Annotated in this window: 220 protein-coding genes and 1 pseudogene (2 of these 221 running past the window's edge); 124 read left to right on the forward strand and 97 right to left on the reverse strand. The window is 64.3% G+C overall.

Features of this window, described 5'->3' with window-relative positions:
• Positions 1-618, reverse strand: partial view of a sugar ABC transporter substrate-binding protein gene (locus tag JQ631_RS08465; protein ID WP_212325418.1) — the 5' portion only. 405 nt of this gene lie to the left of the window's left edge; the window shows 618 of its 1023 coding nt (coding positions 1-618); the start codon lies at positions 616-618; its stop codon lies beyond the left edge, outside the window.
• A 139-nt stretch (positions 619-757) separates the two neighbouring features.
• Positions 758-1162: a globin gene (locus JQ631_RS08470; protein ID WP_212325419.1), complete on the reverse strand. Its 405-nt coding sequence runs from the start codon at positions 1160-1162 to the stop codon at positions 758-760.
• Positions 1163-1643: 481 nt separating this feature from the next.
• On the opposite strand from JQ631_RS08470, the gene JQ631_RS08475 reads away from it, so the two are divergent.
• The 8 genes from JQ631_RS08475 (at position 1644) to JQ631_RS08510 (ending at position 10770) form a co-directional block, all read left to right on the forward strand.
• Positions 1644-2018 (forward strand): DUF2946 domain-containing protein, encoded by a 375-nt coding sequence (locus JQ631_RS08475; RefSeq protein WP_212325420.1) that lies wholly within the window; start codon positions 1644-1646, stop codon positions 2016-2018.
• 84 nt (positions 2019-2102) lie between these two features.
• Positions 2103-4565: a TonB-dependent receptor gene (locus JQ631_RS08480; protein ID WP_212325422.1), complete on the forward strand. Its 2463-nt coding sequence runs from the start codon at positions 2103-2105 to the stop codon at positions 4563-4565.
• Positions 4566-4605: 40 nt separating this feature from the next.
• Positions 4606-5127 (forward strand): copper chaperone PCu(A)C, encoded by a 522-nt coding sequence (locus JQ631_RS08485; protein WP_212325424.1) that lies wholly within the window; start codon positions 4606-4608, stop codon positions 5125-5127.
• 31 nt (positions 5128-5158) lie between these two features.
• A complete protein-coding gene (locus JQ631_RS08490; protein ID WP_212325426.1) occupies positions 5159-5677 on the forward strand; it encodes a YcnI family copper-binding membrane protein in 519 nt (172 codons plus the stop codon).
• Positions 5677-7236 carry a copper resistance CopC/CopD family protein gene (locus JQ631_RS08495; RefSeq protein ID WP_212325428.1) on the forward strand — a complete coding sequence of 520 codons (1560 nt, stop codon included), beginning with the start codon at positions 5677-5679 and terminating at the stop codon, positions 7234-7236. The genes JQ631_RS08490 and JQ631_RS08495 overlap by 1 nt, the downstream gene beginning before the upstream one ends.
• A gap of 145 nt (positions 7237-7381) precedes the next feature.
• Positions 7382-8701, forward strand: a complete 1320-nt coding sequence (gene proS / locus JQ631_RS08500) for a proline--tRNA ligase (protein ID WP_212325430.1) — start codon at positions 7382-7384, stop codon at positions 8699-8701.
• Between the two features lie 73 nt (positions 8702-8774).
• The gene (locus JQ631_RS08505; RefSeq protein ID WP_212325432.1) at positions 8775-10055 is read left to right on the forward strand and encodes a lipoprotein-releasing ABC transporter permease subunit; all 1281 of its coding nucleotides are present in this window, start codon (positions 8775-8777) and stop codon (positions 10053-10055) included.
• A gap of 7 nt (positions 10056-10062) precedes the next feature.
• Positions 10063-10770: an ABC transporter ATP-binding protein gene (locus JQ631_RS08510; RefSeq protein WP_212325434.1), complete on the forward strand. Its 708-nt coding sequence runs from the start codon at positions 10063-10065 to the stop codon at positions 10768-10770.
• 91 nt (positions 10771-10861) lie between these two features.
• Here the strand turns inward: JQ631_RS08510 and JQ631_RS08515 are convergent, their stop codons facing one another.
• Positions 10862-11941, reverse strand: coding sequence for a quinone oxidoreductase family protein (locus JQ631_RS08515; RefSeq protein WP_212325436.1), 1080 nt, complete (start codon positions 11939-11941; stop codon positions 10862-10864).
• 108 nt (positions 11942-12049) lie between these two features.
• Between JQ631_RS08515 and JQ631_RS08520 the strand changes: the two genes are divergently transcribed.
• Positions 12050-12823 (forward strand): helix-turn-helix transcriptional regulator, encoded by a 774-nt coding sequence (locus tag JQ631_RS08520; protein WP_212325438.1) that lies wholly within the window; start codon positions 12050-12052, stop codon positions 12821-12823.
• 31 nt (positions 12824-12854) lie between these two features.
• Here the strand turns inward: JQ631_RS08520 and JQ631_RS08525 are convergent, their stop codons facing one another.
• The 6 genes from JQ631_RS08525 to JQ631_RS08550 all read right to left on the reverse strand — a co-directional run bounded on the left by JQ631_RS08525 (position 12855) and on the right by JQ631_RS08550 (position 19100).
• Complete coding sequence (locus tag JQ631_RS08525) at positions 12855-13097, reverse strand: hypothetical protein (protein WP_249160211.1); 243 nt, start codon at positions 13095-13097, stop codon at positions 12855-12857.
• Between the two features lie 387 nt (positions 13098-13484).
• Positions 13485-14231, reverse strand: coding sequence for a Crp/Fnr family transcriptional regulator (locus JQ631_RS08530; protein WP_212325440.1), 747 nt, complete (start codon positions 14229-14231; stop codon positions 13485-13487).
• A complete protein-coding gene (locus JQ631_RS08535) occupies positions 14231-17398 on the reverse strand; it encodes a CheR family methyltransferase (RefSeq protein ID WP_212325442.1) in 3168 nt (1055 codons plus the stop codon). The genes JQ631_RS08530 and JQ631_RS08535 overlap by 1 nt, the downstream gene beginning before the upstream one ends.
• Before the next feature lie 128 nt (positions 17399-17526).
• Entirely contained in the window at positions 17527-17808 is a 282-nt protein-coding gene (locus tag JQ631_RS08540) for a hypothetical protein (protein WP_212325444.1), read from the reverse strand.
• 9 nt (positions 17809-17817) lie between these two features.
• Positions 17818-18825 (reverse strand): chemotaxis protein CheB, encoded by a 1008-nt coding sequence (locus JQ631_RS08545; RefSeq protein ID WP_212325446.1) that lies wholly within the window; start codon positions 18823-18825, stop codon positions 17818-17820.
• Positions 18822-19100 (reverse strand): response regulator, encoded by a 279-nt coding sequence (locus JQ631_RS08550; protein WP_249160527.1) that lies wholly within the window; start codon positions 19098-19100, stop codon positions 18822-18824. Before JQ631_RS08550 ends, JQ631_RS08545 begins: the two co-directional genes overlap by 4 nt.
• A gap of 58 nt (positions 19101-19158) precedes the next feature.
• On the opposite strand from JQ631_RS08550, the gene JQ631_RS08555 reads away from it, so the two are divergent.
• Positions 19159-19314 (forward strand): hypothetical protein, encoded by a 156-nt coding sequence (locus JQ631_RS08555; RefSeq protein WP_212325448.1) that lies wholly within the window; start codon positions 19159-19161, stop codon positions 19312-19314.
• A gap of 278 nt (positions 19315-19592) precedes the next feature.
• On the opposite strand, the gene pdxR is transcribed toward JQ631_RS08555, so the two are convergent.
• Positions 19593-20999, reverse strand: coding sequence for a MocR-like pyridoxine biosynthesis transcription factor PdxR (gene pdxR, locus JQ631_RS08560; protein ID WP_212325450.1), 1407 nt, complete (start codon positions 20997-20999; stop codon positions 19593-19595).
• A 114-nt stretch (positions 21000-21113) separates the two neighbouring features.
• Here pdxR and JQ631_RS08565 point away from each other — a divergent pair, with 114 nt between their 5' ends.
• Together JQ631_RS08565 and JQ631_RS08570 are read left to right on the forward strand one after the other, a co-directional pair.
• Positions 21114-21575 (forward strand): carboxymuconolactone decarboxylase family protein, encoded by a 462-nt coding sequence (locus JQ631_RS08565; protein ID WP_212325452.1) that lies wholly within the window; start codon positions 21114-21116, stop codon positions 21573-21575.
• A gap of 52 nt (positions 21576-21627) precedes the next feature.
• A complete protein-coding gene (locus JQ631_RS08570) occupies positions 21628-22266 on the forward strand; it encodes an HD domain-containing protein (RefSeq protein WP_212325454.1) in 639 nt (212 codons plus the stop codon).
• 28 nt (positions 22267-22294) lie between these two features.
• Here JQ631_RS08570 and JQ631_RS08575 read toward each other — a convergent pair whose 3' ends face one another.
• Positions 22295-24106, reverse strand: a complete 1812-nt coding sequence (locus JQ631_RS08575; protein WP_212325456.1) for a PAS domain S-box protein — start codon at positions 24104-24106, stop codon at positions 22295-22297.
• A 435-nt stretch (positions 24107-24541) separates the two neighbouring features.
• Between JQ631_RS08575 and JQ631_RS08580 the strand changes: the two genes are divergently transcribed.
• The 15 genes from JQ631_RS08580 to fabZ all read left to right on the forward strand — a co-directional run bounded on the left by JQ631_RS08580 (position 24542) and on the right by fabZ (position 44844).
• Positions 24542-25261 carry an outer membrane protein gene (locus tag JQ631_RS08580; RefSeq protein ID WP_212325458.1) on the forward strand — a complete coding sequence of 240 codons (720 nt, stop codon included), beginning with the start codon at positions 24542-24544 and terminating at the stop codon, positions 25259-25261.
• A 438-nt stretch (positions 25262-25699) separates the two neighbouring features.
• Positions 25700-29203 carry a DNA polymerase III subunit alpha gene (gene dnaE / locus JQ631_RS08585; RefSeq protein WP_212328537.1) on the forward strand — a complete coding sequence of 1168 codons (3504 nt, stop codon included), beginning with the start codon at positions 25700-25702 and terminating at the stop codon, positions 29201-29203.
• 121 nt (positions 29204-29324) lie between these two features.
• Positions 29325-30065 carry a carbonic anhydrase gene (locus JQ631_RS08590; RefSeq protein ID WP_212325460.1) on the forward strand — a complete coding sequence of 247 codons (741 nt, stop codon included), beginning with the start codon at positions 29325-29327 and terminating at the stop codon, positions 30063-30065.
• Between the two features lie 171 nt (positions 30066-30236).
• Complete coding sequence (locus JQ631_RS08595) at positions 30237-32753, forward strand: caspase family protein (RefSeq protein ID WP_212325462.1); 2517 nt, start codon at positions 30237-30239, stop codon at positions 32751-32753.
• Between the two features lie 208 nt (positions 32754-32961).
• Positions 32962-33951, forward strand: coding sequence for a 30S ribosomal protein S2 (locus JQ631_RS08600; RefSeq protein WP_212325464.1), 990 nt, complete (start codon positions 32962-32964; stop codon positions 33949-33951).
• Between the two features lie 138 nt (positions 33952-34089).
• Positions 34090-35013, forward strand: a complete 924-nt coding sequence (gene tsf / locus JQ631_RS08605; RefSeq protein WP_212325466.1) for a translation elongation factor Ts — start codon at positions 34090-34092, stop codon at positions 35011-35013.
• A gap of 60 nt (positions 35014-35073) precedes the next feature.
• On the forward strand, positions 35074-35790 hold the full coding sequence (gene pyrH, locus JQ631_RS08610; RefSeq protein ID WP_212325468.1) for a UMP kinase: 717 nt from the start codon (positions 35074-35076) through the stop codon (positions 35788-35790).
• Positions 35791-35857: 67 nt separating this feature from the next.
• Positions 35858-36421, forward strand: coding sequence for a ribosome recycling factor (frr, locus tag JQ631_RS08615; RefSeq protein ID WP_212325470.1), 564 nt, complete (start codon positions 35858-35860; stop codon positions 36419-36421).
• A 10-nt stretch (positions 36422-36431) separates the two neighbouring features.
• Positions 36432-37190 carry an isoprenyl transferase gene (locus tag JQ631_RS08620; protein WP_212325472.1) on the forward strand — a complete coding sequence of 253 codons (759 nt, stop codon included), beginning with the start codon at positions 36432-36434 and terminating at the stop codon, positions 37188-37190.
• Positions 37187-38029 carry a phosphatidate cytidylyltransferase gene (locus JQ631_RS08625; RefSeq protein ID WP_212325473.1) on the forward strand — a complete coding sequence of 281 codons (843 nt, stop codon included), beginning with the start codon at positions 37187-37189 and terminating at the stop codon, positions 38027-38029. The genes JQ631_RS08620 and JQ631_RS08625 overlap by 4 nt, the downstream gene beginning before the upstream one ends.
• 4 nt (positions 38030-38033) lie before the next feature.
• A complete protein-coding gene (dxr, locus tag JQ631_RS08630; protein WP_212325474.1) occupies positions 38034-39257 on the forward strand; it encodes a 1-deoxy-D-xylulose-5-phosphate reductoisomerase in 1224 nt (407 codons plus the stop codon).
• 44 nt (positions 39258-39301) lie between these two features.
• The gene (rseP, locus tag JQ631_RS08635; protein ID WP_212325475.1) at positions 39302-40453 is read left to right on the forward strand and encodes an RIP metalloprotease RseP; all 1152 of its coding nucleotides are present in this window, start codon (positions 39302-39304) and stop codon (positions 40451-40453) included.
• Between the two features lie 174 nt (positions 40454-40627).
• Entirely contained in the window at positions 40628-43168 is a 2541-nt protein-coding gene (bamA, locus tag JQ631_RS08640; RefSeq protein ID WP_212325476.1) for an outer membrane protein assembly factor BamA, read from the forward strand.
• A 150-nt stretch (positions 43169-43318) separates the two neighbouring features.
• Positions 43319-44386, forward strand: coding sequence for a UDP-3-O-(3-hydroxymyristoyl)glucosamine N-acyltransferase (lpxD, locus tag JQ631_RS08645; protein ID WP_212328538.1), 1068 nt, complete (start codon positions 43319-43321; stop codon positions 44384-44386).
• A complete protein-coding gene (gene fabZ, locus JQ631_RS08650) occupies positions 44383-44844 on the forward strand; it encodes a 3-hydroxyacyl-ACP dehydratase FabZ (protein WP_018320213.1) in 462 nt (153 codons plus the stop codon). The genes lpxD and fabZ overlap by 4 nt, the downstream gene beginning before the upstream one ends.
• Before the next feature lie 7 nt (positions 44845-44851).
• Here the strand turns inward: fabZ and JQ631_RS08655 are convergent, their stop codons facing one another.
• Positions 44852-45196, reverse strand: a complete 345-nt coding sequence (locus JQ631_RS08655) for a KTSC domain-containing protein (RefSeq protein ID WP_212325477.1) — start codon at positions 45194-45196, stop codon at positions 44852-44854.
• A 175-nt stretch (positions 45197-45371) separates the two neighbouring features.
• Here JQ631_RS08655 and lpxA point away from each other — a divergent pair, with 175 nt between their 5' ends.
• The 3 genes from lpxA to lpxB are packed head-to-tail and all read left to right on the forward strand — an operon-like array spanning position 45372 to position 48224.
• Positions 45372-46166 (forward strand): acyl-ACP--UDP-N-acetylglucosamine O-acyltransferase, encoded by a 795-nt coding sequence (lpxA, locus tag JQ631_RS08660; RefSeq protein ID WP_212325478.1) that lies wholly within the window; start codon positions 45372-45374, stop codon positions 46164-46166.
• A gap of 19 nt (positions 46167-46185) precedes the next feature.
• The gene (locus JQ631_RS08665; protein ID WP_212328539.1) at positions 46186-47043 is read left to right on the forward strand and encodes an LpxI family protein; all 858 of its coding nucleotides are present in this window, start codon (positions 46186-46188) and stop codon (positions 47041-47043) included.
• Positions 47040-48224: a lipid-A-disaccharide synthase gene (gene lpxB, locus JQ631_RS08670; RefSeq protein WP_212325479.1), complete on the forward strand. Its 1185-nt coding sequence runs from the start codon at positions 47040-47042 to the stop codon at positions 48222-48224. The genes JQ631_RS08665 and lpxB overlap by 4 nt, the downstream gene beginning before the upstream one ends.
• Here the strand turns inward: lpxB and JQ631_RS08675 are convergent.
• The 8 genes from JQ631_RS08675 to gltX form a co-directional block, all read right to left on the reverse strand.
• The gene (locus JQ631_RS08675) at positions 48221-48988 is read right to left on the reverse strand and encodes an SDR family NAD(P)-dependent oxidoreductase (protein WP_212325481.1); all 768 of its coding nucleotides are present in this window, start codon (positions 48986-48988) and stop codon (positions 48221-48223) included. The two genes, lpxB and JQ631_RS08675, sit on opposite strands and share 4 nt — an antisense overlap.
• Entirely contained in the window at positions 48985-50100 is a 1116-nt protein-coding gene (locus tag JQ631_RS08680) for an ABC transporter ATP-binding protein (RefSeq protein WP_212325483.1), read from the reverse strand. Before JQ631_RS08680 ends, JQ631_RS08675 begins: the two co-directional genes overlap by 4 nt.
• Before the next feature lie 10 nt (positions 50101-50110).
• Positions 50111-50968: a carbohydrate ABC transporter permease gene (locus JQ631_RS08685; protein WP_212325485.1), complete on the reverse strand. Its 858-nt coding sequence runs from the start codon at positions 50966-50968 to the stop codon at positions 50111-50113.
• On the reverse strand, positions 50961-51890 hold the full coding sequence (locus tag JQ631_RS08690; RefSeq protein WP_212325487.1) for a carbohydrate ABC transporter permease: 930 nt from the start codon (positions 51888-51890) through the stop codon (positions 50961-50963). The genes JQ631_RS08685 and JQ631_RS08690 overlap by 8 nt, the downstream gene beginning before the upstream one ends.
• Complete coding sequence (locus JQ631_RS08695; RefSeq protein ID WP_212325488.1) at positions 51887-53173, reverse strand: ABC transporter substrate-binding protein; 1287 nt, start codon at positions 53171-53173, stop codon at positions 51887-51889. The genes JQ631_RS08690 and JQ631_RS08695 overlap by 4 nt, the downstream gene beginning before the upstream one ends.
• An 84-nt stretch (positions 53174-53257) precedes the next feature.
• Positions 53258-54436 carry an ROK family transcriptional regulator gene (locus JQ631_RS08700; RefSeq protein ID WP_212325489.1) on the reverse strand — a complete coding sequence of 393 codons (1179 nt, stop codon included), beginning with the start codon at positions 54434-54436 and terminating at the stop codon, positions 53258-53260.
• 197 nt (positions 54437-54633) lie between these two features.
• On the reverse strand, positions 54634-55938 hold the full coding sequence (gltA, locus tag JQ631_RS08705) for a citrate synthase (RefSeq protein WP_212325490.1): 1305 nt from the start codon (positions 55936-55938) through the stop codon (positions 54634-54636).
• A 156-nt stretch (positions 55939-56094) separates the two neighbouring features.
• Complete coding sequence (gene gltX / locus JQ631_RS08710) at positions 56095-57522, reverse strand: glutamate--tRNA ligase (protein ID WP_212325491.1); 1428 nt, start codon at positions 57520-57522, stop codon at positions 56095-56097.
• A gap of 155 nt (positions 57523-57677) precedes the next feature.
• On the opposite strand from gltX, the gene JQ631_RS08715 reads away from it, so the two are divergent.
• The 4 genes from JQ631_RS08715 to JQ631_RS08730 all read left to right on the forward strand — a co-directional run bounded on the left by JQ631_RS08715 (position 57678) and on the right by JQ631_RS08730 (position 62537).
• Positions 57678-59354, forward strand: a complete 1677-nt coding sequence (locus JQ631_RS08715; protein WP_212325492.1) for a glutamine--tRNA ligase/YqeY domain fusion protein — start codon at positions 57678-57680, stop codon at positions 59352-59354.
• Between the two features lie 10 nt (positions 59355-59364).
• The gene (locus JQ631_RS08720; RefSeq protein ID WP_212325493.1) at positions 59365-59751 is read left to right on the forward strand and encodes a nuclear transport factor 2 family protein; all 387 of its coding nucleotides are present in this window, start codon (positions 59365-59367) and stop codon (positions 59749-59751) included.
• Positions 59752-59923: 172 nt separating this feature from the next.
• A complete protein-coding gene (locus JQ631_RS08725) occupies positions 59924-60157 on the forward strand; it encodes a DUF2171 domain-containing protein (RefSeq protein WP_015685840.1) in 234 nt (77 codons plus the stop codon).
• Between the two features lie 97 nt (positions 60158-60254).
• The gene (locus tag JQ631_RS08730; protein ID WP_212325494.1) at positions 60255-62537 is read left to right on the forward strand and encodes a ComEC/Rec2 family competence protein; all 2283 of its coding nucleotides are present in this window, start codon (positions 60255-60257) and stop codon (positions 62535-62537) included.
• Between the two features lie 10 nt (positions 62538-62547).
• On the opposite strand, the gene JQ631_RS08735 is transcribed toward JQ631_RS08730, so the two are convergent.
• The 6 genes from JQ631_RS08735 to JQ631_RS08760 all read right to left on the reverse strand — a co-directional run bounded on the left by JQ631_RS08735 (position 62548) and on the right by JQ631_RS08760 (position 67723).
• A complete protein-coding gene (locus tag JQ631_RS08735; RefSeq protein ID WP_212325496.1) occupies positions 62548-62985 on the reverse strand; it encodes a hypothetical protein in 438 nt (145 codons plus the stop codon).
• 328 nt (positions 62986-63313) lie between these two features.
• Complete coding sequence (gene lexA, locus JQ631_RS08740; protein ID WP_212325498.1) at positions 63314-64015, reverse strand: transcriptional repressor LexA; 702 nt, start codon at positions 64013-64015, stop codon at positions 63314-63316.
• Positions 64016-64192: 177 nt separating this feature from the next.
• On the reverse strand, positions 64193-65404 hold the full coding sequence (locus JQ631_RS08745) for a molybdopterin molybdotransferase MoeA (protein WP_212325500.1): 1212 nt from the start codon (positions 65402-65404) through the stop codon (positions 64193-64195).
• A gap of 222 nt (positions 65405-65626) precedes the next feature.
• A complete protein-coding gene (locus JQ631_RS08750) occupies positions 65627-65815 on the reverse strand; it encodes a hypothetical protein (RefSeq protein ID WP_212325502.1) in 189 nt (62 codons plus the stop codon).
• 136 nt (positions 65816-65951) lie between these two features.
• Complete coding sequence (locus JQ631_RS08755; protein WP_212325504.1) at positions 65952-66575, reverse strand: HAD family hydrolase; 624 nt, start codon at positions 66573-66575, stop codon at positions 65952-65954.
• Positions 66576-66589: 14 nt separating this feature from the next.
• On the reverse strand, positions 66590-67723 hold the full coding sequence (locus tag JQ631_RS08760) for an alpha-hydroxy acid oxidase (RefSeq protein ID WP_212325506.1): 1134 nt from the start codon (positions 67721-67723) through the stop codon (positions 66590-66592).
• Positions 67724-68033: 310 nt separating this feature from the next.
• Here JQ631_RS08760 and JQ631_RS08765 point away from each other — a divergent pair, with 310 nt between their 5' ends.
• Positions 68034-69377 (forward strand): S41 family peptidase, encoded by a 1344-nt coding sequence (locus JQ631_RS08765; RefSeq protein WP_212325508.1) that lies wholly within the window; start codon positions 68034-68036, stop codon positions 69375-69377.
• 105 nt (positions 69378-69482) lie between these two features.
• Here JQ631_RS08765 and JQ631_RS08770 read toward each other — a convergent pair whose 3' ends face one another.
• On the reverse strand, positions 69483-72215 hold the full coding sequence (locus JQ631_RS08770) for a bifunctional diguanylate cyclase/phosphodiesterase (RefSeq protein ID WP_212325510.1): 2733 nt from the start codon (positions 72213-72215) through the stop codon (positions 69483-69485).
• Between the two features lie 310 nt (positions 72216-72525).
• Between JQ631_RS08770 and JQ631_RS08775 the strand changes: the two genes are divergently transcribed.
• A complete protein-coding gene (locus tag JQ631_RS08775) occupies positions 72526-72690 on the forward strand; it encodes a Flp family type IVb pilin (protein WP_212325512.1) in 165 nt (54 codons plus the stop codon).
• On the opposite strand, the gene JQ631_RS08780 is transcribed toward JQ631_RS08775, so the two are convergent.
• Positions 72671-73924: an MFS transporter gene (locus JQ631_RS08780; protein ID WP_212325514.1), complete on the reverse strand. Its 1254-nt coding sequence runs from the start codon at positions 73922-73924 to the stop codon at positions 72671-72673. The two genes, JQ631_RS08775 and JQ631_RS08780, sit on opposite strands and share 20 nt — an antisense overlap.
• Positions 73921-75336, reverse strand: coding sequence for an amidase (locus JQ631_RS08785; RefSeq protein ID WP_349644967.1), 1416 nt, complete (start codon positions 75334-75336; stop codon positions 73921-73923). Before JQ631_RS08785 ends, JQ631_RS08780 begins: the two co-directional genes overlap by 4 nt.
• Positions 75337-75513: 177 nt before the next feature.
• Here JQ631_RS08785 and JQ631_RS08790 point away from each other — a divergent pair, with 177 nt between their 5' ends.
• Positions 75514-76068 carry a CGNR zinc finger domain-containing protein gene (locus JQ631_RS08790; RefSeq protein ID WP_249160213.1) on the forward strand — a complete coding sequence of 185 codons (555 nt, stop codon included), beginning with the start codon at positions 75514-75516 and terminating at the stop codon, positions 76066-76068.
• 1 nt (position 76069) lies between these two features.
• On the opposite strand, the gene moaC is transcribed toward JQ631_RS08790, so the two are convergent.
• Genes moaC through JQ631_RS08810 form a run of 4 tightly spaced genes read right to left on the reverse strand, consistent with a single transcriptional unit; the run spans position 76070 to position 80339 of the window.
• Entirely contained in the window at positions 76070-76582 is a 513-nt protein-coding gene (moaC, locus tag JQ631_RS08795; protein ID WP_212325518.1) for a cyclic pyranopterin monophosphate synthase MoaC, read from the reverse strand.
• A gap of 1 nt (position 76583) precedes the next feature.
• Complete coding sequence (gene trpC / locus JQ631_RS08800) at positions 76584-77405, reverse strand: indole-3-glycerol phosphate synthase TrpC (protein ID WP_212325520.1); 822 nt, start codon at positions 77403-77405, stop codon at positions 76584-76586.
• 7 nt (positions 77406-77412) lie between these two features.
• Entirely contained in the window at positions 77413-78426 is a 1014-nt protein-coding gene (gene trpD, locus JQ631_RS08805) for an anthranilate phosphoribosyltransferase (RefSeq protein ID WP_212325522.1), read from the reverse strand.
• Positions 78427-78440: 14 nt separating this feature from the next.
• Positions 78441-80339: a SurA N-terminal domain-containing protein gene (locus JQ631_RS08810; protein ID WP_212325525.1), complete on the reverse strand. Its 1899-nt coding sequence runs from the start codon at positions 80337-80339 to the stop codon at positions 78441-78443.
• A gap of 222 nt (positions 80340-80561) precedes the next feature.
• Between JQ631_RS08810 and tpiA the strand changes: the two genes are divergently transcribed.
• The 7 genes from tpiA to JQ631_RS08845 all read left to right on the forward strand — a co-directional run bounded on the left by tpiA (position 80562) and on the right by JQ631_RS08845 (position 88463).
• The gene (gene tpiA / locus JQ631_RS08815; RefSeq protein ID WP_212325526.1) at positions 80562-81320 is read left to right on the forward strand and encodes a triose-phosphate isomerase; all 759 of its coding nucleotides are present in this window, start codon (positions 80562-80564) and stop codon (positions 81318-81320) included.
• A 137-nt stretch (positions 81321-81457) separates the two neighbouring features.
• Positions 81458-81850, forward strand: a complete 393-nt coding sequence (secG, locus tag JQ631_RS08820) for a preprotein translocase subunit SecG (protein ID WP_212325527.1) — start codon at positions 81458-81460, stop codon at positions 81848-81850.
• Between the two features lie 166 nt (positions 81851-82016).
• Positions 82017-83648: a CTP synthase gene (gene pyrG, locus JQ631_RS08825; RefSeq protein WP_212325528.1), complete on the forward strand. Its 1632-nt coding sequence runs from the start codon at positions 82017-82019 to the stop codon at positions 83646-83648.
• 78 nt (positions 83649-83726) lie between these two features.
• Positions 83727-84053: an NIPSNAP family protein gene (locus JQ631_RS08830; RefSeq protein ID WP_212325529.1), complete on the forward strand. Its 327-nt coding sequence runs from the start codon at positions 83727-83729 to the stop codon at positions 84051-84053.
• A 109-nt stretch (positions 84054-84162) separates the two neighbouring features.
• On the forward strand, positions 84163-85014 hold the full coding sequence (kdsA, locus tag JQ631_RS08835; RefSeq protein WP_212325530.1) for a 3-deoxy-8-phosphooctulonate synthase: 852 nt from the start codon (positions 84163-84165) through the stop codon (positions 85012-85014).
• Positions 85014-86225, forward strand: a complete 1212-nt coding sequence (locus tag JQ631_RS08840) for an MFS transporter (protein WP_212325531.1) — start codon at positions 85014-85016, stop codon at positions 86223-86225. The genes kdsA and JQ631_RS08840 overlap by 1 nt, the downstream gene beginning before the upstream one ends.
• 144 nt (positions 86226-86369) lie before the next feature.
• Positions 86370-88463, forward strand: a complete 2094-nt coding sequence (locus JQ631_RS08845) for a methyl-accepting chemotaxis protein (protein WP_212325532.1) — start codon at positions 86370-86372, stop codon at positions 88461-88463.
• Positions 88464-88565: 102 nt separating this feature from the next.
• Here the strand turns inward: JQ631_RS08845 and queF are convergent, their stop codons facing one another.
• On the reverse strand, positions 88566-89042 hold the full coding sequence (queF, locus tag JQ631_RS08850; RefSeq protein WP_212325533.1) for a preQ(1) synthase: 477 nt from the start codon (positions 89040-89042) through the stop codon (positions 88566-88568).
• A gap of 127 nt (positions 89043-89169) precedes the next feature.
• On the opposite strand from queF, the gene eno reads away from it, so the two are divergent.
• The 14 genes from eno (at position 89170) to JQ631_RS08920 (ending at position 104360) form a co-directional block, all read left to right on the forward strand.
• Positions 89170-90453, forward strand: a complete 1284-nt coding sequence (gene eno / locus JQ631_RS08855; protein ID WP_212325534.1) for a phosphopyruvate hydratase — start codon at positions 89170-89172, stop codon at positions 90451-90453.
• Between the two features lie 34 nt (positions 90454-90487).
• Positions 90488-91627, forward strand: a complete 1140-nt coding sequence (locus tag JQ631_RS08860) for a zinc-binding dehydrogenase (protein ID WP_212325535.1) — start codon at positions 90488-90490, stop codon at positions 91625-91627.
• Between the two features lie 113 nt (positions 91628-91740).
• The gene (locus JQ631_RS08865) at positions 91741-92739 is read left to right on the forward strand and encodes an MBL fold metallo-hydrolase (protein ID WP_212325536.1); all 999 of its coding nucleotides are present in this window, start codon (positions 91741-91743) and stop codon (positions 92737-92739) included.
• A 183-nt stretch (positions 92740-92922) separates the two neighbouring features.
• Entirely contained in the window at positions 92923-93474 is a 552-nt protein-coding gene (locus JQ631_RS08870; protein WP_212325537.1) for an NADPH-dependent FMN reductase, read from the forward strand.
• A 116-nt stretch (positions 93475-93590) separates the two neighbouring features.
• Positions 93591-93908 carry an FtsB family cell division protein gene (locus tag JQ631_RS08875; RefSeq protein ID WP_212325539.1) on the forward strand — a complete coding sequence of 106 codons (318 nt, stop codon included), beginning with the start codon at positions 93591-93593 and terminating at the stop codon, positions 93906-93908.
• Between the two features lie 165 nt (positions 93909-94073).
• A complete protein-coding gene (locus JQ631_RS08880) occupies positions 94074-95456 on the forward strand; it encodes a glycerophosphodiester phosphodiesterase family protein (protein WP_249160215.1) in 1383 nt (460 codons plus the stop codon).
• A gap of 253 nt (positions 95457-95709) precedes the next feature.
• The gene (gene pdhA, locus JQ631_RS08885; protein WP_212325541.1) at positions 95710-96732 is read left to right on the forward strand and encodes a pyruvate dehydrogenase (acetyl-transferring) E1 component subunit alpha; all 1023 of its coding nucleotides are present in this window, start codon (positions 95710-95712) and stop codon (positions 96730-96732) included.
• 29 nt (positions 96733-96761) lie between these two features.
• Positions 96762-98144, forward strand: coding sequence for a pyruvate dehydrogenase complex E1 component subunit beta (locus tag JQ631_RS08890; protein ID WP_212325543.1), 1383 nt, complete (start codon positions 96762-96764; stop codon positions 98142-98144).
• Positions 98145-98147: 3 nt separating this feature from the next.
• Positions 98148-98450, forward strand: coding sequence for a DUF5076 domain-containing protein (locus tag JQ631_RS08895; protein ID WP_212325545.1), 303 nt, complete (start codon positions 98148-98150; stop codon positions 98448-98450).
• 2 nt (positions 98451-98452) lie between these two features.
• The gene (locus JQ631_RS08900) at positions 98453-98905 is read left to right on the forward strand and encodes a nucleoside deaminase (RefSeq protein WP_212325547.1); all 453 of its coding nucleotides are present in this window, start codon (positions 98453-98455) and stop codon (positions 98903-98905) included.
• Positions 98906-98967: 62 nt separating this feature from the next.
• The gene (locus JQ631_RS08905; RefSeq protein ID WP_212325549.1) at positions 98968-100323 is read left to right on the forward strand and encodes a pyruvate dehydrogenase complex dihydrolipoamide acetyltransferase; all 1356 of its coding nucleotides are present in this window, start codon (positions 98968-98970) and stop codon (positions 100321-100323) included.
• 129 nt (positions 100324-100452) lie between these two features.
• On the forward strand, positions 100453-101874 hold the full coding sequence (gene lpdA / locus JQ631_RS08910; protein ID WP_212325551.1) for a dihydrolipoyl dehydrogenase: 1422 nt from the start codon (positions 100453-100455) through the stop codon (positions 101872-101874).
• 146 nt (positions 101875-102020) lie between these two features.
• The gene (locus tag JQ631_RS08915) at positions 102021-103262 is read left to right on the forward strand and encodes a threonine synthase (protein WP_212325553.1); all 1242 of its coding nucleotides are present in this window, start codon (positions 102021-102023) and stop codon (positions 103260-103262) included.
• 126 nt (positions 103263-103388) lie between these two features.
• Entirely contained in the window at positions 103389-104360 is a 972-nt protein-coding gene (locus tag JQ631_RS08920; protein WP_212325554.1) for a tripartite tricarboxylate transporter substrate binding protein BugD, read from the forward strand.
• A gap of 12 nt (positions 104361-104372) precedes the next feature.
• Here JQ631_RS08920 and JQ631_RS08925 read toward each other — a convergent pair whose 3' ends face one another.
• Complete coding sequence (locus tag JQ631_RS08925) at positions 104373-106556, reverse strand: lytic transglycosylase domain-containing protein (protein ID WP_212325555.1); 2184 nt, start codon at positions 106554-106556, stop codon at positions 104373-104375.
• Positions 106557-106878: 322 nt separating this feature from the next.
• On the opposite strand from JQ631_RS08925, the gene JQ631_RS08930 reads away from it, so the two are divergent.
• From JQ631_RS08930 to JQ631_RS08960, 7 genes are all read left to right on the forward strand, one after another.
• Positions 106879-108615, forward strand: coding sequence for an adenylate/guanylate cyclase domain-containing protein (locus tag JQ631_RS08930; RefSeq protein ID WP_212325556.1), 1737 nt, complete (start codon positions 106879-106881; stop codon positions 108613-108615).
• A gap of 105 nt (positions 108616-108720) precedes the next feature.
• A complete protein-coding gene (locus JQ631_RS08935) occupies positions 108721-108897 on the forward strand; it encodes a hypothetical protein (RefSeq protein ID WP_212325557.1) in 177 nt (58 codons plus the stop codon).
• Positions 108898-109124: 227 nt separating this feature from the next.
• A complete protein-coding gene (locus JQ631_RS08940; RefSeq protein WP_249160540.1) occupies positions 109125-109322 on the forward strand; it encodes a hypothetical protein in 198 nt (65 codons plus the stop codon).
• 513 nt (positions 109323-109835) lie between these two features.
• Positions 109836-110057, forward strand: coding sequence for a hypothetical protein (locus JQ631_RS08945; RefSeq protein ID WP_212325559.1), 222 nt, complete (start codon positions 109836-109838; stop codon positions 110055-110057).
• A 67-nt stretch (positions 110058-110124) separates the two neighbouring features.
• Entirely contained in the window at positions 110125-110427 is a 303-nt protein-coding gene (locus JQ631_RS08950) for a hypothetical protein (RefSeq protein WP_212325560.1), read from the forward strand.
• 3 nt (positions 110428-110430) lie between these two features.
• A complete protein-coding gene (locus JQ631_RS08955) occupies positions 110431-110637 on the forward strand; it encodes a CbtB domain-containing protein (RefSeq protein ID WP_212325562.1) in 207 nt (68 codons plus the stop codon).
• 10 nt (positions 110638-110647) lie between these two features.
• Positions 110648-111427: a CbtA family protein gene (locus JQ631_RS08960; protein ID WP_212325564.1), complete on the forward strand. Its 780-nt coding sequence runs from the start codon at positions 110648-110650 to the stop codon at positions 111425-111427.
• On the opposite strand, the gene JQ631_RS08965 is transcribed toward JQ631_RS08960, so the two are convergent.
• From JQ631_RS08965 to JQ631_RS08975, 3 genes are all read right to left on the reverse strand, one after another.
• Complete coding sequence (locus JQ631_RS08965) at positions 111424-112482, reverse strand: Cj0069 family protein (RefSeq protein ID WP_212325567.1); 1059 nt, start codon at positions 112480-112482, stop codon at positions 111424-111426. The genes JQ631_RS08960 and JQ631_RS08965 overlap by 4 nt on opposite strands.
• A 120-nt stretch (positions 112483-112602) precedes the next feature.
• Complete coding sequence (locus tag JQ631_RS08970; protein WP_212325569.1) at positions 112603-113670, reverse strand: nickel/cobalt efflux transporter; 1068 nt, start codon at positions 113668-113670, stop codon at positions 112603-112605.
• Between the two features lie 5 nt (positions 113671-113675).
• Positions 113676-113954, reverse strand: coding sequence for a metal/formaldehyde-sensitive transcriptional repressor (locus tag JQ631_RS08975; protein WP_063706516.1), 279 nt, complete (start codon positions 113952-113954; stop codon positions 113676-113678).
• Positions 113955-114376: 422 nt separating this feature from the next.
• Here JQ631_RS08975 and ilvD point away from each other — a divergent pair, with 422 nt between their 5' ends.
• Positions 114377-116101: a dihydroxy-acid dehydratase gene (gene ilvD / locus JQ631_RS08980; protein ID WP_212325571.1), complete on the forward strand. Its 1725-nt coding sequence runs from the start codon at positions 114377-114379 to the stop codon at positions 116099-116101.
• Positions 116088-116909, forward strand: a complete 822-nt coding sequence (locus JQ631_RS08985; protein ID WP_212325573.1) for a tetratricopeptide repeat protein — start codon at positions 116088-116090, stop codon at positions 116907-116909. The genes ilvD and JQ631_RS08985 overlap by 14 nt, the downstream gene beginning before the upstream one ends.
• Positions 116910-117036: 127 nt before the next feature.
• On the opposite strand, the gene xth is transcribed toward JQ631_RS08985, so the two are convergent.
• A complete protein-coding gene (gene xth / locus JQ631_RS08990) occupies positions 117037-117834 on the reverse strand; it encodes an exodeoxyribonuclease III (RefSeq protein WP_212325575.1) in 798 nt (265 codons plus the stop codon).
• Positions 117835-117969: 135 nt separating this feature from the next.
• Between xth and JQ631_RS08995 the strand changes: the two genes are divergently transcribed.
• Complete coding sequence (locus tag JQ631_RS08995; RefSeq protein ID WP_212325577.1) at positions 117970-120249, forward strand: ATP-binding protein; 2280 nt, start codon at positions 117970-117972, stop codon at positions 120247-120249.
• Between the two features lie 292 nt (positions 120250-120541).
• On the opposite strand, the gene JQ631_RS09000 is transcribed toward JQ631_RS08995, so the two are convergent.
• Positions 120542-121444 carry a hypothetical protein gene (locus JQ631_RS09000; RefSeq protein WP_212325578.1) on the reverse strand — a complete coding sequence of 301 codons (903 nt, stop codon included), beginning with the start codon at positions 121442-121444 and terminating at the stop codon, positions 120542-120544.
• A gap of 384 nt (positions 121445-121828) precedes the next feature.
• Between JQ631_RS09000 and JQ631_RS09005 the strand changes: the two genes are divergently transcribed.
• Positions 121829-122437 carry a site-2 protease family protein gene (locus JQ631_RS09005; protein ID WP_212325579.1) on the forward strand — a complete coding sequence of 203 codons (609 nt, stop codon included), beginning with the start codon at positions 121829-121831 and terminating at the stop codon, positions 122435-122437.
• Positions 122438-122618: 181 nt separating this feature from the next.
• Here the strand turns inward: JQ631_RS09005 and erpA are convergent, their stop codons facing one another.
• The gene (gene erpA / locus JQ631_RS09010; RefSeq protein WP_014495044.1) at positions 122619-122948 is read right to left on the reverse strand and encodes an iron-sulfur cluster insertion protein ErpA; all 330 of its coding nucleotides are present in this window, start codon (positions 122946-122948) and stop codon (positions 122619-122621) included.
• A gap of 123 nt (positions 122949-123071) precedes the next feature.
• On the opposite strand from erpA, the gene JQ631_RS09015 reads away from it, so the two are divergent.
• The 12 genes from JQ631_RS09015 (at position 123072) to surE (ending at position 135315) form a co-directional block, all read left to right on the forward strand.
• Positions 123072-124280 carry a deoxyguanosinetriphosphate triphosphohydrolase gene (locus JQ631_RS09015; RefSeq protein ID WP_212325580.1) on the forward strand — a complete coding sequence of 403 codons (1209 nt, stop codon included), beginning with the start codon at positions 123072-123074 and terminating at the stop codon, positions 124278-124280.
• A 9-nt stretch (positions 124281-124289) separates the two neighbouring features.
• Entirely contained in the window at positions 124290-126080 is a 1791-nt protein-coding gene (argS, locus tag JQ631_RS09020; protein ID WP_212325581.1) for an arginine--tRNA ligase, read from the forward strand.
• Between the two features lie 140 nt (positions 126081-126220).
• Positions 126221-127747 carry an SPOR domain-containing protein gene (locus tag JQ631_RS09025; protein WP_212325582.1) on the forward strand — a complete coding sequence of 509 codons (1527 nt, stop codon included), beginning with the start codon at positions 126221-126223 and terminating at the stop codon, positions 127745-127747.
• A gap of 45 nt (positions 127748-127792) precedes the next feature.
• A complete protein-coding gene (locus tag JQ631_RS09030) occupies positions 127793-128230 on the forward strand; it encodes a hypothetical protein (protein ID WP_212325583.1) in 438 nt (145 codons plus the stop codon).
• The gene (locus tag JQ631_RS09035) at positions 128227-129066 is read left to right on the forward strand and encodes a segregation and condensation protein A (RefSeq protein ID WP_212325584.1); all 840 of its coding nucleotides are present in this window, start codon (positions 128227-128229) and stop codon (positions 129064-129066) included. Before JQ631_RS09030 ends, JQ631_RS09035 begins: the two co-directional genes overlap by 4 nt.
• Before the next feature lie 21 nt (positions 129067-129087).
• Positions 129088-129840, forward strand: coding sequence for an SMC-Scp complex subunit ScpB (gene scpB / locus JQ631_RS09040; protein ID WP_212325585.1), 753 nt, complete (start codon positions 129088-129090; stop codon positions 129838-129840).
• 164 nt (positions 129841-130004) lie between these two features.
• On the forward strand, positions 130005-130238 hold the full coding sequence (locus JQ631_RS09045) for a twin-arginine translocase TatA/TatE family subunit (RefSeq protein WP_027529733.1): 234 nt from the start codon (positions 130005-130007) through the stop codon (positions 130236-130238).
• Positions 130239-130326: 88 nt separating this feature from the next.
• On the forward strand, positions 130327-130860 hold the full coding sequence (gene tatB, locus JQ631_RS09050) for a Sec-independent protein translocase protein TatB (protein ID WP_212325586.1): 534 nt from the start codon (positions 130327-130329) through the stop codon (positions 130858-130860).
• Positions 130857-131669: a twin-arginine translocase subunit TatC gene (gene tatC / locus JQ631_RS09055; protein WP_212325587.1), complete on the forward strand. Its 813-nt coding sequence runs from the start codon at positions 130857-130859 to the stop codon at positions 131667-131669. Before tatB ends, tatC begins: the two co-directional genes overlap by 4 nt.
• A gap of 137 nt (positions 131670-131806) precedes the next feature.
• Positions 131807-133138: a serine--tRNA ligase gene (serS, locus tag JQ631_RS09060; protein WP_212325588.1), complete on the forward strand. Its 1332-nt coding sequence runs from the start codon at positions 131807-131809 to the stop codon at positions 133136-133138.
• A 95-nt stretch (positions 133139-133233) separates the two neighbouring features.
• Positions 133234-133599, forward strand: coding sequence for a hypothetical protein (locus JQ631_RS09065; protein WP_212325589.1), 366 nt, complete (start codon positions 133234-133236; stop codon positions 133597-133599).
• 948 nt (positions 133600-134547) lie between these two features.
• Positions 134548-135315 (forward strand): 5'/3'-nucleotidase SurE, encoded by a 768-nt coding sequence (gene surE / locus JQ631_RS09070; RefSeq protein ID WP_212325591.1) that lies wholly within the window; start codon positions 134548-134550, stop codon positions 135313-135315.
• A 3-nt stretch (positions 135316-135318) separates the two neighbouring features.
• Here the strand turns inward: surE and JQ631_RS09075 are convergent, their stop codons facing one another.
• The gene (locus JQ631_RS09075; protein WP_212325592.1) at positions 135319-135690 is read right to left on the reverse strand and encodes a response regulator; all 372 of its coding nucleotides are present in this window, start codon (positions 135688-135690) and stop codon (positions 135319-135321) included.
• 241 nt (positions 135691-135931) lie between these two features.
• On the opposite strand from JQ631_RS09075, the gene JQ631_RS09080 reads away from it, so the two are divergent.
• Positions 135932-136582: a protein-L-isoaspartate(D-aspartate) O-methyltransferase gene (locus JQ631_RS09080; protein ID WP_212325593.1), complete on the forward strand. Its 651-nt coding sequence runs from the start codon at positions 135932-135934 to the stop codon at positions 136580-136582.
• 109 nt (positions 136583-136691) lie between these two features.
• Positions 136692-138080: a LysM peptidoglycan-binding domain-containing M23 family metallopeptidase gene (locus JQ631_RS09085; protein WP_212325594.1), complete on the forward strand. Its 1389-nt coding sequence runs from the start codon at positions 136692-136694 to the stop codon at positions 138078-138080.
• Between the two features lie 165 nt (positions 138081-138245).
• Here the strand turns inward: JQ631_RS09085 and JQ631_RS09090 are convergent, their stop codons facing one another.
• Entirely contained in the window at positions 138246-139250 is a 1005-nt protein-coding gene (locus JQ631_RS09090) for an ATP-binding protein (RefSeq protein WP_212325595.1), read from the reverse strand.
• Positions 139251-139430: 180 nt separating this feature from the next.
• Between JQ631_RS09090 and yajC the strand changes: the two genes are divergently transcribed.
• Genes yajC through JQ631_RS09120 form a run of 6 tightly spaced genes read left to right on the forward strand, consistent with a single transcriptional unit; the run spans position 139431 to position 145081 of the window.
• Complete coding sequence (yajC, locus tag JQ631_RS09095; RefSeq protein WP_092229337.1) at positions 139431-139799, forward strand: preprotein translocase subunit YajC; 369 nt, start codon at positions 139431-139433, stop codon at positions 139797-139799.
• Positions 139800-139846: 47 nt separating this feature from the next.
• Positions 139847-141445: a protein translocase subunit SecD gene (gene secD, locus JQ631_RS09100; protein ID WP_212325596.1), complete on the forward strand. Its 1599-nt coding sequence runs from the start codon at positions 139847-139849 to the stop codon at positions 141443-141445.
• A 16-nt stretch (positions 141446-141461) separates the two neighbouring features.
• Positions 141462-142487, forward strand: a complete 1026-nt coding sequence (gene secF / locus JQ631_RS09105; RefSeq protein ID WP_212325597.1) for a protein translocase subunit SecF — start codon at positions 141462-141464, stop codon at positions 142485-142487.
• A 60-nt stretch (positions 142488-142547) separates the two neighbouring features.
• Positions 142548-142931 carry an Mth938-like domain-containing protein gene (locus tag JQ631_RS09110; RefSeq protein WP_212325598.1) on the forward strand — a complete coding sequence of 128 codons (384 nt, stop codon included), beginning with the start codon at positions 142548-142550 and terminating at the stop codon, positions 142929-142931.
• Positions 142928-143791 (forward strand): phytoene/squalene synthase family protein, encoded by an 864-nt coding sequence (locus JQ631_RS09115; protein ID WP_212325600.1) that lies wholly within the window; start codon positions 142928-142930, stop codon positions 143789-143791. Before JQ631_RS09110 ends, JQ631_RS09115 begins: the two co-directional genes overlap by 4 nt.
• 45 nt (positions 143792-143836) lie before the next feature.
• Positions 143837-145081, forward strand: coding sequence for a threonine ammonia-lyase (locus JQ631_RS09120; protein WP_212325602.1), 1245 nt, complete (start codon positions 143837-143839; stop codon positions 145079-145081).
• 13 nt (positions 145082-145094) lie between these two features.
• Here the strand turns inward: JQ631_RS09120 and JQ631_RS09125 are convergent, their stop codons facing one another.
• Positions 145095-146636, reverse strand: coding sequence for a winged helix-turn-helix domain-containing protein (locus tag JQ631_RS09125; RefSeq protein ID WP_212325605.1), 1542 nt, complete (start codon positions 146634-146636; stop codon positions 145095-145097).
• A gap of 124 nt (positions 146637-146760) precedes the next feature.
• Between JQ631_RS09125 and JQ631_RS09130 the strand changes: the two genes are divergently transcribed.
• On the forward strand, positions 146761-147222 hold the full coding sequence (locus JQ631_RS09130) for a cupin domain-containing protein (protein WP_212325608.1): 462 nt from the start codon (positions 146761-146763) through the stop codon (positions 147220-147222).
• Between the two features lie 26 nt (positions 147223-147248).
• On the opposite strand, the gene JQ631_RS09135 is transcribed toward JQ631_RS09130, so the two are convergent.
• Together JQ631_RS09135 and JQ631_RS09140 are read right to left on the reverse strand one after the other, a co-directional pair.
• A complete protein-coding gene (locus tag JQ631_RS09135) occupies positions 147249-148427 on the reverse strand; it encodes an aminotransferase class V-fold PLP-dependent enzyme (RefSeq protein ID WP_212325610.1) in 1179 nt (392 codons plus the stop codon).
• A 102-nt stretch (positions 148428-148529) separates the two neighbouring features.
• Complete coding sequence (locus JQ631_RS09140) at positions 148530-148724, reverse strand: hypothetical protein (RefSeq protein ID WP_212328661.1); 195 nt, start codon at positions 148722-148724, stop codon at positions 148530-148532.
• Positions 148725-148746: 22 nt separating this feature from the next.
• Between JQ631_RS09140 and JQ631_RS09145 the strand changes: the two genes are divergently transcribed.
• From JQ631_RS09145 to JQ631_RS09160, 4 genes are all read left to right on the forward strand, one after another.
• Positions 148747-149589 (forward strand): LysR family transcriptional regulator, encoded by an 843-nt coding sequence (locus tag JQ631_RS09145; protein ID WP_349644968.1) that lies wholly within the window; start codon positions 148747-148749, stop codon positions 149587-149589.
• 105 nt (positions 149590-149694) lie between these two features.
• Entirely contained in the window at positions 149695-150888 is a 1194-nt protein-coding gene (locus JQ631_RS09150; RefSeq protein ID WP_212325611.1) for a CaiB/BaiF CoA transferase family protein, read from the forward strand.
• A 5-nt stretch (positions 150889-150893) separates the two neighbouring features.
• A complete protein-coding gene (locus tag JQ631_RS09155; RefSeq protein ID WP_212328543.1) occupies positions 150894-151826 on the forward strand; it encodes a hydroxymethylglutaryl-CoA lyase in 933 nt (310 codons plus the stop codon).
• 39 nt (positions 151827-151865) lie between these two features.
• Positions 151866-153194, forward strand: coding sequence for an MFS transporter (locus JQ631_RS09160; RefSeq protein ID WP_212325612.1), 1329 nt, complete (start codon positions 151866-151868; stop codon positions 153192-153194).
• A gap of 37 nt (positions 153195-153231) precedes the next feature.
• Here the strand turns inward: JQ631_RS09160 and JQ631_RS09165 are convergent, their stop codons facing one another.
• The 4 genes from JQ631_RS09165 to JQ631_RS09180 all read right to left on the reverse strand — a co-directional run bounded on the left by JQ631_RS09165 (position 153232) and on the right by JQ631_RS09180 (position 156700).
• Positions 153232-153795 carry a CAP domain-containing protein gene (locus JQ631_RS09165; RefSeq protein ID WP_249160220.1) on the reverse strand — a complete coding sequence of 188 codons (564 nt, stop codon included), beginning with the start codon at positions 153793-153795 and terminating at the stop codon, positions 153232-153234.
• Between the two features lie 96 nt (positions 153796-153891).
• The gene (locus JQ631_RS09170) at positions 153892-154986 is read right to left on the reverse strand and encodes a serine/threonine protein kinase (RefSeq protein ID WP_212325613.1); all 1095 of its coding nucleotides are present in this window, start codon (positions 154984-154986) and stop codon (positions 153892-153894) included.
• A 7-nt stretch (positions 154987-154993) separates the two neighbouring features.
• Entirely contained in the window at positions 154994-156421 is a 1428-nt protein-coding gene (gene trmFO / locus JQ631_RS09175) for a methylenetetrahydrofolate--tRNA-(uracil(54)-C(5))-methyltransferase (FADH(2)-oxidizing) TrmFO (protein ID WP_212325614.1), read from the reverse strand.
• 126 nt (positions 156422-156547) lie between these two features.
• On the reverse strand, positions 156548-156700 hold the full coding sequence (locus JQ631_RS09180; protein ID WP_212325615.1) for a DUF1127 domain-containing protein: 153 nt from the start codon (positions 156698-156700) through the stop codon (positions 156548-156550).
• 608 nt (positions 156701-157308) lie between these two features.
• On the opposite strand from JQ631_RS09180, the gene JQ631_RS09185 reads away from it, so the two are divergent.
• The gene (locus JQ631_RS09185) at positions 157309-157635 is read left to right on the forward strand and encodes a hypothetical protein (protein ID WP_212325617.1); all 327 of its coding nucleotides are present in this window, start codon (positions 157309-157311) and stop codon (positions 157633-157635) included.
• A gap of 74 nt (positions 157636-157709) precedes the next feature.
• Here JQ631_RS09185 and JQ631_RS09190 read toward each other — a convergent pair whose 3' ends face one another.
• Together JQ631_RS09190 and JQ631_RS09195 are read right to left on the reverse strand one after the other, a co-directional pair.
• Positions 157710-158534 (reverse strand): lytic murein transglycosylase, encoded by an 825-nt coding sequence (locus JQ631_RS09190; protein ID WP_212325619.1) that lies wholly within the window; start codon positions 158532-158534, stop codon positions 157710-157712.
• Between the two features lie 142 nt (positions 158535-158676).
• Complete coding sequence (locus JQ631_RS09195; protein ID WP_212325621.1) at positions 158677-159579, reverse strand: DUF2189 domain-containing protein; 903 nt, start codon at positions 159577-159579, stop codon at positions 158677-158679.
• A 333-nt stretch (positions 159580-159912) separates the two neighbouring features.
• On the opposite strand from JQ631_RS09195, the gene JQ631_RS09200 reads away from it, so the two are divergent.
• Entirely contained in the window at positions 159913-160326 is a 414-nt protein-coding gene (locus JQ631_RS09200) for a DUF3597 domain-containing protein (protein WP_212325623.1), read from the forward strand.
• A 66-nt stretch (positions 160327-160392) separates the two neighbouring features.
• Here the strand turns inward: JQ631_RS09200 and JQ631_RS09205 are convergent, their stop codons facing one another.
• The 4 genes from JQ631_RS09205 to JQ631_RS32630 form a co-directional block, all read right to left on the reverse strand.
• Entirely contained in the window at positions 160393-160680 is a 288-nt protein-coding gene (locus JQ631_RS09205) for a GNAT family N-acetyltransferase (RefSeq protein WP_212328545.1), read from the reverse strand.
• Between the two features lie 200 nt (positions 160681-160880).
• Positions 160881-161156 carry a GNAT family N-acetyltransferase gene (locus JQ631_RS09210; RefSeq protein WP_212325625.1) on the reverse strand — a complete coding sequence of 92 codons (276 nt, stop codon included), beginning with the start codon at positions 161154-161156 and terminating at the stop codon, positions 160881-160883.
• An 11-nt stretch (positions 161157-161167) separates the two neighbouring features.
• Positions 161168-161683 carry a DUF3828 domain-containing protein gene (locus JQ631_RS09215; protein ID WP_212325627.1) on the reverse strand — a complete coding sequence of 172 codons (516 nt, stop codon included), beginning with the start codon at positions 161681-161683 and terminating at the stop codon, positions 161168-161170.
• 91 nt (positions 161684-161774) lie between these two features.
• Complete coding sequence (locus JQ631_RS32630) at positions 161775-162089, reverse strand: hypothetical protein (RefSeq protein WP_433995504.1); 315 nt, start codon at positions 162087-162089, stop codon at positions 161775-161777.
• Positions 162090-162267: 178 nt separating this feature from the next.
• Here JQ631_RS32630 and JQ631_RS09220 point away from each other — a divergent pair, with 178 nt between their 5' ends.
• The 3 genes from JQ631_RS09220 (at position 162268) to JQ631_RS09230 (ending at position 165645) form a co-directional block, all read left to right on the forward strand.
• On the forward strand, positions 162268-163875 hold the full coding sequence (locus JQ631_RS09220; RefSeq protein WP_212325629.1) for an acyl-CoA synthetase: 1608 nt from the start codon (positions 162268-162270) through the stop codon (positions 163873-163875).
• Between the two features lie 9 nt (positions 163876-163884).
• Positions 163885-164745: a PCC domain-containing protein gene (locus JQ631_RS09225; RefSeq protein ID WP_212325631.1), complete on the forward strand. Its 861-nt coding sequence runs from the start codon at positions 163885-163887 to the stop codon at positions 164743-164745.
• A gap of 102 nt (positions 164746-164847) precedes the next feature.
• Positions 164848-165645 carry an AAA family ATPase gene (locus tag JQ631_RS09230; RefSeq protein WP_212325633.1) on the forward strand — a complete coding sequence of 266 codons (798 nt, stop codon included), beginning with the start codon at positions 164848-164850 and terminating at the stop codon, positions 165643-165645.
• A 79-nt stretch (positions 165646-165724) separates the two neighbouring features.
• On the opposite strand, the gene JQ631_RS09235 is transcribed toward JQ631_RS09230, so the two are convergent.
• The 6 genes from JQ631_RS09235 to JQ631_RS09260 form a co-directional block, all read right to left on the reverse strand.
• Entirely contained in the window at positions 165725-166651 is a 927-nt protein-coding gene (locus tag JQ631_RS09235; protein ID WP_212325635.1) for a nucleoside hydrolase, read from the reverse strand.
• A 31-nt stretch (positions 166652-166682) separates the two neighbouring features.
• The gene (locus JQ631_RS09240; protein ID WP_212325637.1) at positions 166683-167324 is read right to left on the reverse strand and encodes an HAD-IA family hydrolase; all 642 of its coding nucleotides are present in this window, start codon (positions 167322-167324) and stop codon (positions 166683-166685) included.
• A gap of 139 nt (positions 167325-167463) precedes the next feature.
• On the reverse strand, positions 167464-167601 hold the full coding sequence (locus JQ631_RS09245; RefSeq protein WP_212325639.1) for a hypothetical protein: 138 nt from the start codon (positions 167599-167601) through the stop codon (positions 167464-167466).
• A gap of 46 nt (positions 167602-167647) precedes the next feature.
• The gene (gene uvrA, locus JQ631_RS09250; protein ID WP_212325641.1) at positions 167648-170632 is read right to left on the reverse strand and encodes an excinuclease ABC subunit UvrA; all 2985 of its coding nucleotides are present in this window, start codon (positions 170630-170632) and stop codon (positions 167648-167650) included.
• Positions 170633-170928: 296 nt separating this feature from the next.
• Positions 170929-171612: an outer membrane protein gene (locus JQ631_RS09255; RefSeq protein WP_212325643.1), complete on the reverse strand. Its 684-nt coding sequence runs from the start codon at positions 171610-171612 to the stop codon at positions 170929-170931.
• Between the two features lie 236 nt (positions 171613-171848).
• Positions 171849-172619, reverse strand: a complete 771-nt coding sequence (locus tag JQ631_RS09260; protein WP_212325645.1) for an outer membrane protein — start codon at positions 172617-172619, stop codon at positions 171849-171851.
• Between the two features lie 426 nt (positions 172620-173045).
• Here JQ631_RS09260 and JQ631_RS09265 point away from each other — a divergent pair, with 426 nt between their 5' ends.
• The 3 genes and pseudogenes from JQ631_RS09265 to gyrA all read left to right on the forward strand — a co-directional run bounded on the left by JQ631_RS09265 (position 173046) and on the right by gyrA (position 176897).
• Complete coding sequence (locus tag JQ631_RS09265; RefSeq protein ID WP_212325647.1) at positions 173046-173543, forward strand: single-stranded DNA-binding protein; 498 nt, start codon at positions 173046-173048, stop codon at positions 173541-173543.
• Positions 173544-173701: 158 nt separating this feature from the next.
• Positions 173702-173984, forward strand: a pseudogene (locus JQ631_RS32285) (DUF2306 domain-containing protein).
• A 168-nt stretch (positions 173985-174152) separates the two neighbouring features.
• Complete coding sequence (gene gyrA, locus JQ631_RS09270) at positions 174153-176897, forward strand: DNA gyrase subunit A (protein WP_212325649.1); 2745 nt, start codon at positions 174153-174155, stop codon at positions 176895-176897.
• Between the two features lie 57 nt (positions 176898-176954).
• Here the strand turns inward: gyrA and JQ631_RS09275 are convergent, their stop codons facing one another.
• Together JQ631_RS09275 and JQ631_RS09280 are read right to left on the reverse strand one after the other, a co-directional pair.
• On the reverse strand, positions 176955-178808 hold the full coding sequence (locus tag JQ631_RS09275; RefSeq protein ID WP_212328546.1) for a potassium transporter Kup: 1854 nt from the start codon (positions 178806-178808) through the stop codon (positions 176955-176957).
• Positions 178809-179000: 192 nt separating this feature from the next.
• Complete coding sequence (locus JQ631_RS09280; protein WP_212328547.1) at positions 179001-179258, reverse strand: hypothetical protein; 258 nt, start codon at positions 179256-179258, stop codon at positions 179001-179003.
• A 271-nt stretch (positions 179259-179529) separates the two neighbouring features.
• Here JQ631_RS09280 and coaD point away from each other — a divergent pair, with 271 nt between their 5' ends.
• From coaD to queA, 5 genes are read left to right on the forward strand one after another with little or no spacing between them, the layout of a single operon-like run.
• On the forward strand, positions 179530-180024 hold the full coding sequence (coaD, locus tag JQ631_RS09285; protein ID WP_212325651.1) for a pantetheine-phosphate adenylyltransferase: 495 nt from the start codon (positions 179530-179532) through the stop codon (positions 180022-180024).
• Positions 180025-180064: 40 nt separating this feature from the next.
• Positions 180065-180640 (forward strand): peptidylprolyl isomerase, encoded by a 576-nt coding sequence (locus tag JQ631_RS09290; protein ID WP_212325653.1) that lies wholly within the window; start codon positions 180065-180067, stop codon positions 180638-180640.
• A gap of 8 nt (positions 180641-180648) precedes the next feature.
• The gene (locus tag JQ631_RS09295) at positions 180649-181074 is read left to right on the forward strand and encodes a UCP034077 family protein (RefSeq protein ID WP_212325655.1); all 426 of its coding nucleotides are present in this window, start codon (positions 180649-180651) and stop codon (positions 181072-181074) included.
• Positions 181071-181535 (forward strand): peptidylprolyl isomerase, encoded by a 465-nt coding sequence (locus JQ631_RS09300; RefSeq protein WP_212325657.1) that lies wholly within the window; start codon positions 181071-181073, stop codon positions 181533-181535. The genes JQ631_RS09295 and JQ631_RS09300 overlap by 4 nt, the downstream gene beginning before the upstream one ends.
• 50 nt (positions 181536-181585) lie before the next feature.
• Positions 181586-182680 carry a tRNA preQ1(34) S-adenosylmethionine ribosyltransferase-isomerase QueA gene (gene queA / locus JQ631_RS09305; protein WP_212325659.1) on the forward strand — a complete coding sequence of 365 codons (1095 nt, stop codon included), beginning with the start codon at positions 181586-181588 and terminating at the stop codon, positions 182678-182680.
• Between the two features lie 18 nt (positions 182681-182698).
• Here queA and JQ631_RS09310 read toward each other — a convergent pair whose 3' ends face one another.
• The 4 genes from JQ631_RS09310 to JQ631_RS09325 all read right to left on the reverse strand — a co-directional run bounded on the left by JQ631_RS09310 (position 182699) and on the right by JQ631_RS09325 (position 186916).
• Positions 182699-183736, reverse strand: coding sequence for an aspartate-semialdehyde dehydrogenase (locus tag JQ631_RS09310; protein ID WP_212325661.1), 1038 nt, complete (start codon positions 183734-183736; stop codon positions 182699-182701).
• Positions 183737-183953: 217 nt separating this feature from the next.
• Entirely contained in the window at positions 183954-184559 is a 606-nt protein-coding gene (locus JQ631_RS09315) for a PepSY domain-containing protein (RefSeq protein ID WP_212325663.1), read from the reverse strand.
• Positions 184560-184829: 270 nt separating this feature from the next.
• Positions 184830-185588, reverse strand: coding sequence for a TetR/AcrR family transcriptional regulator (locus JQ631_RS09320; protein ID WP_212328548.1), 759 nt, complete (start codon positions 185586-185588; stop codon positions 184830-184832).
• 146 nt (positions 185589-185734) lie between these two features.
• Entirely contained in the window at positions 185735-186916 is a 1182-nt protein-coding gene (locus JQ631_RS09325) for a patatin-like phospholipase family protein (RefSeq protein ID WP_212325665.1), read from the reverse strand.
• 196 nt (positions 186917-187112) lie between these two features.
• Here JQ631_RS09325 and tgt point away from each other — a divergent pair, with 196 nt between their 5' ends.
• Positions 187113-188246, forward strand: a complete 1134-nt coding sequence (tgt, locus tag JQ631_RS09330) for a tRNA guanosine(34) transglycosylase Tgt (protein WP_212325667.1) — start codon at positions 187113-187115, stop codon at positions 188244-188246.
• Here the strand turns inward: tgt and JQ631_RS09335 are convergent.
• The 3 genes from JQ631_RS09335 to JQ631_RS09345 all read right to left on the reverse strand — a co-directional run bounded on the left by JQ631_RS09335 (position 188243) and on the right by JQ631_RS09345 (position 190602).
• Entirely contained in the window at positions 188243-188461 is a 219-nt protein-coding gene (locus tag JQ631_RS09335) for a hypothetical protein (RefSeq protein WP_212325669.1), read from the reverse strand. The two genes, tgt and JQ631_RS09335, sit on opposite strands and share 4 nt — an antisense overlap.
• Before the next feature lie 210 nt (positions 188462-188671).
• Positions 188672-190180, reverse strand: coding sequence for a YncE family protein (locus JQ631_RS09340; RefSeq protein WP_212325671.1), 1509 nt, complete (start codon positions 190178-190180; stop codon positions 188672-188674).
• A 2-nt stretch (positions 190181-190182) separates the two neighbouring features.
• A complete protein-coding gene (locus JQ631_RS09345; RefSeq protein ID WP_212325672.1) occupies positions 190183-190602 on the reverse strand; it encodes a DUF305 domain-containing protein in 420 nt (139 codons plus the stop codon).
• Positions 190603-190967: 365 nt separating this feature from the next.
• On the opposite strand from JQ631_RS09345, the gene cysK reads away from it, so the two are divergent.
• Together cysK and JQ631_RS09355 are read left to right on the forward strand one after the other, a co-directional pair.
• The gene (gene cysK / locus JQ631_RS09350) at positions 190968-191945 is read left to right on the forward strand and encodes a cysteine synthase A (protein ID WP_212325673.1); all 978 of its coding nucleotides are present in this window, start codon (positions 190968-190970) and stop codon (positions 191943-191945) included.
• Between the two features lie 2 nt (positions 191946-191947).
• Complete coding sequence (locus tag JQ631_RS09355) at positions 191948-192190, forward strand: BrnA antitoxin family protein (protein WP_212325674.1); 243 nt, start codon at positions 191948-191950, stop codon at positions 192188-192190.
• Positions 192191-192398: 208 nt separating this feature from the next.
• On the opposite strand, the gene JQ631_RS09360 is transcribed toward JQ631_RS09355, so the two are convergent.
• Together JQ631_RS09360 and JQ631_RS09365 are read right to left on the reverse strand one after the other, a co-directional pair.
• Positions 192399-193832, reverse strand: coding sequence for a caspase family protein (locus JQ631_RS09360; RefSeq protein ID WP_212325675.1), 1434 nt, complete (start codon positions 193830-193832; stop codon positions 192399-192401).
• Between the two features lie 211 nt (positions 193833-194043).
• Positions 194044-194922: a DMT family transporter gene (locus JQ631_RS09365; RefSeq protein ID WP_212325676.1), complete on the reverse strand. Its 879-nt coding sequence runs from the start codon at positions 194920-194922 to the stop codon at positions 194044-194046.
• 144 nt (positions 194923-195066) lie between these two features.
• Here JQ631_RS09365 and JQ631_RS09370 point away from each other — a divergent pair, with 144 nt between their 5' ends.
• Positions 195067-195465 (forward strand): RidA family protein, encoded by a 399-nt coding sequence (locus tag JQ631_RS09370; RefSeq protein ID WP_212325678.1) that lies wholly within the window; start codon positions 195067-195069, stop codon positions 195463-195465.
• A gap of 51 nt (positions 195466-195516) precedes the next feature.
• Here JQ631_RS09370 and JQ631_RS09375 read toward each other — a convergent pair whose 3' ends face one another.
• The 3 genes from JQ631_RS09375 to JQ631_RS09385 form a co-directional block, all read right to left on the reverse strand.
• Entirely contained in the window at positions 195517-196065 is a 549-nt protein-coding gene (locus JQ631_RS09375; RefSeq protein ID WP_212325680.1) for a hypothetical protein, read from the reverse strand.
• Positions 196010-196360 (reverse strand): hypothetical protein, encoded by a 351-nt coding sequence (locus JQ631_RS09380; protein ID WP_212325681.1) that lies wholly within the window; start codon positions 196358-196360, stop codon positions 196010-196012. The genes JQ631_RS09375 and JQ631_RS09380 overlap by 56 nt, the downstream gene beginning before the upstream one ends.
• A gap of 217 nt (positions 196361-196577) precedes the next feature.
• A complete protein-coding gene (locus JQ631_RS09385) occupies positions 196578-197165 on the reverse strand; it encodes a formyltransferase family protein (protein WP_212325682.1) in 588 nt (195 codons plus the stop codon).
• A 188-nt stretch (positions 197166-197353) separates the two neighbouring features.
• On the opposite strand from JQ631_RS09385, the gene JQ631_RS09390 reads away from it, so the two are divergent.
• A complete protein-coding gene (locus JQ631_RS09390; RefSeq protein ID WP_212325683.1) occupies positions 197354-197638 on the forward strand; it encodes a hypothetical protein in 285 nt (94 codons plus the stop codon).
• A 339-nt stretch (positions 197639-197977) separates the two neighbouring features.
• A complete protein-coding gene (locus JQ631_RS09395) occupies positions 197978-198214 on the forward strand; it encodes a hypothetical protein (RefSeq protein ID WP_212325684.1) in 237 nt (78 codons plus the stop codon).
• Positions 198215-198219: 5 nt separating this feature from the next.
• Here JQ631_RS09395 and JQ631_RS09400 read toward each other — a convergent pair whose 3' ends face one another.
• Both JQ631_RS09400 and JQ631_RS09405 read right to left on the reverse strand, forming a co-directional pair.
• The gene (locus JQ631_RS09400) at positions 198220-198522 is read right to left on the reverse strand and encodes a hypothetical protein (RefSeq protein WP_212325685.1); all 303 of its coding nucleotides are present in this window, start codon (positions 198520-198522) and stop codon (positions 198220-198222) included.
• Positions 198523-198614: 92 nt separating this feature from the next.
• The gene (locus JQ631_RS09405) at positions 198615-200663 is read right to left on the reverse strand and encodes an acetoacetate--CoA ligase (RefSeq protein WP_212328549.1); all 2049 of its coding nucleotides are present in this window, start codon (positions 200661-200663) and stop codon (positions 198615-198617) included.
• A gap of 253 nt (positions 200664-200916) precedes the next feature.
• Between JQ631_RS09405 and JQ631_RS09410 the strand changes: the two genes are divergently transcribed.
• Positions 200917-201162 carry a hypothetical protein gene (locus tag JQ631_RS09410; RefSeq protein ID WP_212325686.1) on the forward strand — a complete coding sequence of 82 codons (246 nt, stop codon included), beginning with the start codon at positions 200917-200919 and terminating at the stop codon, positions 201160-201162.
• Between the two features lie 63 nt (positions 201163-201225).
• On the opposite strand, the gene JQ631_RS09415 is transcribed toward JQ631_RS09410, so the two are convergent.
• The gene (locus tag JQ631_RS09415) at positions 201226-201453 is read right to left on the reverse strand and encodes a hypothetical protein (RefSeq protein WP_212325687.1); all 228 of its coding nucleotides are present in this window, start codon (positions 201451-201453) and stop codon (positions 201226-201228) included.
• A 257-nt stretch (positions 201454-201710) separates the two neighbouring features.
• On the opposite strand from JQ631_RS09415, the gene JQ631_RS09420 reads away from it, so the two are divergent.
• On the forward strand, positions 201711-202433 hold the full coding sequence (locus JQ631_RS09420) for an outer membrane protein (RefSeq protein ID WP_212325689.1): 723 nt from the start codon (positions 201711-201713) through the stop codon (positions 202431-202433).
• Here the strand turns inward: JQ631_RS09420 and JQ631_RS09425 are convergent.
• On the reverse strand, positions 202417-202659 hold the full coding sequence (locus tag JQ631_RS09425; RefSeq protein WP_249160222.1) for a hypothetical protein: 243 nt from the start codon (positions 202657-202659) through the stop codon (positions 202417-202419). The two genes, JQ631_RS09420 and JQ631_RS09425, sit on opposite strands and share 17 nt — an antisense overlap.
• Positions 202660-202837: 178 nt before the next feature.
• Here JQ631_RS09425 and JQ631_RS09430 point away from each other — a divergent pair, with 178 nt between their 5' ends.
• The 3 genes from JQ631_RS09430 (at position 202838) to JQ631_RS09440 (ending at position 205403) form a co-directional block, all read left to right on the forward strand.
• On the forward strand, positions 202838-203932 hold the full coding sequence (locus JQ631_RS09430) for an AI-2E family transporter (protein WP_433995518.1): 1095 nt from the start codon (positions 202838-202840) through the stop codon (positions 203930-203932).
• Positions 203933-204077: 145 nt separating this feature from the next.
• On the forward strand, positions 204078-204470 hold the full coding sequence (locus JQ631_RS09435; RefSeq protein ID WP_212325693.1) for an NUDIX hydrolase: 393 nt from the start codon (positions 204078-204080) through the stop codon (positions 204468-204470).
• Positions 204471-204941: 471 nt separating this feature from the next.
• Complete coding sequence (locus tag JQ631_RS09440) at positions 204942-205403, forward strand: VOC family protein (RefSeq protein WP_212325696.1); 462 nt, start codon at positions 204942-204944, stop codon at positions 205401-205403.
• A 126-nt stretch (positions 205404-205529) separates the two neighbouring features.
• On the opposite strand, the gene JQ631_RS09445 is transcribed toward JQ631_RS09440, so the two are convergent.
• From JQ631_RS09445 to JQ631_RS09495, 11 genes are all read right to left on the reverse strand, one after another.
• On the reverse strand, positions 205530-205817 hold the full coding sequence (locus tag JQ631_RS09445) for a YciI family protein (RefSeq protein WP_212325697.1): 288 nt from the start codon (positions 205815-205817) through the stop codon (positions 205530-205532).
• 70 nt (positions 205818-205887) lie between these two features.
• Positions 205888-206862, reverse strand: coding sequence for a sugar ABC transporter substrate-binding protein (locus JQ631_RS09450; RefSeq protein WP_212325698.1), 975 nt, complete (start codon positions 206860-206862; stop codon positions 205888-205890).
• A gap of 43 nt (positions 206863-206905) precedes the next feature.
• The gene (locus tag JQ631_RS09455) at positions 206906-207883 is read right to left on the reverse strand and encodes an ABC transporter permease (protein WP_212325699.1); all 978 of its coding nucleotides are present in this window, start codon (positions 207881-207883) and stop codon (positions 206906-206908) included.
• Positions 207880-208830, reverse strand: coding sequence for an ABC transporter permease (locus JQ631_RS09460; protein ID WP_212325700.1), 951 nt, complete (start codon positions 208828-208830; stop codon positions 207880-207882). The genes JQ631_RS09455 and JQ631_RS09460 overlap by 4 nt, the downstream gene beginning before the upstream one ends.
• On the reverse strand, positions 208823-210349 hold the full coding sequence (locus JQ631_RS09465) for a sugar ABC transporter ATP-binding protein (RefSeq protein WP_212325701.1): 1527 nt from the start codon (positions 210347-210349) through the stop codon (positions 208823-208825). The genes JQ631_RS09460 and JQ631_RS09465 overlap by 8 nt, the downstream gene beginning before the upstream one ends.
• Entirely contained in the window at positions 210346-211737 is a 1392-nt protein-coding gene (locus tag JQ631_RS09470; RefSeq protein ID WP_212325702.1) for an FAD-linked oxidase C-terminal domain-containing protein, read from the reverse strand. Before JQ631_RS09470 ends, JQ631_RS09465 begins: the two co-directional genes overlap by 4 nt.
• Before the next feature lie 59 nt (positions 211738-211796).
• Positions 211797-212681 (reverse strand): intradiol ring-cleavage dioxygenase, encoded by an 885-nt coding sequence (locus tag JQ631_RS09475; protein ID WP_212325703.1) that lies wholly within the window; start codon positions 212679-212681, stop codon positions 211797-211799.
• A 15-nt stretch (positions 212682-212696) separates the two neighbouring features.
• A complete protein-coding gene (locus tag JQ631_RS09480; protein WP_212325705.1) occupies positions 212697-213599 on the reverse strand; it encodes an NAD(P)-dependent oxidoreductase in 903 nt (300 codons plus the stop codon).
• A gap of 19 nt (positions 213600-213618) precedes the next feature.
• The gene (locus tag JQ631_RS09485) at positions 213619-214983 is read right to left on the reverse strand and encodes an amidohydrolase family protein (protein ID WP_212325707.1); all 1365 of its coding nucleotides are present in this window, start codon (positions 214981-214983) and stop codon (positions 213619-213621) included.
• On the reverse strand, positions 214983-216062 hold the full coding sequence (locus JQ631_RS09490) for a maleylacetate reductase (RefSeq protein ID WP_212325709.1): 1080 nt from the start codon (positions 216060-216062) through the stop codon (positions 214983-214985). Before JQ631_RS09490 ends, JQ631_RS09485 begins: the two co-directional genes overlap by 1 nt.
• Positions 216059-216382, reverse strand: coding sequence for a Dabb family protein (locus tag JQ631_RS09495; protein ID WP_212325711.1), 324 nt, complete (start codon positions 216380-216382; stop codon positions 216059-216061). Before JQ631_RS09495 ends, JQ631_RS09490 begins: the two co-directional genes overlap by 4 nt.
• 107 nt (positions 216383-216489) lie before the next feature.
• On the opposite strand from JQ631_RS09495, the gene JQ631_RS09500 reads away from it, so the two are divergent.
• Positions 216490-217410, forward strand: coding sequence for a LysR family transcriptional regulator (locus JQ631_RS09500; protein WP_212325713.1), 921 nt, complete (start codon positions 216490-216492; stop codon positions 217408-217410).
• Positions 217411-217827: 417 nt separating this feature from the next.
• Here JQ631_RS09500 and JQ631_RS09505 read toward each other — a convergent pair whose 3' ends face one another.
• The 4 genes from JQ631_RS09505 to JQ631_RS09520 form a co-directional block, all read right to left on the reverse strand.
• On the reverse strand, positions 217828-218070 hold the full coding sequence (locus JQ631_RS09505; RefSeq protein ID WP_212325715.1) for a hypothetical protein: 243 nt from the start codon (positions 218068-218070) through the stop codon (positions 217828-217830).
• A 138-nt stretch (positions 218071-218208) separates the two neighbouring features.
• Positions 218209-218451: a hypothetical protein gene (locus JQ631_RS09510; RefSeq protein WP_212325717.1), complete on the reverse strand. Its 243-nt coding sequence runs from the start codon at positions 218449-218451 to the stop codon at positions 218209-218211.
• 227 nt (positions 218452-218678) lie between these two features.
• Positions 218679-218849, reverse strand: coding sequence for a hypothetical protein (locus JQ631_RS09515; protein WP_164933852.1), 171 nt, complete (start codon positions 218847-218849; stop codon positions 218679-218681).
• 91 nt (positions 218850-218940) lie between these two features.
• Positions 218941-219492 (reverse strand): GNAT family N-acetyltransferase, encoded by a 552-nt coding sequence (locus tag JQ631_RS09520; RefSeq protein WP_212325718.1) that lies wholly within the window; start codon positions 219490-219492, stop codon positions 218941-218943.
• 185 nt (positions 219493-219677) lie between these two features.
• Between JQ631_RS09520 and JQ631_RS09525 the strand changes: the two genes are divergently transcribed.
• From JQ631_RS09525 to fabI, 5 genes are all read left to right on the forward strand, one after another.
• Positions 219678-220721, forward strand: coding sequence for an AI-2E family transporter (locus JQ631_RS09525; RefSeq protein WP_212328550.1), 1044 nt, complete (start codon positions 219678-219680; stop codon positions 220719-220721).
• 63 nt (positions 220722-220784) lie between these two features.
• Positions 220785-223031, forward strand: a complete 2247-nt coding sequence (locus JQ631_RS09530) for a DUF3141 domain-containing protein (RefSeq protein ID WP_212325720.1) — start codon at positions 220785-220787, stop codon at positions 223029-223031.
• 29 nt (positions 223032-223060) lie between these two features.
• Positions 223061-224023 carry a phosphate acetyltransferase gene (locus JQ631_RS09535; protein WP_212325723.1) on the forward strand — a complete coding sequence of 321 codons (963 nt, stop codon included), beginning with the start codon at positions 223061-223063 and terminating at the stop codon, positions 224021-224023.
• Positions 224024-224028: 5 nt separating this feature from the next.
• Complete coding sequence (locus JQ631_RS09540) at positions 224029-225243, forward strand: acetate/propionate family kinase (protein WP_212325725.1); 1215 nt, start codon at positions 224029-224031, stop codon at positions 225241-225243.
• Positions 225240-226028 (forward strand): enoyl-ACP reductase FabI, encoded by a 789-nt coding sequence (fabI, locus tag JQ631_RS09545; RefSeq protein ID WP_212325727.1) that lies wholly within the window; start codon positions 225240-225242, stop codon positions 226026-226028. Before JQ631_RS09540 ends, fabI begins: the two co-directional genes overlap by 4 nt.
• 181 nt (positions 226029-226209) lie before the next feature.
• Here the strand turns inward: fabI and JQ631_RS09550 are convergent, their stop codons facing one another.
• Positions 226210-226668: a MaoC family dehydratase gene (locus JQ631_RS09550; RefSeq protein ID WP_212325729.1), complete on the reverse strand. Its 459-nt coding sequence runs from the start codon at positions 226666-226668 to the stop codon at positions 226210-226212.
• 13 nt (positions 226669-226681) lie between these two features.
• Positions 226682-227021 carry the 3' portion of a 3-oxoacid CoA-transferase subunit B gene (locus JQ631_RS09555; protein ID WP_212325731.1) on the reverse strand. It continues 311 nt past the right edge of the window, so only the last 340 of its 651 coding nucleotides appear in the window; the start codon falls outside the window, past its right edge; it ends in the stop codon at positions 226682-226684.

A 227021-nucleotide genomic window follows, 5' to 3' on the forward strand; every position in this document is an offset into this window, starting at 1 on the left:
CACCTCGATGCCGGGGAATTGCTTCACGACGGTGTTGAAGCCCTTGGCGCGGCCCTGTGCGCCGGTGTGGCCGAGCGCTCCTTGCGTCATGATGATCTTGCCCTTGCCGCCCATCGCGTTGCAGAGCGCCTGCGTCACCGAGGCGCCCATGAACTCGTTGTCGGGGGCGAGGAAGGAGTGCACGTTGATCTGGTCGAGCGGGGCAATCAGCGTGTCCATGTCGATCACGGGCGTGCCGGCGTCGATCATCTTCTGCACGGGCTGGGTGAGGGTGCCGATGCCGAAGGCCTGGATCGCGACGAAATCCCATTTCTGCGAGGCCATGTTGTCGATCGCCGCGCGCTGTTTAACCGCGTCGAGCTGGCCGTCGAACCAGGTCACTTCCACGTTGAACAGCTTGCCCCAGAATTCTGCGGCCTGCTTGCCCTGCGCGCACCAGGTTGCCTGGAGGCCCGCGTTGGAGAACGCCGCCTTTAGCGGCTTCTCGGATCGCCCGACTTCCGCTGCAAGTGCTGGGTTTATGCCCATGCTGCCGAGGATGGCAGTCGCGGCGCCGGCGGTCGCAGCCGCCTGAAGAAGATCGCGCCTGGTCGTCGAGAAATCTTTCGTCCCGGACATCGCTCGCTCCCATAATATTTTATCGTCGGCGCGTCATTGATTGCGCTACCGAGACCGAAAGTGTCTCACAAGAAATGACGCCACTCAATGCGCAATCAACATTGGGATCGTCGCAGCCGCGTTGGTGCAACGCAACGCGCTAGGCTGCGATGCCAGCCATGGCCTCGATCTCGACCAGCAGTGTCTGCCACGCTTGCGCCATCTCGGCCGACCATTCATCGCCGAGCAGATCGCGCAGCGTGTCCCTGATGATGGCAAAGAAGGCGATGAACAGCTCGCGCGGCGTGCCATAGGCGTCGTGCGAGGCGACTTCGCAGGCAATCAGGCGAAAATGCCCGCTGCGTTCGCCGGCGAAGTCGAGGATTGCGTCAATCGTCAGCGCAAGCATCGATCCCATCACGAGCTCGCTGCCTTGTGATCGAAACATCGCCCGCGTTTCGGGATGCGCATCGAACAGCCGCTGATAGACGAGGGGCGCGAGATCCGCGCAGCGCGAGGCCGCAAGCTCGAAACTTCGCTCGATCGGATTGAGGGAAGCATTCATCGGGCATCAGCCCCGCAGACAAAAAAAGAGCGGGGCCCTAGCCCCGCTCAAAAATTGTGTCGACCCTATTATCCCCGATTCTAAGATTTGATCTTGATTGGCGGGGCGACGCTGCGTTTTGCGCGCCAGGGGCTCCTCCCGAGACTTGGACCACCAGACGTCGACCTCGCGGTCAGGCCTGAGCGAGGGGGATGCTAGATCAACTTTTCTCACTTGTCATCATTTTCGGCAACGATTGTTCAAAATTCGAGCAGTTGACGAAATGATCGGGCTGTTGGTCTCCTAAGTATATGACAAATCGACGAATTATGTGGATAGGCCAAGCTCGCGCGGCTGCCTCAAATGCCGGACCAGGTCCCCGCGCGGGTCGTCCAGAACACATTCTCGAAGAAATTTGCGCGCCCCCAACAAGTCCGGCGAAGTGACCTCGACTTGGGAACAGCGTAATGTTTAGTTAGCAGGCGAACGAATGGTTCGGCGGATGCGCACACGGCTGCAAAAATTCCTACCGGTTGTCCTGCTCGCGTTGGTGATGCAGGTGCTGGCGCCGATCGCCGCCTGTTGGGCGGCCGGTCAGGCCGTTGCCGATCCGCTTGGTGCGGGCGCCATCTGTCACAGCGTCGGCGAGCAGGGCGGCCCGGCCGACCAGAGCGGCTCGCCGGCCGCGCATGCCGGCGCCTGCGCGTTGTGTTGCCTGGCGCAGGCCAATGCGTCCTTCGATTCACCGCCGCACGCGGCGCTCTCTATTCCGCTCCGCCGCGCTGAAAGCGTGGTGTGGCACGAGGCGGATGAGTCCGTTCTCGCCGCCCACAAGGGCTCGAGCGCCCAGGCGCGGGGACCTCCCTACTTTTCCTGACGACCCCTCATGATCGCCTCGGTTCATTCGGTGGCGATTGATGCTGTCGAAGGGCCGGAGAGAAAGCCGGCGTCAGGAATGCCCATGTTATCTCGTCATGCCCGTTGCGGTGTGAGCGTCGTTGCCGTTCAGGCCGCGCTGCTCGCTTCGTCGAGCAGCGTTTTCGCCCAGGATGGCCCCAGAGAGCTGCCGGCCGTCAACGTCGATGCACCCGCGACGGTGAAACCGAAGCCGCGCAAGCCGGCCGTACAAACCGCCGGCGCCAGGAGAAATTCGGCCAAGCCGGCGGTCGAGCCGCCGGCCTCGGTCGCCGCGACCAACGACAGCGGCGCGAGCAGTGCCAGGGCCTCGTTCGATCAGCCCGCGGCAGTGGCGCGCTATCAGCTGCCGCAACGCTCGTTCAGCATCACGGCAAAGCAGGTCGACGAGACCATCAACCTCAAGGACCCCGAGGACGCCGTCAAATACATGCCGAGCCTGTTCGTCCGGAAGCGCAACGACGGCGACAACCAGGCCGTGCTCGCGACGCGAAGCTGGGGCCTGAACTCCAGTGCCCGGACGCTGATTTATTACGACGATTTGCTGATCTCGGCACTGATCGGCAACAACAACACGAACTCCTCGCCCAAGTGGAACCTGATCTCGCCCGAGGCGATCGGGCGGGTCGATTTCCTCAACGGCCCATTCGCGGCCGCTTATCCCGGCAACTCGATCGGCGGCGTGCTGCTGATCACGTCGAAGATGCCGGACAAGCCCTTTGCGGTGGCCAAAGAAACCGTCTCGGTGATGCCGTGGAATCAATACGGCACCAAGGACACCTATGTGACCAGCCAGACCAGCGCGGCTGCGGGCAATCGCGACGGCAAGCTGTCCTGGCTCGTCAGCGCGAACTATCTCGACAGCTATCAGCAGCCGCTGACCTATACGACCAACAGCAGCATTCCTGCGGGCACCACCGGCGCCTTTCCCGCAAAGAACAAGGTCGGGCAGGAGGCCGACGTCGTCGGCACCGGTATTCTCGCGCATTCGCAGCAGACGTCTGCCAATCTGCGGCTTGCCTACGACCTCTCGCCGTTGGTGCAGGCTACCTATTCATTGGGAATCTGGAACAATCACCAGGTGTCCGATCCTCAGACCTACCTGCGTTCGACTGCGACCGGACTGCCTACCTTTGCCGGCATCAGCACCTTCGCGAATGCCAGATATATCTGGGACGAGACACATCTGAGCAACGCAATTGCTCTGAGGAGTGACACCAAAGGTGTCTTTGATTTCGATCTCTCGGCGTCGAGCTACAACTATCTCGAGGATACCCAACTCAATCCGTTCACGGTGACGAGCGGTGTCGGCTTCTCGCAGAACGGCAAGATCACGCGCATGGACGGCACCAATTGGCAAAACGCCGATGCCAAGGGAATCTGGCGTCCGTTCGGCTACGACGGCCCGCATGAAATCAGCTTTGGCCTGCACGGCGACCGTTACCGGCTGGAGAATCCGACCTATGCCTCGACGACCTGGTATCAGACCTCCTCGACCGGAACTGGCGTGCTCTACGCCAACGGAGAGGGAGAAACCCGCACGCGTGCGTTATGGCTACAGGATGCCTGGAAGATCGAGCCCAATCTGAAGCTGACGCTGGGGGGCCGCCTTGAAAGCTGGCAGGCGCTCGATGGTTTCAACGTGATCACAACGACCAATGCGGCTGGCGCTGTCACATCCAGTTTTGCGACAAACCAGCCGGGCCTCGCATCGACGAACTTCTCGCCCAAGGCTTCGCTCTCCTATGACCCGAACAAGGACTGGAATGTCACGGCCAATTTTGGCGAGGCCTATCGCTATCCGACCGTTCAGGAACTCTACCAGAACGTGACGGTCGGCAGCACCATCACGGTTGCCAATCCTTTCCTGAAACCCGAGCAGGACTTCACTGGTGAACTCAACATCGAGCGGCACTGGAGCGACGGTCGGGTCCGCCTGACGCTATTCAGGGAGCGAACCAACAATGCGATCATCTCGCAGACCAACGCGATCAATGCGACCCAGACGGCCACGACGTTCAGCAATGTTGATGCGGTCAGGATGCAGGGCGTGGAATTGTCTGCCGACAAGGACAACGTCTTCGTCCAGGGGCTTCAGCTCTTCGGCAGTGTAACCTATGTCGATTCCCGGATCCTCGCGGATGCCAGTTGGGCCGGCAAGGATCCGCTAACCGGCGTTCCGACGACGGCAGTCGGTAAGCGCGTGCCATTCGTCCCCGACTGGCGCGCCAAGTTCGGCGTCACCTATCGGCCGAACGACAGCTGGGCTTATACGGTCGCGGCGCGCTACAGCGGCAAGCAATATTCGACGCTGGACAACACCGACAGCGTTTCGCACGTCTATGGCGCGTTCGATAATTTTTTCGTTGTGGACTTGAAGATCCATTACAACGCGACGAAGAACTTCGCGTTCGACTTCGGCATCGATAATCTGTTCAACGAACAGTATTTCCTGTTCCATCCGTTCCCGGGACGAACTTTCGTTCTCGCCGGTAAGTATACGTTCTGACAGGTGGGACACTTTCAACGGCGACAAAAGGCAAATCGACATGAACAAACTCTCACAGGTCTTCGCGCTCGCGGCGCTCTCCGCCGTTGTGATCGCGACCCCCGTTCGCGCTGACGATGTCAAGGCCGGCGACCTCGTCATCTCCCAGGCCTGGAGCCGGGCGACGCCCGGAGGCGCGAAAGTCGCCGGCGGCTTCCTGACCATCGAGAACAAGGGGAGCGCACCGGACAAGCTGGTCGCGGTGTCGGCTGAGATCGCCGGCAAGGCCGAGGTCCACGAGATGACGATGGTCAATGGCGTGATGAAGATGCGCCCGCTGGACAAGGGCCTCGTCATCGAGCCGGGCAAGACTGTGAAGCTCGCGCCGGGCGGCAATCACTTGATGCTCCAGGATCTGAAAGGTCCGTTCAAGGAGGGCGAGAAGGTGCCCGTTACGCTCCAGTTCGAGAAGGCCGGCAAGGTCTCCGTCTCACTCGACGTCCAGGGCGTTGGTGCGCAGGCGCCCGGTGGTGGAGGCGCGATGATGAAGAAAATGCCCGATCATTCGGGAATGAAGATGTAGTGCGCGTGGTCTAATTATCGGGAGATCGAGCATGTCGAAGACACCCTGGCTGATCCTGATGGCTGCGCTCGCCGCGTCGCCCGCGGCGGCCCACGTCTATCTGGAAGGCAAGCAGGCCACAGTCGGTGCGTCCTACAAGGCCGTATTCGCCGTGCCGCACGGCTGTTCCGGCTCGCCGACCGTCAAGATCCGTGTGCAGATCCCCGAAGGCGTGATCGCGGTGAAGCCGATGCCGAAGGCCGGCTGGAACGTCGATGTCGTCGAGGGGCAATATGCCAGTGCTTACGACTATCACGGCAACAAGCTGACGTCGGGCGTGAAGGAAGTGGTCTGGTCCGGCGGCAGTCTGCCGGATCGCAATTACGATGAGTTCGTCGTCAGCAGCTTTCTCACCGACAGCCTGAAGCCGAACACCACGCTCTATTTCCCGGTGGTGCAGGAATGCGAAAAGGGCGTCAGCCGCTGGATCGAGATCCCGGCGGAAGGCGCAGCGCATTCGCACGAGGACAAGTCGCCCGCGCCTGGCGTAAAATTGCTTCCCAAGCCGTAATGCGTCTTCTCGCTACGCTCGTCACGCTGCTCATTCTCGTCGGCACTTCGACCGGAGCGTCTGCGCACGCGGCGCTGATTTCGGTCGAGCCGGCGAGCGGCAGTATGCTTGCGAGCGCGCCGAAGGCGGTGGAGTTACGGTTCAACGAGGCGGTGACGCCGGGCGCGATCCAGTTGATCGACGGCGCGGGCAGGGCGCGCGACGATGTGCACGTCACGACTTCAGGCGAGGGTATTTCGGTTGCGATGCCGGCGGACCTGCCGCGGGGTACCGCAGTCGTGAGCTACCGGGTGATCTCGCAGGACGGTCATCCCGTCGCGGGATCGGTGATCTTCTCGATCGGCATGCCGACGGGAACGCAGCCTCCCGCAAGCGTTGACCGTGGATTGAACGCGCTGATCTGGCTTTCGCGGATCGGACTGTATCTCGGTCTGTTTGTCGGTATCGGCGGCGTGTTCTTTGGCCGTTGGATTGCTTGGTCAATGACGGGTATGGGCATGCCGCGAATTGCCTTGCTTGTGGGTCTCCCAAGTGCGCTTGTCTCGCTTGGCGTGCTGGGGCTCGATCTTCTCGGCCTGCAGCCGGCCGCGCTTGTGACAGCGGCTCCCTGGAAAATCGCATTCGCGACCAGCGCCGGCCCTGCCTTGCTCGTTGCCGTCGCGGCGATGCTGCTCGCGCTGATCGCGCTGGGCCGCGCCTGGTATGCGCGTGCTCTTGCGGTCATCGCCTTCGCCGGCGTAGGCCTATCGCTCGCGATGACCGGGCACGCCGCAACCGCATCGCCCGAGGTGCTGACGCGGCCGGCGGTCTTCGTCCATGGCCTCGCCGTCGCCTTCTGGATTGGCGCGCTGGCGCCGCTAGCAGCGTTGCTATCGAAGCCGACCCCGGCGGTGCTGCCGCTCATCAACCGCTTCTCGCGCATCGCCATCCCGGTGGTCGCCGCGCTGGCGCTGACCGGCCTCGCGCTTGCGGTCATCCAGCTTGAAAAGCCATCGGCTCTGGTCGAGACCCGCTACGGCCTCGTTCTCACGGTCAAGCTGGCGCTGGTGATGTTGCTGCTGGGACTCGCCGCGCTCAATCGCTATCGGCTCACTCCGGCGCTAGCGAAGGATCAAGCGGCCGCGCCCGCACTCAAGCGGTCCATTCTGTTCGAATGCGGGGTTGCGCTCGGCATCTTCGCCGTTGTCGCCGGGTGGCGCTTCACGCCGCCGCCGCGGACCATCGTTCCGGAGACGCCGTTGGCGATTCACATCCACACCGACAAGGCGATGTTCCAGGTGCTGGTGTCCCCGGGCAAGCCCGGGATGGATGATTTCGTGCTCCAGCTCATGACCGGCGAGGCCACACCACTGCAGGCCAAGGAGGCGACGCTGACGTTGAGCTTGCCCGAGCGCGGCATCGAGCCGATGGAGCGCGACGCCAAGCTCGGGCCCGATGGCTATTGGCATGTGCGTAACGTCGAGTTGCCCTTCGCCGGCCGCTGGCACGTGCGGATCGACGCACTGGTGACCGATTTCGAGAAGGTCACGCTCGAGGACGACCTCGAGGTCGCGCCGTAACTTGGCGTGTTCAGGTCGAACCTGAAGTCGACGGAAAAATGACAGGAATTCCGTCACGTTAGCGGCTTTTCCTCATTCCCGGCCTTGTGTTTTAGCTCCCAATCCGGTTTCACTGCAGCCCACCAATGATTCCCAGAGTATTGCCATGCGGTTGTCGCGGTTCTTTCTGCCCATCCTGAAGGAAAATCCGAAAGAAGCGGAGATCGTCTCGCATCGGCTGATGCTGCGCGCAGGCATGATCCGGCAGGAGGCCGCCGGCATCTACGCCTGGCTGCCGCTCGGCTTCCGGGTGCTGAAGAAGATCGAGCAGATCGTGCGCGAGGAGCAGGACCGCTCCGGCGCGCTGGAACTGTTGATGCCGACACTCCAGCTTGCCGACCTCTGGCGCGAGAGCGGCCGCTATGACGCCTACGGTCCGGAGATGCTGCGCATCGCCGATCGCCACAAGCGCGAACTGCTGTATGGGCCGACCAACGAGGAAATGATCACCGAGATCTTCCGCGCCTATGTGAAGTCCTACAAGAACCTGCCGCTGAATCTCTATCATATCCAATGGAAATTCCGCGACGAGCAGCGTCCGCGTTTCGGCGTGATGCGCGGCCGCGAGTTCCTGATGAAGGACGCCTATTCCTTCGACCTCAACGAGGCCGCTGCGCGCGTCGCCTACAACAAGATGTTCGTGGCCTATTTGCGCACCTTCGCGCGGATGGGGCTGAAGGCGATCCCGATGCGTGCCGAGACCGGTCCGATCGGCGGCGACCTCAGCCACGAGTTTATCGTGCTCGCCGAAACCGGCGAATCCGGCGTTTTCATCAACCGCGACGTGCTGGATCTGCCGGTACCGGGCGAGGACGTCGATTATGACGGCGATTTGACCCCGATCATCAAGCAATGGACGTCGGTCTACGCCGCGACGGAAGACGTTCATGATCCCGCCCGCTTCGAGCAGGAAGTGCCCGCTGACAAGCGCGTGAACACCCGCGGCATCGAGGTCGGCCAGATCTTCTATTTCGGCACGAAATATTCCGAGCCGATGAAGGCGATGGTGGCGGGCCCCGACGGCGTCGACGTGCCGATCCATGGCGGTTCCTACGGCGTCGGCGTCTCGCGCCTGCTCGGTGCCATCATCGAGGCCTGCCACGATGACGCCGGCATCAAATGGCCGGAGGCCGTCGCGCCGTTCCGCGTCGCGATTCTCAACCTCAAGCAGGGCGATGCCGCGGTCGATGGCGCCTGCGAAAAGCTTTATGCCGAGCTGACCGCCAGGGGTGTCGACGTGCTCTATGACGACACCGATCAGCGCGCCGGCGCCAAATTTGCCGCCGCCGACCTGATCGGCATCCCCTGGCAGATCATGATCGGGCCGAAGGGCCTGGCCGAGGGCAAGGTCGAGATCAAGAAGCGCAGTGACGGCTCCCGCGAGACCATGTCGCCTGCGGACGCGGTCGCGCGCCTGGTCGGTTGAATATTGTTCATCGCCCGATATCGCGGCCGCCAATCCGGCCACAATTGACCCCGAATCATGGGATTATCGAGCGATGGATGAAACCATGACCGAATCTGTTCCAACCAAGCCTTTCGCACCCTTCGAGTGGATGCTGTCGGCGCGCTATCTGCGGGCGCGCCGCAAGGAGGGATTCATCTCGGTCATCGCCGGGTTCTCCTTCCTCGGCATCATGCTCGGCGTGGCGACCCTGATCATCGTCATGGCGGTGATGAACGGCTTCCGGAAAGAGCTGCTCGACAAGATCCTGGGGCTCAACGGCCACATCCTGGTGCAGCCGCTGGAATCGCCGCTGACCGACTGGAAGGACGTCGCCGAGCGCATCAGCCAGGTCCAGGGCATCCGGCTGGCTGCCCCTGTCGTCGACGGCCAGGCGCTGGCGTCCTCGCCCTGGAATGCCTCGGGCGTGCTTGTGCGCGGCATCCGCTCCGATGACCTCAACAACCTCACGTCGATCGCCAAGAACATCAAGCAGGGCTCGCTCGAGGGCTTCGACGACGGGCAGGGCGTTGCGATCGGCCGGCGGCTCGCCGACCAGCTGTCGCTGCATGCCGGCGACAGCATCACGCTGGTTGCGCCAAAGGGCGCGGTCACCCCGATGGGGACGACGCCGCGCATCAAGCCCTACAAGATCGTCGCGGTGTTCGAGATCGGCATGTCCGAATATGATCTCGGCTTCGTGTTCATGCCGCTTGCCGAAGCCCAGGCCTATTTCAACCGCAGCAACGACGTCACCTCGATCGAGGTGTTCACCACCAATCCCGACAAGATCGATTCCTTCCGCAAATCGGTGACGGAGGCGGCGGGACGACCGGTGTTCCTTGTCGACTGGCGGCAGCGCAACTCGACCTTCTTCAATGCGCTCCAGGTCGAGCGCAATGTGATGTTCCTGATCCTGACCATGATCGTGCTGGTCGCGGCCCTCAACATCGTCTCCGGCCTGATCATGCTGGTGAAGGACAAGGGCAGCGACATCGCGATCCTGAGGACGATGGGCGCCTCGCAAGGCTCGATCATGCGGATCTTCCTGATCACGGGCGCCTCGATCGGCGTGGTCGGTACGCTGGTCGGCTTCTTCGTTGGCCTCGTGATCTGTCTCAACATCGAATCCATCAGGCAATTCCTGTCCTGGCTGACCAGCACCGAATTGTTCTCACCGGAGCTGTATTTCCTGTCGAAGCTGCCCGCCGAGATCGACGTCGGCGAGACCACGGCTGTCGTCGTCATGGCGCTGACGCTGTCGTTCCTGGCGACGCTCTACCCGTCGTGGCGTGCCGCGCGCCTCGATCCCGTCGAAGCGCTGCGGTACGAGTGAGGGGCTGATGGAGCAGCAACAGCAGGGGGCGGAAGATGTACCGGTCATCTATCTCCACGAAATAAAGCGGCAGTACCTGCAGGGCGAGGCGGCGCTGACGATCCTCGACAACGCCAAGCTCGCGCTGTGGGCCGGCCAGTCGGTCGCGCTGGTCGCGCCGTCGGGTTCGGGCAAGTCGACGCTGCTGCACATTGCGGGGCTGCTCGAGGCGCCGGATTCCGGCGAGGTCTATGTCAACGGCGCGCCGACGTCGCAACTGCCCGACATCGAGCGCACCCAGCTTCGCCGCAGCGATATCGGCTTCGTCTACCAGTCGCACCGGCTGCTGCCGGAATTCACGGCGCTGGAGAACGTGATGCTGCCGCAGATGATCCGCGGCCTGAAGAAGTCCGAGAGCGTCAAGCGCGCCAAGGAGATCCTGGGCTATCTCGGCCTCAGCGACCGCATCACCCATCGGCCTGCGGAGCTGTCGGGCGGCGAGCAGCAGCGCGTCGCGATCGCGCGCGCGGTCGCCAATGCGCCCCGCGTGCTGTTCGCGGACGAGCCGACCGGCAATCTCGATCCGCACACCGCCGACCACGTGTTCCAGGCGCTGATGCAACTGGTCAAGGCGACCAAGGTCTCGATGCTGATCGCGACCCACAACATGGAGCTCGCCGGCCGCATGGACCGGCGCGTGTCGCTGGCCAACGGCCAGGTCATCGAGCTCGAATAAAGCCCGAAAACAACCCCATGCACAGTAGCCAAGTGACTGGCAGGATTGACGAAAAAAATCGGCGACGGCGCATCGCCGCCGCCTGAGGATTTTACGGCCTGATCACCGTCAGTTTGAACGGCCCGCCATTGGCGGCGGCGTGCGCGACGGCCTCGTTGACGTGATCGAGGTCGAAATCGGTGGTCTGGTATTCGTCGAGCCGCAACAATCCCGCGCGCACGAGGCCGATCAGACGGCTCGCCGCATCCGGCGGATACATCCAGACGCCGTGGATGGAGATGCAGTTGCGCATGAGCCAGGGGTAGGGCAGCTCGAGGCCCGGACCGCCCGCCATGCCGACACCGCCCATCAGCACGACGCGTCCGTAGGCACGGACCGTCATGACCGCCGCGCGCACCACGCTCGTGCTCACCGAAGGCGGCATGATGTCGAGCACGCAGTCGATCGAACCTCCTGCGGCGCGCTTCATCGCCTCGCGGTCGTCGTCCTCGTTGCCGGTCAGCTTCACCGGCTTCACCCGCGCGCCGAAGCGGCGGACGAGATCGGCCATGACAGCCTCGTTGCGGCCGGGCGTCACCACGCAGGCCGCGCCCATCGCGAGCGCGACGGACACGGCGGCGCTGCCGAAATTGCCGGTAGCCCCGCTCACCAGCACGGTCTCGCCCGGCTGAAGCCTGGCGGCGAGGAAGCCGCCATAGGGCACCAGCGCCGTTCCCAGCGCACACCATTGCGAGGCTTCCTCTGATGTGATCGCGCCAAGCTTCTTTACGTTCTCGGTCGGCACCCGCATCTGCTCGGCGTAGGAGCCGTGACGAAAATGCGCTTGCAGGCGCATGCCGCCGGGGCCGGCAGCGGTGAGCCCCTGCAAGGCGATGTCGGGCGCCACGGCATCGTCGCGCGAGCGCACGGTCGGGTCGCAGAACACCCAGTCGCCGACGCTGAGCTTGGTCGCATCAGGACCGATCGCGCGCACACGGCCGATGCCGCCGGGGCCGGGAATGACAGGCAGATCGAGCGCGTAGTTGCGCTCGCCGCTGAAGACCTCGTTCATGTACGACAGCACGCGGGTGGCGACGACATCGACGATGACCTCGCCGGTGCCGAGCACCGGCTCCGGAGCGTTCTCGACCACCAGCGGCGATCCCAGCGATTTCAGTACGGCAGCTTTCATGATGTTCACCTCAAGGACTGACGCCACCCATCTACGGCGCCCTTGAAGGGACATGAAGGCCTGGTATTATCCTAGTATTCCAAAGGCCCTCCATCACGGGACCACGCCATGGCCGATCCACGCCGCGTCGAATTCGGCGACTTTCTCCGCTCCCGCCGCGAAAAGCTGACGCCGAAGACCGTCGGCCTTCCGGCAGGCCAGCGGCGGCGCACCGCGGGGCTGCGCCGGGAGGAGGTCGCCCAGCTCGCCGGCATCGGCGTCGACTGGTACATCCGCCTTGAGCAGGGCCGCACCGTCAGCCCGTCGGTCACGACCGTCGATGCGCTGGCGCGCGCGCTGCGCCTCAGCAAGACCGAGCATGCGCATCTCAAGGACCTCGCCCGCGACGGCGATCGGCGAGCTTTCACCCGCGAGGTGGTGACCCCGCCGATCCTCCGGCTGGTCGAGAGCCTGCCGCACCCGGCCTACGTGACCGGGCGGCGCTGGGACGTGCTGGCCTGGAACGACGCCGCCGAGGAGATCTTTGCGTTCGGCCGCTTGCCGGAGGAGGATCGCAACACGCTGCTCCTGATGTTGACCAGCAAGCGCACGCGCAAATCCTACGGCGCGGGCTGGGCTGACGTCGCCAAGCGCATGGTCGCGATGTTTCGCGCCACCCACGACGTCTGGGCCGGCGACCCGGCCTTCGCGGAACTGCTGACGCGCTTGCGTGAAGGCAGTCCGGAATTCGTCGAATGGTGGGGCGCGCACGAGGTGCACGGCACCTTGTCGGGCCGCAAGACCATGACCCACCCGACCAGGGGCGTGCTGCATTTCGAGCACACGAGCTTTCAGGCCAATGACGATCCCGCGCTGAAGCTCGTGATCTACACGCCAGTGTAGAGAGCGCGAGAGGCAGTGATCCGGCGGGGGCCTATTGTGGAGCGATTTCGAGTGGCCGATCGAACTGCGCGATCCGCTGGTCGAGGCGCCACAATTCGATGCGATGGATCAGCACGAGGGAGGCGGCCTGGCGCTTGGCTTCATCATCGTCGCCGCAGACGAGGTTGATGCAGCCAAAGACGTGACCGTCCGGATCGATCTGAAAGGCGCGGTAGTGTTTGATGCTCTGCATCATTGTCCTCCGGGTCTGCGATAGTCCGGCGCGCTCAGCCATTCGGACAGATCCGAGGTGACTTCGTTCTGTTCGCGCACCTGAGCAGTATCTCGCGCTCTTTACCCGCAGGCATTCGGCGGGCGTGCTCGCGAGCGTGGTTGGCAAATGACATCAATCGTTCCTGAAGCGATTGGTTTGTTTTCTTCGGTTGCGTTTGGCCGTCACTGGCATTCTCGGAAAGTCGGCCTCGGCGGGGAGGAGGCGCCGAGGCCTTTTGTCTGCCGCGCCGGAGGGACCCGGGCCGGCAGCGTTCGCAGCTTCGGATGTGCATGCGGTTCCGGCATTTCCATAGGTTAATGAGCCGGGATTTATGCGGCGAGCTTGATGGGAAGAATATTCCCCCGGCTCGGCGCTTGTTGGGGGCTTCTTGCTCGCGCGAAGAGAATTCTAGGCGCGGCGGTAGAGCTGCAGATAGCCCGGCGAAAACAGCGCTGCACTCTTGAGGGCATCCAGATCCGGAATCGTGAGCGTCCGCTCTCGCAACGTGATCAGCCCGGCTGCCCTGAGTTCCTGGATCGTGCGATTGAGGTGGACGACGGAAAGTCCGGTCGCGTCGGCCAGATCCATCTGGGTCACCGGGAAGCTGCACGAATTGGCGTCGACCAGGCCGACCGGGCGGAGCCGCTCATAGATCTCGCAGAACAGATGAGCGACCTTCTCCAGCGCGGCACGCCGCCCAAGGTTGATCGCCCACTCGCGCTGGATGGCATTGTTCAGCACCGTCTCGCACAAGAAGGCTTCGGCAAGCGTCGGCTCGCTCGTCATCAGCCTTTCGAAACGGGCGCGCTTGATCTCGGCGTAGGCAACGGGCGTTGCCGTCGTGATCGAATGGTCGATGCTGGGCATCAGATAGGCGTGTGCATCGCAGGTTTCGCCGGGCAGGACGAAATTGACGATCTGCCGCCGGCCGTCCTCGAGCGTCTTGTGCCGGAACAGCCAGCCCGAGAGCACGACGCGGACACTGTCGATCGGATCGCCTTCGGCGACGAGATCTTCCCCCGGACCGGCCCGGAACAGGCCTTCCAGAATGGCCTGTTCGAGCGCTGCGACAGCTCCCTCTGACAGAGGCCGCAATACGTTGAAGCGACGAATTACCGCCTGTGCAAGACCTCCATCGGTGCCGTGGGCGCGCATCAGCCGTCCATCGAAGGCGTGTGAAAGGTTCGTTTGGTCAGGGGAATTGCAATCTGGCAGTGGAGCCCGGATCCATTGAAGGACATGGTCGTCTGCCCCTTCAGGTCGAACGCAAGGGTGCGCTCCAGCAGCTCCGCGCCAAAACCTTTCCGTGTGGGCTGCGCGACGGGCGGTCCGCCTCGCTCCCGCCAGTCGAACAACAGTTGGGGCGGGCTCGAGACTTCATCGATGCGCCATGAAATTTCGAGGCGCCCCGACGGTAGTCCGAGCGCACCGCATTTGAGCGCGTTGGTCGCGAGTTCGTGGATGGCCAGCGCAAAGGTCTCAGCGGCCTTGGGCTGGAAGCGCACGGCAGGTCCCGACACGCGCATCTGCTCGCCCTCGCGGGCGTTGTAGGCCAGCAACTCCTCGACGACGAGATATTCCAGATCGACGCCGCCTTCGGGATCGCGCGTCACCAGCGCCTGCGTTCGCGCGAATGCGTTCAGCCGGCCGTCGAGATGCGCGGAGTATTCCTCGACCGTCGAGCTGGTTTCGGCCGAGCGCCGGGCGATCGACCTGACAACGCCGAGCGTGTTGCGCACGCGGTGCTGCAACTCGGCCAGCAGAAGCCGCTGCCGCTCTTCCGCGCGCGTGATCGCTGTGACGTCGATGAAGGTGATGACAACGCCGGCGATGAAATTGTCGATGCTGCGATAGGGCAGGATCCGGACGATGTAGCGTGTCCCGCTGTCGGGCGCGGTCAGCTCCCGTTCGGCGCTGGCAAGGGTGCGCAAGACACGGCGGACGTCGTCATAGAGCTCCTCGATCGGGATGCGCGCCTTGATGTGCGCGATCGGGCGGCCCGTATCGGTCTCGACCAGATGCAGTATCTGGGTGATCGCCGGCGTAAAATTCATCACGCGGAGATCGTTGTCCAGGAAGACCGTCGCGATCTGCGTGCTTTCGAGGAAGTTCTTGAGGTCGCTGGTGGCACGGGTCAGCTCCTGGACCCGGTGCGCGAGCTCACCGTTGACTGTGGTCAGCTCTTCGTTGACCGACTGCAATTCCTCGCGCGAGGTTTCGAGCTCTTCGTTGGCGGACTGCAGCTCTTCGTTGAGCGACTGGTATTCCTCGTTCGAGGATTTCAGCTCCTCGTTGGTGCTCTCGAGTTCCTCGATCGTCGCCTGCAGACGTTCGCGGGTCGCCCGCAAATCGCTTTCGAGACGCTCGACGTGCTCGGTTCGCACCAGGCTGCCGGGATTGCTGTCGCTTGCTTCCAGGCCGCGTGCCGGCCCGTCCTTGAACAGCACGACGAAGTTTCTGTGACCGCCGGCACCGTCCAGGATCGGCTCGACGGTGATGTCGACGAGCACGCGGTGGCCGTTGACGCCGAGCTGGATTTGCTCGGCCTGGGCGGATTCGTTGCTTTCGGCCGCGCGGCTCAGCGCCGTGCGCAACTCCAGCCGGAGGTCGCGATGCACGAGTTGAAGCAGATCGAGCGAAGCCGCGCCCGCGGTCGGCTCGATGTAGCGTCCGGTGCGGCCGGAAAAATGCAGGATCTGGAAATTGTCGTCCGTGATCACATAGGCCGGTGCATAGCGCTCGGCGATCCGCTGGGCGCGGCGCTCCAGTCCGACGTCGGGACCGAACGAGCGGATCGGCGCCACCTCGACCGGCGCGCGGCCCGCCGAAGTCGAGATCGGAAACTCGGGCGGCAGCCGCGTGCCGGTCTCGAGCTTCTTGAAGATGCGGGCGCGGCGGTCGACCGGCGCAAACAGCTTGGGATGCCGCGTGACATTCTCGGAATTGCCGAGGAACAGATAGCGGTCCGGCAGCAGCGCAAAATGAAACAGCGGGATGACGCGATTCTGAAGCTCTGCGTTGAGGTAGATGAGCAGGTTGCGGCAGGAAACGATGTCGAGCTTCGAGAACGGCGCATCCTTGATCACGTTATGCTGGGAGAAGATGCACATCTCCCTGAGTTCCTTGACCACGCAATAGGTGTCGCCCTCGCGCACGAACCAGCGCGCCAGGCGCTCCGGGGTCATGTCCTGTTCGATATTGGTGCGGTAACGTCCGACGCGGGCGGTCGCGAGCGCCCGGCCGTCGATGTCGGTTGCGAAGATCTGAACCTGCGGCGCGGAGTCCAGCGTCGCCATATGCTCGCGCAGCAGGATGCCGATCGAATAGGCCTCTTCGCCGGTCGCACAGCCGAGCACCCAGACGCGGACCTGCTGCCCGGTGTTCTTGTTTTCGAAGATCTTCGGAATGATCTGGCTTTCGAGCACGTCGAATTCGCGCTTGTCGCGGAAGAACTCGGTGACGCCGATCAGGAGATCGTTGAAGAGATGCTGGGCCTCGTCCTTGTCGTTTCTCAGGAAATCGACATAGGCGGTGATCTCCTCGATCTGAACCACCTGCATGCGCCGCTGGACGCGACGCAGGAAAGTGTTCTGCTTGTAGCCGTGGAAATCGTTGCCGGTCTTGTTGCGCAGGATGTCGGCGATGCGCGACAGCGAGGTTGCCGCTGCGGCCAGGACTTCGTCAAAACCCTGCTTCTCCTCCAGCCGCCGCAGATGGCGCGCATAGACCTGGATATGCTCGGGAATGTCCTCGGGCGCGAGCACATAGTCGGCGATGGCCGCCGGCTTGCTGCTGTCGATCAGGTGCTCGGACTCGTCCTCAGTGACCTTTTCGGCAATTGCCAGGCCGCCGTGATCCTTCAGCGTGGCCGCGCCCAGCGTGCCGTCGCCGTTGGTCCCGCTGAGCAGCACGCCGATCGATTGCTCTGCACGCTCCTCCGCCAGCGACACCAGGAAGCTGTCGATCGTGGCCCGTTCGCCGGGGCCTTGCTCCGCCTTGCGCACAGCGAGGAGGCCGCCATGGACCGTGGTGATCATGGCCACCGGGCTGAGGTAGATGGTGCCGCCTTCGAGCGTCATCCCGTCGGTGATTTGGGAAAGTTTGGCTCCCTCGGCGCGTTGAACCAGGGCGCGCAGCCGCTCGTCAGTGAGCGCCTCGCGGTTTTGCAGTACGAGCACGATGGCCTGATCATCGCCCAGCGTAAGCTTGGCGAAAAAGCGCTCGATGCTGTCGATTGCACCGGCCGAGGCACCCACGCCAATGATCAATGGAGCCTTGACCTGACGCTCGCCATCCCCCGGCGCTTTGCCGACTTCATCCATAGTGGCCGCTACTCTCCTTGTCCGGGATCGAGGACCCCGGAGCCATGGAATAGCAGAGATTCAGGGGAGCCCAACAGTCAAAAAAGGGCGGGAACGGCTCGTCGTAATCAAGGCGGTCCGGCCCGTGATCAGTTGGTCGTGGGCGGCACCGCGTCGACCTCGCGTTGAAGAAAGTGGACCCGCTGGATGATCAGGGTGCGATGCCGCTCCCACTCCACCAGGGTCTGCTTGAGCAGATTGACCAGTCGCTCGGCATGCCGCGAGTCATGCCCGCCAGCCTGAAGCTCGCGCACGAGATCTTCCTGGTTGCGGATCCGTTGCCAGCCTTCATCGATGTCGAGATCGGCCTTGACCAGAAGGCGCTGCTCGGCGTGCAACTGCTCGGTCCGCTCGGCAAGGGAGATGGCCATTGTGACGCCTCAAGTCTCTCGCCTTGGGATCGCGGGATCCAGCGATTGTAGCACGACGCGCCGGATCATGTCGGCATAATCGCGATATTCGGCGGCACGCTTGTAGTACATTTCAGCGACGGCCGGACGACCGCTGCGCCGGCCGTCCTCGGCCATGCGTCGCACCAGCTCGGCACGTTCCTCGATGATGCGAAGCGCCACCCGCAAGGCTTCATCGACTTGTCCTTCCTGCTCCTTGGCGAGGGCGTCGGCGGTATAGGCGTGGCCAACCTGACAGCGAAATCGCATGGGATGCCCTTCCTTCACTGCGGAGAGCACGCCGCCGCAGCCGGGGCAGGTGAGCGCGGCGGGATCGGCGATCTTGGACAGAGGCACAGACCCGATTCTCTCGCCCGCGGCGATCTCGACCTCCAGGCGGATGTCAGGGGCGACCGGAAGCGCGGAGCCCGGCGCTTCCTGTGCCAGCTCGGACAGCACGTCGCCGAGCTTTGCAGCCGGGACGCAGAGGTCGGCAATCGTCGCCTCCAGAGCGCGCTGCGGCATCTCCGGCGAAATCGCATCGGCCGGGTCCTGAATCAGGGCCATTCCGCCACAGCGCTTGATGGCGTGGAGACCGGCTGCGCCGTCGGAGAGCAAGCCGCTCAGGACGATCCCGATCACGCGAGGCCCGTGGTGCACCGCGGCCGAGCGGAACAAGGCGTCGATCGCGGGGCGGACCATGTTCTCGCGCGGCCCGCGCCCGAGCTGAATATGAGTTCCGGACAGCAGGAGATGGTGGTCAGGGGCCGCCAGATAGACGTGACCGCGTTCGAACGTCATACCATCCTTGGCCTGATGCACCGGCAGCTTGCCGGCAGCGGCCGCAACCGTCGACAGAATCCCGATGCCCTGGGCCGGAATGTGAAGGACAATGAAGATCGCTGCCGGCAAGTCCAGCGGCAATGCGGCCAGAATCTGCTTCAACGGGGCGGTGGCGCCAGCCGAACCACCGATAACAATGATGTCACGGTTGCTCATCGGGAACCTGCCATCGCATGCTTCGTTTGCACCAAGGCGGCCCTTCGCCGTATGTTCCAATGTCTTTCGGTCGCTGGAGGAAACAGGGTGAACACGAACGGCACGTGGCGTGCCCTGAGCTCCTGGGCAATGGGAAAGATCATCTCGTTGCGAATGTTCACGTCGAGCACTGCAGCATCGACGATCGACCCATCATGGAGGATGCGCAACGCGTCCTCCATGTCGCCGACCGGTCCGGCGACTTCGGCGCCGCACGACCGAAACGCGCGACTCATGTCGTCGGCGAGGAAATACTCATCCTCGACAACGAGGATACGGCGTCCGGACAGTGGCGTGCGTTCGCGCGACAACGTTGCCGATATCACGACCGGCTACGACAGGATCGGCATCACACCCGAATTTCAGGACGTCCCGCTCTGGGAAAAGCCGATCGATGTCGCGGCCATGATCCGCGAGTTGGCCGGACTGATCGGTCCACGCGAGGTTTGACTGACCCTTCGTCGTGAGCGATCCGGGAGCGCGTGAAGGAGGCGGCACGCGCGCTCGACTGGATCCCGAATGCGGCGGGCAGGGCGCTTGCATCGAGCCGAACGCACATTTTGCGGGCGATCATCCCGACGCTCGGCAACGAGATTTTCGCGCACCAGATCGGCGGCCGTCTTCAGCAAGGCCGGCTTCACGCTGTTTGAAGGCGCCACAGGATTTCTCGATCACCGGCTTCGACGACCCCGCGATCTCGTCGCGCTTCACGCCACGCCTGCCCGCTTTCATGCGTCGCGGTCGATGATCTGAAAGAGCTTCGCGCAGGACGCTTCTATTCTCCTTTGCGGAGATGTGGCGACGCCCAGCAGCAGACCGGGGCGCACCGAGCCCCTCGACGCATACCACAGCGATAGCGGCGTCGGCGCGAGACCGAGCGAGGCAGCTTTCCTGGCGATGGCGAGATCGTCGGTTCCCGCCGGCAGTCGCAGGACTGCGGCGAGCCCAGCAAGTGCAACGTTTGCGGTGTGGGAGCGAAGCTGCTTCAGCAAGGCGTCGCCTTGCGCGGCATAAACTCGCTTGGTCCGCCGCAAATGCCGCAAATAGTGTCCGTCGCGCATGAAGCCGGCGATCGCAAGCTGCACCGCAGGGCCCGGAGCCGGCGCGAGGCATGCGGCAGCTTCCGCAAATCGTGACGTCAGAGCGACGGGTGCAACGACGAAGCCGAGCCGCAGGGCGGGGGTCACGGTCTTGCTGAAGGAGCCGATGTGAATGACGCGGCCGGCGCGATCGAGCGAGGCGAGCGCCGGTGTGGCCCGGCCCTTGATCTGGAGCTCGCTCAGATAATCGTCCTCGATCACCCACGCCTTGCCTTGCGCAGCCCAGTCGAGCAGGCGTGAGCGCCTTGCCAGCGACAGCGTCGATCCGAGCGGCGCCTGCTGCCCCGGTGTCACGACGGCGAGCGCAGCGTCGGGCGCATGCTTCAAGCCGTAGTCGACATCGATTCCGTCTCCGTCGACCGGGATCGGCGCGATCGACAGTCGCGCCAGCTCCAGACCGTGCCGGGTGAAGGGGAAGCCAGGATTCTCCACCCAGGCTTTCTTCCGCTCGAGACCGAGGACCTGGAGTGCCAGGCCGAGGCCTCCGCTGAAGCCGCTTGTGACGATGATCTGAGACGCCGCGCACTCGATTCCCCGCGCCAGCGCCAGGTAGGCGGCGATCTCGCGCCGCAACGCCGGCTCCCCACGCGGGTCGGGATAAATCGCCGGTGCGCTGATTTCGATGCGAACGGCCTGCGCACGCATCCGCGCCAGCAGGGTGGCAGGAAGGGTTTCCTGCGCCGGCACGCCCATCTGGAAGATCGCCGGTCCGGTCGTGAGTTCCTGATACGTCGCCATGAAGGTGCCGGAGGCGGGCGCTTTGTCCCGCCGCACGGGGAGGGACGGACGGTCGGCGACATGCGTGCCGGTCGCGCGGGCCGCGACGATCAACTGAGCAGATGAGAGCTTTTCATACGCCACGCGCACGGTGCCGCGCGCGACGCCGAGCTGGGCCGCCAGATCCTGCCAGGAGGGTAGACGCGCGCCGGGGGCGAGTACGCCGCTTTCGATGGCGGCCCGGATGCCCTTGTGGATCTGCTCTGCGAGCGGTGTCTTCGCCGATCGGTCCAGCGCCAACCGCAATGCTCTTGCCATGGCCTTTGGTACACGAATTTTGAGCGTTCTTGGTTCTTTTTTATAGACCAGGGGAGAGGCATCTGAGGGGCAACGGGATCGCTTCGCCCCTTACGATCACCGAGGAGACAAAAGATGAGTGAACGCCTCGACTACAACCACATTGCACCGGCAGGCGCGAAGGCGCTCGGCGGTGTTTACGGCTACGTCATGCAGAGCGGGCTGCCGGCGACGCTGGTGAACCTCGCTTACCTGCGTGTCTCGCAGATCAACAACTGCGCCTATTGCCTCGACATGCACACCCGCGACCTCGTCAAGAACGGGGTGAAGATCGAAAAGCTCGCGCTGCTGCAGGCGTGGGCGGAAGCCGGTGATCTCTTCGATGCGCGCGAGCGCGCAGCGCTCGCCTGGGCCGAGACGGTGACGCGCGTTGCCGAGACCAACGTTCCGGATGAAGCCTATCAGGCCGCCCGCAAGGTCTTCAGTGAACGCGAACTCGTCGATCTCACGATCGCAATCGGCCTGATGAATGCGTACAATCGCCTGTCGATCAGCTTCCGAAATACGCCACGGGCCGCGCTCGAGAACGCCGCCTGACGGGGGTTGCGAACCGCCTCCATCGACCGAACTGCAAGGCAGGAGCCAGACAATGACGGGCATGATTTCCGGCATCAGGATTCCCGACAGCAAGCTGGCGCGCGAGGCAGCCGAGCTGGTGCGCCAATACGAAGACGAGATGTTGTTCAATCACTCGGTTCGCGTCTACGTGTTCGGCGCGATGAAGGGGCTGCGTCAGAACCTGAAATTCGATTCAGAACTGCTCTATGTCGCGGCGCTGTTTCACGACCTCGGCCTCGTCGATCACTACCATACCGAGACCAAGCGATTTGAGGTCGACGGTGCAGATGCTGCGCGCGACTTTCTCCGGGCGCGGGGCATCGCCGAGCCGCAGGCCGATCTGGTGTGGGAGGCGATCGCGCTCCACACCACGCCCGGCATCCCACAGTATATGAGGCCGGAAATCGCGCTCACGAATGCCGGCGTTCTGGTGGACGTGGTGGGGGTCGGATATGACGATTACACGCCCGAGCAGCGACACCAGGTGATCACGGCGTTTCCGCGCGGTGACTTCAAGAACGAGTTTCTGAAGGTCCAGACCTGCTCAGCCTTGAAGAAGCCGCAGACGACGTTCGGGACGGTCAATTTCGACTTCATCAGTGATCACGATCCCGGCTTCCACAGGCCGAACGCGTGTACGCGGATCCGCAACACGCCCTGGCCAAGCTGAGCCGGCGCAGGTTGCGCCTGTCCGCACCTCAAGCGGTCCGCGAGGATTCCGTCAACGGAAATTCCAGCGTGAATCTTGTGCCGCGTTCGGTTGGGCTGACCGCCAGGTTTCCGTTGAGCTGGCTGGCGACACTGGTGATGACGCGCATCCCGAAGCTCGGCCGTGGCTGACTGAGGTCGAAGCCGGTGGGCAGGCCACGTCCAAGGTCCGAGACGTCGACGCGGTAGCGTCCATCGGTCGTGTGTTGGCCGGCCACGCGCACTTCGCCGTCCTCGCCGGGAGCGTAGGCATATTTGTAGGCGTTGGTGACAAGCTCGTTGATGAGCAGTCCGAGCCGGACGGCAAGATCGGCCGAGACCAGCGCGGGCTCGACTTCGACGACCGTTGCATGCTGCGCCCCCGACGTGCCGATCGCCGCGGCGAGACTGGAGAGGAACGAGGCGAGGTCGACCTCGCTTGCGTCAGACTGGCGCCAGAGCTGATCGTGGACGGTCGCCACCACGCGGACCCGCGAGGAGGCATCCTCGAGCGCTCGCCGCGGCGCATCCTCGAGCGTTCGGGCCTGGAGCTGGAGCAGGGCCGATACGATCGACAGGCTGTTCTTCACGCGGTGACTGACTTCGTGGATCAACAGCTTTTGCAGCTCCTCGCGCTGGTATCGCTCGGTGATGTCGGTGTTGGTCCCAAACCAGCGCGTGACGCGTCCTTCCGAATTCCTGATCGGCTCGGCGCGCGACAGGAACCATCGATACTCTCCGTCGGCGCCGCGCAGCGGGAACGTGTCCTCCCAGGGCTCCCCGCTGTCCCAGGAACGCTGGATACCCGCGACCGCGCGGTCCACATGATCGGGGTGGTGAACACTGCGCCAGCCCCAGCCCTCCATCTCCTCCAGCCTTGTGCCCGTGTATTCGTACCAGCGCTTGTTGTACCAGTAGATCCAGCCCTTTTCGTCGGCCATCCATGCCAGTTGCGGCAGGGAATCCGCCATGCCGCGGAATTGCGCTTCGCTCTCGCGCAAGGCGGCTTCGGCTTTCTTGAGCGCGCTGATGTCGGCGGCGAACTCCACGATGGTGCCGTCGCCGAGGTCGCGGCCGGCGAACAGCATCCACGAGCGGCTGCCGTCCTTGCGCAGATATTCCTTCTCGTAGGGACCGAGGCGGCCCGTGTGCTGGAGCGTGCCCATCTCCGCTTCGCTGGCTGCGACCCATTCCGGCGGCGTCATGCGCCGCCAGTCGAGGCTGCCGCTTTCGACCTCGGCGCGCGACCATCCGGTCATCTTGAGGAAGACGTCGTTGGCGCCGATCAGCGTGCCGTCGTGATTGAAGAACAGGACGCCGATGGCCTCGGTTTCTAGCACGCGCTGGAGCCGCTCCTCGCTGGCGCGCAAGGCCACTTCGGTCTCGCGGCGCGCGGTGATATCGCGGGCCGCGCCGAGCCATTCGGTGATGTCGCCGCTGGCGTCCAGGATCGGCACCGCGCGAGACAGCGTCCAGCCGAAGTTTCCATCCGCACAGCGAACGCGGTGCTCCAATTCGAACAGGCTCCGGGTCCGGATGGCTTTCGCGACCGCAGCTTGCACCACCGCGCGATCGTCCGGATGGATGTAATGGTCCAGCCAGTTGTCGTCCGCCTGCACGGTGTCGCTGAGAAAGCCGTGCCCGTCGAGCTGGTGCATCTGTTTCCAGTCGGGGCTCATGCGATAGACCACGTCCGAGCTCGCGTTCACGAAGGCCCTGAAATGCTCTTCGCTGATGGCCCGCGGTGCCGGCACCTGCGCCTTGAGTGCCGGCGCGAGCGACTCAGGTGCAGCTGTGCTCGCGCTCTTCGTCACAGCGCCCATCGGGGAACTCCGTGATCTCGCGAATGATGATGTGAGGCAATGTCGGGAACGTCGAAAGGTTCGTCATGCGCCACGTATGGCGATCGACGCGCGCTGAGGTGCTTGCGCCCGCTGCGAATTTCAAATGCCGCGATCGCGGGCGGGAATGTGGCGACAATGCGGAGAGATCGATGCGCGCATCTTCGATTTTCCAATCACAGATTCGTGTGCGCGACATCGCTACGCGCGTTCGCAGCGCATCGTGTGTCGTACCCATTGGAACTGCTGAAGAGTCTTGTTTCAAAGGGTTTCCGCGCATGCGCGGCTAAACTTTCATTCATGAAGCGCGGCCCTTTGGCGCGAACTGTTGCGTCGGAGTTACAGCAATTCCGTCGATCACTGTTATGACGTCGCCACGGCCCGGGGGCCTAACGACGAAACTGGAACGGGATTCAAATGAACAAGAATTTGTTGCTCGCTGCTGTGAGCCTCGTCGCGCTCAGCGCGACTGCGCCGGCGCTGGCTGCTGACCTCGCTGCGCGTCCTTACACCAAGGCGCCTGCGATGATCGCCACGGTCTATGACTGGAGCGGCTTCTACATCGGTATCAACGGCGGCGGCGCTTCCGCCCACACGACCTGGGATCAGACTGCTCCCGGGTTTGGCGGCGAAGGTTCGCACAACGCCACGGGCGGCACGGTCGGTGGCCAGGTCGGCTATCGCTGGCAGTCGGCGCAGTGGGTGTTCGGTCTGGAAGGCCAGGGCAACTGGGCTGACTTCTCGGGCGACAACCTCAGCGGGCTGACCGGCTTCACCGATCGCTCGAAGATCGATTCGTTCGGTCTGATCACCGGCCAGGTTGGTTACGCCTGGAACAACGTCCTGCTCTACGTAAAGGGCGGTGCGGCTGTGGTCGGCACCAAGAACGAGCTGCGCGCTGCCGGCGCGACCTTCTCGTCGGTCAACGACACCCGTTGGGGCGGCACCATCGGTGCGGGCCTCGAGGTCGGCTTCGCTCCGAACTGGTCGGTTGGCGTCGAGTACAACCACATCTTCCTGTCGGACAAGGACGTCACCTTCGCCGGCTTCCAGACGGATCGCATTCGTCAGGACGTCGACATGGGCCTCGTCCGCCTGAACTACAAGTTCGGTGGTCCGGTCATCGCGAAGTACTGAGATCTTTCGCTTCGAAAGCGACTGATGTCGAAAGCCCCGGCCTTGCGCCGGGGCTTTTTTCTTGCGTGAATTCAGCGAGTTAACCATTTCATTTGGAGGCGGCTGAGTGCGCTTGACTCCCGAGAACGAAATGAGAACAATGTTCCTCATACGTTCTAGTGATGGAGCAAGCCATGTTCAGGATTTTCGTGGAAGAAGCCGCTGCACTGACGTCGATCGCGCTGTTCGTCGGAATGCTCGCGATCTGGGCCCAGGTGATTCCGCAGCTCTAGGCAGCCCCTTGGGGAAAAGCGGGATGAGGCGGCGAAGCGGCCGCTCCGGCGTGGACTCTGGCGCGGCGACACCCCACCATTGTGTGGCGAGTCGGCCGGGTGAGTGCAGGATGCCTCCACTGCCGGCGACCGCTCCAATTCACCTGCAAGAGGCCGTCACGCGACCATGCCGAGCGCCGGATTTGTCCACCTTCACGTTCACTCGGCCTATTCGCTGCTCAAGGGCTCGATCAAGATCGCCAAGCTCGGCGAACTTGCGAAGAAGGACCACCAGCCGGCGCTGGCGCTGACCGACACCGACAATCTGTTCGGTGCGCTCGAATTCTCCGACAAGATGGCCGGTTATGGCATCCAGCCGATTGTCGGCCTGGAGCTTGCGATCGATTTCGGCGACCAGGATCCCAACGCGCGCAACGCACTGCCGCCCTCGCGTGTGGTGCTGCTGGCCGCGCAAGAGCGCGGCTATCGCAGCCTGATGCGGCTGAATTCGCGCGCCTTCCTCGAATCGCCCGACAGCCACGCGCCGTTCATCAAGTTCGACTGGTTCGACGGCGAGACCGAAGGCCTGATCGCACTCACCGGCGGTCCCGACGGCCCGATCTCGCTCGCGCTCGCGAGCGGCCAGACCGAGGTTGCGGCGGCGCGCTGCGAGCGTCTCGCCGGGCTGTTCGGCGACCGCCTCTATGTCGAACTGCAGCGCCACAACATCGACAAGGAACGCCGCATCGAGAGCGGCCTGATCGACATCGCTTACGCGAAGGGCCTGCCGCTGGTTGCGACCAACGAGCCGTATTTCGCCGCGAACGACGATTACGAAGCGCATGACGCGCTGCTCTGCATCGCCGGCGGCCGGCTGATCGCGGAGACCGAGCGCGAGCAGCTCACGCCCGATCACCGTTTCAAGACCCGCGCCGAGATGGCCGTGCTGTTCGCCGACATTCCGGAAGCGCTGGCGTCCACGGTGGAGATCGCCGAGCGTTGCTCGTTCCGCCCCCTGACGCGCAAGCCGATCTTGCCGTTCTTCACGGTCGGCGCCGCCGGCAGCTCCGATGCGGCCGCGATCGAGGCCGCCGAATTGAAGCGGCAGGCGGAGGAGGGGCTCGCCAATCGCCTGCGCGTGCACGGCCTGTCGCAGGGCACGACGGACGAAGACTACCACAAGCGCCTGGCGTTCGAGCTCGACGTCATCATGCGCATGAAATACGCGGGCTACTTCCTGATCGTGTCCGACTTCATCAAATGGGCGAAGGGGCAGGGCATTCCGGTCGGGCCGGGCCGTGGCTCCGGCGCAGGATCGCTGGTCGCCTGGGCGCTGACCATCACCGACCTCGACCCGATCAAGTTCGGCCTGCTGTTCGAGCGCTTCCTCAATCCCGAGCGCGTCTCGATGCCGGACTTCGACATCGACTTCTGCCAGGACCGCCGCGGCGAGGTGATCAGGTACGTCCAGGAACGCTATGGCCGCGACCAGGTCGCGCAGATCATCACCTTCGGTACGCTGCAGGCGCGCGGCGTGCTGCGCGACGTCGGCCGCGTGCTGCAGATGCCGTACGGCCAGGTCGACAAGCTCACGAAGCTCGTCCCGCAAAATCCCGCCGCGCCGGTGACGCTGGCCGCTGCGATCGAGAGCGAGCCGAAACTCCAGGCCTTCCGCGATGAGGATCCGATCGTGGCGCGCGCCTTCGACATCGCCCAGCGCCTCGAAGGCCTGACGCGGCACGCTTCGACCCACGCGGCCGGCATCGTGATCGGCGATCGTCCCTTGAGCGAGCTCGTGCCACTCTACCGCGATCCCAAATCCGACATGCCGGTGACCCAGTTCAACATGAAATGGGTCGAGCCGGCGGGCCTGGTGAAGTTCGACTTCCTCGGCCTCAAGACGCTGACCGTGCTCGACGTCGCGTGCAAGCTGCTCAAGCCGCGCGACATCCATGTCGATCTCGCGACGCTGCCTATCGACGATGCCGAGAGCTACCAGATGCTGGCACGCGGCGAGGTGGTCGGCGTGTTCCAGGTTGAAAGCCAGGGCATGCGGCGCGCGCTGGTCGACATGCGGCCCGACCGTTTCGAGGACATCATCGCGCTGGTCGCGCTGTATCGCCCGGGCCCGATGGCGAACATCCCGACCTATTGCTCGCGCAAGCACGGCGACGAGGAGCCGGAATATCTGCATCCGGTGCTGGAGCCGATCCTGAAGGAGACGTTCGGCGTCATCATCTATCAGGAACAGGTGATGCAGATCGCGCAGGTGATGTCGGGCTATTCGCTCGGCGACGCCGACCTGCTGCGCCGCGCGATGGGCAAGAAGATCCGCGCCGAGATGGACAAGCAGCGCGACATCTTCGTCGCGGGCGCGGTGAAGAACGGCGTGCCGAAGGCGCAGGCCGAGACCATCTTCGAGCTCCTGGCCAAGTTCGCCGACTACGGCTTCAACAAGAGCCACGCGGCGGCCTATGCGCTGGTGTCCTACCACACCGCCTACATGAAGGCGCATTATCCGGTGGAGTTCATCGCAGCGTCGATGACGCTCGATCTGAACAACACCGACAAGCTCTCCGAGTTTCGCTCCGAGGCGCAGCGCCTCGGCATCAAGGTCGAGCCGCCGAACATCAACCGCTCCGGCGCCACCTTCGAGGTCGGCGACAAGGTCATCTATTACGCGCTCGCTGCCCTGAAGGGCGTCGGCATCCAGGCCATCGACCAGATCATCGAGGAGCGGACCAAGCGCGGCCTGTTCACCTCGCTCGCCGACTTCGCCGCGCGCGTCAATCCGCGCGCGATCAACAAGCGCATCATCGAGAGCCTTGCCGCCGCGGGCGCGTTCGACACGCTGGAGCCGAACCGTGCCCGCGTGTTCGCCGGTGCGGACTCGATCCTCGCCGCCTGCCAGCGTGCGCATCAGGCCGAGACCATCGGCCAGAACGACATGTTCGGCATGTCGGCGGACGCGCCGACCATCATGCTGCCGCAGATCGAGCCGTGGCTGCCGGCCGAAAAACTCCGCCGCGAATACGATGCCATCGGCTTCTTCCTGTCGGGCCATCCGCTCGACGATTACGCCACCGTGCTGAAGCGCCTGCGGGTGCAGTCATGGGCCGAGTTCTCGCGCGCGGTGAAGACCGGCGCAACCGCCGGCAAGGTCGCGGCCACCGTGGTCTCGCGCATGGAGCGGCGCACCAAGACCGGCAACAAGATGGGCATCATGGGGCTCTCCGATCCCACGGGTCATTTCGAGGCGGTGCTGTTCTCGGAGGGCCTTGCGCAATATCGCGACGTGCTGGAGCCGGGCGCTGCGGTGCTGCTCCAGTTGGGGGCGGAATTGCAGGGCGAGGACGTCCGCGCCCGCGTGCTGCATGCCGAGCCGCTGGATGATGCCGCTGCCAAGACGCAGAAGGGCCTGCGCATCTTCGTGCGCGACACCAAGCCGCTGGACTCGATCGCGAAGCGTCTGGCCGGACCGGAAGCCGCAGGCGCGAACGGCGCCGCACCAAGGATCGGCAGCCCCGCCCTTGCGCCCCGCTCCAATGGCGACGGCGAGGTCTCGCTGGTGATGATGCTCGACCTCGAGACCGAGGTCGAGATGAAGCTGCCCGGCCGCTTCAAGGTCTCGCCGCAGATCGCCGGCGCGATCAAGGCGGTGGCCGGCGTGGTGGACGTGCAGCAGATCTAGCCGGCCGCGCAGCCGCGCAATCCGCGGAAGTTGTGGTTTCGTCATGTGATCGCGGCTATCATCGGCCGCGACAGTTCTCGTCGGTGAGGGCGCCTTCGATGCGCCGGGGAGGGAGCGGGACATGTGCGACCAGTGCTCTGAATCCATGCTGGACCCGTACGGGCCGTCGCGCCGATCCGCGATGCAGCTCGCAGTCGCCGCGCTCGGCGTTACCTTCGCCGGCCGAGCCTTCGCCAAGGACAACAAGGCGCCGCCCAAACCCCAGAACGTGCTCTCGCCCAACGCAGCATTGAAGCGGCTGATGGACGGCAACGCGCGCTATGTCGACGGCGTAACGCGGCGCCATGATTTCAAGCATGAGCGTGAAGTACTGGCGGGCGGGCAGAATCCGTTCGCGGCGGTGCTGAGCTGCGCCGACTCGCGCATCGCGCCGGAATACGCCTTCGACACCGCCCGCGGCGATCTCTTCGTCTGCCGCGTCGCCGGCAATTTTGCCGGCACCGAGACCATCGCCAGCATGGAATACGCCGTCGCTGTTCTCAACGTGCCGCTGATCCTCGTGCTGGGACACGATGCCTGCGGCGCGGTCGATGCGACGCTGAAGGCGCTCAAGGACGACAAGCCGCCGCCGGGACATATTCCCTCGCTGGTCGATGCGATTGCGCCGGCTGCAAAGGCCGCGATGCAGCAGGGCGGGGACGTGCTCGACAAGGCGATCCGGCAGAACGTGATCGACAACGTCGCTAAGCTGAAATCGGCCGCGCCGATCCTCAACGCGGCGGTCGAGCAGGGCAAGCTGAAGATCACCGGCGGCGTCTACCGGCTGAAGACGGGAACAGTCGATCCGATCGCGCAAAGCTGAAGCTCAAGACCGACGCAAACGCTGAAGCTGACGGAGAGCTGACGCGCGGCGTCGAGCCCGGAGCTGCGTCATGCCGCCGCCTCAATCCGAGCCTTTCGTTCAAGTGCCGTTCAGCCGGCCGCGCGTCTCTTGCGTGCCGGTACCTCAACGACAATAACGGGCAAGCAAGCCATGCGCGGGACACACAAGGTCTTCCTCTGCTTTCTTCTGCCGATCCTCTTCGTTGCCGGCGCGCTCGGTCCAGTGCGCGCGCAGCAGCAGGAGAAGCGCATTGCGCTGGTGGTCGGCAACGGCGCCTACTCGAAGTCGCCGCTGGCGACCACCGCCAACGATGCGGGCCTGATCGCGCAGACGCTGCAAGCGGCGGGCTTCGACGTGGTCGGCGCCCGCGATCTCGACGGCGACACGCTGCGCAAGAGCCTTCGCGACTTCATCCAGAAGGCGCAGGCCTCGGGCCCCGGCACCGTCGCGATGATCTATCTGGCCGGCTACGGCGTGCAGCTCGCCGGCGAGAACTATTTCATCCCGGTCGATTCCAGCATCGCGCGCGACACCGACATTCCGACCGAGGCGCTGCGCATCAGCGACTATGCCCGCCAGCTCGCCTCCATTCCGCTCAAGGCCAACATCATCGTGCTCGACGCCGCGCGCGCACAACCCTTCGTCGAGGGCGGCCAGCAGCCGATCGCGAGCGGGCTGGCGCTGGTCGAGCCAGATCCGAACATGCTGATCGCCTTCAATGCCGCGCCGGGCACGGTGGCACCCGAAGAGCAGGGGCCTTACGGCACCTATGCGCAGTCGCTCGCCGAGATGATCCGCACCGGCGGCTTGTCGTTGCCGGAGGTGTTCGACCGCGTTCGCCTGCGCGTCAACGAGAACTCCAAGGGCGCGCAAGTGCCCTGGGACGATCAGAAGATATCCGCGCAATTCACCTTCTTTGATCGTGCGCCCGACGCACCGCCGCAGGCGGCGCCCGACCAGGTCGCTGCGATCCGCAACAAGCCGATCCGCGATCTCGGCGTACAGGACGCTTATGCGGCCGCGCTCGAGCGCGACACGCTACCGGCCTATGAGGATTTTCTCGCTGCCTATCCCGGCGATCCCCTCGCCAAGCGCGTGATGGCGATCGTCGCGGCGCGCCGCGAAGCGATCACCTGGCGGCGAACTTATCGCGCCGACACGCCGGATGCCTATTGGTCGTATCTGCGCCGCTATCCGCGTGGCCCGCATGCGGGCGACGCCCGGCGCCGGCTTGCGATCCTGACCGCGCCGCTCGAGCCGCCGCCGACTTTCGCGATGATGGACTATGACGTGCCGCCGCCGCCGCCGGAGGAGATCGTCTATGTCGACCGTCCGGTGCTGTATTTCAGCGACCCCGATTTCGGCTTTGCGCCGCCACCACCGCCGCCGGTCTATTTCTGCCCGCCGCCGCCGCCCGATTTCGTGGTGCTGCCGCCGCCGCTGCCCGTGGTCGGCCTGTTCGTGCTGCCGCAGCCGTTGTTCGTGCCGATCCCGGTGTTCGTCCGGCCGCCGGTCTATGTCGCGCCGCCGCCGCACAACATCATCTACGCGAACATCCACAACACCACGGTCATCAACACCGTGATCAACCAGGCGCCGGCGGCGCTGCCGGCCGGAAACGCCGCCGCGGCTGCTGCCGTTGCCGCGAACGGACCAGGGCGGCCAAGCGCGATGACGCAGGTACCGACCGCCGTGAAGCAGCAGGCGCAGACCATCCAGGCCAATCCGAACCAGCCGCTCAAGCCGAGCCAGGCGGCGCTTGTCAGCAATCCGACAGCGAAACCGGCTGCGATGATGGTGAAGCCGGTCAACGCCACGCCGACTGCGGTCGCGCCGTCCGCTGCGGCGCCGCCGGCCGGCCACGCGCTTCCCGCTCCCGGGTCGCCGAATGCACCGTCCCAACCGGTCGGAGCCGGAGTGCAGCCCCCGGTTCAGATGCCGGGCGGCAAGCCTTCCCCGACGGCAACCGCACCCGGGGCCAATGCCCCGCCGCAACAGGCCAACGCACCTGCAGCAGCTCCAGCGCCAGGACAGCCGAAGCAGCCTGACGCGCACGCACTTCCGGTTCCGGGCGCCCATGGCGCGCCGCCGGCGCCCGGCCGAATCGGTGCACCGCCGTCCGCGGTCCAGGCGCCCGGTGCTCACGCTCCCGGCGGCAAGCCGGCACCAAATGCGCCGGTGCCAACCGCAGCGGCCCCCGCCACCTCAACGCCACCAACAGCGGGACACCCACCCGGGCCAGGCCATGCCGTCGCGCCGCCGCCGGCGTCTGCAACTGCCAAGCCGGCCGTAAACTCGGTCAAGCCGGCACCACCGGTACCCCCACCGCCGGCAGCCCGGCAGCAAATAAGGCCCGAACCGCCGCGCGCCGCCGCTCCGCCACCGCGCCCGCAGATTTCGGCACGCCCTGCGCCTGCACCGCCGCCACCACGTGCGGCTCCACCGCCACCCCGAGCGGCTCCGCCGCCACCGCGGATGGCTGCGCCACCACCGCGTCCGGCGCCGCCGGTGGCGGCCGCTCGTCCGGCGCCACCGCCAGTAGCGAGGCCGGCCCCACCGCCTCCACCACGGGTCGCGGTCGCGCCGCCGCCGCGTCCAGCACCGCCGCCGCCGCGCCCTGCGGCTCCGGCCCCGAAGAAATGCCCGCCCAACCAGCCAAAGTGCTAGCGGGGAGGCCAGAAATCCCGGATTGGTCCTTTCGGAGACGGTAGAAGCTCCGAAAGGCCCTTATTTCCTTGCTTCTGGCCGAAATGGCGCTATATAGCGCGCCATCTCACACGGAAGCATGGCTCACAAGGCCGTCCGGTGGCAGCCGGGGCGCAACGCTCCGTTTTGCTCACACGCTTCCGGAGGAACCAACCGGAGAATTAGAACGATGGCACTACCCGATTTCACTATGCGTCAGTTGCTCGAAGCTGGCGTGCACTTTGGTCACCAGTCCCACCGCTGGAATCCGAAAATGGCTCCGTTCATTTTCGGCGCGCGCAACAACATCCACATCGTCGACCTCGCCCAGACCGTGCCGATGCTGCACACGGCCCTCCAGGCCGTCAGCGATACGGTCGCCAAGGGCGGCCGCATCCTGTTCGTCGGCACCAAGCGCCAGGCGCAGGACGGCGTCGCCGATGCTGCCAAGCGCTGCGCGCAGTACTTCGTCAATTCGCGCTGGCTCGGCGGCACGCTGACCAACTGGAAGACGATCTCGGCCTCGATCAAGCGCCTGCGTCACCTCGACGAGGTGCTGGCCGGCGGCGAAGCCAATTCCTACACCAAGAAGGAGCGCCTGACGCTTCAGCGCGAGCGCGACAAGCTAGATCGCTCGCTCGGCGGCATCAAGGACATGGGCGGTCTGCCCGACCTGATCTTCGTGATCGACACCAACAAGGAAGACATCGCGATCCAGGAAGCCCAGCGGCTCAACATTCCGGTCGCCGCGATCGTCGACACCAACTCCGATCCGAAGGGCATCACCTATGTGGTGCCGGGCAATGACGACGCTGGCCGCGCGATCTCGCTCTATTGCGACCTGATCGCCCGTGCCGCGATCGACGGCATCTCGCGCGCCCAGGGCGATTCCGGCATCGACATCGGTGCGTCGGCTCGTCCGGTCGCCGAGGAGCTGCCCTCGGCCGGCGGCTTCCAGGGCCTTGCCGGTCCGCGCGGCACCGCCGACGACCTCAAGAAGCTCCCGGGCGTGTCGGGCGCGATCGAGAAGAAGTTCAACGACCTCGGCATCTTCCACTATTGGCAGCTCGCCGAGCTCGATCACGACACCGCGCACAAGATCGGCGAAGAAGTCGGTCTGCCGAGCCGTGCGGATGCCTGGGTGGCCAAGGCCAAGGCGCTGACCGCGGAAGCGGAATAGTCAAAAAAAGAGCGATGCGTTGGCCGGATAGGATCCGGCCACCATTTCATTCAGTTGACGCGAATTCCTGAGATGGACCGCGGCGGGGCAATTGGAGCCGCGCCGCGGCGAACCGGCAGGCAAGAAGGATTTTCAACGATGGCAACGATCACTGCTGCGATGGTCAAGGATCTGCGCGAGTCCACCGGCGCAGGCATGATGGACTGCAAGGCCGCGCTGACCGAGAACGACGGCAACATGGAAGCGGCGCAGGATTGGCTGCGCAAGAAGGGCCTGTCCAAGGCCGCCAAGAAATCGGGCCGGGTCGCGGCCGAAGGCCTCATCGGCGCGTTGACCAAGGGCAACAAAGGCGTCGTGGTCGAGGTCAACTCCGAGACCGACTTCGTCGCGCGCAACGGCCAGTTCCAGGGTCTGGTCAAGATGGTCGCCCAGGTCGCTTTCGACGCTGGCGCTGACGTCGAGAAGATCAAGGCTGCCAAGGTCGGTGACGTCACGGTGGAAGCCGCGATCAACGACGCGATCGCCACCATCGGCGAGAACATGACGCTGCGTCGTGCCGCTTCGCTCGAAGTGAGCCAGGGCGTGGTATCGAACTATGTCCACGGTGCGGTCGTCGACGGCGCCGGCAAGATGGGCGTGATTGTCGCGCTGGAATCGCCCGGCAAGGCCGACGAGCTCGCCGCTCTCGGACGCCAGATCGCGATGCATGTCGCCGCCGCCAACCCGCTCGCACTCGACCCGACCGGCCTCGACCCGGCCGTCGTCAAGCGCGAGAAGGACGTGCTCGCCGACAAATATCGTCAGCAGGGCAAGCCGGAGAACGTGATCGAGAAGATCGTCGAGTCCGGCCTGAAGACCTACTACAAGGAAGTCTGCCTGCTCGAGCAGGCCTTCATCCACGACACCGGCAAGTCGGTGGCGCAGGCGGTGAAGGAAGCCGAAGGCAAGGTCGGCGGTGCAGTGAAGATCGCGGGCTTCGTGCGCTATGCTCTCGGTGAGGGAATCGAGAAGCAGGAATCGGACTTCGCGGCCGAGGTCGCTGCGGCCAGCGGCAAGAAGTAAGCGCCGGAACGTTCCTTCCGGCAAGCCGCCGGAAGCGGCGCCCGGACGAGGAAAGTGCTCATGACTGATCCGGTCTATCGTCGCGTCGTGATCAAGCTGTCCGGCGAATATCTCGCGGGACAGCAAGGCTTCGGCATCGACCAGCCGACCATGGACCGGGTTGCGGACGACCTGATCGCGGCCCGCCAGCTCGGCACCGAGGTGGCGGTCGTGATCGGCGGCGGCAATATCTTTCGCGGCGTCGAGGTCTCCTCGCGCGGCGTGTCGCGCCCGACCGGCGACACCATGGGCATGCTTGCCACCATGATGAACTGCCTGGCGCTCGAAGCCACGATCGAGCGCAAGGGAATGCCGGCGAGGGCGCTTTCGGCGTTCGTCATGCCCGAGATTTCCGAGCTGTTCACTCGCACCGCAGCGCACAAATACCTCGCCGAGGGCCGGATCCTGCTGCTCGGCGGTGGAACCGGAAATCCGTTCTTCACCACGGACACCACGGCCGTGCTGCGCGCCGCCGAGATCGGTGCCCAGGCGGTGCTGAAGGCGACCAACGTCGATGGCGTCTACTCGGCGGATCCGAAGAAAGACCCGTCCGCCACGCGTTTCGACCGGCTGACGCATTCGCAGGCGATCGAGGGCGGCTACAAGGTGATGGATACGACCGCCTTCGCACTTGCCCGCGAGACATCGCTGCCTATCATCGTATTTTCGATCGCGGAGCCCGGGTCGATCGGCGCGATTCTGCGCGGCGCCGGCCACGGGACGATCGTCGCCGGCTGACGGTTCATCTGGCGCACCCCCAAGAAGGGGTGCGGTGAGGTCGCCGGGTTATTGAAGGAGAGACGTGATGGCCACGGGTAATTTCGACCTCAACGAAGTGAAGCGCCGCATGCAGGGCGCGGTCGCCTCGCTCAAGCACGAGCTTGGTGGCCTGCGTACGGGCCGCGCCTCGGCCTCGATGCTCGATCCGGTGCAGGTCGAGGCTTATGGCAGCCACATGCCGTTGAACCAGCTCGCCACTGTCAGCGTGCCTGAGCCGCGCCTGATCTCGGTGCAGGTCTGGGACAAGACGATGGTCAAGCCTGTGGAGAAAGCGATCGTCGATTCCAACCTCGGCCTGTCGCCGGCGACCGAAGGCCAGGTGCTGCGCCTGCGCATTCCCGAACTCAACGAGGAGCGTCGCAAGGAGCTCGTCAAGGTCGCGCACAAATACGCCGAAGCTGCCAAGGTCGCTGCGCGCCACGTCCGCCGCGACGGTCTCGACGTGCTGAAGAAGCTCGAGAAGAATCACGAGATGTCGGAGGACGATCAGAAGCGTCACGCCGACGAGGTGCAGAAGGCCACCGACGGCATCATCACCGAGATCGACCAGCTGCTGGCCGCCAAGGAAAAAGAAATCCTCACCGTTTAAGGCCGCTGCCATGTCCAACGCCGCCGCGCCCGCAACGGACGGACCCGACCGGTCCGAGGCGCCTGCGCATGTCGCCATCATCATGGATGGCAACGGGCGCTGGGCCGCCGCGCGCGGCCTGCCGCGGGCGGAGGGGCACCGCCGCGGCGTCGAGGCATTGCGCCGCGTGGTGCGCGCCTCGCACGAGCTCGGCATCCGCTATCTCACCATCTTCTCGTTCTCATCGGAGAACTGGTCGCGCCCGGCGAGCGAGATCGGCGATCTCTTCGGTCTGCTGCGCCGCTTCATCCGCAACGATCTCGCGAGCCTGCATCGCGACGGCGTCAAGGTGCGCATCATCGGCGAACGGGACGGGCTCGAGGGCGACATCTGCGCGCTGCTCAACGAAGCCGAGGAATTGACGCGCGACAACACGCGTCTCACGCTCGTCGTCGCCTTCAATTACGGCTCGCGCCAGGAGATCGCGAAGGCCGCGCAGAAGCTCGCGCGCGAAGTCGCCGACGGTACGCGCGATCCCGCCTCGATCGATGCCGACGTCCTCGGCGCCCATCTCGATGCATCCGACATTCCAGATCCCGATCTCATCATCCGCACCAGCGGCGAGCAGCGCCTGTCCAATTTCCTGATGTGGCAGGCCGCCTATAGCGAGCTCGTGTTCGTGCCGGTCCACTGGCCCGATTTCGACAAGGCGGCGCTCGAAAGCGCGATTGCCGAATTCGCCAGGCGCGAACGCCGTTTCGGCGGCCTGGTCGCGAAATCAGCCTCGTGAGCGAATCCGACGCCGCACCGGCGGGCGCAAAGCCTGCCCCGAGCAATCTCGTGATGCGAGTCCTCGCAGCACTGGTGCTGGCGCCGGTGACGATCGGATTGGCTTATGCCGGCGGGTGGCTGTGGGCACTGCTCGTCACCCTGATATCGATCGGACTGTTCGCGGAATGGCTGATGGTGGTGGGGGCGGGGTCTGCCGCGCTGACCGGGGTAGGGACGATCGTCATCGCGATGATGGGCTTGTGCGTTGCTGCCGGCGCGCTCAAGACCGCCGTTATCGTGGGCTGCGTCGGTGGCGCGATTCTGACGCTGATTGCGCGCGGCAAGTTCATGTGGGCCGCGACCGGATTTGCCTATGCAGCGGCGGCGCTGCTGGCCTCGATCCTGTTGCGGAAGGATCTCGCCAACGGTTTCGCCGCGTTGATGTTCGTGCTGCTGGTGGTCTGGGCGACTGATATCGGCGGTTATTTCGCCGGCCGTGGCATCGGCGGACCGAAGCTATGGCCGCGCGTCAGCCCCAAGAAGACCTGGGCCGGCGCGTTCGGCGGTTTTGCGGCCAGCCTTGCGGTTGCCGGCGGGTTTGCGGCATTCGGCATCGGAAAAGCAGTCCCGCTGCTGCTCGTCAGTGCCGTCCTGTCGGTGGTATCGCAGGCCGGCGATCTGTTCGAATCCGCGGTCAAACGGCGCTTCGGCGTCAAGGATTCCAGTCACTTAATTCCCGGCCATGGCGGGCTTCTGGACCGCCTGGACGGATTTGTCGCCGCCATCCTGGTGGCATGGATTATCGGCTTCCTTCGCCATGGTGTGCATAGCGCCGGAAGCGGTCTTATGGTTTGGTGAGGATATGAGCGCAGTCCCTTTGCGTAACAACAAGCTCGCTGCGTCCGACATTCGCAGTGTCACGGTTCTCGGCGCCACCGGCTCGATCGGCGACAGCACGATGGATCTGCTGCGCGCCTCGCCCGAGCGCTATCGCGTCGAGGCCCTGACGGCGAACAGCAATGTCGAAGCGCTCGCCAAGCTCGCGAAGGAATTTTCGGCGCGCTTCGTCGCGATTGCGGACGCCTCCAAGCTTGCCGACCTCAAGTCCGCACTCGCCGGCACGAGCACCGAATGCGGCGCCGGCGAAAGCGCGGTCATCGAGGCGGGCGCGCGTCCGGCCGACTGGGTGATGGCCGCCGTTAGCGGTGCAGCCGGATTGAAGCCGGCCTTGGCTGCGGTCGATCGCGGCGCGCATGTCGCGCTCGCCAACAAGGAATGCCTGGTTTGCGCCGGCGATTTCTTCATGCAGCGCGCGGCGAAAGCGGGCGCCTGCATCTTGCCGGCTGATTCCGAGCACAACGCGCTGTTTCAGGCGCTGGCCTCGGGCAATCGCGACGAACTGGTCCGCGTCATCATCACCGCCTCGGGCGGCCCGTTCCGGACCTGGAAGAGCGCCGACATCGAGCAGGCAACCCTCGAGCAGGCCCTCAAGCATCCGAACTGGAGCATGGGCCAGAAGATCACGATCGATTCCGCCTCGATGATGAACAAGGGGCTCGAGGTGATCGAGGCGTCCTACCTGTTCGCGCTGTCGCCTGATGAGATCGACGTGCTGGTGCATCCGCAGTCGATCATCCACGGCATGGTCGAGTTCTCGGACCGCTCGGTGGTCGCCCAGCTCGGCTCGCCCGACATGCGTACGCCGATCGCCCATTGCCTCGGCTGGCCCGACCGGATCAAGGGACCGGCAGCCAAGCTTGATCTCGCCAAGATCGGCCAACTCACCTTCGAGGCGCCTGACTTCGAGCGGTTCCCCGGGCTTCGCCTGGCCTTCGATTCGCTCCGGCACGGCAAGGGGGCGACCACCGTCTACAACGCCGCCAACGAGGTCGCGGTCGCGGCCTTCATCGCCGGCAAGATCCGGTTCGGTGCGATTGCCCGGCTGGTCGAGGCGACGCTGGAAGACTGGATCCGGGGCGGGAACCGCGGCCCGATGACCTCGGCGGATGATGCGATAAACATTGACCATGTTTCGCGAAATAAGGCTGCCGCCCTATTGCCTCAAATTGCCTTAAAGGCATCCTAGATGGTTCGGGGCCAGGGCCTTGCGGCGCTGGATGAGGGAATTCGATGATCGACTTTTTTACCCATAGTTTCAATACGTTGAGCCATGGGATCTTGGGATACGCGGTTCCTTTCCTGTTCGTCCTGACCATCGTCGTGTTCTTCCATGAGCTCGGCCATTTTCTGGTCGCGCGCTGGGCGGGCGTTCGCGTGTTAACGTTCTCGCTCGGCTTCGGCCCTGAGCTGGTCGGTTTCAACGACCGTCACGGCACCCGCTGGAAGCTTTCGGCGATCCCGCTCGGCGGCTACGTCAAGTTCTTCGGCGACGAGAGCGAAGCGTCCACCCCGTCGGCCGAGTCGCTCGCGGCCATGACGGCCGAGGAGCGCGCCGGCAGCTTCCACCACAAGAAGGTCGGTCCGCGCGCAGCCATCGTGGCCGCAGGTCCGATTGCCAATTTCATCCTTGGCGCCCTGATTTTCGCGGGCATGGCCCTGCATTACGGCAAGCCGAGCACGATCGCCCGCGTCGACGGCGTCGTCGCCGATGGCGCGGCGGCTGCCGCAGGCTTCAAGATCGGCGACGTCGTCGTTCAGATCGACGGCAAGCCGATCGAAAGCTTTTCGGACATGCAGCGGATCGTCGCGACCAGCGCCGGTTCGGCGCTGGTTTTCGAGGTGAAGCGGGATGGCGGGTTGGTGTCGCTGACGGCGACGCCGGCGCTGCTCGAGCGCAAGGATCCGTTCGGCAACAGCCATCGCGTCGGCGTGCTCGGCGTCGAGCACAAGTCCCAGGCCGGCGAGGCCTCGACCACGCCGGTCGGGGTGGGCGAGGCGCTCAAGATCGGGGTCCAGCAGGTCTGGTTCATTATCTCCAGCACCTTCAAGTTCCTGGGCTCGCTGTTCACGGGAACCGGCAATCCCAGCGAGGTCAGCGGCGTCATCGGCATCGCCAAGATGTCCGGGCAGGCGGCCAGCGCCGGGTTGCAGTTCCTGATCAACCTCTGCGCTGTGTTGTCGGTTTCGATCGGTCTGTTGAACCTGTTCCCGATCCCGCTGCTCGATGGCGGTCACCTTCTGTTCTACACGGCAGAGGTCGTCCGCGGACGTCCGCTTTCCGAGCGAACCCAGGAGATCGGGTTCCGAATCGGGCTTGGACTGGTACTGATGCTGATGGTGTTCGCAACCTACAACGACATCCTGCGGCTGCCCGGGTCTTGATACGGGCTTTTTTGTGGCGTTGCCATTGAGCAACGTCTTGGAATGAAATTGAAATTGCGGCGCGCTCGGCCGTTTGCGGCGTCGGTGAAATTGGCTACAAGCGGCTTGAACTTGGGGAATCTCCCAGACCGGCTTTGGGGTTGGGTCTGGTACGTTGATAAGGGCGCGTTGCGCATGAAGTTTGGACTGCGACTCCGGGGGGGCTTGCTCGCAACCCTGATCATGTTCGGCGCGCCGGTGGTTGCCCCGGTTGGGGCTGTCTTTGTGTCTTCGCCTGCGCTCGCCCAGACCGTGCAGTCGATTTCCGTCGAAGGAAATCGCCGCGTCGAGGTGGAGACGATCCGCTCGTATTTCAAGCCTGGCCCGGGTGGTCGCCTTGATCAGGGCGCCATCGACGACGGCCTCAAGGCGCTGATTGAAACCGGCCTGTTCCAGGACGTGAAGATCAACCGCGGCGCCGGCGGCGCGCTCGTTGTCTCCGTGGTGGAAAACCCGGTCATCGGGCGCATCGCGTTCGAGGGCAACAAGAAGATCAAGGACGAGCAGCTCACCGCCGAAATCCAGTCCAAGGCCCGCGGCACGTTCTCGCGCGCCATGGTGCAGTCGGACACGCTGCGAATCGCCGAAATCTATCGTCGCTCCGGCCGCTATGACGTGACCGTGGTGCCTGAGATCATCGATCAGCCGAGCAACCGCGTTGACCTCGTCTTCACGATCAACGAAGGCGCCAAGACCGGCGTCAAGTCGATCGAGTTCGTCGGCAACAATGCATTCTCCTCCTACCGCCTGCGCGACGTCATCAAGACGCGCGAAACCAATCTGTTGAGCTTCCTCGGCAGCGGCGACGTCTACGACCCCGACCGCGTCGAGGCCGACCGCGACCTGATTCGCCGCTTCTACCTGAAGAACGGCTTTGCCGACGTTCAGGTCGTGGCCGCGCTCACCGAATACGATCCGCAGAAGAAGGGCTTCAACGTCACCTTCAAGATCGAGGAAGGCTCGCAGTACCGCGTCGGCAGCATCGATTTCCGCACCAGCATCCCGAACTTCGACGCGAGCTCGCTGCGCGGCTTCTCGCGCGTCAATATCGGTTCGCTCTACAACGTCGAAGCGGTCGAGAAATCGGTCGAGGAGATGCAGATCGAGGCCTCCCGCCGCGGTTATGCCTTCGCGGTGGTGCGTCCGGGCGGCGATCGCAATTTCGACGCTCACACCGTCTCGGTCGTGTTCAACGTCGACGAGGGTCCGCGCACTTATATCGAGCGCATCAATATTCGCGGTAACACCCGTACCCGTGACTATGTGATCCGTCGCGAATTCGACATCTCGGAGGGTGACGCCTACAACCGGGCGCTGGTCGACCGCGCCGAGCGCCGCCTGAAGAACCTCGACTACTTCAAGACCGTGAAGATCACGACGGAGCCGGGCTCCTCCAGCGACCGCGTCGTCCTGGTCGTCGATCTCGAAGAGAAATCGACCGGCGACTTCTCGGTCTCGGGCGGTTACTCCACCACCGACGGCGCGCTCGCCGAGGTCTCGGTCTCCGAGCGTAACCTGCTGGGCCGCGGCCTGTTCGCCAAGGCCTCGGTGACCTATGGTCAGTACGCCCGCGGCTACTCGCTGTCGTTCGTCGAACCCTATCTGCTCGACTATCGCGTCGCGCTCGGCCTCGACCTCTATCAGCGCACCCAGCTGTCCAACAGCTACATCTCCTACGGCACCAAGACGCTGGGCTTCTCGCCGCGCCTCGGCTTCCAGTTGCGCGAGGACCTGGCACTCCAGCTGCGCTATTCGATCTACCGGCAGGAAATCACGCTGCCGTCCTTCCTGGCGAACTGTAACAACGTGCTCGGTTCGGCGGCCTTCAACCCGAGCCCGGCATTTGCTGCGTCGCAGACCCCGCCGATCGACCTGAGCTCGACCAATGGCCTTGGCTGCTACAATGACGGCGAAGCCTCGCTGCCGGTGCGCAAGGAGCTTGCGAACGGCAAGACGCTGACCTCGGCGCTCGGCTACACGCTGACCTACAACACGCTCGACAACAACAAGAACCCGACCGATGGTCTGCTGGTCGACTTCAGGCAGGACTTCGCCGGCGTCGGCGGCGACGTCTCCTACCTGAAGACCGTCGTCGATGCGAAATACTACCAATCCCTGGTGTCGGATCTTATCGGCGTCGTCCATCTTCAGGGCGGTATCCTGAACAAGGTCGGCAGCGACGATCTGCGCATGCTGGATCACTTCCAGATGGGGCCGAACCTCGTCCGCGGCTTTGCGCCGAACGGCATCGGTCCGCGCGATTTGAATCCCTTTGGTACGCAGGACGCGCTCGGCGGCACCAAATATTGGGGCGCTTCGCTGGAATTGCAGATGCCATTCTGGTTCCTGCCGAAGGAGGTGGGGCTGAAGGGCGCGGTCTACGCCGACGCCGGTGGTCTCTTCGATTACCAAGGTCCGACGACGTGGTCCGTGACCAACGAAATGACCACGACCAGGAATTCCTCCTGTACGCCATCGACCGTCAATCCGAGCAGCGCTGGAACCTGTACCGGCCTGGTGTATGACAATGGCAATGTGGTTCGCTCGTCGGTCGGTGTCGGTCTGATCTGGGCCTCGCCGTTCGGTCCGCTGCGCTTCGACTACGCAGTGCCGCTTACCAAGGGCAAGTATGACCGCGTGCAGGAATTCCGGTTCGGCGGCGGCACCTCGTTCTAATTCGATCAGCAGGGCATGACCCGGCCGATTGGGAAATCCCTCCGGGAGTTCCCTGGGGCCGGTCGCCAAAAAGATCGTGCTCAATCCGTGAGATAAGGCATGATGCGGGCCAATCCGCTTCATGCCGAAGCCGGACCGCGACGGGGTGGAATGGCGCAGCCGACCTTCTTCAAACAGCCGCCGGCCTCAACGCTGGCTGACATCGCCGCGCAGACCAAGGCGCAGCTGGTCGACCCCAGCAGGGGCGGTCATGTCATCACGGGCCTTGCTTCGCTCGACGAAGCCGGCCCGATGCATTTGGCGTTCTTCGACAACCTCAAATATGCCGATGAGCTGAAAGCGACCAAGGCTGGCGCCTGCCTGGTCAGCCCCCGTTTCGAAGCCCAGGTGCCTCCGCATGTCGCGGTGTTGCGGGCGGCGCAGCCGTTCCGCGCCTTCGTCGGGATCGCCCGGGAATGGCACGGCGATGCGCTGCGCCCGCAGTCCTGGTTCGGCAATGACGGCATTGCGCCATCGGCCGTCATCGACCCCTCGGCGCGGCTGGAGGACGACGTCATCGTCGAGCCACTGACCGTCATCGGTCCTGATGTCGAGATCGGCAGCGGCACCGTGATCGGCGCCGGCGTGGTGCTTGGCCCTGGCGTCAAGATCGGACGGGACTGCAATGTCGGCGCCCGCACCGCCGTCCAGTGCGCGCTGATTGGCAACAACGTGCTGATCCATCCGGGCTGCTCGATCGGCCAGGACGGCTACGGCTTCATCTTCTTCGGCCCGGAGGGCCATTTGAAAGTGCCGCAGACCGGCCGTGTTCTGATCCAGAACAATGTGGAAGTCGGCGCCGGCACCACCATCGATCGCGGATCCTTGCGCGACACCGTGATCGGCGAGGGCACCAAAATCGACAATCAGGTCCAGATCGGCCACAATGTGACGATTGGCCGGAACTGCCTGCTGGCGGCCCAGATCGGGCTCGCGGGCAGCCTGACCATCGGCGACAACGTCGCGCTGGGAGCCAAGGTTGGCATCAACAATCACCTCAAGATCGGCGACGGGGCCCAGGTCACCGCGATGAGCGGCGTCAAGGATGACATCCCGCCGAACGGTCGCTGGGGCGGTTTCTTTGCCAAGCCCACCAAACAATGGTTCAAGGAAATCATCGCAGTGGAGCGCCTGGTACGCGACGGCAAGGTCGATCCGAAGGATGAGGGACGGGAATGACGGCGGAATCACCTGTTAAGTTCGAGCTGGTCGATATCAATGCGATCCTCCAGACCTTGCCGCACCGTTTTCCGATGCTGCTGATCGACAGGGTCATCAACATCCGGGCCGATTACAGCGGCATTGGCATCAAGAACGTCACCTTCAACGAGCCGGCCTTCCAGGGACATTTCCCCGAGCGTCCGGTCTATCCCGGCGTCATGATGATCGAGGCGATGGCGCAGACCGCCGGCGTGATCGGCATCAAGTCGGTCGAGGGCACCGAGAAGCCGCGGGCGGTGTATTTCCTCACCATCGACAAGTGCAAGTTCCGCAAGCCCGTGCTGCCGGGCGATACCATCGAGTATCACATGCGCTCGGTCGGCCGCCGCAAGGCCATGTGGTGGTTTCACGGCGACGCCAAGGTCAACGGTCAGGTCGTCGCCGAGGCCGATGTCGGAGCGATGCTGACGGACTGAGGCTGAATCAGCTCCCCCGAGTGCGTTCTCGAGGCACGCAGGCGTAACGGGCGGCGGTGACATCGCGCTTGATGTTCTGGTTGAAGAACTGGCCCATCGACGGTGCGCCCAGCAGGCGCTCGACCGTACCTGCCGTCACGCCACAATAGCGGTCATAGGCGCCCTTCACGGCTACGATGAGGTCCTGCTGCGCGCGGTCGTAACAGACGCGCTGGAGCACGGTGCTGCGGGTGATGTCGCGGCACTCGAACGTCTTGAGATCGACAAGGCGGTGTTCGCCGGTCTCGATCGTCTCGGATATGATCGGCGCGGTCGCCAGCTGCGCCAGCAAGATTGCAACGGCCCTGACCACGATAACTTCAAGCTCCACATGAACGCGTTGACGGATAAGATTGCCGGCTCATCCGGCAGCTGAAACAGGCGGATATGATACGTCACTGGACAGATCGGGCATAGTCGCGCTAACCAGCGGAAAACCGAGCGACTTCAACACCTAATCAGACCTTCTTGATGAGTCAGATTGCTTGATGAGTAAGATTGATCCTACCGCACGGGTCGAGGACGGCGCCGTGATCGGCGAGGGGACCGAGATCGGGCCCTACTGCATGATCGGCCCCAATGTCGTGATCGGCGCGAACTGCAAGCTGATCGGGCATGTGCACATCACGGCGCAGACGTCCATCGGCGACAATTGCACCATCTATCCCTTCGTCTCGTTGGGGACACCGCCGCAGTCGCTGAGCTATCGCGGCGAGCTGACGAAGCTCGCGATCGGTTCGGGCTGCACGCTTCGCGAATCCGTGACCATGAATGCCGGCACCGTCGCCGGCGGCGGCATCACCACGGTCGGCGACCGCGGCTATTTCATGAATTGCAGCCACGTCGGGCACGACTGCCATGTCGGCAACGATGTGATCTTCGCGACCTCGGCGACGCTCGGCGGTCACGCCGAGATCGGCGACTTCGTCTTCATCGGCGGCCTGTCTGCGGTGCATCAGTTTACCCGCATCGGGCCGCAGGTCATGGTCGGCGGCGTCTGCGGCGTGCGCGACGACATCATTCCGTTCGGCCTCGTCAACGGCCAGTACGCCGCGCTCGAGGGCCTCAACATCATCGGCATGAAGCGCCGCAAGTTTACCAAGCAGCGGCTGGCGATTGTGCGTGGGTTCTACCAGAAGCTCTTCCACGGCTCCGGCATGTTCGCGGAACGCCTCGCGGCTGTGCAGCCGTTGGCGGGCGAAGATCCCGCGATCGCCGAAATCCTCGACTTCATCGGCAAGGGCAAGCATCGCCCGCTCTGTCTTCCCGCCATTGCGAAGTGATCCTGGGATGGCCGCGGTCATGACATCGGCGGCTTCGGAGATTTCATCACCGGTCGGCGTCGTCGCCGGCGGCGGCGCGATGCCGTTCGCTGTCGCCGAGTCGCTCGCCGCGCGCGGCATCACGCCGGTGCTGTTTCCGTTACGGGGTGCCTGCGATCCGGCGCTGGTCGAGAAATTCCGCCATCGCTGGATCTCGGTTGGCCAGCTTGGCCGCGCCATGCGGCTGTTTCGTGAGGAGGGCTGCCGCGACCTGATCTTCATCGGCACGCTGGTGCGGCCGTCGCTCACCGAGATCCGCTTCGACATCAAGACGCTGCGATTGATCGGCAACGTCATCCGTGCTTTCCGCGGCGGCGACGATCATCTGTTGTCCGGCGTCGGGCGGATCCTCGAGCAGGACGGCTTTCGCATGGTCGGCATCAAGGACGTTGCTCCCGACCTGTTGATGCCCGAAGGCTGCATCACTCGGGCCTGGCCGGCCGACAACGCCAAGGGCGACATCGAGCGCGGGCGCGCGGTGCTCTCCGCGCTTGGACCGTTCGACATCGGCCAGGCCGCGGTGGTGATCGACGGTCATGTGGTAGCGGTCGAGGACATCGAGGGCACCGATGCGCTGCTGGCGCGCGTGGCGCGGCTGCGCGAGGAGGGCCGGATCCGCGCTGCCACGGGGCGCGGCGTGCTGGTGAAGGCGCCGAAGAGCGGCCAGGATCTGCGCTTCGACCTGCCGACGATCGGCCCGCGCACAATCGAGGGCGTCGCCAAGGCCGGGCTTGCCGGCGTCGCCGTCATCGCCGGCAACACCATTGCCGCCGAACCGCAGGCGATGATCGGGTTTGCGGACGCCAAATATCTCTTCGTCGTCGGACTGCCCGCGTGATGCAGACCCGCGATCCGAAGCGGAAGATCTTTTTGATCGCGACGGAGGAATCCGGCGACAGGCTGGGCTCGGCGCTGATGAAGGTGCTGCGTCAGCGCCTCGGCGATGGCGTCGCATTCGAGGGCGTCGGCGGCCGCACCATGGCGCGCGAGGGGCTGGAGACGCTGTTTCCGATCGAGGAGCTTTCGATCGTCGGTCTTGCCGCGGTGGTGCAGCAGCTGCCGAAGATCTTGCGGCTGATCCGCGAGACCGCGGATGCCGTGAACGAGGCTGCGCCCGATGCGCTCGTCATCATCGACAGTCCGGATTTCACGCACCGCGTGGCCCGCCGCGTGCGTGCGAAGAATCCGGCCATCCCTGTGATCGACTATGTCTCGCCCTCGGTCTGGGCGTGGCGGCCGGGCCGCGCGCGCGCCATGCTCGGCTATGTCGATCACGTGCTCGGTCTGCTGCCCTTCGAGCCGGAGGAATATCGCAAGCTCGGCGGGCCGCCATGCAGCTATGTCGGCCATCCCCTGATCGAACAATTGCCGTCGCTGCGGCCTGATGCGGACGAGCAAGAGCGTCGCGAGGCTGAAACGCCGGTGCTGCTGGTGCTGCCCGGCAGCCGTCGCAGTGAGATCCGGCATCATCTCGATGTATTTGGCGCGGCACTCGGCCGGTTGCAGGCTGATGGCGTTGCGTTCGAATTGATGCTGCCGACTATGTCGCATCTCGAAGCCACCATCCGCGCGGGCGTCGCGAGCTGGCCGGTCAAGCCGCAGATCGTGGTCGGCGAGGCCGAGAGGCGCGCCGCGTTCAGGATCGCGCGCGCAGCGCTGGCGAAGTCGGGCACGGTGACGCTGGAACTCGCGCTTTCGGGCATTCCGATGGTGACGGCCTATCGCGTCGGTGCGATGGAGGCCTTCATCCTGCGCCGCGCGATCCAGGTCTCTTCGGTGATCCTCGCCAATCTCGTGATCGGCAAGGACGTCATCCCCGAATATCTTCAGGAAGACTGCACGCCGGAGAAGCTCGCTGGCGCGCTTTCCGAGGTGCTGACGGAGACGCCGATGCGACGGCAACAGGTCGAAGCCTTCGCGCAGCTCGACACCATCATGTCGACCGGCAACAAAACGCCGAGCGTGCTCGCCGCCGACATCGTGCTCGCGACGATGCGGAAGGGGCGGGCCGGCAGCTAGGCCAAGCCGCCATCCACGCGGAAACACTGGCAGCTGATGCGCCGGCTCGCGTCTGAGGCAAGGAAAAGCGCCATGTCGGCGATATCGTCGGGTGTCACCGCGTCGGGTACGGCCTGGCGCGTGCGCATTTCGGTGATGACCCGCTCGTCCGGATACCACAGCCGGCGCTGCCGCTCGGTGATCACCATCCCCGGCGCGATGGCGTTGACGCGGATGCGGTCGGCGCCGAACTTGCGGCCCAGCGAATTGGTGAAGCCGACGATCGCCGCCTTGGCCCCGGCATAGACCGGCAGCGCCGGTGCGCCGCGCATCCAGGCCACCGACGACATATTGATGATCGAGCCGCCGCCGCGCGCCTGCATCTGCGGCACCACGGCCTGTGCGGCAAAGAAGACGTGCTTGAAGTTGACGCCGATCATCCAGTCGAAATCCGCCGGCGTCACGTCTGAAAGCACCTGGCGCTGGTCGTTGGCGGCGTTGTTGACGAGGACCGCAGCATCGCCAAGCGAACCCTGTACCTTTGCCAGTGCAGCACGCAGGGCGTCGATATCCATGAGGTCGCAGGGCACGAACAGCGGTGCCGTGCGAGAGGTCTTCGCCAACTCCTGCGCCAGCGCTTCGCCCGCTTGGGTGTCGAGATCGAGGAAGGCGACACGCGCGCCCTGAGCGGCAAACGCGCGCGTAAAGGCGGCGCCGATGCCGCTGGCGCCTCCGGTGATCACCACCACGCGATTGGCGAGGTCGGCATAGGTCGTCTGGGTCATGCGATCAGTCGCTCCGTCTCGGGGTCGAACAGGCAAATGCGGCGGGTATCGAGCGCGAAGGAGGCGGTCGCGCCCGGTGTGGGCCGGATGTCCGGCGAGATGCGTGCCTGCGCGGGCTCGCCGCCAAGCCGCAGCAGAACGATGGTCTCGGCGCCCGTGGGTTCGACCAGCTCGACCGGCGCGGTGACGATGACGGGCGCGCCGGTAGCGCCAGAGAACACGCGGTCGCCTTCGGCGATGCATTCCGGCCGGATCCCGAGCACGACCTCGCGGCCGACATAGGATGATGCTGCCTCATAGCCCTGCAGGCGGATGCGGACTTCATCTGGCCGGCCTGCGCCGATCACCACCACGAGCCCTCCGGCGTCGGTCTCGAGCCGGGCCGGCATCGTGTTCATCGGCGGTGAACCCATGAAGCGCGCGACGAACAGATTGGCCGGATAGCGATAGATGGTGTCCGGATCGGCGAATTGCTGCACGACGCCGCGATGCATCACGGCGATGCGGGTTGCCATCGTCATCGCCTCGATCTGGTCGTGGGTGACATAGATGATGGTGGCGCCGATGCGCTGGTGCAGCCGCTTGATCTCCATGCGCATCTCGACGCGCAGCTTGGCGTCGAGGTTGGAGAGCGGCTCGTCGAACAGGAAGAGCAGGGGATCGCGCACCAGCGCCCGCCCCATCGCCACGCGCTGGCGCTGGCCGCCGGACAATTGCGACGGCTTGCGGCCGAGCAGCGGCTCGATCTGGAGGAGACGGGCGACATTCGCCAGCGCCTTCTCCTGCTCCGCCTTGGCGACACCTCGGCATTCCATGCCGAATGTGATGTTCTGGCGCACTGTCATCGACGGATAGAGCGCGTAGGACTGGAACACCATGGCGATGTCGCGGTCCTTGGGCGGCACGTCATTGACGACGCGCCCGCCGATCTCGATCGTGCCGTCACTCGCGCGATCGAGCCCCGCGACAATGTTGAGCAGCGTGGACTTGCCGCAGCCGGACGGCCCGACCAGCACTGTGAACTCGCCGCTCTCGATATCGAGATCGATGCCTTTCAGCACCTCCAGATTGGCGTAGCGCTTGGACAGGGCGCGAATGCTCAATGCTGTCATGACATATCCATCATTTCACTGCGCCGGCGGTAAGGCCGCGAACAAAGTACCTGCCGCCGAACAGATAGATCAGCAAAGTCGGCAGGGCTGCGATGATCACCGCTGCGCTCTGCACGCCATGCTGGGGAATATCTGCGACCGCGGCAGACAGCGCGATGAGTGCGGCCGTGACGGGCTGCTGCTGGCCGGTCGTGAAGGTCACGCCAAAGAGGAACTCGTTCCAGATATGGGTGAACTGCCAGATCACCGTGACGATCAGGATCGGAGACGAGAGCGGCAGAATGATCCGCCAGAAGATGCGAAAGAATCCGGCGCCGTCGATGCGCGCGGCCCGGATCAGTTCGTGCGGAATGGCGATATAATAGTTTCGACAGAACAGCACGGTGAAGGAGAGCCCCTGGATGGTGTGAATCAGCACCAGACCCGTCAGCGTATTAATGAGGCCGATGTCCCGCAGCACGATGGTCCAGGGCAGCAGGCGCATCTGCTGCGGAAGGAAGAGGCCGAGCGTCACGATGCCATAGATCCAGTTGTCGCCGCGAAAGCGCCAGAGCGACACGGCGTAACCGGCGACGGCACCAAGCAGGGTAGAGACGATGGTCGCGGGAATCGTGATCAGCGCGGAGTTCAGCATATACGGCCGGATGCCAGAGCATGTCTCGGCGACGCAGAAGCCGCTCCAGGCGAGGGCGTAATTGCCCCAGGCCAAATGTTGCGGCCAGCCGATCATCGACCCCTGTGCGATCTCCTCGTTCGTCCGGAGCGAGTTCAGCACGACGACGACCAGCGGCGCGAGATAGCCTGCCGCGAACAATGTCACGACGAGATAGATCAGGATGCGGCCCGGCGTGAAGGATCGGTCACGCATGGTTGGCCTGCCGTCGTTGGACATAACGCCACGCCGCATAGGGCAGCAGCACCGCGAGCAGGATCAGCAGCATCAGGACCGCCGCTGCGGCACCGCGGCCGAGCTGGCTGCGCTGGAACATCAAATCATAGACGACGAGGGCCGGTAGCTGGGTCGCGATTCCCGGTCCGCCATTGGTGAGTGCGCGGACGAGGTCGAAGGCCGAAATCGCAAACTGCAACTGGATCACGACGACGGTGATGGTGATCGGCCAAAGCGTCGGCAGGATGACGCGCCAATAGGTTCGGATCGGCCCGGCGCCATCGATCTGCGCGGCCTTGATGATGTCGGCATCGACGGAGCGAAGGCCGGCCAGGAAGAGGGCCATGGCGAAGCCGGAGGATTGCCAGATCGCAGCGATCACGATGGTCCAGATCGCCATGTCGCGGTTGACGAGCCAGTCGAAGTGGAAGGCAGTCCAGCCGAGGTCATGGGCGAGCTTTTCGATCCCGATGCCGGGATTGAGAAGCCAGCTCCAGACCGTGCCCGTGACGACGAACGACACGGCCAAGGGATACAGGAAGATGGTCCGCAGCACGTTTTCGCCGCGAATGCGCTGATCGAGCAGGATCGCGAGCAGGAGGCCGGTGATCAGGCTGAGCAGCACGAAGGCGATGCCGAACAGCAGCAGATTGTCGAAGGCAATCTGCCAGTTCCGCGACGCGAGGACCGCGGTGTAGTTGCGCAGGCCAACCCAGCCCGAGACCGGAATGAGGGTGGACGGCGTGAACGAAATCCAGATCGTCCAGATCGAAAACGAAATGAGGTGCGCTGCTGACAACAGCAGCGGCACCCAGATCATGAGATATTCGGGCAGCCGGCGCACCGCTTCAGAGGTCGCCGACCGGCCCGGTTGCGTTGCTGTCGAGGCGGCGTTGGTCAACGCGAGCTCTCGACGGCCTCGGCGAGGCGCGTGACAGCCTCCTCCGGCTTGATCGTCTTGTTCTTCACATATTCGGTGATGACGTCGATCATCGCAGCGGTGAGGCCGTTTTCCTGCGCCATGTTGTGCGCAACGCTCAGGACGGCCTGGTTGCTGGCGACCGCGTCTTTCAGCGCTGCTGCGGTCCGCCGCTGGCCATCCGACCAGCCTTCACCGGACAGATCGACATCGGTGCGCACGGGGATCGATCCGGTGATCTGCGAGTACATGGTCTGGATCGCCGGATCCATCACGAGCTGAGCCATCAGCATCTGGCCGGCCTGGAGGTCGGCCTCCTTGCGCTGCCAGAAGATGAAGGCATCGGCATTCAACAGGAACACCGGCTTGCTATTGTCACTGGGGCCGGGGGTGATGACGTAGTCGTCGAACTTGAAACCGGCGTTCTTCAACACGCCCTGTGCCCAGCCGCCCATGATCAACATGCCCATGTCGCCATCGACGAAACGCTTCAGATTGGTGGCATAGGGTTGGGCGCCGACATTGGGGTCACACCAGTCGGCGATCTTGCGCGTCTGTGCGAAGGCCGCCTTGATCTCGGGCCCCTGCAGGGCCTTCTTGTCGAGATTCATGATGGCAGCGCGGTATGCCGTCGGGCTGATGCCGGCGAAGGAGGCCTCGAACTTTTGCCCGTCATCGGGGCGGGTGCCGCCGTTGGCGATGGGATAGGCCATGCCGGCCGACTTCATTTTCTCGGCAAGAGCATTGAAGTCAGCCCAGGTGACGGGGACCTTGTCCGCCTTGGCCTTGTCCATCCCGCGCTTGGAGAGAAACAGCATGTTCGTGCTGTAGATCTGCAGGGGCAGCGCGATCCACTTGCCCGCCGGCTTGTGCAGTTTTGCAAGGTCCGGCGCGACGACCTTCTCGTAGCCCGCAGCCGCGACCACGGCGTCGAGATCGACGGTCGGAGCGATCTTCGACCAGGCGGCAATCTCGGGACCCTTGAGCTGCGAGCAAGCCGGCGGATCGCCGGCGATGATCTGGGCCCGCAGCTTGTTCATCATCTCGGTGGTGAAGCCGGGGACGGGCGAGTGCTGCCAGATGCCGCCTTTCTCCTCGAACTTCTTGCCGAGCGCCGTGATGGCGGCTCCATCGCTGCCCGCGGACCATTGCGAGATTGCGGTGAGGCGCGGCTTGACCGCGCCTTGCGCGCGGGCGAGGGCCGGAAACGCAAGTGCGGCAGCGGATCCAGCGAGCAGACGACGCCGTGTTGTTGTGATTGGCATGGCAGTTTCTCCCGGGTGTGAAGTTGTTTGCGCGATTTTGGCGCTGTTGTTGGCGTGCGCGAGCCGCACGCGGCTTACGTCATGTCAGGCAGCCTCCGTCGATGCGGACGGCATTCCGCCAGATCTCGCCAGGCAGAACCCAGCGAAGGCGAGGGCTGCCTGCGGATCATTGCCGTTCGAGGGCGGAACGAAGGCGAGCGACATTTGCGCCAGTTTCCGTCCGCCCAACAGGCATGCATCGATCCCGTCAACGACGGCTTTTCGGTCATCTTCCGTGAGAAGCGATGGCCAGCCGCTGACGACAACGCCGCGGCATGGCTTGACGTTCAATGTGTTGCCGATGGCAAGGCCAAGCCGGAAGAGGCGCTGGCGCAATTCCTGGCGAACCCGTGCTGTGAGGGGGATCGTGGTCACCCAATCACTGCCGAGCTGGAGCAGTTCGGCCTCGGTGGTGCGCAGCAGCTCGGCCAGCGCCGGCAGCGACGTGTAGGCTTCGACGCAGCCATGATGACCGCAGCGGCAGCGGGGGCCGCCGGTTCCGAACACCATGTGGCCGAGCTCGACCGGGTCGAGCGCGTCATCTTCGATCGGATCGTCCACCCAGGCGCCGGCGACGCCCTGGCCGACGAACACGAACAGATGCGCGTCGTCGAACGGGTAGTTGTCCGTGCGGCAACGATGGAAAGTGGCGTGCGCCACCACCGAATTGGTGAAAGTGACCGGCACACCCGCGAACAGTTCGCCGAACATGTCGCCGATCCGTTCGACATCGCAGGGAATGATCGGGTTGCCGAACTCACTCAGCCGGCCGAGGCCTGGAACGGTGACGCCGACCTGCGCTAGTCCGATGCGGCGCCGCCGTGTCCAGTCTCGCAGCAAGACCAGCGCCTCGCGAAATACGCGGCCGACGGATTCGACGGTCGGCTTCTTCGGCAGCGGCACGCGCTCGGTGTAATGCAGTTCGCCCGACAGACCGCCAACGCCGACGCTGAGCCAGCGTTCGGTGAGCTCGAGCGCCGCGAGCGCCACCGTACGATCGAGCGACACCAGACCCGTCGGGCCGCCGACATAAGGGGCAGGGCGCCTGACTTCCTCGATCAGGCCTTCTGCTTTCAGATCAAACAGGATGCGCGACAGGCTCGCTTCGGACAGGCGCACGGCCTTTGCCAGCGGCGGCCGGAACGAGCCGCCGGACTGCAGTAGATGAGTCAAAATGGCAGCGCGCGTCTGCCGCCGACTTCTCGGCTGCTCCGGCATTTCCATCCCTATCGTCATTCTTACTTAGGGTAAGAATTTGCCCGCGGAGCGTTTCAACTGTCAAGCGCTTGTCGGCGTGATGCGTGCACTTGTTGTTGTGCGGGGCACAAGACGAGGGGCGGCCTCATCAGTTCGTAGGGTGCGCAAACGAAAACGGCGCCATCGTGAGATGGCGCCGTTTCGAAAGCCTTGTCGGCCAGGACTTACTTGCGATCCTTCATCGCGACGTAGTCGCGGCGGGTGACGCCGGTGTAGAGCTGGCGCGGACGGCCGATCTTCTGCTGCGGGTCCTCGATCATCTCGCTCCACTGGCTGATCCAGCCAACGGTGCGGGCGACCGCGAACAGCACGGTGAACATCGAGACCGGGAAGCCCATCGCCTTCAGCGTGATGCCCGAATAGAAGTCGACGTTCGGGTACAGCTTGCGGTCGATGAAGTACTGGTCGCTGAGCGCGATCTTCTCGAGCTCGAGCGCCACCTTCAGCATCGGATCGTCGCCATGACCGGTCTCCTTGAGCACGGCGTGACACATCTTCTGCATGATCTTGGCGCGCGGATCGTAGTTCTTGTAGACGCGATGACCGAAGCCCATCAGGCGGACTTCAGAATTCTTGTCCTTCACCTTGGCAATGAACTCGGGGATCTTGTCGACGGAGCCGATCTCGGCGAGCATCGCAAGCGCGGCTTCGTTGGCGCCGCCATGGGCCGGGCCCCAGAGGCAGGCGATGCCGGCGGCGATGCAGGCGAACGGGTTGGCGCCGGAGGAGCCGGCGATACGCACCGTCGAGGTCGAGGCGTTCTGCTCGTGGTCGGCATGCAGGATGAAGATCTTGTCCAGCGCGTCGGCGAGCACCGGATTGATCTTGTACTCCTCGCACGGCACGGCGAAGCACATGTTGAGGAAGTTCTCGGCGAAGGTGAGCGAGTTCTTCGGATACACGAAGGGCTGGCCGACCGTGTACTTGTAGGCCATCGCCGCCAGCGTCGGGATCTTCGCGATCATGCGCATGGAAGCGATCATGCGCTGCTTCGGATCATTGATGTCGGTGGAGTCGTGGTAGAACGCGGCGAGCGCGCCGACCGAAGCCACCATCACGGCCATCGGATGGGCGTCGCGGCGGAAGCCCTGGAAGAACCGGGCCATCTGTTCGTGCACCATCGTGTGATGGATCACGCGATCGTCGAAATCCTTCTTCTGCGCGGCGGTCGGCAGGCTCCCGTAGAGCAGCAGATAGCAGGTCTCGAGGAAGTCGCCGTTCTCGGCGAGCTGCTCGATCGGGTAGCCGCGGTATTCCAGCACGCCAGCGTCACCGTCGATATAGGTGATCTTGGACTGGCAGCTCGCGGTCGAGGTGAAGCCGGGATCGTAAGTGAACAGGCCGGACTGGCCGTACAGCTTGCCGATATCGATGACATCAGGTCCGACGCTGCCGCTGTGAATCGGAAGATCGTAATTCTTGTTTCCGACCGTCAGCGTGGCGGTCTTGTTGCTTGGTTTTGCGTCCATCGTTGGTCCCCGATGTGTGGTGAAACGGGCCGGAGCCGGAGGCCCCCGGGAAGAAGATGGGGCAGGCCGGATGTTCCAGAATGTACGGGGAGATGGGTATATTATTGCTGTGTGCGCTGCAAGATCATGGCAGCCATGGCCTCCTTACGCCTTAGACTAGTCCGTGGACTGATCCTTGAGCCGGCCAAGGCTTTCCTGGCGTCCGAGCACGTCCAAAACCTCAAATATGCCTGGTGATGTGGTGCGGCCGGTCAGCGCCGCCCGTAACGGTTGGGCGACTGCGCCGAGCTTGAGACTATTTTCCTCGGCAAAAGCGCGCAGCGCGGCTTCCGTGGCGGCGCCGCTCCAGCTCTCGACATTCTCCAGCGCGGAATGAAGCTGGCCGATCAGCTTGCGGTTCTCAGGCGTCAGCAGGGCTGCCGCCTTGGGATCGAGCTGCAACGGCCGGTCGGCGAAGATGAAGTAGGCGCCGTCGATCAGCTCGATCAGCGTTTTGGCGCGCTCCTTCAGGGCCGGCATGGCCTTGAGAAGCTGGGCGCGCGTGGTGTCGTTTAACTTGGCCTTAATCTCGTCGCGGGCGGGCACGACGTGATCGAGCACGTCCTCGAACATCTTCACAAGCGATTGATCGTCGGCATGGCGGATGTAATGGCCGTTGAGATTCTCCAGCTTGGCGAAATCGAAGCGGGCGGCAGCACGGCCGACGCTTGCGAGATCGAACGCGGCGATCATCTCCTCGGTCGAGAAGAGTTCCTGGTCGCCATGGCTCCAGCCGAGCCGCACGAGGTAGTTGCGCAGCGCCGCCGGCAGGTACCCCATGGCGCGATAGGCATCGACGCCGAGCGCGCCGTGCCGCTTGGAGAGTTTCGAGCCGTCCGGGCCGTGGATCAGGGGGATGTGCGACATGCTCGGCAGCGCCCAGCCCATCGCATCGTAGATCTGCTTCTGGCGGGCGGCATTGATCAGGTGGTCGTCGCCGCGGATGACGTGGGTCACGCCCATATCGTGGTCGTCCACGACCACCGCGAGCATGTAGGTCGGGTTGCCATCGCCGCGCAGCAGAACGAGGTCGTCGAGGTTCTCATTCTGCCAGACCACGCGGCCCTGCACCTGGTCCTCGATCACGGTCTCGCCGGTCTGCGGCGCGCGCAGGCGGATGGTCGGCTTGACGTCGGACGGTGCCGTTGCCGGGTCGCGGTCGCGCCACAGGCCGTCATAGAGACGGGTGCGGCCCTCCGCGCGCGCCTTCTCGCGCATCGCGGTCAGCTCCTCGACGGTGGCATAGCAGCGATAGGCCTTGCCATCGGCAAGCAGCTGCTCGGCGACCTCGCGATGCCGGGCGGCGCGGCTGAACTGATAGATGACATCGCCATCCCAGCCGAGCTCCAGCCATTTCAGGCCGTCCAGAATTGCGCCGATCGCGGCCTCGGTGGAACGCTCCCGGTCGGTGTCCTCGATCCGGAGCAGCATCTTGCCGCCGCGCTTCTTCGCATAGAGCCAGTTGAACAGCGCGGTGCGGGCGCCTCCGATATGGAGGAAGCCGGTCGGCGAGGGAGCAAAGCGGGTGACGACGGAATCGGTCATTCTTGGCGGGGCCTATGCATTGGAAGCGGTGGTATATAACAGGACCGGCGCATAACTAAAGCCCGGCAGCGGACCGCCAAGTCCATGCTTAAGCCCTTGGCTCAGCCACGCGAATTTGGCAGAAGGACCGCTGATTTCCCTACAGGATTTTCGTAATGACAGAACCGGTGGCGACTGAGGTTGGGCGCGATTTCATTCGTGACATCATCCAGGCCGACCTCGATCAGGCCAGGTACAAGGAGATCGTGACTCGGTTCCCGCCGGAGCCGAACGGTTACCTGCATATCGGCCACGCCAAGTCGATCGCCCTCAATTTCGGCATCGCCCAGGAGTTTCCCGGGCGCTGTCACCTGCGCTTCGACGACACCAATCCGGTCAAGGAAGAGCAGGAATATATCGATTCCATCCAGGCCGACGTGCACTGGCTCGGTTACGACTGGGGCAAGAACCTGTTCTTCGCTTCGGACTATTTCGACCGCCTGTACGAATGGGCGGAGAAGCTGATCCGCGATGGCCTGGCCTATGTCGACGACCAGTCCCAGGAGGAGATTCGCCTCGCGCGCGGCACGCTGACCGAGCCCGGCAAGAACTCCCCGTTTCGCGACCGCACGGTGGATGAGAATCTCGACCTGTTCCGCCGCATGAAGGCGGGTGAATTCCCGAATGGCGCGCGCGTGCTGCGGGCCAAGATCGAAATGTCTTCGGGCAACATCAATCTGCGCGACCCCGTGCTGTACCGCATCCTGCATGCGCACCATCCGCGCACCGGCACCAAGTGGAGCATCTATCCAAGCTACGACTATGCCCACGGCCAGTCGGATGCGATCGAGGGCATCACGCACTCGATCTGCACGCTGGAGTTCGAGGACCACCGGCCGCTCTATGACTGGTTCATCGAAAAGCTGCCAGTGCCGTCGAAGCCGCACCAGTACGAAATGGCGCGGCTCAACATCACCTACACGCTGCTGTCCAAGCGCGTGCTGACCCAGCTCGTCCGCGACGGCCATGTCGCCGGCTGGGATGATCCGCGCATGCCGACCATGGCGGGCATGCGCCGCCGTGGCGTGCCGCCGGCAGCACTTCGCGAGTTCATCAAGCGCATCGGCGTCGCCAAGGCCAACAGCGTCGTCGATGTCGGCATGCTGGAGTTCTGCATCCGCGAGGAGCTCAATCGCACGTCGCAGCGGCGCATGGGCGTGCTGCGGCCGCTCAAGGTCGTGATCGAGAACTATCCCGAAGGGCAGACCGAGGAGCTCGAGGCGATCAATCATCCCGATGATCCCAGCGCCGGCACGCGCAAGATCAATTTCGGCCGCGAGCTCTATATCGAGCAGGACGATTTCATGGAGAACCCGCCGAAGAAGTTCTTCCGCCTGTCGCCGGGCAACGAGGTGCGGCTGCGCTATGCTTATTTCGTCAAGTGCACCGGTGTGATCAAGAACGACAAGGGCGAGGTGGTGGAGCTGCGCTGCACCTACGATCCCGCGACCAAGGGCGGCAACGCGCCCGACGGCCGCAAGGTCAAGGCGACCATGCATTGGCTACCGGCGGCCAATTCGGTGCCGGCTGAGATACGAATCTACAACCAGCTGTTCGCCAATCCGAGCCCGGACGCCGCGAACTTCGCGGCCGATCTCAATCCGCAGTCGCTGGAGATTTTATCCGACGCGCGGATCGAGGCCTCCGTTGCGGAGAGCAATGCGACCGAGCCGATGCAGTTCGAGCGCCAGGGCTATTTCGTGCGCGACAAGGACTCGAGGCCGGGCAAGCCGGTGTTCTCACGCACCATCGGCCTGCGCGATACGTTTGCCAAGGAAGTCGCGAAGGGCTGAGGGACGCAACATGAGCAATGAAGCCGATACCGTTGTTTCCACAACCATCGCGAAATGGTGTGCCGGCTTCGCGACGCTCGACGCGGCCGCGCTGTCGTCGCTTTACTCCAGGAATGCGTTCTTCTTCGGCTCCAACCCAAAGCTCTATCGGGGCAGGGACGGCGTCGCCGACTACTTCAACGGCCTGCCGCGCTGGCGCAAACCGAGCGCGGCGTTTTCCGAGGTCAATGCAGCTCAGGCCGGTCCTGACCTGATCAACATGGGCGCCACCATCACGTTCGATCTCGCCGGCGAGCGCCCGGATTTCATCGTCAAGATGAGCTGGGTCATCATCCGCGAGGACGGCGACTGGAAGATCGTCAATCACCATGCCTCGGCGAAGGCGCCGCTGATTTAGCTCCACCGGCCTCGTCATTCCGGGATGGCCCGAAGGGCCAGGCCCGGAATCCATAATACCGGTTCGTGGCTATCGATTCCGGGCTCCCGACTTCGTCGCGCCCCGGAATGACGGAGGAATACGAACCGAAGCTCGCTCAACGCGTTGAGGTGGATCCAACCAAGGATTCCCCATGCAAAACATCGCAGAGCATATGGAAGTCATCGGCGCCGACGGTGTCCATGTCGGCACGGTCGACAAGGTCGAAGGTAACCGCATCAAGCTGACCAAGAAGGACAGCGGCGAGGGCAGCCACAAGGGCCACCACCATTTCATCGACAAGGGTCTTGTTGCCGGTGTCGAGGGCAACAAGGTCAGGCTGTCGGCCAAGGCGGACGTGGCCGTGACGATGGAAGAGGAAAAGTAGGGCTGCGGCTCCTTCGTTCCTGATCCGTACCGCTATTCGGCAGCCTGCACGTTCCGGTAGCCTCTGCGCCCGTCTGATATCGCAGGGTTGCCAGGGAATGGCGGAGCCGGGCCGGCCACAACGCGCCTCGCAGGGTATCGCCGGGACCTGGCCCACAGGCGGGGCCGCGTCGGCCGGCGGACTTGTGCCGACAGGGTTGGGCGTCTGGCCCGCGATCGCCGGAACGCTACGCGAATGGGCAAGGGCTGAAGCCGGCGCCGGGCGGCTGTTCCCCTGGGTGCCGATCGCCTTCGGCTGCGGCATCGCGCTTTATTTCGCCGCCGATCATGAGCCGGTGCTGTGGGTCACGGCTGCGATGGCGGTCGCGCTGACGCTCGGCGCGGTCCTGTTGCGGCGGAGCCGGTGGTTTGCGCCCGCGATCATCATCGCGGCGGTCGCAGCCGGTTTTGCAATTGCGACCTGGAAGACGGCACGCATCGCGCATACCGTGCTCGAAAAGCCGCTTTATTCCGTGTCGCTGTCGGGCTTCGTCGAGACCCGAGACATCCGCGAACGCACCGACCGTTTCGTGCTGCGCGTCACCGCGATGGAGGCGCAGCGCAGCGACGTGATGCTGGAGCGCGTCCGTCTCTCCGTGCGCAAGGGGGCGGCGCCCGATGTCGGCAGCTTCGTGCAGTTGAAGGCCCGGCTGATGCCTCCGCTCGCGCCGCTGCGGCCGGGCAGCTACGATTTCTCGCGCGACATGTTCTTCCAGGGCATCGGCGCCTCCGGTTTCGCGATGGGGGCGATCACGGTGTCAGCGCCGCCTGATGCCGGCGGCCTTCACTTGCGCTATGCGGCCGTCATGCAAGGCCTGCGCGACACGATCGACGCGCGCATCCGCGCCGTGCTCGATGGCGACAACCGCGCCATCGCGACCGCGCTTTTGACCGGCCGCCGCGACGCCATCACCACGCCCGTCAACGACGCGATGTTCATCTCGGGCCTCGGTCATGTGCTGTCGATCTCGGGCTATCACATGGCTGTCGTCGCCGGCGTCGTCTTCTTCGCAGTCCGGGCGTTGCTCGCACTGATCCCCGGGCTCGCGGTCGGCTTTCCCATCAAGAAATGGTCGGCAGCTGCGGCGCTGGTCGCGTCCGCATTCTATTTGCTGCTCTCGGGCGCTGAGGTCGCAACGCAAAGATCGTTCTTCATGACTGCGGTGGTGCTGCTCGCTGTCATGGTCGATCGCCGCGCCATCACCTTCCGCACGCTGGCGGTGGCGGCGCTGATCGTGCTTGCGGTGGCGCCGGAAGCACTGGTGCATCCGAGTTTTCAGATGTCGTTCGCCGCGACGCTGGGGCTCGTCGCGCTGGTACAGATCGGCATGCCGAACCTGTTTGCCTCGCCGGATCATTCCGCGACCGCGCGCATCGCGCTGTGGGGCGGCCGCGAGATCGCCATGCTGTTCATGGCCTCGATGATCGCCGGGTTTGCGACCACGCCTTATGCCGCCTTCCATTTTCACCGCATCACGCCGTACGGTGTGCTCGCCAATCTTGGCGCGATGCCGGTGGTGTCCGCGCTGGTGATGCCGGCGGGGCTGCTCGGACTGCTCGCGGCACCCTTCGGACTCGACGGTGTGTTCTGGTGGCTGATGGGAATCGGCATCGACTGGATGGTGGCGGTGTCGCGCTGGGTGGCCGCGCTGCCCGGCGCGATCGGCCACGTCGCGGCCTTCGGGACTGCGCCGCTGATTGCAGCCAGCCTCGGCCTGATCCTGATGGGTCTGTTGCGCTCGCCACTGCGCTGGTCGGGCGCGTGCGTGCTCGTGGCGGCGACGATCTGGGGCCTGTCCGTCCGGCAGCCCGATATTCTCATCGCCGGCGACGGCCAGAACGTCGCGGTGCGGGGCAGGGATGGGCAACTGCATCTGATCAGGACGAAGAAGGACAATTTCCTGCTGAAGGAGTGGCTCGCGGCGGATGCTGATCCGCGCGATGCTACGAGCGCCTCGCTCGGTGATGGTGTGTCGTGCGACGAGGCCGGCTGCGTGATGCCGCTCGCCGACGGCCGCATGATTGCGCTCTCGCTACGCATCGACGCCCTGGCCGACGATTGCAGCCGTGCCGCGCTGGTGGTGACGACAAGGCCGGCGCCGCCGGATTGCGCCGCGATGGTGGTCGATCGGCCGCGTCTTGCGCGCCAGGGTGCGCTGGCGCTGACGCAGCGTGGCGACGGTTTTGCGATCCAATCGGTGAAGGCGAGGGGCGCAAACCGCCCCTGGTCGCCGGCGGCGGCCGGCGATGGAGATTTCGAACAGATCCTCATGCCGCGGTCGGCAGCTCCGCGCGCCAAAGATGCGACTCCGTCGGAGGCCGATCTTCAAGCCGAGGACTGAAGTCGACTTTTCAGCCGATCGGCAGGCGCGGGGGCGTCGTCGTGCGGCTGTCGGCGACCACTTGCGGCTTTTGCTCACGCTCGCCGAGCGGCTGCGTCACGGGCAGTTGCAGCACGGTCGCGCGCTGGCCCTCGACGAGCTGCGTCACCAGCACGTATTTGCCATCGGGGAATTCGATCGCGTCGTGATGACGATCGGGAATGTGCGGATCGATCTTGCCGAACTTGCCGACGCGCGAGTTGACGGTGCGCGTCCAGATCCACCTGTTGTCGTAACGGACGTTGTCGGCGAAGGCGAGCTCCGTTCCCGGCAGCAGGCAGACCGCGACCGACATATCGGCTTCGGAGGCGAAGCCGCGCGTCGAGGTGCCGCGGAAGGTTGTCGTGACGATCGTCTCGCCGACTTCTGCGGGACGCGTCGCAACGGCATGCAGGCTATAGTCACACATCGGGTGCTCCTCAGTCAGGATAGCAACCCGCGCCTCTGTCTTGCGAGGCGCAGGCCTCTATCAGAGTGGAAGCGTAAAAAACTCTGCCCGGTTGTAGGCAAATCTGCGGCTCGCGTGCGCGAGCCGCGATCACATTATCTTTCCCAAATCCGTAGGAACAAAGCCCACCCGCGCGCATTTTGCAGGCGCGCTACAGCGACCTGAACTGCCTTGTGCGTGCCGAGGATGTCGCGCTGGGAGAGGGGGCTGGATAGCCTGTGCAAGACCGGAAAAACTATCCAGCCGAGCGGACAATCGTCCGCTCCAATCGTCGATCGCGCGTGAGCGCTCAATACTTCCGGTACAGCCCGATCAGCTTGCCCTGGATCTTGACCCGGTTGGGCGGCAGGATGCGGACCTCATAGGCGGCATTCGCCGGCTCGAGCGCGATCGAGGCGCCGCGGCGCCGGAAGCGCTTCAAGGTTGCCTCCTCGTCATCGATCAGAGCGACCACGATATCGCCGGTGTCACAGCTCTCGTTGCGCTGGATCAGCGCCATGTCGCCGTCGAGAATGCCGGCTTCCACCATCGAGTCGCCGCGCACTTCGAGCGCATAGTGCTCGCCCGCACCGAGCATGTCGGGCGGGACGCTGATGGTGTGGCTGCGGGTCTGCAGCGCCTCGATCGGGGTACCGGCCGCAATCCGGCCCATGACGGGCACCGCGACGGGACGCTCGCCCTCTTCGGCGGACGGGCTGGACGTCGTACGCACCTTGCCGAGATTGCCCTCGATGACGCTCGGCGTGAAACCGCGGCGGCTCCCGGCGGCGGCCTGGAGCTCAGGCAGCTTGATCACCTCGATCGCGCGGGCACGGTTGGGCAGGCGGCGGATGAAGCCGCGCTCCTCCAGCGCCGTGATCAGGCGATGGATGCCTGACTTCGAGCGCAGATCGAGCGCATCCTTCATCTCGTCGAAGGAGGGCGGCACGCCGCTTTCCTTCAGGCGCTCGCTGATGAACCGCAGGAGTTCGTATTGTTTGCGCGTTAACATCTCGACCAAAATCCCCCTGACGATGTCGTTCGATTCCGAGACGCTGAATTTCAGCAATAAGCCGCTACATGCTCGAAACAAATCATGAACGGACACTATATGTTCGATACATGTTCCGCAACTGCTTAATTTACAGTGAACGCGACAAACTTCGCGGAACGGTTGCGAACGCTGCAGTCAGGCGGGCAGTCGCAACACCTCGCAGGGCGCTCCCGCTTCGGCCTTCGGCGCGAACGGCGCGCGCACGAGAAGTGCCTGTGCCGCAGCGAGATTCGCAAGCAGCGAGGAGTCCTGGTGGTTGACGGGAAGCGCGACGAGCGTGCCATCATCACGCAGATCGAGGCGCGCGCGCAGGTAATCCTCGCGCTGGTCATTGGCGCCGACGTCGCGGCCGAGCACGGCGCGTTCACGGCGGTGATGGACAACCGAGCGGCCCGACAACGCGCGAATCAGCGGCACCATGAACAGGAAGCCGCAGACGTAGGATGACACTGGATTGCCGGGCAGGCCGATCACGCGCATCGCCCCGAGCTGTCCGTTCATCATCGGCTTGCCCGGCCGCATCGCGATCTTCCAGAATGCCATCGCGGTGCCTTCGTCGCGGAGTGCCTGCTGCACCAGATCGTGGTCGCCGACCGAGGCGCCGCCGGTCGTGATCAGGATGTCGGCGCCGGATTCGCGGGCGCGGCGGATGCCTGATGCGGTTGCAGCAAGCGTGTCGGCGGCAATCCCGAGGTCGATGGTGTCGGCGCCTTCGCTGCGGGCGAGGGCGTGCAGGGCGTAACCGTTGGAATAGACGATCTGACCGTGGCCGGGTGTGCTGCCCGGCATCACCAGCTCATCACCCGTCGCGAGAATCGCGACCTTCGGACGGCGGCGGACTGCGAGCTGCGGATGATTCATGCCGGCGGCGAGCGCAAGGTCGCGCTCGGTGAGCCGCGCACCTTTGCGCAGGAGCACGTCACCCTCGCGGAAGTCGATGCCGGCCGGGCGTATATGCCGCCCGGTGACGGCGGCTTCCGTGATCGTGATGCGGCTGCCGTCGGCGACGGTGTCCTCCTGGATCACGACCGCATCCGCGCCATCGGGCACGACACCGCCGGTGAAAATCCGCACGGCTTCGCCCGAGCCGACGGTGCCTCCGTAGGGACGGCCGGCTGCGACCTCTCCAATGACAGTGAGCTGCGTGTCGACCTTGGCTGCATCAGCCGCACGAACGGCATAGCCATCCATCGCCGACATCGCCTGCGGCGGCTGCGTCCGCCGCGCCGCGACATCGCGCGCGAGCACGCGATGGAAGGCTTGATCAAGGGCGATGGTTTCTTCAGGCAGGGGCTCCGCGCCGGCAAGCACCGCGGCGAGCGCATCGGATACCGGCATCAGGGCCACGGGTGAAAACTCCAGCTGCGCCCGTTCGGGCAAATCGGCGGCGAGAGTTCTAGCCGAGTGCAGGCGCAGAGGCAAAACGGGGGGCGCGCAGGATTTATCCTGTGCCATCCGCTCGGCGACGAAGGTGGAGCATCAAATGCGTTGCGGCAAATGATCCAAACGGGCGAGGCTGACCTGGACGCGGATCGCCGTGGCGAGGACGAGAGCCACGGCCGGTGTCGGTCAGGTCCCCGGCACCTTGGCCGGACTGACGTCCGGCGCTTTTGGATCCTTGTCGGGCATAGGATCGGCCTGTGCCTTCAGGTCGGCCGCCTTGCTGATCAATTTTGCTGAAAGCTCAGAATCCGAGGTGGTCCTGGCGAATTTCATCAGCAGGGAGGCCTGCTTGGTGAGGTAGGTTTTGCCCAACACGTCGATACGTCCGATGTAGAATTCCCAACGGACTCATGAGTCCGGAGGCGGTCATTCGTTCCCGGAACTTCGTATAAAAATGCACAGAGCGTTTTGGTTCCTGGGTTCCGGGCGAAATTGTTCCGGAATCACCGGGTCAGATCCCCAGCGCCCGCAGCGCCTTCCCGACATCGGTGGGCGAGGTGACGTGCACTCCGGTCAGCCCTCGGGCCCGGGCGCCTTCGACGTTCTCGGCGAGGTCGTCGAAGAACACGATCCGGTTCGCCGGCACGCCGATCGCGGTGACGACATGGTCGAAGGCTTCCGCATCCGGTTTGCGCAGGCCGATGCTGGAGGACAGATAGAGCTCGCGGAAATGGCCGAGCAGGTCGGCATATTCCTTCGAGAAGTAATCCACGTGTGGGCGGTTGGTGTTGGAGAAGGCATAGACCGGCATCTGCCGCGCTGCGCGCGGCAGCAATTCTGCGATGTCGGGCATCTCGCCGGCGAAGATCGCGTTCCATCCCTCCAGGAACTGCGCATCCGAAATGCCGATGCCGAGCGATGAGCGGAGCGACTGAAAGTAATCCTCGTCGCTGATCTTGCCGACCTCGTGCAGCCGGTAGGCCTCGTCGCGCACATAGCGCGCGACGATGGCTTCGGGCATGCAGCCCGCATGTCCCGCCCAGCAGGCGATCGCCTTGGAGAAATCGATGTCGAGCACCACGCGCCCGAGATCGAACAGGAGCGCATCCGCGCTGCCGGGAGAGAGCGAGGTCACTTGCGTCCTTTCAATCAGTATCGATACGGCTCGTGGTCGAACAGCGGGAAAGCGCTGAAGACGCTCGGCGCATTGGTCGCGGTGGCCGGATGCAGGCAGGATTTGTTGACCTCGGCGAACGAGGTGGTGCCGAGCAGGCCGAGGCAGCGCAGCACCTCGTCCTCGAGCAGTTCGAGCATCCGCGTGACGCCGGCCTCGCCGGCCGCAGCCAGGGCCCAGCATTGCAGCCGGCCGATGCCGACGAGGTCGGCGCCCGCCGCGATCGCCTTGACGATGTCGGTGCCGCGACAGATGCCGCCGTCGACCATGATCTTGGCGCGGCCCTTCACGGCGTCGACGATCTCGGGCAGCACATGCATGGCGCCGCGGCCGTGATCGAGCTGGCGGCCGCCATGGTTGGAGACGTAGATCCACTCGACACCGTGATCGACCGCGATCTGCGCGTCCTCGGCGGTGGCGATGCCCTTGAGGATCAGCGGCATCTTGAACTTGTCCTTGACCATCTTCACGGTCCGCCACTCCAGGCCCTTCTGGTAGTCTCCACCGGTGGCGCGCAGGCGGCTCTCGCGAACGTAACGCTTGGCGATGTCACGCTCACGACGGCTGTAATGGGCGGTATCGACGGTCAGGCAGAAGGCGGCATAATTGGCCTTCTCGGCGCGGCTGACGACGTCGGCGACGAATGCGTCATCGCCGCGGACATAAAGCTGGTACATGCGCAGCGCATCGGGCGCGGCCTCGGCGGTCTTTTCCAGGCCCGGCTCGGAGACCGAACTCAACATGTGCGACGCGCCGAACGTGCCGGCCGCGCGCGCGACGCTGGCGGCGCCATGCGGGTCGAAGATCTCCAAGGCGCCGACGGGGGCGAGCACCACGGGCAGGCGCATCTTGCGGCCGAACTGCTCGACCGAGCCGTCGACCTTGCGCACGTCACGCAGCACACGCGGGCGGAAGGCGATCTCGTCCAGCGCCATGCGGTTGCGGCGCATCGTGGTTTCGGTCTCCGCGGCGCCGACGATATAGTCCCAGGCATTCTGGTTGAGGTTGGAGCGCGCCTTCCGGACGAATTCGTGCAGGTTCTGGAACGGCTCGTTGCTGGCGCCGAGTTCGACGTTTCTTTCCGGCTGGATGCGCGGCGCGTCGTTCATTGTTGTCCTCCCGAGAATTTGAAGCCTTATTGTCCTCGCCTATCGTGTCCGGCCCTCCAAAACCATCCTAAAATCGCATACCTGCGAAGCGTGGACGGGCCGACCGATTCCCGTCTGGCGAGAACGGTTTCAGAACGTTGCCAAAAGTTTAGGTTTGGGGCCAAGGCTTTTTGGCGAAGGGATTTTTACGGCCCTGCAAGCGGGCGTGGCATCCCGGCCTTGAAGAAACCTGAATGGTATTGTGAACAGCGGGCTGGATCGCCATTTGCGTGGCGCCCCAGAGCCCCAAAGCGAAAAGGCCAGTCTATCCATGCGGAAAACCCTGCTGTTCCCCCTGGGCGCGCTCACGGGAGCGTGTCTGACCCTTCTGGTAGCCAGTCCGCACGGCGGTGTCTGGGCGGCACGGGCGGCGGCGGGCGTAGGCGCGGACGATGCCTATTCCCAGCTCAATCTGTTCGGCGAGGTCTTCGAGCGCGTGAAGGCGAGCTATGTCGAGAAGCCTGACAACGCCAAGATGATCGAAGGCGCGATCACCGGCATGGTGACCTCGCTCGACCCGCATTCGCGCTACATGAACGCCAAGGCCTGGACCGAGATGCAGGAGACCACCTCCGGCGAGTTCGGCGGCCTCGGCATCGAGGTCACGATGCAGGACGGCCTGGTCAAGGTCGTTTCGCCGATCGACGAAACGCCGGCGTCCAAGGCCGGCATCATGTCCGGCGACCTCATCAGCAAGATCGACGGCGAAAACGTGCAGGGCATGACGCTCGAACAGGCCGTCAACAAGATGAAGGGCCCGGTCGACACCAAGACCAAGCTCACCATCATGCGCAAGGGCGCCGATGCCCCGCTGGATGTCGCGATCACGCGCGAGATCATCCATGTCCGCCCCGTCCGCTTCCACGTCGAGAACGGCGACATCGGCTACATCCGCGTCACCTCGTTCAACGAGCAGACCACCGACGGCCTGAAGAAGGCGATCGCCTCGATCTCCAAGGACGTCCCGCCGGAGAAGCTCGTCGGCTACGTGATGGACCTGCGCAACAATCCGGGCGGCCTGCTTGACCAGGCCGTGTCCGTGTCGAGCGCGTTCCTGCAGCGTGGCGAGGTCGTCTCGACCCGTGGCCGCAATCCGGAAGAAACCCAGCGCTTCACCGCGCATGGCGGCGACCTCACCAAGGGCAAGCCGCTCGTGGTCCTGATCAACGGCGGCTCGGCCTCGGCGTCTGAGATCGTGTCCGGCGCGCTGCATGACCACAAGCGCGCAACCCTGATCGGCACGCGCTCGTTCGGCAAGGGCTCGGTGCAGACCATCATCCCGCTGGGCGCCGGCAACGGCGCGCTCGCGCTGACCACGGCGCGCTATTACACGCCGTCGGGCCGCTCGATCCAGGCGCAAGGCATCGCGCCCGACATCGAGATCCTCCAGGACGTCCCGGCCGAGCTGAAAGGCCGCGTCGACACCATCGCGGAGTCGCAGATGCGCGGCCATTTGCAGGCCGCCGAGGGCGCCGAGCAGACCGGATCGCAGTCCTATGTCCCGCCGGAAGAGAAGGACGACAAGGCGCTGCACGCGGCCTATGACTTCCTGCACGGCGTCACCGTGAATGCGGCAGCCGCGAAGCCGGCGCCGAAGGCCACGGTGCCGAACTAGGCTCTACCGGTCATTGCGATCGTCGAAATCGCCCGGGAGTGGATCACCGCTCCCGGGCGAATTGTTTTCGGGTGCGGTCTTGAGCGCGGCGTCTCTTGCGAGGCGCTAGCTTGCTTCGCGGCGCCGGCTTTCGTGGCCGTCGCGCTGGGCGAGGCGGCTGCGATGGAGCGCGAACAGCTCCACGACCTTGTCGGCCGGCTTTGCGGCGCTGAACAGATAGCCCTGCATCTCGGTGCAGCCGAGTGCGCGCAGCAGGCGCTGCTGCTCCTCGGTCTCGACGCCTTCGGCAGTGGTCGCCATGCGGCGGGCGCTGGCGAGATTGACCACGGCCTGCACGATGCTGGCGGAGCCGTCGGGACCTGCGATGTCGTTGACGAAGCAACGGTCGATCTTGATCTTGTCGAACGGGAAGCGGTGCAGGTAGCTGAGCGACGAGTAGCCGGTGCCGAAATCGTCGAGCGCGATGCGGACGCCGATGGCACGGAGCTGGTGCAGGATCGCAAGCGCGGTGTCGTCGTCGCGGATCAGCACGGCCTCGGTGATCTCGAGCTCGAGCCGGCTCGCCGGCAGGTTGGAGGCGGCCAGCGCCGCCATGATCTTCAGTGCCAGCGTGCCGCTCTTGAACTGCACCGGCGAGACGTTGACCGCGAGGCGGATGTCGTCGGGCCAGGAGGCCGCGTCGCGGCAGGCGGTCGCCAGCACCCATTCGCCGATCTCGTTGATCAGCCCGGTATCCTCCGCGATCGGGATGAACTCGGCCGGCGAGACCATGCCGCGTTTGGGATGACGCCAGCGCACCAGCGCCTCGCAACCGGCGATGCGGTCGTCCTTGAGGCTGAGGCAGGGCTGGTAATAGACCTCGAGCCCGCCTTCGAGCCCGCCTTGGGCGATCGCGTGCCGGAGGTCGATCTCGAGCTGGCGCCGCTCGCGCACCTTGGCGTCCATCTCCGGCTCGAAGAAGCGATAGGTGTGGCGGCCGGCCGATTTGGCGGCGTACATGGCCATGTCCGCGTTCTTGAGAATCTGGTCCAGAGCCGTGCCGTGTTCCGGCGCCAGCGCAATGCCGATGCTGGCGTCGGTGGTGAGATGATGGCCCATGCAGTCGAACGGCGCCCGGATCGCCGCAAAGATCCGCGCAACCAGCTCGTCGACCTGGTGCTGTGAGGTCACTGCGCTTTGCACGATTGCGAATTCATCGCCGCCGAGCCGTGCCACGAAATCGGTCGGGCCGGCGCAGTCGCGCAGGCTCTTCGCCACCGACTTCAGCAATTCGTCGCCGACGAGGTGGCCGAGCGCGTCGTTGACGCCCTTGAATTCGTCGATGTCGATGTAGTGGATCGCGACCTGTTCGCCGTGGCCGATGGCGAGGAGCTCCCCGCGCAGATGCTCGTGGAACATGGCGCGGTTCGGCAGATCGGTCAGTGCGTCGTAATGGGCGAGGTGGGTGATGCGCTCCTCGATGCGACGGCGTTCGGTGATATCCTCGTGCGTCGCGACCCAGCCGCCGTCGTCCAGAGGCTCGTTGACGATCTGGATCGATCGGCCATCGCTGGTGTCGATGATCATGGAGTTGCGCACGTGGACGTCGCGCAGCACGCGCGCGGCATACTGGTCGACATCGCCCGTGAAGGAGCCCGTGGCCTTGCGGTGCGCGATGATGTCGCGGAAGCTGTACCCGGGTTTGACGATGTCGGCGGACAAGCCATACATCTCGATGTAGCGCTGGTTGCAGACCACGAGCCGCTGCGATGCGTCGAACAGCAACAGGCCCTGGGTCATGTTGTTGACGGCGCGGTCGAGGCGCTGTTTCTCCAGCGTCATCCGCTCCCGGGACAGGCGGTGCTGCTCGAGGAGCTTGCGCACGATCGCGATCAGGACGCCTGCGATCGCAAGCGCGGAGGCGCCGGCAACCGAAATCAGGATGCCGATCTGCTCGCGCCAGTCGGCGAGCGCCGCCGCACGCGTGGTCGTCGCCATCATCAGGATCGGGAAGTGCGGCAAGACGCGCACCGAGGCCAGCCGGTCCTCGCCGTCGACCGGGCTCACGATACGCCCGGCGAAATGGTCGCGCGCGAAGATCTGCTGCTGCTCGAACGAGCCGTTCCTGAAATTGTGTCCCATCATGTCGCCGGAATGGGGATAGCGGGCAAGCAGGGTGCCGTCCCGGTGCAGCATCGAGATCGTGGCGCCTTCGCCGAGCATGACCGTCTCGAAGAACTTCTCGAAATTGGCCGGTTCGATGCCGCGTCCGACGATGCCCATGAACTCGCCGTGCGGGCCCATGATCCTGCGCACGATCAGGATGGTCCATGCGCCGGAGATGCGGCTGTGCACCGGTTCGATCAGCACGTCGGGCGACTGCGGGTCGTATCGGAAGGTGCGGTAATAAGCCCGATCGGTCACGTTGACCTTCGGCGGCGGCCATGCCGTCGAGGAATTGATCACGTTGCCGTCGGCATCGATGATGTTGACGCCGCCCATGTAGGGTAGCGCGTCGATCTTCGAGCGCAGCATCCGGTGCACGTCCTGGCCGGAGAGGCGGTTGCGGAAGTCTTCTGCGGTCGTGATCCCGTTCACGCGCACGTGGTCGACGAAATCCTTCTGGATGACCGCGAAATCCTGCAATTGCTGATCGAAATGATGGGCGAGCAGCAGCACGGTGTTTTCCAGCTCGCGGCCGGAGTTGCGCAGCGCGCGCTCGCGGAAATTCTGCGCCATCAGCACCGCGCCGACGGCGATGGCCGCGATCAGGAGGGTACCGCCCACCACGAGCCAGCGGATCGGTCCGCTGCGCACGAAGGCCTGGTCGAGCAGGCGACTGCCGTATTTCGTCATCATTCGATCATTGCCGCGCACACGTCAGGGTCGGTTCGTGATCCCTGTAACATCCGTCGGTTTACGGGATCGATGTGGAGGCGACGTTAGGAAGCGCGGTTAATGCGACATGAACCAGAACGCGCAAATGCGATCTATGCGCATGGCGAGGAGGGTGCAGCTTTTGCCTGCGAGGGTCGCGATGGCAGTCAGTTCTTGCCGGTCGCAGCGACGTCAACCAGTGCTTAACCATCTAACCTGTTGACGATCCTCGACGCCACATTGGCGCGCAGTTTGCACACCAGGTTCGTATCGACGCAGAGAGGATACGATCATGAACAGGACCTTGAAGAAATTTTGGGCCGACGAATCCGGTGCGACGGCCATCGAATACGGTCTGATCGCAGCCGGCATCGCGCTCGCCATCATCACCGTCGTGAACGGTCTCGGCAGCAAGCTCAACACAAAATTCGGATCGATCAGCGCGTCGCTGCGCTGACGGGGCGCGTTTCGCTTCGCGTCAGCGTCGTCACCACGATCAGTGCCGCGATGATGTTCGTCGCCGCGCTGATCAGGATCGGCAGCGTGTAGCTGTGATTGAGATCGTAAGCGAAACCGGCGGCGCTTGGGCCGATCAGCGTGCCGAAGGCGACGCTCGTGTAGAGGATGCCGATGATGCCGCTGACGTTGCGGCCGCCGAAATAGTCCATCACGACGGCCGGCAGCACTGCGACCCAGCCGCCGTAGAACACGCCGTAGACGAAGGCGAACGCAGCGAGCTGCCAGGCATGGGTCGAGACTGCCCAGATCGCCAGAGCCGCCGCCATGCCGACAAACATCGACAGCAGCGCGGACGTTCGGCCCATGCGATCGGCAAGTCCGCCGAGCAGGAACCGGCCGGCGGTGCTGCCGATTCCGATGACGCCGAGCAATAGCACGGCGGTTGCGGGCGCCACGCCGTGGTCGCCCGCATAGGGGACGAGATGCACGAAGGGTACGAAGACGCCGAACGCGCAGATCAGGCAGGCAACATAGAGCGCGATGAAATTGCGTGAATGCACCGCTTCAGCGACGGACGCACCGTCCGGACGATTTGAACCTGTCGCCGGCGGTGCGTCGCCGTCGGGACCCAGACCGCGACCGCGCGGATCGTTCTCGATGAGCAGCGCCAGACCGGCGCCGACGGCGGCTGCCAGCAGGCCAAGCACAATGTAGGCGCCACGCCAACCCAACATCTCGATCAGGAACGTCGCGAGTGGCGGCATCGCGAGCGTACCGACTCCGATTCCGCTGACGGCAAGGCCCGAGGCAAAGCCGCGCCGGCGCACGAACCAGCGCTGTACTGCGCCGATCGCCGGCACGTAGGCGCAGCCAACCCCGATTCCGACCCCAAGCCCATAGGCCAGATAGACCTCGACGAGATTGCGCGCAAAGCCGGCGGCGACGAGCCCAAGGCCGGTGAGCAGCATGCCAGTCACCGCCAGCACGCGCGAACCGAAGCGATCGGCGAGCGGGCCACTGACGATGCCGAGGCCAAAATAGAGGAAGCCTGCGAGCGAGAATACCAGTGAGACCGAGCCGCGCGAGGCGCCGAACTCAAGCTGCAGCGGCGTGAGGAACGCGCTGAACGTGTAAGCGGAGCCGAATCCGACCAGCGTGACCGCGAATGCGCCGGCGACGACGAACCAGCCGTGGAAAATGCCCCGATGAGCCAATGTAGACTGAGCAGTCATTGTTGCCTCCAGGCGGTGAGGGACGGATGGCGGCGGTGCCAGGATGTCGCGCGCTGAAACGCGGCGCCAGCACGCACGAGCGTGGTCTCGTCGAGATGGGCGGCCACAATCTGGAACGCGATCGGCAGTCCGTCCTTCGATGCACCGCCCGGGAGCGTCATCGTGGGATGGCCGGTCATGTCGAACGCGCAGGTGTAGCGCTGCAGCTTCACGATCAGATCAGGCTGCTCACCGAGCGTCTGGATCATGGCGAGAGTTATTGGCGGGAACGGGTGGGCCGGGATCAGCAGGAGATCGATGGTCTCGAACAGCGCCGCAACGCGGCCCCGTAACGACAGGCGCCGCAGCAGAATCTTCTGATAGTCGAGTGCCGAGAGCGCGCGACCGGCCTCGAGGACCGAGGCGAGCACCGGGCCATACTCGCTCTTGCGCGCAGGATAGGTCACCTCGTGCGCGTTGGCAGCTTCCACCGCACAATTCGGCGCCCAGTCGGCGATCGCGTCGGTGACGTCAGGAAACCGGATATCGACGAAATCAGCGCCAAGCGTGCGGAACACATCGATGACGTCGGCCAACACACGGTGCGTCGCGACGTCCACGTCGTCGCTGTTCCAGGCGGCGTCCACGCCGATCCGCAAGCCCTGCACGTCGTGTGTGGCTGCGGCAAGATAATCCGGGACCGGATCGAGCAACGAGGTCGGGTCGTTTACGTCGTGTCCGGCGATCACGCCGAGCAGTACGCCGGCATCTGTGGCACTCCGACAGATTGGTCCCACGTGGTCGAGTGTCGCGGCCAGTTCGAATGTGCCGTGACGGCTGACGCGGCCCCAACTCGGCTTCAGCCCGGTCAGTCCGTTGGCGGCACATGGCCAGCGGATCGAGCCGCCCGTATCAGAGCCGAGTGAGCCGAAGCAAAGTCCGGCGGCCGTGGCGACTGCCGCCCCGCTCGATGAAATGCCCGGCCAGTAGTCCGGATTCCAGGGATTTTTGGGCGGCGTCACCGATGGATGGTGATCGGAATATGCGCCCTCGGTGAGTTGGACCTTGCCGAGCACGACGGCACCCGCGTCCTTGAGTCGGCGCACGACGGTCGCGTCTTCATGAGGGCGAAAATCTCGATGAAGTGTGGTGCCGGCCGCCGTCGGAACACCCTTGGTCCAGATCAGATCCTTCAGGGCAATCGGCACGCCATGCAGCGGGCCCCGATACTTGCCTCGTGCCAATTCGGCGTCCGCGGCTTTCGCCTCGGTGATGGCGGTTTCCGCCATCACGTGCACGTAGCTGCCGAGTTCGGAGTCAATGGCGTTGATGCGGTCGAGTTGCGAGCGCGTGACGTCCAGCGAGGACAGTTCGCGCGTCTTGAGGCGTGCCGCGAGGTCGGTGAGTTCGAGATAGTGCAGGGCGTCGGTCACAGCTCGCTTCCTCCATTCCATTGATCGCAATGACGCTCGATCGCAAAAGCAAGCGACACCTGTATAAGTGCAATACAGGTGTCGATTGCGTCAACCGGTAAATGTGCTTTACTGGTGTTTAGATTGCCGGGAGTTCCGATGTCGAAAGAGTCGCGCAAGTTCAAGGTTCCCGATGCGTTGGCGAACGTCTACGATTTCGCCAACACGCTGGATGTCCGCCATTTCACCCATTTCGGTTCGGCGCATCCGCAGAGCGACGAACTTACAGGGCCGAAGCAATTGGCGGATTGGATGCGGGATCGCGGCCTTGGTGCCGAGGGCGGGCGGATCACGTTTGCGATGTTCGAGACCGCGCTGGCGCTGCGCGGAGCGTTGCGCGCGTATCTGCAGTGCGAGCCGGCCGAACGGCGCCGGAACAAGGACGTTCTCGACGTGCTTGATGGCGCACTGGCGCCGTTTCCGTTGCGGGTGGAGCTACGCGCGGGGCGGGGTGCGATACTGTCGGCAGCGCGCGAAGATGCACTCGCTGGGCTGTCGGCGGTCGCTGTCGAACTTCACGACGCAACACTTTTAGGATCGATGGACCGGTTGAAGATGTGCGCTTCGGAGGAATGCCGCCGGGTGTTCTTCGACCGGTCGAAACCGTCCACGCGGCGCTGGTGCATGTCGACGCTGTGCGGCAACCGGATGAAAACGCGCGCCTATCGCGAGCGGCAGCGCGAAGCGAAATAGCTCAGGCGCGGTAGTGGCCCGATTTGCCGCCCAGCTTTTCGATGAGATGGATGCCCTCGATGCGTACGCCGCGCTCGACCGCCTTGATCATGTCGTAGATGGTGAGGCAGGCGACTGAGACAGCCGTCAATGCTTCCATCTCGACGCCGGTCGGGCCGGTGACCTTGACGCTGGCCCGGACCACGCAGCCCGGCAGCTTCGCGTCGGGCTCGATGTCGACCGTGACCTTTGATAGCGCGAGCGGATGACAGAGCGGGATCAGCTCGGAGGTGCGCTTGGCCGCCATGATTCCGGCGATGCGCGCAGTGCCGAGCACGTCGCCCTTCTTGGCATTGCCCGAGACGATCAGGTCGAGCGTCGCCTTCTCCATGACGACGCGGCCTTCGGCGACCGCGAGCCGCTCGGTTGCGGCCTTGTCCGAAACGTCGACCATCCGCGCCTCGCCGGAGGCGGCGATATGGGTGAGGGCAGGGCTCGCCTTTCCAGGCCCGGTCTTCGCAGGCTTGCGCGCCATGTCAGCGGGTACCCGTGGCGCGGGCCTTGGTTTCGCGTGCGAGCAGCGTGCGCGTGGCTGCAGCAACGTCGGCCTGACGCATCAGGCTCTCGCCGACCAGGAAGGTCGACATGCCGACGTGCTCGAGCCGCGCGAGATCGGCCGGCGTGAAGATGCCGCTCTCGCCGACCATCAGCCGTTCCGCAGGGATCAGCGGCGCCAGCGTCTCGCTGGTCGCAAGCGTCGTCTCGAAGGTGCGAAGATTGCGGTTGTTGACGCCGATCATCGGCGAGCGCAGCTTCAGCGCGCGGTCGAGCTCGGCGCGATCATGGATCTCGATCAGCACGTCCATGCCGTGGGCGATCGCGGCGTCTTCGAGGTCCCTGGCGGTGGCGTCATCGAGCGCGGCCATGATGATGAGAATGCAGTCGGCGCCATGCGCGCGCGCTTCGACGACCTGATAGGTGTCGAACAGGAAATCCTTGCGCAGCACCGGCAGCGAGGTCGCCGCGCGCGCCGCCACCATGAAGTCGAGATGGCCCTGGAACGAGGGCGTGTCGGTCAGGACCGACAGACAAGCCGCGCCGCCCGCCTCATACGCTTTGGCAAGCACAGGTGGATCGAAATCCGCACGGATCAGCCCCTTGGACGGCGAGGCCTTCTTCACCTCGGCGATCAGCGCGTAGTCGCCATTGGCGTGCTTGGCCCTGATCGCGCGCACGAAGCCGCGCGGCGCGCCCTGTGCCTTGGCCTGTGCTTCCACCGCCGCGAGCGGCTGCGCGCGCTTGGCCGCCGCGATCTCCTCGCGCTTGTAGGTCTCGATCCTGGTCAGGATGTCGGACATGACAGGCTCAGCTGTTCGAGACCGCGATCAGATGCTTCAGCCGTGCATTGGCCGCGCCGCTGTCGAGCGATTTCGCGCCGATCGCGACACCCTCCTTGAGGTCCTTGGCACGGCCGGCGACGATCAGCGCCGCGGCGGCGTTCATCAATGCCACGTCGCGATAGGGGCTCGGCTTGCCGTCGAGCACGCTTTGCAGCGCGATCGCGTTGGCATCGGCATCACCGCCCTTGAGCGCACCGGGCTCGCAACGCGACAGGCCGGTATCCTCGGGCGTGACCTCGAAATTGCGGATCTCGCCATTGTGGAGCGCAGAGACGAAGGTCGGGCCGGTGAGGGTGATCTCGTCGAGGCCATCGGAGCCGTGCACCACCCAGGCGGATTCGGAGCCGAGATTCTTCAACACCTGCGCCAGCGGCTGGACCCACTGCCTGGAGAATACGCCGACCATCTGCCGCTTCACGCCGGCCGGGTTGGACAGCGGGCCAAGCAGGTTGAAGATCGTGCGGGTGGCGAGCTCGACCCGGGTCGGGCCGACGTTCTTCATTGCGGGATGATGAGCCGGCGCGAACATGAAGCCGATGCCGCATTCGCGCACACAACGCCCGACCTGCTCGGGCTTGAGGTCGATCTTCACGCCGAGCGAGGCCAGTACATCGGCGGCGCCCGAGCGCGACGACAGCGCGCGGTTGCCATGCTTGGCCACGGGAAGGCCGGTGCCCGAGACGATGAACGCGGCGCAGGTCGAGACGTTGACCGAGCCGGAGCCGTCGCCGCCGGTGCCGACGATGTCGACGGCCTCGGCGGGCGCATCGACCGTAAGCATCTTCGAGCGCATTGCCGTAACCGCGCCGGTGATCTCGTCCACGGTCTCGCCGCGCACGCGCAGCGCCATCAGGAGGCCGCCCATCTGCGATGGCGTGGCCTCGCCGGACATCACGGCGTCGAAGGCGGATGCGGCTTCCTCACGCGACAGGCTGGCGCCGGTCGCCACTTTTCCAATGATCGATTTCAGGTCGTCCATCGCGTGCTTTCAACTCACTGGTTCGCGCCGGTCACTTGCGCGAAGGCGGCCTGATTTATGCTGGTCCCGATATCGGCTTCAAGCTTGTTGACGTAGGAGGCGACCTGCTCGTCGGTCAGCGACCGGTCGGCGTTCTCCTTCAGCTTCTTGAAGGCGTCGGAGGCGGCATCGACCGGAGGGTCGACGATATCGGTGACGCGGTAGACGATGACTTCGGTACCGCCGGTCACGGGCGCCTGTCCGACGCCATCCTTGGCGGTGCGGAAGGCGGCGGCCACGATGTTCGCGGGCACGCCGGCGGGCGTGTCGTCGCGCTTGAAGCCGCTGGCGGTCTCGACCTTGCCGTTGATCGCTGCGGCCTCGTCGGCGAGCTTGCCGCCCTGTTCGAGCTTCTGCACCATCTCGGTCGCCTTCGCCTTCAGCTTGGTGGCGATCTGGTCCTGGCGCCAGCGCGCCTCGACCTGATCGCGGACCTCGTCGAGACTGCGGTCGCGCGACGGCGTGATGGCGAGCACGTCGTACCAGACATAGCCGCCCTTGAACGAGATCGGGTCGTTGTCGACGCCGACGTCGCTGTTGAAGGCCTGCGAGACCACGTCGAGGCCCTGCGGAATGTTGGCGACCGTCTGCCCGTTCGGCGCGCGGCCGGAGCGGTCGACGGCATCGATGGTCACGGCGGTGAGCCCGAGCTTCTGTGCGGCGTCGGCGACGCTGGTGCCGGCACCGCGTTCATCTTCCATCTTGTCGCGGAGCTCGCCGACCTTGGTGTGCGCGCGCTCGGTCGCGATCTGGCGCTTCGCGTCGCCGGCGAACTTGGCGTAATCGGCCTCGACGGCCGGCTCGATCTTGTCGACCTTGACGATCGAGACGCCAATCGGGCCCTGGATCGGCTGGCTGATTTCGCCAACCGGAAGCGCGAAGGCGGCATTGCCGACCGCGGGCTCGAGCGAGGATTTTGCCACGAGCCCGAGATCGACGTCGGTGGCGCTCAGCCCGCGCTCCTTGCCGAGGTCCTCGAAGGAGAGCCCGCCGACCAGGCGCTCGCGCGCGGCCTGCGCGTCGGCGACGTTCGGGAATACGATCTGATGGATCTGGCGCTTCTCAGGCGTACCGAGCTGGTCCTTGCGCTGATCGAACAGCTTCTTCGCGTCCTCGTCGGAGACGTCGCTCCACTTGGCGATCTCCTCCGGCGAGATCACGGCGAAGACGATCTTGCGATATTCGGGCGCACGGAACTGGACCTTGTGATCCTCGAAATAGGCGGCAAGCGCTTCGGGCGAGGGCGCGTCGATGGTGCCCGCCTGCGCCGCGTCGAGCCTGACGAACTCGATCGCGCGCTGCTCGTTCTGGAAGCGCGTCGCGACGTCGAGCATCGCCTTCGGCGGCTCGAGGCCGGCGCCGATCGTGCCGGTGATTTGCCGGCGCAGCGCCACCTTGCGCTGCTCGGCCACGTAACGCTGCTCGGTGTAGCCGAAATTGCGGATCAGCTGCTGGAAGCGGTTCGCATCGAACTTGCCGTCGACACCCTTGAAGTTGGGGTCGTTCATGATGAGTTGGCGGATCTGCTCGTCGGACTGACCAAGCCCGAGCTGGCGTGCGTTCTCGTCGAGCGTGGCTTCTGCAATCGTCTGCTGCAGCACCTGGCGGTCAAGGCCGAAAGCCCGCGCCTGGTCCTGCGTCAACGGGCGGCCGAACTGGCGGCCGAGCTGCTGGAGCCGGTCGGTATAGATCTGGCGGAACTCGTTCTGCGAAATCTCGATGTTGCCGACCTTGGCCACGGTGGACTGGCCGAAGCCCCGGAAGATATCGGCGATGCCCCAAATGCCGAAGCTGATGATCAACACGCCCATCACGACGGCCATGATGGTCTTGCCGACCCAGTTTGATGAGGCCTTGCGCATTCCTCGAAGCATTTGGTCCAACTTGTTTGGCAGGAGGGGAACTGGAGCGCGTCTTAATGCAGATTCCGCAAAAGCGCGTCACCAAATTGATAAGCCATCATAAAGTGGCGGCTTTCCCCCCGCAACCTCGCCTCGGGCCATGCTTCGAGACTGCGGTTAAGGGCCTCGGGTCTCTGGAACTGCCGCGATAGCTCTGCTAGCGCATGCACAAACCTCAATTTGCTGGACAATGACATGACCGATGCCATCCGCCCGCTGATCGCCGGCAACTGGAAAATGAACGGGCTGAAGGCCGCGGCCGCCGAATTCGACGCCATGGTCAATGGTGCGGCGGAGGTGACAGGCAAGGCCGATCTGCTGGTCTGCCCGCCGGCGACCCTGATCGCGGCTTTCGCCGAGAAGGCGCAGGCTAAGAAGGTCGCGGTCGGGGCCCAGGATTGCCATCCGAAGGCCTCCGGTGCCCATACCGGCGATCTCTCCGCCGAAATGCTGGTAGATGCGGGTGCGACCGCCATTATCGTCGGCCATTCCGAACGCCGCGCCGACCACGGCGAGGGCGATTCCCTGATCCGGCAGAAGGCGGAAGCCGCATGGCGGGCAGGGGCGGTTGCGATCGTCTGCGTCGGCGAGACGCAGGCCCAGCGCGATGCCGGCCAGACCCTGGACATCCTGCGCGGCCAGCTCAATGGCTCCCTCCCGGACGGTTCGACCGCCGCCAATCTGGTCGTCGCCTATGAACCGGTCTGGGCGATTGGCACCGGCCTGACCCCCACGGCCCAGGATGTCGAGCAGATTCATGGCTTTATCCGGGAACTCCTGACCATCAGGTTCAAGGGGGACGGGGCCAAGATGCGGATCCTCTACGGCGGCTCGGTCAAGCCCTCGAATGCGGCCGAGCTGATGGCCGTCAAGAACGTCAACGGCGCACTGGTCGGCGGCGCCAGCCTGAAGGCGGCCGATTTCCTTGCGATTGCCCAAGGCTGTCCTAGCTAAAGGTCGGGACGCGATCGGGACCGATCGGGGGTGGCAATGCCCCTTCCGATCGTGTAACACCGCGCAACTTCAGGAAAACCCGCGAAGCGCGATCGGCTGCCGGTACCGGCGCTGTCGGCTTGTGACGGAAGGATACCATGCAGACTGTTGTCGTCGTCATCCACCTCATGATCGTTGCCGTCATGATCGGTGCCGTGCTGCTCCAGAAGTCGGAAGGCGGCGGCCTCGGCATGGGCGGCGGTGCGGGCTTTATGTCCAGCCGCGGCACCGCGAACCTGTTGTCGCGGACCACGGCGATCCTTGCGGCCGGCTTCTTCCTGACCAGCCTGTTCCTGTCCTGGTACGCCGGTTACAACCGCGCTCCGTCCTCGATCATCGGCACCCCTGCGTCGCAAACCCAGCCGGCCGGTGGCGCAAACCCGATCACCGCGCCGACCTCGGGCGGAATCCTGGACACGCTGAAGAAGGCGGACGAGCAGCAGCAGGCCCCGGCAGCGCCGAGCGGTCCGCAGGTGCCTCGCTCGCAATAAAGCAGGGGGGCCATGCAGGACGACGGCTAGCGTCCTGCATCAACAATCCCCATCAAGGCACTGTCACCACTCTTTGTTTTGGCTCACCCACAGGCCCGCAGATTCTTTGGGGCGGAAGACGAATCGCTTTGGCGAATCGGATTCGAGGGATTAGAGGTTAGGTCCCATGGCGCGGTACATATTCATCACCGGCGGCGTGGTTTCTTCGCTCGGCAAGGGTCTGGCTTCAGCGGCACTCGGTGCCCTGTTGCAAGCCCGGGGCTACAAGGTCCGCCTCCGCAAGCTCGATCCCTATCTCAACCTCGATCCCGGAACGATGTCGCCGTATCAGCATGGCGAAGTGTTCGTGACCGATGATGGCGCGGAGACCGATCTCGATCTCGGTCACTATGAGCGATTCACCGGACGTCCCGCGACGAAGCAGGACAACATCACGACCGGGCGCATCTACCAGGACATCATCTCGAAGGAACGCCGCGGCGATTATCTCGGCGCGACCATCCAGGTCGTGCCGCATGTCACCAACGCGATCAAGGAATTCGTCCTCTCCGGCAACGATGATTACGACTTCGTGCTGGTCGAGATCGGCGGCACCGTCGGCGACATCGAGGGCCTGCCGTTCTTCGAAGCGATCCGCCAGCTCAAGAATGAGCTGCCGCGCGATCACGCCATCTACATTCACCTCACGCTGCTGCCCTACATCCCGAGCGCCGGCGAACTGAAGACGAAGCCGACGCAGCACTCGGTGAAGGAGCTGCGCTCGATCGGCATCCAGCCGGACATCCTGCTCTGCCGCACCGACCGCGAGATTCCAAAGGAAGAGCGGCGCAAGCTCGGCCTGTTCTGCAACGTGCGCGAAAGCGCCGTGATCGAGGCACGCGACGCCGACAGCATCTACGCCGTCCCCGAGGCCTATCACGTGGCCGGTCTCGACGACGAAGTGCTCGCCGCCTTCGGCATCGGCTCGCGCATCCCGCCGGAGCTCAAGAGCTGGCATCAGATCAACGAACGCATCCGCAATCCCGAAGGCGATGTCACCATCGCCATCGTCGGCAAATATACCGGCATGAAGGATGCGTATAAGTCGCTGATCGAGGCGCTCTCGCATGGCGGCATCGCCAACAAGGTGAAGGTCAATCTCGACTGGATCGAGAGCGAGATCTTCGAGAAGGAAGATCCGGCGCCGTTCCTCGAGCACGTCAACGGCATCCTGGTGCCCGGCGGCTTCGGCCAGCGCGGCGCGGAAGGGAAGATCAAGGCGGCGCAATTCGCGCGCGAGCGTGACGTGCCGTATTTCGGCATCTGCTTCGGCATGCAGATGGCGGTGATCGAGGCCGCGCGAAATCTCGTCGGCATCGAGGAGGCCAACTCCACCGAGTTCGGTCCGACCAAGGAGCCGCTCGTCGGCCTGATGACGGAATGGCTGCGCGGCAACGAGCTCGAGAAGCGCTCGAAGGCCGGTGATCTCGGCGGCACGATGCGCCTGGGTGCATACCCTGCCGCGCTGAACCGCGGCAGCCGCGTCTCGCAGGTGTATGGCGGCGCGACCGAGATTTCGGAGCGCCACCGCCATCGCTACGAGGTCAACACCGCCTACAAGGACCGCCTCGAGCAGCACGGACTGAAGTTTTCCGGCCTCTCGCCCGACGGCGTGCTGCCCGAAATCGTCGAGTACGAGGATCACCCCTGGTTCATCGGCGTCCAGTTCCACCCCGAGCTGAAGTCGCGGCCGTTCGAGCCGCACCCGCTGTTCGCCTCGTTCATTGCGGCCGCGGCGAAGCAGAGCCGATTGGTGTAGCTTTTCTCGGCCTTTGACGTTCGCGCGTTTTGTTGCGACAAGCCCCTGCAAGAACAACAATGCAGGGAGTGAGCTTCAATGATCTACGAAATGCGCGTCTATCGTTGCGTGCCCGGCCGTCTGCCGGCGCTGCTGAAGCGGTTCGAGACGGTGACGCTGAAGCTGTGGGAGAAGCACGGCATCAAGCAGGCCGGGTTCTTCACGACGCTGATCGGCGAATCCCACCAGGAGCTGACCTATTTCCTGGCTTGGGACTCGCTCGCCGACCGCGAGAAAAAATGGCCCGCCTTCATGGCCGATCCCGACTGGATGAAGGCTCGCGCCGAGAGCGAGGCGGACGGCCAGATCGTCGGCAACATCGTCAGCCAGTTGCTGACGCCGACCGCCTTCTCGTCGGTCAAGTAGCGGCACTTCAGGGCTTCGGCGCAACCCTGATATTCAAAGGCCAGGGCCGAATGGGGTTGATCCCACCCGTTCGGCCGCTATGGTCGCGCCGAAACAGGGATTTTGAGCCTTGAGCACCAGTCATTCCGCGGCGCCGGTTGTCAGCGTCGGTACGGTCAAGTTCGGCAATGATCTGCCGATCTCGATCATTGCAGGACCCTGCCAGCTCGAAAGCCGCCAGCATGCGCTGGAGGTCGCCTCGGCGCTGAAGGAGATCGCCGCGCGGCTGAAGATCGGCCTCGTCTACAAGACCTCCTTCGACAAGGCCAACCGCACCAGCGCCTCGGCGGCGCGCGGCCTCGGGCTCGCGCAGTCGCTGCCGATCTTCGCCGAGATCCGCTCATCGCTGGGCCTGCCTGTGTTGACCGACGTGCACGATGCCGCGCAATGCGCCGAGGTGGCGCAGGCGGTCGACGTCTTGCAGATCCCGGCCTTCCTGTGCCGGCAGACCGATCTGCTGCTGGCCGCCGCCGCAACCGGCAAGGTCGTCAACGTCAAGAAGGGGCAATTCCTAGCGCCTTGGGACATGACGAATGTCGTGAGCAAGATCACCAGCGCCAACAATCCCAACGTGCTCGTCACCGAGCGCGGCGCGTCCTTCGGCTACAATACGCTGGTGTCGGACATGCGCGCGCTGCCGATCATGGCGCGCACGACCGGCGCGCCCGTGATCTTCGATGCCACCCATTCGGTGCAGCAGCCGGGCGGGAAGGGCGCGTCCTCCGGCGGCGAGCGCGAATTCGTGCCGGTGCTGGCGCGCGCGGCCGTGGCAGTCGGTGTCGCCGGCGTTTTCGTCGAGACTCATCCCGATCCGGATAAGGCGCCCTCGGATGGCCCGAATATGGTGCCGCTGCGCGAATTCGAAGGATTGATCCGCACGCTGATGGCGTTCGACGCGGTGACGAAAAGCACACCGCGCTGATGTCCCAGCCTGCGACCGGGGCACCCGCCGACCAGAAGTTTCCGCCCGCGATCAACATTATTGCACTGGCGAGCTTCTCGGCGGCGTTGTCCACGCGCGCGCTCGATCCCGTCCTGCCGCATGTCGCAGAGGACTTTTCGATCAGCGTCACGACAGCCGCCAGCATCGCGGCCGGCTATGCCTTGATTTATGCGCTGGTCCAGCCCGTGATCGGGGCGGCGGCCGACATGTTCGGCAAGGCGCGGTTGATGACGCTGTGTCTGGCGCTGCTCGGTGTCGCCTCCATTCTCGGCGCCGTCGCGACCACCTTCTCGGGCCTGTTCGCGAGCCGCATCCTGGCGGGCGTCGCCTCCGGCGGCGTGTTTCCGGTCGCTCTCGGTCTGACCGCCGACCTCGTCGTCCCCGCCAAGCGGCAGGTCGCAATCGGGCGCACGCTCGCGGGCTCGATGACCGGCAATCTTTTAGGGGCTACCGCTTCCGGCATCATCGGCGAATTCATCGGCTGGCGCGGCGTGCTGATGATCCTCGGCGCGCTCGGCCTGGTCGCGGCCGTCGCGGTGGCAGCGGGCTTTCGTGGTGCCGCGCTGACAGCGGCGCCAAAGACCGATCTGAAGGCCTTGCGGCAGGGCTATCGCACCATCTTCGCCAACCCCAACACGCGCTATTGCTACTCAGCGGTCTTCGTCGAGGGCTGCTGCGTATTCGGCCTGTTTCCCTTCATCGCCGCGTTGCTGTTCGATCTCGGCGAGAAGTCGCCGTCGATCGCGGGCATCGTGATCGCCGGTTTTGCGGTCGGCGGACTGTTCTACACGTTCACCGTCTCGCGCTTCCTGCCCTGGCTCGGCGTCAAGGGCATGATGATCGCAGGCGCGGGACTCGTCGGGTTGCAGCTCGGCGTGCTCGCGTTCGGTCCGCAATGGAAGCTGCAATTCCTCAGCATGCTGGCGATGGGCTGGGGCTTCTACATGATCCACGGCTGCCTGCAGGTGTTCGCCAGCGAGCTCTCGATCGGGGCGCGCGCGACGGCGATGTCGCTGCATTCGTTTTTCTTCTTCATGGGGCAGACGGTTGGTCCCATCGCCTATGGTCTCGGGATCCAGCATGGCGGCAAGCTGCCCACACTGTTTGTAAGCGCCGCAATCATGGTGATGCTGGGCCTCTTCTGCGCCCGGATGCTCAAGCCGCGGGCCCCGTCCGACGCACGGGCCTGAGACGAGTATCGAATTACCTTCTTTCCGTATTTTTCCGGAAAGGAACGGTAGCGCAATCCCTTCAATCTTAAACCAAACCTCACCGTTCGCTCCCTAGAGTGCCGCCCGAACCGCTAGCCGGCGGCAACATCTTCGGATCAATCGATGCAAAAACAACGTTCGGTCGCCCGCATTCTCGGGGCGGTGGTTGGGTCTCTCGGTCTCATCCTTGTCGTCATCTGCGCTTACGCCCTCAAGCTGGCGGTGACGCGCTATGTGGACAGTAACCGCATCGTCTCGCTGACGATTGCGAGCCGCGACCTGACCAACACGTTGGTGATCTTCCGCCTGGAGCGCGGTGACACGCTGAGCTACCTGGCGTCGGCCGCTGCCGCGCCCGACAGCGTCATGAGCAGCCTCGCCGAGCAGCGCTCCACCGTGCAGAGGAATTACGCGCAGGCCTTGCGGAGCCTCGCCTCCGTCGAAGCGCCCGGTCTCGCGGAGAAGCTCGACAAGCTCCGCGGCATCTGGGCGCAACTCGAAGAGCTGCGGCCGCGTTCGACCATTGCGCTGAAGCAGGAGAAGGCGGCACGTGAAGCCAGCCTGACCCCAAGCTGGGCCAAGGTCAGCGACGCCTTCATGGATGCTATCGGCGACGTCACCGCCCATGTCGACAACGCGATGACGCTGATCGATCCCGTGGTCGATCGCCTCCTGATCGCCAAACAGGCCGCGTGGCAGGCCCGCGCCAATGCCGGCCAGACCATTCTCGTCCAGTTCTCCTCGATCCTCGCCAACAAGACCTGGACCGCGGCCGACGGCGTCACCTTCGCCGATCTGCGCGGCCGCATCCAGCAGGCCTGGCTGGTGGTGCGCGACCTCGGCCCGAACGTGGCTTCGCCGGAGCTGCTGCAGGCGATCCGGACCGCCGAGCCGGAAATCTCCGGTGCCCTCAGCGACGAGCGCAATGCCATCGCGACCAAGCTGCTCGCCGGTGAACCTGCCGGCGTCGTCGGCCTGGATTACCGCGACCGCCAGCTTGTCGGCGCCAACAATGTCGTCATCGTCACGCAGGCCGCGCTTGCCAACATGATCGCGCGGGCCGAGGAGGGCGCCTCGCGCGCCCGCTTCAGCCTGATCCTGTTCGGCTTGTTGATGCCGGCGTCGCTGGCCCTGATGATCGGCGGCCTGCTGTTGATGCGCAACCGCGTGACCCGGCCTCTGACCGCCATCACCGGCGTGATGACGCGCTTTGCCGATCATGATTTCGCCAGCGACGTCCCGGGCCTCGACCGCAACGATGAGATCGGCCGCATGGCGTCGGCCCTCCAGGTGTTCAAGGACGCCATGATCAAGGCCGAGCGTCTCTCGGGCGATCAGGCGGCCGAGCGCGCCGACAAGGAGAAGCGCGCAACCGAGCTCTCGGGTCTCGTGCGCCAGTTCGAAAGCCGGATCGGCCAGATGGTGCAGACATTGTCGGGTGCCTCGGGCGAGCTGGAGACGACGGCGCGCTCGATGTCGAGCACGGCGGCGGAAGCCCAGGCCCAGGCCGGCTCGGCCTCGACGCTGGCCGACCAGGTCGGCGGCGGCGTGCAGACGGTCGCGGCTGCGGCCGAGGAGCTCAATGCCTCGATCCGCGAGATCAACCGCCAGGTCGAGCAGGCGAGCCGCGCCACCGAGCACGCGGTCGTCACCGTCAAGGAGACCGACAGCACGATGCGGGCACTCGCCGACGGCGCAGACCGCATCGGCGAGGTCATCGGCCTGATCACCTCGATTGCGGGCCAGACCAATCTGCTGGCGCTGAACGCAACCATCGAGGCTGCGCGCGCGGGTGAATCCGGGCGCGGCTTTGCGGTCGTTGCGAGCGAAGTGAAGAACCTGGCGTCGCAGACGGCGAAGGCGACCGAGGAGATCAGCGCGCAGATCACCGAGATCCAGGGCGCGACGCAGAAGGCGGTCTCCGCCATCGACGGCATCGTCAAGACCATCGAGGAAGTCTCGAGCATCAACCGCGTCATCGCCGCCGCGATCGAAGAGCAGAACAAGGCCACTGCCGAGATCGCCAACACCGTGCAGCACACGGCGGAAGCGACCTCGACGGTGACGCGCAACATCGCAACTGTCTCGTCGGCCGCGAACGAAACCGGCCGCGCGGCCTCCGGCGTGCTGAAGGCCGCCGCCGATCTGTCGAACCAGTCGACCTCGCTCACCGGTGAAGTGGACAGCTTCATCAGCAGGGTGCGTGAAGTGGCGTAAGGGCCGCGAGGAACGGCAAATCAAGAAGGCCCGCCGCAGCGTGATGTTGCGGCGGGCGTTTTCGTCAATCGATCCGGTTCGTCGCGTGTGCTGTCGTGAGCTCTAGCCCCGGCCGCGATAGGGCGCGACGCCTTGCTCGGGCACCCACAGGCCCTTCGGCACGCGTCCGGTCTGCCAGAACACGTCGATCGGGATGCCGCCGCGCGGATACCAATAGCCGCCGATGCGGAGCCATTTCGGCTTGATCTCGCTCGCGATGCGCTTGCCGATCATCACGGTGCAGTCCTCATGGAAGGCGCCGTGGTTGCGGAAGCTCGCGATGTAGAGTTTCAGCGATTTCGACTCCAGCAGCCATTGGCCCGGCGCGTAGTCGATCATCAGATGGGCGAAATCGGGCTGTCCCGTCACGGGGCAGAGCGAGGTGAATTCCGGCACGGTGAAACGAACCAGATAATCGGTTCCGGCCTGCGGATTGGGCACGCGGTCGAGCTTCGCCTTCTCGGGCGTATCGGGCCATTCTACGGCACGGCCGAGCTGCAATGCTGGTGAGGTGTTCGATTTGCTGGGCTTTTTCGACATGAGGCCGCCTCCGATGCGGCCCTCTTAGCCAATCGCGGGGCGGCCGTCACCCGGCCTTTTCCGCTTCGATGCATTGCGGTAGAAGCACCCGCGAACTGCCCCCTTTGTTTCCCGAAAAGAGGCTCTCATGACCGCCATCATCGACATCATCGGACGCGAAATTCTCGATAGCCGTGGCAACCCCACCGTCGAGGTCGACGTCGTGCTGGAAGATGGCGCGCTTGGCCGCGCCGCCGTGCCGTCGGGCGCCTCGACCGGCGCCCATGAGGCGGTCGAGCTGCGCGATGGCGACAAGGCCCGCTATCTCGGCAAGGGCGTCACCAAGGCGGTCGGCGCCGTCAACGGCGAGATCTTCGAGGCGCTGAGCGGCCTCGACGCCGAGCAACAGCCCCAGATCGACCAGATCATGATCGAGCTCGACGGCACGCCCAACAAGAGCCGGCTCGGTGCCAACGCCATCCTCGGCGTCTCGCTGGCCTGCGCCAAGGCAGCGGCGAATTCGCTCGACATGCCGCTCTACCGCTACGTCGGCGGCACCTCGGCGCGGCTGCTGCCGGTGCCGATGATGAACATCATCAATGGCGGCGTGCACGCCGACAACCCGATCGACTTCCAGGAATTCATGATCCTGCCCGTTGGCGCGTCCTCCTTCGCCGAAGGCCTGCGCTATGGTGCGGAGGTCTTCCACACGCTGAAGTCCGAGCTGAAGAAGGCCGGCCACAACACCAATGTCGGCGATGAGGGCGGCTTCGCCCCGAACCTGCCGTCGGCGGATGCCGCGCTCGAATTCGTCATGAATGCGATCGGCAAGGCCGGCTTCAAGGCCGGTAGCGACATCGTGCTCGGCCTCGACTGCGCCTCGACCGAGTTCTTCAAGGACGGCAAGTATGTCTATGAAGGCGAGGGCAAGACCCGCTCGATCTCCGAACAGGCCAAATATCTCGCCGATCTCGTCGGCCGCTATCCGATCGTGACCATCGAGGACGGCATGTCGGAAGACGACATGGACGGCTGGAAGGAGATCACCGACCTCATCGGCAACAAGTGCCAGCTCGTCGGCGACGATCTCTTCGTCACCAACGTCAAGCGCCTCGCCGAGGGCATCAAGGCCGGCCGCGCCAACTCGATCCTGATCAAGGTCAATCAGATCGGCACGCTGACCGAGACTCTCGCCGCCGTCGAGATGGCGCACAAGGCCGGCTACACCTCGGTCATGTCGCACCGCTCGGGCGAGACCGAGGATTCCACCATCGCCGACCTCGCGGTCGCCACGAACTGCGGTCAGATCAAGACCGGCTCCCTTGCGCGTTCGGATCGCACCGCCAAATACAACCAGCTCCTTCGCATCGAGCAGCAGCTCGGCAAGCAGGCACTCTATGGCGGCAAGGCGGCACTGAAGGCGCTGGCATAAGCCAGCGCTCTGGCAAACACAGGGGAGGATCGACATGAGCGACGGCAAGACCGGACTGCAACTGCGTTCGCTGATCAAGACGAGCGGAGAGCTCGAGATCTCGCTCGTCGATGTGCCGACCCCCGAGCCCGCGGACGACGAGGTCGTCGTCCGCATCGAGGCGGCGCCGATCAATCCGTCCGACCTCGGCCTGCTCGTCGGCGCCGCCGACATGAGCACGGCCAGGGCGACGGGCACCAAAGCGGCGCCAATCATCACCGCGAAGGTGCCTGACGGCGCGATGCGCGCCATGGGCGCGCGGCTCGACCAGTCCCTGCCTGTCGGCAATGAGGGCGCCGGCGTCGTCATCAAGACGGGCTCGTCGGACGCCGCGAAGGCGCTGACGGGCAAGACGGTCTCGATGATCGGCGGTGCCATGTACGGTCAGTATCGGACCCTGAAGGCGAGGGACTGTCAGCCGCTTCCCGAGGGCACGACGCCGGCCGAAGGCGCATCCTGGTTCGTCAATCCGCTGACTGCGCTCGGCATGACCGAGACGATGCGGCGGGAAAATCACAAGGCGCTGGTGCACACCGCGGCCGCTTCCAATCTCGGCCAGATGCTGAACAAGATCTGCATCAAGGACGGCATTCCGCTCGTCAACATCGTGCGCAGCCAGGAGCAGGCTGACATCCTGAAGAAGATCGGGGCCAAGCACGTCGTCGATTCCAGCAAGCCGAGCTTCCTCGACGATCTCACCAATGCTCTGGTCGAGACCGGCGCCACCATCGCCTTCGATGCCATCGGCGGCGGCAAGCTTGCCGGCGACATCCTCAACTGCATGGAAATCGCGATCAACAAGACAGCCAAGGAATACAGCCGGTACGGTTCGAGCGTCTACAAGCATGTCTATATCTATGGCGCGCTCGATATCCGCCCCATCGAACTGCCGCGCGGCTTCGGCATGGCCTGGGGCGTCGGCGGCTGGTTGCTCACTCCGTTCCTGCAGAACATCGGGCCGGCCGATATCGGCCGGCTGCGTCAGCGCGTCGTGAGCGAATTGAAGACGACCTTCGCCAGCCACTACACCAAGGTGGTGTCGTTGCAGGAGGCGCTCGATCCCGCCAACATCGCGGTGTACGCCAAACGCGCCACCGGCGAAAAATTCCTCATCAATCCAAATAAATTGTCGTGATCCGCGACGGCCGGTCAACCAAAAGAGGTCTTGCCTTCTGAGCGAAGCGGGAGATTATTCCGCGGCGTTGAAAGCGGAAAAACCGCAACGCGCGCTCAGAAGGGGACCTCTCCATGATCGATCTCAATCGACGTCATCTGCTCGCAGGAACTGCCGCCATAGGCGCGGCCGCCGTGACCGGCCTCCGGCCATCCTCCGTCAATGCCTCGGTGCCGCAAACAGGCACGCAGGCACCGGGCTTCTACCGCTACAAGGTCGGCAGCTACGAGTGCACCTCGATCAACGACGGTGCGCGCAGCTTCCCGATGCCTGACACGTTCGTCACCAACATTCCAAAGGAAGAGGCGCAGGCAGCCTCAGACGCGGCTTATATGCCCAAGGGCATGGTCACGGTGCCGTTCAATCCGCAGCTCATCAATACCGGTTCCAAGCTGATTCTGATCGATACCGGCAATGGCATCGCAAACTTCGAAGCGACCAAGGGCGCGGTCGGTCGCACATTGCAAAATCTCCAGGCCGCCGGTGTCGATCCGAAGGCCATCGATGTCGTGCTGCTCTCGCATCTGCATCCCGACCACACCAACGGCATCCGTTTGGCTGACGGTTCAATGGCTTTTCCGAACGCGGAGATCATGGTGCCGGCGAAGGACTGGGCGTTCTGGACCAGCGATGAGAACGCGTCCAAGGCCGAGTCCAACGCGATGATGAAGAACTACTTCGCCAACGTGAAGAAGACCTTCGCCGGCCTCGAGTCCAAGGTGACCAAATATGAATGGGGCAAGGAGGTCGCGCCGGGTATCACCTCGATCGGGACGCCGGGCCACACGCCCGGTCACACCTCGTTCACGGTCGCATCGGGCGACAAGAAGGTCCTGATCCAGTCTGACGTCACCAACATTCCGGAGTTCTTCCTGCGCAATCCGGACTGGCACGTGGCCTATGACGCCGATCCCGCATTGGCGCAGGAGACGCGGCACAAGTTCCTGGACATGGCGGCGGCGGAGAAGGCGACCGTGGTCGGCTTCCACTTCACCTTCCCGTCGGTTGGCCACGTCGAGAAGGACGGCGCGAAATACCGCCTGATCCCGTCGGCCTGGAATCCGACGATCTGATCTGGTTTTGCAGATTTGCACGAAACATCAGGCCGCCGCTTGGCGGCCTGATTGTTTTGGGCGACCATCTGCTTTCGGGAAACGCAGCGTTTCCAAATCGGACCGGTCCATGCACTTGCATCCATCAGTCGGGATCGCTTAAGTGCCGCCCGGCACTTCCCCTCAAGGTTTCAAGGACACCACATGGCCTACAATATCGTTGTGATCGCCGGCAGTCTGCGCAAGGACAGCTTCTCGCTGAAGATCGCCAAGGCGCTCGCAAAGCTCGCGCCGGCCTCTCTCAAGCTCGAGGTCGTGACCCTTGCGGGCATCTCGTTCTTCAATCAGGACCTCGAGGGCGCGCCGCCTGCCGACTGGCTGGCCTTCCGCGAAAAACTCCAGAAGTCCGACGGCATCATCTTCGTCACGCCGGAATACAACCGCGCCATCCCGGGCGTATTGAAGAACGCCATCGATGTCGCCTCGCGCCCCTATGGCAAGAGCTCCTTCAACGGCAAGCCGGTCGGCATCATCTCGAACTCGCCGGGCCCGCTCGGTGGCGTGAGCGCCGCCAAGACGCTCCAGAACATCCTGCCGGGCATCGCCGGCCCGATCATGCAGCAGCCGGAGACCTACCTGAATGCGGTTGGCGATGCTTTTGATGCGGAAGGCAACCTGAGCAAGGACTCGCTGAAGGGCGTGCTCCAGGCCTATGTCGATGCCTTCGCCGCGCACGTGGCCAAGCATCACGGCTGATAGTCTCAGCCAAGACTGCCCAACTCCTCGTCACGCCCGGGACAAGCCCGGGCATGACGAGGTCGCTGGAGAGGGAGATTAGCACTCCCTTAACCAAGCTGGCTCATCTTGCCAAAATGGTCTCCCGCGCCCGCCTCAAATCGATCCTGACCGGTCTCGCCCTCTATGCGATGGCGGCCGCCATCGTCGGCTATTTCGGCGTCAACGCCTACACCGGCAAATACGGCCTCAACGCCCGCCAGGAGCTCGACCAGGAGATCATCGCGCTGACCAGCGAGCTCGCCCAGCTCAAGCGTGAGCGTGCCAAGAGCGAGCAGCGCGTGTCGCTGCTTCGCACCCAGAAGATCGATCCCGACATGCTGGACGAGCGCGCCCGGTTCCAGCTCGACTATGTCAATCCGCACGATCTGGTTCGGATGATCCCGCAGAACTGATCGCCGCGACACCGGCGTGACGATGGCGCGACCAAAAGATCGGCGCATTGTCCTTGTGCATTGCCGGGTCTGGTCACCCGCCGTCATCCGTCTGTCAGAGAATTGAGACAAGACGTCAGCCCGATCGCGCTCGACGCGATGCCAGGCACAGACGGAGGCGCGGCCATGACGAACGATCTCTTGCAGCGGAAGATACATGTCGGTGCAATGCTGCTCGGCGCGGCAGCGTTGGCCCTGCTGGCGCCGTCACCGGCTGTCGCGCAGACCGCGCCGTCGGGCGCAAAGCCCTTTCTGACCCTCGACGGCAAGGCGCCGCTGATCCTCGGACACCGCGGCGTGCCGGGTCTGGTGCCTGAGGAGACCGAAGCCTCTTACGATCTCGCCGCGGCGCTCGGGACCGACGCGCTCGAAGAAGACCTGCACCTCACCAAAGATTGTGTCCTGGTCGCGCGCCACAATCCGTGGCTGGCCGACAACACCAACGTGGCCGAAGTCGCGAAGACCAATCCGGCGGTCGCAGCCCGCAAGCGCACGGTATCAGGTGTGCGCGTCAAGGCGCCGGCTGCTGCCGGCACGCCTGCCGACTATCTCGTCGATCTCACCGATCCCGCCGATCCCAAATCGGTGCTGAAGTCATTGATCGTCGACGGTGAGGATCACACCAACGACTGGTCGATCACCGACTTCACCATGGCCGAGCTGAAGGAGTGGATCGGCGGCACCACCTATGACGCAGCCAACGAGCGGCCGAAAGTGTTCAACGGCAAATTCCCTGTGATCAGCTTTCAGGACATCCTCGATATCGCCAAGGCGAAGAGCAAGGAAACGGGGCGGACGATCCTGGTCTATCCGGAGACAAAGAATCCGACCTGGAACAATGCCCAGGCCATTGCGAACGGCTGCGGCGCGCCGGGCAGCCATCCGCTCGAGGATGCCCTGATCAAGATCATCAGCGATAACGGCCTCAACACCAGGGACGCGCCCATCCTGGTGCAGAGCTTCGAGCCCGGCAGCCTGAAATATATGCGCAGCCACGGCCTTCAGACGCGGCAGGTCCAGCTCATCGACGGCAACGGCATCGATCTCAAAACCGGCAAGGTGCTGCTCAACAACATCACCAATTCACGTCCGTTCGACTGGACGGTCGCCGGCGACGCGCATCTCTACGATGCGATGCTGACACCGGAGGGCCTTGCCGAGATCAAGACCTATGCCGACGGCATCGGTCCGTGGAAGGCGTATATCGTTTCGCTCAAGATTGCGCCGTGGAAGGATGCCAATGCCGACGGCACGCCCTACAAGGGATCGACCCCGGAGGCTTCGACGCAGGAGGCGACCAACCTGATCGCCGATGCGCACAAGCTCGGCCTGTTCGTGCACGTCTTCACATTCCGCAACGAGAAGAAATATCTCGCCGCCGACTATCACGCCGATCCGGCCCAGGAATATCTCAAATTCTTCCGTCTCGGCGTCGACGGGGTCTTCACCGATTTCACGCATACCGGTGTTGCCGCCCGCGCGACGTATTTGCGCGAACTCGGTTGGTAAATCCAGCGCTCCGAATCGGACACGCATCGGGGACTTAGCCCGAGATATGCGTGTCCGATCTCGTTGCCTCGTCTGTGTGCAGAGCTGTCTTTGGCGCCGAGCTAATGTTGCCTGAGCGGCGTCAAAGATTTTGCAAAATTTCGGCCACGTTGCAGTGCGGCATAATGAAAGTCGAGCCATGCCGCAGCGGTGCTTTCACACGCGATTGAGTTAGGTTAGAGAGGACTTAGATTTCTCTGACCCGGAATTCCTCATGGCCGCACCCAAGAAAGCCGCCGCTGGCGCTGAGCAGGACAAGACCAACGGCGGTTCGCCCCCGGAGTTCACCAGGGAGCAGGAGCTGAAGGCGCTCCGCGACATGCTCCTGATCCGGCGGTTTGAGGAAAAGGCCGGCCAGTTGTACGGCATGGGTGCGATCGGCGGCTTCTGCCATCTCTATATCGGCCAGGAGGCCGTGGTAGTTGGTATGCAGATGGCCCTGAAGCAAGGCGATCAGGTCATCACCGGCTATCGCGACCACGGTCACATGCTCGCGACCGGCATGGAAGCCAATGGCGTGATGGCCGAGCTCACGGGACGCCGCGGCGGCTATTCCAAGGGCAAGGGCGGCTCCATGCACATGTTCAGCAAGGAGAAGCACTTCTACGGCGGCCACGGCATCGTCGGCGCGCAAGTGTCGCTCGGGACGGGTCTTGCCTTCGCCAACAATTATCGCAGCAATGGCAATGTCAGCGTCGCTTATTTCGGCGATGGTGCGGCCAACCAGGGCCAGGTCTATGAGAGCTTCAACATGGCGGAGCTCTGGAAGTTGCCGGTGATCTACGTCATCGAGAACAACCGCTACGCCATGGGCACCGCGGTCTCGCGCGCTTCGGCGCAGCAGGATTTCTCCAAGCGCGGCGCGTCTTTCAACATTCCGGGCAAGCAGGTGGACGGCATGGACGTTCGCGCCGTCAAGGCGGCGGGCGATGAGGCGGCGGCCTGGTGCCGTGCCGGCAAGGGCCCCTTCATCCTGGAGATGCAGACCTACCGCTATCGCGGCCACTCGATGTCCGACCCTGCAAAATACCGCACGCGCGAGGAAGTCGAGAAGGTCCGTCACGACCAGGATCCGATCGAGCAGGTGCGCAACCGCCTGCTTGCGGCCAAGGTCAGCGAAGCCGACCTCAAGGCGATCGACGCCGAGGTGCGTGACATCGTCAACGCCTCCGCCGACTTTGCCCAGCATGATCCCGAGCCGGATGCCGCCGAGCTCTGGACCGACGTTTACCGCTAAGCGCGCGCAAGCTTTCTTTTGGAGTCGATATGCCAATTCAAGTGCTGATGCCCGCGTTGTCGCCCACGATGGAAAAGGGCAACCTCGCCAAATGGCTTAAAAAAGAGGGCGAGACGATCAAGTCCGGCGATGTCATCGCCGAGATCGAGACCGACAAGGCCACCATGGAGGTCGAGGCGACCGATGAGGGCACGCTCGGCAAGATCCTGATCGCCGAGGGCACCGCCGACGTTCCCGTCAACACGCCGATTGCGACCATCCTCGCCGATGGCGAGAGCGCCGCCGATCTTGCGAAAGCGCCCGCACCGGCGGCGAAGCCCGCGGAGGCCGCAGTCCCCGCCGCTGCCAAGGCCGAAGCGCCTGCAGCGAAGGCTGCGCCGGCGCCGCAAGCGGTCGCCGAGCCCGATCCGGAAGTGCCTGCCGGCACCGAGATGATCACCCAGACCATCCGCGAAGCGCTGCGCGACGCCATGGCCGAAGAGATGCGCCGCGACCCCGACGTGTTCGTGATGGGCGAGGAGGTTGCAGAGTATCAGGGCGCCTACAAGGTGACACAGGGCCTGCTGCAGGAGTTCGGCGCACGGCGCGTCATCGACACCCCGATCACCGAGCACGGCTTTGCCGGCGTCGGCGTCGGCGCCGCCATGACCGGGTTGAAGCCGGTCGTCGAGTTCATGACCTTCAACTTCGCCATGCAGGCGATCGACCAGATCATCAACTCGGCCGCCAAGACGCTCTACATGTCCGGCGGCCAGATGGGCTGCTCGATCGTGTTCCGCGGACCGAACGGCGCGGCTGCGCGCGTCGCCGCCCAGCACAGCCAGGATTACTCGGCCTGGTATTCGAACGTTCCGGGCCTCAAGGTCGTCGCGCCGTACTCCGCCGCCGACTACAAGGGCCTGCTCAAGGCCGCGATCCGCGATCCCAATCCGGTGATCTTCCTCGAGAACGAGATGCTCTACGGCCACACCGGCGAGGTGCCGAAGCTCGATGACTTCGTGATCCCGATCGGCAAGGCGCGCATCGTGCGCTCCGGCAGCCACGTCAGCATCATCTCCTGGTCGAACGGCATGTCCTATGCACTGAAGGCTGCCGACGAGCTCGCCGAGGAAGGCATCGAGGCCGAGGTGATCGACCTGCGCACGCTGCGGCCGATGGACACCGAGACCATCATCAACTCGGTCAAGAAGACCGGCCGCGCCGTCACGGTGGAAGAGGGCTGGGCCCAGAGCGGCGTCGGTGCCGAGATCGCCGCGCGTATCATGGAGAACGCCTTCGACTATCTCGATGCGCCGGTCGCGCGCGTCTCCGGCAAGGACGTGCCGATGCCTTATGCCGCGAACCTGGAAAAGCTCGCGCTGCCGTCGGCTGCCGATGTGGTCGAGGCCGCCAAAGCCGTCTGCTACAGGTAGGCCATGACGGGCCCGAAGGAGCAGCCACTGCCACCCGACGTTCTCGCCCGCGACGATGCGGTCGAGATCCTGCGCGTGTTCGTGCTGGATGGCGGGCTGTCGATGGCGTTCCAGCGCGCCTTCGAGGAGCCCGACATGTGGGGCCTGCTGCTCGTCGATCTCGCCCGCCACGCCGCGCGCGCTTATTCGCGCGAGAGCGAATACACCGAAGAGGACGCGCTGAACCGGATCCTCGAGATGTTCCAGGCCGAGATCGAGCGTCCGACCGACACCGGCACGACGACGCCGCGCGGGAAGGGACACTGACCGTGGCGATCGAAGCCCACCATTTCGATCTGATGCTGGAGGCGATCCGCGAGGCCGAGGCCTCGATCGCGCAAGGCGGCCTGCCGATCGGTGCCGTGTTGACGCGCGACAAAAAGATCATCGCCCGCGGCCACAACAACCGCGTGCAGGAGAACAATCCGATCCTGCACGGCGAGATGAGCTGCCTGCGCGACGCCGGCGCGATCTCGTTCCACGACACCGTCATGTACACCACGCTGTCGCCATGCTCGATGTGTGCCGGCGCGCTCGCCTTGTTCAAGGTCTCGCAGGTGGTGATCGGAGAGTCCGTCACCTTCGAGGGATCCAAGGACATCCTCGACAAGTTCGGCATCCCCTGGATCGATCTTGCCGACGACCGATCCATCGCCATGATGAAGAATTGGCGTTCCAATCCTGCCAATGAACGCCTGTGGCAGGGCGACATCGGCAACTAAACCTGGTCTGTTCGTCCTCACTTTCGGGGGCGGCATTTTGAGAAGTTCTTCGTGAGGTCAGCATGCCCATCAACATCCTGATGCCCGCTCTTTCGCCGACGATGGAGAAGGGCAACCTCGCCAAGTGGCTGAAGAAGGAAGGCGACAAGGTCAAATCCGGCGATGTCATCGCCGAGATCGAGACCGACAAGGCCACCATGGAAGTCGAAGCCATCGACGAGGGCACGATCGCCAAGATCCTCGTGCCTGAGGGCACGCAGGACGTGCCGGTCAACGACGTGATCGCGGTGCTCGCCGGCGAGGGCGAGGACGTCAAGGCCGCGGGTGCCGCCAAACCCAGCGCTTCGGCGGCGCCGCCCAAGGCCGCTGAGGCTCCCGCTGCCGCTGCTCCCGCACCGGCACCCGCCGCGCCGAAGGCTGCGCCGGCACCGACTACTGCACCTGCGCCGCAGGCCGCGGCTCCGGCCGCGCAGGGCAACGGCCAAGCCGGCCGCGTGTTCTCATCGCCGCTGGCGCGCCGTCTTGCCAAGGAAGCCGGCATCGATGTCGGCAGGGTCACAGGCACGGGCCCGCATGGCCGTGTCGTCGCGCGCGACGTCGAGCAGGCCAAATCAGGCAAGGGCCTCAAGGCACCCGCCGCGGCGCCGGCCGGCGGTGCGCCCGGAATCGCGCCCACCATGTCGGACAAGCAGATCCTGTCGCTGTTCGAGCCCGGCTCCTACGACATCGTCCCGCATGACGGCATGCGCCGCACCATCGCGCAGCGCCTGACCGCGTCGATCCAGAACGTCCCGCATTTCTTCCTCACGATCGACTGCGACATCGGCAAGCTGATGGCCGCGCGCGAGGAGATCAATGCGACTGCGCCCAAGGACAAGGAAAAGAAGCCGCTCTACAAGATCTCGGTCAACGACTTCGTCATCAAGGCGATGGCGGTGGCGCTGCAGAAGATTCCGAATTGCAACGTCAGCTGGACCGAAAGCGGCATGGTCAAGCATCACCATTCCGACGTCGGCGTTGCCGTGGCGATGCCGGGCGGCCTGATCACGCCGATCATCCGCAAGGCCGAGACCAAGACGCTCTCGACCATCTCCAACGAGATGAAGGACTTTGCCGCGCGCGCCCGCTCGCGCAAGCTCAAGCCCGAGGAATACCAGGGCGGCACCACGGCCGTCTCCAACCTCGGCATGTACGGCATCAGCCACTTCACCGCCGTGATCAACCCGCCGCACGCGACGATCCTTGCGGTCGGCACCAGCGAGGAGCGCCCGGTCGTGCGCGGCGGCAAGATCGAGATCGCGCACATGATGAGCGTGACGCTGTCGTGCGATCATCGCGCCATCGACGGCGCGCTCGGCGCCGAGCTGATCGGAGCGTTCAAGCAGCTGATCGAAAACCCCGTCATGATGATGGTGTGAGTCGCGACCGGTGAATACGTGGGGTGGGCAAAGGCGCAACGCGCTGTGCCCACCTTTTCATAGTGTTGGAAGGCGGTGGGCACGCTTCGCTTTGCCCACCCTACGAAGTTCAGTTGAATGGGAGCCGCAATGGCCGACACATCCTTCGACGTCATCATCATCGGCTCTGGCCCCGGCGGCTACGTCACCGCGATCCGGGCCGCGCAACTCGGCTTCAAGGTCGCGATCGTCGAGAAATCCTATCTCGGCGGCATCTGTCTGAACTGGGGCTGCATCCCGACCAAAGCGCTGCTGCGCTCGGCCGAGATCTACCACTACATGCAGCACGCCAAGGATTACGGCCTGTCGGCGGAGAAGGTGTCGTTCGATCCGAAGGCCGTGGTGCAACGCTCGCGCGGCGTCTCCAAGCGGTTGAACGACGGCGTCGGTTTCCTGATGAAGAAGAACAAGGTGAGCGTGATCTGGGGCGCAGCCTCGATCGATGCGCCCGGCAAGGTCACCGTGAAGAAATCCGATGTCGAGGGTCCGAAGGGCTCGCTCGGCGAGGGCGCCTACCAGGCCAAGCATATCATCGTCGCCACCGGCGCGCGGCCGCGCGTGCTGCCGGGCCTCGAGCCCGACAAGAAGCTGATCTGGACCTATTTTGAAGCGATGGTGCCGGAGCGGATGCCGAAGTCGCTGCTGGTGGTCGGCTCCGGCGCGATCGGCATCGAGTTCGCCTCGTTCTTCCACACCATGGGCTCCGACGTCACCGTCGTCGAGGTGCTGCCGCAGATCCTGCCGGTCGAGGATGCCGAGATCGCCGGTCTAGCGCGCAAGCGGCTGGAGAAGCTGGGCATCAAGATCATGTCCTCGACCAAGGTGACCAAGCTCGAAAAGAAGGCCGACAGCGTCGTCGCGACCATCGATGACGGCAAGGGCAAGCCCGTCACCACCGAGTTCGAGCGCGTGATCTCCGCCGTCGGCGTCGTCGGCAATATCGAGAGTCTCGGCCTCGAAAAGCTCGGCGTCAAAACCGACCGCGGCTGCATCGTCATCGACGGCTACGGCAAGACCAACGTGCCCGGCATCTACGCCATCGGCGATGTCGCCGGTCCCCCGATGCTCGCCCACAAGGCCGAGCATGAAGGCGTGATCTGTGTCGAGGCGATCAAGGGCCTGCATCCGCATCCCATGGACAAGCTGATGATCCCGGGCTGCACCTATTGCCAACCGCAGGTCGCCTCGGTCGGCCTCACGGAAGCCAAGGCCAAGGAGAGCGGCCGGGAGATCCGCGTCGGCCGCTTCCCGTTCGTCGGCAATGGCAAGGCGATTGCGCTCGGCGAGGACCAGGGCCTTGTGAAGGTGATCTTCGACAAGAAGACCGGCCAGCTGCTCGGCGCCCACATGGTCGGCGCTGAAGTGACCGAACTGATCCAGGGCTATGTCGTCGCGATGAACCTGGAGACGACGGAAGAAGAGCTGATGCACACGGTGTTCCCGCATCCGACCCTGTCGGAGATGATGAAGGAAGCGGTGCTGGATGCATATGGACGGGTGCTGAATATCTGACAGCCGCCGTCATTGCGAGCGCAGCGAAGCAATCCAGAATTCATCCGCGGAAATGGCCTGGATTGCTTCGTCGCTTCGCTCCTCAATGACGAGAACGAACTGCGGTTTGAAAATAGAAAACCACAACAACAAAAGGGAATGAACCCATGCATGACAACGACAACCTGACCATCGAGCGCCCGACCTTCGTCACCCATCTCGAATGCGCGATGGAAGGCGATCATTACGCCGCCGATCAGGTCCATAACCTCTCAAAGGCCGGCAAGCCGCTGCTGGTGCGCTACGACCTCGCGGGCGTGAAAAAGGCGCTGACGAAGGACGCGCTGGCACAGCGCCCCGGTGACATGTGGCGCTATCGCGAGCTGCTGCCGGTGCGCAAGTGCAAGGACATCGTTTCGCTCGGCGAAGTCACGACGCCGCTGATCCGGCTGCCCAAGCTCGGCAAGAAGCTCGGCGGCGGCGAGATCATCGTCAAGGACGAGGGACGGCTGCCGACCGGCTCGTTCAAGGCACGCGGTCTGGTCATGGCGGTGTCGATGGGCAAGGCGCTCGGCATCAAGCACATGGCGATGCCGACCAACGGCAATGCCGGTGCGGCGCTGGCGGCCTACGCAACGTCTTGCGGCATCAAGACGACAATCTTCTGCCCGGCCGATACGCCGGAAGTGAATGTCAGCGAGATCGAGCTGCAGGGCGCGACCGTCTACCGCGTCAACGGCTATATCGATGATTGCGGCAAGATCGTCGGCGAGGGCAAGGCGAAGGTCGGCTGGTTCGACACATCGACGCTGAAGGAGCCGTACCGCATCGAAGGCAAGAAGACGATGGGTCTCGAGCTCGCCGAGCAGCTCGGCTGGGACGTGCCCGATGTCATCTTCTATCCCACCGGTGGCGGCACCGGGTTGATCGGCATGTGGAAGGCGTTCGACGAGCTCGAGAAGATCGGCTTCATCGGCTCCAAGCGTCCGCGCATGGTCGCCGTGCAGGCCTCGGGCTGCGCGCCGATGGTGCGGGCCTATGATGCCGGCACCGAGCATGCCACGCGCTGGGAGGACGCCCACACCATCGCTTCGGGTATTCGTGTGCCGCAGGCGATCGGCGACTTCCTGATCCTGCGCGCCGTGCGCGAAAGCAAGGGCTTTGCCATCGCGGTCGACGACGGCAAGATTTCGTCGGCGCTCAACGAGGTCGCGCGCGAGGAGGGGTTGCTGCTGTGCCCGGAGGGCGCCGCGACCTATGCCGCCTACAAGGACAGCCTCGCCGACGGACGCGTCTCGAAGGGTGACCGCGTGATGCTGTTCAACTGCGCCACCGGCCTGAAATACCCGCTGCCGAAGGTCGACCGTACGCTCGATCGCCACAAGCCGATCGACTACACGCAGTTCTAGGCAAGACCAGACCGCCGGAGCGCAATGATCGCGCTCCGGCGCGTCATTTCGTCTCTTCACGAACGATCTCTCTTCCCGTACGGCTGAAGAGGGCCAAAAACAAAAATACATCGCTGGGAGAAGGCTATGAAGAAGGCCGTCTGGGCTGGGCTGATCGGACTTCTTGCGCTCACGGGCGCCGCGCGCGCCGACGATTTTCCGTCGCGTCCCATCACCATCATCGTTCCCTTCGCAGCCGGCGGTCCATCCGATGCGATGGCGCGCGTGCTCGCCGAGCGGATGCGGGTGACGCTCGGTCAGGCCGTGGTGATCGAGAACGTCACCGGCGCCGGTGGCTCGATCGGGGTAGGGCGCGCGGTGCATTCGCCGCCTGACGGCTACACCATCTCCTTCGGCCATCTCGGGACCCATGTCGCCAACGGCGCGGTCTACAAGCTCAACTACGATCTCGTCACCGACCTCGAACCGGTGGTGCTGCTGCCGAGCAACCCGATGATCGTGGTCAGCAAGAACGCGGTGCCCGCGACCTCGCTGAAGGAACTGGTGGAATGGCTGAAGTCGCGGCCGTCGCCGCCGACGGCCGGCACGGCGGGCGCCGGCTCCGGCAGCCACATCGCCGGCGTCTATTTCGAAAGTGTCTCCGGCATCAAGCTGCAATACGTGCCGTATCGCGGCACGGCGCCGGCGCTGAACGACCTCATCGCCGGCCAGATCGACATCATCGTCGACCAGACCTCCAACTCCATCAACCAGGTCCGCGCCGGCACCATCCGCGCCTACGCCATCACCGACGAAAAGCGGCTGGCCTCGGCGCCCGACATCCCGACTGCGGATGAAGCGGGCCTGAAAGGCTTCAACATGACGCTGTGGTCGGGCCTGTGGGTGCCGAAGGGCACACCGAAGGCGATCGTCGACAAGCTCAACGCCGCCGCCGTGGACGCGCTGAACGATCCCGGCGTGAAGAAGCAGCTGGAAAGCCAGGGCCTGGAGATGACGCCCAAGGATCAGCTCACGCCGGAAGCACTCGGCGCGCGGCAGAAGGCTGAAATCGCAAAATGGTGGCCGATCATCAAGGCGGCGAACATCAAGGTGGATTGAGGCCGCTCGCGTCTACTGCGGCCCCACGAACCCCACCGGCGTCGCCTTGGCAGTCGCATCCTGCGTCATCACGCGCTGGTCGGTCTTGCCGGCCACCGCGCCGCTGCCCTCGAAGCGTGCGCGGTAGACCAGCACGTTCTCCATCACGCGCTGGACGTAGTTGCGTGTTTCCGACAGCGGAATGCGCTCGACCCAGTCGACCGGATCGATCTTGGGATCTCTGGGGTCGCCGCGCGCCTGCACCCATTCGCGCACGCGGCCGCGGCCGGCATTGTAGCCGGCGAAGGTCATGATCTGGTTGCCGCGATATTCCGACAGCAGCGCGCTGAGTTCGGCGGCGCCCATCTGGGTGTTGTAGACGGGATCGGAGACCATCTTGTCCCAGTCGTAGGTCACGCCGAAGCGCTTTGCGGTGTCACGGCCGGCTTCCGGCGTCACCTGCATCAGGCCGACGGCATTGGCGGATGATTTGTCGCGCTGGTTGAACGAGCTCTCGGTGCGCGCCACCGAATAGATCACGCTGGTCTCGATTGCCGGCGCGACCTGCTTGTGCTCGGGGATGCCGATGGTCGGGAAGGCGTAATGATCAAGCGCGAGCCCGCGCGCCAGCGCCGACTTGCCGACCTCGAGCATGACGCGTGCGTCGTTACGCTGCCTGGCGAGCTCGCCGAGCGCTTCGAGCGCCGCGACATCGGTGCTCTCCTTGGCGAAATCCTCGGCGTAATAATAGACCACGTCACGCTCGCCGATGCCGTACAGCATGTCGGCGGCGCGCACGCGCTCGTCCGTGGGCGGAGCGTCGGCGGAGGCGAGTACAGGTGAGGGCGCGCGCAGCTCGATGCCCTCGAGGCCGAGCCGTGCGCGGGCAAGCTGACCGTAGTAGGCGGTCGGATAGCGCGCGGCAGCCTTGTAGCTCATGCGCGCGTCGGCTGTGGCCCCCATGGCTTCGGCCGCGCGCCCGCGCCAATAATGGGCGCGCGACAGCGCAATCGGGTTGGCGGAGCCTTCGTCGATCGCAGCGAAATGGGCCATCGCGGCCTTGGGATCGTCGAGATAGCGCAGCGCAATCCAGCCGCACATGAAGTGGTAGTCGACCCGATAGACCTCCATCGCCGGCACTGCGGCCGCGCGTACCACGTCGTAGGCGGTCTTGAACTTACCCTGGTCGAGCAGCTTTCGCGCGAGCAGCCGGCGCTCGCGCCACCAGGCATCCGTATCCTGGGCCGCCATGGTGTCGGGCGCGGCGGCGAGGATCACTTCAGCTGCATCGTCGACGCGGTCCTTCTGAAGGTGCCATTGCGCCCGGCACAGGACATAGCCGAGGTCGCGGCGTGCATCGTCCGCGACGTCGTCGAGATAATCCTTGGCCTTGTCGGCCTTGCCGTTGACCGCGGCGCAGGCCTTGACGATGGCGAGCGCATCCTCTCCGAGTCGCTTGGCCGCGCGCCTCGCGCCGGCATAGTCCTTGGCGCCCAGTCGCTTGTCCATGCGGGCGCGATGATCCTCGGGTCGTAGCAGGTCGTGGAACGCTTCGTAGGAATCCTCCTCGCTGCGCTCGGACAGCTCCTCCGAGCGCCAGGCCTGACGCACGAGACGCGCGGCCCGGTCGCTGTCGCCTTCGGCCAGCAGCACGCGGGCGAGCGCGAAATGACCCTTGGCGCTGGTCGGCCGGTCCATCGTGAAAGCGTGCACGGTGGTCGCGTCGCTCTTCTCCTGCCACAGCCGCGCCTCGGCGCGGCGGCGCAGCAGGGCAGCGCTCGGCCAGTCCGGATTGGCGGCGAGGAAGGCGGCGTAGCGCTTGAAATTCGCGGTGCTCTCGGAATGGCGCAGCATGAACCAGTCAGCGAGCTTTTGTCCGGCGGGATCGGCAATGCGGTCGCGCGCCGCGCTCGCGTCGTCGGTCTTGCCCTTGCGCGCGAGGTCGATGGCATCCTTCAACGCGGCGAGGTCGCCGGTCAGCGCCGGCGGTGCCGGCTTGTCCGCGGGTTCGTCGTCCTGCTTCTTCGACTTGCGCTTGGCCTCGGCATGTTTGCCGTGCTTGCCGCTGGAAGCGTGCCGCTGCTTCCCGGCTTTCGCTTCGTGTGTTTTCTTCGACGCTGATGATTTGTGACTGCTCTTCGCCGCCAGCTCCGTTGGAAGGAGCGCCAGTGCGGCCATGGCAACGACACACGCGAGCGAGCGTAGGCACTGGTTCATTCGATGGTCCCCCTGCGAAACCACTACAAACCAAGGTCCGCGACGACATGCGGCTTGAGAATCAAGGACGACACCAAAACGATGCCATGACATCGTTTCGCATTCTTCACGCTGTCGCAACAATGCGGCAAAATACGGATTGGAACTCTGGAACTTCAAAAACGCCGGAAGCAGCGGGAATTTTAACCTTTATTAACAGCGGGGCTCGCGCGATGGTTGCGAGCAGCTCCCGGCGTTGCCATCGGCGATTGCGCGTGTTCCCCGGCGAAAATCCGGTGTATTGAGTTCCATAGATCCCTTCTTTTCAGCCCTTTTGCCCCTCATGCCGCTTTTCAACCAGTCGATCCGGCGCAAGATCGTCGGCATCGCCCTCGGATTGATCGTCCTGATGCTGATCACCTCGATCCTGTCGATGGTGATGTCCAGCCAGGTCGGCGTTCTCCTGGACGAGCTGACCAACCGGTACATCCCGGCCTATGGCGACCTGGCGCGCGCCAATATCCGCTCGCTGGAGCGGTCGGTAGCGCTGCGGCGGATGGTCATGATGAAGATGCAGGACGCCTCAGACGAGGAGGCCTATGCGGCGCGGCTCCACGAATTCGAGGACGCCGACCGCAAGATCGAGGAGGAAACCTCGGCCGCTCGAAAACTCATCAACGCGATCATCGACGACACCAGGACACCATCGGACAACGCCGCACTGGCGCGGATCGACACCCGCATCGAGACCGCAGTCAGCGAATTGCGCCGGGACATGAACGCGGATCACGACAAGCTGCTCAAGCAGGTCGATGGCAAGCAGATGGCTGACGCGCGCGCGACGCTCGAGCACATCGATGTCACGCGCGATCAGTTCAACCAGAGGATCGATGCGATCCGCGCCGACATGCTCAAGCAGGTCTTCGCGAGCACCTCGACGGTGATCGGTCGCCAGCGGCAGGCGATCATCATCTCCGGCGTCGTGACACTGCTCGCAGCGGTGCTCGGATTTGCGTTTGCGCTGCTGGTCAGTAGCGGCATCACCCGCCCGGTGCGGTTGCTGCTCGCTGGCGCCCGCGAGGTCGAGGCGGGCCGCTTCGACAAGAGCATCACTGTCTCGACCCAGGATGAGATCGGCGAGCTCGCGGCTGCCTTCAACCGCATGATCGAGCAGTTGCGCCACAACGAGCGCATCCGCGAGACCTTCGGCCGCTATATCGATCCCAAGGTGGTGCAGGGCCTGATCGACCGGCCCGAGGTCGCCATCGACGGCCAGCGCCGGGTGATGACGATCATGTTCTGCGACATGAGCGGCTTCACCTCGATGAGCGAGGGCATGACCCCGCGCGGCCTCGTCAAGGTGATGAACCACTATTTCACCGTGATGTCCGGCCCGATCCGTAACAATCGCGGCGTGATCGATAAGTATATCGGCGACGCCATCATGTCCTATTGGGGTCCGCCCTTCATCGAGGAGGACGAGCAGGCGTTGCTCGCAGGCCAGTCTGCGATCGACATGGCCGAGCAGGTGCCCGCGCTCCAGAAGCAATTGCCTGACCTCCTCGGCATTCGCGCCATGCCTGTGCCGTGCGATCTGCGCATCGGCATTGCCACTGGCGAGGTGCTGACCGGCAGCATCGGCTCCGAGCTGATGATGAGCTTCACGGTGATGGGCGACGCCGTGAATCTCGCTTCGCGCCTTGAGGCCGCGAACAAGATCTACGGCACCCGCATCCTGATCTCGCAAACGACCGCCGAGGCGATCGGAGCGCGCCTCGAACTGCGCGAGGTCGATCGTCTGGTGGTGATCGGGCAGAGCGTGCCGCAGCCGGTGTTCGAAGTGATGGGCAGGGCAGGAGAGCTTGCCGCACCGCAGGACGGCCTGCGCGCGCATTATGCCGAAGGCCTTGCCGCCTACCGCGCATGCCGCTTCGACGACGCACGCGTCGCGTTCAACGCAGCTCTGGAGAGCGTTCCCGGTGACGGGCCTTGCCGCACGATGCTGGCCCGCATCGCGCAGTTCGTCGTCACTCCGCCGGCGGCCGATTGGGACGGCGCCTGGCGGATGGACAGCAAATAGCTGTCTGGTCCGTGAATAATTGATACTACCCTATAACGATGTTCGCCGTGACCTAATTTCCGGGCTTAGGTTTGCTGTCCCTAGGGCGTTTGATGGGGATACGCCATGACACAACTTGAGGACAGGCTGGAGCGGTTCGAGACGCTCACCGCCGAATGCGAACTGATTGCCAAGCTCGCCACCGACAGCAACAAGCGCGAATTTTACCTGAAGCTTGGGGAGCAGTATCGCCAGCTGGCGGTCGACATGCGCCAGGCAATCGCGACCAGGGCCGCAGCCTGACATCGCCTGAAGGTTCCCGTACTGGCAAGCCACGACGCCGGGCATCCCTGCGCATGCGAGACGTCGCGCGGTCGCAAGCCGTTCTTAACGATTGAGCCGCATGCTCTGGGCGAGCGGGGATTCGCCGAGCGATTCTCTGCGATGGGAATGCCTGGGCAAGGTTGCGATGCAATGTTGCCTGCGAACGTTGCTCGTTTGATGGTTTGCATCCCATGCGTCTGTTGGCGATGATCTTGTTTGCGCTTCTGACGGCAGCCTGCAACCAGGAGCAGGACGTCACCGGCTCGACCCCGCTTTGCCCGATGCGCAACTATTCTTCCTACAATCCCCGCGACATGAACCAGTGCGTTGCCGCCTGCAAGTCGTGCGACCACGGCAATACCGTTACCTGCACGACAGCCTGCACGCTCCACGGCGCGCGCTGAGGCGGTTTCCGTATCAGAGGGGCCTTCGGACGAGGCGACGGCCTCCGCGGTGCCGGGACACCGGAACGATTCACATGGGTTAATCATTAGAGGAGGGCGGCAGGACGCGGAGTCCTATGGAATGGGTATGCTCGATCCCGGTCGGTTTCTGGTGTCATGCTCGCAGTGCGAGGCGTGGCCGATGGCCGCCAACGTGAAGCGCTCAAGCTGGTCGGCGCAGCCGCACGAGGTCCGCTTCGTGTGCCCGCGCTGTCGCCGCGAAGAGACTGCCATCATCTCCGCCTCCGGTGAGCTCACACCGATCAAGCGCATCGACGTCCCGCCAGGCGACGTCGCTGCCGCCTGGGCCCAAGCCCAACGTCCAAGAGGGCGAGCGTAGCTCGCCCGTCTCAACGTCAAGAGGGCGAGCGTAGCTTGCCCGTCTCAACGTCAAGAGGGCGAGCGTAGCGGTTTTGGAACCCGGCCGTTGCTCGGACGTTTCAGCCTCGACACCTTCGCATCAAGGCTGAGCGCATGATCAGCGAGCATTTCGACACCCGCACACGGATCAACATGAAGCTGGCGCTGGACCGGGTCTGCCGCCATCGCCCCGCCGGTGAAGACCATGATTTTCGCAGATCGGTCGCCGAGAACATCATTCGCTGTGCGCTGACCGGCCGGACCGGCATTGGCCAGCTCGTCGATGCCGGCGAGCGGGCCATGATCAGGACGCGCGCGGAGCGGGAGCCGGCCTGACCGCGCGCTGACGGAATTTCGCTGACAGCTGTGGTAGGGTCGCCGCCAGGAGCATGGTGCTCACGGGATGCGCGACAGCTTGAGCAACGAGCCCCATTGGCGCGACGACATTACGTCGCTGGTGTTTGCCGTCGCCGGCCATGGTGCGATCTGTGCCGTGCACCGGGGCGCGTTCCGGACCTTGCTCGGCACCGAGCCCACGCCGGAAGCTTGCCTTGGCTATTTCGAGCGGTTCGAGGCCGCCTTTCGGGCCGCCGCAGGCGCCAAGATTGCCCGCAAGGGCATTTTGCCCGGGACAAGTCTGCATCTTACCAGTCGCGACATCGCCCGGAACCTGCTAGAAGACGCGCAAATCGCCAATGGAGAATAGACCATGAGCCAGTCCCAGCTCGCCAACGCCCAGACCTCGGCCCAGGTCACGCTTCCGGTTGCCGCCGGGCAGGTGGGACGGCTGTCGCAGGCCGTGATGGCCATGGTGCTCGGCGTGTTCGTCATCGGCATGGTTGGCTTCTCCCATATCGACGTCGTCCACAACGCCGCCCACGACGTGCGCCACTCGAACGCGTTCCCCTGCCACTGACCGGGATGGCATGAGCACGTTTCGCGCGATCGTCTTCGCGTCGGTCATTTCAGGTTTCATCGTCGGTCTCATCGTCACCGTCGTCCAGCAGTTCGGAACCGTCCCCCTGATCCTGAAGGCGGAAGTCTTCGAGAAGGCGGCGGAGACGCACCAGCATGATGCACCAGTCGCGGCGCAGCCGGCCGCGGCCGGGCACGATCACGCGGCTCACGATCACGGCGACCATGCGCATGGCGCCGGCGACCACGACCATGGCGCCGGGGCCTGGGAGCCGCGCGATGGTTTTGAACGCAACGCCTATACCGCCGCCGCCAACATCCTGACCGCGATCGGCTTCGCGCTGCTGCTGGCCGGCTTCTTCGCCGTGCGCAGTGGTACGACCGGCGCGAGTATCTCGTGGCACGAAGGCCTGCTGTGGGGCCTGGCGGGCTTTGCAGTCTTTACCCTGGCACCCGGTCTCGGCCTGCCGCCCGAACTGCCCGGCGTGCCCGCCGCGCCATTGCTGTCGCGCCAGATCTGGTGGCTCGCCGCCGTGCTGGCGACGGCCGGCGGGCTCGGCTTGATCGCCTTCCGCCGCTCGGTGCCGGCGGCAATCGCGGGCGTGATCCTGCTGACCCTGCCGCACCTGATCGGCGCGCCGGAGCTTGCCAACATCGAGACCAACGTGCCGTCGTCGCTGACGCATCAGTTCGTCACGGCCGTGACGGTGACGAGCCTCGTGTTCTGGACCCTGCTCGGCGGTCTGACCAGCGCGGTGTTCGCGCGATTGGATCGCGACGCGACCGCCTAGCGGCTCGCCCCTACAAACCGCCCGCGAACCGACCGTGCGATCGCCGCTGGCGCCTCATCCGGGATCGCGAAGCACGAACTGGCGTTGATCTCGCAGAGGACGTAGGTGTCGGCGCCATCGGCATCGCGCGGCCCGAACAGGAAGTCGGCGTCCCAGATCACCGGCAGCGACGCTGCATCGATGGCGAGCAGCTCCATCATCTGTGGCGTCCATTCGCCCTCCATCAGCCGTCGCAGCGCCTGGAATTGCGGCGCATCGGGGCCGTGCATGATGCGCGGGCCCGGTTGGGCCTCGGGGGAGTCCGGGCCTTCGGGCGGCGGCGGGATCAAGGCCTTGATCATCTGGTGCCCGAAGCCCGCGACCTTGGCGCCGCTCATGTAGCAGCGGATCATGCCGTCGGGCAGGCGGGACTGAAACGGCTGATCGATGATGCAGCCGCCCCAGCCGAAATACGGCTCGCATCGCGCGAGAAAGACGTCGAGCGCCATGTCCTCGGGGACGCTGCCGCGCAGCGCATGCAGCACGCGAACCGCAGGGACTGCGTTCGGCAGCGCGTCGACCTTCCAGACGCCCTGGCCGCCATTGCCGCGGTTCTGCTTGAGCACCCGCGGACCGCCATCCCGCAGGCGTCCTGGAAATTCGGTCCGAAACGCCGCGGCGGTGTCGTAGCGATGGGTGTCCGCGCCCCAGCCGAGCTGGCGCGTCCGGTACAGCACCTCCTTGACGCCCATCTTCAGGATAACTTCAGGGTGCGCGCTCACCCACGGGCCGCGCGCGGCGACGTCGCGCAGCAGGGCATCGAGCTCGGCGCGCGTCTTGCCCTGATGGATCGGATCGACCCAGACCAGCACGCCGTCGACGCCAAGCAACTGCTCGCTGACCGCGCCAGCAAAGCTTTCATCGTAGATCGCCGGTTGTGCTTCGATGCCGGCGGCCGCGAGCGCTTCGAAGACGCGAACGAAGCGGCTGTTCTGTGGGGTGGTGTCGCGGCGCGCGTCTGCGTCGCCGCGCGAAACAATGGCTACGGAATATCGGTGAGAGGATTTGGTGTCCATGCGCAAGCTCCACGAATTGCGTGCTGCGCAGACTTGGACCGAAGTCTCACGGGGAGTCTGCTTCGTCCCCACCAGGGCATTCTATGCGGGATCGTCCGGAGACCGCAAGACGCGCTGCGCTCACGCCATCAATTCGTGCCAGCCCGACCAGCCGGTGTAGAGGCCGACGAGCACGATCAAGGCAGCGGACAGATAGGGCGCACGGTGCGCGAAGCGGCTGAAGCCGCTCCAGTGGCGCTCGACGTGGCGGAGGCTGAGGGCGGCGGCGACGCCGGCCGAGACCATGGTGATCGCCAGGCCGATGCCGAAGCAGAGGACCAGAACGAAACCGAGGCTGAACTGCTTCAACTGGATGCAGAGCAGCAGGACTGTAATGGCGGCCGGGCACGGTATCAGGCCGCCGGTCAGACCGAACAGGATGATCTGGGGCGTGGTCGCCGTGCGCCCGGCGAAGCGCTTGCGGATGTCGGCCGCATGGGCGCGCGCATGTGCGTCGTCCTCGTCGCCGAGATCCATGTGGTGGTGATCGTGCTCCTCGAACAGCATTTCGGCGGTATCGCCGGCGAGCGTCACGCGGGCCTTGAACGCATGCGGTTCGGGAATCTCCTCGAGGCTTTCGAAATATCCGTCGCGAGCGGCGAACGCGAACGTCTGCTCCGAGCCGTCCTCGCGGATCGTGGTCACCCTGATGTCGCCGGCAGAGGGAGGCGCGCCGGTCTCGCTCCGGATACGCCAGCGCGGCGGCACGCCGTCTTCGAACAAGTCCAACGAGAACGACGACCCGGCCAACGCGATGGTTTGCGGCTCGTCGTGATGATGATGCTCATGCTCGTGCGCGTGGTTCTGATCGCGCCAGGTGCGCCAGACCATCCAGGCGGCGACGCCGACGATGATCACGGCGGAGGCCAGTTGCAGATACGCTTCGCTGCGCTCGCCGGAGAGGTCCTGGCCGAAATAGAGACCGAGAAGCGCAACCACCCATACGACCGCGGTGTGCGAGATCGTTGCCGACAGGCCGAGCAGCACGGCCTGAAACACGGTGCCCCGCACGGCCACGATGAAGGCGGCCATCATCGTCTTGGAATGGCCGGGCTCGAGACCGTGCAGCGCGCCGAGCAGGATGGCGCTGGGCACGAACAGCCATGCGTGTGCGCTGCTCTGTTGGAGCAGGTGAGACAGGTCGGTCATGGCATTCACTTCAGATAGGTTCGGACGACGTCGATCAGGTCGGCGGCGCCCTTGGCCTTCTCCGGGTCCTTCTCGTGCGCGGGATCCACGACGTGATGGCGGATGTGGTCTTCCAGCAGCTCGGTGGTGAGACCGCTGATCGCGCCCTTCACCGAAGCGACCAGCATCAGCACATCGGCACAGCCGATCTCCGACTCCAGCGCGCGTTCGACGGCCTCGAGCTGGCCCTTGATACGCCGGACGCGGCCGATGAGCTTCGACTTGTGCTTGATCGTGTGCGACATGGAAATAAGATAGGGGGGTACCCTATATGAGTCAATGCGTGCTCCAATCTCTCCCCGGGACTTGCAGCGCAAAGAGCGACTCAGCCGCGCATGCGCTCACTCATCGCGCTAAGCCGGTCGCGCTCTTCGTGTCCTAAAATCGCAGATTGTGGACAGTCATTTTCGCGAGGGTATCGCAGTAAGCAAGTCCGTGTCTTCCCGGTAACGATTGTGCTGCAAGAGCAACACTCACGGTGGATTTAACCCTCGTCACCGGTCGTTCGCATCGGCGCCGCTTTTTGGCCACACCCGAACAGGAATAAAATAACTCTAATGTTCGGGGGTTCGGCTGGTCCCTTGCAGGCGGGAAATACCAAGGTCGATTCAAATCTTGGGTCTGATGTTCCTGAACTGACAAGGGTTAGCCAAGGAAACTGGTCGCGATGGACGCCAAGACCAATATCAAGCAGAGGCTGCCAAGCCGTCACGTGACGGAAGGCCCTGCGCGCGCGCCTCACCGGTCCTACTTCTACGCCATGGGTCTGACCACCGAGCAGATCCACCAGCCCTTCGTCGGCGTCGCCTCGTGCTGGAACGAGGCTGCTCCCTGCAACATCTCGCTGATGCGCCAGGCGCAGGCGGTGAAGAAGGGCGTCGCATCCGCCGGCGGCACCCCCCGCGAATTCTGCACCATCACCGTCACCGATGGCATCGCCATGGGCCATGACGGCATGCGCTCCTCGCTGCCGTCGCGCGAATGCATCGCCGACTCCGTCGAACTGACCGTGCGCGGCCACGCCTATGACGCGCTGGTCGGGCTCGCCGGCTGCGACAAGTCGCTGCCGGGCATGATGATGGCGATGGTCCGCCTGAACGTGCCCTCGATCTTCATCTATGGCGGCTCGATCCTGCCCGGCAATTTCCGCGGCCAGCAGGTCACCGTGCAGGACATGTTCGAGGCGGTCGGCAAGCACTCGGTCGGCGCCATGTCCGACGAGGACCTCGACGAGATCGAGCGCGTGGCGTGCCCCTCGGCCGGCGCCTGCGGCGCGCAGTTTACCGCCAACACCATGGCGACCGTCTCGGAGGCCATTGGGCTGGCGCTGCCTTACTCGGCCGGTGCCCCGGCACCGTATGAAATCCGCGATGCGTTCTGCATGACCGCGGGCGAGAAGGTGATGGACCTGATCGCGTCCAACCTCCGGCCGCGCGACATTGTCACCCGCAAGGCGCTCGAGAATGCCGCTGCCGTCGTCGCGGCGTCAGGCGGCTCGACTAATGCTGCGCTGCACCTGCCGGCGATCGCGCACGAGTGCGGCATCAAGTTTGACTTATTCGACGTCGCCGAAATCTTCAAAAAGACACCTTATGTCGCGGATTTGAAGCCGGGTGGCCGTTATGTCGCCAAAGACATGTTTGAAGTAGGTGGCATACCGCTTCTGATGAAGACGCTGCTCGACAACGGATTTCTCCACGGCGACTGCATTACGGTCACTGGTCGAACGATCGCCGAAAACCTCAAAAGCGTGAAATGGAATGCGCACCAGGACGTGGTGCACCCGGCAGACAAGCCCATCACCGTTACGGGCGGTGTGGTCGGTCTGAAGGGCAATTTGGCGCCAGAAGGTGCGATCGTGAAAGTCGCGGGAATGTCCAACCTCAAGTTTACCGGTCCGGCCAGGTGCTTCGACCGGGAGGAGGACGCGTTCGAGGCTGTCCAGAACCGCACCTACAAGGAAGGCGAAGTCATCGTGATCCGCTACGAGGGCCCCAGGGGCGGCCCCGGCATGCGGGAGATGCTTCAGACCACCGCGGCGCTGACCGGCCAGGGCATGGGCGGCAAGATCGCGCTGATCACCGATGGCCGTTTCTCCGGCGCCACCCGCGGCTTCTGCATCGGCCATGTCGGGCCCGAGGCCGCGGTCGGCGGCCCGATCGGGCTGCTTGAGGACGGCGACATCATCGAGATCGACGCGGACGTCGGTACCCTTAACGTAAAATTGAGCGACCAGGAGCTTGCCCAGCGCAAGACCAAATGGAGCGCTCGCACGACTAACCATACGACGGGCGCGCTCTGGAAATATGCTCAGCAGGTTGGACCAGCGGTCGGGGGGGCAGTGACCCATCCGGGCGGCGCGCACGAGAAACAGTGCTATGCGGACATCTAGGCGTGCGATAGTTGCGTTTGTGTTGGGGGCTACCGCGCTGGCCGCGCCGGCGCTCGCCTTCGACGGTGCGCCGGTCAATCCGAAGGATGCGGCCATCCCCGTCGTGACCACCTTGCCCGGTTCTGCAGGTGCGGTGCGCAAGTCCGCCCCGGTCGCGACCCAGGAAGCCTCGCTCAGCGCCTTGCAATATGCCGCCGAGGGCGGTCACCCCATTGCGCAGTGGAAGCTCGGCCGCATGTACGCCAGTGGCGACGGCGTCGCCCAGGACGATGTGCGCGCCTTCGACTATTTCACCCGGATCGCGAATGCGCATGCCGAGGACAGCCCGTCGGCGCCGCAGGCGCAGGTCGTGGCCAACGCCTTCGTCGCGCTCGGCCGCTACTATCTGAACGGCATCCCGAACTCGAAGGTCAAGGCGGATCCTGATCGGGCACGGGAGATGTTCTCCTATGCCGCCTCCTATTTCGGCAATGCGGACGCGCAGTACGATCTCGCCCGGCTCTATCTGAAGACCCCGGATGCCTCGCGCGAGGACTTCCGCTACGGCGCGCGCTGGCTCGGCCTGGCCGCCCAGAAGGGCCAGCACCAGGCCCAGGCGCTGCTCGGTCAGATGCTGTTCAACGGTGACCGCCTGCCGCGGCAGGCCGCGCGTGGCCTGATGTGGCTGACGCTTGCACGCGACAGCGCCGGCACGGACGAGACCTGGATCAAGGAAAACTACAACCGCGCCTTGGCCAAGGCGTCGGACGACGACCGCGCCATGTGCCTGCAGATGCTGGAACAGTGGGTGCAGGGCCGCCGCGAGTAAGCGAGGTCCCGTAGGGTGGGCAAAGGCGCCCTTGCGCCGTGCCCACCATCTTTCCGCGATCTCGGCCTAAGGTGGTGGGCACGCTTCCCTTTGCCCGCCCTGTGGCAGTTGTGACTGCCGCGCGCTTCTACGCCGCCTCCAGATCCAGATCCGCCCACACCGGCACGTGGTCCGACGGCTTCTCCCAGGCTCGCACATAGCTGTCGATGCCGACATTGGCGAGCTTGTCGCTCGCCTGCGGCGACAGCAGCAAATGGTCGATGCGCAGGCCCTGGTTCTTCTGCCAGGCCCCGGCCTGGTAGTCCCAGAAGGTGTAGAGCCCAGGCTCGTCCGTGACGGCGCGCAGGGCATCGGTCAGGCCGAGGCCGAGCAAGGCCTGAAAGCTCTCGCGCGTCTCGGGCTTGAACAGAGCGTCTTCGGTCCAGGCGGCGGGATTGTGGACGTCGCGGGCATGCGGGATGACGTTGAAGTCGCCTGCGAGGATGAGCGGCTCCTCGGTCTTAAGTCGCTCCTTCGAATACTCAAGAAGCCGCGACATCCATTTGAGCTTGTAAGGGTATTTCTCGGTCCCGACCGGATTGCCGTTGGGCAGATAGAGGCAGGCGATGCGCAGCACGCCGCGCTTGAGCGTCACCACGCCTTCGAGGAAGCGGGCGTGGGCGTCTTCGTCGTCACCGGCGAGCCCCGACTTGGTCTCGTCGAATTTGAGCTTGGAGAGCAGGGCGACGCCATTGAACGTCTTCTGCCCGTGGGTGACGACGTTGTAGCCGAGCGCCTCGATCTCCAGCCGCGGGAATGCCTCGTCGACGCATTTGATCTCCTGGAGGCAGACGATGTCCGGCTGGCAGTCCTTCAGCCAGGTCAACAGGAGGTCGATCCGCTGCCGGACCGAATTGACGTTCCAGGTGGCAACTCTGATGGGCATGTCGGCGGGCTCCGGACCAAGGGCCATCGTTAGAACAAACTGCCAACGCGCCCGTCAAGGACGCCGCAAAATCTCCCACAAAATTAACCCGGCTTAAGCCGGCCCCGGGCCATTGATACCGAAAAGGTTTTTCGAATGGGATGGCGGGACAAATCCTTGCAACAGACTGAGCCGCGCGATGGCCTGACCGCTGATCTCAGCGAGCGCGAGCTTCGCCGCCTCCGCGCCAAGCAGATCGACGCGGTGACGCGGACCATCCCGGTGGCGATGGCCGTCACCATGCTCAACGCCGCTGTCGTGCTGATCCTGTTCTGGGGCAGGGGCTGGAACAACTTCCTCGCGATCTGGGGTATGACCCTGGCCGTCACCGCCTCGCTGGCAGTGCGCGCCTGGCGGCGCTCGCATCAGAATCCGCCACAGGAAGCGTCGGCACACGCCGCGCGGCAGATGCTGCGGCAAGCGTTCTTCCTCGCCGCGATCTGGGGCACGCTGCCGCTCGCGCTGTTCAGCCGGATCGAGCCGACCAGCCAGCTCATCCTGGCCTGCCTGATGGTCGGCATGATGTCCGGCGGCGCCTTCACGCTGTCGACCTTCCCGCGTGCGGGCCTCATTTACCTCGCGACCATGACGATTGCCTGCACCGGCGCGCTGTTGCTGTGCGGCAGCGGGCCGTATCTGGTGACGGCGGTGTTCCTGCTGCTGTTCGCCTTCTTCATGGCGCGCAACATCGTCGCGCAAGGCAATCTGTTCCTCGGCAATCTCAAGGCCCGGATCGAGCTCGAGCGGCAGACCGAGATCATCTCGCTGCTGCTGAAGGACTTCCAGGAGAACGCCAGCGATTGGCTGTGGCAGACCGATGCCGAAGGGCATCTCACAGACGTTCCGCAACGATTTGCCGATGTCGCACAACTGCCGCTTCCGTTGCTGAAAGGATCGCTCTTCGCCGACGTGCTCGACATGCTCTGTCCCGAAGACAAGGCCGCCGCCTACAACGTCGTCGGCCTGATGGAACATGCCGAGCCGTTGCACGACATGAATCTCAAGGTCGTCGCCGGCGGCGAGGCGCGCCTGTGGTCGCTGACCGCGAAGCCGGCCTATGACCGCGACGGCCAGTTCCTGGGCTATCGCGGCTTCGGCCGCGACGTCACCGAGCACTGGCGCGCGGAAAAGGCCGAGGCGGAGAGCCGCGCCAAGTCGGATTTTCTCGCGGTGATGAGCCACGAGATCCGCACGCCCATGAACGGCGTGCTCGGGCTTGCCGGCATGCTGCTCGAAACAAAACTCGATCAGGAGCAACGGGAGGCCGTCACCACGATCCGCGAGTCCGGCGACAACCTCCAGCGCATCCTCAACGACATCCTCGACCTGTCCAAGCTCGAGGCCGGACGCTTCCAGTTCGAGGCGATCGACTTTGCGCCGCAGGCGCTGGTCGAGACCGTCGCGACCGTCATGCGCGCGAGCGCGAAGAACAAAGGGCTCGCCGTCAAGGTCGAGCTCGATCCGAACCTGCCGCCGACCCTGCGCGGCGACGTCGCGCGCATCCGTCAGGTGCTGCTCAATCTCGCCTCCAATGCGGTGAAGTTCACCGACGCGGGCGAGGTGACGATCAAGGCCGTGTGCCAGGCGCGCCGCGATCTGCTCGCGACCGTCGAATGGACCGTGATCGACAGCGGCATCGGCATTGCGCCCGAGAAGCTCGGGCAGTTGTTCTCGGACTTCGCCCAGGCCGATGCATCGATCAGCCGCCGTTTCGGCGGCACGGGGCTCGGGCTTGCGATCAGCAGGCGCATCATCGAGCAGATGGGCGGCACCATCGACGTCACCTCGACGCCGGGCGAGGGCTCGACCTTCCGCTTCACGCTGGTGCTGCCGTGGAGCCAGGCACAGACGTCTGATCAGGACGCGGGCCGCGACGAGATCGACGAGCTCAAGGCGCGCATCGCCGAACTCGATCGGCCGCTGAAGGTGCTGGTCGCGGAGGACGATGCCGTCAATCGCATGGTCGTGAGCAAGATGCTCGGCGCCTTCGACGTCGAACTGCGCGTCGTGACCGACGGCGTCCAGGCCATCGCGGCCGTGTCCGAAGGCGATTTCGACATCGTGCTGATGGACGTGCGCATGCCGGAGATGGACGGCCTTGCCGCAACCCGCGCGATCCGCGCGCAAGGCGGGCGCTTCGACGCCTTGCCGATCATCGCGCTGACCGCCAACGCCTTCGCCGAAGACGTCAAGATCTGCCGCGAGGCCGGCATGTCGGACTTCCTGGCAAAACCGCTGCGCAAGCCCGCGCTCGCTGCCGCACTTCTGCGCGCGCTGGACGGACAGGTGATGACGGAAGACGCGCCGCTTCAGCCGGCGCTGATGCCTGATGAGGTGGAGTGGACGGATGAGGAAAGGCAGATGACGGGCGCGTAAGAGCCCACTAGCATGGTCCTATTCTCGACACTGACAGATGCGGAGGGGACATGGTTCGATGTTTCGTCGCAGTCGCGCTGCTGGCGGTCACCTGGCTGCTGAGCGGTGCCTCCAATGGCTATGCCGCGCCGTGTCTTATAGTGGTTTCACCGGAAACATCATCGTTGGCACTGATCTCGCGAGCCTTCGCCTGCCAGCAAAATAGCGCCTGATCGGGTCGATCGGGTTATGGCTGTTGGTTCGCGCCCAGCTCACGGCCACTTTTTCCTCGTGATGTGTCCTCGCGGCGCCGTTACAGTTTTCCATAGACTCGCGCAGCGACCGCCTTCAGGCGCTCGACCGAGCCGGATTCCGGATGCGGCTTGACCGGTGCGAACAGGATCGACGCCTGCCTGCCGTTCTTCCAGACAAAGATGTTGACGGCACTGCCGTTGCCCTTGGTGCAGGAGTGTTCGCCGAACGCTTCACTGCCAAGCTCGGGGATCGCCAAATGTTGGCAGGGACCTGCGCGTTTCATCATGCTGATTGCGGTGGTGCGCGAGGTCGCGATGACCGCGACGGCCATGGTGTTGGCCTCGCGATCGAACATCATGCAGCTGCCCGCGCCGGTTCGCTGGACCTGCAGCGTGCTCTTGTCGAGAAAGCCATCGGCGTCCGCGGCGGTGAGCCATTCGCAGTCACCGAACCGCTCGCTGGTCTTGCTCACATTGCCAATCGCAGTGCGCGCGACCAGGGTGAGGGGGCTGAGCAGCGTGTCGTCGGCGCGCCGGCCGATCGGATAGACGCTAACTTGCAGAATGTAGTCGCCGGACAAGGCGACGACCGAGGCTTCCTGGCGCTGTGCGTCGGCGGCGGTCGTCCCGCGATGGCCTTCATCGCCGATCCCGGACATGTCGCTCAGCGGCATGCGCTCGCCAAGCGTCTTGACGAAGGTCGCGTACAATTCCCTGGCGCGGTCGTTGTCGGGATTACGAAACACGGTCAGCATCATCGTGTCGCCGCGCCCGGCCTGGTAGATGCAGCCGCGGCCGTCCTGATTTGAAACCAGCGACCATTTGAGCGCCGGCATCGCGCCGGCGAGGTCCTGGGCGCTGATGAAGGGGCAGGTTTCAGCAGCGTGCGCGGGAGGCGCCGGCGTGGCTGCGATTGCGAGGAATAGGGCGAGGCAACTGAGCAGATGATTGATCATGCGCATTTGATAATCTGCTACCGCTATAGGCGCCGAGGCCGGCGAACATGAGCATTTCTGTTTTCGCCGTGCTGCCATGATGCTGGAGCGTGCAACGCGCTGCAATCAGTAAAACTGCAATTGCCGGGGCAACGGGTCGCGGACGCTGCCTACGATTTCAGAATGGTGCTCCGGGTTGCCCTTCCGGGCAAGTCCCCATCGCGCGGCCGATGTTGAACCCATTCGGCTATCAGAACGTCCAAGGCGCTAGGACAAGGCTTTCAAGAACAAGGCGACGGAGCCGACACGGGCCACCAGGATGTTGACCTGATCGACTCGCGCCAACCCTCTCGTATGGGAGCTTAGTCGGTGAGGAGAAAACGTTCGATGCAGAAAGCTAGGATGGCCGCAATGCATGAGCCGACGGACCCGTTGGCCCGATGGATCGTGTTCGTCGCTTTGCTTTGTCTTGCGATCGTTCTGATCTGCATATGGGTGTTGACTCGCGACTACCGGATTCCCGCTCTCCTCGTCTCAGCGGCCGTCGGGCTGGCCGCCGGTATCGTGTGTCATGAACTTGGACATATGCTGTGCGCTGTGCTGCTGTCAGCACCAGTCCTACAGGTGTCGATCGGCATCGGCCCGGTGCTATGGCACGGCCGGCTAGGCGAAACCCGATTTGAGCTGCGCGCGGTGCCCTGTGCGGGCTTCGTGCAGTGCTATCCGCAGCCCGTCGTCAACAGGCTTTCGAGATTGCTCTTTTTGCTCGGTGGAGTGCTGGGGAATGGCGTGTTGATCGGCCTCGTGACGGCGCTCCACGCGACACTCGTGGACGGCCCGGGGCACGACTACCTCGGTTCGATCGCATTCGGCCAATATTACCTCATCATCGTGAATTTGGTGCCGTTCTGGACCACGGCCGGCGGTGTCCGGACCGGCAGCGATGGCTTGCAGCTTCTGCAACTCGCGCGCGGAGCCATGTCCGGCGCGTCCTCGCGAGATTCGAACTTTCAGCAATGATTGAAGGGCGGGTGTTGGGCCACGCTACGGGGCTGGCAGGGCTCCGCTCGGGGACCTCGCGATGATCACACCTTACCCCTGTGTTGCCCGACGCGTCGAATATTTTTCGCAGAAACCGAAGTGCGCCATGCCGGCTTCCCGGCTACTGTGCATGGGGTTGTTTTTCAGATTTTGAGTTGGGTCAGATCGAGAAGCTGGTCCCGCAGCCGCAGGACGCCGTCGCGTTCGGATTGTTGACGCGGAACGAGGCGCCGATCAGGTCGTCGACGAAATCGACCTGCGAGCCCGCCAGGAACGGCTGCGAGGCGGAATCGACCAGCACCACCGCATTCTCCTGCTCGATGACGAGATCGTCGTCGGTGCGGTCGCGGTCGATGTCGAACTTGTACTGGAAGCCGGAGCAGCCGCCGCCCTCGACCGAAATGCGCAGCATCGCGCCTGAGCCTTCGCCCTTGAGGATCTCCCCAATCCGGCGTGCGGCGCGGTCACTGATGGTCACGTCAGTCGTCATGGCTCGTCTCCGATAGGCCTGCGGTCATACCAAGGTCACTTGCCCAATTCATTTGGTATCCCGCGTCCGGCATAGTTAAGTGCAAGGATACGCAGAATCAAATGGATAGGGACTAAATTCGTCGTGTCCGTCGGAATGGCAGCCCCCCGCGCGCCCTATGCCTGCGACCCCGATCGCAGCCGCGGCCGGCTGGTCGCCGAGCCGCCGAGCCGGACCCGGAGCCCGTTCCGTCGTGATTGCGACCGGGTGATCCATTCCACGGCGTTCCGCCGCCTGAAGTACAAGACCCAGGTGTTCGTGTTCCACGAAGGCGACCATTACCGGACCCGGCTGACCCATTCGCTGGAGGTGGCGCAGATCGCCCGCGCGCTGGCCCGGCAGCTTGGGCTCGACGAGGACCTTACCGAAACCCTGGCGCTCGCCCATGATCTCGGCCATCCGCCGTTCGGCCATGCCGGCGAGCGGGCGCTGGACGCCTGCCTCAAGGATTTCGGCGGCTTCGACCACAATGCCCAGGCGCTCCGCGTCGTCGGCTCGCTGGAGCACCGCTATCCCGAATTCGACGGGCTCAATCTGACCTGGGAATCGCTCGAGGGCATCGTCAAGCACAACGGACCGCTGACCGACCGCAGCGGCGCGCCGGTTGGACGCTATCGTGAGCACGGCGTACCCGTCGGGATCGCCGACTACATCAAGACCTATGACCTCGAACTCTGGAGCTTCGCCTCGATGGAGGCACAGGTCGCGGCGATCGCCGACGATATCGCCTATGACGCCCACGATATCGACGACGGCCTGCGTGCCGGCCTGTTCCACCTCGACGATCTCAAGGTCATGCCGCTCACGGCCGAGATCATCGCCGAGACCTCGGCGCATTACCCTGACCTCGAAGACGTCAGGCGCGGGGCCGAGCTGGTGCGCGAACTGATCTCGCATCTGATCGGCGCGGTGTTCGCGGAAGCGCAGACGAACATTGCCGCCGTCGGGCCGCAATCGGCCAATGACGTCCGCCAGCAGAACCGGGCCCTGATCGCGTTCCCGCCTGACGTCGCCGAGGAGGAGGCCGCCATCAAGCGCTTCCTCTACGGGCACATGTACCGCCACAAGCGGGTGATGCGGGTGATGGCCGAGGCGGAACAGATCGTGTTCGACCTGTTCGCGAAATACCTGACGTCGCCGGCCGACCTGCCGCCGGAATGGCTGGTCGGGGCCGAGACGGACAATGAGGGCGAGCGGGCCCGCCGGATCGGCAATTTCATCGCCGGAATGACCGACCGTTTCGCCCTGACCGAGCACCAGCGGCTCTTTGACTCGACCCCGGATTTGCGTTAGGCGGCGCCCATGCCCGACACATCCCCAGCACCGCATTTGTTCGCCGACGTGCTTGCACGCGTGCATGCCGCCTGCCGCGCGCTCGCGGTGGAAGCCAATTGGCCCGAGGGCATCGATTTCTCGCGCGTGGTGGTCGAGCCGCCGCGCGATGCCTCTCATGGCGACATGGCGACCAACGCCGCGATGGTGCTGGCGAAAGAGGCAAAGGCAAAGCCCCGCGATCTCGCCGAGCAGATCGCCGAGCAGCTGCGCGCCGATGCGCTGATCACCAAGGTCGACGTGGCCGGTCCCGGCTTCATCAATCTGACGCTGAAGCCGGCCGCCTGGGCGGAGGCGTTGCGCACGGTGCTGCGCGAGGGCGCCGATTACGGCCGCGTCCGCGGCGGCTCCAAGGTCAATGTCGAATACGTTTCCGCCAATCCGACCGGGCCGATGCATGTCGGCCATTGCCGTGGCGCTGTGTTCGGCGACGCGCTGGCGAGCCTGTTGCAGTTCGGCGGCCATGACGTCACCCGCGAATACTACATCAACGATGCCGGTGCCCAGGTCGACGTGCTCGCTCGCTCCGCCTTCCTGCGGTATCGCGAGGCGCTCGGCGAGGACATCGGTGCGATCCCGGAAGGGCTCTATCCCGGCGACTACCTGAAGCCTGTGGGCGCAGCGCTTGCGAAAGAGCATGGCGACAAGCTCCTCGCGATGAGCGAGGCCCAGTGGCTGCCGACGGTGCGCGCCAAGGCGATCGCGATGATGATGGACGAGATCAAGGACGATCTCGCCGCTCTCAACATCCGCCACGACGTGTTCTTCTCCGAGCGCTCGCTGATCGAGAGCGGCAACAACAAGGTTGCCGAGACCATCGACTTCCTCAAGGCCAAGGGCGACATCTACGAGGGGCGGCTGCCGCCGCCGAAGGGCGCGCCGGTCGAGGATTGGGAAGACCGCGAGCAGCTGCTGTTCAAGGCGACCGCTTACGGCGACGACGTCGATCGTCCGCTGATCAAGTCGGACAATTCCTACACTTATTTCGCCTCCGACATCGCCTACCACAAGAACAAGTTCGACCGTGGTTTTGCGGAGATGATCGACGTCTGGGGCGCCGACCATGGCGGCTACATCAAGCGCATGCAGGCGGCGGTGAAGGCGACGACGTCAGGCAAGGGCGCACTCGACGTCAAGATCGTCCAGCTCGTGAAGTTGCTGCGTAACGGCGAGCCGGTGAAAATGTCCAAGCGGAGCGGGGACTTCGTCACCTTGCGTGAGGTGGTGGATGAAGTCGGTCAGGACGCCGTCCGCTTCATGATGCTCTACCGCAAGAACGACGCGGTGCTCGACTTCGACCTCGCCAAGGTCATGCAACAGTCGCGCGACAACCCGGTTTTCTACGTCCAGTACGGCCACGCCCGCGGCCACTCGATCTTCCGCAACGCGCGAGCCGAGGTGTTCCCGGAACTCCCTGAGGATGCCGACAAGCGCATCGCCTGGCTCAGTGAGTCGGCCGTGGAACGGCTGTCAGACCCGGTCGAACTCGATCTTCTTAAGCGGCTCGCAATTTTTCCGCGGATGCTGGAAGCCGCTGCGGCGGCCCACGAACCGCACCGTATTGCCTTTTATCTCTATGACTTAGCGAGCGAATTTCACGCACTTTGGACGAAGGGGCGCGATTTGCCCTATTTACGCTTCATTATCAATAATGATGCAGATCTAACGAAGGCGCGGCTGGCCATGGTCCAGGGCGTCGTCTCGGTCCTGGCATCGGGCCTCGCCATCCTCGGCGTCCATGCTCCGGACGAGATGCGGTAGTTTGGGGCGAACTACTTAAGGGGAATATTGGGGGTACCGGCAGAAGCCGGATCGCTTAGACTTGGTTGAAAGCCTTGTGGGTCGAAAGCCGTGCCTTGGTCGAGGGGCGCGCGGCTTTCCCGAAGGGACGCATCATCACGATGGCCGATCGATATTACGACAGAGCTCTTCCTTCCGATGACTATGGTCGCGGCGCCGATCAGCATGGGAGGGCAGATAACGACCCCTTGGCCGAACTCGCCCGCCTGATCGGGCAGACCGATCCGTTCGCAGCGCAGGGGCGTCCGGCCGCCGCGCAAGCGCCCGCGCAGACGTATCATGACGACGGCTACGCGCAGGACGACTACCAGCAAGACTACGCAGAGCAGCAGCCCACGGCGCCTCAGCCGGGACCGCCCTCATGGATGCGCCGTGCCAACGTGCAGCCGCAGCCGGCGCCCGAGCCTGAGTATCCCGCTGCCGTGAATCCGGTTCATCCGCTGCATCGTTATGCGGCCCAGCAGGTCGCGCCCGAGCCGCAGCATCATCAGCCGCAGCAGCAGGCCTATCAGGATCAGGCTTATCAGGATCAAGCCTACCATCAGGGGCAGGCCCAGCATCAAGCTTACGAAGAGCAGCCCGATCCGGCGCGCTATGATGATGCGCTGTACGGGCGGCTCGAGTCGGGCGAGCAGGATTTCCAGCGTGAGCCGGCCTATCCGGACGATCCGTACGCATTCCAGAGCGACTATCCCGAAGCCGATCTCGACGAGCCCCGGAAATCGCGCGGCGGCATGATGACGGTCGCGGCAATTCTCGCGCTCGCCGTCGTCGGAACCGGCGCAGCCTTCGCCTACAAGACCTATATCGGCTCGCCCCGCAGCGGTGAGCCGCCGATCATCAAGGCCGACAACACGCCGACCAAGATCGTGCCGGCGCCGACGGACTCCTCGGCCAAGGTGCCGGATCGCATGGTGAGCGGCGACGGCAGCGAGAAGATCGTGCCGCGCGAAGAGGCGCCGGTCGACGTCAACGCCAAGGCGGCAGGTCCGCGCGTTGTGTTTCCGCCGCTGAATCCGAATGCGAACCCGCCGCCGGTTGCGAGCGTGTCGCCGTCCAACATTCCGCCATCGAATGCCGGTCCGATCCCGAGCAACGGGACGATGCCGAACAGCGCGCCGCGCGCGATCAAGACCGTGGCCGTGAAGGGTGACCAGACCGATAGCGCCGTGCCGCAAGGTGCTGCCCCGGCCCCGGCCAAGCCGGCCGCGCCCGCGAAGCCCGCCGCGGCCGTGCCGCACACACCGCCGAGTTCGGCCAATGCCAGCGCGAACCAGCCGCTCTCACTGGCGCCGCAGTCTGGTCAGGCCGAACCGCCGCAGCGGATGGCTGCGACCAACCCGACTCAGATCGCTCCCGCGAGCAGTGGTGGCGGCTACGTCGTGCAGGTGTCTTCGCAGCAGAGCGAGGATAGCGCGCATGCCTCGTACCGGGTGCTCCAGAGCAAGTATGGCAGTGTGCTCGGCTCCCGCTCGCCCGTTATCAAGCGCGTCGATCTGACCGACAAGGGCAAGGGTATCGTTTATCGCGCCTTCGCCGGGCCGTACGCCTCGGCCGACGAGGCGGTGCAGGCCTGCAACAATCTGAAGTCCGCTGGCCTGCCGTCCTGCTTCGTCCAGAGGAATTAGCGGCCGTTTCCTTGACCCCCTCCCGGGGCAGGGTTAATCGGCCCTATGAGCACGCGGGCCTTCACTACCGGCGTATCCGGAACGGAACTGACCGCCGCTGGGCGGGCGTTTTACCGTGCCGAACGCCCATGGGACTTCATTCCCTTCAGGCTCAGCTTCGAGATTTCGACCCAAGTCACGATTCCTGTTGGGGAATTGACGGCGGCGCGGCTGATTGAGGCCGATCTCGCCGGTCTCAGCATTCCCGTGGATGGCGCCGCCGACCCGGTCCATCCCGTGACGACTTCTGCGACAATGATTGCTCAGGTGATTCGCGGCGCAATCGGGTTCCAGGGTTTGTTAATGAGTCATGACGTGCCGATGAAGGCGCTGGCGGGAAGCATTGGCGAGCAAAATCGCGCCAGGTTCGCGGCCAGTACGCCGCGTCACAGCAATGACAATGCGCAACTGGACGCATTGACCGCAAACACGGCATCCGCATGACCGCAGAAATTCTATCGTTTGAAACCGGGCGGCCCGCAGAGCTGGCCGAGGACGAACCGGCGCTGGTCGTCGACGTCGAGGGCTACGAGGGCCCGCTCGACCTGTTGCTCGCGCTGGCGCGTAACCAGAAGGTCGATCTCGCCAAGATCTCGATCCTGGCGCTGGCCGACCAGTATCTCCACTTCATCGAAGCCGCGCGAAAGATCCGGCTCGAGCTTGCCGCCGACTATCTGGTCATGGCGGCCTGGCTCGCCTTCCTGAAGTCGCGCCTGCTGCTGCCGGAGCCGCCGAGTGCGGACGGTCCGAGCGCCGAGGAAATGGCGACCGCGCTCGCCAATCGCCTTCGCCGTCTCGAGGCCATTCGTGAAGCGGCCAACCGGCTGATGAACCGTCAGCAATTGCTGCGCGACATTTTCCCGCGCGGCGAGCCCGAGCAGATCGCCGAGATCAGGCATCCGAAATACACCGCGACCCTTTACGACCTGCTCACGGCCTATGCCTCGCAGCGCCAGTCGCGCGTGCTCGCGAGCGTGCATCTGGCCAAGCGCACGGTGTGGTCGCTCGCCGAGGCCCGCGCCACGCTGGAGCGGCTGGTCGGCAGCATCACCGAGCAGGACGATTGGGGCGTGCTCGACGATTTCCTGGTCCGGCACGTTGCCGACCCGACGCAGCGCGCGACGGTGTTCGCCTCGAGCTTTGCCGCCGCGCTTGAGCTCGTGCGTGAAGGCCAGCTCGAACTGAACCAGAAAGAGGCGTTTGCGCCCATCTATTTCCGGAAGGGGCGCCCGAAACCGGTTCCGGACGCAGCTCCTGCGCCCGACGCGCCGGTCGCTTAAGTGCAAGAAGGAGAAGCTGCCATGGCAAGCCTGGCTGAAGTGCGGGTAGAAGAGGCCGAGCCGATGGAGAACGAGTCCCAGGCACGTCCCGAAGAATTGCGGCTGCTGGAAGCGCTGCTGTTTGCTTCGAATGAACCGCTGGATACGGCGACACTCGCCAAGCGCATGCCCGAGGGCGTCGACGTCAAGGCCGCGCTCGAGCAGCTTCAGGCCGATTATGCCTTGCGCGGCGTCAACCTCGTGCGGGTCGCCAACAAATGGACGTTCCGTACCGCCGGCGATCTCGCCTGGCTGATGACGCGCGAGAGCACCGAGACCCGCCGCCTGTCGCGTGCGGCCATCGAGGTGCTTGCGATTATCGCCTACCACCAGCCGGTGACGCGTGCCGAGATCGAAGAGATCCGGGGCGTGGTGACCTCGAAGGGCACGCTCGACGTTCTGCTGGAGACCGGCTGGATCAAGCCGCGTGGCCGTCGCAAGACGCCCGGCCGTCCGCTGACTTTCGGAACCACCGAGGACTTCCTGTCGCAGTTTACCTTGGAACAGCTCGGCGATCTGCCGGGGCTCGAGGAGCTGAAGGGTACGGGCCTGCTGGATTCGCGTCTGCCGACCGGATTCAGCGTGCCGACACCGTCGGATGACCCGCAGCTCCGCGAAGATGAAGACCCCTTGGAACCGGGCGAGGACCTCGATCTGGCGCTGGCGCCTGCGGTCGAGCCCGAGGCGCCGCCGGAAGGTGGCAATGATGGCGGTGAGGGCGGCGGCGAGGAGTGATCCCCGCCCTTTTGCGGGTCCCTGCGACCAGTTAACACTAGCAAGATTACGTAGTGCCAACAGCGAATTGGCGCTGCCTTGGTCCTTGTTTTTGAGGCCTGCGAAGCCTACGTTCCGGTCAAGATCGGCCGGGTCCCGGCCACGCGCGTTTGGAGGGTTGCAGGATGGGTTCACTTAGCATTTGGCACTGGATCTTGGTGATCGCAGTGGTCCTGCTGTTGTTCGGCCGCGGCAAGATTTCGGATCTGATGGGCGACGTCGCTCAGGGCATCAAGGCCTTCAAGAAGGGCATGCAGGACGACGACAAGCCCGCCGAGAAGCAGGAGCCCTCGAAGTCCATCGAGCACAATGCCGCGCCGACCGCGGCCCGATCCGACGTCGGCAGCAAGGCCGTCTGAGCCAGGAGCACGCGAGACGCGGGAAACGGACCCGATCCTGCGCGTGAGGGATTGGGCCGATCGTGGCTTCGCGTGAACGGAAGACGTCATGTTCGACATCGGCTGGAGTGAGCTGGTTCTGATCGGGGTCGTGGCCTTGGTCGCCATTGGCCCGAAAGAGTTGCCGGGCGTGCTGCGCATGGTCGGCCAGTGGATGGGCAAGGCCCGCAAGATGGCCGCCGAATTCCAGGGGCAGTTCCAGGAAGCGATGCGCGAGGCCGAGATGGCCGACCTCAAGAAGAGCTTTGACGAGGTCAAGGAAGCCGCCTCCGGCTTCACCGGCGGCGGCCTGATGACCTCGCTCCAGAAGGACGTCAGCGACGCGCTGCGCATCGATGCGCTCGACAAGCCGGCCGAGACGTCCGCAACGCCTGCGGTCGAACCGCCGGCAAGTCCGACGACACCGGAAGCCCCAACGCCTGAAACCTTCGTGGAAGCGGAAGCACATTCCGCCGTCGACGAACCGCTCGCGATTACCCGTGAGGTCGAGCAGACGCCGGTCGCGCAGGACACTCTTGCTCAGGACACTGTTGCTCAAGACACGGCGCCATCCGAAGCGATCAAGGACGCCAAAGCGTCATGAGCGACGCCGAAATCGAGGCCAGCAAAGCCCCGCTGATGGACCATCTGATCGAGCTGCGCTCGCGGCTCATCAAGGCGCTGCTCGGATTCGGCGTGGCCTTCATCCTCTGCTTCTTCTTCGCCAAGCAGATCTACAACGTGCTGGTCTGGCCGTTCGTGTGGGTCGCAGGCGCCGAGAATTCGAAATTCATCTACACGGCGCTGCTGGAATATTTCATCACGCAGCTCAAGCTCGCGCTGTTCGGTGCCGGCTTCATCTCGTTCCCGATCGTTGCGACGCAGATTTACAAGTTCGTTGCACCCGGCCTCTACAAGCACGAGAAGCAGGCCTTCCTGCCGTATCTGGTCGCGACTCCGTTCTTCTTCGTGCTGGGCGCGGCGCTGGTCTATTTCGTCGTGCTGCCGATGCTGGTGCGCTTCTCTCTCGGCATGCAGCAGATGGGCGGCGACGAGACGGCGCAGATCCAGCTTCTGCCCAAGGTCGGCGAATATCTGTCGCTGATGATGTCGCTGATCTTCGCTTTCGGCATCGCCTTCCAGCTTCCGGTGATCCTGACGCTGCTCGGTCGCGTCGGCATCATCACCTCAAAGATGCTGCGCGAAAAGCGCCGCTACTTCATCGTTCTGGCTTTCATCATCGCAGCAGTCCTGACGCCGCCGGACATCCTCAGCCAGTGCTCGCTCGCAATCCCCTTGCTTGCGCTCTACGAAGGCTCGATCATCTCGGTGTCGATGGTGGAGAAGAAGGCGGCTGCCGCGAAGGCCGCCACCGGCACGGACGTGTCGACGCCCGCCAATCCGGCGGAGTAGGGCGCTTTCGTTCTATCATCTCGCTGCACAGCCCATGATTCGTCATGCCCGGGCTTGACCCGGGCATCCACGACTTGATCTAAGGCGGCAGATACGTGGATGGCCGGGATAAACCCGGCCATGACGGGAAGACAGCCATGCACGACATCAAATCGATCCGCGACAATCCGCAAGCCTTCGACGCCGGCCTCGCCCGGCGGGGTCTGAAGCCATTGTCGGCGTCGCTGCTCGCGATCGACGAGAGGCGGCGGGCGGCGATCCTGGCCTCGGAGCAGGCGCAGGCACGGCGCAACGCCGCGTCCAAGGAAATCGGCGACGCCAAGAAGGCCAAGGACGAGGCGCGCGCGGCAAAGCTGATGGCCGAGGTCGCCGAACTCAAGACCACGATGCCGGAACTCGAGGCCGCCGCGAAAGCGGCCGACGAGGAGCTGACAAAAGAGCTGTCCGCGATCCCGAACATTCCATTCGACGAGGTGCCCGATGGTGTCGACGAGCACGGCAACGTCCAGCACCATGTGTTCGGCGCCAAGCGCAACTACGGTTTCGCGCCGAAGCTGCACGACGATCTCGGCACCGCGCTCGGCTATATGGATTTCGAGGCAGCCGCAAAGCTCTCGGGTGCGCGCTTCGTCGTGCTGAAGAAGGGCCTCGCGCGTCTCGAACGCGCGATCGGCCAGTTCATGCTCGACCTGCATACGAATGAGCACGGCTACACCGAGATCAACCCGCCGCTGCTGGTGCGCAACGAGGTGATGTTCGGCACCGGGCAGTTGCCTAAGTTTGAGGACGATCAGTTCTGGGCCATCAAGGGCGAATTGCTTGCCGCGCCCGATCATGAGAGGCTGAAGACCGAGCGCCTTGGCCTGATCCCGACCGCGGAAGTGTCGCTCACCAATCTCGCACGCGAATCCATCCTCGACGAGAAGCAGCTGCCGATGCGTCTCACCGCGCTCACGCCGTGCTTCCGCGCCGAGGCGGGTGCTGCGGGGCGCGACACCCGCGGCATGATCCGCCAACATCAATTCACCAAGGTCGAGCTGGTCTCGATCACCACGCCCGAGACCAGCAAGGACGAGCTGGAGCGGATGCTGTCCTGCGCCGAGCAGGTGCTGCAGAAACTTGACCTGCACTATCGCGTGATGACGCTCTGCGCAGGAGATATGGGTTTTTCGTCGCAGAAGACCTATGACATCGAAGTGTGGATGCCCGGGCAGGGCGACGGCGGCATGTTCCGCGAAATCTCGAGCTGCTCGGTCTGCGGCGACTTCCAGGCGCGGCGCATGGACGCGCGCTCGCGCGGTCCGGACGGCAAGCCGCGTTTCGTGCACACGCTGAATGGCTCCGGCACGGCGGTTGGCCGCGCGCTGATCGCTGTCATGGAGACCTATCAGCAGGAAGACGGCTCGATTGCGGTTCCCAGCGTGCTTCAGCCCTACATGGGCGGGCTCAAGGTGGTCGCGCGCGACTAAAGCGCGTTGCCCGATGTTGCGGCAGAAACGTTTGGTTGCGAAGATCGGGCGGCCGGCTATCCTGACGGCTGTCCGCGAACGCGAAACCACCGTCCATGGCCTTGCACCGCGATATCTTCTGGATCGGCCGACAATGGGCGGTAACCGGCGCCGGTATTCAGGCGGTCGATCAACGCTTGCGTGGCGTACTTGATATCGACATCGCGCGGCTCTGGGACGACGCACTCATTCAAGGCCGCCGAGCGAAGGCCGGCGTCAACGTCGCGGATTTTGACGAGGCCGTGACGGTGGCACGTGCACGCTATCCGCAGACGCCTGCGGCGGAGCCGTTGATCGCGCAACTCGAAGCGCTCGGCGTGATCGAAACATCGCCTATTACGAGTCCGGTCGTGCCAGCGATGCAGTTGCGCGCGGAGGGCAGGCTGGCGCGCTTCCTGCCGCAATGGCGAGTCCGCCGCTAAGCGTTTCAGAAACGCATCCGGCTTGGATCGTTTGGCCAGATCCGGAAATAGCTTTTCAGGTCGTCCGCGTGTGAGCGCCGTCGCGTCGGCTCGCAACCGTGACGCGTCGCGACCGTGCCGTGTCCGCAGTCACGTGGCCACGCGTCCGACGGCAATTTCGACGAAGTATCGACGTCCGGACTTGCTGCAGCCGTGACGCACGAGGCATCGCGCGGACAGCGTTTGGGCACGCATTTGCCGCGCGCGAATTCGAGATCGTAGACCTGCCCGGACATCGTGACCTGGCCGATGCAGAGGCACTCGCCGGCGACCGTCATCTGACCGCCGAGGCAGTTGTCAGCATTGCTGCGCACGCAGGTGCCGCCCGTATCGGCGCCCGCCGGTATCAACCGGAAGCCGGCCGGGCAGGTGCATTGTCCACCGCTCGCACTGCCGCCGTTGCAAGTGACGGTGATCGGCGTCCGCGGCAGAGTGGGGGGCGGCGTGACGTCGACAATGCAAGTGCCGCCCTCGACATGTGAGTTCGGCGGGCATGCCAGTGGTGGAGGTGCCGCGCTTGTCTCTGCCGGGACGGGAGGCGTGTTCGGCTCCGGCGCTGCCGTGAGTTGGGCGGATGTATCGGGGGCCGACCTGGCGACACAGATGCCGTTGCGGAACTCCTGCCAGGGAAAGCAGCGGTCCGTAGGTCCAAAATCTCGCGCCCGACCGGCGCCTGCTATGCAGAGGGCAAGACCGATGAGGATTGCGGTTGAAAAGCGGGTCATTTCCGTGCCCAATCGCCTGAAAATGCGCCGGAAAAATAGGATGCGGCGTTGCGGTGCGGCAATGAGCTAGATCACAGACGGGGCCTCGGATTGCGCCAGCGGAATTCCCGCCTTTGCCCGGTTTGCCTGATTAACCGGAGCCGGATAAGACGGCCTGACCTAGGCTCAGGAATCGACCACCGGCATGCGCATTCTCTGCACCAATGACGACGGCATCCATGCTCCCGGCCTCAAGGTCGTGGAGGAGATCGCGCGCGCGCTGTCCGATGACGTCTGGGTGGTGGCGCCCGAGCTCGATCAGTCCGGCGTGTCGCATTCGCTGTCGCTGAACGATCCCCTGCGGCTGCGCGACGTCGGGCCGCGGCACTTTGCGGTACGCGGCACGCCAACCGACTGCGTCATCATGGGCGCGCGCCACATCCTCGGCGCCAAGCTGCCCGATGTCGTGCTCTCAGGTGTCAACAAGGGCCGCAACGTTGCCGAGGACGTGATTTATTCCGGCACCATCGCCGGCGCGCTCGAAGGCACCATTCTGGGCATTCCGTCATTCGCGCTGTCGCAGGAGTTCAGCGTCGAGACGCGCGAGCGGCCGCCGTGGGACACTGCGCGCAAATTCGGTCCTGATATCCTGCGCAAGGTGATCAAGGCCGGCATCCCGAAGGACACAGTCATCAACGTCAACTTTCCGGCCTGCGCGCCGGAGGACGTGCTCGGCATTCGCGTCACGCGACAGGGCAAGCGCAATCTCGGCTTCCTCAGGATCGACGAGCGCAGGGACGGCCGCAACAATCCCTATTTCTGGATTGGCTTCGAACGTGCGGCGATGATGGATACGCCGGCCGAAGGCACCGACCTCGCGGCGCTGCGCGAGCGCTACGTCTCGGTCACGCCGCTCCGGCTCGATCGCACCAATGAAGCCTTCTCGGAAGAGCTGAGCGCGACGCTGAAATAGCGGCTAGTCGCCGCGAAGCGCGGCTTCGATGGTCTTGCCCAGCGCATCCAGCTGAAACGGCTTCTGCAGCGCCGGCCGGTCACGATATTGCTCCGGCAGGCCCGATGAGCCGTAGCCGGTGGCGAAGATGAAGGGGCAGCCCTTGGCCTTGATGACGTCGGCGACCGGCGAGATGACCTTGCCGTTGACGTTGACGTCGAGGATGGCGATGTCGAACTCGGTAGCCTGGGCGAGCCGCATCGCCTCGGTGATATCGCCGGCTTCGGCTGCGACCTTGTAGCCCAGCTCTTCCAGCATGTCCGCCACCATCATTCGGATCATCACCTCGTCTTCGACGAGGAATACAGAGCGGCCGGAAAGCCCTGTCGCGGTCATTGTCGTTGAGTCCTTGCCCATTCCCGAAAACGTTCGCAGATAACACGAATCGACGCAATGCGCGTTTCGGCCAACTGACACTTGAAAATGGCAGTCGCCGCTCGTCCGCTGCAAGCCGATTTGTGGTCAAATGCCAAGCCCGGAGGCTATCATGGGTTCCTGAGCAGGAACAAGATTCTGGCTTTCAGGCCTCGGCGCCAAAACCATCAACCCGCCCCCGGACGAGACGACAAAAGCAGAGATGATCTCCAATCAGCCCCCGCCGGAAAAGATGATGTTTCAGCTCACGCTGAGGCGCCGCGGCATCAGCGACCAGACCGTGTTGCGAACCCTGGAAGAGGTGCCGCGCGAGCTGTTCGTCGAGGCGTCCGACCGCGACGGCGCGTACCGTGACAGCGCGCTGCCGATCGCCTGTGGGCAGACCATCAGCCAGCCTTTCGTCGTTGCCTACATGACCGAGCAGCTTCAGCTCCAGAAGCAGCACCGCGTGCTCGAGATCGGTGCCGGCTCGGGCTATCAGGCCGCCGTGCTGTCGCGGCTGACGCGCGAAGTACTGACGGTCGAGCGCTACCGCAAGCTGGCGGACGCCGCGCGCGCAAGACTCGAAAAGCTGGACTGTCACAATGTCGAGGTGATGCTCGGCGACGGCCTCAATCTGCCTGCGAACATCGGTTCGTTCGATCGCATCATCGTCACTGCTGCGGTGGAGCAGATTCCGCAGAATCTGGTCGACCGGCTCGAACTCGGCGGCATCCTGATCGCACCGGTCGGCCCGCATCAGGGCGTACAGATGCTGACGCGCCTGATCCGCGGCGAAGCCGGGATCGAACGCAGGGAACTCGTCGAGGTCCGCTTCGTGCCGGCGCTCCCCGGTGTGGCGCGGGAGCTGTAGAATTCCGGATCGGCTGTGCATCCAACATCTTATTGGGAGGGTTAAGCCGTTATTTACTCGGCACGTGTTTACTTAAAAGACGAGTTCTGTTGCGTACGAGTGAGTAACCATGTCCGTTGTCGCCGAGTTGCTTTACTCGCGCCGCGTACCGCAGGTGGCGGTGCTGGCGCTGATTTCCTTCAGTTTCGCAGGGTGCAGTGCCGACATGTCGTCGCGGCTGTCCCAGTCGAACTTCTCCAACCCCTTCGCTGAATCGACCGGTTCGGTGCAGCAGGCTCCGCCTCCGCAGCGTGAGCTGCCGCAATATGCGCGGCCGCAGACCCAGCCCGGCTATTATCAGTCCCAGGCTCTGCCACCGCCGCCTCCGGCGGTCGGCGCCCCGCAATCCTATCCGGTTGCCTCGGGTGGGGGCGTCTCGGGAGGCGGGCGTGGCCTTGGCTCCTACACGCCGCCGGCCCAGCCGCGTCTTGAGGCTACCGGTACGGTGCCGTCGCGCTCGGTCGCGGCCGCCCAGCCGGTCGGCGGGACCAGGATTATCGTCGGCACCAGCGACACGCTCGACGTGCTCGCCAAGCGCTACCACGTTACGCCGCAAGCGATCATGGCCGCCAATGGCTACAAGGGGCCACGCGCGCTCTCGCCCGGCCAGCAGCTGGTCATTCCGCATCCCGGTGCGACGGCTGCCGCGCCGGCAATGGCTCCGGTCGCCGCGGCTCCCGCGATGGCGCCGAAGCCGGTTGCTGCCATGGCCGCGCCATCCAGCTCCCACTTCGTCAATCACGGCGATACGCTCGCCAGCATCGCGCGCAACAACCATATCTCCGTGGCAGAGCTCGCTCGTGCCAACGGTCTCCAGCCGTCTGCGAAGCTCAAACTCGGCACCAAGCTGACCGTGCCGGGCGCCAAGACCGCAGCTGTTGCGGCTCCGCTTGCACCGGCACCTGTTGCCGCAGCGCCGGTTGCGGCTGCGTTGCAGCCGGTCGCTCCCGCGCCCGCCACGAAGATGGCCGCTGTCGCTCAACCGGTGCAGAGCGCACGTCTGGCCCAGGCGACCGCCAATATCGACGAGAAGCCCGCTGCTGAGGCACCGGCGAAGGCGGCGGAGACCACCAGTTCGTTGCCGACCTTCCGCTGGCCGGTGCGCGGCAAGGTGATCACGAGCTATGGCGCAAAGACCAATGGCAAATCCAATGACGGCATCAATGTTGCGGTGCCCGAGGGTACGCCGGTCAAGGCGGCAGAAGACGGTGTCGTTGCCTATTCCGGCAACGAGCTGAAGGGTTACGGCAATCTGGTCCTGGTTCGGCACTCCAACGGCTACGTCACCGCATATGCCCATGCGAGTGAGCTGTTGGTGAAGCGCGGCGATACCATCAAGCGCGGTCAGGTCATTGCCAAGTCGGGTCAATCCGGGGAGGTGGCGTCGCCGCAGCTCCACTTCGAGATCCGTAAGGGCTCGAGCCCGGTTGACCCGCTTCAATTCCTGAACGGCGCGTGAGGCCGAAGTCGCCTAAGCGCTGTCGTCGCCCGGCTTGACCGGGCGCCCCAGTACGCCGAAGCCTCTCGATTGATTACAATCGTTTCTGGAACTGGATCGCCCGCTCCAGTGCGCAAGCGCGCACAAGGCGGGCGATGAAAGTTGAGTTCGGAGCGGCAGCCTCGGCTACTTCGCCGTCAGCTTCACGCCGAGCCGGCCCGCCAGTTCCTGCACGAACTGCCAGGCGACGCGGCCCGAACGCGAGCCGCGGGTGGTCGACCATTCCAGGGCCTCGCGCTCGAGCGCCTCGTCATCAACCCTGATGCCGAAATGGCTGCAATAGCCGCGCACCATGGCGAGATATTCGTCCTGACTGCAGCGGTGGAAGCCCAGCCACAGGCCAAAACGATCCGACAGCGAGACCTTTTCCTCGACCGCTTCACCGGGATTGATAGCGGTCGAGCGCTCGTTCTCGATCATGTCGCGCGCCAGCAGATGACGACGATTGGAGGTGGCGTAGAGGATGACGTTCTCTGGCCGCCCCTCGATGCCACCTTCGAGCACGGCCTTGAGCGATTTGTAGGACGCGTCGTTGCCGTCGAAGGAGAGGTCGTCGATGAATACGATAAAGTGGAAGTCGGCTTCGCGAAGCTTCTCCATCAGCATCGGCAGCGTTTCGATATCCTCGCGGTGGATCTCGATCAGTTTCAGCCTGTCGGCGGCCTTGCGATCGGCGTTGATGCTGGCGTGCGCGGCCTTGACCAGCGACGACTTGCCCATGCCGCGTGCACCCCAGAGCAGGGCGTTGTTGGCGGGCAGGCCGTTGGCGAAGCGCTCGGTGTTCTCCATCAGGATGTCGCGCATCCGGTCGACGCCCTTCAACAGGAACAGCTCGACACGGCTGACCCGCGGCACCGCGGCAAGGCGGCCGTCGGGGTGCCAGACATAGGCATCCGCGCGTTCGAACGACTCGCTGTCGGCGGCCGGCTTGCCCTGGGCGGCGAGGTGCGCGGCAATGGTCTCCAGCGCGCGAACGATGCGGTCCTGGGCGAGGTCCGGGGCGGACTTGGGCGCAACCTTGGGAGCCATCTTTGCGGCCGCCTTGGGGCGTTTTGCCGCGACCAGGGCAGGCTTCGTGGCAGGGGTACGGGGGCCTTTGCCGGCCGGGCTTTTGCTTGGTTTTTTGGGCATGTCCGAAGTTCCTGAGAATGCAGCCTTTATCGGGCCTGACGGCGCGCCGCAAGGTGGCCAAATGGGCCGTCTGGCAGCGTTGCAATTGGGGCGGTGGTCGCTATAGTCCGCGCGAATTTGACCGAACCGGTCGCCGTCGAGGCCTGACCGGCTTCCCCTGTTTCCACGAGGATCGTCCGAATGCTGATTACCCCTGCGTATGCCCAGGCCGCGGGCGCCGGTGACACCAACAGCATGTTGATGTCGCTGCTGCCGTTCGCCCTGATCTTCGTGATCATGTACTTCCTGATTCTGCGCCCGCAGCAGAAGAAGGTGAAGGACCATGCCGAGCTGGTGAAGAACATCCGTCGCGGTGACACCGTCGTGACCTCGGGCGGCCTCGTCGGCAAGGTCACCAAGGTCGTCGATGACGACCAGATCGAGTTCGAGATTTCCGACGGCGTGCGCGTGCGCCAGATGCGGTCGATGATCTCGGGCGTGCGCGCCAAGGGCGAGCCGGCCAAGGACAGCGCAAAGGAAAGCGCCAAGGACGACGCCGCGGCGAAGTGAGCGCGTCCGCGAGCATCTCAAATCTCCTGATCTGACAGGTCCAGTCGATGTTGTATTTCACGCGGTGGAAGGCGCTCGGGATTATCCTGCTGGCGCTGATCGTGTGCCTCTGTGCGGTCCCGAACTTCTTCCCCGAGGCGCAGGTCAAATCGTGGCCCACCTGGGCGCAGCGGCGCCTGGTGTTGGGTCTCGACTTGCAGGGCGGCTCCTCTCTGCAGCTCGAGGTCGATTCGAACTATGTGAAGAAGGAAAAGCTCGATCAGGTTCGCGACGACGTCCGTCGCGTCCTGCGCGAGGCCAAGATCGGTTACACGGGTCTCGTAACGAAAAGCGATGCCGTCGAGGTGCGCCTCAAGGATGCGGACGCCCAGACGGCGCTGGCCAAGTTGCGTGAGCTTCCGCAGCCGATTGGCGGCCTTATGGGATCCAGCGGCCAGCGCGACCTTGAAGTCGCCGATGCCGGTGGCGGATTGATCCGCCTGAGTATTCCGGAGGCCGCGATGATCGAGCGCTTGCGCAAGACCATCGAGCAGTCGATCCAGATCGTCGAGAAGCGCGTCAACGAACTCGGCACCGTCGAGCCGGTGATCCAGCGTCAGGGTAACGACCGTATCCTGGTGCAGGTGCCGGGTTTGCAAGATCCGACACATCTGAAGGAAATTCTCGGCAAGACCGCCAAGATGGAATTCCGCATGGTCGACACGTCCGTGTCGCCGGATCAGGCGCAGCAGGGCAAGTTGCCGCCGGAATCCGAACTGCTGATGAGTGCGTCGCCGCCGCCCACCCCTTATGTGGTCAAGAAGCAGGTCCTGGTCGCCGGCGGCGATCTGATCGATGCTCAGGCGACTTTCGACCAGCGCACGAGCGAGCCGGTCGTCAGCTTCAAGTTCAATACGTCGGGAGCGCGCAAGTTCGCGCAGGCCACGCAAGAGAACGTCGGGCTGCCCTTCGCGATCGTGCTCGACAACAAGGTGATCTCTGCACCCCGGATCAACGAGCCGATCACGGGCGGGCAGGGGCAGATCTCGGGCAGCTTCACGGTCCAGTCCGCCAACGATCTCGCGATCCTGATGCGCGCAGGCGCACTTCCGGCGCCGCTCACGGTGGTCGAGGAGCGCACCGTCGGTCCGGGCCTCGGCCAGGACTCGATCGAGAAGGGCGAGCTTGCCGCCTATGTCGGCTCGATTCTGGTCGTCGTCTTCATGCTGTTGACGTACCGGCTGTTCGGCGTGTTCGCCAACATCGCGGTGACCATCAACGTCGCGATGATCTTCGGCCTGTTGTCGCTGCTCAGCGCCACACTGACGCTGCCCGGCATCGCCGGCATCGTGCTCACGGTCGGTATCGCGGTCGACTCCAACGTGCTGATCTATGAGCGCATCCGCGAGGAGCTGCGCGGCGGGAGAAGCCCGATCTCGGCCATCGACGCCGGCTTCAAGCGAGCGCTTGCGACCATTCTCGATTCCAACATCACGACCTTCATTGCCGCTGCCGTGCTGTTCATGATCGGCACCGGACCGGTGCGCGGCTTCGCTGTAACGCTCGGTATCGGCATCATCACCACTGTGTTCACCGCCTTCACGATGACCCGCCTGATCGTGGCGTGGTGGGTGCAATGGAAGCGGCCGAAGACTGTGCCGATTTGATCATTCGAGGCCGGCTGTGACCACTACTCATCTCGTTCTCATCTCTCTTGGCGTTCTGATTGCCGTGCTGACCGTGGTCAGCGTGCTCGGCGTCCTGCCGTCGCTGCGCATCGTGCCAGACGATACGCATTTCGACTTCACGCGCTTCCGTCGCATCAGCTTCCCGATCTCGGCGGCGCTGTCGATCCTCGCCATCACGCTGTTCTTTACCCATGGCCTGAATTTCGGCATCGACTTCAAGGGCGGCACCTTGATGGAGGTGCGGGCCAAATCCGGCGAAGCCGACCTTGCGCAGATGCGCACGACCCTTGGCAGCCTTGGCCTTGGCGAAGTCCAGCTGCAGCAATTCGGCAGCGCGGCCGACGTGCTGCTTCGCGTTGCTGAGCAGCCGGGCGGCGACAAGGCACAGCAGGAAGCCGTGGACAAGGTGCGCGGTGCCCTCGGCGATTCCGTGGAATATCGCCGCGTCGAAGTGGTGGGGCCGCGTGTCTCCGGCGAGTTGCTGGGTTGGGGCATGGCCGGTCTGATGCTCGCGATCGGCGCGATCCTGATCTATCTCTGGTTCCGGTTCGAATGGCAGTTCGCGCTCGGCGCCATGATCGCCAACGTGCACGACATCGTGCTGACCATCGGCTTCATGTCGATCAGCCAGGTCGATTTCGACCTGACCAGCATCGCGGCGCTTCTGACCATTCTGGGCTATTCGCTCAACGACACCGTCGTCATCTATGACCGTATTCGTGAAATGCTGCGGCGCTATAAGAAGATGCCGATGCCGCAGCTGCTGAACGAGTCCATCAACTCGACGCTGTCGCGCTCGATCATCACCCACTTCACCGTGACGCTGGCATTGCTCGCGCTGTTGTTGTTCGGCGGCCATGCGATCCACAGCTTCACGGCCGTCATGATGTTCGGCGTGGTGCTGGTCGGCACCTACACCTCGATCTTCATCGCAGCGCCGATCCTGATCTATCTCGGCGTCGGCGAGCATCGCGAGGATGCGAGAGAAGAGGCTCCGCCGGCGAAGAAAAACAAGGCATGATCCGAACTGCATGCCCTCGCATGAGTTTGCGAGGGTAGTCAGCTCATTCGGACGAAGCTCATGGCCGGCGATCCCAACGCTCCCCATTTCCCGCGCTCGGCGCCGATCGAGGCCTATGGCAAGGGCGGCTTCGCCTTCGCCGGCATGTCGCACCGGGGCTCGCTGCTCTGCCTGCCCGACGCGATCTGGGCCTGGGACGTGACCGATCCCGCGAGGATCGACCGCTATTCGCTGGATCGGGTTTTTGCGGCTGCCAACAGCATCGACACGCTTCTGGTCGGCACCGGAACCGGTCTCTGGCTGGCCCCCCCGGAACTGCGCCAGGCCCTGAAGGCGGTGAGGGTGGTGCTGGATACCATGCAGACAGGCCCTGCCGTACGCACCTACAACATCATGATCGGCGAACGGCGCCGCGTCGCGGCTGCGCTGATTGCCGTGCCATGAGCAGCGCAGCGACGCCGGCCGATACTATGACCTTCTGCGCCGACCTTGTGCGCAGCCACGACTTTCCGCACTATGCAGCGACCCTGTTCGCGCCCGCCGCCGAGCGCCGCGCGCTGCTGGCGCTCTACGCCTTCAATGTCGAGATCGTCCGCGTCCGCGATCAGGTGAGCCAGCCCTTGCCGGGCGAGATCCGCTTTCAATGGTGGACCGATCTGTTCTCTGGCCTTGTCCACGGCAGCGCCGAGGGCAACCCGGTGGCGGCGGAACTCTTGCGCGCGATCCGCGATTTTGAGCTGCCGGTGGAGCCGCTGTCCCTGCTCGTCGACGAGCATCAGTTCGATCTCTACAACGATCCGATGCCGACCATGACGGCGCTCGAGGGCTATCTGGCGGCGACCTCTTCGGCCTTGTTCGCGCTCGCGGCGCGGATCATGGGCGCAGCTTCGGATGCGGCCGAGCACCTCGCGCGCCACGCCGGGCTGGCGCAGGGCATCGCTCAGGTGGTTGCGAACCTGCCGCGGGATTCGGCCCACCGGCAATTGTTCCTGCCGCAGCAATTCCTGACCAGCCATGGCTGCGCGATGGAGGATGTGTTCGCCGGCAAGGAGACACCCGGTCTCCATGCCGTGCTTGACCAACTCATCGGCGAGGCGCGTCAACATCTGGCGACCGCCTCATCGCTGCTGGCGCAGCTGCCGCTTTCGGCGCGGACTGCATTCCTGCCGTTGAGTCAGGCGCGGGCTGAGCTCGATCGCCTGGCGCGGCCGGGACGCAATCCCTTTGCGCCGCAGCCCGTATCGCGACTGCGCACGCTATGGACGTTGTGGCGGGCATCACGATCGCGGGAATTTACCAAATAGCCGTCAGCGTATCGCGCGTCCGTGCCAAATGCTCTATGCTGTCCCATGGCTGAATTGTCCCAAACCGCGATCCCCGATCTGAGCGGCTTTCCGGTTACGCCGGCTGACATTCATTCTGCCGCCGAAACCATTCACGGCGCCGTCGTCGAGACGCCCTGTAGCTACAGCCGGACGCTGAGCAACATTTGCGGCTGCGACCTCTGGCTCAAATTCGAGAACCTCCAGTTCACGTCCTCGTTCAAGGAACGCGGTGCGCTGAACCGGCTCACGGCATTGACGCCGGAGGAGCGCGCGCGCGGTGTCGTCGCCATGTCGGCGGGCAACCACGCGCAAGGCGTCGCCTATCATGCCAAGCGCCTCGGCATTCCCGCCACCATCGTGATGCCCGTGGGCACGCCGATGGTGAAGGTCGAGAACACCCGGCATCACGGCGCAGAGGTGGTCGTGACCGGCACGACACTGGAGGAGGCGGCTGCGTTTGCGCGCAACCATGGCGAAGCCCGCGGCATGATTTTCGTCCATCCTTACGATGATCCGCTGGTCATTGCAGGGCAGGGTACGGTCGGGCTGGAAATGCTCAAGGCGGTGCCGGAGCTCGATACGCTGGTGGTTCCCATCGGCGGCGGCGGCTTGATCAGCGGCATCGCTATCGCCGCCAAATCTCTGAAGCCCTCGCTGCGGATCGTCGGCGTCGAGGCCTGGCTTTATCCCTCGATGTACAACGCCATCCATGACGGCAACCTGCCGGCGCGCGGCGATACGCTCGCCGAAGGCATCGCAGTCAAATCGCCAGGCAGGATCACCACCGAGATCGTTCGCGGCCTTGTCGACGACATCGCGCTCGTCAACGAGGCCGAGCTCGAGCGTGCGGTCGCTACCCTGATCTCGATCGAGAAGACGGTCGTAGAGGGCGCCGGCGCCGCCGGCCTTGCGGCGATCATGTCCGATCCTACGCGCTTTGCCGGCGAGAAGGTCGGTCTGGTCCTGAGCGGCGGCAACATCGACACCAGGCTGATCGCCTCGGTGCTGACGCGCGAGCTCGCGCGCGAGGGGCGGCTGACGCAGCTCTCTCTCGATATTCCTGACAGGCCCGGCCAATTGGCCGCGGTCGCGGCGCTACTCGCGGAAGCCGGCGCCAACATCATCGAGGTCTCGCATCAGCGGACCTTCTCGGACCTGCCGGCGAAGGCGACACTGTTGCAGCTCGTCATCGAGACCCGCGACAGCGCCCATCTCGACGAGGTCATGGCCAAGCTCGGCGCATCCGGATTGAGCGCGCGCTGTACTTGAGACGAACTGGAGGTCACTCCGGCAGCCCCGCGGCACGGAGGGCCTCACCAAGCGACGCTGCTAGCGCCGGGGCGCAGTTGACGCCCTTGAACTGACGGCCGTAGCGGAAGGTGGGGTGCAATTCCAGCACCCGGGCTGCGGCTGCTCTTGCTTCGTGCAATCGGCCGAGCTTTGCGAGTGACGCCGCCAGTTGCACATGCGTGATGCTGTGGCGCGGATTGGCATGAACGGAGCGATAAGCGGCGCGACAGGCCTCTTCAAAACGGCCGCGGTGGAAGTGCCCCATCGCCTGTGCGTCGAAAGCGGCAAAGGCCCAGGAATCGAACGGGCTGAGCCGCATGCCGCGCTCGCTCCATTCGATGGCGCGGTCGGCATCGCCACCCCAGCCCAGCATGACGCTGCCGAGGATGTAAGTCAGCGCCGACGACGGGCTGATCGAAAGCGCCGCATCGAGTGCGGTGAATGCCGCGGAGCGGTCGTGTCCATCCATTCCGATCGAAAATCCCGCCAGCGTGAGTGCAACCGCGTCGTCCTGCCCGTGAGCGATGGCCGAGCGTGCATGCATGATCGAAGCTGTGCGGTTTGTCTCCTGCAGACCGGCGCGGAGGAACAGGCAATGATGGCACATCGCAGCATTGCCGTGCGCCAAGGCATAGGAAGGCTCGAGCATTGTCGCCCGGTCCAGCAGCACCAGCGCCTGCGTCACCTGTTGGGGCATGCCGGAATCAACATCCGGCTGGGCCCGCAGGACGAGGTCATAGGCATCAAGGCTGTCAGGCCGCTTGCGCTTGACCCGGTTGATTTCGGCGCGGCGCAGGCTCGGCGCGATGGCGCCGACGGCGGATATGGCGATGTCGTCCTGAAGAGCGAAAATATCGTCGGATTGGCGATCGTAGCGCTCGGCCCACACATGCATGCCGGTCGAGGCATCGATCAGCTGACCGGTGATGCGCACATTGCCGCCGGTCTTCCGGACGCTGCCTTCCAGCACGTAGCGAACGCCGAGCTCGCGGCCGATCTGCTTCACGTCGACCGCGCGGCCCTTATACGTGAATGTGGAGTTTCGCGCGATCACGAACAACCAGTTGATGCGAGACAGGCCGGTGATGATGTCGTCGACCATTCCATCGGCAAAATAGTCCTGCGCCGCATCGCCGCTCAGATTCGTAAATGGCAGTACTGCAATTGATGGCCTGTCGGGCAATGTCAGCGATGGTGCGGATACCTTCTCCGGGTCGGACAACGTCGCCGCCGGACCGACATAGCGATAGCCGCGTCGCGGCAGTGTTTCGATCCATTGCGCCTCTCCGGAGGCGTCCGCCAGCGCGCGCCGGACGGCGGCCATCTGGACGGTCAGATTGCTCTCCTCGATGGCCTGGGCGGGCCAAGCCGCCTCGATCAAGTCATCCTTCGATACCGGCGCGCCCGCCCGCCGAACGAGCAGTGCCAGGAGCAAAACAGCGCGCTGGCCGAGCGGAGTCGGCTCGGCCCCGCGGAAAAGAATCCCTGCATCGGCGTCGAGGCGGAAGGGACCAAATTCAAGGATCGCGGCCATCGCTCAAGAAGGGCACATTTCGCAGGTTTTTTGCAATGTTTTCCGCACTGCTTCGCCACTTCCCGGAGCAGGCGGCCCATGATGTTGCCGTCACTGCGCAATGCGAAAAGCCAGGGAGGACCCCATGAATGCAAAGCCAATCGTCCGCCGGCCCGGCGAAACCAGGGGAGTGATGCTGCGCGGCCAACCGATGGCCTTTCTGGTGACAGGGGAGGACACCCGTCACACCAGCATGTTCGACTGGACGATTCCGGCCGGATTCGCCACGGGCCGGCACGTTCATCGTGTGCAGGAAGAGACCTTCTACATGCTTGAAGGGGAGTGCGAATGGCACGTCGCTGAAGAGGTTGTCCGGGCCACGCCGGGGACCTACCTTTTCATTCCACCGGGTGTTCCCCACAACATCACCAATGTCAGCGACAAGCCCGCGCGCGTGCTGATGACCGTTTCGCCGCCGGGGCACGAGCATTACTTCGAGGAATTGGCCAGGCTGACCGCCAGCGGACCACCCGATGCGAAAGCCATCAGCGAGTTGCGCGCCCGCTTCGACACCGACCAATTGTCGGCGCTGACGACAAGAGCTTAGGTTCACGCCGCGAGTTCGATGTCATACTATCGCGGTGCCAGAGCTGCCACGTGGGCGATCAGTCGATCGATCTCTGCTTCCGTGTTGTAGTAATGTGGGGACGCCCGCACAACCACCGGCAGCGCGCGGACTTCCGCGTCGATGCGGGTGCTCGACGGATCTGACGCGCCGATGGTGATGCCGGCCTCGGCGGCGCTGCTGACGATCTCGTCCGCCTCGTGGCCATCCATTGTGAAACTGACGATGGCGCCCGGCGTGCGGCCGAGATCGCGAATTTTGATGCCACGGATGGCGGCAAGTCCGCTGCGGAGGCGGTCGGCCAGCAGACGGCAGCGCTGCTCGATCGGGCCGATGCCGATCGCCAGGGCATAGTCGACGGCCGCGCCAAGCCCGAGCCGCGCCGCGTAATTGTTCTCCCAGGTCTCGAACCGGCGCGCATCGTCGCGGAGCTGATAGTGGTCTCGCGAGACCCATGGCGCCGCAAAATGGTCGATCATCGACGGCTCAAGCTGTTGCAGCAGCCGCCGGCGGACGTAAAGGAAGCCGGTGCCGCGCGGGCCCCGCAGGAATTTGCGGCCTGTGGCCGACAGCATGTCACAGCCGATCGCTTCGACGTCGACCGGCATCTGCCCGACCGCCTGGCAGGCGTCGAGCAAATAGGGAATGCCGTGCACGCGCGCGATCTTGCCGATGGCTGCGGCTGGGTTGACCAGGCCGCCATTGGTTGGAACCCAGGTGATTGCAATCAGCTTCACGCGCGGATCGATCATCCGTTCCAGGGCCTGAATGTCGAGCTCGCCACTGGCATCGCTCGGCACGATCTCGATGACCGCGCCTGTCCGTTTGGCGACCTGAAGGAACGCGACGTAGTTGGCGGCATACTCCGCCTCGGCGGTCAGGATCCGGTCGCCGGCACGAAATGGCAGCGCATAGAACGCCATCTGCCAGGCGACGGTCGCGTTCTCCATGAGCGCGATCTCGTCCGGCGCGGCGTTCAGCAGGCGCGCTACCGAGCCGTAGACTGCGTCAAGCCGGTCGGACTCGCGGTCAGCCGCGGCATAACCGCCGATCTCGCTCTCCAGATCGATATGCGATTTCATCGCCGCGACGACGGGCGTGGGCATCAGGGCTGCGCCGGCATTGTGGAGATATGTGCGCCGGGAGGTGGCCGGCGTGTCGGCCCGGATTCGGTCGATATCGATCAAGTGCTGGTCTCCGCCTCTGCCATCCCACTTCACTGAATTAGGCGCGATGACGCGCACGAGCAAGCTGGCTCGGCCTTTGGAATAAAATCGCGGATTATAGCCTCATTTTGAGATCTCGTTCCAATCCGTCCGGCTATCGGCCTGGAATTTGAGAAATCCGACAAGGTCGAAGGCTGTATCCTGCCGCATCGGAAAATCGATGATGCAAGAGAAATCACAATCGTCGCGCTCGGCGGGTGGGGCGCCCAAGGTCGACATCACCCGACGGATCGACCTTACGACGCTGCGGCTGTTCATCGCCATCTGCGAGGAAGGCAATTTGACGCGCGCCGCGCAGCGGGAGGCGATCGCGCCGTCCGCCGTCAGCAAACGCATGCACGATCTCGAGGAGGTGCTGAAAGTCGCACTGTTTGAGCGGCATCCGAACGGCATGGCGCTGACGCCGGCCGGAGAGTCGCTGCTGCATCATGCGCGGGTGACACTGCTCAATGTCGAGAAGATCGCGGTCGACATGGCCGAACACGCTCGCGGCGTGCGCGGGCACGTGCGGATGCTGGCCAATCTGTCGTCCATCGTCGAGTTTTTGCCGGACGATCTGCCCGGCTTCTTCAGGTCCCACGAACTGGTGCGGCTCGATCTTCAGGAGCGTCCGAGCGCCGATGTCGTTCGGGGAGTCGAGGAGGGCGTGGCCGAAATCGGCATCTGCTCGGCCGACGTGTCGACGCGTGGACTGGAGCGGTTCTCCTATCGGCGGGACCGGCTCGTCATCGTGGTACGGTCGGATCATCCGCTCGCATCGGCAGGAGACGTCTCGTTCGCCGATACGCTCGACTACGACCATGTCGGCCTGTTCGCGGCGAGCTCGATCTATCTTCGATCGCAATACACGGCGCAGCAGATCGGCAAATCGATCCGGCTGCGGGTTCACGTGCCGGGCTTCGATGCGGTGTGCCGCATGGTGCAGGCCGGCATGGGCATAGGTCTGATTCCGGACCGCGCATTCGAGGTGCTCAGTCACGGCATGAACCTGACGGCTATCGAGCTGAGCGACGACTGGGCCGATCGCGAGCTGGTGCTGGTGGCCCGGGATCCCGCGGGATTGTCGGCGACGAGCCAGTTGATGCTCGAGCATCTGCGCCTGCCGCGTAGCAAACCTCACTGATTTCAGCCCGTTCGTCATCCGCGAACGCGTGTTCATCAAAGGATATTGGACTTGGGACCTCGCGCTCGGCGACACCACGATCAATGAGATCGAGGAGCGCCAGACGTGGACGGACCATTATCCGGAATACGAGTCGTTGAGCTCGGAACATTGATCGCCGCGCCGTTCGCCGCGCGGCTGTTCGCCGAGTTCGGCGCCGAAGTCATCAAGATCGAGCAGCCCGGCAGCGGCGATCCCTTGCGCACATGGCGCAAGCTGCATCAGGGCACGTCGCTCTGGTGGTATTTGCAATCGCGCAACAAGAAGTCGATCGGCATCGATCTGAAATCGCCCGAGGGCCGCGACGTCGCGCTGCGCCTGGCAGCACAAGCCGATGTCGTGATTGAAAACTTCAAGCCGGGCAGCCTCGAGAAGCTCGGCCTCGGCTGGGACGTGCTGTCGAAGCTCAACCCAAACCTGACACTCGTGCGCATCTCCGGTTACGGGCAGACCGGCCCTTATCGCGACCGCTCCGGCTTTGGCGCCATTGGGGAGGCCATGGGCGGCTTGCGCTTCACTACGGGCGATCCGGACAGTCCGCCGGCGCGCGTCGGCATCAGCGTCGGCGACAGCCTTGCCTCGCTCCATGGCGTGATCGGCGCGCTGATGTCGCTGCTGCGCGTCAAGACGGGGCAGGGGCGCGGGCAGGTGGTCGACGTTTCGCTGTACGAGAGCGTGTTCAACCTGATGGAGAGCCTTGTCCCGGAATACGACCTCATGGGTCATGTCCGGACCCGCACCGGTGGTGCTCTGCCCGGCATCAGCCCGTCCAACACTTATCCGAGCTCTGACGGGCGCCATGTCGTCATCGCGGGCAATAGCGACGCGATCTTCAGGCGTCTGATGCAGGTCGTCGGGCGGCCGGATCTCGCCGACGATCCTCAGCTTGCCAGCAACGACGGGCGCGTCCGCAACAACGCCTTGCTCGATGCCGCCATCACCGCCTGGACCACGCGCCAGACGATGGATGAGATCCTCGCGCGCCTTGATGCTGCCGATGTTCCCGCGGGCCGGATCTATTCGGTTGCTGACATCGTTGACGATCCCCACTACGCCGCCCGCGAGATGATCCTGCCGACCGAGCTGCCGGGCGATGTCACCGTGAAGATGCCGGGCATTGCGCCAAAGCTCTCCGAGACGCCGGGTGCGGTCAGGTGGCCCGGCCCTTCGCTGGGACAGCACACCGACGAGGTGCTCGCGGGTCTCGGCTTGCAGGCGGGCGATATCGCGCAGCTGCGCCGGAGCGGAGCGGTGCAGTGATGGCGATGCCTCCCGATATCATCATCCAGGAAGTCGCTCCGCGCGACGGCCTGCAGATCGAAGCGAAATGGGTCGAGACCGGCAAGAAGATCCAGCTGGTCAATTCGCTCTCGGCAATCGGATTTCGCCGTATCGAGATCTCCTCGTTCGTGTCGCCAGCAGTTGTGCCGTCGCTCCGAGATGCAGCAGAAGTGTTCGCGGGCATCGAGCGTCGTCCGGGCACGATCTACACGGCGCTTATCCCGAACCCGAAGGGTGCCGAGCTGGCGCTGGCGGCGCGCGCCGACGAGCTCAATTTCGTGATGTCGGCGAGCGAGACGCACAATCGCGCCAACATGAACATGACGCATGGGCAGTCCATGGCCGCGCTCGCCGAAATCGTCAAGCCGGCGCATGCGGGCGGCGCGCTGGTCAATGCCACCGTCGCCACCGCGTTCGGCTGTCCCTTCGAGGGGACGCAGCCCTTCGAGCGGGTGCTCGATATCGTCAAACGCTATCTCGCTCTCGGAGTCGACGGCATCACACTTGCCGACACCACGGGCATGGCCAATCCCAATCAGGTGTCGCAACTGGTGGCCGAGGTCCTGATGCTGGTCCCTGTGGACCGGCTCACGCTTCACTTCCACAACACGCGGGGGCTCGGTCTCGTCAACGTTCTCGCGGCCTACGACACCGGCGCACGCCGCTTCGATGCGGCGCTGGGCGGTCTCGGCGGATGCCCGTTTGCACCGGGCGCCACCGGCAATGTCTGCACCGAAGATCTCGTCAACCTCTGCCACGAGATCGGTTTGCGCACCGGTCTCGATCTGCAGCGCCTGATCGATCTCTCGTTCCGGTTGCCTGGGCTGGTCGGGCATGAGGTGCCGGGGCAGGTCGCCAAGGCTGGCCGTCCCCTCGATCTGCATCCCATACCCGAACGTCTGCGGCACTCCGGCTGAGCGACTGCCACCAAAACTCAAAACAAATTGGAGGAAACCATGACGATTGCTACGGCGGCTACCGCCGATCTCGACACTGGAATCACGGAACAGCAAGTCATCAAGAAAATCGCCTGGCGGCTGATGCCGCTGATCATCATCTGCTACTTCTTCGCGTTCTTCGATCGCGTCAACATCGCCTTTGCCAAGTCCGCCTTGCAGACCGATCTCGGCCTCAGCAATACGGCCTACGGATTTGGCGCGAGCCTGTTCGTCGTCGGCTATGTTTTGCTGGAGGTGCCTAGCAACATGTTGCTGTACCGCTTCGGTGCGCGGCGCTGGATCGCGCGCATCATGATCTCCTGGGGCCTTGCGACAGCGGCCATGATTTTCGTCCGGACCGAGTGGCAGTTCTACGCGCTCCGTTTCGTGATCGGCGCCATGGAAGCCGGATTTGCTCCGGGCATTCTCTATTATCTGACGCTCTGGTTTCCCAAATCACACCGCGGACGGATGACATCGGTGTTCTTTCTCGCGACTGCCTTCTCAGGCATCATCGGCGCTCCCATCGCGGGTCTCATCCTCAACTATCTGAATGGGCTGTACGGCCTTGCCGGCTGGCAATGGCTGTTCCTCGCCGGCGGCCTGCCATGTGTTGCTCTGGGTCTGGTCGTGTTGCTTCGCCTCGATGACGGGATCGAGCAGGCGAAGTGGCTGAGCAACGATGAGCGCCGCATGATCTCGTTTCAGCTGGACCGCCAGAACAGCGGGATCGGCGGCCATTCGGCGTGGCGATCTCTGCTCATGCCCGGTGTGCTGCTGCTTGGCTTCATCTACTTCTTGATCCAGATCGCGTCCTATGGACTGAACTTCTGGGCTCCGGACCTGATCAAGGCGGCTGGAGGAGGCAGTGCAGCCGCCGTCGGCTTCCTGACCGCGGTGCCTTACATCTGCGGGGCCATCAGCATGCTGGTCGTCGGGCGCTTGTCCGATGCCTCAGGCGAGCGTCCTAAATTCGTCGCAGGGCTGATTCTCGCGGCCGCAGTCGGATTCTTCGCCACCGGAGCCTTCGACAGGAACGTCGTCACCCTGGTTGCGGCGCTCGCCATTCTCGGTGGCGGCGTGGTCGCGGCCATTCCGACGTTCTGGACGCTGCCGCCGAAGATCCTCGCCGGCGCGGGCGCGGCGAGCGGGATCGCGCTCATCAACACGCTGGGGCAGGTCGGCGGCATCGTCAGCCCGGTCATGGTCGGCTCGGTCAAGGATGCGACCGGCAGCACCACGCCGGCGCTCTACGTCATCGGCGGCTTGTGCGTGCTCTGTGCAGTGCTGTTGCTGACGGTGCTTCCGCGCGACCTGAAGGCCAGCGACGTGGCGGAACCGCACTAGGCGGGGCCGGTGCCGCGTTTGGCCGAATCCTTGCGCCTCAGATGCAGAGGCCGAGCAGCTTGACGTGGCAATTGGTGGCTTTGGGCTTGCCGGTGGGCGTGACCTCGCGTTTCACGGCCACCAGCGGCTCGCTGTCTTTCTTGCCTTTGCCTTTGCCCGGCTTCAGCTCGTAGTCGCCGGCAATCACCATGGCCCAATAGGTGCGCTTGCCGCTGGCATTCTTCGCGCTCGCGATCCCGACGCGGGAGGCGTTGTGCAGCAGCAGGTTCTTGCGGTGCCCGGAGGAATCGATCCACTGGCCGAGCGTCTTTTCAAAGTTGTCGTAGCCGTAGGCGATGTTCTCGGCGGCGCGGCCGGCGCCTGATGGCGCGACGCGCTTGTTGAACGGGCCGAGCGCATCGTGGCTGAGATCGTCCTTGGCTGCCATCGCGCGGGCCTGGTCCATCGCGATGCGGTCAAGCGTTGTGTCGCGCACGACGCGGCCCTCACCATGCTTCAGGCGGAAGCCGGAGATTTGTTCGGCGGCGGACTCCGCAGCCCCCGCAGGCGCGGCCGCCAGCAGCATCAGGCCCGCAATCAGCAACGTCGCGCGGCGCCTCATGGTCCCCCAGCTCGTCATTGTGCCCCAAGTCAGTGCAATCTCCGGCTTCTCTACCGGCATTGTGGACGCTTCAAGGCGCCGCGCGTACCCTGTTCTCTAACCGGTCGGCAGGTCCGCCTCGAAGTTGAAGCGGTCGCGCAGATTCTTGCGCTGCTCCAGGATGTCCTTCAGGAACGCCCGGTCCTGGTCGTTCTTCATCATCGGCTCGATCAGGTCGAGCTGATTCATGGCGACCAGCTGCAGGATTTCGGTACGCGGCTTGCCGCTGGGATCGCGCGGTAGCGCGTGAACGACCTGGATATGTTCCGGCGGCTTTGGCCCCTTGGCAGCCGTCAGCGCGTTGCGGAGCTGGCTCTCGAGGGCAGCCTGATCGGCCTCGACAAAGGCATAGAGCCCGACGCCGGAACGGCGATCGGCGAACGCGACGATGGCGGTGTCACGCACGGCGGGGTTTTGCCGGATCAGCGCGGCCAGCACCGGTGCATCGTTGACGAGACGGCGGCCGCCGCCCTCGCGGTCGGTGAAATTGAACAGGCCGCGGGTGATGGCGCGATAGACCTTCTTGCCGGTGACCAGCCACAGGCTCGCGGCGAAGGATTTCTTCGCCAGGATCTTTCGCTCGCGCGGCGTCAGCGCTTCGGGCGCATAGGACCGCTTGTGCTTGAGCAGATGCCGGAGGTCTTCATAGGCGAGGATTCGATAGAGCCGGCCGCGTCGGTTGAAGCAGGCCGCAAGCTGGAAGTCGGTGACGTAGGCGCGGCCATCACGACCAACGAGCCAGTTCTGCTCCTTGGCGAGATCGTTGTGGCAGATGCCGGCGCGACGCAGCCGGCGCAGCGCCGCCTTGGCCGAACGGAAATAGGCGAGGTCGCCATGCGGCTTTGCCAGATGTAGCGCGACGCCATCGACGAAACCGCGCACCAGCGCGCGGCGGCCGGCCCACAGCAGCTCGGGGCCGACGTTGAGACCTTTGGCGAGCGCCAGCGCGTGCTTCTCGCGTGCGAACAGATGGCGCGCCAGCAGGAACGACCACCACGGCACTTCGTCGAGCCGGCGCAGCACGGCATCGACCTCAACTGTGTCATGCTTGAAGCGGCCGCGCTCGACGGTCGAGAACACGTCGCGCTTGAGCAGCACGCCCTCGGTCCAGCGCGCCGAGAGCATCGCGGCGTCGTCTTTCGGGAGACTCATCAAAAACTCACGCGGCTGCGGCGATGCGCAAATGATCGGCGATCCAGCGATCGAGATCGGCCAGCGCCAATGCGCTCATCGCCTGCTTCTTGGCCACCGTCTTCTCGTTGCCGCGCAGGCGCGTACCGTCGGGCTTCTTGGTGGGGGCGCTTGCGAGCGGCGGGAACAGGCCGAAATTGATGTTCATCGGCTGGAATGAGCGCGTGCCCGGCTCGATGGTCTCGATATGGCCGCCGGTGATGTGGCCGAGCAGGGATCCGAGGGCTGTTGTGATCGGCGGGCTCGCGAGTCGCTCGCCCCGTGCATCGGCCGCCGCATAGAGACCGGCGATCAGGCCGACGCTGGCGGATTCAACATAGCCTTCGCAGCCCGTCATCTGGCCGGCAAAGCGCAGCCGCGGCTGCGCGCGCAGGCGCAACTGGCCGTCGAGCAGCTTCGGCGAGTTGAGGAAGGTGTTGCGATGCAGGCCGCCGAGGCGGGCGAACTCGGCCTTCTCAAGCCCGGGGATGGTGCGGAAGATGCGCTGCTGCTCGCCGTATTTCAGCTTCGTCTGGAAGCCGACGATGTTGTAGAGCGTGCCGAGCCTGTTGTCCTGCCGCAGCTGGACGATCGCGTAAGCCTTCGTCGTGGGATCGTGCGGATTGGTGAGACCGACCGGCTTCATCGGGCCGTGGCGCAACGTCTCGGGGCCGCGCTCCGCCATCACCTCGATCGGCAGGCAGCCGTCGAAATAGGGCGTGTTGGTTTCCCATTCCTTGAACTCGGTCTTCTCGCCGGCAATCAGCGCTGCGACGAAGCCGTCATACTGCTCCTTGGTCATGGGGCAGTTGATGTAGTCGGCACCGGTGCCGCCGGGGCCGACCTTGTCATAGCGCGACTGGAACCAGGCCACCGACATATCGATGGATTCGCGATGCACGATCGGCGCGATGGCGTCGAAGAAGGCGAGGGCATTCTCGTCCGTGAGTTCGCGGATGGCATCGGCCAGCGGGGCCGAGGTGAGGGGCCCGGTCGCGACGATGACGTTGCCCCACTCGGCCGGCGGCAGGCCTTTGATCTCGCCGCGGGCGATCTCGATCAGGGGATGGTCGTTCAACGCCTTGGTGACTGCGGCGGAGAAGCCGTCGCGGTCCACGGCCAGCGCGCCGCCGGCGGGCACCTGGTTGGCGTCGGCCGCGCGCATGATCAGCGAGTCGAGGCGGCGCATCTCGGCATGGAGCAGGCCGACGGCATTGTTGGCGGCGTCGTCCGAGCGGAACGAATTGGAGCAAACGAGCTCGGCAAGCCCGTCGGTGCGATGCGCCTCGGTCATGCGGTCTGGCCGCATCTCGTGCAGCACCACGGGCACGCCGGCCTTGGCCACTTGCCAGGCAGCTTCGGAGCCAGCAAGGCCGGCGCCGATGACGTGCACGGGTTGGGATAGGGGTCCTGTCATGGGGCGGACAGGTAGCGCTTTTCGGCGGTCAGTGGAATCGCCGAGATCGAGTTTTCTGCCACCGGATGCGACAACGCCCGCACGAGGCGGGCGCTATCGGTTCGACCGATGAAGGGCTGAACAGGTTCAGCCCTGGAACTGACCGGCGGCAACGCGCGGGATGTCCGAGCGATCGAGGCCGATGTCGGCCAGTTCGCGATCGCTGAGCTGGGACAGCTCGGAAACATTGCGCTGATAGTCCCGGAAAGCCTGGATCATGCGGATGAGTGAGAGCAGCATTGGTAGTCTCCTGTAGTTCGATTCAGCCCTTGCCCGGGCCTCATCGTTGAAATGAATATAGGTGAGAGAAGTGCAGTGCAAAAGTTCCGATGTTGCGATGCAGCTAAGCGTGAAATGCATGGCGTGGGTAAGAGACGTTTAACCTCTCGGCGCTCCCGCCCAGCAAGTGGGCAAAATCACCGGTCCGTGACGATAACTCCCCGTGAAATCACGGCTTTACCGACCGGTTGACTATTCCGATTGCTGAGGAAATAAGTTGCAGTTCCGTGGTCTGCAAGGCTTTGGCCTAGCCCGAAGATCTAGCTCCGGCATGCGCGAATCGCATGATGGGGGACCCATGAATGTAAATACTTATTCATTTGTTAGCGGTGCGACCCGGCTCCCTCATGCCTCGGAAGTCGCTTCGCCCCGCATGGGGTTCGCAGGGACTTATGATCGCTCAGCGGATTTCAGCTTGATGGTGCGTCGCACACGCTGAACGTGCGATCTTGATTACAGAGTTGTAATGAAAATCAGAAATTTCGCATGCGGCTCTGCGTGGCGCGCAACATCACGCAATTCTCGCGGGGATTTTATTGCGACAAGTTGCCGCGTCGGCAGCAAAGTCAATGTCGCAGATTCCGGCAATGTCGCCGGATCTGTCCCAAGAACAAGAGAAGGAAAGTAACATCATGACGAAGTTACTCGGGGTTATTGCAATTGCCGCCGTCGCACTCGCCGTCGCGCCGGCCCAGGCTGCCAAGCACAGCATGGGCGGCTGCAGCTCGGGCAATCTTGAGAAGACCGAGACCGCGGTCGAGGGAATGCAGGACGGCGACGGCAAGCTGGCCGCGCAGAAGGAAATTGCCTCCGCGCAGGACGCCATGCTCAACGGCAAAATGGGTGCGTGCGGCATGCACCTGAACAAGGCGATGCACGCCACCATGGGCAAGTAAGCGGGTAGGACGACGCAATCCAAGAGAGGGCCGGTCGCCGGGCGATCGGCCCTACGCGTTTTTCTGAGCGCGTCTTACGGGGCGTGCGCGAGCTGGGTGGCGAAATAAGCCACTGTCCTGGAATAGACTTCGCTCTTGTTCCACTGCTGGAGCACCGCGAAGTTCGGGCTGCCCGGCTGCCAATCCTTGCCCTTCTGCCAGCCATAGCCGGCGAGATAATTGGCCGTGGACGCCAGCACGTCGGGTGCGTTGTGCAGGAGGTCACGCTTGCCATTGCCGTCGAAATCGACGGCGTACTTCATCCAGGATGACGGCATGAACTGGGTCTGGCCGAGCTCGCCGGCCCAGGCTCCCTTCATGTCGGCGGGCGCGAGATCGCCGCGCTGGACGATGCGCAGCGCATCCATCAACTCGCCGCGGAACTGCTCGGCGCGCCGGCAGTCATAAGCCAGCGTCGCCAGCGAGCGGATGGTGGCGAACTTGCCGGTGTTGACGCCGAAATCGGTCTCGAGACCCCAGATCGCGACCAGGACTTCGCCCGGCACGCCATAGCTCTGCTCGATGCGCGACAGCACCGATCCGTATTGCTTCATCATGTTGGAGCCGCGCATCATCCGCGGCGGCACCATGCGGCCGGAAAACTCCTCAAAGGTCTGGGTGAAGACCTTTTGCGACTTGTCACGGTTGAGCACGCTCTGGTCCAGCGTAACACCGGCCAGGCCCGCGGTGATGGCCTGTTGCGAGATCCCCTTGGCGGCAGCCTCGGTTTTGAAATCCGTAAGCCAGGCGTCAAAATTGCCCGAGCCGCAAGCGACCGCGGCGAGAGCGGGCTCGACGGACACGATGGAGGCTGAAAGGGCGAGGGCTGCGAGAGCGAGACGAGAAATCGTCAGGGTCATCAGAGGTAATTGATTCCGTGAAGGGATATGACCAACGACAGCAATCTCTGATGTAACCGCGGCCAAAGCAAGGCGTCTGAGAGCAGCCGATCCCGCCAGAGATGAGGGGGATCGGCCGTAATGAGATCGCTTGTCCGTTGACCTATTCTTTATTCCGCCACGGGAAGAGATTGGCCGGGAAGTCGGCCGCCGGCTTGCGCGGACGTTGCGGCGGAGGCGGCACCGGCCGGGCACCGGGCTCGGAGACGATGACCTTGCGGTAGAGATGCCAGGTGGCGTGGCCGAGCAGGGGGATCACGACGGCGAGCCCGAGGAACGCGGGGATCGTGCCGAGTGCGAGCAGCACCGCGACGATCAAGCCCCAGGCCGCCATCGGCACCGGGTTCTTCGCGACGACGCGCAGCGAGGTCACCATCGCCTCGAACGCGCCGGCGTGGCGGTCGAGCATCAGCGGGAATGACACGGCGCTGATGCAGAGCGCCGCGAGCGCGAACAGGAAGCCCGTGCCACAGCCGACCACGATCAGCCACCAGCCCTGCGATGTCGTCAGCACGCGCGTCGCGAAATCCGAGATTCCGGACACGCCCTCGTAGCCGAACGCCGCCACGTAGATTGCCTGCGCGGTCGCGACCCAAGTCACGAACAAGGCGAGCAGAAGGACACCGAGGCCAAGCATGGCGCTGAAGGACGGCGAGCGCAGCACTTCCATGGCGTCCCAGGCGCTGGCTTCTTCATAGCGTTCGCGACGGCTGGAGAGCTCGTAGAGGCCGAGCGCTGCGAACGGGCCGATCAGGGCGAAGCCCGCGGCGAGCGGAAACAGCAGTGGAATGACCGAATAGCCCATTGCCACGCGGGCGATCACCAGGCCGAGCACCGGATAGATCACGCACAGAATGATTGCGTGGCTTGGAACGGCCTTGAAATCTTCCCAGCCGCGCTTGAGCGCGTCATGCAGGTCGGACAATTGGATGGTTCGGATCACCGGTCCAGCCGCGTCTGCGGTCTGGCCCATCGTGGGGACATTGCCCTGATAGAGTGTGGCCATGGTCGGCTTGCTCCCTTGTCACGCAGCCGAATTCGGCGCCGACAACGGCGCAAGCGGCCGCTCTTCTGAGTTTCGCGAGTCCAACCAGACGCGAATTCCGGATGGCATCGCGAGCTGAAGAAGAAGCGTACGCCCATTTCCGAGTCCTGTCCCTCACGCTTGGGTGAGATTCGTTGCCGCAGTGCAACCTCGATGACGTCATCCTGTCGTCATTTCGCCGCAGATAAGCTCATGCTGTTTGTGGTTCGCGGAACTTCGCGGGCGCACCGACGTAAGTTCGTCTATAAGGGCCCACTCAGGGCCTTCCAACGGGATCCTTTTCGGGGAGCAGACATGAGCATTTTCGGGAAAATCATGGGCGCAATTTTCGGCAGCCATACGGCTTCCGCTGCGCCCGCAGGCAGCGCACCCTCGGGCAGTGCGCCAGCCGGGGCCGCACCGGGCGGATCCGCGCCAGCGTCTGCGCCGGCTGCCGCGCCCGCGGCAACGGTGGACGTCGCTGCGATCGTCGACGCGGCCGTCGCTGCTCATAAGGGCGAGAAGCTGGAATGGCGCACCTCGATCGTCGACCTCATGAAAGCGCTCGACGTCGATTCGAGCCTGGCTGCGCGCAAAGATCTCGCCAAGGAGCTCGGCTACACCGGCGACATGAACGACTCCGCCAGCATGAACGTCTGGCTGCACAAGCAGGTGATGTCCAAGCTCGCCGCCAATGGCGGCAAGCTGCCGCCTGAAATCAAGCATTGACCGACGCGCATCGGCCGACGCCAAGCAACTAAAAAAGGGCTCGCGATTTTGCGGGCCCTTTTTCATTCAGGCCACGAGATCCGCATCCTCCGGATGCCTGTCGAGATAATCGACGACGAAGCCGCATCCCGCGATCACCTTTCGGCCGTCGCGGCGGATCAGATCGAGCGCGCCTTTGATCAACTCGGAGGCGATGCCGCGGCCGCGCAGCGCACGCGGCGTCTCGGTGTGGGTGATGACGACAGCCGTCGGCGTCAGCCGGTAATTGGCGAACGCGAGCTCATGACCGGTCCCTTGGCCGACATCGAGTTCAAACCGGCTCATGTCCTTGTTGTCGCGCACCGATGCCGCCATGCCTGATCCTTCCGAAGCCATCCTTGTCTTCTGATCTAGGCGCCTGATCCCGCGTTTGCCAAGGCGCGACCAAGGAGATTGTCGCAGGGGAGATATCTGCAAATTGCGTGACCCTCAAACTCGCCGTCATCGCGAAGAGCGAGATGCTTCCGCAGGGGCAGTCTGGATTGCTTCGCTTCGCTCGCAATGACGGGACTAGACTACGCCTTCACCAGGTCCTGATAGTCCGGATGCTTCTCGATCCACGCCTTCACGAACGGACATTCCGGGATCACCTTCAAGCCAGCGGCGCGGACCTGGTCGAGCGCGCCTTGCACCAGTATTGAACCGACGCCTCTGCCGCCGAGCTCTTTCGGCACGTCGGTATGCTCGAACGTGATGACATTGCCGTCGAGCTTGTAATGCTCGGTCGCGAGGTGGCCTTCCAGTTCCAGCTCGAAGCGGTGATGGGCCCTGTTGTTGATGACGTCACTCATGTCGTCTCCAGTCAGCTCTTTAGCGATTCCGTCAGCATCTTGCGGATCGACCAGGCTTCACCGTCGGAGGAGCCCTTGATGTCGTCGATCTTCCAGCCGCCAGCCTCGCGCACGAAGTCGTAACGCACGATCTGGTCGGCGGGCTTGCGGTCGTTGCGGTGGCCGGTGATGGTCACCGTCAGCGTCGCCTTGTCTGCCTCCGTCTTCTCCGCGTCAACCTTGAACGATTTCACGTCCGGCTCCTGCGAATTGGTGACGGGATCGAAATCGATCGGCCCGACGTCGCCCTTCGGCGTATGCGCGTCCGCCTTGGCCCACAGCGCAACCAGCGCCCTGGAGAGGTATCTGGCCTTTGCTGCCTTATTCTCGGTGACGAAGGCGGCGCCGCCATCGCCCTTGCCCTTGGCGGCGCGCGTGTAGATCGCGGTCAGGATGGCTGCGGGATCGCCGGGGGCAGGCGCTTGAGCGAAGGCGGGCTTGATGGCGGCGAGGAGGGAGGCGGCAATGAAACTGCGGCGGGTGAGCATGGATCGTCCCTGAGATGATGATGCGCGACCACAGGCCGAAATGGCCATGTCAGCGCAGTATCTCAGTAGACCGACGCAGGCGTGACTTGGTTCAATCCGCCGCCCTGGCGAGGCGCGCATCTTCCGGCTGAGGTTTTGGGCGCAGGCAGCCTTGGCAGATGACCAGGGACCGATTGACCCTGGCGTCCTGGTCGGCGTCGATTTCGTCGCGCTCGGGCTGGGCAGCCGTGCGCGTTACGAGCGAGGGGCCGGGAGTAGAACGCGGCTGATTAGGGTCCTGGCCGGCGCCATCCCACGCATAGCGCGCGGGCTTGAATGCGGGAACGGAGGCGAGTTGGGCTTGCGGGGCCACCGCACATCCGGCGAGCGCTAACGTGAGCAGGAGAACGACGGGCGCTTTGACCATGATGCGGTACTCTGTACGCAAGAACTGATGCAGGTTGCGCCGATCATGTTTAAAATTCCCTCAACGCGCGCATGGATGACACCCGGTCGGCGGCCTTGCGAGGTCGTTCTCCATGGCGATAAATGGGCCGCAATAATCGGATGGCGTGCGTGCCATTCGCCGTCCAAGAGGAAGCCCGATGCAGCCGCTCCGCATGTCCCGCCGTGTCATGAATCTCGCTCATATGCTGACGCAGAATGCGCGGCGGCATGGTTCTCGGCCCGGTTTCGTCTGGGGGGACAAATCCTGGACCTGGCGCGAGATAGATGCGCAAGTCTCGGCTCTCGCGGCGGCGCTTGCCGCGCGCGGCATCGCCAAGGGCGACCGCATCCTCGTCCATTCCAAGAATGGCGACGAGATGTTTGTCTCGATGTTCGCGGCATTCCGGCTCGGCGCGGTCTGGGTGCCGACCAATTTCCGCCTGATGGCCGACGAGGTCGCCTATCTTGCGCAGGCCTCGGGTGCGAAAGCGTTTCTGTGCCACGTCGATTTTCCCGAACACGCGGCGGCGGTGAAGGGTGGCGCGCTGGAATTCACCTGGAGCGTCGACGGCAAGGCCTCGTTCGGCGAGACGTCGGTGGCCGACGCCGTCGCCTCGCACGCCGGCACCATGGTCGAGAACGTCGCGGTCGAGCATGACGATCCCTGCTGGTTCTTCTTCACGTCAGGCACCACTGGCCGCTCCAAGGCCGCGGTGCTGACCCATGGCCAGATGGGCTTTGTCGTCACCAACCATCTCGCCGATCTGACGCCGGGCGTGACGGACGCCGACGCGTCGCTGGTGGTGGCGCCGCTGTCGCATGGTGCCGGCGTGCATCAGCTTGTCCAGACCGCGCGCGGCGTGTGCACGGTGCTGCTGCCGAGTGAGAAATTCGATATCGATGAGGCGTTCCGCCTGATCGAAAAGCATCGGGTCGCCAATCTCTTCACCGTGCCGACGATCCTCAAGATGATGGTCGAGCATCCCGCCGCCGACAAATACGATCATTCCTCACTGCGTCACGTGATCTATGCCGGCGCGCCGATGTATCGCGAGGATCAGAAGGCCGCGCTGAACAAGCTCGGCAAGGTCATCGTGCAGTATTTTGGCCTCGGCGAGGTTACCGGCAATATCACCGTGCTGCCGGCAGCGCTGCACGATCCCGAGGACGGGCCGCACGCCAAGATCGGCACCTGCGGATTCGAGCGCACGGGCATGCAGGTCTCGATCCAGGATGACGAGGGCCGCGAACTCCAGGCCAATCAGAGCGGCGAGATCTGCGTGATCGGGCCGGCCGTGCTCGCCGGCTACTATGACAATCCCGAAGCCAATGCGAAGGCATTCCGCAACGGCTGGTTCCGCACCGGCGATCTCGGCCACATGGACGAGGAGGGGTTCCTCTATATCACCGGCCGCGCTTCCGACATGTACATCTCCGGCGGCTCCAACATCTATCCGCGCGAGATCGAGGAGAAGATTTTGACGCATCCCGCGGTTGGCGAGGTCGCCGTGCTCGGCGTGCCCGATGCGACCTGGGGCGAGGTCGGCGTCGCCGTCTGCGTTCCGCGCGAGGGTGCGAAGGCCGTGAGTGAGGCCGAGATGGCAGCGTTTCTGTCGCCGAAGGTGCCGCGCTACAAGATGCCGAAGCGGTTCTTCTTCTGGGAGGCGCTGCCGAAATCCGGCTACGGCAAGGTGCCGAAACGCATGGTGCGCGACGAGCTCGAGGCGCGCGGGCTGCTCGATCTCGACAAGACCAAGACGAACTGAGCGCTCATCATGCGGAGCATCAAGCAGCCGGGCGCGCCGGTCACCGAGCGCATCCAATCGGTGGAGGCGAGGGGGCGCGCCTTGGCGTTCACGCTTCAGGCAGGTCTGCCGCTGCTCGAAGCCGCCAGCCGCGGCCTTGCGGCGGAAGGGTTTGCGAGCGGCGTCCTGAACTTCGGTCGCGGCGCCTTCGCGCCGTTCGGCTATGTGATGCCGGCGCTATCAAAGACCGGCGAGAACGCGGCGTTCTACAGCGACACCTATCGGCCCGCCGGTGTGACGCGCACGAAGCTCGGCAGCATGACGCTGGGATCGCGCCATGGTGCGCCGTTCTTTCATTGCCACGGGCTGTGGACCGAGGCGGACGGCAAGGCGAGCGGCGGTCACATGCTGCCGGACGAGACCATTGTTGCCGAGCCGTTCGAGGTCCAGGCCTTCGGTATCGATGGCGCGATGTTCGCCGCCGAGCCTGACCCCGAGACCAATTTCAAACTGTTCGGACCTGTCCCCGCCACCAGCAGCGGCGCGCATACGACTAGCCGCGCCTTCGCGCTGCGTCTGCGCCCCAACCAGGATTTCGCCGGCTGTCTCGAAGCCTTCTGCAAGGCGCATGGCATTGCGCGCGCAAAGATCCATGGCGGCGTCGGCTCGACCATTGGCGCACGCTTCGCCGATGGCGGCGTGACGGAGCCCTTCGCCACCGAGCTCGCGATGTCAGCCGGGACGATCGCGCCTGATGCATCCGGCGCGCTGGAAGCCGCGCTCGACGTCGCCCTGATCGACTACACCGGCGGCATCGCCGGGGGCCGCCTGATCCGCGGTGACAACCCCGTGCTGATGACAATGGAGTTGGTGCTGGAGGTCTTGGACTAGTCGCCACCGGGGCTTGCTGCGTTCTCCAGATGCCACTTCCATGCGGCCGTCGTTCCTGATATGTTCTGTAGTGGACCTTGGCCGGGGAGGAGCAGCAGGGACATGAGCCGGACACGACGCCGTCAGACCACGCTGCGTGCACCCTACCTCAGGCGCGTCTGGCTCGACCGCGCACAGGTCGAGGATTGGGAAGCCTATCCGTTCTGCCTTCCTGTGTTCCGGGACGAGTTCGACCACAGCTTCGACGCTGCCGTCACAATCATCGTCGGCGAGAACGGGGCCGGGAAGTCGACCATCCTCGAGGGCATAGCCGGCCTGGCCGGCTTTGCCAGCACCGGCGGCCGCAAGGGATTTCGAGAGATCGACGGCGGTGGAATCGAGATCACCGGCGACGAACTGTCGTCTGCGTTGAAGGCTGGGTGGGTGCCGAAGGTGACCGACGGCTGGTTCTTTCGGGCAGAGACATTCTTTTCGGTCGCGCGCTATCTCGATCGCTCGGCCGTGGATGCTGCGACGGCGATGGAAGGTGTATTTGGCGCGAGCGTTCAGGACGCGCCGGACTATCTCTCCTTTTCCCATGGCGAGGGCTTTCTGGTCTTCTTCGAGGAGCGCTGCCAGAAGCAGGGTATCTACATTTTCGATGAGCCGGAATCGGCGCTGTCACCGGCGCGGCAGATGGACTTCCTCAAGCTGCTGCATCGCATGGATCGCTCCGGCAATTGCCAGGTCATCATGGCGACCCATGCGCCGCTGCTGATGGCCTATCCCAACGCGCAACTGTTGCGGCTCGGCAAATATGGCCTCGAGCCTGTTACCGTGGAACAGACCGATCATTACCGGGTGATGCGGGAATTCTGCGCCGACCCGCGCGGTTTCGTGGAGGCAACGCTCGCGGAATAGGCGAGGGACGCAGTATCTCCGTTCGTCATTGCGAGCCAACACCACGGGTTGGCGCGCATCTTCGCCACGGCGGCCACGCCTACGGCACTTTCGATGCCGCGAAATCCCGCAGCTTCACGAAAAAATCCTTCAGGATCGGATTGCGATCGACGTAGGTCACGTAGCGGATCGGATGGCGGCGGCGATCGACGCTCCAGGTCATCTGGTCGGTGAGGACAGGGGCGGGAATAATCACGCTCGGTGCCCAGGTATGATTGAGCAGCCAGCCGACCGGCGCCATGTCCCAGATCTCCTTGGCCCAACCCATATGGTCCGCCGAATATTCCTTGAAGCGCATGGCGAGGAACGCGCCGATGCTGCCGTGCGGTTCGACATAGCGCTCGATCTCCGGCACGGTCGAGTGCAGGCGGGAGGTGACGCCCCTGCACGGCACCAGCACGAGTGGCACGCCACTGTCGAGCAGCACCTGCGCGCCGCCGACGTCCTGCTTGAGATTGAACTCGACGGTATCAGGCCATTCCAGCGCATGGCCGCCGAGCCAGACCACCACGATGCGATCGACGACATCTGGGGCCGTAAGCAGCGCCGAGGCGACGTTGCTGATGGCGCCGATGGCGATGACATAGAGCGGATTGTCAGGCGAGCCCGCGCGCGCCCGGGCCACGAGATCGTCGACGGCGGGTGCTGACCGCGCCGTCTTGCCGGGGCCGACATAATCGGTGACGCCTCGGTGAACCAGGCCGTCAGGCGCGACGCTCAGGCGCTGCAGCAGGCGCAGGATTTCCTGATAGCTCAGCTCCATGCCGTGACCGGGATTGTCCGCGCGCGCATTGAAGAACGGCGCGGCGTAGATCGCCTCGACGTCCAGGCGCTCAGGCGACAGCAGCATCTGCACCAGCGCGAACTGGTCGTCGATCTCGTTATAGGTGTCGGTGTCGAGCACGACACGGACCTTGCCGAACGGTGGCTCCAGCAGTTTGAGGCGGGCTGCATCCGAGAGTGTCATCACCGTCTCCTTGAGCCTTAGCGATTGTGGATCATGCTTTTGCCGGTGTCCGGCAGACCGTATCCGCAATCTCATCCATCTGCGCGAACATGTAATCCGGCGCAAGCGCCCGCAACGCAGCCGGTGCAGCATAACCCCAACTCACCGCACCGCAGGCAACGCCCACCGCGCGTGCCGCCTCGATGTCGCGGACCTCGTCGCCGATCGAGATGACGTTTTGCGGGACCACGCCGGCACGCCGGATCACGCGGCGGAATTTCGCGGGCTTGCCGAACACTGCAGCTGCGCAGTCGAAATGCTGGAACAGTGACGCAACGTCGCCAAGCTTCGCCCGCGCATTGACCTCACTGTCCGACGTCACCAGCGCCAGCTGCACGCCGTTCCTAGCCAGTGTCCGCAGCATCGCATCTGTGCCCGCAAACAACGAAATCTCTGCCGCCGCTTCCCCTTTCAGCCGCCGCGCATGGCGCGCGATCGCCGGCAGCTTCCACAACGGCACCTCGAGCTGGCCAAGGATCTCGCGTGTCGAGGCATGCCGTAGCCCCTCGACATCCTCATCCCCGACGCGCCGAAAGCCGAAGCGGTCGGCGACGTCATTGATGGTGCGCAGGAACCACGGGAAGCTGTCGACGAGGGTGCCGTCGAGGTCGAAGATGGCGAGGGAGTAGGGCATGAAGGCGGAGGGGCGTGGCGCCGGTGATGCTGGATTGATGTCCGCAGAGGTGGCAGATGTCGGAGCTACTGGCAATCCTGGTCGCCAAGTCGATCGTCCGATCACAGCGTCGACTGGTTTGCCCTACTTGATCGTTAGCTTATCGCGGCTTCCGCACGTGAATGTTGATGTCGATGACGTGCGGATGGAGTTCGCGATAGCGGCCTTCGTAGACGCAGATCACCTGCCGTTCGGCGAGAATGGCGTTTCGGAACAGCGTATAGTTTTGGCTCGGCATCGCGGACACCCAAGAGCAGCGTGATGGCCGATCCGAGGCAGCGCCGTTACTCCGCCGCCTCGCTCGTGCTCCGCCGCTTCGGCTTCCTTGCCTTCTTCAACACCGGCTCCAGGAATTTGCCGGTGTAGCTCCGCTGCGCCTTCACGATGTCTTCCGGCGGGCCCCAGGCGACGATCTCGCCGCCGCCATCGCCGCCTTCGGGGCCGAGGTCGATGACCCAGTCGGCGGTCTTGATGACTTCGAGATTGTGCTCGATGACGACGACCGTGTTTCCTTGCGCGACCAGCTCGTGCAGCACTTCCAGCAGCTTCTTGACGTCGTGGAAGTGCAGGCCGGTGGTGGGCTCGTCCAGGATGTAGAGCGTGCGGCCGGTGGCGCGCTTCGAGAGTTCCTTGGCGAGCTTGACGCGCTGGGCTTCGCCGCCCGACAGGGTCGTGGCCTGCTGGCCGACATGGATGTAGTCGAGGCCGACGCGATGGAGCGTCTGGAAGGTTTCGCGCACGCGCGGCACCGCCTTGAAGAACTCGGCGGCTTCCTCGACGGTCATGTCGAGCACGTCGGCGATAGACTTGCCCTTGAACAGGACTTCGAGCGTCTCGCGATTGTAGCGCTTGCCCTTGCAGACGTCGCAGGTGACGTAGACGTCGGGCAGGAAGTGCATCTCGATCTTGATGACGCCGTCGCCCTGGCAGGCCTCGCAGCGGCCGCCCTTGACGTTGAAGGAGAAGCGGCCGGGCTCGTAGCCGCGTGCCTTGGCTTCGGGCAAGCCGGCGAACCATTCGCGGATCGGCGTGAAGGCGCCGGTGTAGGTCGCGGGGTTTGAACGTGGCGTGCGCCCGATCGGCGACTGGTCGATGTCGATGATCTTGTCGATATGCTCGAGACCCTCGATGCGGTCGTGCGGGGCGGCGCCTTCGCTCGCATTGTTCAGCTTGCGGGCAATCGCCTTGTAGAGCGTGTCGATCAGCAGCGTCGACTTGCCGCCGCCGGAGACGCCGGTGACCGCCGTGAACAGGCCGAGTGGAATCTCGGCCGTGACGTTCTTGAGGTTATTGCCGCGCGCGTTCACCACCTTGATGGTACGGCGATGGTTCGGCGGACGGCGCTCCGGCACCTCGACCTCGAGCTCGCCGGTCAGATATTTTCCGGTGAGCGATTTCGGGTTGCGCATGATCTCGGCGGGCGTGCCTTCGGCAATGATGTTGCCGCCGTGCATGCCGGCGCCCGGGCCGATGTCGAGCACGTGGTCGGCGAGCAGGATCGCGTCCTCATCATGCTCGACCACGATCACGGTGTTGCCAAGGTCGCGCAGCCGCTTCAGCGTGTCGAGCAGGCGCGCATTGTCGCGCTGATGCAGGCCGATCGACGGCTCGTCCAGCACATAGAGCACGCCCGTCAGGCCCGAGCCGATCTGCGAGGCCAGGCGGATGCGTTGGCTCTCGCCGCCGGACAGCGTGCCGGAGGAGCGGGAGAGGGTGAGATAGTTGAGGCCGACGTCGAGCAGGAAGGTGAGGCGCTCGCGGATTTCCTTGAGGATGCGACCGGCAATCTCGTTCTGCTGCGTGTTGAGCGCCTCCGGCACGGTCTCGAACCACGCGCCGGCGCCCTTGACAGACATCTCCGAAATCTCGCCGATGTGCTTGCCGCCCACCTTGACGCAGAGCGCTTCGGGCTTCAGCCGGAAACCGTTGCAGGCGCCGCAGGGCACGTCGTGGAAATACTTCGCGAGTTCTTCACGCGCCCACTCGCTCTCGGTTTCCCGGTAGCGGCGGTTGATGTTGGTGATCACGCCCTCGAACGGCTTCTTGGTGTCGTAGGAGCGGACGCCGTCCTCGTAGGAGAACTTGATCTCGTCCTCGCCGGAGCCGTGGAGGATCGCGTTCTGCGTCTTCTTCGGCAGGTCCTTCCACTTGGTGGTCAGCGTGAACTTGTAGTGCTTGCCGAGCGCAGTCAGCGTCTGCACGTAGTAAGGCGACGACGACTTGGCCCAGGGCGCAATCGCGCCCTTGCCGATGGCGAGCTCCCTGTCGGGGATGACGAGGTCCTCGTCGACATGCTGCTCGACGCCGAGGCCGCCGCAGGCTGGGCACGCTCCATAGGGATTGTTGAACGAGAACAGGCGCGGCTCGATCTCGGGGATGGTGAAGCCGGAGACGGGGCAAGCGAACTTTTCCGAGAACAGGATGCGCTCGGGCCCGCTCTTGTCGTGGATCTTTGCGGTCTTCTTTTTCTCTTTCTCTTCGGCGGGCGCAGCCGCGGCCGGTGCATCGGCATACTCGATCACGGCGAGGCCTTCGGCGAGCTTCAGCGCGGTCTCAAAGCTTTCAGCGAGGCGCTGGCCGATATCGGCGCGCACCACGATGCGGTCGACCACGACGTCGATGTCATGCGGGAATTTCTTGTCGAGAACAGGGGCTTCCGCGAGCTCGTAGAAGGTGCCGTCGATCTTGACGCGCTGAAACCCCTTCTTGAGCCATTCGGCGAGCTCCTTGCGGTACTCGCCCTTGCGGCCGCGGACGACCGGCGCGAGCAGATAGAGGCGGGTGCCTTCAGGCAGCGCCAGCACGCGGTCGACCATCTGCGAGACAGTCTGGCTCTCGATCGGAAGTCCCGTGGCGGGTGAATAGGGCACGCCGACGCGCGCCCATAAGAGGCGCATGTAGTCGTAGATCTCGGTGACGGTGCCGACGGTCGAGCGCGGATTCTTCGACGTCGTCTTCTGCTCGATCGAGATCGCCGGCGACAGGCCGTCGATCTGGTCGACATCGGGCTTCTGCATCATCTCGAGGAATTGGCGCGCATAGGCCGACAGGGACTCGACGTAACGACGCTGGCCCTCCGCATAGATGGTGTCGAAAGCGAGTGACGATTTGCCCGAGCCCGACAGGCCGGTGAACACAACGAGCTTGTCGCGGGGAATCTCGACGTCGATGTTCTTGAGGTTGTGCTCGCGCGCGCCACGGATCGTGATTGCGTGCCGGCTCGAGCCTGCGGTCTGCTGTTGGCGCTTCGCCTTGATCACTTCATCCATCCGAGTTGCCCTCAAGGAATCCCAAAGGTGCGCAATCGCGCCGACGTAAAAGGCACGCTTCGCCCGGAACCGGGATCGGCGCCAATGGGTATATGAGCGAACGTAGGAAGAACGGAGGCGGATTTCCAGAGGGACTTGCGAATCGTCAACGGATTGTTGTTGCGCTGGCGGGACTTGGCAGCAGCGGTGGGCGATCGCGACCCGATGGAACGGCAAAAGGCCGGCGCGAGGCCGGCCTTTCGTGTCGATGCGAAGTCGATCGTGACGCCCAGTACGTCAGATCAGCACTCCAGAGATCAGTACTTCGCAACCACCGGGCCGTTGAAGTGATAGTTCACGCCGACCTGCACGGTGTGGAAGTTGACCGTACCGGTAGGAACGGCGCCGAAGTAGGTCTCGCCGCCGAGGCTGCGATAGAGATACTCGCCCTTGACCGACCACTGCGGAGCGAAGAAGGCTTCGACGCCCGCGCCGACAGTCCAACCGGAGTGGAACTTGCTGTCCGAGATCGACGCAGCGCCGAGGGTGGCGGTGATCTTGTTGTCGATCCAGGCATAGCCGCCGGTGCCGTACAGCAGCACGTTGTTGACAGCCCAGCCAATGCGGCCGCGCACGGTGCCCATCGCATCCGTCTTTGAGCTCACGCTGGTCGGGATCGCGCCGAGGCCGGGAACGATCACGACGCCAGCGGCAGAAGCGTTGACGTCAGCCCAGGCGCCATCGGCCTCAACGCCAAACACGACGTTGCCGGTCTGCCAGTTGTAGCCGGCGGTGCCGCCGACGAAGCCGCCCTGCATGCGCGGGGAGTTTGCATCTTCCCAAGCGCCGCCACCGACGACACCGAGGTAGAAGCCGGTCCAGTTATAGACCGAGGCCACGGCGACCGGAGCCTTGGTGTAGTGGCGAGCCGCCAGGTCGGCAGCCGAAGCGGCGCCAGTGAGGGCGATCAGAGCGACCGAAGCCAACAAGATCTTTTTCATTTTCAACCTAATCCCAGTCCCAGTTTCTGTTGTTGCCTTCCGTGCGCCGGAAGGGCAGCGGACGTCTTGGTCCAACTGATGTCGTGCTTACACCACTGAAGCCATAAGTTGTGTCTCCGAAAAGTCACAACAGATACAAAATGTAATACTCGCTGACCTATAGTTCCCCAGTGGGAACACGCAGCAAAAAGGCCGGCGCGAGGCCGGCCTTTGATCTGCGAGCAATTTCAGAGAGATCAGTACTTCGCGATGACCGGGCCGCCCCAGCGATAGTTGATGCGGACGAGACCCATGTCGACGTTCTGGCTGATGCGGTCGGTCTGGAATGCGCCGCCGCCGACAGGTGCGTTGAGCGTGAGCGTCCGATCGCCGAGGAAGATGTGGTCGTATTCGAAGCCCACGGTCCAGTTCGGCGCGAAGCCGAACTCGAGCCCGGCGCCCACCGTGCCACCCCAGCGGGTGTCGCTGCTGGAGGCGAGCAGGGTGCCCGCGCCGACGAAGCCGGGCGCGGTGTAGATGTCGAACTTGTCCGCGACCACGGCGCCGCCGCCCTTCACGTAGAACAGCACGTTGTTCCAAGCATAGCCGATCTGGCCCGTGAACAGGCCGAATGCGTCAATCCTCGATCGGTTACGCTGGGTCAGGATGAAATTGCTGACATTGTCGCCGGAGAAGTCGGCCCAGTTGCCCTGACCTTCGAGGCCGAACACCCAGTTGCCCGATTGCCAGCGATAGCCGACCTGGCCACCGATCGTGCCGCCGGTGGCGTTGTGGCAGCCTTCGGCTCCGAGGAATACACCGCCGCCGAGAACGAGGTTGTCCCAGCATTTGTGGCTCGAACCGCCGCCGCCGTTGATGCCGATGTAGAAGCCGCTCCAATCGTAGATGGTGGCGATCATCGGGGCCGGCGCCTTGGTGTAGGGACGGGCCGCAAGATCCGCGGCACTCGCCGGTGCAGACAAGCCGAGCGCAACAATACCAATTGTACCAAATAGAATTTTCTTCATTGCAGTCTCCCCAGTGTCGTCCGCTTCAGAAGTCCCCCGAAGCGGTCAATCAGGCGCGACGCCCATAAGAACCAATTCCGAGGCAAGCGTAGTCCAAGCGGGAGGGCGAGTCCGTCGCTGGAATGCAACACTCGCTGGTCAACTGACATGCACGTAACCTAATGAATGTTAAAGCATTTTCCGATGTCGTTGGGTTCCAATGCATGGCGACGTGCACAGCGGCACCGGATACCTGCATACACGCTTGGGTCGCATCGATTTTGATCAAGGAACAAATCTGGAACAAATGTCCGGCTGATGCTATATGTGGGGATAACCGAGGGTGCGGCGGGCCGATCGACCCTTGTAAGCGTATAGGGTCGGCCCAACAGGCGGCAGCGCGGGCGCGCCTTCGAAATTCAGTGGCATTTGGAGTGGAGAGCGGCGATGGCGGGAAGCGTCAACAAGGTCATTCTGGTTGGAAATCTCGGCAAGGATCCGGAAATCCGCCGCACCCAGGACGGGCGGCCGATCGCCAATCTGAGCATCGCGACGTCGGAGACCTGGCGCGACAAGAACAGCGGCGAGCGCAAGGAAAAGACCGAGTGGCATCGCGTCGTGATCTTCAACGAAGGGCTCTGCAAGGTCGCCGAGCAGTATCTGAAGAAGGGCGCCAAGGTTTACATCGAGGGCGCGCTTCAGACCCGCAAATGGACCGATCAGCAGGGTGCCGAGAAATACTCCACTGAAGTCGTGCTCCAGGGCTTCAACTCGACGCTGACGATGCTCGACGGCCGCGGCGGTGGCGGAGGAGGCGGCAGCTTCGGCGACGAGCCGGGCGGCGATTTCGGCTCGTCCGGTCCCGTCAGCAGCGCACCGCGCCGCCCCGTTGCCGCCGGCGGCGGTGGCCGCAGCAACGACATGGACGACGACATCCCGTTCTGAGGCGGAGGAGAGCTTCGCTCCGAACTTTGCCTGGCTCGCGTAATGCGGCAGGATTTCTTGCCAATCGACCGGGTGGCCTCGGGTTTTCCGGGCTGCCTCATGTATCGCCTCAAGCCTTTGACGGGGGCGCGATGTGAATTTTGGCCAGAGGTCGCGATGTGAGTCTCGCGCCGCTGCTTGATGCGGCTCCGGCGATCCCGCTGCACGCCTTTGCGGCGATGACGGCGTTTATGCTCGGCCTCGTCCAGTTCGCGGCCCCCAAAGGCACCCTGCCGCACCGCGCTGGTGATGCTCCCGCTCGCAGTCTGGCGGGCGCATACCCTTCGGATTGCCGATCACCGGCGCATCATGATCCTCATGTTTGCGGGCGCGCGGGTGGTGGCGTGTCTGTTCACGCTGGTGCCAGGACGGATCATGCACCGGGTGATTTTCGGTGGTTGAACGGCGGTCCCGGCCGGCTTGTTCGGCCTCGATTCAAAATGGTGCCGCGCAGGGCGTAAGTCTCTGGAAAAACAGTCGGAAAAAGCGCTTCCTGGAAGCCTCCAAGGGTGGTTATCAGGGACCCGATGCGCTATATGATTCCCAGATAAAATTTCACCGGATTCCCCCTTGGCTGACGACGACAACAAGCCCGGCGACCAGCCGGCGCAACCCTCGGACATTCGCCCCGTCTCCATCTTCGAGGAGATGAAGAAGTCGTATCTCGACTACGCCATGAGCGTGATCGTGGCGCGCGCATTGCCCGATGCCCGCGACGGCCTGAAGCCGGTGCATCGCCGCATCCTGTACTCGATGAACGAGCAGGGGCACACGCCCGACAAGAAGTACGTCAAATCCGCCCGCGTGGTCGGTGACGTCATCGGTAAGTATCACCCGCACGGCGACCAGTCGATTTACGACGCCATGGTCCGCATGGCGCAGGACTTTTCGATGCGCGTGCCGCTGATCGACGGCCAGGGCAATTTCGGTTCCGTCGACGGCGATCCCCCGGCCGCCTATCGTTACACCGAAGCGCGCCTGACGAAGGCGGCGCTCGCGCTGCTGGCTGATATCGACAAGGACACCGTCGACTTCCAGCCGAACTACGACAACAACGAGACTGAGCCGTCGGTTCTTCCGGCGAAGTTCCCGAACCTTCTCGTCAACGGCGCCGGCGGTATCGCGGTCGGCATGGCGACCAACATCCCGCCGCACAATCTCGGCGAGGTCATCGATGCCTGTGTCGCGCTGATCGACAACCCCGCGCTGACCATCGATGAGCTCATCAACATCGTGCCGGGACCAGATTTTCCGACCGGCGGCGTCATTCTCGGGCGCCAGGGCATCCGCTCCGCCTATCACCTCGGCCGCGGCTCGATCGTCATGCGCGGCAAGGTCGAGTTCGAGACCATCCGCAAGGATCGCGAGGCGATCATCGTCACGGAGATTCCTTACCAGGTGAACAAGGCGACGATGGTCGAGCGCATCGCCGAGCTGGTCAAGGAAAAGAAGATCGAGGGCATCGGCGACCTGCGCGATGAATCCGATCGCGACGGCTACCGCGTCGTCATCGAACTAAAACGCGACGCCGTGCCGGATGTGGTGCTGAACCAGCTCTACAGGTTCACGCCGCTGCAGACGAGCTTCGGCGTCAACATGGTGGCGCTCGACAGCGGCCGTCCGCGGATCATGCATCTGAAGGACCTGCTGGCGATCTTTGTCGACTTCCGTGAGCGGGTCGTCACGCGGCGCACCAAGTACCTGCTCGCCAAGGCGCGCGATCGAGCCCACATCCTGGTCGGTCTGGCGATCGCGGTCGCCAATATCGACGAGATGATCCGCGTCATCCGGACCTCGCCCGACCCGACCACCGCGCGTGACACCCTGATGTCGCGCGACTGGCCGGCCCGGGATGTCGAGGACATGCTGACGCTGATCGACGACCCGCGCCATCGCATCAGCGAGAACGGCACGATCCGGCTGTCGATGGAACAGGCGAGGGCCATCCTCGACCTGCGCCTGCAGCGCCTTACTGCACTGGGCCGCGACGAAATTCGCGAGGAGCTCGACAAGCTCGCCGGCGAGATCGCCGACTATCTCGACATCCTGCGCTCGCGCGAGCGCGTGCTGACCATCATCAAGACCGAGCTTGCGGAGGTGAAGGCCGAGTTCGCCACGCCGCGCAAGACGTTGATCATGGAGCAGGAGGGCGAAGTCGAGGACGAGGACCTGATCCAGCGCGAGGACATGGTCGTCACCGTTTCGCACGCCGGCTACGTCAAGCGCGTGCCGCTGTCGGCCTATCGTGCCCAGCGCCGCGGCGGCAAGGGCCGCGCCGGCATGCAGACCCGCGACGAGGATTTTGTTAGCCGCCTGTTCGTGGCCTCCACGCACACGCCGGTGCTGTTCTTCTCGTCCCGCGGCCAGGTCTACAAGGAGAAGGTCTGGCGGCTGCCGATGGCCGCGCCGAACGCACGCGGCAAGGCGCTGATCAATATCCTGCCGTTGGAGCAGGGCGAGCGCATCACCACCATCATGCCGCTGCCCGAGGACGAAACGACCTGGGGCAACCTTGACGTCATGTTCGCCACGACAGGCGGCAATGTCCGGCGCAACAAGCTGTCCGACTTCGTCGACGTTCGTCGCTCCGGCATCATCGCGATGAAGCTCGACGAGGGTGAAGCGATCGTCGACGTCCAGATCTGCACCGAGCGTGACGACGTGCTGCTCACCGGCGCCGGCGGCCAGTGCATCCGTTTCCCGGTCCCCGATGTCCGCGTGTTCACCGGGCGCACTTCGATGGGTGTGCGCGGCATTGCGCTTGGCGAGGGCGACAAGGTGATTTCGCTGGCGATCCTGCGTCATGTCGACACCACGTCGGATGAGCGTTCGGCCTACCTGAAGATGCGCCGTGCGGTCGCTGGCGAAGCTGCGACCGATGAGGCGCCGGCCGACGCCGAGGTCGAGGAGACCTCCGGCAGCTTCCAACTCCCGCAGGAGCGCTACGCCGAGATGTCGGCGGCCGAGCAGGTCGTGCTCACCGTCTCCGTCAACGGCTTCGGCAAGCGGACCTCCTCCTACGAGTACCGCACCACGGGCCGCGGCGGCAAAGGCATCGTTGCCATGAGCGTCAACAACCGCAACGGAAATCTGGTCGCGTCCTTCCCCGTGGAGGATGCCGACCAGATCATGCTGGTCACCGACAAGGGCCAGCTGATCCGCTGCCCGGTCGAAGGCATCCGCATCGCAGGCCGCTCGACGCAAGGTGTCATCGTGTTCGACACCGCCGAGGACGAGCACGTCGTCTCGGTCGAGCACATCACCGAAGAGGCCGAAAGCGGTAACGGCGCGAATGCGGAGACGAACGAAGAGTAACGCGAAGTCCCGCAGCCCGGATGAAGCGAAGCGAAATCCAGGCTACCGCACTGACACCTAGATCTCCAGCTCGGTGCCGAACTCCACGACCTGCTTGGTCGGCACGCCGAAGAACGCGGCGGAGCGTTCGGCGTTGCGCTGGAGGAAAGCGAACAGGCCTTCCCGCCAGACCCACATGCCCGGAATGTCCTCGCTCGGGATGATGGTCTCGCGGCCGACATAATAGGTGATGTCGGAGAGGTCGATGCCGGGCAGCTTGCCCTGGCGACAGGCCAGCGTCAGTCCTTCATAGATCGTCGGGTTCTGCATAAAGCCGTAATGCAGGATCACGCGGGTAATGCCGTCGATGATTTCGATGATTTCGGCGCGATCCTGGTCGGGGACGTGCGGCTGCTCCTCGATCAGCACGGTGACGAGGACGACGCGCTCGTGCAGGACGTGGTTGTGCTTGACGAACTGCGTCAGTGCCAGTGGCACGCCGTTCGGCGCAGACGCCAGGAAAACGGCTGTACCCGGCAGACGGGCGCTGCACTTGTTGACGGCGGTTTCGATCAGATCCTCTTCGGGCTGGCGCAGCTTGCCGCGTGCGGCCTCGACCAGCTTCACACCGCTGCGCCAGGTTAGCATCAGGAAGGCGACGAAGGCCGCAAGCAGCAGCGGAAACCAGCCGCCCTCGAACAGCTTGATCGAGTTGGCCGAGAAGAAGATGACGTCAATCACGAAGAAGAAGCCATTCACGGCGATCACGATCCATGGCGAATAGCCCCACTGGATTGCGACCAGGGCGGCGAGCAACGTGGTGATCGCCATCAGCAGCGACACCGCGATGCCATAGGCGCCGGCGAGCGCCTCCGATGTGCCGAAGCTCAAGACCGCGCCGAGCGTCGCGGCGGCGAGCAGCCAGTTCACCAGCGGCACATAGATCTGGCCGATCGCATCGCTCGTGGTGTGGCGGATCTGCATGCGCGGCAGGAAGCCGAGCTGGATCGATTGCTGGGTCAGTGAGAACACGCCGGAGATGATCGCCTGCGAGGCGATCACGGTCGCCACGGCCGAGAACGCGACCAGCGCGTAGTGCAGGCTGTCGGGGCAAAGCTGGAAGAACGGATTCTCGATCATGTCGGGATCAGTGATCAGCAGCGCTGCCTGACCGAAATAGTTCAACACCAGTGCCGGCAGGCAGATCGCGAACCACGCGAGCCGGATCGGCAGGCGCCCGAAATGTCCCATGTCGGCATACATCGCCTCGCCGCCGGTCACCGCGAGGAAGGCGGCGCCGAGGATCGCGAATGAGACGTGGAAGTCCTGGTGAATGAGGAAGTCGAAGGCATAGAGTGGGCTCAGCGCGGCCAGCACCGCCGGCGCCTTGATGATGCCGTGGATGCCGAGCGCGGCCAACACGAAGAACCAGGCCAGCATCACCGGTCCGAAGATGCGGCCGATGAAGCCGGTGCCCTGCTTCTGCATCATGAACAGGCCGATCAGGATGACGACGGTGATGGGCACCACCGCCGGCGTGAGCGAGGGCGCGTCGACCTTGAGCCCTTCGATCGCGCTGAGCACGGAGATCGCTGGCGTGATCGCGCCGTCGCCATAAAGCAGCGCCGCGCCGACGAGGCCAACGACAAGGAGATGCGCGCGCCAGGTGCCGGACCGCGCGTGGCGGGCGTGGAGCAACGCCAGCAGTGCGACGATGCCGCCTTCGCCGCGGTTATCCGCGCGCAGGATCAGCAGCGCGTATTTCAACGAGATGATGAGCAGCAACGCCCAGAGGATCAGCGAGGCAACGCCCAGGACAGCCTCGGGAGTCACGCTTCCGCCATGCGCGGCCGCCTTGGCCGCTTCCTTCAAGGCATAGAGGGGGCTGGTGCCGATATCGCCGTAGACCACCCCGAGGGCGCCCACGGTCATGGCAATCGGCAGCGGATCAGGATGATGATGGCCGGAAGCGACTGCGGGCGTACTGGACAACGGCGACCCCTCGCTGGGACCGCGCCGGACGGGCCATTCCGATCGGCGCGAGCATCACACAGTCTGCGACGGGCCGTCGCAAATTGCCATGGGGTTTATCGCGAGGATTATGACGCGGAGCTGACGGACCGCCTACGGCGTGCGGTCCGCCGTGACGAGCCGCGCGACGCGGATATCAGCCTTGGTGCCGGCGCGGCGCATGCAAGACGCCTCGAAGTTCGGCCAGGCTTGCTGCGAACAGTCCCTGCCAATGGCCTTGATGTCGAGCCGGTCGCCCTTGGCGAGCGGTTGCGGCACGCTGGCTTCGACGGTTGGAGCAAAACCGGGAAGGAGGGTGAGGGCTGCAGCAACACACGCAGCAACAGCGATCGCTGAAAGAGCCTTGATCATTGACAGTCCCCTGTGATGCGGCCGCCACGCCCAGTTTGCGGCCCGTCGTTCGTTGGGTGGATCAGTAACCATGGCCAGTTTCCGGATGTCTTCGCCGATGCCGGAAATGGTTTCGTTCGCGTCTCGTTTTGTTTCGTCGACGCCCTGAGGACGAAACAAACCGGGGTCTTCCGACAGGGATTGGCGGAAAAACCGGCAAGTAACTGACGGAGAAACCGACAGGGAACCTGTCCGGCTTGCCGGGCAGGGCTGGGCGCGGTAGGACGGGGACATGCCGCGCATTGCCTTCTACCCAGGTTCCTTCGACCCCATCACCAACGGCCATCTGGACGTGGTCCGGAGCAGCGTCCCGCTGTGTGACCGGCTGGTGGTCGCGGTCGGGATTCATCCGGGCAAGAAGCCTCTGTTCTCGACCGAGGAGCGGCTCAAGATGCTTCATGACGTTTGCGGGCCGGTGGCGGCCCAAGGCGGCTGTACGCTTGAGGCCGTCACCTATGACGATCTCGCGGTCACCGCGGCGCGAAAATACGGCGCGACCATCATGATTCGTGGCCTGCGCGACGGCACTGATCTTGACTACGAGATGCAGCTCGCCGGCATGAACGGTACCATGGCGCCCGAGGTGCAAACCGTCTTCCTGCCGGCCTCTCCGTTGGTTCGCCCGATTACCGGCACATTGGTGCGCCAGATCGCCGCCATGGGCGGCGACATCTCGGCCTTCGTGCCGCCGCTTGTTGCATCCCAGCTCAAGGCAAAATTCGCCTGAAAACGGCGCGCTTTTCCATCCCACCTGATCCGGAGTTTCCATGATCCGTCGTCTCGCAATTCTTGCCACGATGTTCGTCGCGCTCATTGGCGCCGTCCCGGCGATGGCGCAGCAGCTGCCGGCCAATCTCGACAAGGCCAATGCTCTGGTCATCGACACCACCAAGGGCCGCATCATCATCAAGCTCAGGACCGACCTTGCGCCGCAGCACGCCGAGCGCCTCAAGCAGCTCGCCCGCGAGGGCTTCTACAACAACGTGCCGTTCCACCGCGTGATGGACGGCTTCATGGCCCAGACAGGCGACGGCCAGAACGGCAACGGCACCGGCGGCTCGAAATATCCGAACCTCAAGCAGGAATTTTCCAAGGTTCACTTCGCCCGCGGCATCGTCGGCATGGCCCGTCGCGGGGACAGCGTTGATACCGCCAACTCGCAGTTCTTCATCATGTTCGCTGACGGCGGCAGCCTCGATGGCCAGTACACCGTGGTCGGCGAGGTCGTGCAGGGCATGGACGTCGTCGACAAGCTGAAGAAGGCCCCGGCCGGCTCGCCGGGCGGCACCGTCACCGATCCCGACAAGATGGTGAAGGTGCAGGTCGCCTCCGACATCAAGTAGCCAGGACGATGGCGCGCCGCGGCGACAGGCTCCTGTTCGCTGCCGCGGCGTTGCTGTTGAGCGTCACCAGCGCGGCCGCAGAGGGCGCGCAGGTCAACACCATCCAGGAGGTCTTCCAGCACTTGCGATCCTGCTGGAAGCCGCCACCGCCGGCCAAGGCTCGCCCGCTCGACATCACGGTCGTCGTGAGCTTTAACCGGTCCGGAAACATTCTGGGCCACCCGAGGATTACCTATGAATCCGCGGAGGCTTCCGACAATGACCGGCTGCAATACCGGATCGCGGTGATGGAGGCGTTGCAACGCTGCACGCCGATGCCATTTACCGATGCAATGGCCGGCGCCGCTGCGGGACGTCCATTCGCGATCCAGTTCCGTAACCGCAAAACGTCACCTGACAAGACTTCACCTCCAACGCAAGAGAGACGAGCATGAGCGCCACCGAAAACACATTGATCCTCGAGACCACGCAGGGCCCCGTGACCATCGAGATGCGTCCGGACCTCGCGCCCGGCCACGTCGCGCGCATCAAGGAGCTCGTTCGCGAAGGCTTCTACGACGGCATCGTGTTCCATCGCGTGATCGACGGCTTCATGGCGCAGACCGGCTGCCCGCACGGCACCGGCACCGGCGGCTCGGGCCAGAAGCTGAAGGCCGAGTTCAACAAGGAGCCGCATGTGCGCGGCACCACCTCGATGGCCCGTGCCGCGAGCCCGGATTCCGGCGACAGCCAGTTCTTCATCTGCTTCGACGACGCCCGCTTCCTCGACAACCAGTATACGGTGTGGGGCAAGGTCACCGAGGGCATGGAGAACGTCGACAAGATCAAGCGCGGCGAGCCGGTGCAGAACCCGGACAAGATCGTCAAGGCGCGGATGGCGGCCGACAAGCAGTAGGCTGCTCATTCCAGGGGCGCGCGTGGCGCGCTCCTGGTGGTAAGCTACGCATGCGCACCGATCTCTTCGATTTCGATCTGCCGCCCGAGCGCATTGCATTGCGCCCGGCGAGCCCGCGCGACGCCGCCAGGATGCTGGTCGTCGAGAACGGCGTGCTGCGCGACCAGACCATCGCCGATCTGCCCCACTGGCTGAAGGCGGGCGACCAACTCGTCGTCAACGACACCAAGGTGATCGCGGCGCAATTGAAAGGCCGCCGCATCGGCCGCGAGACCGAGCCGAAGATCGAGGCCACGCTGATCAAGCGCCTCGACGGCTCGCGCTGGCAGGCGCTGGTGAGGCCCGCGAAGAAGCTTGTCGCCGGTGATCGCATCCGCTTCGGCAATGAAGGCAAGGTCTGCCTGCTCGGTCACCTCGATGCCGAGGTCGAGGCCAAGGGAGAGGAGGGCGAGGTGACGCTGTCATTCTCGTTCCACGGCCCGACGCTGGACCAGGCCATCGAAGATCTCGGCAGCCCGCCGCTGCCGCCCTACATCGCCTCCAAGCGCACGCCTGACGATCAGGATCTCGCCGACTACCAGACCATGTTCGCGGCGAACGAAGGCGCGGTGGCGGCGCCCACCGCGGGCCTGCATTTCACGCCGGCGCTGGAGCAGGCGCTGAGCGCCCGCGGCGTCGGCATAAACCGCATCACGCTGCATGTCGGGGCGGGGACCTTCCTGCCGGTCAAGGTGGACGACACCGACGGCCACAGGATGCACGCCGAGTGGGGCACGATCTCGGCCGAGACGGCGGAGCAGCTCAACGCCGCACGCAAAAACGGCGGCCGCATCGTCGCCGTCGGGACCACGTCGTTGCGCCTGCTGGAGAGCGCAGCGGGCGAGGACGGCAAGATCCAGCCTTTTACAGCCGAGACTTCGATCTTCATCACCCCCGGCTATCGCTTCCGTGCGGTCGATATTCTGATGACGAACTTCCACCTGCCGAAGTCGACATTGTTCATGCTGGTGTCGGCCTTCGCCGGCCTGGACACGATGAAGCAGGCCTACGCGCACGCGATCGCGAATGAATACCGGTTTTATTCGTATGGCGATGCGTGTCTGTTGTTTCGGGCAGAGCCGCAGGGTGGGTTACGCCTTGGCTAACCCACCCTACGATTTCCCCTACGCCATCACCCGCTGAGGCAACAACTCCGCGATCTGAACCGCGTTGAGCGCAGCGCCCTTGAGCAACTGATCGGCTGCCACGAACATCGAGATCGAATGGCCGGAGGGGTCGCTGAGGTCCTTGCGGATGCGGCCGACCAGGACGTCGTCCTGACCCGAAGCGTCGATCGGCATCGGGAAGTAGTTCTTGACGCGATCGTCGACGACCTTCACGCCGGGCGCCTGCGCCATGATGGCGCGGACCTGGTCTTCGGTGATCGGCTTCTCGCATTCGAAGGTGATGGCCTCGCAATGCGCGCGCAACACCGGCACGCGGACGCAGGTGACGCCGATGGCGATCTTCTCGTCCTCGAAGATCTTGCGCGTTTCCTTGATGACCTTGGTCTCTTCGTCGTTGTAGCCGGTCTCGGGGTCGACGGCGGTGTTGTGGTTGAAGAGGTTGAAGGCGTAGGGGTGCGGCATCACCTTGGGCGTATAGACCTGCCCATTGAGATTGGCGCGAGTGGACTCGACGAGCTCCTCCATCGCGGCTGCGCCGGCGCCGCTTGCGGCCTGGTAGGTCGAGATGATGACGCGCTTGATGCGGTTCTTCTGATGGATCGGCCAGAGCGGCACCAGCGCGGTGATGGCGGCGCAGTTCGGGTTCGCGATGATGCCCTTGTGATCGCGGATGCGGTTGCCGTTGACCTCGGGGATCACAAGCGGAACGTTCGGATCCATGCGGAAGGCGGAGGAATTGTCGACCACGACAGCGCCGGCCTTGACCGCAATCGGGGCAAACTTCTTGGAGATGCCGCTGCCGGCCGAGAACAGCGCGATGTCGACGCCTTCGAAGGCGCGCTCGGTCAATTCCTCGATGACGACATTCTGGCCGCGAAATGACACCGTCTTGCCGGCGGAGCGGGCGCTGGCCAGCGCCTTGAGCTTGCCGACGCGAAAGCCGCGCTTGTCCATGGTGGCGATGAATTCGGCGCCCACCGCACCGGTGACGCCGACAATCGCGACGACGGGATCGTTACTCACTATGTCCTCCATTGAGATCGATTGAGACAACAAAAAAGCCCCGGACCATCTTGGGCGGGGCTTCGGTAGAGCTTGATGCGTTTAGTCGACGACTATGCGCGCACGCCTCCCCGGGCCCCGAAGGCCGTGGTGGTTTTGGTCGTGCGTTTGGTGGTCGTGAACATGGTGGCGACTTATGCGGGAGAGTCCTGCGCCCGTCAATGGTCTTTGGGAGGGACCGTGGCTCTCGTTACTTGCCCCGAACGCCCGGCGGCTCGAGGAGGACCTCCTTGAGGTCGTCGCCGCTGATGACGACAATCGCAAAATTGAGCCGGCCGCCGTCGCGCACCAGCCCGCCGCTGATGGCCTTGCCGGATGCAGCCTTCTCGGCGACGCGCACGGCGTCGGCGAGGCGATGCCTGATGCTGCCGAGGACGGCGAGATTGCTGCGATCGTCGTGGTCGAGCTCGGTGAGGGGCAGGGCGGCTTCACCGCCCATGACCTCGCCCGTCGCGGCGTTGATGGTGTAGCGCCAGATGCGGTCGTTGTGCAGGGTCTTGACCCGGTACACCGGTACGCCCGAGCCGCCGTCGAAGCTGATATCCGCCGTGGTGGCGCCGGCATGCCGGGCCTCCGCAATCGCCATGGCCTGGCTGATCGAGATCGACGAGCTGCGGAAGCGCTCGATCTCGCGGCTGACGGCCTGGCGGTCCGCCGCGGCGTCACCATCTGTCTCATTGTGAAGGGCGGTGGGTGTCGCGCCTGCCGAGACGGTCGCACGGGCCGGTGTTGCGATGAGCAGCCCCGACAGGGCGATCGCAAGCAACCCGTACACCCCTGGTCTTGTCGCGCTCATGGTCCAAACCTTCGGCCGGCGGATCTTAGGTAGCAAGTCTGCCGGATGTTCGTAAAGAAATCGCGGCCGACCTTGGGCATCGGCCGGCCGCGGAGCGTCACCACGGGCTGTACCCGTTGCTCCGATCTTAAGCGATCCGGTCCTCTTTTGGGGCTCGTGAAAAAAAGTGGCCCGCACCGCTCTATAAACAAAACCATACCGTATCGTTTTATTTCGGTCAACGAAGAGGCCATCGCCCGCAGGGGACAAATCGCCGGTCTCACGGAATTGTCAGCGGGAAGTGCGGCGCCGTTGGGCGGCTTTGGCCGTGTCTCTTGAAGGTTCCCTCACGCGGTCGGCGGGTCCGAGCGCGCCGGCCAGGAACAGCTTGATCGCTGCGCGCATCCGCTTTTCGGCGGCCTTCAGCTCCATCGGCGTGCCGAACGTCGCCATGCGGTGGGTGTGGCCGACGACGACGTCGAGAAACACTTCGGCTGCGATCGTGGTGTCGTCGACGGCGAGCGCACCTTGCGCCACCAGATGGTCAAAGAAGCGCGCGGTGGTCGCCACGGCCTTTAGCCAGCCTTCCTCCTTGCCGAGCTTGGCGACGTCAGGGAAATTGATGGCCTGCGATGTCATCATCCTGCTGAAGGCGACCGCATCGGGTCCACAGGTAAAATTGAGCATCTCGCGTCCGATCTCGATCAGCCGCTGTTCGACCGAGATGTCGGACGAACTGCCGAGCTGCGTCTCGGCAGCGGCCGACAGCGGCGCGAGCCAGCGCGAGATCTCGCGCCTCAGCACGGCGGCGAACAGGCCGCGCTTGTCGCCGTAACGGGAGTAGACGGTCGGCTTGCTGACGCGGGCCGCTTCCGCGACCGCGTCAAGCGAGGTGGCATCAAATCCGCGATCGAGGAACAGGCGGGTGGCGACCTCGATCAGCCGCTGATCACGCTCGATCGCAGCACTCTTCGTCGGCCGGCCGCCGCGCGATTTCGACGCCTCGCGCCGAGGTGCTGCCGTTCTTGCCTTGGTCGCAGCCAATGCCATGCCCAACGATGTGCCCAATGATTCCTGCGCGTTCTGCCAGTGTGCATTGCTGTATAACGCGCAGCAACGGGGGCGTCATCGCGAATCTGGCCGAACTGGCCGTATCGTCAACGGTCTGCGACCGAGGCCGTTCCGCCGCACGGAGATCACGGCATCCGCGAGGTCCAGGCCCGTCCGCCTGCCGCTTTCTCATATCCGTATTGGTACAGCGCCCGCATATAGGCGGTGTCGAAGCCTTCGGATGGCGGTGCCGGATAATCGCGCTCGATGTAGGAGAGATGAAATCCGAGGTGGTTGCGCTGGGCGAATTCATAGGTCGAGAAGATGATCGCGCGTGTCTGCGATTGCGTGATCGAGGACAGGCTGCGTGAGGCGACATCGATCGTGCTGTTGGCGACGAGCTCGAAGTTGCGCTCGATCTTCTTGTTGACGAGGATGTAGATGTCCATCTTCTCGTTGCCGGGCAGGCGCCCCTGGAACAGCAGCGCTTCGGGCAGCGTCAGTACCGGCGCGGTCACGCCGCCGTCGACATGCATCTCCTGAAACCTGTGACCCTGGCCTTCGGCCTCGATCAGGATCGGAGGAAACACCAGCGGGATGCTGGCGGAGGCCGCCATCACGTCGCGAAACAGTTTGAGCGCCTCGGGTGTGCCGACCGCGGCAATCTTGCCCATGTCCCAGATCGCAGTGCGCTGGGTGTCGAGATCAGTGGTAACTACCAGCAGGCGGCGGCCTTTGGCGTTCTCGCGCGCGACCTGCGCCATGATCTCCGGCCCGACATAACGCGCCACCAACTCGCGCAGCCGCGTATTGCCGAACAGGCCGGAGCCGAACAGCACGCGCATGATGCTGGGGTCGTTCAGCAGGCTCTCGGCGATGCCGCTGGTATAGAGCTCCCGCAGCGTGTCGTCATATTGGGATCCGAGGAATGCAAACGGCGCGATCAGGCCGCCGGTGCTCACGCCTGATACGACGGAGAACGTCGGGCGGTTGCGCGCCGCGGTCCAGCCGTTCAGCACGCCGACGCCATAGGCGCCATCTGCACCGCCGCCCGAGAGTGCCAGGTAGGTCCGGCTCCCGGTCGCCTTGTCCTGCTCGAAGCTGAACTTCGTGACGGTGTCGTCGGCGTAGCGCCTGAGGCCGTCGATATCGAGCACGCGAGAGGCACTGGCATCGGCCGCCGTGTAGGGCGTGCGGGGGAGCGAGCTGCAGGCGGCGAGCGCCAGGATGCACGCAAGTGCCAGCGACCGGGTCAGGCGGGCGACTGTCCGCTTTGTCCAGCCACCCGAGGGGGCGGACGCGTCGGTCGAAGATGTGGGGAGAGGCATTGGTTGGTGGCTGACGATCACGCTTTGACTGCCGCCGGCAATTTGCCCGCGGCATCTCGTCCAGCCCCGCTACTAAACTATACTGTATCGTTTTGTTCATCAAGCGGCCGGCGACATCACGTCCCCGTCAACGCTATCCCGGTCTGGGGCATCGTGCGGGTTGATCGGGCTCGCCCGACACGCAATAAGCACCGCCATGACTCTACCCAATCATTTCGAACTGCTCGCCACCGACGGCTCCGCGCGCACCGGTCGCCTGACCACGCCGCATGGCCTGGTGCGGACGCCTGCCTTCATGCCCGTTGGCACCGCCGGCGCCATGAAGGGCATGCACTGGCGCGAGGTGCGCGATGCCGGCGCCGACATCGTGCTCGGCAACACCTATCATCTGATGCTGCGGCCCGGCGCCGAGCGGATCAGCGCTTTGGGCGGCTTGCAGCGGTTCACCGGCTGGAATGGACCGATGCTGACGGATTCCGGCGGCTTCCAGGTGATGTCGCTATCGGACCTGCGCAAGATCAGCGAGCACGCCGTCACCTTCCGCTCGCATATCGACGGCGCCAAAATCGAGCTTTCGCCGGAACGCTCGATCGAGGTGCAGCGGCTGCTCGGTTCCGACATCGCGATGCAGATGGACGAATGCGTGCGGCTGCCGGCCGAGCGCGACGACATCGACCGCGCGATGCGCCTGTCGCTGCGATGGGCTGAACGCTCAAAGCGGGCCTTCGAGAGCGCGCCCGATGGCTACATGCTGTTCGGCATCGTGCAGGGCGGCGACATCCCGCAGCTGCGCCATGCGAGCGCGCAGGGCCTCGTCGAGATCGGCTTCCACGGCTATGCGATCGGCGGTCTGGCCGTCGGCGAGCCGCAGGCCGTGATGCTGGCGATGATCGACGAGACCGCGCCGGCGCTGCCGGCTGATCGGCCGCGTTATCTGATGGGTGTCGGCACGCCCGACGACATTCTCGAGGCGGTGAAGCGCGGCGTCGACATGTTCGACTGCGTGATGCCGACCCGCAATGGTCGCCATGGCGTCGCCTTCACCCGTTTAGGCCAGGTCAACTTGCGCAACGCACGCCACGCCGACGATCCGCGCCCGCTGGATGAGGAGAGTTCATGGCCGTCGGCGCGCAATTATGCGCGCGCCTATCTGCACCATCTCGTCAAGGCCGGTGAGACGCTGGGAGCGATGCTGCTGTCCGAAATCAATATCGCTTACTACCAGTTCCTGATGCAGGGCATCAGGGACGCGATCGCACACGGAACGTTCGACGAGTTCTATCAGCGCACGCGCGAGGACTGGGCGAGGGGCGATATCGCCCCGCGCTAGTTGCAGACGAGCCGCTGCTTGACGGCGTGCTTGGTGACGAAGCCGTAGCCGCAGGTGTCGCAGGTCCAGAGATAGCTGATCACGTGATCCGAGACGTAGGCGGAGGCTTCAGCGGCGACCATGGAGTCGGCGCACACAGGACAGGTGGGCAATTCGCTGCAACGCGGATCGCGCTTCGGCACTACGGTCGACAACACTTCAGCGACTGCTGACATCGTGGTGACCTCCCTGCTTCGAGACCTAAGTCTAACATAAGCAGAATCAGTTGACGAGGTCGCAACACGAATGCGTTGATTTTCCGTAATTGCTTCCGCTTCGATGGCGTCTTGCCATTGGTTCCGATGCTATCGCAACGCAATGTGTGCGTTGCGATAGCGAAGATGACGTTGCGGTGATGACATGGTGTTGGTGTCGTGTCAGGCCGCTTAGGGCGCCTGGATCTGGACCGGTTTTCCAACCTCGGTCATGGAGCCGGGCGCGATCACGAGATAGCGACGCGAGTCCGGCGTGTCGCTCTGCACAATCTGACGGATCGGACCGAGCGCGTTCACGATCGCCGATCCCGCCGGGTTGGTCATGAAGCCTGCCAGAGGTTCGAGCTCGCCGCTGCCGTCGGCATGCGTGGCGAGCGCCAACACGTAAGCGTGTTTCGGCTCCAGACCTGTGGCTGCGGCCTGCAACACCTGCGAAAGGCCCTGGTCGAACAGGCTGACGCTGGTCAGCGCCTTCGGGTGCTCGGAGGCTTGACCGACTGAGGCCATGGTGAAGTGCGCGACCTGGCCGGCAATACCGAGCTGCTGCAAATTCGTCGTTTCGGGACGGGTCGTATCGTCCATCACGCTCATGGCGCCATTGCCGGACTCGCGCGCAACAGGCACCGCATCGGGCACATAGGCGACGGCCTGAGGTGCCTGGCCGATCGGGATGTTAGCAATCACGCGGTTCGTGAGCGTGTCGATCGCAGCGAGCTGGTCATCATTCTCCAGCCCGACATAGACCCGCGAGCCATCGCCCGACGGCCAGATGCCGTGGGGTAGCCTGCCGACCTCGATGGTCGCGACCTTGGTGAAGTCGTCGGTGCGGTAGACCTGGATCTCGTTCAGGCCGCCGACGGTGATGTAGGCGAACTGTCCGTTCGCGTTACGGACGATGTTGACGTGGTTGGTGATCGGGCCCGTATCCAGCGTCTTGATCAGGTTGAAGGGAGGCCGGGCGTCGAAGACCTGCGTCTTGCCGATATCCTTCAACGTGAACCAGACCTGCGTGCCATCTGGCGTGGCTGCGAGATCAGGACAGAACGGGCTTGCCTGCGCGACCTTGCCGACGATGGAATGATCGGCGACCGAGATGACGGTGACCTCCGGATTGAACGACGAGCAGACATAGCCGTATTTGCCGTCGGGCGAGAAGATCTGCATCCCCGGTCCGTTCGCCAGCACGATCCGCGCTTTCTCCGCGTAGCTGACGGGATCGAGCACGGCGACGTAGTTCTCGCCGCGCACGGTGACCCAGACTTCCCTGCCGTCGGGCGTGAAGAAGGCTTCATGCGGAGAGCGGCCGACATAGGTCGTGTGCTTGACCATGTTGGTCGCGGTGTCGATGAAGGTGACGGAGTTGGATCCGATCGAGACCACGGCCAGCGTGCGGTGATCGGGTGAAAATCCCATGCCGTGCACGAGCAGCTGTCCGCGGTAGAGCGGACTGAGATTCGCCGGCGAGGGCGCGCCCAGCCTGATGACGCCGAGCAGCTTGTTGTCGACGGGATCGGTGACCGAGACCGTGTTGGAGAACTGCTCGGCCGCATAGACTCGATCGTGGTGGCTGACGGGAATGTCCGCTGCGGCCGACGACCCCGGCGCTTGTCCGCTCCAGGCCGGCATCGACGAAAAGCCCGACAGGCACAGCAACGTTGTGAACGCGAGAATTCGCTTCATGACTATTTTTCCCGTTGTTTGCGAACCAGTGCCGCTGTGGTTGTCGGCGGCGGTTGATCAAGCGCAAGCCGCATGACGGCGATCTCCTGCTGCTGATCGACAATGATTTCCTGGGCGATGCGCCGCAGGGATTCGTTCCGGCCGTAACGCAATTCGGACTGCGCCATCGCGATGGCGGCGCGGTGGTGCGGGATCATCATGGCGGAGAAATCCCGATCGACATCGCCCGATGGCGCGATGTCCATGTCGCTCATCATGCGATGCATCGCGGTCTGGTTCTCAGCCATGAACGGCGCTTCATCGCCGCACAGCTCGGACATCATCATCTGCGATGCCATATGCACGGGTTGGCTGCCGAACCTGGCGCCGCCCGCGTATGCGACGACGGACAGCGGCAGGGCGACCGCGAGGGTCTTCCACATAGGTTGTTCCTCAGGTGATCATTTCGCGATCTGGTCGAGCTTCCAGAGCAGGGTGAGATTCCAGAGCGGGTCGTAGCGCGGCGCTGCGAGCAGTCGGAACTTCATTGCAGTCATTTTGGAGAAGGAATTCATCGTGACTTGTCTCGAAGCAGAAGACATCAGCAGGTGCGGCGCATATTGCCTGCGGGGTCGTTGAGAGACACCTGAAAACGTCTGCAAGCGATTGAGTATCCGTGCGAATGTGAAATTGAGGTGGGTTGATGGAAGTCGTTCGCGCGTGTTGCTATTGTGATTGCGCCGACGTTGACGGTCGTGCGATCCAGACGCACGAGGAACGTCGCGAATCGTCGTAAAGGGAGTTGATCATGGACGCATCGTCCAAAACGGGCGCAGGACACCAACCCGGCCGCGGCCGCATCTATGACTCGATCGTGGAGGCTTTTGGCGACACGCCGGTCGTGCGCTTGCGTCGGCTGCCGGGCATGCATGGCGTCAATGCGACCATTCTCGCCAAGCTTGAATATTTCAATCCGGCCGCGAGCGTGAAGGATCGCATCGGCGCGGCCATGATCATCGCCATGGAGAAGGCGGGCATCATCAAGCCCGACACCGTGCTGATCGAACCGACTTCCGGCAACACCGGCATCGCGCTCGCCTACGTTGCGGCGTCGCGTGGTTACCGTTTGAAGCTGGTGATGCCCGAATCGATGTCGGTCGAGCGGCGCAAGATGCTCGCCTTCCTCGGCGCCGAGCTGGTGCTGACGCCGGCCGCCCAGGGCATGAAAGGCGCGATCGCCGCGGCCGAAGAGCTCCTGAAGACGACGCCGAATTCGGTGATGCCGCAGCAGTTCAAGAACCTCGCCAATCCCGAGGTGCATCGTCGCACCACGGCGGAGGAGATCTGGAACGATACATCAGGCAACATCGACTTCTTCGTCGCCGGCGTCGGCACGGGCGGGACCATCACCGGTGTCGGTCAGGTGCTGAAGCCGCGCAAGGCCTCCTTACGCGTGGTGGCGGTGGAGCCCGAAGAGAGCCCGGTGCTGTCGGGCGGCCAGCATACGCCGCACAAGATCCAGGGTCTCGGCGCGGGCTTCGTGCCCGACATTCTCGATCGTTCGGTGATCGACGAGATCGTCAAGATCAACTCGACCACTGCAATCGAGATGTCGCGGGCGCTGGCGCGGCATGAGGGCATCCCGGGCGGGATCTCCTCGGGGGCGGCGATCGCCGCAGCGCTCGAAATCGGCAGGCGGCCGGAAGCTGCGGGAAAAACCATCCTGGCTATAGTGCCGTCCTTCTCCGAGCGTTATCTTTCGACAGTGTTGTTTGAGGGAATCTAGGCATGGCGGATCAACCACCGAGGCGGCCGCGGACATTGGGCGATGCGCGCACCGAAGCAGAGGCCGCATTCAAGAAGGTGACGGCAAAGGTCGCTGCGCCGCTCCCGAAGCAGAACGTGGCGCCTGGCATCAAGGAACAGGTCACGCTGCGAATTGATCAGGATGTGCTGGAGTTCTTCCAGCAGGGTGGTCCCGGTTGGCAGGACCGCATCAACGAGGCACTGCGCAAGGCTGCGGGGAAGTAAGCGCCTGCGGGGTCAGTACCTCCGCATGAGACGCATCTCCATCTCAGTCATTGCGAGGCGCTCTTTGCGACGAAGCAATCCAGACTATTGCCGCGGAAAGTCTCTGATTGCTTCGCTGCGCTCGCAATGTCGGCGTATGTGGCGACGGCATTGCCCAACGAAAAAGCCCAGCGTGAGCCGGGCTTTCTGTGTTTGGGAGAGAAGTGCCTCAGCGGCGGAACATGCCGCCCATCATGCCGCCAACCACGCCGCCCACGAAGGCTGCGCCGGCGTCACCGCCACCACCGCCGCCGCTGTGACGCGGCGCGGGAGCGCTCTGGGCCTGTGCAGGGGCACGGCGGGCCGGCTTTGGGCTGTCCTCGCTCGCAGTGGCCGGTGCGGCCGCCACGATCTCGGAGAGCAAGGCCTTGTGCTGGAGCTTGTTCAGGAAGCCCGTCGACGGATAGCCGCGGGCGGCCTGCCAGCGCTTCAGCACGGTGCGGGTCTCGTCGTTGAACGCGCCAGTGACCTTGGTGTCGAAGCCGAGGCCGTTGAGGCGGCGCTGCACGTCGCGGCGCTGCCCCTTGTCGAGGCCGATCTGGTCTTCGGTGAGCTGGCTGGCGGGATCGGTGAATGTTGCGGGATCAACGCCGGCATTGAGGTTGCGGGTCGTGGTCGACGGCCCGTTCTGAATCGCGGCGAGCCGCGCCAGCGCCAGTGCCTTGAACTGGCCGTTTGGATAGGTGGAGAGATAGGCGTTGAGCTCTTCCGGCTTGTTGGTTTCCTTCACCGAGCGCCAGTACTCGAGCTCGACACCGTCGGAGTTGCTGGTGGCCGCGGCCGCCGGCGCGCCGCTCGAGGCCGTCGGTGCCGCATTGGCGACCTGGGTGGCCGGCGCCTGATTGAGGTAAACCGCGCCAATCAAATTGGTGTGGCCCCAGGGCAGCTGGCCCTTGTGGGTCTCCTCGTTCACCTGCGCGCGGACCGAGGTCATCGCCTGCTGGATCTCGACGCCGGGCTTGGTGATGTTGTCGATCAGCGCGCGGGTAAAGGGGCTGTTGTTGCCCTCCTGGCCGTCGAGCGCGGTCTGGCCGGGGCCGGTGGCGAATGCGATCAGCGTACCTTCGCCGGATTTCATCTCGGCGAGACCGCTGCCGACATTGACGCTGCGGGTGGCGGAGTTCGACTTGATCTTGGCGGCAAACGGATTGTCGCGGCAGGCGTCGAGGAACACCAGCTTGACCTTGGCATCGCCCATGGTCTGGTCGAGCGTCAGGTCGATGTTGATGGCGGCGCCGAGCTTGACGTCCATCTCCGACTTGATGTCGGCATCGACAGGCAGGAGATAGTTGGTGCCGCCGACGGCGATGCCGTGGCCGGCATAATAGAACACTGCGACGTCGGAGCCCTGTGCCTTGCGGCCGAAATCGAGCAGCTTCTCCGTCATCTGGTCGCGGGTGAGGTTGGATCCTTCAATCACCTCGAAGCCGACATTGCGCAGGGTGGCCGCCATGGCTTTTGCGTCGATCGGCGGGTTGGGCAATTGTGCGACGTTCTTGTAGGCACCGTTGCCGACGACGAAGGCGACGCGGCGGTCCGCCTTCGCGGCGCTGACCGACAGCGCCATGCACATCAGCGAAACGATGATGGTGAGAGTGCGCATCTGAAATCCCCAACAGAATCGAATGATAGGCAGCAACAAATTGGCGTCGAACCTATACGAAAGCGCCGGACCTCGCGCCAGCAAAACGACGGTTCACCCAACTGACTCAACCCATTGCCTTGTGATCGAATGTGCACGATGGAATGCCCCTCCAACGTGATCCAAATCACGCTTGACCACTTTGATTGGTCGCGCCAGGCAGCGCGCGGGTTCACTGCGCGCGGGCGGGAACGGGGCTGGTGGCCGGCTTCAAATTGAGCAGATTGCCGCACAGGATCAGGGCCGCGCCGAGGACAGTCCAGGCGTCGAGCCGCTCGGAATACAGCAGCCAGCCCGCGGTCGCGGTGAGGGGAACCCGCAGGAAGTCCATGGGAACCACGATCGTCGCGTCCGCATAGCGCAGCGCGCTGGCCAGGCAGTAGTGCGAAAAAGTGCCGCAGACCCCGATGACGAAGAGCCAGCCCCAGAGCGTGGCCGACGGCCAGGCCCAGACGTAGAGCGTCGGCACGAAGCCGACGACCATCTGGACCATGATCATCCAGAACAGGATCGATAATGCGCTTTCGGTCCGGGTCAGCGATTTCGCCAGAGCCATGGAGATGCTGAAGCCGATCGCGGCCCCGAGCGCGATCAACTGGCCCGGATTGATCTCGCCGGTGGCCGGCCGCACGATCATGACGACGCCGACGACGCCAAGCGCGACGGCCGCGATCTTCCAGACGGTCATGCGCTCGGCCAGGAAGGTTGCGGCGAGCAGCGCGGTCCAGATCGGCATCGTGAATTCGATCGCGACGACCTGGCCGATTCCGATCAGCGTCAACGCGTAGAACCATCCGAGCTGCGCGAAATAATGCACGCCGTTGCGAGCGAGGTGCTGGGGCAGACGCTTGGTCGCGACGGCCTTGAAGCCGCCGGACCTGTAGATGATCGGCAGCAGCAGCGTGAAGCCGATCAGCGAGCGAACCTCCATGATCTGGAAAACGTTCAGGTCGCGCGTGGTCTCGCGCCCGGCCACCGCCATGACCAGCATCAGGGACAGCCAGCCGGCCATCCACAGCGCGGCCATCGTTCGTGACGGTGTTGTGCTCATCGATGCGGGAGACCGAACTCGAGGGGGAGGCCGGTATCGGCGACATTGCCGCTGTTTGCAACGGCCAAATCTGCGGATGCAGCGATGCAGGATGGCGTGCTAAGCCAAGCGCAGACCAACAAGAAAATCGGGAGATATCCGCTCATGCGTATCTTGCAGCCAGCCGAATGGAAAAAGCCGCGTGGTTTCTCGCATGGCGTGGTGGCGGAGGGGCCGGGCCGCTGGATCGTGCTGGCCGGGCAGACTGGCGGCGATGAGGCCGGCAATTACGAATCCGACATGGCCGCCCAGGTCGCGACTGCGCTGAAGCGGATCATCAAGCTGCTCGCAGAGGCCGGCGCCGGCCCCGAGCATATCGTGCGCCTGACCTGGTACCTGACCAGCCGCGGCGAATACGAGGCCGCGGGCGCCGGCATCGGTGCGGCCTGGAAGGAGACGCTCGGACGCAATTTCCCTCCGTCGACGCTGCTCTATATCGGCGGCCTCGTCGACGACCGCGCCAAGGTCGAGATCGAGGTCACGGCGTTCGTGCCGAACCCATAAAAAAGACCCGGCGAGGTCGCCGGGTCGATGATCGTGTCGGGTGCTGTCGGCTTACTTCGACAGCGAGATGTTGGCGCCGCGGAACTGGCTGTCGGCGCGCATGGTGACGTTCTGCTTGTTGCCTGAGGTCCGCAGCGAGATGTTGGCGTTGAAGCCGGCGGTCGCGGCGACCAGGTCGTAGTTTCCGCCGTTCCCCTTGCCTTGCAACGAGCCGCTGATGTTGCGGCTGGTCTCGCTCCAGTTGCCGACGATGGCGCCGCCCTCGGCCTTGACGTTGGCGCCGAGGTTGAACTTGTAGGCGTCGCTGGCGCAGGTCAGCGACATCTCCATGGTCGGGCCGACCGGAGCGTATTTGGCGCGGCAGCGGATCCGCTCGGTCGAGCCATCTTCCAGGGTGACGGTGCCGGAGCCGCTCCAGCTTCCCGCCAGCGGCGCGAAGGGGCCGACCTGGGCCTTGCTCTCCGTGCTCATGGCAACAGCTGTCACAAACAAAACGGCGGCCGCCACGAGCAGCCGCCGATTGAGGATGTTAGTCACGAATAGCTTATTGGCGCGATGCTTCCCACCGCCCGCTGCACGGTATGCCTGCAGATGCTCCATTCCACTTCCCCGATCCGGCGTTGCCGCTGAGTTGACCGTTGGCATATGCACCATTGATCGAAACTTTCACAAGACCCCCACTGCCGATGGTGCCGGAAACGTTAGCGCCGGGCGCGGTGATCTTGCCGTCGGCAACCGTCAGCATGGAGCTTGCGCTCGGTTCGCAGGTGCCGGTCTTGGTCACGATGGTGACCTGCCAGTTGCCGTCATAGGGGGTCTGGGCGAAGGCGGGCGCGGCGAAAGCGGCGGTGAAAACCGAGGCGGCACAGAACGCCGCAATGCGAGCAAAACGCATGAATTTCGTCCTTGAATCTGTCTGATATGCTGACTGTTATTCGGACAAAATGTGACAGAAATTTGGTGCGATGCAAAGTTGAAAATTGTTCCTGTGGAAACAATGGTTTATTTGCGTTTTCGGCTTCGATTTTCGAAGCGGAATCAAGGCCCCCTCACGTTAATCGTTAATTGGGGCGGAGGGAGCGACTCGGGACAGGCGGCTTACTCGGGCTGACTTAGGACAGGCTTGGGGCGGAGGTCGCGAACTGCTCGTCCTGCGCCTTGGACGGCAGGGCCTTGTGGACCTTGGCATAGTCGATCACATCGGCCAGCAGCTTGAGGCCGAGCGGAGCCAGTGCACGCTCCCAGAGCTCGCGGGCGGTCTCGCCCTTCTTCACGAAGCACCATTCCTGGGCGGCGATGGCGCCGGCGTCCATACGCTCGGCAAGATGATAGATCGTGCCGCCGGCGATCGGGTCGCCTTCCTTGATCGTCCATTCCACCGCGGCCTTGCCGCGATGGCGCGGCAGCAGCGAGGGGTGATAGCCGATCCCGCCGAGCTTGGCGGCCGCCAGCGCGTCCTTGCCGATCCGGGCATGGCTATGGGCCGTGATGATCAGGTCGGTGTCGGGGGCGATCTCGGAGGCCACCACCAGCTTTGGATCGGCCTGCACCACCACCTCGATGCCGGCAGCCTTGGCGGTCGCGGCCAGGCGGTCGTCGGCGTCGGCCACCACGACCCGCACGACCCCAACGCCGTGTTCGCGGAGCATGTTCAGGGTGGTCACGCCGAAATGGCGGGAGCCGACGAGGGTAATGCGCATGATTGTCCGATCCGTGCCGCGGCTGCGTCATCCCCCGATAACACGTCCGGCCGCCCTGTCACCACCTGCGCGGCGTTTGCGCCGGTTATCAACAATGCGAAGGGGGCTGGCGCAATGAACTCCGCCATTGCGCTGCCGGCTGTTCCGGTGCTTCGATACGCATGGTGCGACCTGTCCGGAGCGAGCCCATGCGAAACGCGTGGTTTATCCTTCCCGCCATCCTGATTGCGGCAGCTCCGGCTCATGCCGGCGGGCCCTATCCGGTGGTGCCGCCGGAAACCGGCGTCGCGCCGTTCATCGGCCCGACCTGGGACGCCTATCGCTGCGCGGATGGGACGATCTTCAATTTCTACCACGGTGCCTATTACGGCGAGGAGCCGCCGGCGCTTGATCGCGGCTATGCCTACAGGCCGTATTATCGCTACAGCGCCTATCGCAAATGGCCGCGCAAATATGTCTGTGTCACGGACTGAGCCGTTGCCGCGCGGACACGGTCGACAGCAATCATCCCAGTGCCGGTTCCTCTGTTTGGTTTTTAACAGAAGGAATTAGCCGTTTGCCGCTAGACTACGCGCACCGGGGCTGGCCAAATTTCATTCCGGATCCGTTTTCAAACCCGGCTAAAGGCCGCTGGCATGATCGCCAGCGGCCTTTTTTATTGCTGCCACCCCAAAATCATCAAACGGTAACGCGTTCTCAACCTCGCTGTCGTATCGACGAATCCGTCGCGGATTTGTATTGCGTACCGCGACACCAAAAATGTCCCGCCGGTGCGAGTGCGCCGCGCGGGCATTTTTGCCGGGGCCGATGTCATGTCGAACGCAATTGCGCAGATCGTGGACGCCTATGTGCGGCTGAAGAACCGCCGTGGCCTCGACGAGCTGATGATGCACAGGCAGCGGCTCGCCGTCGATCTGAAGAGCAGGTCAGGCGCCTATGATTTCAGCCTGCCGATCGGCAAGATCGACGAGGAGATCGCGATCATCGAGCAGGGTCTCAGCCGCCTCAAGGCTGAATCCGCCGAGACGGGCACGCCGCGTCCGGTCTGACGCGCTCAATCGTGCCGACCGCCCTGGATCACGGTGAACAGCGGCCGCGCTGCGGTCGGCTCCTCGAGCAATTCCTCCACCAGCGCGGTTGCCGCATCGACATATTTGCGCGTGGGCTTGTCGAGCTCGCGCTTCGCCTCGTCATCGAGTGCGATCTTGGCGGCCTCGACCAGCTTGCGCATGCGCGCGCCGTGGTCGTCGCCCGCCGTCAGAGTCGCGCGCGCCAGCGAGCGCAGCACGAACAGCTCGCCCTCGAGGCGGAGCAGACGGTCGTTGAGCCTGGTGATGACGGCGTTGAGGTCGGCCATGGCACATTTTCGTTGCGGACGATGCCGCCTGATCTAGCGGCGATCCGTGAACGGAGTGCAAACAGCACCGGCGCAATTGAGACCATCTCCCGTCAGGCCGCGGTTCGCGCCAGATAGTCGCGCGCAAAGGCGAGGTACCAGTCGAGGCAGGCGGGATTGGCCATCGCCTCCTTGTTGATGACTTTCTCGACGGGCTGGCCGAGCAGCAGCTTCTTGATCGGCAGCTCCTGCTTCTTGCCGGACAGCGTGCGCGGGATCTCTGCGACCGCAAAAATCTCGTTCGGCAGGAAGCGGCGGGACAGGCCGGCCTCGATCGCCTTGTTGATCCTGGCCAACATCGCGCTGTCGAAGGCAACGCCTTCGCGCAGCACGACGAACAGCGGCATGTAGCTGTCGCGCCCGAGATATTCGAGGTCGACGACGAGGCTGTCGAGCACCTCCGGCAGCGCCTCGATCGCGGAATAGAGCTCGCTGGTGCCCATGCGCAGCCCGTGCCGGTTGATGGTCGCATCGCTGCGGCCGTAGATCACGCAGGAGCCGTCCGGATTGATCTTGAGCCAGTCGCCGTGCCGCCAGACGGGGCCGCGACCGCTGCCGTCGAAATTATCGGGATAGGTCTCGAAATAGCTGGCGAGATAGCGCGCGTTGCCCTTGTCGTTCCAGAAATAGAGCGGCATCGACGGCATCGGCTCGGTGCAGACGAGCTCGCCGACCTCGTCGATCACGGCGCGGCCCTGTTCGCTGAAGGCTTCGACGGCGGCGCCGAGCAGGCGGCACTGCATCGCGCCCGGCGTCTGCGGCAATTCGCGGTTGCCACCGATGAAAGCGCCGGCGAAATCGGTGCCGCCGGAAATGTTCGCCCACCAGATGTCGGCCTGCGCCGCGCTGCCGTTGATTTTCGACAAGCCGGCGAAGCGCGCGTTGAACCAGGCCTGCGTGTCGGCGCTGAGCGGCGAGCCGGTCGAGCCGAGGCAGCGCAGCCGCGACAGATCGCCGGCGGCGGTGAGATCGATCTCCGCCTTGGTGCAGTTGGCAAAGAACGCCGCGCCGGCGCCGAAGAAGGTCGCTTTCGACTGCGCCACGAAACGCCACAGTGTGGACCAGTCGGGCTTGTCCCGGGTGCCGCCGGGGCTGCCGTCGAAAATGCAGCAGGTGGTGCCGCTCAGCAGCCCGCCGACCTGGCTGTTCCACATGATCCAGCCGGTCGACGAGTACCAGTGATAACGCTCGCCGAACGAATTCTCGTGGTAGGAGCAGCCGATGTCGTTGTGCAGGCCGAGCAGCGCCAGCACCACGATGACGATGCCGCCATGGCCATGCACGATCGGCTTCGGCAGCCCGGTGGTGCCGCTGGAATAGACGATCCAGAGCGGATGATCGAACGGCAGCCACATCGGCTCGAAGGCGTCGATCGCAGCGCTCGTCCTTGCGTTGATCTCGGAGAGCAGGGCGTCCGGTGCCGCAGGCGCGGCGGCTTCGCTGTGCAGGATGACGTGCTCGACTGACGGCAGCGATCGCCGCAACTCGGCGACGACGTCCTTGCGGTCGTGCTTGCGGCCGGCATAGGTGACGGCATCGCAGGCGATCAGCACCTTCGGTTCGATCTGCTTGAAGCGGTCGATCACGGCAGGCGCGGCCATATCGGGGGCGCAGAGGCTCCAGACCGCGCCGATGCTGGCGCTGGCGAGAAACGCGATGATGGTCTCGGCGATGTTGGGCAGATAGGCCGCAATGCGGTCGCCGGGCTTGATCCCCTTGTCCTTCAGATGCAGCGCGAGCGCGGCTGCCTTGCGCCGCAGCGCCGGCCAGCTGGTCTCATGAAGCCGGCCATCCTCGCCGCTGCTGACGATCGCGGGCAGGCCCGCGGCATGCGCCGCGTCGACATGCCGGAACACCTGCCGCGCATAGTTCACGTTAGCGCCGGGAAACCAGACCGCGCCGGGCATCTTGCGCTCGGTGATGGCGGCCGCAAACGGCGTCGGCGATTGCAGATCGTAATAATCCCAGATGCTGCGCCAGAACGCATCGAGATCGCGCACCGACCATTGCCGCATCTCCTCGTAATTCGAGAAGGTCAGGCCGCGCCGCGCGGCGAGCCAGTTGCGGTAGAGGGCGATCTGCGGAACGAAAGGAGCGGTCATCATGTATCGGCTTCAGTTGCGGGGAGGGCGAACTTAGCCGCTGTCGCACGCCAGCAAAAGCCGCGCATCCGCGTCGAATGGCAGGCATGACGCCGCCTTCCCGCGTCGTATTCGGCATGTTCCGATGCGGCAGCCACGGTTGATCTAAGTCAACGCAGCCCGGGCTCCGGCGGCCACGTTGGGTTGGACCGCGTTGGGGCGGTCCCCATCACCACTTTGCGTGCACCGAGGGAGGATCACGATGCGTCTTTCGATGAAGTCAATATCTGCCGCAGCGATCGCGGTTGCCGGTCTGCTGGGATTTGCGAATATCACGCTCAGCCCGACACCCGCGAATGCCGTGGTCTATTGCCAGTACGTCGATTATCCGCCGTCATGCGTCGCGAGGGCCGGCGTGGTGCTGCGGCCGCGTCCGGTTGCGCGTGCTGCGGTTCGTGCCGGTACCGCGAGCGGGACCAATCTGAATGGCGGCGTCAATCGCGTCGGCGTGCGCCGCTAGGCGGACGGCTTGCGGGTCGCGAAGTCCGGTCACGGAAGGATCCGGCTTCGGGACCTGCGATTGCTAATACTGCACCCCGGCCCAGCGGCGGCCGAACACGGCCGGCTTGGTCTTCACCGCCTGCCAGCCGAAGAAATGGTGCTTGCCGGACCAGCTATGCACCACGCTGCTGCAAATGCTGCATTTGAAGCTGCCGGTATGCGGCTCGCCGTGCTCCTCCCGGGTCGCGGTGTAGTTCATGCCGCAACCGGTGCAGGTGAATTCCTCGATCGTCCAGATGCTGTTGGCCATTGTACCGCAAGTGTTTTGGGACCTGCGACGAAGCCTAGGTGCGAGCCTTTGCATCGGCGTAAACCGGTCGGCCGAAATCCGGTTAATCGTCGTTAGGCAAACCTCGCGGTAGCAATTGATATTGCAGGTTTTTCCCGGTTTTTTCAGCGCCCGTCAGTCCAAATCGCGCCGCCGGTCGGTCCAAGCGCATCCTCGAGCGGACAGTTAGATTTTACCCCGCAGCCTCGATTGAGAGGCGGACAAACGGGGGACGTGCCATGGGGAAGAAACTGGTTCTGACGGCTGCGCTGTTGTCGCTGGCAACGCCGGCCTTTGCGGCCGATATGATCGAGCGCGCGCCGGTGAAGGCGCCGATACCGCCGGCACCGATCTTCACCTGGACCGGATTCTATATCGGTGCCCATGGCGGCGGGGCCTGGAGCAAATGGACCGGCATCGACCCGACCGATCCGACGTCGACTTGGAGTTCGGTCTCGGCGAGCGGCGGCGTGGTCGGCGGCCAGATCGGGGGCAACTATCAGATCAGCAATTTCGTGGTTGGCCTCGAGGGCACCGGGGCCTGGTCGAGTGTCACGCTGAATGCCGGCGGCCCGTTCGGCGGCGGTGCCGGCTTCAACCTGTCGGTGAAGAACGACTATATCGCGACGGTCGCCGGACGCTTCGGCGTCGCCTTCGACCGCGTGCTGCTTTACGCCAAGGGCGGTGCGGCGTTCACCCGCGACAAGTACAGTGCCAATAACGGCCTGGCCGGCGCGCTCGCCGGCTCCGCCGCAGGCAGCTTCAACCGCACCGGCTGGCTCGCCGGCGGTGGCGTCGAATGGATGTTCATGCCGAACTGGTCGATGCGGGCCGAGTACAACTACCTCGGCTTCGGCGCCATCACCGAGCAGCCGGTGACGACGGGCAATCTGGTCTCATCGCCGGCCAATGTGAAGCTGAACATCCAGACCGCCACGGTGGGCATCAACTATCACTTCTAGCCTGTGCAGGGGCCGAGACCTCGGGCTTGCGATCCGCGTCGGCCCGCCCGGGCCGCATGTCGCGGTCGATGCGCATCTGCACACGCCGGATGGCCAGCAGGGGCAACCGGCCCTGGACCCGTCCGGAGCGGACCCTGTCGCCGATCGTGTAGCCGTAGCGCCAATAGCCGGGTGCGGCATTCGGCTCGATCGCATAATGAATGCCGCGGTGAATACCTGCGTGCACTTCGGGCTCTCGGGGGTGGCGCGCCATGCTTCGGGAATGCCCGGCGGGACAAGGCGTTCCTAATCGGCTGGTGCCGCACCCAATTCCGCTCGTCTTGACGCCCGGCCCGGGGCTCGCAATAACGCTGGGCCGCGCAAGAGCCGGAACCCGCGTTGATGCCGCAAGGAAAGCCGTGCCTGTGAAAAGTCTGCGTCAGCTCCTGACGGGCGAGGATGTCATTCAGCTCGTGATCCGGCTCGGCCTGTTGGCGCTGCTGATCATCTGGTCCTTCCTGATCATCCGGCCGTTCGTGCCGATCCTGGCCTGGAGCTCGGTGCTCGCGGTGGCGTTCTATCCGGCGTTCAGCTGGGTCGCCAAGGTACTCGGCGGACGGCCCAAGACCGCCGCCGCGATCCTGACCCTGATCACGCTCGGCATCGTGCTCGGCCCCGCCACCTGGCTCGGCCTCAGTGCCGTGGACGGGGTGAGGGAGCTCGCGCACGAGCTCGGCACAGGTGATCTCGCGCTGCAGTCGGCGCCCGAGCAGATCAAGTCGTGGCCCCTGATCGGGCCGACGCTCTACGAGCTGTGGGACCAGGCCTATAACAACATCCGCGCCGTGTTGCGCGAGGTTGCGCCCTATCTTCAGCCGCTGGCGGGACCGCTGTTGGTGCTCGCGGGCGATGCCAGCCTCGGCACGCTCCAGTTCCTGGTCTCGGTGTTCGTGGCCGGCTTCCTGTTTCCGCACGGGCCAAGGCTGGTTGCGGCCGGACGTGGTTTCCTGTCGCGCATCGTGCCCGAGCAGAGCGAGCATTTCCTCGAGCTTGGCGGCGCCACCATCCGCGCCGTGGCGCAAGGCGTCATCGGCGTCGCCATCGTGCAGGCGCTGCTGGCCGGAATCGGCTTCAAGCTCGCGGCCGTGCCCAGCGCGGGCCTGCTCGCCTTCATCGTGCTGCTGCTGTCGATCGTTCAGATCGGCGCGTTCCTGGTGCTGCTGCCCGTCATCATCTGGATCTGGACCGCCAAGGACGTCACCACGGCGCTGGTGCTCACCGTGTTCTTCGTCGTGGTCGGCTTCATCGACACCATGTTGAAGCCGCTGGTGATGGGACGTGGTCTCAACACGCCCACCATCGTGATCTTCGTCGGTGTCATCGGCGGCACGCTCGCCCACGGCATTGTCGGCCTGTTCATCGGGCCGATCATCCTGTCGGTGGCGTGGGAGATCGCGGCGGCATGGATCGGCTCGGCGGGGAAGCGGGCGGCAGAGCCGCCCATGGCCGACGAGACCTGATCGCGCGGCACGCGCGGATTACAACTGTCTAGCAAGATGTGGACAATTGCCGGGGGCGGCGTCGACCGGACCGGCCATCGAACTTGTCTAATGAAATAGACAAGTTACGATGGCATCCAGATTCTTTTCTCGGTTTGCGACAGGTATGGCGAAGTCTTCCAAGCTGGTTGCCGCCAAACGCGGCAAGGTTTTGTTGGTCAGGCGACGGGTGGACGGCCTCTGGATGTTCCCGGGGGGCCGCAAGCGTGCGCGCGAAACCGACAAGGCCTGCCTCCGGCGTGAGATCAAGGAGGAGCTGCCCAAGCTGAAGCTCGGCCGGATCAGTCTCTGGAAGGAAGTGACGGCCAAGAACAAGCGTTCGGGCCGCAAGATGAGCGATGCCATCTTCATCGCCAAGAGCGCCAAGGGGCGCCTCGCCATCGGCGACAAGAAGGAGCTCGACCGCGCCGCCTGGCAGAAGCCGCGGGGAATTCGGCTGACCGCCACCTCGCGCTACATCCGCGATCGGCTGTTTCCGAGGAAGCCACGGCGGAGCTAGCCGCGCCGGATGTGACAAATAGTCCGGCCATCCCGCACGGCATGTGTGAACCAGTTCACAAACCGCCGCTGAAAGGACTGCTATAGAGGCGTTATTGCCTTACCAATTGATTTTTTTGAAACGCCCCAGCGCCCGCAAGCGCTGGGGTTTTTCGTATGAGCTTGGCCATCCGCGGGCGGAGATATTTCCGTAGCTGATGGCTGTCGCAAGCATCGGACTGTCAGCCCTCTGGCTGAAAGCTGCGCCGGGAAGCCCGGTTGTGACCCGTTGCGGACATTGCAGACAATTGGCATCGTCGCGCGATGATCAACAACTGACTTGCCGATATGGGTACATGGGCCGTCTGTTTGATTGCTCATCGCGCTGCTTGCATGAGCGCAGTGGCCCGTGTGTTGCCGGTACACCAGCATCATTACATCAATTGGATTCCATTGGCTTGTCACGAGCCGCTGTTGGATGGGAGGACAGAACATGCAAATCAACGGTGTTGCCCACACATTCATCACAGCCGGAAATTTTTCGTCTGCACGCGCTTTCTATGGACAGCTATTGCCATTTCTGGGCCTTACGATCGTTGCCGATACTGTGAACACCTTCTATTGCGTCGGTGGTCGTACCGGTTTCGGCATTCATGCTCCGGCAGAGGAGTATGCCGGGCAACGATTCCGCCAGGGCTCTGTCGGGCTGCATCACCATTGCTTTCGTGCGCGAGAACGTGCCGACGTCGACGAGGTCTATGAATTTCTCTTAAAGATCGGCGCACATATCGTCCATGAGCCGCAGGAGGACAGTTTTGCTCCTGGCTACTACTCGGTGCTGTTTGAAGATCCAGACGGTACACGGTTGGAGATCAATCATGTCCCGGGCAAAGGACTTCTCGCGCCCAACACAGAGATCGGCGGCGGCTATGCCGACGGTTCGCAGAACGGCTAGCCGGAATTACCGCTTCGCACCTTGAGGTCCGCCGTCGAAGCTAGAGTGGACTAAACTCTGAAGATGCCATTATCCGCTCGCGGTCCATCTGCGGCCACGAGCAGAGTCCAAGGGACGCGCCGCTGCTTAGCCCTGCCGCCGCAGGAACCCCGTGATCGTGACTTTCTCCCAGATGCCGGCGGCCGCGAACGGATCGGCGCGATTGAAGGCCTCGACCTCTGCACGGCTGGGGGCCTCGATCAGGAACAGGCTGCCAATCATGGTGGCGCCGTCGTCGGCGACCAGCGGTCCTGACATCACGATCTTGACGCCGAAGCGGGATGTGTCGCTGAGGAAAGTCTTGTGAGCGTCGTAATTGGCAATCCGCGTCGGCAGTGCGCCGGTGCGGTCGACGGCATGAATGGCGAACAGCATGATGACTCCAGTCTTCTTGGGGACGGCTGCGTCATCAGCCGTCCCATGGCTTGATTGGAACGAGGCGCGGTTACTTCGCGCTGAGCTTGCCGGCTTCTTCGAAGGTCGGGCAGGTGCGCTGCTCGAGCGGCTGGTCGAACGGCTGGTAATTGTCCTTGGTGATGACGGTGGGCTTCAGCACGATCTCGCTGATGACAGGCTGCCCGCGCAAGCTGCGGACCGCCATCATGGTGCCGAGACAGCCCTGGTAAAAGCCGTTGTAGTCGCCGCTCGCCAGCAGCTTTCCCGTCTTGATGGCGTCGATGGCCTCCTTGGTGCCGTTGATGCCGATCACCTGGGCCTTGCGGTTGGCGCCGTCGAGCGCCTCGATCGCGCCGACTGCCATGGCGTCGTTGGCGGCGAGCACGCCGTCGATCTGCGAATTCGACTGCATCAGGTTTTCCATGACCTGGAGGGCCTGGAGCCGCTGATAGTTGCCGGGCTGCGAGGCCAGCAGCTTGGCGCCCGGGTTCTCCTTCAGCGCGTCGTTGAAGCCGCGGACGCGGTCGACATTGGTCAGCGAGCCCTTGACGCCCTCGATGATGACGATGTTGCCCTTGCCGCCGAGCGTCTTGAGCAGGAAGCGCGCTGTCTCGAGCCCGAGGCTGTAATCGTCGGCGCCGACGAAGGAGAGGAATTTCCCGCCGGCCGAGCGGTCGGTGATGTTGACGACGGGAATCTTGGCGTCGTTGATCTTCTCGACACCGGGCACCATCGCCTTGTAGTCGACAGGCGTGAAGACGATCGCGCTCGGCTTCTTCACCACGACGTCCTCGATCTGACTGAGCTGCTCGGGGATCGAGTCCGGCTTGGTCGGAATATACTGAAGCGTCTTGGCGTTCAGCGTCTTCGCCATGTTGTCGGCACCGACCCGCACCGTCTGGAAGAACGGGTTGGTCTGGTTCTTGGTGAACACGGCGATGGTCTCGCCGTCGGCGCGCGCCTGCGTCGTGAACGCGGCTGCCATCACCAGCGGCAGTGCGAGATAGCCCAGTCTCTGTTTCATGTCGTCTCCATCCCCATTTTGGTTTGTTGGATTGCTTGCGAACTCATTGCGCGCGGCGGCGCGTTTTCATGTCGAGCCAGACCGCGACGATCACGATGATGCCGGTGACGAGCGGCTGCCAATTGGCGCTGACTGACAACAGGTTCATGCCGTTGAGCACCAGCGTCAGGATCAGCGCGCCGATGAAGGTTCCGAACACGGTGCCGACGCCGCCGAACAGCGAGGTGCCACCGATCAGCACGGCAGCGATCGCCGGCAAGGTCAGGCTTTCGCCGATGTCGGCCTCGGCGGAATTCAGCCGGGACAGGAAGATGATCGAGGCCAGCCCCGCCATGGTGCCGGAGACGGCATAGACCAGCAGAAGCCGCCGCGTGACGGGAATGCCGGAGAGGCGGGCGGCAACCGGATTGGCGCCGATCGCATAGATCTCCTGGCCCCAGATCGTGCGCTGGGCAAACAGCGTTCCGATCCCGAGGAACACCAGCAGCAGATAGACCGGGATCGGCAGGCCGAACAGATAGCCGCTGCCGATCTGGCGGAAGCCGGCCGGGAAGCCGTGCAGCGTCTCGCCCGCCATGTACCAATAGGTCAGGCCGTTCAGCACCCAGAGCATGCCGTAAGTGGCGATGAAGGAGGGGATGCGCAGCGCCGTCACCATGATGCCGTTGAGGAGACCGACGATGCCGCCGCAGGCAAGCCCGGTCAGGATGCCGAGCGCTGGCGAGCCGGTCGAGTGGATCACGGTCCCGGCGATGCAGGCGGACAGCGCGACATTGGCGCCAACCGAGAGATCGAGGCCGGCGGTGAGCACCACCAGAGTCAGGCCCGAGGCGATGAAGAAAGTCAGGCTCGCCTGGCGCAAGACGTTGAGGATGTTGCCGAGGCTGAGGAAGGAATCGTTCAGCACCGCCAGCGCGGCGCAGATCAGGAACACGGCGAGCAGCCGATAGAACAGCTGGATTGCGTCCTGTGACAGGAACGAACGTGGCGGCGACAGCGCTTCCTTGCTGATGTCGGTCATGACCGGCTCCGCAGGCCGTCGAGGAACAGCGCGACGATGACGAGGACGCCGACGCTTGCGACCTGCACCGAGGAGGGCAGCGAGATCAGGTTCAGCCCGTTGCGCAACACGCCGACGGCGATGACGCCAAGGAGCGTTCCGAGCAACCAGCCATTGCCACGCTCGAACGAGGTGCCGCCGACGGCGACCGCCGCGATCGCATCGAATTCGAGCCCGAGGCCCGCGGTCGGGTGCCCCGAATTCATACGCGCGGTCATCAGGAGGCCCGCGATGCCGGCCATGGTGCCGCCGAGCGCGTAGACAGCGATCAGGAGCTTGTTCGGCGACAGGCCGGCATACCTCAGCGCCTCGCGATTGCCGCCGAGGGCGAACACGTAACTGCCGAAGCGGGTGTGATAGAGCAGGCCGTGAAAGACCCCGTAGCTCACGAGCGCCAGCACGATCGGCAGGGGGATGCCTGCCAGCGTCGCTGAATAGATGTCGCGCACGCTGTGGGGAATGCCGACCACGCTCTGGCCGTCGGAGACGATCAGCGACAGGCCCTGCGCCATGCCAAGCGTGCCGAGCGTCGCCACGAAGGGCGGGATGCCCAGGATAGCAACCAGCCAGCCGTTGACGGTGCCGAAGGCCGCGCCGACCAGCACGCCGGCGCCAAGGCCGAGCAGCATCGACTTGGTCGCAAGCGAGACGATGGCGACGCAGAGCGACGTCAGCGTCAGCACCGCGCCCATCGAAAGATCGAGTCCCTCGGTCATGATGATCAACGTCATCGGCAGCGCCAGCATGGTCAGGATGGTCGACTGCACCAGCACGTTGGAGAGATTGGCCGGGGTGAGGAAGCCGGGCGCAATGGCACCGAACAAAACAATGAGTGCGCCGAGCACGATGGCGACGCCGGGAATGCGCTGCAGCGGATTGGAATGGGAAACGACCGCGGCCTCACGCATGATGCATCCCCAATCGCACGATGTTCTCCTCGGTCAGCTCGTTGCGCGCAAGATGCCCGGCGACGCGGCCCTCGCGCATCACATAGGCGCGGTCGCAGACATGGCAGATCTCGATCTGCTCGGAGGAGATCATCAGGGCCGCGGCGCCTTCGGCGACCAGCCGGTCGATCAACGCAAAGATCTCCGATTTGGCGCCGACATCGATGCCCCGTGTCGGCTCGTCGAAGATGAAGAGCTTTGCGCCGGCTGCCAGCCACTTGCCGATCACCACCTTCTGCTGGTTGCCGCCTGAGAGCAGGCCGACGGTCTGGCGTGCACTCGGGGTCGCGATGCGGAGCTGCCGGATCAGGCCATCTGCGCTGCGCTGGCCGCTGCGCGGATCGAACAGCCCGCTCGGGAACAGTTTTCGCAGGGCCGACACGACGAGATTGTCGCCGACCGAACGCAGCAGCGCGAGCCCCTCGCTCTTGCGGCTTTCCGGAATCAGCGCGATGCCACGGCGGGCGGCCACGTCAGGTTCGCCCGAGATCGGCTTGCCCTCGAACACGATCTCGCCCGACGCAACCGGATCGGCGCCGAAGATCGCGCGCGCGACTTCAGTGCGGCCGGATCCGACCAGCCCGCAGAGGCCGACGATCTCGCCGCGGCGCACCTCGATGTTGATGTCGGAGATGCCACTCGGTGAGGTCAGGCCCTTGACCTGAAGCAGCACTTCGCCGGGCTTGTCGGCGAAGTTGCGCGGATAGGTCATGTCGACGGTGCGGCCGACCATCATGCGGACGAGCTGATCGGGCGTGACGTCGGCCGGCTTGACGCCGTCGATGCGGCGGCCGTCGCGCAGCACTGTGATGCGGTCGCCGAGCGCGAACACTTCGGCCATGCGGTGTGAGATATAGACGATGGAGACGCCGTCGGCCTTCAGCCGCGCGATCAGCGCGAACAGCAGCTCGGTCTCGCGGTCGGAGAGCGCGGCGGTCGGTTCGTCCATCACCAGGATGCGCGCGTTCTGGCTGATGGCTTTCGCGATCTCGACCATCTGCTGCTGGGCGACGCCAAGTGTGTTGACGACGATGGACGGGTCGATGTCGAAGCCGATCGTGTCGAGCAGGCGCCTGGCATCGGCCAGGATCTTGCGGCGATCGATGGTTCCAGGGATCCGGCCTTTCGGCTCGCGGCCGAGGAAGATGTTCTGGGCGATGTCGAGATAGGGGACGAGCGAGAACTCCTGGAAGATCACGGCGATGCCGAGCTTCTGCGCGTCCGCCGTCGAGGCGATCGTGACCTTCTCGCCTTTGTAGAAGAACTCGCCGGCATCCGCGCTGTAGGCGCCGCACAGCACCTTCATCAGGCTCGACTTGCCGGCGCCGTTCTCGCCGAGCAGCATGTGCACTTCGCCGGGGTAGAGTGCAAAGGACACATCATCCAGCGCCTTGACGCCCGGAAACGTCTTGCTGATGCCGCGCAGTTGCAGCAGCGGTACCGCCGCGGTCTCGCCGGGATCGTTCACGTGGGCGTTCATGGCCGCGCTCCCGCAAAGATCTTGCCGGGGTTCATCAATCCCAGAGGATCGAGCGCGGTCTTGATCGACCGCATCACGTCGACGGCTTCACCGAGCTCGTCGGCGAGATAGTCGATCTTGCCGAGCCCGATGCCGTGCTCGCCGGTGCAGGTGCCGTCCATCGCGATGGCGCGGGCGACCATGCGGGCCTGCAGCGCCTTGGCGCCGTCGATCTCCTCCGGCTTGGCGGGATCGACCAGGATCAGCATGTGAAAATTGCCGTCGCCGACATGGCCGACGATGGGCGCGGTAAAGCCGTGTTCGTCGGCATCCCTGCGGGTGTCGGTCAGGCATTCGGCGAGTCGCGAGATCGGCACGCAGACATCGGTGATGACGGCGCGCGCGCCGGGCCGCAGGCCGAGACCGGCATAGAGCGTGTTGTCGCGGGCATGCCAGAGGCGGCTGCGGTCTTCCGGCGCCTTGGCCCATTCGAAGCCGCGGCCGCCATGCTCGGCAGCGATCGCCTGCGCCAGTTCGGCCTGCTCGGCAACCGCGCTCTCCGAGCCGTGGAATTCGAAGAACAGCGTCGGCGCCTCGCGATAGCCGAGTTTTGCGTAGGCATTGATGCCGCGCATCATGACGTCGTCGAGCAGCTCCACGCGCGCTACCGGAATGGCCGCCTGGATGATGCCGATCGCGGTATCGACCGCGTTGTGGAGGGTGTCAAAGCTGCACACCGCCGCCGAGATGGCCTGCGGCAATGGATGCAGTTTGAGCGTGATTTCGGTGATGACGCCAAGCGTGCCCTCGGCGCCCACGAACAACCGGGTCAGATCGTAGCCGGCCGCGGATTTGCGTGCACGCTTGGCCGTGCGGATCACGCGGCCGTCGGCAAGCACCACTTCCAGCGCCATGACATTGTCCTTCATGGTGCCATAACGCACCGCCATGGTGCCGGAGGCGCGCGTCGACGTCATGCCGCCGATCGAGGCGTCCGCGCCGGGGTCGATCGGGAAGAAGAGGCCAGTGCCGCGCAGCTCCGCATTGAGCTGCTTGCGGGTGATGCCGGGCTGCACCACGACATTCATGTCGCTGTCGTGGACATCAAGCACCTTGTTCATGCGCGCGAAGTCGATGCAGACGCCGCCTGCGACCGCCGACGCATTGCCTTCGAGCGAGGTGCCGGCCCCGAACGGCACGATCGGCATGCCTGCGCCGGCGCAGAGCCTGACGATCTCGACGACTTCCGCCGTCGTCTCGGGGAAGACGACGATGTCGGGGGGCAGGGCGCGATAGTAAGATTCGCTCTGACCATGCTGATCGAGCACACTGCGCGCGACGGTCGCACGCGGACCGATCACGCCCGTGAGGCGCTCGGCCAAAGCGGCAGTGTCGATCCGCGGTCCCATCGTCTCTCCCCGTCGTCCTTGTCGCGGACCGTTGTCGGTCCGTCGATTCGACATTCGGCTTACGCCGCTTGCGCCTTGCTCGCGACCTGCTTCAGGCCGAAATCATAGTTGAGGTGATAGTAGGCCGCAGCCACCGTGCGACCATCCGGCGCACGGCCGGCGGGGCAGTGCGCGAAGTCATGGATCAGGCTGTCCTTGACGCCGAACACCACGTCGCTGTCGAGATATTTGTCGCCCGCGACGAACACGTGCGTCACCAGCTGCTCGAAGCCCGGCGCCGAGATCATGAAATGCACGTGCGCCGGACGCCAGGGATGGCGGCCCTGGGCTTCCAGCATCTCGCCGACCGGACCGTCATGCGGGATCGGATACGCCGCGGGCTTGATCGACCAGAAATGGAAGCGGCCGTTCTGGTCGGTGTGGAAGCGCGCGCGCATCGCGAGATTGCCGATCTCGTCGAGCTGCTGCACGTCATAATAGCCGTCATTGTCGGAATGCCAGACGTCGACCACGGCGCCCGCGAGCGGCTTGCCGTCGACCGTCGAGACCGAACCGGTGACGATCATGGGATCGCCTTCCATGGTCCCGGAAATATCATCGCCGCTCTGCTTCTCGGGCGCGGCCTGGACGAAAAACGGACCCAACACGGTGGTCTCGGTCGCGCCGTCCGGCACCGGATGGTTGACCGCATCGACCAGCATGGAGGCGCCGAGCGTGTCCGACAGCAGGATGAACTCCTGGCGGTTGCCGTCGCACATGTGGCCGGTGCGGGTCAGGAAGTCGATGCCGTATTCCCATTCCTTCTGGGTCGGCCTGATTTCGCGCAGGAAGGCGTGGAGGTGGCGCACCAGCGCCTCGCTGACCTGCTTGATGCGCGGATCGGTTGCGCCTGCGATGCGCTCGAGCACGGCGTTGGTGATGTTGGTCTCGCTGAAATTACGCAAGTTCGTCTCCGTCGATCAGAGTTTGGGCTCGGCAAGGCCGGAAAGCCGTTCGAGATGCTTCACGGTCGCGATGAAGTCGGTCTCGCCGTCGCCTTGCGCGACCAGCGCGCCATAGGTCTCGCGCACCTGGGCTGCGAGCTGAAGCGGCACGCCGACGGCATGGCCGGCGCCGAGAATGAGGTCGAGGTCCTTGGCCATCTGCTTGCAGGAGAAGCTCGAGACGAAATCGCGGCTGCGCAGCGGCGCGGTCTTGTATTTCACCATCGGCGAGGCGACGGCGCTCTCGTCCAGCACCTTCAGGATGTCCTGCCAGCCGATGCCGCCCTTGCGCGCCAGCGCCAGGCTCTCGGCCATCATCGCAGCCGAGACCGCGATCATGAGATTGACCGCGAGCTTTGCGTAGCGCGCTTCCTCGCTGGCACCGAGATAGGTCTGCGCGCGCGTAAAACTCGCAAACAGCGGCTTTGCACTTTCGAACGCGTCCCTGGGACCCGACACGAAGCAGCTCAGCGCGCCGGTGTGGACGATGCTGGCATTGCCGGACACCGGCGCCCTGAGATAGGCGATCCCGCGGGCCTGGGCTGCGGCATCGACCTCGGCCGAGGCCTCCGCACTGACCGTGCTGGTCTCGATCAGTACCGCCTTCGGCGCCATCGCGCCGATCAGCCCGGTCGGGCCGAGCATCACCGCGCGCAAGGCGGCGTCGTCGGGAAGGGATGTGATGACCACAGCCCGGCCATTGACGGCCTCGGCGGGAGACGTCGCGACAGCGATGCCGTGCTCGCGTGCCTCGCTGAGCCGCGCCGCGCTCTGGTCGAACGCGAAGACGCCAAAGCCAGCCTTGGCGACGAGTTGCGACATCGGCAGGCCCATCTTGCCGATACCGATGAAGGCGACCTGTTTGCTTGGTTCAGTCATTGTTGTTGTCCGTTGGCCGCTATTGTGCGGCGTGCCCTTGTCGTTCGATATCCCGCACCAGCCGCCGGCCGGATTGCGCGAGCAGTTCCTTCTTCGCCGCGAGCCCGTCCACCAGCAGTTTCCCGTTCCGCTTCTTCCAGCGGCCTTCAATCATCACCGCCTCGATATTGGCGAGGCTCGTCTGCATCACCACGGTGGCGACGGGATCGTGGACCGGGAAGAGATTGAGATCGTCGGCGTTGATGATGACGAGATCGGCGAGTTTGCCCGGCGTCAGCGAGCCGATCTGGCTCTCGCGGCCGAGCATGCGCGCACCCGAGGTCGTGACCCAGGCCAGCGCCTCGCGCGCGGGAATTGTTGTCGTCGCGGGGATCGTGCCCTCGCTCTTGCGCATCTCCGCGTTGTCGAGCGCGCGCTGAATCGACAGCGCCACGCGGGCTGCCGAGAAGAGATCGCCTGCCAGCACGGACTCCAGATCGATGCCGATGGTCGGGCGCACGCCGCGCTTGAGCAGCCGGCCGGTGATTGGAAAGCCGTGGCCCTGGATCATCTCATTCTCGGGAGTCACCGAGAAGGTGACGCCGAGATCGATCAGCTTTTGCAGAAGCGCGTCGGGCAGATCGTTGCCGTGGACAATGTTGACGAAGGGGCCGACCATGCCGGCCTCGATCAGCTTCTCCCAGCCGCCTTGCGTCTTTGCCGGACCGCCGCCCTGATGCATCGAGGCGATCAGGCCGAGCTCCCGCGCCAGCCGAAAATCATGCAGGGACACGTCGAGCGTCGAATAATGCGGACCGAGAATGGCGAGCCCGAGCGTCACCAGCCCATTGCTGTCGGCGAGGGGACCGGCCAGCAACCGCTCGACCTCGCGGCGGGGATGCGGCACCTCCGAGAAATGCGGCTGGCCCGGCTTCGGCTCGGGCTTCGGCGAGCCGTGGAAGAACGCGGCGCGGATGCCGCTCTCGATCAGGCCGCGCACGGCGGCGTCGGTATGATCGGGCGTCGGATTGTTGTGGCACCAGTCGACCAGCGTGGTGGCGCCGCAATTGATCTGGTTCAGCGCGCCGACGAGCGTGGCGATGTAGATGTCGTCGGGGGTGAACAGGGTCGCGAGCCCCGCATGCATGCGGCGGAAATATTCCAGCAGCGTCCAGTTCGCAGCATACCCGCGCAACGCCGTCTGCCAGGTGTGCATATGCGCGTTGATCAGCCCGGGGATGACGATGCGCCCGCGTCCGTCGACGATCTCGGCATCTGCAGCGTCGATGCCGGGACGCACCTCGGCGATCCGCCCGTTCTCCAACAGCACATCGCCAGCACTGAGATCGCCGATGCGATCGTCCATGCTGATGATGGTTGCCGATTGGATGAGCGTACGCGTCATTACGCCACCGCTTTGGTCGCGACCGGCGGCTCGCCGGTCCAGGCGCGCGCGATCAGGTCGCGGATAGCGCCCCGCTCGAGCGGGCGCGGATTCCAGTAGGCATTGGTCACCGCGAGGTCAGCCGCCTTGTCGATACCGCTCTCGGGCATGCCCATATCGCGCAGCGCGACCTTCGCGCCCAACTGCCTGGCAAGATCGAAAAGCCCCTGCGATGCGTCCGCCGCACCGATCGCACGCGCGATCCGCGCCATCGCGTCAGGCACCGCGGGCGCATTATAGGCCAGCGCATGCGGCAGCACGATCGTATGCGTCTCGGCGTGCGGCAGGTCAAACGTGCCGCCGAGCGTGTGGCAGAGCTTGTGATGCAGCGCCATGCCGACGGTGCCGAGACACACGCCACACAGCCAGGCGCCGTAGAGCGCATCGCTGCGCGCGGCGCGATCGTCGGGCTTCGCCGCAATCGCGGGCAGGGCACGTGCCAGCGCGCGAATGCCTTCTTCGGCCATCAGCGAGGTGACCGGGTTGGTGTCGCGCGCATAAAGCGCTTCGACCGCATGCGCGATGGCGTTGATGCCGGAGGTGGCCGTGAGGCCAACCGGCAGCGTCATCGTCAGGTCGACGTCGTAGATGACGGTCTCAGGCAGCACGGCGGTATCGCGAACCGTGGTCTTCAACCCGTTCTCGGTCTGGCCGAGGATCGGCGTCATTTCCGAGCCGGCGTAGGTGGTGGGAATGCAGAGCTGGTTGATTCCGGTGCGCAAGGCCAGCGCCTTGCCGAGACCCGTCGTCGAGCCGCCGCCGAGCGCGACCACGCAATCGGCGTCGCACGCTTTCATCGCCGCAATCGCGTGCGTGGTGACCTCGACGGGCGTGTGCATCGTCGCGCCGGCGAAGAGGCCGGCATAGAGCGGGCCGAGCGCCTGACCGAGCGCCTTGCCTTGCGCTTCCTGCTGTGGGGTCGTCAGCACCAGCGCGCGTTGACCGCCGAAGCGCTCGACCTCCGCCTTGGCCGCGGCCAGCGTCCCGCTGCCGAACACGACGCGGCAAGGCAGATTTTCAAAGGTGAACGAACCGATCATGCGCCGGTCTCTTTGACGGGATAGTCGACCTGGAAACGCCCGATCCGCAAGTCACCGAGTTCTTCTCGCACGCGCAGGTGCTCAGGATGGCTGGCATAGGCCTTCAGCGCCGCGCTGTCGGTAAACTCCGAGACGAGGACAACGTCGCAGGCATAGTCGACATCGCTGACATCGACGCCAATCTCGATATGGGTGAGGCCGTCGATCCGGCCCTTGAGGCCTTCGAACAGGGTTTTGACCTTGGTCCGGGCCGCCAAGCGCTCCGCCTGGGTCTCCCCGCGCAGCCGCCACATCACGATGTGCTTGATCGGACCCGACATTTCCCAAAATTCCCCGCCTGCGATCTTGTTTGTTGGGGCCATTTTGCCTTGCAGAAATCGGAAATAAAGGTCAAATTTCGTAAGTCTCTTTTCCATTATGAGGAAGAATGGACCGGCTTCTCCAGCTTGAGGTGTTTTCCAGGACGGCCGAACTCGGCAGTCTCTCCAAGGCCGCGGACACCTTGCGGATGTCGAACGCGGCGGCGAGCCGGCACCTCAGCGCGCTGGAGGAGCGGCTCGCGGTCCGGCTGATCGAGCGCAACACCCGCCGGCAATGGCTGACCGAGGCCGGGCAGGAGCTCTTGCAGCGGTGCAGCACGCTGTTGAACGAGTTGGCCGAAGCCGAGGATGCCGTCAGTGATCGCGCGCTGTCGCCCAAGGGCATGCTGCGCGTCACCAGCTCGCTGTCGTTTGCGATGATCTACATGGCACCGATGCTGCCGGCGTTTCGCAAGCTCTATCCGAAGCTCGACGTCCAGATCATCGCCGCCAACCGTTACCCTGACTTCATCGAGGCCGGCATCGACGTCGCGATCCGCACGCGGGAGCAGGAGCCTGACTCCAACATCATCATTCGCCGCATCGGACAGATGCGCCGCGTGCTGGCGGCCGCACCGTCCTATCTCGCGACGCGCGGCATCCCGCAGCATCCCGCCGATCTCGCCCGCCACGACATGCTGGTCTACAACCTGGCCAACGATCCCTATTCGTTGCGGCTGAGCCAGGGTAGCACGACGCAGACCGTCCGCATCGCGCCGACGCTCGACAGTAATGATGGCCAGATCATCTGCGGCGCCGCGCGCGCCGGGCTCGGCATCCTGATCCAGCCGCTTTACATCGTGCAGGGCGATATTGCGGCCGGCAAGCTCGTGCCCGTTTTGACCGACTGGGAACTGCCGCTGCTCACGATGAACGTGGCGTACCAGAACCGCGTCCGGTTGCCGGCGAAGATCAGGGTGTTTTCGGACTTTCTGGTCGGCCACATCCGCGCGCAGTCGGATGCCGGGATCTGGATCGAGGCGACCTAGTCGACGCTATTCCGATCGGCCCTGCACCCGCGCTCGAGTGATTGAGGATCGCGACCGGGGAGCCGCGCGCTGCTCGGGCGGCGCAGCGATCCTGATCTCGTCTGCCTCTCGCTGTTCCTTCCGGGCTTTCCGCGCGTTTTTCATGGCGCGCTTGATGAAGGGATGCGGCGAGTCCTCCGCGAAGAACAGCACCACCTCGCAAGACGGACATTGCCTGGAATAGCCGTCCTGCAGCCGTCCCGCGCGATCGCGAAACATCGTCTTGCAACGCGTGCACTGGATCTGGACAGAACTCATGCGCCGACAACAATGACCATTGGAAATCGGCGGCTACGGTGAGCCGAATATCTGAACAAATCCTCAATGCCGACTGCGACCTGATTGCACGCGTCGCGTGCAATCGCGCCCGAGCCGTCACTATTGCTGCTTCGCCGCCATCGCGTCCAGGCAGTGATTGAGGAAGTCGGTGCGGTCGCGCGGCAGCACTTTCGCCAGATCCGCCTTCTGGGCGCATTCGCGCTGGCGGACCTGCTCGGCGCGACGCTTCTCCGCAGCCTCGCGGTACTCGGGCGCAACCTTGCTGGGATCGACGAGGGCCTGGGATCGGGCAGGCGCCGTGGCAAGCAGCGCAATGGCTGCGATGAAAATGACCTGTTTCAAATGAGCCTCCGTAAAAGGCCCATCCTAGCGCCCGGGTGCGGCCGGCTCAACGGTCTGTGTGATTGGCGCAGCCGATGGCGTGGGCTGTCCGACCCGGTCGCGTCCGGCTCGGCGGCATCAACTATGGAGTGATGTCCCTCACTTCGGGACGTGGTCGATCTTGTGCACCAAATGACCGGTGTCGTGATCACGACGCAACTGGCTCAGCGACGTCTCGTTCAACTGATGCAGGACCTCGCTGAGTGTTGTCGTATCCGGATACCCGGCCGCAAAACTCCTTCCATAGATCTTGCGCAACGTACCGAGCAGCGTGTTGCCGTGTTTCTTGCTGATTGCGCCATCCTTGTCCCGGTGGCGACTATCCAGGCCGGGTTCCTTCATGTGTCACTCCCTGTGTGGCGTCTGCGCGCCTGAACGGAGCGTGCGCCCAGAAGAGACGATTGGCAACGACGTGGCAGGGGGAGTTGAGGGGCGTCGTGCGGCGCCGCAATAGCGCTTCGTGCGAGCTTCCATCCAGCTTGCGACGCTGCCCTGGATTCCCGGCGCGCGGACCGGCGCACCACACAATGCGGGCTTGCACGATCGGAGCTGATGCGATGGGGAGAAGGCTAGGCTGCCTGCTCCTCGAACGAGGTATAGACCCGGCCATTGGGATCGACGATCTGAACGTCGCGGCACCCGTCCTGGATCAACTCCCTGGCCTTCTTCAGGGCGGCGGCGAGCGACTCGCGCTTGAGGTTCACAACGCCTGCCGTGTCGAAACCGGTGATTTCAAACATGCCGCTCCTCCTGTTTGGTCGAATCCTACACCTTTCCAGCGGGTTGTCTTCTGGCTTTTTTGGGCTGGGCGGATGGAACAGGGGGCAGGATTTAGCGCGGTGCAGCATCACTTTGCGGTAAGCCGGTGAGGTTCAGCACCAGATGGATCGTGTCGGGATCCCGCTTGGGCGCGGTCACGAAGCCGAGCCGGCTGAACACCTGGCGCATCGCACTGTTCTCGGCGAGGACCTCCGCGACCAGTTCCGTCAGCCCGGCCTCGCGCGCGAGGACAATGAGGTCACGCGCGATCCTCGTGCCGATGCCGCGACCCTGCCAGGCGTCGATCACCATGAAGGCCATCTCGGCGCGGCCGGGATCCGCGACGACGTAGCGCCCGCCGCCGACGATGATGCTGCGGCCCGCATCGTCGACACAGGCCACCAGCGCCACATGATGCACGAAATCGATCTCCATGAAGAAGTCGCGCTCCCGCTCTGAAAAATGCTTCTTCGGGATGAAGAAGCGGCGCTGACGCGATTGTGCGCTGGTCTGGTCGAGCGCAGCCAGCATTCCGACTTCATCATCGGGGCGAAGCGCGCGGATCTCGATCGGTGTGCCGTCGCGCAGTCGCTCGTGTCGCAGGTAGCTCGCGGCCTCAGTCATACGATGGTTCTCGCAGCGCCCATGGGGCGATCACGCCGCCGACCGCGCTCAACTGCTTGATCTGGATCAAGCCTGCCGCGCGAGCGGGGCCAATACGCTTGGCGAGCGCCGCTTCCCGCGAAGACACAGGCTCCATCGTGAAGACCTTTCGTAGCTTTCTGCCCGCCGACGCCGTCGTCCAGCTCGTGATCCGGCTGGCGTTGCTCGCGATGCTGATCATCTGGACGTTTTTGATCATCAAGCCCTTCATTCCGATCCTGACCTGGAGCGCGGTACTGGCGGTGGCGTTCTATCCGGCCTTCAGCTGGCTCGCCAAATTGCTTGGCGGCAGACCGCGGACCGCGGCTGTCATCCTCACGGTGGTCATGCTTTGCATCGTCATCGGCCCGGCGGCGTGGCTTGGCCTCAGTGCCGTCGACGGGATCAGCGATATCGCAAGGCAGATCAGCGCTGGCGATCTCGCGCTTCACGCGGCTCCGGAGCAGATCAAGAGCTGGCCCTTGATCGGCCCGCAGCTCTACGATTTCTGGAATCTGGCCTACACCAATATCCGCGCCGTGCTGAAGGAGGTGACGCCTTATCTGAAGCCGCTTGCCGGATTCATGTTGTCGTTCGTCGGCAGCGCCGGCGTCGGCACGCTTCAGTTCCTGCTGTCGGTGCTGGTGGCCGGCCTCCTGTTTCCCTACGGGCCGCAGCTTGCCGGGGCGATCCGCGGCTTTCTGTTCCGGATCGTGCCGGAACAGAGCGAGCATTTTCTCGAGCTCTCCGGCGCGACCATTCGCGCGGTGTCGCAAGGCGTGATCGGCGTTGCCATCATTCAGGCCTTGCTCGCCGGCATCGGCTTCAAGATCGCTGCCATTCCGAGTGCGGGCCTGCTCGCTGTCATCGTTCTGTTGCTTTCGATCGTCCAGATCGGCGCGGCCATCGTTCTGCTTCCCGTCGTCATCTGGCTCTGGATGGACAAGGACGTAACCACGGCACTGCCTCTGACCATATTCTTCGTCATCGTCGGTCTGCTCGACAACGTTCTGAAGCCGCTGGTGATGGGACGCGGGTTGACCACGCCCACGCTCGTCATCCTGATCGGGGTGATCGGCGGAACGCTCGCGCACGGCATCATCGGTCTCTTCATCGGGCCGATCATTCTGGCGGTCGCCTGGGAACTCGCCGCTGCCTGGATCCGCATCGAGCGCGCCGCGCCGGCGGCTGATGTTGTCGCCGACCGTTGACCTAAATCAACGTCCGCTGATGCAGTGCACATTGAATGGTCATGCGCGACGACGAGGTCGAACATGGCGACAGAAAATATGAAACTGCCCGGCGGCCCGATGTCGGGCCTTGTCTCATCCGCAGTCGAATACATGGTCGATGCCGGACAGCGCAGCGTGCTGTTCCTGGACATCATGCGCCAGCGCGGCGATCAGTATCGCGACCACGTCGCGCAAACGGCGCCGCATGTGCTGCAATATGCTGCCGAATTGATCACCGACGGCCGCAAACTGGACGAGCCGGTCAATTACGCGCTGGTGCGCATCATTCCGCCGAAGGATGTCGAGATCGACATGACAAGGCGGCCGTTCGTCGTGATCGATCCGCGCGCCGGGCATGGCCCTGGCATCGGCGGCTTCAAGGCCGACAGCGAGATCGGTGTCGCGATGAAGGCGGGACATCCCTGCTATTTCATCGGCTTCCTGCCCGAGCCGGTGCCGGGCCAGACCATCGAGCGTATCGCGCGCGCGGAAGCGAAATTCATTGAGACCGTCATCGACCGACATCCCGATGCCGACGGCAAGCCCTGCGTGATCGGCAATTGCCAGGCCGGCTGGGCGCTCATGATCCTGGCCTCGCTGCGGCCGGAACTGTTCGGTCCCCTGATCATCGCCGGCGCACCGCTAGCTTATTGGGCAGGCGTGCACGGCCAGTTTCCGATGCGCTATTCCGGCGGCCTGATGGGTGGCAGCTGGCTGACGGCGCTGACCAGCGACCTCGGTGCCGGCAAGTTCGACGGCGCATGGCTGGTGCAGAATTTCGAGAACCAGAACCCGTCGAACACGCTCTGGACCAAGCAATACAACGTCTATTCCAAGGTCGACACTGAAGCCGAGCGCTATCTCGATTTCGAGCGCTGGTGGGGCGGGCACGTCAACCTCAATGCCGAGGAGATCCAGTTCATCGTCGACGAGCTGTTCATCGGCAACAACCTCGCCGCTGGCCGCATCGAGATGTCGGATGGGGAGAAGGTCGACCTTCGCAACATTCGCTCGCCGATCGTGGTGTTCTGTTCCAAGGGCGATAACGTCACCCCGCCGCAGCAGGCGCTGGACTGGATCCGGGAATGCTACGCCGATGTCGACGAGATCAGAGCCTATGGCCAGACCATCGTCTACACCGTTCACGAAAGCATCGGCCATCTCGGCATCTTCGTGTCCGGCGGCGTGGCGAAGAAGGAGCACGCCGAATTCTCCAGCAATATCGACCTGATCGATGTGCTGCCGCCCGGGCTCTATGAGGCCACGTTCGAGGCGCGCGGCGACGACACGCTCAACGCTGATCTTGCGGCCGGGCAATGGGTGATGCGCTGCGAGGCCCGGACGCTCGATGATATCCGCGCCATGGGTGGCAATTCACCTGAGGACGAGCGGCGCTTTGCGGCTGCCAAGCGCGTCTCCGAGCTCAATCTTGCGGCCTATCAGAAATTCATGCGACCGTGGGTAAAGGGCATGGTGACGCCGCAACTCGCCGAATGGGCGCGCAACATGCACCCGCTGCGGTTGCAATATGAGGCCTTCAGCAGCAAGAATCCCTGGATGGCCACGATCAAGTCCGCGGCCGATCGGGTGGAGGACAATCGCAAGCCGGTCTCGAAGGACAATCCATTCCTGGCTTTCCAGGAGCAGATGTCCAGGCAGATCGTCCACGCGCTCGATAGCTGGCGCGACGCTACGGAAGCGATGAGCGAGACCATCTTCCTCAACCTCTACGGTTCGCCCGTGCTTCAGTCCGCCCTCGGCATCGACCCGAATTCAGCGCCGTCGCGCCGGCGCGAGATGTCGGCGGAGCATCAAGCGATGCTCGGGAAGCGCATTGCCGAGCTGAAATCCCACATCGGCGAGGGCGGTCTTCGCGAGGCGACACTCCGGGCGCTGCTCTATGTCGGCTCGGCGCGCGGCATGGTCGACGAGCGCAGCGTCGAGGCGTTGCGGCAGGTCCGGCGCGACCATGCAGGCCCGCGAATGACGCTCCATGAATTCAAGATGCTGGTGCGCGAGCAATTCTTCATGCTGCTGCTCGATCGCGATGCGGCGCTGGCCGCGATCCCCAAACTGTTGCCTGACGACATGAGCCAGCGGCGCGCCGCCTTCACGGCGATGCGTGAGGTGCTGTCGGCGAGCGAAGACATCAGCGGCGAACGCGCCAACCGCCTCAAGCGTGTCGCCGAGCTTTTCGGCCTGGATGGGGAAGGAGAGTCGACGTCGAACGTCGCCCCTTTCGACCCTCGGGTCGATCCCAAGATCGATCCCGCGGCAAGAGCGTCGTAACGCGGATTGGCACAAGCGGGAGTGACAGGATGTCGGCAGATACGACGCAAGCCCAGTCTGGCAGCAAATACGACCGCCTGATCGCGGCGGCGAGGGCCGCACCGCCGACGCCGACGGTCGTGGTGCACCCGTGCGACGAGACTTCGTTGCGCGGTGCCGTCGACAGCGCCAGCGCCGGCATTATCCGGCCGATCCTGGTCGGGCCCGAGCGCAAGATCAGGGATACCGCCGCCAAATTCGACCTCGATGTCTCCGGCTTCGAGATCGTCGACGCTGCACATAGCGACGATGCCGCCGCCAAGGGCGTCGAGCTGGTCCATTCCGCGCGTGGCGAACTGCTGATGAAGGGCAGCCTGCACACCGACGAGTTGATGCGCGCCGTCACTGCCAAGACCGGCGGCCTGCGCACAGACCGGCGCATCAGCCATGTCTTCGTCATGGACGTGCCTGCCTATGCCGAGACCATCTTCGTCACGGACGCCGCCATCAATATCTTTCCCGATCTCGACGCCAAGCGCGACATCATCCAGAACGCAATCGATCTCTACAACCAGGCCGGCTTCGGCTCGAAGCCGCGTGTGGCGATCCTGTCGGCAGTCGAGACGGTGACCTCAAAAATTCCTTCGACGATTGAAGCGGCTGCCCTCTGCAAGATGGCCGATCGCGGCCAGATCACCGGGGGCGTGCTCGACGGTCCGCTCGCGTTCGATAATGCCATTGATCCGGAGGCCGCGCGGATCAAGGGCATCGCTTCCGAAGTCGCGGGACGGGCACAGATCCTGATGGTTCCGGATCTGGAGTCCGGCAACATGTTGGCCAAGAACCTCGCTTACTTCGCCAAGGCGGATGGAGCCGGCATCGTGCTCGGCGCCCGTGTGCCCGTGGTCCTGACCTCGCGAGCGGACTCGGCGCGGGCGCGGATGGCGTCCTGTGCGGTGGCCGCGCTCTATGCACACGCCAGGCGCCAGAAGGCGCCGACAGTGGCGGCGTGATCGCCATGGACACGATCCTGGTTGTCAATGCCGGCTCCTCCAGCGTCAAGTTTCAGGTCTATTCGGCCGAGGGCGACGGCGTGCTCCGCCGCCAGATCAAGGGACAGATGGACGGCATCGGCAGCCGTCCGCGCTTGCGCGCCAGCGGCGCGGGCGGCGATACGCTGGCCGATCGCGCCTATCCGATCGAAGCGGTGCCCGATGTTCCCGCCGCCATGGCGGTCGCCGGCAACTGGCTGCGGGATGAGATCCGGGTCACGCCGATCGCAGTCGGCCACCGGGTCGTCCATGGCGGTCCGGACTTTTCCAGACCGGTGCTGATTGACCACGGCGTGGTGTCGCGTCTCGAACGCTTTGTCAGCCTGGCGCCGCTGCATCAGCCGCACAATCTTGCGCCGATCCGTTCGCTGCTCGCGAATTTCCCGACGCTGCCACAGGTGGCGTGTTTCGATACGGCATTTCACCGCACCCACGATTTGGTTGCCGATCACTATGCCATCCCGCACCAGCTCTATGCCGAGGGTGTCAGGCGCTACGGCTTTCATGGTCTTTCCTACGAATACATCGCCCGGACGCTCCCCAGCGTGGCGCCCGATCTCGCAAAGGGCCGCGTGATCGTCGCCCATCTCGGCAGCGGCGCCTCGATGTGCGCGATGAAGGACGGGCGCAGCGTCGAGAGCACCATGGGCTTCACGGCGCTCGACGGGCTGCCGATGGGAACGCGACCGGGGCAGATCGATCCCGGCGTGGTGCTCTATCTCATCTCCGAGAAGGGCATGCCGGCGGCGAAAGTGCAGGACTTCCTCTACCGCGACTGCGGCCTGAAAGGGCTATCCGGCGTCAGCAACGACATGCGCGAGCTGGAGGCGAGCGCCGATCCGCATGCGCGGCTCGCGATCGACTATTTCGTTTATCGCATCGGCCTCAACGCCGGCATGCTGGCTGCGGCCTTGCAGGGCCTGGACGCCTTCGTCTTCACGGCCGGCATAGGCGAGAACTCGGCGTCGATCCGCGCGCGCATCGCCGAGCAGCTCGGTTGGCTCGGCGTCACGCTCGACGCCGCCGCGAATGCCCGTCATGCGCGGCTGATCTCGCGCGCCGACAGCCGGATCCCCGTCTATGTCGTGCCGACGGACGAAGAGCTGATGATCGCGCAGCACACGCTGTCGCTGCTGATGAATGGTCGATCGACCAACACAAGACCTGAGAGGGTGTCATGATCCCCGTATTCCCTGACAGCAAGGTCGCCCTCAAGGGCAAGAAGGGCCTGGTCGTCGGCATCGCCAATGACCAGTCGATCGCCTGGGGCTGTGCGCGGGCGTTTCGCGCGCTCGGCGCCGATCTTGCCGTGACCTATTTGAACGATCGGGCGAAGAAACATGTCGAGCCGCTGGCGCAGGCGCTGGCCGCGCCGATCTTCATGCCGCTGGACGTGATGGTCGAAGGCCAGACCGAGGCGGTGTTCGAACGCATTGCATCGGAATGGGGGCAGCTCGACTTCGTGCTTCATTCGATCGCTTTCTCGCCGAAGGAAGCTTTGCATGGTCGCGTCGTCGATGTCGGCCGCGACGGCTTCCTCAAGACCATGGACGTGTCGTGCTGGTCGTTCATGCGCATGGCGCATCTGGCCGAGCCCCTGATGAAGAATGGCGGTACGTTGTTCACGATGACGTATTACGGCAGCCAGATGGTGGTGGAGAACTACAACGTGATGGGCGTCGCCAAGGCCGCGCTCGAAGCCTCCGTCCGCTACATCGCCGCGGAGCTTGGCCCGAAGGGCATTCGCGTGCACGCGATCTCGCCGGGCCCGCTGGCAACGCGTGCGGCGTCAGGCATTCCCGAGTTCGACGAGCTGATGGACAAGGCGCAGTCGAAGGCGCCGTCGCGCAGTCTGGTCAGCATCGACGACGTCGGCAATGCCACCGCGTTCCTCGCGCTCGACGGTGCCAAGCTGATCACCGGCGGCGTGCTCTATATCGACGGCGGTTATCACATCATCGATTGACGCGCGAAATCGTCCGCTGTCGCGGCCGGCAGGCTCGGAAGCAAAGGGCTGATCATGCCATTATGCCGGTGTGTTGCCCGACGGAGCAACCGTTTTTCCGGCGGAAATTGTCGCGGACGGAAAAGCGCAACGACTCCACGCAGCCGCCTACTGTGCATGGGGTTGTTTTCGAGTTTTTCGCTCAGCGATAGTGCAGGGCGATGAGCTCGGCGACGCAGGCCGGCTTCTTGCCGCCCTCGATCTCGATCACGAGGTGATAGTTCACGCGGAGGCCGTCCGGCGGCACGTCCTCGGCCTCAGCAACGCTGACGCGGCCGCGCAGCTTCGAGCCCGCCGGCACCGGCGCGAGGTACCTGATACGGTCGGCGCCGTAGTTGAGCGTATTGCGCAGGCCCTTCAGGCCAATCACCGAGCGGATGAAGAGCGGGGCGAGCGCGAGCGACAGCAGGCCATGGGCGATGGTCTTGCCGCCGGGCATCTCCCTGGCGGCGCGCGCCTGATCGACATGGATCCACTGTTCGTCGCAGGTCGCCTCCGCAAACTGGTTGATGCGATCCTGCGTTACTTCGACCCAGTCGCTGACGCCGATCTCGGTGCCGACGGCGGATTTGATCTCGTTGAAGTCGCTGAATACCCGCATAACCGTTTCCCGATCAAAGTTTCATTTCCGGGACATGGTCGGGCACGGCGAGTTCGGCCTCCGTGACGGCCAAGACCTCGCCGACGCTGATGCCGGGCGCGGTCTCCAGCAGCGTCGCCTTGCCATCGGGGAAGCCGATCACGGCCATGTCGGTCACCACCAGGCTCACCGGCCGCGCAGAGGTCAGGGGCAGGTTGCATTTCGCGACAATCTTCGACTTGCCCTTGGCGGCGTGCTGCATGGCGACGATGACTCGCTTGGCGCCGCTGACGAGGTCCATCGCGCCGCCCATGCCCGGCACCATCTTGCCGGGGATCATCCAGTTGGCGAGATGGCCCTGCGCATCGACCTGC

This window comes from Bradyrhizobium manausense, assembly GCF_018131105.1.
Lineage (GTDB): Bacteria > Pseudomonadota > Alphaproteobacteria > Rhizobiales > Xanthobacteraceae > Bradyrhizobium > Bradyrhizobium manausense_B.

Coding starts and splice junctions, on each gene's coding strand:
- JQ631_RS09190 (WP_212325619.1), bottom strand. CDS start 158,534: ATGACCCTGACGATTTCTCGTCTCGCTCTCGCAGCCCTCGCCCTTTCA.
- JQ631_RS08700 (WP_212325489.1), bottom strand. CDS start 54,436: ATGGAAATGCCGGAGCAGCCGAGAAGTCGGCGGCAGACGCGCGCTGCC.
- JQ631_RS08600 (WP_212325464.1), top strand. CDS start 32,962: ATGGCACTACCCGATTTCACTATGCGTCAGTTGCTCGAAGCTGGCGTG.
- JQ631_RS09090 (WP_212325595.1), bottom strand. CDS start 139,250: ATGCCCAAAAAACCAAGCAAAAGCCCGGCCGGCAAAGGCCCCCGTACC.
- JQ631_RS09180 (WP_212325615.1), bottom strand. CDS start 156,700: ATGCTGCTCTCACTCATCCGCATGATCCAGGCTTTCCGGGACTATCAG.
- JQ631_RS09300 (WP_212325657.1), top strand. CDS start 181,071: ATGAGCGCCACCGAAAACACATTGATCCTCGAGACCACGCAGGGCCCC.
- JQ631_RS09030 (WP_212325583.1), top strand. CDS start 127,793: ATGAGCACGCGGGCCTTCACTACCGGCGTATCCGGAACGGAACTGACC.
- JQ631_RS08525 (WP_249160211.1), bottom strand. CDS start 13,097: ATGGCTGAGCGCGCCGGACTATCGCAGACCCGGAGGACAATGATGCAG.
- JQ631_RS09155 (WP_212328543.1), top strand. CDS start 150,894: ATGCCTCCCGATATCATCATCCAGGAAGTCGCTCCGCGCGACGGCCTG.
- JQ631_RS09410 (WP_212325686.1), top strand. CDS start 200,917: ATGAAGTCAATATCTGCCGCAGCGATCGCGGTTGCCGGTCTGCTGGGA.
- JQ631_RS08890 (WP_212325543.1), top strand. CDS start 96,762: ATGCCAATTCAAGTGCTGATGCCCGCGTTGTCGCCCACGATGGAAAAG.
- JQ631_RS09025 (WP_212325582.1), top strand. CDS start 126,221: ATGGCCGATCGATATTACGACAGAGCTCTTCCTTCCGATGACTATGGT.
- JQ631_RS09115 (WP_212325600.1), top strand. CDS start 142,928: ATGAGCAGCGCAGCGACGCCGGCCGATACTATGACCTTCTGCGCCGAC.
- JQ631_RS09080 (WP_212325593.1), top strand. CDS start 135,932: ATGATCTCCAATCAGCCCCCGCCGGAAAAGATGATGTTTCAGCTCACG.
- JQ631_RS08915 (WP_212325553.1), top strand. CDS start 102,021: ATGCATGACAACGACAACCTGACCATCGAGCGCCCGACCTTCGTCACC.
- JQ631_RS08985 (WP_212325573.1), top strand. CDS start 116,088: ATGCGGACATCTAGGCGTGCGATAGTTGCGTTTGTGTTGGGGGCTACC.
- JQ631_RS08880 (WP_249160215.1), top strand. CDS start 94,074: ATGACGAACGATCTCTTGCAGCGGAAGATACATGTCGGTGCAATGCTG.
- JQ631_RS09240 (WP_212325637.1), bottom strand. CDS start 167,324: ATGCCCTACTCCCTCGCCATCTTCGACCTCGACGGCACCCTCGTCGAC.
- JQ631_RS08565 (WP_212325452.1), top strand. CDS start 21,114: ATGAGTGAACGCCTCGACTACAACCACATTGCACCGGCAGGCGCGAAG.
- JQ631_RS09420 (WP_212325689.1), top strand. CDS start 201,711: ATGGGGAAGAAACTGGTTCTGACGGCTGCGCTGTTGTCGCTGGCAACG.
- lpxD (WP_212328538.1), top strand. CDS start 43,319: ATGGCGCAGCCGACCTTCTTCAAACAGCCGCCGGCCTCAACGCTGGCT.
- trmFO (WP_212325614.1), bottom strand. CDS start 156,421: ATGACAGGACCCCTATCCCAACCCGTGCACGTCATCGGCGCCGGCCTT.
- surE (WP_212325591.1), top strand. CDS start 134,548: ATGCGCATTCTCTGCACCAATGACGACGGCATCCATGCTCCCGGCCTC.
- JQ631_RS09225 (WP_212325631.1), top strand. CDS start 163,885: ATGCGGAGCATCAAGCAGCCGGGCGCGCCGGTCACCGAGCGCATCCAA.
- JQ631_RS08770 (WP_212325510.1), bottom strand. CDS start 72,215: ATGATGACGAAATACGGCAGTCGCCTGCTCGACCAGGCCTTCGTGCGC.
- uvrA (WP_212325641.1), bottom strand. CDS start 170,632: ATGGATGAAGTGATCAAGGCGAAGCGCCAACAGCAGACCGCAGGCTCG.
- fabZ (WP_018320213.1), top strand. CDS start 44,383: ATGACGGCGGAATCACCTGTTAAGTTCGAGCTGGTCGATATCAATGCG.
- JQ631_RS09395 (WP_212325684.1), top strand. CDS start 197,978: ATGTCGAACGCAATTGCGCAGATCGTGGACGCCTATGTGCGGCTGAAG.
- JQ631_RS08830 (WP_212325529.1), top strand. CDS start 83,727: ATGATCTACGAAATGCGCGTCTATCGTTGCGTGCCCGGCCGTCTGCCG.
- JQ631_RS09470 (WP_212325702.1), bottom strand. CDS start 211,737: ATGGGACCGCGGATCGACACTGCCGCTTTGGCCGAGCGCCTCACGGGC.
- rseP (WP_212325475.1), top strand. CDS start 39,302: ATGATCGACTTTTTTACCCATAGTTTCAATACGTTGAGCCATGGGATC.
- JQ631_RS08950 (WP_212325560.1), top strand. CDS start 110,125: ATGCGCGACAGCTTGAGCAACGAGCCCCATTGGCGCGACGACATTACG.
- JQ631_RS09210 (WP_212325625.1), bottom strand. CDS start 161,156: ATGAGTGACGTCATCAACAACAGGGCCCATCACCGCTTCGAGCTGGAA.
- JQ631_RS08920 (WP_212325554.1), top strand. CDS start 103,389: ATGAAGAAGGCCGTCTGGGCTGGGCTGATCGGACTTCTTGCGCTCACG.
- trpC (WP_212325520.1), bottom strand. CDS start 77,405: ATGTCCGACATCCTGACCAGGATCGAGACCTACAAGCGCGAGGAGATC.
- JQ631_RS08995 (WP_212325577.1), top strand. CDS start 117,970: ATGGGATGGCGGGACAAATCCTTGCAACAGACTGAGCCGCGCGATGGC.
- JQ631_RS09045 (WP_027529733.1), top strand. CDS start 130,005: ATGGGTTCACTTAGCATTTGGCACTGGATCTTGGTGATCGCAGTGGTC.
- JQ631_RS09235 (WP_212325635.1), bottom strand. CDS start 166,651: ATGACACTCTCGGATGCAGCCCGCCTCAAACTGCTGGAGCCACCGTTC.
- pdhA (WP_212325541.1), top strand. CDS start 95,710: ATGGCCGCACCCAAGAAAGCCGCCGCTGGCGCTGAGCAGGACAAGACC.
- lpdA (WP_212325551.1), top strand. CDS start 100,453: ATGGCCGACACATCCTTCGACGTCATCATCATCGGCTCTGGCCCCGGC.
- coaD (WP_212325651.1), top strand. CDS start 179,530: ATGCCGCGCATTGCCTTCTACCCAGGTTCCTTCGACCCCATCACCAAC.
- xth (WP_212325575.1), bottom strand. CDS start 117,834: ATGCCCATCAGAGTTGCCACCTGGAACGTCAATTCGGTCCGGCAGCGG.
- JQ631_RS08725 (WP_015685840.1), top strand. CDS start 59,924: ATGCAAAACATCGCAGAGCATATGGAAGTCATCGGCGCCGACGGTGTC.
- JQ631_RS09125 (WP_212325605.1), bottom strand. CDS start 146,636: ATGGCCGCGATCCTTGAATTTGGTCCCTTCCGCCTCGACGCCGATGCA.
- JQ631_RS09170 (WP_212325613.1), bottom strand. CDS start 154,986: ATGAGTCTCCCGAAAGACGACGCCGCGATGCTCTCGGCGCGCTGGACC.
- JQ631_RS08505 (WP_212325432.1), top strand. CDS start 8,775: ATGGATGAAACCATGACCGAATCTGTTCCAACCAAGCCTTTCGCACCC.
- JQ631_RS09540 (WP_212325725.1), top strand. CDS start 224,029: ATGGACACGATCCTGGTTGTCAATGCCGGCTCCTCCAGCGTCAAGTTT.
- JQ631_RS08595 (WP_212325462.1), top strand. CDS start 30,237: ATGCGCGGGACACACAAGGTCTTCCTCTGCTTTCTTCTGCCGATCCTC.
- JQ631_RS09510 (WP_212325717.1), bottom strand. CDS start 218,451: ATGAAGGAACCCGGCCTGGATAGTCGCCACCGGGACAAGGATGGCGCA.
- JQ631_RS09140 (WP_212328661.1), bottom strand. CDS start 148,724: ATGAACAGCCGCAGCGTCGTAAGGTCGATCCGTCGGGTGATGTCGACC.
- JQ631_RS08735 (WP_212325496.1), bottom strand. CDS start 62,985: ATGTGTGACTATAGCCTGCATGCCGTTGCGACGCGTCCCGCAGAAGTC.
- JQ631_RS08475 (WP_212325420.1), top strand. CDS start 1,644: ATGCGCACACGGCTGCAAAAATTCCTACCGGTTGTCCTGCTCGCGTTG.
- JQ631_RS09075 (WP_212325592.1), bottom strand. CDS start 135,690: ATGACCGCGACAGGGCTTTCCGGCCGCTCTGTATTCCTCGTCGAAGAC.
- ilvD (WP_212325571.1), top strand. CDS start 114,377: ATGGACGCCAAGACCAATATCAAGCAGAGGCTGCCAAGCCGTCACGTG.
- JQ631_RS09500 (WP_212325713.1), top strand. CDS start 216,490: ATGGACCGGCTTCTCCAGCTTGAGGTGTTTTCCAGGACGGCCGAACTC.
- JQ631_RS09455 (WP_212325699.1), bottom strand. CDS start 207,883: ATGACCGACATCAGCAAGGAAGCGCTGTCGCCGCCACGTTCGTTCCTG.
- JQ631_RS08515 (WP_212325436.1), bottom strand. CDS start 11,941: ATGAAAGCTGCCGTACTGAAATCGCTGGGATCGCCGCTGGTGGTCGAG.
- JQ631_RS09380 (WP_212325681.1), bottom strand. CDS start 196,360: ATGCGTTTTGCTCGCATTGCGGCGTTCTGTGCCGCCTCGGTTTTCACC.
- JQ631_RS09335 (WP_212325669.1), bottom strand. CDS start 188,461: ATGTCAGCAGTCGCTGAAGTGTTGTCGACCGTAGTGCCGAAGCGCGAT.
- JQ631_RS08680 (WP_212325483.1), bottom strand. CDS start 50,100: ATGACAGCATTGAGCATTCGCGCCCTGTCCAAGCGCTACGCCAATCTG.
- JQ631_RS08870 (WP_212325537.1), top strand. CDS start 92,923: ATGGCCTACAATATCGTTGTGATCGCCGGCAGTCTGCGCAAGGACAGC.
- JQ631_RS09375 (WP_212325680.1), bottom strand. CDS start 196,065: ATGGAGCATCTGCAGGCATACCGTGCAGCGGGCGGTGGGAAGCATCGC.
- JQ631_RS09530 (WP_212325720.1), top strand. CDS start 220,785: ATGGCGACAGAAAATATGAAACTGCCCGGCGGCCCGATGTCGGGCCTT.
- yajC (WP_092229337.1), top strand. CDS start 139,431: ATGCTGATTACCCCTGCGTATGCCCAGGCCGCGGGCGCCGGTGACACC.
- gltA (WP_212325490.1), bottom strand. CDS start 55,938: ATGGACGCAAAACCAAGCAACAAGACCGCCACGCTGACGGTCGGAAAC.
- JQ631_RS09515 (WP_164933852.1), bottom strand. CDS start 218,849: ATGTTTGAAATCACCGGTTTCGACACGGCAGGCGTTGTGAACCTCAAG.
- JQ631_RS08810 (WP_212325525.1), bottom strand. CDS start 80,339: ATGCTTCGAGGAATGCGCAAGGCCTCATCAAACTGGGTCGGCAAGACC.
- JQ631_RS09550 (WP_212325729.1), bottom strand. CDS start 226,668: ATGCGGGTATTCAGCGACTTCAACGAGATCAAATCCGCCGTCGGCACC.
- scpB (WP_212325585.1), top strand. CDS start 129,088: ATGGCAAGCCTGGCTGAAGTGCGGGTAGAAGAGGCCGAGCCGATGGAG.
- JQ631_RS08570 (WP_212325454.1), top strand. CDS start 21,628: ATGACGGGCATGATTTCCGGCATCAGGATTCCCGACAGCAAGCTGGCG.
- JQ631_RS09215 (WP_212325627.1), bottom strand. CDS start 161,683: ATGCTCACCCGCCGCAGTTTCATTGCCGCCTCCCTCCTCGCCGCCATC.
- dnaE (WP_212328537.1), top strand. CDS start 25,700: ATGCCGAGCGCCGGATTTGTCCACCTTCACGTTCACTCGGCCTATTCG.
- lexA (WP_212325498.1), bottom strand. CDS start 64,015: ATGTTAACGCGCAAACAATACGAACTCCTGCGGTTCATCAGCGAGCGC.
- JQ631_RS09120 (WP_212325602.1), top strand. CDS start 143,837: ATGGCTGAATTGTCCCAAACCGCGATCCCCGATCTGAGCGGCTTTCCG.
- tpiA (WP_212325526.1), top strand. CDS start 80,562: ATGACCGATGCCATCCGCCCGCTGATCGCCGGCAACTGGAAAATGAAC.
- JQ631_RS09325 (WP_212325665.1), bottom strand. CDS start 186,916: ATGCCTCTCCCCACATCTTCGACCGACGCGTCCGCCCCCTCGGGTGGC.
- JQ631_RS08875 (WP_212325539.1), top strand. CDS start 93,591: ATGGTCTCCCGCGCCCGCCTCAAATCGATCCTGACCGGTCTCGCCCTC.
- JQ631_RS09085 (WP_212325594.1), top strand. CDS start 136,692: ATGTCCGTTGTCGCCGAGTTGCTTTACTCGCGCCGCGTACCGCAGGTG.
- JQ631_RS09355 (WP_212325674.1), top strand. CDS start 191,948: ATGGCGGATCAACCACCGAGGCGGCCGCGGACATTGGGCGATGCGCGC.
- JQ631_RS09450 (WP_212325698.1), bottom strand. CDS start 206,862: ATGAAACAGAGACTGGGCTATCTCGCACTGCCGCTGGTGATGGCAGCC.
- JQ631_RS08730 (WP_212325494.1), top strand. CDS start 60,255: ATGGCGGAGCCGGGCCGGCCACAACGCGCCTCGCAGGGTATCGCCGGG.
- JQ631_RS08620 (WP_212325472.1), top strand. CDS start 36,432: ATGTCCAACGCCGCCGCGCCCGCAACGGACGGACCCGACCGGTCCGAG.
- JQ631_RS08840 (WP_212325531.1), top strand. CDS start 85,014: ATGTCCCAGCCTGCGACCGGGGCACCCGCCGACCAGAAGTTTCCGCCC.
- JQ631_RS08905 (WP_212325549.1), top strand. CDS start 98,968: ATGCCCATCAACATCCTGATGCCCGCTCTTTCGCCGACGATGGAGAAG.
- tsf (WP_212325466.1), top strand. CDS start 34,090: ATGGCAACGATCACTGCTGCGATGGTCAAGGATCTGCGCGAGTCCACC.
- JQ631_RS09205 (WP_212328545.1), bottom strand. CDS start 160,680: ATGGCGGCATCGGTGCGCGACAACAAGGACATGAGCCGGTTTGAACTC.
- secG (WP_212325527.1), top strand. CDS start 81,458: ATGCAGACTGTTGTCGTCGTCATCCACCTCATGATCGTTGCCGTCATG.
- JQ631_RS09445 (WP_212325697.1), bottom strand. CDS start 205,817: ATGCTGTTCGCCATTCATGCCGTCGACCGCACCGGCGCACTGCCGACG.
- JQ631_RS08760 (WP_212325506.1), bottom strand. CDS start 67,723: ATGAACGACGCGCCGCGCATCCAGCCGGAAAGAAACGTCGAACTCGGC.
- JQ631_RS09130 (WP_212325608.1), top strand. CDS start 146,761: ATGAATGCAAAGCCAATCGTCCGCCGGCCCGGCGAAACCAGGGGAGTG.
- JQ631_RS09340 (WP_212325671.1), bottom strand. CDS start 190,180: ATGAAGCGAATTCTCGCGTTCACAACGTTGCTGTGCCTGTCGGGCTTT.
- trpD (WP_212325522.1), bottom strand. CDS start 78,426: ATGGACGACCTGAAATCGATCATTGGAAAAGTGGCGACCGGCGCCAGC.
- JQ631_RS09265 (WP_212325647.1), top strand. CDS start 173,046: ATGGCGGGAAGCGTCAACAAGGTCATTCTGGTTGGAAATCTCGGCAAG.
- fabI (WP_212325727.1), top strand. CDS start 225,240: ATGATCCCCGTATTCCCTGACAGCAAGGTCGCCCTCAAGGGCAAGAAG.
- JQ631_RS08480 (WP_212325422.1), top strand. CDS start 2,103: ATGTTATCTCGTCATGCCCGTTGCGGTGTGAGCGTCGTTGCCGTTCAG.
- proS (WP_212325430.1), top strand. CDS start 7,382: ATGCGGTTGTCGCGGTTCTTTCTGCCCATCCTGAAGGAAAATCCGAAA.
- JQ631_RS09345 (WP_212325672.1), bottom strand. CDS start 190,602: ATGTGGAAGACCCTCGCGGTCGCCCTGCCGCTGTCCGTCGTCGCATAC.
- JQ631_RS08470 (WP_212325419.1), bottom strand. CDS start 1,162: ATGAATGCTTCCCTCAATCCGATCGAGCGAAGTTTCGAGCTTGCGGCC.
- JQ631_RS08780 (WP_212325514.1), bottom strand. CDS start 73,924: ATGACTGCTCAGTCTACATTGGCTCATCGGGGCATTTTCCACGGCTGG.
- JQ631_RS08530 (WP_212325440.1), bottom strand. CDS start 14,231: ATGCGCGCCCACGGCACCGATGGAGGTCTTGCACAGGCGGTAATTCGT.
- JQ631_RS32630 (WP_433995504.1), bottom strand. CDS start 162,089: ATGGTCAAAGCGCCCGTCGTTCTCCTGCTCACGTTAGCGCTCGCCGGA.
- JQ631_RS09440 (WP_212325696.1), top strand. CDS start 204,942: ATGCAAATCAACGGTGTTGCCCACACATTCATCACAGCCGGAAATTTT.
- secD (WP_212325596.1), top strand. CDS start 139,847: ATGTTGTATTTCACGCGGTGGAAGGCGCTCGGGATTATCCTGCTGGCG.
- JQ631_RS08940 (WP_249160540.1), top strand. CDS start 109,125: ATGATCTTGTTTGCGCTTCTGACGGCAGCCTGCAACCAGGAGCAGGAC.
- tatC (WP_212325587.1), top strand. CDS start 130,857: ATGAGCGACGCCGAAATCGAGGCCAGCAAAGCCCCGCTGATGGACCAT.
- JQ631_RS09390 (WP_212325683.1), top strand. CDS start 197,354: ATGCGAAACGCGTGGTTTATCCTTCCCGCCATCCTGATTGCGGCAGCT.
- JQ631_RS08925 (WP_212325555.1), bottom strand. CDS start 106,556: ATGAACCAGTGCCTACGCTCGCTCGCGTGTGTCGTTGCCATGGCCGCA.
- JQ631_RS09110 (WP_212325598.1), top strand. CDS start 142,548: ATGGCCGGCGATCCCAACGCTCCCCATTTCCCGCGCTCGGCGCCGATC.
- JQ631_RS08765 (WP_212325508.1), top strand. CDS start 68,034: ATGCGGAAAACCCTGCTGTTCCCCCTGGGCGCGCTCACGGGAGCGTGT.
- JQ631_RS09230 (WP_212325633.1), top strand. CDS start 164,848: ATGAGCCGGACACGACGCCGTCAGACCACGCTGCGTGCACCCTACCTC.
- JQ631_RS08490 (WP_212325426.1), top strand. CDS start 5,159: ATGTCGAAGACACCCTGGCTGATCCTGATGGCTGCGCTCGCCGCGTCG.
- JQ631_RS09385 (WP_212325682.1), bottom strand. CDS start 197,165: ATGCGCATTACCCTCGTCGGCTCCCGCCATTTCGGCGTGACCACCCTG.
- JQ631_RS09220 (WP_212325629.1), top strand. CDS start 162,268: ATGCAGCCGCTCCGCATGTCCCGCCGTGTCATGAATCTCGCTCATATG.
- JQ631_RS09360 (WP_212325675.1), bottom strand. CDS start 193,832: ATGCGCACTCTCACCATCATCGTTTCGCTGATGTGCATGGCGCTGTCG.
- tatB (WP_212325586.1), top strand. CDS start 130,327: ATGTTCGACATCGGCTGGAGTGAGCTGGTTCTGATCGGGGTCGTGGCC.
- JQ631_RS09200 (WP_212325623.1), top strand. CDS start 159,913: ATGAGCATTTTCGGGAAAATCATGGGCGCAATTTTCGGCAGCCATACG.
- JQ631_RS08715 (WP_212325492.1), top strand. CDS start 57,678: ATGACAGAACCGGTGGCGACTGAGGTTGGGCGCGATTTCATTCGTGAC.
- queA (WP_212325659.1), top strand. CDS start 181,586: ATGCGCACCGATCTCTTCGATTTCGATCTGCCGCCCGAGCGCATTGCA.
- JQ631_RS09405 (WP_212328549.1), bottom strand. CDS start 200,663: ATGACCGCTCCTTTCGTTCCGCAGATCGCCCTCTACCGCAACTGGCTC.
- JQ631_RS08520 (WP_212325438.1), top strand. CDS start 12,050: ATGGCCGATCCACGCCGCGTCGAATTCGGCGACTTTCTCCGCTCCCGC.
- JQ631_RS09415 (WP_212325687.1), bottom strand. CDS start 201,453: ATGGCCAACAGCATCTGGACGATCGAGGAATTCACCTGCACCGGTTGC.
- pyrG (WP_212325528.1), top strand. CDS start 82,017: ATGGCGCGGTACATATTCATCACCGGCGGCGTGGTTTCTTCGCTCGGC.
- JQ631_RS09320 (WP_212328548.1), bottom strand. CDS start 185,588: ATGGCATTGGCTGCGACCAAGGCAAGAACGGCAGCACCTCGGCGCGAG.
- JQ631_RS09520 (WP_212325718.1), bottom strand. CDS start 219,492: ATGACTGAGGCCGCGAGCTACCTGCGACACGAGCGACTGCGCGACGGC.
- JQ631_RS08485 (WP_212325424.1), top strand. CDS start 4,606: ATGAACAAACTCTCACAGGTCTTCGCGCTCGCGGCGCTCTCCGCCGTT.
- pyrH (WP_212325468.1), top strand. CDS start 35,074: ATGACTGATCCGGTCTATCGTCGCGTCGTGATCAAGCTGTCCGGCGAA.
- JQ631_RS09465 (WP_212325701.1), bottom strand. CDS start 210,349: ATGAACGCCCACGTGAACGATCCCGGCGAGACCGCGGCGGTACCGCTG.
- JQ631_RS09195 (WP_212325621.1), bottom strand. CDS start 159,579: ATGGCCACACTCTATCAGGGCAATGTCCCCACGATGGGCCAGACCGCA.
- JQ631_RS08675 (WP_212325481.1), bottom strand. CDS start 48,988: ATGACCCAGACGACCTATGCCGACCTCGCCAATCGCGTGGTGGTGATC.
- JQ631_RS09260 (WP_212325645.1), bottom strand. CDS start 172,619: ATGAAGAAAATTCTATTTGGTACAATTGGTATTGTTGCGCTCGGCTTG.
- JQ631_RS09490 (WP_212325709.1), bottom strand. CDS start 216,062: ATGATCGGTTCGTTCACCTTTGAAAATCTGCCTTGCCGCGTCGTGTTC.
- cysK (WP_212325673.1), top strand. CDS start 190,968: ATGGACGCATCGTCCAAAACGGGCGCAGGACACCAACCCGGCCGCGGC.
- JQ631_RS08685 (WP_212325485.1), bottom strand. CDS start 50,968: ATGCGTGACCGATCCTTCACGCCGGGCCGCATCCTGATCTATCTCGTC.
- JQ631_RS08935 (WP_212325557.1), top strand. CDS start 108,721: ATGACACAACTTGAGGACAGGCTGGAGCGGTTCGAGACGCTCACCGCC.
- JQ631_RS09370 (WP_212325678.1), top strand. CDS start 195,067: ATGCGTATCTTGCAGCCAGCCGAATGGAAAAAGCCGCGTGGTTTCTCG.
- JQ631_RS08970 (WP_212325569.1), bottom strand. CDS start 113,670: ATGACCGACCTGTCTCACCTGCTCCAACAGAGCAGCGCACACGCATGG.
- JQ631_RS08720 (WP_212325493.1), top strand. CDS start 59,365: ATGAGCAATGAAGCCGATACCGTTGTTTCCACAACCATCGCGAAATGG.
- JQ631_RS08495 (WP_212325428.1), top strand. CDS start 5,677: ATGCGTCTTCTCGCTACGCTCGTCACGCTGCTCATTCTCGTCGGCACT.
- JQ631_RS08665 (WP_212328539.1), top strand. CDS start 46,186: ATGACATCGGCGGCTTCGGAGATTTCATCACCGGTCGGCGTCGTCGCC.
- JQ631_RS08930 (WP_212325556.1), top strand. CDS start 106,879: ATGCCGCTTTTCAACCAGTCGATCCGGCGCAAGATCGTCGGCATCGCC.
- JQ631_RS08945 (WP_212325559.1), top strand. CDS start 109,836: ATGATCAGCGAGCATTTCGACACCCGCACACGGATCAACATGAAGCTG.
- JQ631_RS09295 (WP_212325655.1), top strand. CDS start 180,649: ATGGCGCGCCGCGGCGACAGGCTCCTGTTCGCTGCCGCGGCGTTGCTG.
- pdxR (WP_212325450.1), bottom strand. CDS start 20,999: ATGGCAAGAGCATTGCGGTTGGCGCTGGACCGATCGGCGAAGACACCG.
- JQ631_RS09035 (WP_212325584.1), top strand. CDS start 128,227: ATGACCGCAGAAATTCTATCGTTTGAAACCGGGCGGCCCGCAGAGCTG.
- JQ631_RS08960 (WP_212325564.1), top strand. CDS start 110,648: ATGAGCACGTTTCGCGCGATCGTCTTCGCGTCGGTCATTTCAGGTTTC.
- JQ631_RS09480 (WP_212325705.1), bottom strand. CDS start 213,599: ATGACTGAACCAAGCAAACAGGTCGCCTTCATCGGTATCGGCAAGATG.
- JQ631_RS09185 (WP_212325617.1), top strand. CDS start 157,309: ATGTCGCAGATTCCGGCAATGTCGCCGGATCTGTCCCAAGAACAAGAG.
- JQ631_RS08575 (WP_212325456.1), bottom strand. CDS start 24,106: ATGGGCGCTGTGACGAAGAGCGCGAGCACAGCTGCACCTGAGTCGCTC.
- JQ631_RS09400 (WP_212325685.1), bottom strand. CDS start 198,522: ATGGCCGACCTCAACGCCGTCATCACCAGGCTCAACGACCGTCTGCTC.
- JQ631_RS09535 (WP_212325723.1), top strand. CDS start 223,061: ATGTCGGCAGATACGACGCAAGCCCAGTCTGGCAGCAAATACGACCGC.
- JQ631_RS08865 (WP_212325536.1), top strand. CDS start 91,741: ATGATCGATCTCAATCGACGTCATCTGCTCGCAGGAACTGCCGCCATA.
- JQ631_RS09435 (WP_212325693.1), top strand. CDS start 204,078: ATGGCGAAGTCTTCCAAGCTGGTTGCCGCCAAACGCGGCAAGGTTTTG.
- JQ631_RS08775 (WP_212325512.1), top strand. CDS start 72,526: ATGAACAGGACCTTGAAGAAATTTTGGGCCGACGAATCCGGTGCGACG.
- JQ631_RS08965 (WP_212325567.1), bottom strand. CDS start 112,482: ATGGACACCAAATCCTCTCACCGATATTCCGTAGCCATTGTTTCGCGC.
- JQ631_RS09280 (WP_212328547.1), bottom strand. CDS start 179,258: ATGATCAAGGCTCTTTCAGCGATCGCTGTTGCTGCGTGTGTTGCTGCA.
- argS (WP_212325581.1), top strand. CDS start 124,290: ATGCCCGACACATCCCCAGCACCGCATTTGTTCGCCGACGTGCTTGCA.
- JQ631_RS09000 (WP_212325578.1), bottom strand. CDS start 121,444: ATGCGCATGATCAATCATCTGCTCAGTTGCCTCGCCCTATTCCTCGCA.
- JQ631_RS09005 (WP_212325579.1), top strand. CDS start 121,829: ATGCATGAGCCGACGGACCCGTTGGCCCGATGGATCGTGTTCGTCGCT.
- JQ631_RS08510 (WP_212325434.1), top strand. CDS start 10,063: ATGGAGCAGCAACAGCAGGGGGCGGAAGATGTACCGGTCATCTATCTC.
- gltX (WP_212325491.1), bottom strand. CDS start 57,522: ATGACCGATTCCGTCGTCACCCGCTTTGCTCCCTCGCCGACCGGCTTC.
- JQ631_RS08955 (WP_212325562.1), top strand. CDS start 110,431: ATGAGCCAGTCCCAGCTCGCCAACGCCCAGACCTCGGCCCAGGTCACG.
- JQ631_RS09460 (WP_212325700.1), bottom strand. CDS start 208,830: ATGCGTGAGGCCGCGGTCGTTTCCCATTCCAATCCGCTGCAGCGCATT.
- JQ631_RS09245 (WP_212325639.1), bottom strand. CDS start 167,601: ATGCCGAGCCAAAACTATACGCTGTTCCGAAACGCCATTCTCGCCGAA.
- JQ631_RS08535 (WP_212325442.1), bottom strand. CDS start 17,398: ATGGATGAAGTCGGCAAAGCGCCGGGGGATGGCGAGCGTCAGGTCAAG.
- JQ631_RS09495 (WP_212325711.1), bottom strand. CDS start 216,382: ATGTCGGGTCCGATCAAGCACATCGTGATGTGGCGGCTGCGCGGGGAG.
- JQ631_RS08845 (WP_212325532.1), top strand. CDS start 86,370: ATGCAAAAACAACGTTCGGTCGCCCGCATTCTCGGGGCGGTGGTTGGG.
- JQ631_RS09160 (WP_212325612.1), top strand. CDS start 151,866: ATGACGATTGCTACGGCGGCTACCGCCGATCTCGACACTGGAATCACG.
- JQ631_RS08895 (WP_212325545.1), top strand. CDS start 98,148: ATGACGGGCCCGAAGGAGCAGCCACTGCCACCCGACGTTCTCGCCCGC.
- JQ631_RS09165 (WP_249160220.1), bottom strand. CDS start 153,795: ATGAGGCGCCGCGCGACGTTGCTGATTGCGGGCCTGATGCTGCTGGCG.
- JQ631_RS09315 (WP_212325663.1), bottom strand. CDS start 184,559: ATGAGCGCGACAAGACCAGGGGTGTACGGGTTGCTTGCGATCGCCCTG.
- JQ631_RS09255 (WP_212325643.1), bottom strand. CDS start 171,612: ATGAAAAAGATCTTGTTGGCTTCGGTCGCTCTGATCGCCCTCACTGGC.
- JQ631_RS09310 (WP_212325661.1), bottom strand. CDS start 183,736: ATGGAGGACATAGTGAGTAACGATCCCGTCGTCGCGATTGTCGGCGTC.
- moaC (WP_212325518.1), bottom strand. CDS start 76,582: ATGGCGCGCAAGCCTGCGAAGACCGGGCCTGGAAAGGCGAGCCCTGCC.
- queF (WP_212325533.1), bottom strand. CDS start 89,042: ATGTCGAAAAAGCCCAGCAAATCGAACACCTCACCAGCATTGCAGCTC.
- JQ631_RS08550 (WP_249160527.1), bottom strand. CDS start 19,100: ATGAGTCGCGCGTTTCGGTCGTGCGGCGCCGAAGTCGCCGGACCGGTC.
- erpA (WP_014495044.1), bottom strand. CDS start 122,948: ATGACGACTGACGTGACCATCAGTGACCGCGCCGCACGCCGGATTGGG.
- bamA (WP_212325476.1), top strand. CDS start 40,628: ATGAAGTTTGGACTGCGACTCCGGGGGGGCTTGCTCGCAACCCTGATC.
- lpxA (WP_212325478.1), top strand. CDS start 45,372: ATGAGTAAGATTGATCCTACCGCACGGGTCGAGGACGGCGCCGTGATC.
- JQ631_RS08580 (WP_212325458.1), top strand. CDS start 24,542: ATGAACAAGAATTTGTTGCTCGCTGCTGTGAGCCTCGTCGCGCTCAGC.
- JQ631_RS08540 (WP_212325444.1), bottom strand. CDS start 17,808: ATGGCCATCTCCCTTGCCGAGCGGACCGAGCAGTTGCACGCCGAGCAG.
- JQ631_RS08860 (WP_212325535.1), top strand. CDS start 90,488: ATGAGCGACGGCAAGACCGGACTGCAACTGCGTTCGCTGATCAAGACG.
- JQ631_RS09065 (WP_212325589.1), top strand. CDS start 133,234: ATGGCCTTGCACCGCGATATCTTCTGGATCGGCCGACAATGGGCGGTA.
- JQ631_RS08695 (WP_212325488.1), bottom strand. CDS start 53,173: ATGCCAATCACAACAACACGGCGTCGTCTGCTCGCTGGATCCGCTGCC.
- tgt (WP_212325667.1), top strand. CDS start 187,113: ATGACTCTACCCAATCATTTCGAACTGCTCGCCACCGACGGCTCCGCG.
- JQ631_RS09275 (WP_212328546.1), bottom strand. CDS start 178,808: ATGACCGTGGGCGCCCTCGGGGTGGTCTACGGCGATATCGGCACCAGC.
- serS (WP_212325588.1), top strand. CDS start 131,807: ATGCACGACATCAAATCGATCCGCGACAATCCGCAAGCCTTCGACGCC.
- JQ631_RS08975 (WP_063706516.1), bottom strand. CDS start 113,954: ATGTCGCACACGATCAAGCACAAGTCGAAGCTCATCGGCCGCGTCCGG.
- JQ631_RS09365 (WP_212325676.1), bottom strand. CDS start 194,922: ATGAGCACAACACCGTCACGAACGATGGCCGCGCTGTGGATGGCCGGC.
- JQ631_RS09485 (WP_212325707.1), bottom strand. CDS start 214,983: ATGACGCGTACGCTCATCCAATCGGCAACCATCATCAGCATGGACGAT.
- JQ631_RS09290 (WP_212325653.1), top strand. CDS start 180,065: ATGATCCGTCGTCTCGCAATTCTTGCCACGATGTTCGTCGCGCTCATT.
- dxr (WP_212325474.1), top strand. CDS start 38,034: ATGAGCGCAGTCCCTTTGCGTAACAACAAGCTCGCTGCGTCCGACATT.
- frr (WP_212325470.1), top strand. CDS start 35,858: ATGGCCACGGGTAATTTCGACCTCAACGAAGTGAAGCGCCGCATGCAG.
- eno (WP_212325534.1), top strand. CDS start 89,170: ATGACCGCCATCATCGACATCATCGGACGCGAAATTCTCGATAGCCGT.
- JQ631_RS08545 (WP_212325446.1), bottom strand. CDS start 18,825: ATGAGCAACCGTGACATCATTGTTATCGGTGGTTCGGCTGGCGCCACC.
- JQ631_RS08590 (WP_212325460.1), top strand. CDS start 29,325: ATGTGCGACCAGTGCTCTGAATCCATGCTGGACCCGTACGGGCCGTCG.